204 protein-coding genes, 3 tRNA genes, 1 pseudogene and 1 riboswitch (2 of these 209 running past the window's edge) are annotated in these 223,192 nt (G+C 69.1%); of the genes and pseudogenes, 102 read left to right on the top strand and 106 right to left on the bottom strand.

Going from position 1 to position 223,192, the window contains the following annotated elements:
* The 7 genes from AC06FP_RS03015 to AC06FP_RS02985 form a co-directional block, all read right to left on the bottom strand.
* On the bottom strand, nucleotides 1-655 hold the 5' portion of the coding sequence (locus AC06FP_RS03015; protein ID WP_456117289.1) for a DUF1294 domain-containing protein. The gene continues 2 nt to the left of window position 1, outside the view; only the first 655 of its 657 coding nucleotides appear in the window; the start codon lies at nucleotides 653-655; only part of the stop codon is in view: it crosses the left edge, with 1 base visible at nucleotide 1.
* Nucleotides 656-659: 4 nt separating this feature from the next.
* Complete coding sequence (locus AC06FP_RS03010) at nucleotides 660-1,355, bottom strand: HAD family hydrolase (RefSeq protein WP_478074436.1); 696 nt, start codon at nucleotides 1,353-1,355, stop codon at nucleotides 660-662.
* 39 nt (nucleotides 1,356-1,394) lie between these two features.
* Entirely contained in the window at nucleotides 1,395-2,507 is a 1,113-nt protein-coding gene (locus tag AC06FP_RS03005; protein WP_478074435.1) for an AI-2E family transporter, read from the bottom strand.
* 45 nt (nucleotides 2,508-2,552) lie between these two features.
* Nucleotides 2,553-2,981: a protein sip-5 gene (locus tag AC06FP_RS03000; protein ID WP_478074434.1), complete on the bottom strand. Its 429-nt coding sequence runs from the start codon at nucleotides 2,979-2,981 to the stop codon at nucleotides 2,553-2,555.
* Complete coding sequence (locus AC06FP_RS02995; protein ID WP_456117285.1) at nucleotides 2,978-3,475, bottom strand: phage holin family protein; 498 nt, start codon at nucleotides 3,473-3,475, stop codon at nucleotides 2,978-2,980. The genes AC06FP_RS03000 and AC06FP_RS02995 overlap by 4 nt, the downstream gene beginning before the upstream one ends.
* A 7-nt stretch (nucleotides 3,476-3,482) precedes the next feature.
* On the bottom strand, nucleotides 3,483-3,842 hold the full coding sequence (locus AC06FP_RS02990; RefSeq protein ID WP_478074433.1) for a hypothetical protein: 360 nt from the start codon (nucleotides 3,840-3,842) through the stop codon (nucleotides 3,483-3,485).
* Nucleotides 3,843-3,941: 99 nt separating this feature from the next.
* The gene (locus AC06FP_RS02985) at nucleotides 3,942-5,366 is read right to left on the bottom strand and encodes a Do family serine endopeptidase (protein WP_478074432.1); all 1,425 of its coding nucleotides are present in this window, start codon (nucleotides 5,364-5,366) and stop codon (nucleotides 3,942-3,944) included.
* A gap of 466 nt (nucleotides 5,367-5,832) precedes the next feature.
* Here AC06FP_RS02985 and AC06FP_RS02980 point away from each other — a divergent pair, with 466 nt between their 5' ends.
* From AC06FP_RS02980 to AC06FP_RS02945, 8 genes are all read left to right on the top strand, one after another.
* The gene (locus AC06FP_RS02980; RefSeq protein ID WP_478074431.1) at nucleotides 5,833-7,986 is read left to right on the top strand and encodes an adenosylcobalamin-dependent ribonucleoside-diphosphate reductase; all 2,154 of its coding nucleotides are present in this window, start codon (nucleotides 5,833-5,835) and stop codon (nucleotides 7,984-7,986) included.
* Nucleotides 7,987-8,127: 141 nt separating this feature from the next.
* The gene (locus AC06FP_RS02975; protein WP_478074430.1) at nucleotides 8,128-8,769 is read left to right on the top strand and encodes a hypothetical protein; all 642 of its coding nucleotides are present in this window, start codon (nucleotides 8,128-8,130) and stop codon (nucleotides 8,767-8,769) included.
* Nucleotides 8,770-8,849: 80 nt separating this feature from the next.
* On the top strand, nucleotides 8,850-9,614 hold the full coding sequence (locus AC06FP_RS02970; protein WP_456117280.1) for a TSCPD domain-containing protein: 765 nt from the start codon (nucleotides 8,850-8,852) through the stop codon (nucleotides 9,612-9,614).
* A gap of 707 nt (nucleotides 9,615-10,321) precedes the next feature.
* Nucleotides 10,322-15,541, top strand: a complete 5,220-nt coding sequence (locus AC06FP_RS02965; RefSeq protein ID WP_478074429.1) for a DUF7507 domain-containing protein — start codon at nucleotides 10,322-10,324, stop codon at nucleotides 15,539-15,541.
* A 23-nt stretch (nucleotides 15,542-15,564) separates the two neighbouring features.
* Nucleotides 15,565-19,266: a TonB-dependent receptor gene (locus tag AC06FP_RS02960; RefSeq protein ID WP_478074428.1), complete on the top strand. Its 3,702-nt coding sequence runs from the start codon at nucleotides 15,565-15,567 to the stop codon at nucleotides 19,264-19,266.
* Nucleotides 19,267-19,470: 204 nt separating this feature from the next.
* Nucleotides 19,471-21,180: a right-handed parallel beta-helix repeat-containing protein gene (locus AC06FP_RS02955; RefSeq protein WP_478074427.1), complete on the top strand. Its 1,710-nt coding sequence runs from the start codon at nucleotides 19,471-19,473 to the stop codon at nucleotides 21,178-21,180.
* Between the two features lie 275 nt (nucleotides 21,181-21,455).
* Nucleotides 21,456-22,583 (top strand): alpha/beta fold hydrolase, encoded by a 1,128-nt coding sequence (locus tag AC06FP_RS02950; RefSeq protein ID WP_478074426.1) that lies wholly within the window; start codon nucleotides 21,456-21,458, stop codon nucleotides 22,581-22,583.
* A 253-nt stretch (nucleotides 22,584-22,836) separates the two neighbouring features.
* Nucleotides 22,837-23,193, top strand: coding sequence for a hypothetical protein (locus tag AC06FP_RS02945; protein ID WP_478074425.1), 357 nt, complete (start codon nucleotides 22,837-22,839; stop codon nucleotides 23,191-23,193).
* Nucleotides 23,194-23,235: 42 nt separating this feature from the next.
* Here the strand turns inward: AC06FP_RS02945 and AC06FP_RS02940 are convergent, their stop codons facing one another.
* Complete coding sequence (locus AC06FP_RS02940; RefSeq protein ID WP_478074424.1) at nucleotides 23,236-24,114, bottom strand: NmrA family NAD(P)-binding protein; 879 nt, start codon at nucleotides 24,112-24,114, stop codon at nucleotides 23,236-23,238.
* 112 nt (nucleotides 24,115-24,226) lie between these two features.
* Between AC06FP_RS02940 and AC06FP_RS02935 the strand changes: the two genes are divergently transcribed.
* From AC06FP_RS02935 to bioD, 6 genes are all read left to right on the top strand, one after another.
* On the top strand, nucleotides 24,227-24,667 hold the full coding sequence (locus AC06FP_RS02935) for a winged helix-turn-helix transcriptional regulator (RefSeq protein WP_478074423.1): 441 nt from the start codon (nucleotides 24,227-24,229) through the stop codon (nucleotides 24,665-24,667).
* 27 nt (nucleotides 24,668-24,694) lie between these two features.
* Nucleotides 24,695-25,357: a hypothetical protein gene (locus AC06FP_RS02930; protein ID WP_478074422.1), complete on the top strand. Its 663-nt coding sequence runs from the start codon at nucleotides 24,695-24,697 to the stop codon at nucleotides 25,355-25,357.
* A gap of 78 nt (nucleotides 25,358-25,435) precedes the next feature.
* Entirely contained in the window at nucleotides 25,436-25,705 is a 270-nt protein-coding gene (locus AC06FP_RS02925; protein WP_456117271.1) for a hypothetical protein, read from the top strand.
* A 91-nt stretch (nucleotides 25,706-25,796) separates the two neighbouring features.
* Complete coding sequence (locus tag AC06FP_RS02920) at nucleotides 25,797-26,333, top strand: DinB family protein (RefSeq protein WP_478074421.1); 537 nt, start codon at nucleotides 25,797-25,799, stop codon at nucleotides 26,331-26,333.
* A 45-nt stretch (nucleotides 26,334-26,378) separates the two neighbouring features.
* Nucleotides 26,379-27,671: an adenosylmethionine--8-amino-7-oxononanoate transaminase gene (bioA, locus tag AC06FP_RS02915; RefSeq protein WP_478074420.1), complete on the top strand. Its 1,293-nt coding sequence runs from the start codon at nucleotides 26,379-26,381 to the stop codon at nucleotides 27,669-27,671.
* Nucleotides 27,668-28,318, top strand: a complete 651-nt coding sequence (gene bioD, locus AC06FP_RS02910) for a dethiobiotin synthase (protein ID WP_478074419.1) — start codon at nucleotides 27,668-27,670, stop codon at nucleotides 28,316-28,318. The genes bioA and bioD overlap by 4 nt, the downstream gene beginning before the upstream one ends.
* 214 nt (nucleotides 28,319-28,532) lie before the next feature.
* On the opposite strand, the gene AC06FP_RS02905 is transcribed toward bioD, so the two are convergent.
* Nucleotides 28,533-30,902 carry a membrane-bound PQQ-dependent dehydrogenase, glucose/quinate/shikimate family gene (locus AC06FP_RS02905; protein ID WP_478074418.1) on the bottom strand — a complete coding sequence of 790 codons (2,370 nt, stop codon included), beginning with the start codon at nucleotides 30,900-30,902 and terminating at the stop codon, nucleotides 28,533-28,535.
* A 29-nt stretch (nucleotides 30,903-30,931) separates the two neighbouring features.
* Between AC06FP_RS02905 and AC06FP_RS02900 the strand changes: the two genes are divergently transcribed.
* A complete protein-coding gene (locus AC06FP_RS02900) occupies nucleotides 30,932-31,288 on the top strand; it encodes a hypothetical protein (protein WP_456117266.1) in 357 nt (118 codons plus the stop codon).
* A gap of 72 nt (nucleotides 31,289-31,360) precedes the next feature.
* On the opposite strand, the gene AC06FP_RS02895 is transcribed toward AC06FP_RS02900, so the two are convergent.
* Nucleotides 31,361-31,750, bottom strand: coding sequence for a DUF6165 family protein (locus AC06FP_RS02895; protein WP_456117265.1), 390 nt, complete (start codon nucleotides 31,748-31,750; stop codon nucleotides 31,361-31,363).
* 147 nt (nucleotides 31,751-31,897) lie between these two features.
* Here AC06FP_RS02895 and AC06FP_RS02890 point away from each other — a divergent pair, with 147 nt between their 5' ends.
* Nucleotides 31,898-32,323 carry a hypothetical protein gene (locus AC06FP_RS02890; protein ID WP_478074417.1) on the top strand — a complete coding sequence of 142 codons (426 nt, stop codon included), beginning with the start codon at nucleotides 31,898-31,900 and terminating at the stop codon, nucleotides 32,321-32,323.
* Between the two features lie 90 nt (nucleotides 32,324-32,413).
* Here AC06FP_RS02890 and AC06FP_RS02885 read toward each other — a convergent pair whose 3' ends face one another.
* Complete coding sequence (locus tag AC06FP_RS02885) at nucleotides 32,414-32,611, bottom strand: heavy-metal-associated domain-containing protein (protein ID WP_478074416.1); 198 nt, start codon at nucleotides 32,609-32,611, stop codon at nucleotides 32,414-32,416.
* Between the two features lie 316 nt (nucleotides 32,612-32,927).
* Here AC06FP_RS02885 and AC06FP_RS02880 point away from each other — a divergent pair, with 316 nt between their 5' ends.
* The 3 genes from AC06FP_RS02880 (at nucleotide 32,928) to AC06FP_RS02870 (ending at nucleotide 36,625) form a co-directional block, all read left to right on the top strand.
* Nucleotides 32,928-35,345, top strand: coding sequence for a heavy metal translocating P-type ATPase (locus AC06FP_RS02880; RefSeq protein ID WP_478074742.1), 2,418 nt, complete (start codon nucleotides 32,928-32,930; stop codon nucleotides 35,343-35,345).
* Nucleotides 35,346-35,438: 93 nt separating this feature from the next.
* Nucleotides 35,439-35,909, top strand: a complete 471-nt coding sequence (gene cueR, locus AC06FP_RS02875; protein ID WP_478074415.1) for a Cu(I)-responsive transcriptional regulator — start codon at nucleotides 35,439-35,441, stop codon at nucleotides 35,907-35,909.
* Between the two features lie 140 nt (nucleotides 35,910-36,049).
* Nucleotides 36,050-36,625: an OmpO family porin gene (locus AC06FP_RS02870; RefSeq protein WP_478074414.1), complete on the top strand. Its 576-nt coding sequence runs from the start codon at nucleotides 36,050-36,052 to the stop codon at nucleotides 36,623-36,625.
* A gap of 282 nt (nucleotides 36,626-36,907) precedes the next feature.
* On the opposite strand, the gene AC06FP_RS02865 is transcribed toward AC06FP_RS02870, so the two are convergent.
* Nucleotides 36,908-37,378, bottom strand: coding sequence for a YehS family protein (locus AC06FP_RS02865; RefSeq protein WP_478074413.1), 471 nt, complete (start codon nucleotides 37,376-37,378; stop codon nucleotides 36,908-36,910).
* 108 nt (nucleotides 37,379-37,486) lie between these two features.
* On the opposite strand from AC06FP_RS02865, the gene AC06FP_RS02860 reads away from it, so the two are divergent.
* The gene (locus tag AC06FP_RS02860) at nucleotides 37,487-38,533 is read left to right on the top strand and encodes an NAD(P)-dependent alcohol dehydrogenase (RefSeq protein ID WP_478074412.1); all 1,047 of its coding nucleotides are present in this window, start codon (nucleotides 37,487-37,489) and stop codon (nucleotides 38,531-38,533) included.
* A gap of 5 nt (nucleotides 38,534-38,538) precedes the next feature.
* Entirely contained in the window at nucleotides 38,539-38,862 is a 324-nt protein-coding gene (locus AC06FP_RS02855) for a DUF6122 family protein (protein ID WP_478074411.1), read from the top strand.
* Nucleotides 38,863-38,878: 16 nt separating this feature from the next.
* Here AC06FP_RS02855 and AC06FP_RS02850 read toward each other — a convergent pair whose 3' ends face one another.
* From AC06FP_RS02850 to AC06FP_RS02840, 3 genes are all read right to left on the bottom strand, one after another.
* The gene (locus tag AC06FP_RS02850) at nucleotides 38,879-39,316 is read right to left on the bottom strand and encodes a hypothetical protein (protein ID WP_456117257.1); all 438 of its coding nucleotides are present in this window, start codon (nucleotides 39,314-39,316) and stop codon (nucleotides 38,879-38,881) included.
* A 97-nt stretch (nucleotides 39,317-39,413) separates the two neighbouring features.
* Entirely contained in the window at nucleotides 39,414-40,625 is a 1,212-nt protein-coding gene (locus AC06FP_RS02845) for an NAD(P)/FAD-dependent oxidoreductase (protein WP_478074410.1), read from the bottom strand.
* Nucleotides 40,626-40,650: 25 nt separating this feature from the next.
* Nucleotides 40,651-41,142, bottom strand: coding sequence for a lipocalin family protein (locus AC06FP_RS02840; protein ID WP_478074409.1), 492 nt, complete (start codon nucleotides 41,140-41,142; stop codon nucleotides 40,651-40,653).
* Nucleotides 41,143-41,285: 143 nt separating this feature from the next.
* On the opposite strand from AC06FP_RS02840, the gene AC06FP_RS02835 reads away from it, so the two are divergent.
* Together AC06FP_RS02835 and AC06FP_RS02830 are read left to right on the top strand one after the other, a co-directional pair.
* On the top strand, nucleotides 41,286-41,534 hold the full coding sequence (locus AC06FP_RS02835; protein WP_456117254.1) for a hypothetical protein: 249 nt from the start codon (nucleotides 41,286-41,288) through the stop codon (nucleotides 41,532-41,534).
* 201 nt (nucleotides 41,535-41,735) lie between these two features.
* A complete protein-coding gene (locus AC06FP_RS02830; RefSeq protein WP_478074741.1) occupies nucleotides 41,736-44,105 on the top strand; it encodes a DUF3772 domain-containing protein in 2,370 nt (789 codons plus the stop codon).
* Nucleotides 44,106-44,447: 342 nt separating this feature from the next.
* On the opposite strand, the gene AC06FP_RS02825 is transcribed toward AC06FP_RS02830, so the two are convergent.
* Together AC06FP_RS02825 and AC06FP_RS02820 are read right to left on the bottom strand one after the other, a co-directional pair.
* Nucleotides 44,448-46,550 (bottom strand): phosphoglycerol transferase I, encoded by a 2,103-nt coding sequence (locus AC06FP_RS02825; RefSeq protein ID WP_478074408.1) that lies wholly within the window; start codon nucleotides 46,548-46,550, stop codon nucleotides 44,448-44,450.
* A gap of 330 nt (nucleotides 46,551-46,880) precedes the next feature.
* On the bottom strand, nucleotides 46,881-48,533 hold the full coding sequence (locus AC06FP_RS02820; protein ID WP_456119486.1) for an ABC1 kinase family protein: 1,653 nt from the start codon (nucleotides 48,531-48,533) through the stop codon (nucleotides 46,881-46,883).
* 178 nt (nucleotides 48,534-48,711) lie between these two features.
* Between AC06FP_RS02820 and AC06FP_RS02815 the strand changes: the two genes are divergently transcribed.
* Nucleotides 48,712-49,620 (top strand): DUF808 domain-containing protein, encoded by a 909-nt coding sequence (locus tag AC06FP_RS02815; RefSeq protein WP_478074407.1) that lies wholly within the window; start codon nucleotides 48,712-48,714, stop codon nucleotides 49,618-49,620.
* A gap of 7 nt (nucleotides 49,621-49,627) precedes the next feature.
* Here AC06FP_RS02815 and AC06FP_RS02810 read toward each other — a convergent pair whose 3' ends face one another.
* Nucleotides 49,628-51,184 (bottom strand): GGDEF domain-containing protein, encoded by a 1,557-nt coding sequence (locus AC06FP_RS02810; RefSeq protein WP_478074406.1) that lies wholly within the window; start codon nucleotides 51,182-51,184, stop codon nucleotides 49,628-49,630.
* Between the two features lie 108 nt (nucleotides 51,185-51,292).
* On the opposite strand from AC06FP_RS02810, the gene AC06FP_RS02805 reads away from it, so the two are divergent.
* Complete coding sequence (locus tag AC06FP_RS02805; protein ID WP_478074405.1) at nucleotides 51,293-51,934, top strand: Rossmann-fold NAD(P)-binding domain-containing protein; 642 nt, start codon at nucleotides 51,293-51,295, stop codon at nucleotides 51,932-51,934.
* A gap of 21 nt (nucleotides 51,935-51,955) precedes the next feature.
* On the opposite strand, the gene AC06FP_RS02800 is transcribed toward AC06FP_RS02805, so the two are convergent.
* Nucleotides 51,956-52,714: an SDR family NAD(P)-dependent oxidoreductase gene (locus tag AC06FP_RS02800; RefSeq protein WP_478074404.1), complete on the bottom strand. Its 759-nt coding sequence runs from the start codon at nucleotides 52,712-52,714 to the stop codon at nucleotides 51,956-51,958.
* Nucleotides 52,715-53,187: 473 nt separating this feature from the next.
* Here AC06FP_RS02800 and AC06FP_RS02795 point away from each other — a divergent pair, with 473 nt between their 5' ends.
* Complete coding sequence (locus AC06FP_RS02795; RefSeq protein WP_478074403.1) at nucleotides 53,188-53,568, top strand: hypothetical protein; 381 nt, start codon at nucleotides 53,188-53,190, stop codon at nucleotides 53,566-53,568.
* Nucleotides 53,569-53,799: 231 nt separating this feature from the next.
* Here AC06FP_RS02795 and AC06FP_RS02790 read toward each other — a convergent pair whose 3' ends face one another.
* The 6 genes from AC06FP_RS02790 to pdhA form a co-directional block, all read right to left on the bottom strand.
* Nucleotides 53,800-54,186 (bottom strand): VOC family protein, encoded by a 387-nt coding sequence (locus AC06FP_RS02790; protein ID WP_478074402.1) that lies wholly within the window; start codon nucleotides 54,184-54,186, stop codon nucleotides 53,800-53,802.
* Between the two features lie 79 nt (nucleotides 54,187-54,265).
* A complete protein-coding gene (locus tag AC06FP_RS02785; protein ID WP_478074401.1) occupies nucleotides 54,266-54,604 on the bottom strand; it encodes a hypothetical protein in 339 nt (112 codons plus the stop codon).
* A gap of 188 nt (nucleotides 54,605-54,792) precedes the next feature.
* Nucleotides 54,793-56,142 carry a dihydrolipoamide acetyltransferase family protein gene (locus AC06FP_RS02780; RefSeq protein WP_478074400.1) on the bottom strand — a complete coding sequence of 450 codons (1,350 nt, stop codon included), beginning with the start codon at nucleotides 56,140-56,142 and terminating at the stop codon, nucleotides 54,793-54,795.
* A gap of 1 nt (nucleotide 56,143) precedes the next feature.
* The gene (locus AC06FP_RS02775) at nucleotides 56,144-56,494 is read right to left on the bottom strand and encodes an SH3 domain-containing protein (protein ID WP_478074399.1); all 351 of its coding nucleotides are present in this window, start codon (nucleotides 56,492-56,494) and stop codon (nucleotides 56,144-56,146) included.
* A gap of 1 nt (nucleotide 56,495) precedes the next feature.
* Nucleotides 56,496-57,572 (bottom strand): alpha-ketoacid dehydrogenase subunit beta, encoded by a 1,077-nt coding sequence (locus tag AC06FP_RS02770; protein WP_478074398.1) that lies wholly within the window; start codon nucleotides 57,570-57,572, stop codon nucleotides 56,496-56,498.
* Nucleotides 57,565-58,653 carry a pyruvate dehydrogenase (acetyl-transferring) E1 component subunit alpha gene (gene pdhA / locus AC06FP_RS02765; RefSeq protein ID WP_456117244.1) on the bottom strand — a complete coding sequence of 363 codons (1,089 nt, stop codon included), beginning with the start codon at nucleotides 58,651-58,653 and terminating at the stop codon, nucleotides 57,565-57,567. Before pdhA ends, AC06FP_RS02770 begins: the two co-directional genes overlap by 8 nt.
* A 280-nt stretch (nucleotides 58,654-58,933) precedes the next feature.
* Between pdhA and AC06FP_RS02760 the strand changes: the two genes are divergently transcribed.
* From AC06FP_RS02760 to AC06FP_RS02745, 4 genes are all read left to right on the top strand, one after another.
* On the top strand, nucleotides 58,934-59,815 hold the full coding sequence (locus AC06FP_RS02760; protein ID WP_478074397.1) for a tryptophan 2,3-dioxygenase: 882 nt from the start codon (nucleotides 58,934-58,936) through the stop codon (nucleotides 59,813-59,815).
* Between the two features lie 197 nt (nucleotides 59,816-60,012).
* On the top strand, nucleotides 60,013-61,503 hold the full coding sequence (locus tag AC06FP_RS02755; protein ID WP_478074396.1) for a peptide MFS transporter: 1,491 nt from the start codon (nucleotides 60,013-60,015) through the stop codon (nucleotides 61,501-61,503).
* 10 nt (nucleotides 61,504-61,513) lie between these two features.
* Nucleotides 61,514-62,110 carry a thioredoxin family protein gene (locus tag AC06FP_RS02750; RefSeq protein WP_478074395.1) on the top strand — a complete coding sequence of 199 codons (597 nt, stop codon included), beginning with the start codon at nucleotides 61,514-61,516 and terminating at the stop codon, nucleotides 62,108-62,110.
* Between the two features lie 116 nt (nucleotides 62,111-62,226).
* Nucleotides 62,227-63,342, top strand: coding sequence for a hypothetical protein (locus AC06FP_RS02745; RefSeq protein WP_478074394.1), 1,116 nt, complete (start codon nucleotides 62,227-62,229; stop codon nucleotides 63,340-63,342).
* A 93-nt stretch (nucleotides 63,343-63,435) separates the two neighbouring features.
* On the opposite strand, the gene AC06FP_RS02740 is transcribed toward AC06FP_RS02745, so the two are convergent.
* The gene (locus tag AC06FP_RS02740) at nucleotides 63,436-63,930 is read right to left on the bottom strand and encodes a MarR family winged helix-turn-helix transcriptional regulator (protein WP_456117239.1); all 495 of its coding nucleotides are present in this window, start codon (nucleotides 63,928-63,930) and stop codon (nucleotides 63,436-63,438) included.
* Between the two features lie 126 nt (nucleotides 63,931-64,056).
* On the opposite strand from AC06FP_RS02740, the gene hppD reads away from it, so the two are divergent.
* The 3 genes from hppD to hmgA all read left to right on the top strand — a co-directional run bounded on the left by hppD (nucleotide 64,057) and on the right by hmgA (nucleotide 66,980).
* On the top strand, nucleotides 64,057-65,172 hold the full coding sequence (hppD, locus tag AC06FP_RS02735) for a 4-hydroxyphenylpyruvate dioxygenase (protein WP_478074393.1): 1,116 nt from the start codon (nucleotides 64,057-64,059) through the stop codon (nucleotides 65,170-65,172).
* 85 nt (nucleotides 65,173-65,257) lie between these two features.
* Nucleotides 65,258-65,656, top strand: coding sequence for an endonuclease domain-containing protein (locus AC06FP_RS02730; RefSeq protein ID WP_478074392.1), 399 nt, complete (start codon nucleotides 65,258-65,260; stop codon nucleotides 65,654-65,656).
* Between the two features lie 25 nt (nucleotides 65,657-65,681).
* Entirely contained in the window at nucleotides 65,682-66,980 is a 1,299-nt protein-coding gene (hmgA, locus tag AC06FP_RS02725; RefSeq protein WP_478074391.1) for a homogentisate 1,2-dioxygenase, read from the top strand.
* Nucleotide 66,981: 1 nt separating this feature from the next.
* On the opposite strand, the gene AC06FP_RS02720 is transcribed toward hmgA, so the two are convergent.
* The 8 genes from AC06FP_RS02720 to AC06FP_RS02685 form a co-directional block, all read right to left on the bottom strand.
* Nucleotides 66,982-67,485 (bottom strand): hypothetical protein, encoded by a 504-nt coding sequence (locus tag AC06FP_RS02720; protein ID WP_478074390.1) that lies wholly within the window; start codon nucleotides 67,483-67,485, stop codon nucleotides 66,982-66,984.
* An 86-nt stretch (nucleotides 67,486-67,571) separates the two neighbouring features.
* Nucleotides 67,572-67,943, bottom strand: coding sequence for a Na+/H+ antiporter subunit G (locus AC06FP_RS02715; protein ID WP_456117234.1), 372 nt, complete (start codon nucleotides 67,941-67,943; stop codon nucleotides 67,572-67,574).
* Nucleotides 67,940-68,182 carry a K+/H+ antiporter subunit F gene (locus tag AC06FP_RS02710; protein WP_456119482.1) on the bottom strand — a complete coding sequence of 81 codons (243 nt, stop codon included), beginning with the start codon at nucleotides 68,180-68,182 and terminating at the stop codon, nucleotides 67,940-67,942. Before AC06FP_RS02710 ends, AC06FP_RS02715 begins: the two co-directional genes overlap by 4 nt.
* 38 nt (nucleotides 68,183-68,220) lie before the next feature.
* Nucleotides 68,221-68,727 (bottom strand): Na+/H+ antiporter subunit E, encoded by a 507-nt coding sequence (locus AC06FP_RS02705; RefSeq protein ID WP_478074389.1) that lies wholly within the window; start codon nucleotides 68,725-68,727, stop codon nucleotides 68,221-68,223.
* A complete protein-coding gene (locus AC06FP_RS02700; RefSeq protein WP_478074388.1) occupies nucleotides 68,724-70,268 on the bottom strand; it encodes a monovalent cation/H+ antiporter subunit D in 1,545 nt (514 codons plus the stop codon). Before AC06FP_RS02700 ends, AC06FP_RS02705 begins: the two co-directional genes overlap by 4 nt.
* Nucleotides 70,265-70,627, bottom strand: coding sequence for a Na+/H+ antiporter subunit C (locus tag AC06FP_RS02695; RefSeq protein ID WP_055766408.1), 363 nt, complete (start codon nucleotides 70,625-70,627; stop codon nucleotides 70,265-70,267). Before AC06FP_RS02695 ends, AC06FP_RS02700 begins: the two co-directional genes overlap by 4 nt.
* Entirely contained in the window at nucleotides 70,627-73,455 is a 2,829-nt protein-coding gene (locus tag AC06FP_RS02690) for a monovalent cation/H+ antiporter subunit A (protein WP_478074387.1), read from the bottom strand. Before AC06FP_RS02690 ends, AC06FP_RS02695 begins: the two co-directional genes overlap by 1 nt.
* Before the next feature lie 250 nt (nucleotides 73,456-73,705).
* Nucleotides 73,706-74,626, bottom strand: coding sequence for a universal stress protein (locus AC06FP_RS02685; protein ID WP_478074386.1), 921 nt, complete (start codon nucleotides 74,624-74,626; stop codon nucleotides 73,706-73,708).
* 75 nt (nucleotides 74,627-74,701) lie between these two features.
* On the opposite strand from AC06FP_RS02685, the gene AC06FP_RS02680 reads away from it, so the two are divergent.
* Complete coding sequence (locus AC06FP_RS02680) at nucleotides 74,702-75,589, top strand: SDR family oxidoreductase (protein WP_478074385.1); 888 nt, start codon at nucleotides 74,702-74,704, stop codon at nucleotides 75,587-75,589.
* 83 nt (nucleotides 75,590-75,672) lie between these two features.
* Here the strand turns inward: AC06FP_RS02680 and AC06FP_RS02675 are convergent, their stop codons facing one another.
* Complete coding sequence (locus tag AC06FP_RS02675) at nucleotides 75,673-76,152, bottom strand: Mpo1 family 2-hydroxy fatty acid dioxygenase (protein WP_478074384.1); 480 nt, start codon at nucleotides 76,150-76,152, stop codon at nucleotides 75,673-75,675.
* Between the two features lie 54 nt (nucleotides 76,153-76,206).
* On the bottom strand, nucleotides 76,207-77,133 hold the full coding sequence (locus tag AC06FP_RS02670) for a phosphoribosylaminoimidazolesuccinocarboxamide synthase (protein WP_478074383.1): 927 nt from the start codon (nucleotides 77,131-77,133) through the stop codon (nucleotides 76,207-76,209).
* A 144-nt stretch (nucleotides 77,134-77,277) separates the two neighbouring features.
* Between AC06FP_RS02670 and AC06FP_RS02665 the strand changes: the two genes are divergently transcribed.
* The 10 genes from AC06FP_RS02665 to AC06FP_RS02620 all read left to right on the top strand — a co-directional run bounded on the left by AC06FP_RS02665 (nucleotide 77,278) and on the right by AC06FP_RS02620 (nucleotide 85,376).
* A complete protein-coding gene (locus tag AC06FP_RS02665) occupies nucleotides 77,278-77,607 on the top strand; it encodes a J domain-containing protein (protein ID WP_456117226.1) in 330 nt (109 codons plus the stop codon).
* Between the two features lie 11 nt (nucleotides 77,608-77,618).
* On the top strand, nucleotides 77,619-78,293 hold the full coding sequence (gene rpe / locus AC06FP_RS02660) for a ribulose-phosphate 3-epimerase (protein ID WP_478074382.1): 675 nt from the start codon (nucleotides 77,619-77,621) through the stop codon (nucleotides 78,291-78,293).
* A 2-nt stretch (nucleotides 78,294-78,295) separates the two neighbouring features.
* Nucleotides 78,296-78,781 carry an N-acetyltransferase family protein gene (locus AC06FP_RS02655; protein ID WP_478074381.1) on the top strand — a complete coding sequence of 162 codons (486 nt, stop codon included), beginning with the start codon at nucleotides 78,296-78,298 and terminating at the stop codon, nucleotides 78,779-78,781.
* 553 nt (nucleotides 78,782-79,334) lie between these two features.
* On the top strand, nucleotides 79,335-80,810 hold the full coding sequence (trpE, locus tag AC06FP_RS02650; RefSeq protein WP_456117223.1) for an anthranilate synthase component I: 1,476 nt from the start codon (nucleotides 79,335-79,337) through the stop codon (nucleotides 80,808-80,810).
* 67 nt (nucleotides 80,811-80,877) lie between these two features.
* Complete coding sequence (locus AC06FP_RS02645) at nucleotides 80,878-81,672, top strand: SIMPL domain-containing protein (RefSeq protein ID WP_478074380.1); 795 nt, start codon at nucleotides 80,878-80,880, stop codon at nucleotides 81,670-81,672.
* Between the two features lie 3 nt (nucleotides 81,673-81,675).
* Nucleotides 81,676-82,260, top strand: a complete 585-nt coding sequence (locus AC06FP_RS02640; protein ID WP_478074379.1) for an anthranilate synthase component II — start codon at nucleotides 81,676-81,678, stop codon at nucleotides 82,258-82,260.
* Nucleotides 82,254-82,772 (top strand): DUF1543 domain-containing protein, encoded by a 519-nt coding sequence (locus AC06FP_RS02635; RefSeq protein ID WP_478074378.1) that lies wholly within the window; start codon nucleotides 82,254-82,256, stop codon nucleotides 82,770-82,772. The genes AC06FP_RS02640 and AC06FP_RS02635 overlap by 7 nt, the downstream gene beginning before the upstream one ends.
* A gap of 13 nt (nucleotides 82,773-82,785) precedes the next feature.
* The gene (gene trpD / locus AC06FP_RS02630; RefSeq protein WP_478074377.1) at nucleotides 82,786-83,817 is read left to right on the top strand and encodes an anthranilate phosphoribosyltransferase; all 1,032 of its coding nucleotides are present in this window, start codon (nucleotides 82,786-82,788) and stop codon (nucleotides 83,815-83,817) included.
* A gap of 51 nt (nucleotides 83,818-83,868) precedes the next feature.
* A complete protein-coding gene (gene trpC, locus AC06FP_RS02625) occupies nucleotides 83,869-84,663 on the top strand; it encodes an indole-3-glycerol phosphate synthase TrpC (protein ID WP_478074376.1) in 795 nt (264 codons plus the stop codon).
* Nucleotides 84,660-85,376, top strand: coding sequence for a haloacid dehalogenase-like hydrolase (locus tag AC06FP_RS02620; RefSeq protein WP_456117217.1), 717 nt, complete (start codon nucleotides 84,660-84,662; stop codon nucleotides 85,374-85,376). Before trpC ends, AC06FP_RS02620 begins: the two co-directional genes overlap by 4 nt.
* 19 nt (nucleotides 85,377-85,395) lie before the next feature.
* On the opposite strand, the gene AC06FP_RS02615 is transcribed toward AC06FP_RS02620, so the two are convergent.
* Entirely contained in the window at nucleotides 85,396-86,154 is a 759-nt protein-coding gene (locus AC06FP_RS02615) for a sulfite exporter TauE/SafE family protein (protein WP_478074375.1), read from the bottom strand.
* 211 nt (nucleotides 86,155-86,365) lie between these two features.
* Nucleotides 86,366-87,055, bottom strand: coding sequence for a cAMP-activated global transcriptional regulator CRP (gene crp, locus AC06FP_RS02610; protein WP_456117215.1), 690 nt, complete (start codon nucleotides 87,053-87,055; stop codon nucleotides 86,366-86,368).
* 157 nt (nucleotides 87,056-87,212) lie between these two features.
* On the opposite strand from crp, the gene speD reads away from it, so the two are divergent.
* Together speD and sugE are read left to right on the top strand one after the other, a co-directional pair.
* Nucleotides 87,213-88,007 (top strand): adenosylmethionine decarboxylase, encoded by a 795-nt coding sequence (speD, locus tag AC06FP_RS02605; protein WP_054667806.1) that lies wholly within the window; start codon nucleotides 87,213-87,215, stop codon nucleotides 88,005-88,007.
* A gap of 164 nt (nucleotides 88,008-88,171) precedes the next feature.
* A complete protein-coding gene (gene sugE, locus AC06FP_RS02600) occupies nucleotides 88,172-88,486 on the top strand; it encodes a quaternary ammonium compound efflux SMR transporter SugE (protein WP_456117214.1) in 315 nt (104 codons plus the stop codon).
* Nucleotides 88,487-88,803: 317 nt separating this feature from the next.
* Here the strand turns inward: sugE and coq7 are convergent, their stop codons facing one another.
* A complete protein-coding gene (coq7, locus tag AC06FP_RS02595) occupies nucleotides 88,804-89,448 on the bottom strand; it encodes a 2-polyprenyl-3-methyl-6-methoxy-1,4-benzoquinone monooxygenase (protein WP_478074374.1) in 645 nt (214 codons plus the stop codon).
* 191 nt (nucleotides 89,449-89,639) lie between these two features.
* Between coq7 and rplM the strand changes: the two genes are divergently transcribed.
* Together rplM and rpsI are read left to right on the top strand one after the other, a co-directional pair.
* Entirely contained in the window at nucleotides 89,640-90,068 is a 429-nt protein-coding gene (gene rplM / locus AC06FP_RS02590) for a 50S ribosomal protein L13 (RefSeq protein ID WP_433852639.1), read from the top strand.
* A gap of 2 nt (nucleotides 90,069-90,070) precedes the next feature.
* Entirely contained in the window at nucleotides 90,071-90,463 is a 393-nt protein-coding gene (gene rpsI / locus AC06FP_RS02585; RefSeq protein WP_054667799.1) for a 30S ribosomal protein S9, read from the top strand.
* Between the two features lie 177 nt (nucleotides 90,464-90,640).
* On the opposite strand, the gene AC06FP_RS02580 is transcribed toward rpsI, so the two are convergent.
* The 3 genes from AC06FP_RS02580 to AC06FP_RS02570 all read right to left on the bottom strand — a co-directional run bounded on the left by AC06FP_RS02580 (nucleotide 90,641) and on the right by AC06FP_RS02570 (nucleotide 91,007).
* Nucleotides 90,641-90,715 (bottom strand) — tRNA-Gln (locus AC06FP_RS02580).
* A gap of 109 nt (nucleotides 90,716-90,824) precedes the next feature.
* A tRNA-Gln gene (locus AC06FP_RS02575) sits at nucleotides 90,825-90,899 on the bottom strand.
* A 31-nt stretch (nucleotides 90,900-90,930) separates the two neighbouring features.
* Nucleotides 90,931-91,007 (bottom strand) — tRNA-Met (locus AC06FP_RS02570).
* 120 nt (nucleotides 91,008-91,127) lie between these two features.
* On the opposite strand from AC06FP_RS02570, the gene AC06FP_RS02565 reads away from it, so the two are divergent.
* The 3 genes from AC06FP_RS02565 (at nucleotide 91,128) to bfr (ending at nucleotide 92,850) form a co-directional block, all read left to right on the top strand.
* Nucleotides 91,128-91,748: an RNA pyrophosphohydrolase gene (locus AC06FP_RS02565; RefSeq protein WP_433852638.1), complete on the top strand. Its 621-nt coding sequence runs from the start codon at nucleotides 91,128-91,130 to the stop codon at nucleotides 91,746-91,748.
* Between the two features lie 106 nt (nucleotides 91,749-91,854).
* Entirely contained in the window at nucleotides 91,855-92,064 is a 210-nt protein-coding gene (locus AC06FP_RS02560) for a (2Fe-2S)-binding protein (RefSeq protein ID WP_456117212.1), read from the top strand.
* A 315-nt stretch (nucleotides 92,065-92,379) separates the two neighbouring features.
* The gene (bfr, locus tag AC06FP_RS02555) at nucleotides 92,380-92,850 is read left to right on the top strand and encodes a bacterioferritin (protein WP_104939714.1); all 471 of its coding nucleotides are present in this window, start codon (nucleotides 92,380-92,382) and stop codon (nucleotides 92,848-92,850) included.
* A 425-nt stretch (nucleotides 92,851-93,275) separates the two neighbouring features.
* Here bfr and AC06FP_RS02550 read toward each other — a convergent pair whose 3' ends face one another.
* Genes AC06FP_RS02550 through AC06FP_RS02540 form a run of 3 tightly spaced genes read right to left on the bottom strand, consistent with a single transcriptional unit; the run spans nucleotide 93,276 to nucleotide 98,047 of the window.
* On the bottom strand, nucleotides 93,276-95,555 hold the full coding sequence (locus AC06FP_RS02550; protein WP_478074373.1) for a hybrid sensor histidine kinase/response regulator: 2,280 nt from the start codon (nucleotides 95,553-95,555) through the stop codon (nucleotides 93,276-93,278).
* A gap of 1 nt (nucleotide 95,556) precedes the next feature.
* Nucleotides 95,557-97,374 carry an EAL domain-containing protein gene (locus AC06FP_RS02545; protein ID WP_478074372.1) on the bottom strand — a complete coding sequence of 606 codons (1,818 nt, stop codon included), beginning with the start codon at nucleotides 97,372-97,374 and terminating at the stop codon, nucleotides 95,557-95,559.
* Nucleotides 97,375-97,405: 31 nt separating this feature from the next.
* Nucleotides 97,406-98,047, bottom strand: a complete 642-nt coding sequence (locus AC06FP_RS02540) for a DUF4126 domain-containing protein (protein WP_456117209.1) — start codon at nucleotides 98,045-98,047, stop codon at nucleotides 97,406-97,408.
* 168 nt (nucleotides 98,048-98,215) lie between these two features.
* Between AC06FP_RS02540 and AC06FP_RS02535 the strand changes: the two genes are divergently transcribed.
* The 5 genes from AC06FP_RS02535 (at nucleotide 98,216) to ampE (ending at nucleotide 101,768) form a co-directional block, all read left to right on the top strand.
* A complete protein-coding gene (locus AC06FP_RS02535; protein ID WP_478074371.1) occupies nucleotides 98,216-98,956 on the top strand; it encodes a DUF6776 family protein in 741 nt (246 codons plus the stop codon).
* Nucleotides 98,956-99,384, top strand: coding sequence for a bactofilin family protein (locus AC06FP_RS02530; protein ID WP_456117207.1), 429 nt, complete (start codon nucleotides 98,956-98,958; stop codon nucleotides 99,382-99,384). The genes AC06FP_RS02535 and AC06FP_RS02530 overlap by 1 nt, the downstream gene beginning before the upstream one ends.
* Before the next feature lie 31 nt (nucleotides 99,385-99,415).
* Nucleotides 99,416-99,802 carry an iron-sulfur cluster insertion protein ErpA gene (gene erpA / locus AC06FP_RS02525; protein WP_456117206.1) on the top strand — a complete coding sequence of 129 codons (387 nt, stop codon included), beginning with the start codon at nucleotides 99,416-99,418 and terminating at the stop codon, nucleotides 99,800-99,802.
* Nucleotides 99,803-99,898: 96 nt separating this feature from the next.
* Nucleotides 99,899-100,804 carry an NAD(+) diphosphatase gene (gene nudC, locus AC06FP_RS02520; protein ID WP_478074370.1) on the top strand — a complete coding sequence of 302 codons (906 nt, stop codon included), beginning with the start codon at nucleotides 99,899-99,901 and terminating at the stop codon, nucleotides 100,802-100,804.
* Between the two features lie 76 nt (nucleotides 100,805-100,880).
* The gene (gene ampE / locus AC06FP_RS02515) at nucleotides 100,881-101,768 is read left to right on the top strand and encodes a regulatory signaling modulator protein AmpE (protein ID WP_478074369.1); all 888 of its coding nucleotides are present in this window, start codon (nucleotides 100,881-100,883) and stop codon (nucleotides 101,766-101,768) included.
* Between the two features lie 537 nt (nucleotides 101,769-102,305).
* Here ampE and AC06FP_RS02510 read toward each other — a convergent pair.
* From AC06FP_RS02510 to AC06FP_RS02490, 5 genes are all read right to left on the bottom strand, one after another.
* Nucleotides 102,306-102,722: a DUF2752 domain-containing protein gene (locus tag AC06FP_RS02510; protein ID WP_478074368.1), complete on the bottom strand. Its 417-nt coding sequence runs from the start codon at nucleotides 102,720-102,722 to the stop codon at nucleotides 102,306-102,308.
* A 3-nt stretch (nucleotides 102,723-102,725) separates the two neighbouring features.
* Nucleotides 102,726-103,034, bottom strand: coding sequence for a CD225/dispanin family protein (locus AC06FP_RS02505; protein ID WP_456117202.1), 309 nt, complete (start codon nucleotides 103,032-103,034; stop codon nucleotides 102,726-102,728).
* A gap of 22 nt (nucleotides 103,035-103,056) precedes the next feature.
* Complete coding sequence (locus AC06FP_RS02500) at nucleotides 103,057-103,371, bottom strand: hypothetical protein (protein ID WP_456117201.1); 315 nt, start codon at nucleotides 103,369-103,371, stop codon at nucleotides 103,057-103,059.
* A gap of 88 nt (nucleotides 103,372-103,459) precedes the next feature.
* Nucleotides 103,460-105,349: an MFS transporter gene (locus tag AC06FP_RS02495; protein WP_478074367.1), complete on the bottom strand. Its 1,890-nt coding sequence runs from the start codon at nucleotides 105,347-105,349 to the stop codon at nucleotides 103,460-103,462.
* Complete coding sequence (locus AC06FP_RS02490; protein ID WP_478074366.1) at nucleotides 105,336-106,271, bottom strand: LysR family transcriptional regulator; 936 nt, start codon at nucleotides 106,269-106,271, stop codon at nucleotides 105,336-105,338. Before AC06FP_RS02490 ends, AC06FP_RS02495 begins: the two co-directional genes overlap by 14 nt.
* A gap of 100 nt (nucleotides 106,272-106,371) precedes the next feature.
* On the opposite strand from AC06FP_RS02490, the gene AC06FP_RS02485 reads away from it, so the two are divergent.
* Nucleotides 106,372-107,553, top strand: a complete 1,182-nt coding sequence (locus AC06FP_RS02485; RefSeq protein ID WP_478074365.1) for an MFS transporter — start codon at nucleotides 106,372-106,374, stop codon at nucleotides 107,551-107,553.
* Here the strand turns inward: AC06FP_RS02485 and yccS are convergent.
* Nucleotides 107,550-109,754: a YccS family putative transporter gene (gene yccS, locus AC06FP_RS02480; RefSeq protein ID WP_478074364.1), complete on the bottom strand. Its 2,205-nt coding sequence runs from the start codon at nucleotides 109,752-109,754 to the stop codon at nucleotides 107,550-107,552. The genes AC06FP_RS02485 and yccS overlap by 4 nt on opposite strands.
* A 159-nt stretch (nucleotides 109,755-109,913) precedes the next feature.
* The gene (locus tag AC06FP_RS02475; RefSeq protein ID WP_478074363.1) at nucleotides 109,914-110,834 is read right to left on the bottom strand and encodes a LysR substrate-binding domain-containing protein; all 921 of its coding nucleotides are present in this window, start codon (nucleotides 110,832-110,834) and stop codon (nucleotides 109,914-109,916) included.
* Nucleotides 110,835-110,911: 77 nt separating this feature from the next.
* On the opposite strand from AC06FP_RS02475, the gene AC06FP_RS02470 reads away from it, so the two are divergent.
* Nucleotides 110,912-111,907, top strand: coding sequence for an aldo/keto reductase (locus AC06FP_RS02470; RefSeq protein WP_478074362.1), 996 nt, complete (start codon nucleotides 110,912-110,914; stop codon nucleotides 111,905-111,907).
* Nucleotides 111,908-112,166: 259 nt separating this feature from the next.
* Here AC06FP_RS02470 and purD read toward each other — a convergent pair whose 3' ends face one another.
* From purD to cutA, 12 genes are all read right to left on the bottom strand, one after another.
* Nucleotides 112,167-113,453 (bottom strand): phosphoribosylamine--glycine ligase, encoded by a 1,287-nt coding sequence (gene purD, locus AC06FP_RS02465; protein WP_478074361.1) that lies wholly within the window; start codon nucleotides 113,451-113,453, stop codon nucleotides 112,167-112,169.
* A 22-nt stretch (nucleotides 113,454-113,475) separates the two neighbouring features.
* A complete protein-coding gene (locus AC06FP_RS02460; RefSeq protein ID WP_478074360.1) occupies nucleotides 113,476-113,877 on the bottom strand; it encodes a hypothetical protein in 402 nt (133 codons plus the stop codon).
* A gap of 11 nt (nucleotides 113,878-113,888) precedes the next feature.
* Nucleotides 113,889-115,472 carry a bifunctional phosphoribosylaminoimidazolecarboxamide formyltransferase/IMP cyclohydrolase gene (gene purH, locus AC06FP_RS02455; RefSeq protein ID WP_478074359.1) on the bottom strand — a complete coding sequence of 528 codons (1,584 nt, stop codon included), beginning with the start codon at nucleotides 115,470-115,472 and terminating at the stop codon, nucleotides 113,889-113,891.
* A gap of 310 nt (nucleotides 115,473-115,782) precedes the next feature.
* Nucleotides 115,783-116,055: a DNA-binding transcriptional regulator Fis gene (gene fis / locus AC06FP_RS02450; RefSeq protein ID WP_153189641.1), complete on the bottom strand. Its 273-nt coding sequence runs from the start codon at nucleotides 116,053-116,055 to the stop codon at nucleotides 115,783-115,785.
* A 98-nt stretch (nucleotides 116,056-116,153) separates the two neighbouring features.
* Entirely contained in the window at nucleotides 116,154-116,903 is a 750-nt protein-coding gene (locus tag AC06FP_RS02445) for a DUF3426 domain-containing protein (RefSeq protein ID WP_478074358.1), read from the bottom strand.
* Nucleotides 116,904-116,932: 29 nt separating this feature from the next.
* On the bottom strand, nucleotides 116,933-117,847 hold the full coding sequence (gene prmA / locus AC06FP_RS02440; protein WP_456117190.1) for a 50S ribosomal protein L11 methyltransferase: 915 nt from the start codon (nucleotides 117,845-117,847) through the stop codon (nucleotides 116,933-116,935).
* A 316-nt stretch (nucleotides 117,848-118,163) separates the two neighbouring features.
* Complete coding sequence (accC, locus tag AC06FP_RS02435; RefSeq protein WP_055766277.1) at nucleotides 118,164-119,531, bottom strand: acetyl-CoA carboxylase biotin carboxylase subunit; 1,368 nt, start codon at nucleotides 119,529-119,531, stop codon at nucleotides 118,164-118,166.
* Between the two features lie 10 nt (nucleotides 119,532-119,541).
* Nucleotides 119,542-120,030 carry an acetyl-CoA carboxylase biotin carboxyl carrier protein gene (accB, locus tag AC06FP_RS02430; RefSeq protein ID WP_456117189.1) on the bottom strand — a complete coding sequence of 163 codons (489 nt, stop codon included), beginning with the start codon at nucleotides 120,028-120,030 and terminating at the stop codon, nucleotides 119,542-119,544.
* Nucleotides 120,031-120,091: 61 nt separating this feature from the next.
* Nucleotides 120,092-120,526: a type II 3-dehydroquinate dehydratase gene (aroQ, locus tag AC06FP_RS02425; protein ID WP_478074357.1), complete on the bottom strand. Its 435-nt coding sequence runs from the start codon at nucleotides 120,524-120,526 to the stop codon at nucleotides 120,092-120,094.
* Between the two features lie 206 nt (nucleotides 120,527-120,732).
* Complete coding sequence (locus tag AC06FP_RS02420; RefSeq protein WP_478074356.1) at nucleotides 120,733-121,305, bottom strand: TlpA family protein disulfide reductase; 573 nt, start codon at nucleotides 121,303-121,305, stop codon at nucleotides 120,733-120,735.
* A 1-nt stretch (nucleotide 121,306) separates the two neighbouring features.
* Complete coding sequence (locus AC06FP_RS02415) at nucleotides 121,307-123,634, bottom strand: protein-disulfide reductase DsbD family protein (RefSeq protein ID WP_478074740.1); 2,328 nt, start codon at nucleotides 123,632-123,634, stop codon at nucleotides 121,307-121,309.
* Between the two features lie 7 nt (nucleotides 123,635-123,641).
* Nucleotides 123,642-123,965: a divalent-cation tolerance protein CutA gene (gene cutA, locus AC06FP_RS02410; protein ID WP_478074355.1), complete on the bottom strand. Its 324-nt coding sequence runs from the start codon at nucleotides 123,963-123,965 to the stop codon at nucleotides 123,642-123,644.
* A 211-nt stretch (nucleotides 123,966-124,176) separates the two neighbouring features.
* Between cutA and AC06FP_RS02405 the strand changes: the two genes are divergently transcribed.
* Both AC06FP_RS02405 and groL read left to right on the top strand, forming a co-directional pair.
* Complete coding sequence (locus tag AC06FP_RS02405) at nucleotides 124,177-124,464, top strand: co-chaperone GroES (RefSeq protein WP_104939694.1); 288 nt, start codon at nucleotides 124,177-124,179, stop codon at nucleotides 124,462-124,464.
* A 59-nt stretch (nucleotides 124,465-124,523) separates the two neighbouring features.
* On the top strand, nucleotides 124,524-126,167 hold the full coding sequence (groL, locus tag AC06FP_RS02400; protein WP_104939693.1) for a chaperonin GroEL: 1,644 nt from the start codon (nucleotides 124,524-124,526) through the stop codon (nucleotides 126,165-126,167).
* A gap of 81 nt (nucleotides 126,168-126,248) precedes the next feature.
* Here groL and trxC read toward each other — a convergent pair whose 3' ends face one another.
* A complete protein-coding gene (trxC, locus tag AC06FP_RS02395) occupies nucleotides 126,249-126,695 on the bottom strand; it encodes a thioredoxin TrxC (RefSeq protein ID WP_478074354.1) in 447 nt (148 codons plus the stop codon).
* A gap of 307 nt (nucleotides 126,696-127,002) precedes the next feature.
* On the opposite strand from trxC, the gene AC06FP_RS02390 reads away from it, so the two are divergent.
* The 4 genes from AC06FP_RS02390 to AC06FP_RS02375 all read left to right on the top strand — a co-directional run bounded on the left by AC06FP_RS02390 (nucleotide 127,003) and on the right by AC06FP_RS02375 (nucleotide 129,411).
* The gene (locus AC06FP_RS02390) at nucleotides 127,003-128,076 is read left to right on the top strand and encodes a 3-deoxy-7-phosphoheptulonate synthase (RefSeq protein WP_478074353.1); all 1,074 of its coding nucleotides are present in this window, start codon (nucleotides 127,003-127,005) and stop codon (nucleotides 128,074-128,076) included.
* Nucleotides 128,077-128,194: 118 nt separating this feature from the next.
* On the top strand, nucleotides 128,195-128,668 hold the full coding sequence (locus AC06FP_RS02385) for a hypothetical protein (protein WP_456117184.1): 474 nt from the start codon (nucleotides 128,195-128,197) through the stop codon (nucleotides 128,666-128,668).
* Nucleotides 128,669-128,686: 18 nt separating this feature from the next.
* On the top strand, nucleotides 128,687-128,947 hold the full coding sequence (locus AC06FP_RS02380) for a GIY-YIG nuclease family protein (RefSeq protein ID WP_478074352.1): 261 nt from the start codon (nucleotides 128,687-128,689) through the stop codon (nucleotides 128,945-128,947).
* A gap of 125 nt (nucleotides 128,948-129,072) precedes the next feature.
* Entirely contained in the window at nucleotides 129,073-129,411 is a 339-nt protein-coding gene (locus tag AC06FP_RS02375) for a YegP family protein (protein WP_456117182.1), read from the top strand.
* Nucleotides 129,412-129,481: 70 nt separating this feature from the next.
* Here AC06FP_RS02375 and AC06FP_RS02370 read toward each other — a convergent pair whose 3' ends face one another.
* Nucleotides 129,482-130,996 (bottom strand): acetyl-CoA hydrolase/transferase family protein, encoded by a 1,515-nt coding sequence (locus tag AC06FP_RS02370; RefSeq protein WP_456117181.1) that lies wholly within the window; start codon nucleotides 130,994-130,996, stop codon nucleotides 129,482-129,484.
* 693 nt (nucleotides 130,997-131,689) lie between these two features.
* Between AC06FP_RS02370 and AC06FP_RS02365 the strand changes: the two genes are divergently transcribed.
* From AC06FP_RS02365 to glnE, 3 genes are all read left to right on the top strand, one after another.
* On the top strand, nucleotides 131,690-134,803 hold the full coding sequence (locus tag AC06FP_RS02365) for a TonB-dependent receptor (RefSeq protein WP_456117180.1): 3,114 nt from the start codon (nucleotides 131,690-131,692) through the stop codon (nucleotides 134,801-134,803).
* Nucleotides 134,804-135,132: 329 nt separating this feature from the next.
* Nucleotides 135,133-136,605, top strand: coding sequence for a tetratricopeptide repeat-containing sulfotransferase family protein (locus AC06FP_RS02360; protein ID WP_478074351.1), 1,473 nt, complete (start codon nucleotides 135,133-135,135; stop codon nucleotides 136,603-136,605).
* Between the two features lie 48 nt (nucleotides 136,606-136,653).
* The gene (gene glnE / locus AC06FP_RS02355) at nucleotides 136,654-139,464 is read left to right on the top strand and encodes a bifunctional [glutamate--ammonia ligase]-adenylyl-L-tyrosine phosphorylase/[glutamate--ammonia-ligase] adenylyltransferase (protein WP_478074350.1); all 2,811 of its coding nucleotides are present in this window, start codon (nucleotides 136,654-136,656) and stop codon (nucleotides 139,462-139,464) included.
* A 494-nt stretch (nucleotides 139,465-139,958) separates the two neighbouring features.
* Here the strand turns inward: glnE and AC06FP_RS02350 are convergent, their stop codons facing one another.
* Nucleotides 139,959-140,513 (bottom strand): queuosine precursor transporter, encoded by a 555-nt coding sequence (locus AC06FP_RS02350; RefSeq protein WP_478074349.1) that lies wholly within the window; start codon nucleotides 140,511-140,513, stop codon nucleotides 139,959-139,961.
* Between the two features lie 275 nt (nucleotides 140,514-140,788).
* Nucleotides 140,789-141,763: a mitochondrial fission ELM1 family protein gene (locus AC06FP_RS02345; RefSeq protein ID WP_456117176.1), complete on the bottom strand. Its 975-nt coding sequence runs from the start codon at nucleotides 141,761-141,763 to the stop codon at nucleotides 140,789-140,791.
* A gap of 129 nt (nucleotides 141,764-141,892) precedes the next feature.
* On the opposite strand from AC06FP_RS02345, the gene AC06FP_RS02340 reads away from it, so the two are divergent.
* A complete protein-coding gene (locus AC06FP_RS02340) occupies nucleotides 141,893-142,483 on the top strand; it encodes a malonic semialdehyde reductase (protein WP_478074348.1) in 591 nt (196 codons plus the stop codon).
* A gap of 90 nt (nucleotides 142,484-142,573) precedes the next feature.
* A complete protein-coding gene (locus tag AC06FP_RS02335) occupies nucleotides 142,574-143,269 on the top strand; it encodes a YceI family protein (protein ID WP_478074347.1) in 696 nt (231 codons plus the stop codon).
* A 107-nt stretch (nucleotides 143,270-143,376) separates the two neighbouring features.
* Here the strand turns inward: AC06FP_RS02335 and AC06FP_RS02330 are convergent, their stop codons facing one another.
* From AC06FP_RS02330 to AC06FP_RS02315, 4 genes are all read right to left on the bottom strand, one after another.
* Nucleotides 143,377-143,778 carry a hypothetical protein gene (locus AC06FP_RS02330; RefSeq protein WP_478074346.1) on the bottom strand — a complete coding sequence of 134 codons (402 nt, stop codon included), beginning with the start codon at nucleotides 143,776-143,778 and terminating at the stop codon, nucleotides 143,377-143,379.
* Nucleotides 143,779-143,884: 106 nt separating this feature from the next.
* On the bottom strand, nucleotides 143,885-144,196 hold the full coding sequence (locus tag AC06FP_RS02325; protein WP_478074345.1) for an I78 family peptidase inhibitor: 312 nt from the start codon (nucleotides 144,194-144,196) through the stop codon (nucleotides 143,885-143,887).
* A 77-nt stretch (nucleotides 144,197-144,273) separates the two neighbouring features.
* A complete protein-coding gene (locus AC06FP_RS02320) occupies nucleotides 144,274-145,062 on the bottom strand; it encodes a siderophore-interacting protein (RefSeq protein ID WP_478074344.1) in 789 nt (262 codons plus the stop codon).
* A 119-nt stretch (nucleotides 145,063-145,181) separates the two neighbouring features.
* A complete protein-coding gene (locus tag AC06FP_RS02315; protein ID WP_478074343.1) occupies nucleotides 145,182-145,679 on the bottom strand; it encodes a PadR family transcriptional regulator in 498 nt (165 codons plus the stop codon).
* 494 nt (nucleotides 145,680-146,173) lie between these two features.
* Between AC06FP_RS02315 and aceE the strand changes: the two genes are divergently transcribed.
* From aceE to AC06FP_RS02295, 4 genes are all read left to right on the top strand, one after another.
* Nucleotides 146,174-148,861 (top strand): pyruvate dehydrogenase (acetyl-transferring), homodimeric type, encoded by a 2,688-nt coding sequence (gene aceE, locus AC06FP_RS02310; protein WP_478074342.1) that lies wholly within the window; start codon nucleotides 146,174-146,176, stop codon nucleotides 148,859-148,861.
* A gap of 78 nt (nucleotides 148,862-148,939) precedes the next feature.
* Nucleotides 148,940-150,499: an ATP-dependent nuclease gene (locus tag AC06FP_RS02305; protein WP_478074341.1), complete on the top strand. Its 1,560-nt coding sequence runs from the start codon at nucleotides 148,940-148,942 to the stop codon at nucleotides 150,497-150,499.
* A gap of 782 nt (nucleotides 150,500-151,281) precedes the next feature.
* Nucleotides 151,282-151,554 carry an XAC0095 family protein gene (locus AC06FP_RS02300; protein ID WP_478074340.1) on the top strand — a complete coding sequence of 91 codons (273 nt, stop codon included), beginning with the start codon at nucleotides 151,282-151,284 and terminating at the stop codon, nucleotides 151,552-151,554.
* Complete coding sequence (locus AC06FP_RS02295) at nucleotides 151,551-151,901, top strand: SymE family type I addiction module toxin (protein ID WP_478074339.1); 351 nt, start codon at nucleotides 151,551-151,553, stop codon at nucleotides 151,899-151,901. The genes AC06FP_RS02300 and AC06FP_RS02295 overlap by 4 nt, the downstream gene beginning before the upstream one ends.
* 204 nt (nucleotides 151,902-152,105) lie before the next feature.
* Here AC06FP_RS02295 and AC06FP_RS02290 read toward each other — a convergent pair whose 3' ends face one another.
* The 3 genes from AC06FP_RS02290 to AC06FP_RS02280 form a co-directional block, all read right to left on the bottom strand.
* Entirely contained in the window at nucleotides 152,106-152,402 is a 297-nt protein-coding gene (locus AC06FP_RS02290) for a hypothetical protein (RefSeq protein WP_478074338.1), read from the bottom strand.
* Nucleotides 152,387-153,784: a hypothetical protein gene (locus tag AC06FP_RS02285; protein ID WP_478074337.1), complete on the bottom strand. Its 1,398-nt coding sequence runs from the start codon at nucleotides 153,782-153,784 to the stop codon at nucleotides 152,387-152,389. Before AC06FP_RS02285 ends, AC06FP_RS02290 begins: the two co-directional genes overlap by 16 nt.
* Nucleotides 153,785-154,161: 377 nt before the next feature.
* Nucleotides 154,162-155,148: a hypothetical protein gene (locus AC06FP_RS02280; RefSeq protein WP_478074336.1), complete on the bottom strand. Its 987-nt coding sequence runs from the start codon at nucleotides 155,146-155,148 to the stop codon at nucleotides 154,162-154,164.
* A 401-nt stretch (nucleotides 155,149-155,549) separates the two neighbouring features.
* Here AC06FP_RS02280 and AC06FP_RS02275 point away from each other — a divergent pair, with 401 nt between their 5' ends.
* Entirely contained in the window at nucleotides 155,550-156,374 is an 825-nt protein-coding gene (locus tag AC06FP_RS02275; RefSeq protein ID WP_478074335.1) for a hypothetical protein, read from the top strand.
* A 74-nt stretch (nucleotides 156,375-156,448) separates the two neighbouring features.
* On the opposite strand, the gene AC06FP_RS02270 is transcribed toward AC06FP_RS02275, so the two are convergent.
* The 12 genes from AC06FP_RS02270 to AC06FP_RS02215 form a co-directional block, all read right to left on the bottom strand.
* Nucleotides 156,449-157,369: an HNH endonuclease gene (locus tag AC06FP_RS02270; RefSeq protein WP_478074334.1), complete on the bottom strand. Its 921-nt coding sequence runs from the start codon at nucleotides 157,367-157,369 to the stop codon at nucleotides 156,449-156,451.
* Nucleotides 157,370-157,625: 256 nt separating this feature from the next.
* Nucleotides 157,626-157,946, bottom strand: coding sequence for a hypothetical protein (locus AC06FP_RS02265; protein ID WP_478074333.1), 321 nt, complete (start codon nucleotides 157,944-157,946; stop codon nucleotides 157,626-157,628).
* 147 nt (nucleotides 157,947-158,093) lie between these two features.
* Nucleotides 158,094-158,528 carry a hypothetical protein gene (locus AC06FP_RS02260; RefSeq protein ID WP_478074332.1) on the bottom strand — a complete coding sequence of 145 codons (435 nt, stop codon included), beginning with the start codon at nucleotides 158,526-158,528 and terminating at the stop codon, nucleotides 158,094-158,096.
* A gap of 74 nt (nucleotides 158,529-158,602) precedes the next feature.
* Nucleotides 158,603-159,064: a hypothetical protein gene (locus AC06FP_RS02255; RefSeq protein ID WP_478074331.1), complete on the bottom strand. Its 462-nt coding sequence runs from the start codon at nucleotides 159,062-159,064 to the stop codon at nucleotides 158,603-158,605.
* 61 nt (nucleotides 159,065-159,125) lie between these two features.
* Nucleotides 159,126-159,857 carry a hypothetical protein gene (locus AC06FP_RS02250; protein ID WP_478074330.1) on the bottom strand — a complete coding sequence of 244 codons (732 nt, stop codon included), beginning with the start codon at nucleotides 159,855-159,857 and terminating at the stop codon, nucleotides 159,126-159,128.
* A gap of 180 nt (nucleotides 159,858-160,037) precedes the next feature.
* The gene (gene pnuC, locus AC06FP_RS02245; RefSeq protein ID WP_478074329.1) at nucleotides 160,038-160,628 is read right to left on the bottom strand and encodes a nicotinamide riboside transporter PnuC; all 591 of its coding nucleotides are present in this window, start codon (nucleotides 160,626-160,628) and stop codon (nucleotides 160,038-160,040) included.
* The gene (locus AC06FP_RS02240; RefSeq protein WP_478074328.1) at nucleotides 160,625-162,793 is read right to left on the bottom strand and encodes a TonB-dependent siderophore receptor; all 2,169 of its coding nucleotides are present in this window, start codon (nucleotides 162,791-162,793) and stop codon (nucleotides 160,625-160,627) included. The genes pnuC and AC06FP_RS02240 overlap by 4 nt, the downstream gene beginning before the upstream one ends.
* A 70-nt stretch (nucleotides 162,794-162,863) precedes the next feature.
* Nucleotides 162,864-162,960: riboswitch (TPP riboswitch) on the bottom strand.
* Between the two features lie 731 nt (nucleotides 162,961-163,691).
* Nucleotides 163,692-164,912 (bottom strand): phosphorylase family protein, encoded by a 1,221-nt coding sequence (locus tag AC06FP_RS02235; protein ID WP_478074327.1) that lies wholly within the window; start codon nucleotides 164,910-164,912, stop codon nucleotides 163,692-163,694.
* Complete coding sequence (locus AC06FP_RS02230) at nucleotides 164,909-165,370, bottom strand: response regulator transcription factor (protein ID WP_478074326.1); 462 nt, start codon at nucleotides 165,368-165,370, stop codon at nucleotides 164,909-164,911. The genes AC06FP_RS02235 and AC06FP_RS02230 overlap by 4 nt, the downstream gene beginning before the upstream one ends.
* Nucleotides 165,351-169,115, bottom strand: coding sequence for a hypothetical protein (locus tag AC06FP_RS02225; protein ID WP_478074325.1), 3,765 nt, complete (start codon nucleotides 169,113-169,115; stop codon nucleotides 165,351-165,353). The genes AC06FP_RS02230 and AC06FP_RS02225 overlap by 20 nt, the downstream gene beginning before the upstream one ends.
* A gap of 668 nt (nucleotides 169,116-169,783) precedes the next feature.
* Nucleotides 169,784-170,908 carry a phosphotransferase enzyme family protein gene (locus AC06FP_RS02220; RefSeq protein ID WP_478074324.1) on the bottom strand — a complete coding sequence of 375 codons (1,125 nt, stop codon included), beginning with the start codon at nucleotides 170,906-170,908 and terminating at the stop codon, nucleotides 169,784-169,786.
* Between the two features lie 1,177 nt (nucleotides 170,909-172,085).
* On the bottom strand, nucleotides 172,086-172,370 hold the full coding sequence (locus AC06FP_RS02215) for a helix-turn-helix domain-containing protein (protein ID WP_456117154.1): 285 nt from the start codon (nucleotides 172,368-172,370) through the stop codon (nucleotides 172,086-172,088).
* Between the two features lie 341 nt (nucleotides 172,371-172,711).
* Here AC06FP_RS02215 and AC06FP_RS02210 point away from each other — a divergent pair, with 341 nt between their 5' ends.
* The gene (locus AC06FP_RS02210) at nucleotides 172,712-175,117 is read left to right on the top strand and encodes a TonB-dependent receptor plug domain-containing protein (protein ID WP_478074323.1); all 2,406 of its coding nucleotides are present in this window, start codon (nucleotides 172,712-172,714) and stop codon (nucleotides 175,115-175,117) included.
* A 10-nt stretch (nucleotides 175,118-175,127) separates the two neighbouring features.
* Complete coding sequence (locus AC06FP_RS02205; RefSeq protein ID WP_478074322.1) at nucleotides 175,128-177,305, top strand: Atxe2 family lasso peptide isopeptidase; 2,178 nt, start codon at nucleotides 175,128-175,130, stop codon at nucleotides 177,303-177,305.
* Here AC06FP_RS02205 and AC06FP_RS02200 read toward each other — a convergent pair.
* The 4 genes from AC06FP_RS02200 to AC06FP_RS02185 all read right to left on the bottom strand — a co-directional run bounded on the left by AC06FP_RS02200 (nucleotide 177,302) and on the right by AC06FP_RS02185 (nucleotide 180,736).
* Nucleotides 177,302-179,029, bottom strand: coding sequence for an asparagine synthase-related protein (locus tag AC06FP_RS02200; RefSeq protein WP_478074321.1), 1,728 nt, complete (start codon nucleotides 179,027-179,029; stop codon nucleotides 177,302-177,304). The genes AC06FP_RS02205 and AC06FP_RS02200 overlap by 4 nt on opposite strands.
* Nucleotides 179,029-179,700 carry a lasso peptide biosynthesis B2 protein gene (locus tag AC06FP_RS02195; RefSeq protein ID WP_478074320.1) on the bottom strand — a complete coding sequence of 224 codons (672 nt, stop codon included), beginning with the start codon at nucleotides 179,698-179,700 and terminating at the stop codon, nucleotides 179,029-179,031. Before AC06FP_RS02195 ends, AC06FP_RS02200 begins: the two co-directional genes overlap by 1 nt.
* 48 nt (nucleotides 179,701-179,748) lie before the next feature.
* Complete coding sequence (locus AC06FP_RS02190) at nucleotides 179,749-179,892, bottom strand: benenodin family lasso peptide (protein WP_478074319.1); 144 nt, start codon at nucleotides 179,890-179,892, stop codon at nucleotides 179,749-179,751.
* A 211-nt stretch (nucleotides 179,893-180,103) separates the two neighbouring features.
* Entirely contained in the window at nucleotides 180,104-180,736 is a 633-nt protein-coding gene (locus tag AC06FP_RS02185) for a GntR family transcriptional regulator (RefSeq protein ID WP_478074318.1), read from the bottom strand.
* A 210-nt stretch (nucleotides 180,737-180,946) separates the two neighbouring features.
* On the opposite strand from AC06FP_RS02185, the gene AC06FP_RS02180 reads away from it, so the two are divergent.
* The 4 genes from AC06FP_RS02180 (at nucleotide 180,947) to AC06FP_RS02165 (ending at nucleotide 184,202) form a co-directional block, all read left to right on the top strand.
* Nucleotides 180,947-182,038, top strand: coding sequence for a DNA glycosylase AlkZ-like family protein (locus tag AC06FP_RS02180; RefSeq protein WP_478074317.1), 1,092 nt, complete (start codon nucleotides 180,947-180,949; stop codon nucleotides 182,036-182,038).
* Nucleotides 182,039-182,155: 117 nt separating this feature from the next.
* Nucleotides 182,156-182,359 carry a hypothetical protein gene (locus AC06FP_RS02175; protein WP_478074316.1) on the top strand — a complete coding sequence of 68 codons (204 nt, stop codon included), beginning with the start codon at nucleotides 182,156-182,158 and terminating at the stop codon, nucleotides 182,357-182,359.
* Nucleotides 182,360-182,422: 63 nt separating this feature from the next.
* On the top strand, nucleotides 182,423-182,920 hold the full coding sequence (locus AC06FP_RS02170) for a hypothetical protein (protein ID WP_456117145.1): 498 nt from the start codon (nucleotides 182,423-182,425) through the stop codon (nucleotides 182,918-182,920).
* A gap of 85 nt (nucleotides 182,921-183,005) precedes the next feature.
* The gene (locus AC06FP_RS02165; protein ID WP_478074315.1) at nucleotides 183,006-184,202 is read left to right on the top strand and encodes a serine hydrolase domain-containing protein; all 1,197 of its coding nucleotides are present in this window, start codon (nucleotides 183,006-183,008) and stop codon (nucleotides 184,200-184,202) included.
* An 86-nt stretch (nucleotides 184,203-184,288) separates the two neighbouring features.
* Here the strand turns inward: AC06FP_RS02165 and AC06FP_RS02160 are convergent, their stop codons facing one another.
* Nucleotides 184,289-184,606: a hypothetical protein gene (locus tag AC06FP_RS02160; protein ID WP_478074314.1), complete on the bottom strand. Its 318-nt coding sequence runs from the start codon at nucleotides 184,604-184,606 to the stop codon at nucleotides 184,289-184,291.
* 76 nt (nucleotides 184,607-184,682) lie between these two features.
* Entirely contained in the window at nucleotides 184,683-185,129 is a 447-nt protein-coding gene (locus tag AC06FP_RS02155; RefSeq protein ID WP_478074313.1) for a helix-turn-helix domain-containing protein, read from the bottom strand.
* Between the two features lie 56 nt (nucleotides 185,130-185,185).
* Here AC06FP_RS02155 and AC06FP_RS02150 point away from each other — a divergent pair, with 56 nt between their 5' ends.
* From AC06FP_RS02150 to AC06FP_RS02140, 3 genes are all read left to right on the top strand, one after another.
* Nucleotides 185,186-185,680, top strand: a complete 495-nt coding sequence (locus AC06FP_RS02150) for a DUF2938 family protein (protein WP_478074312.1) — start codon at nucleotides 185,186-185,188, stop codon at nucleotides 185,678-185,680.
* Between the two features lie 66 nt (nucleotides 185,681-185,746).
* The gene (map, locus tag AC06FP_RS02145; RefSeq protein WP_478074311.1) at nucleotides 185,747-186,493 is read left to right on the top strand and encodes a type I methionyl aminopeptidase; all 747 of its coding nucleotides are present in this window, start codon (nucleotides 185,747-185,749) and stop codon (nucleotides 186,491-186,493) included.
* A gap of 78 nt (nucleotides 186,494-186,571) precedes the next feature.
* On the top strand, nucleotides 186,572-186,907 hold the full coding sequence (locus tag AC06FP_RS02140; protein WP_478074310.1) for a hypothetical protein: 336 nt from the start codon (nucleotides 186,572-186,574) through the stop codon (nucleotides 186,905-186,907).
* A gap of 122 nt (nucleotides 186,908-187,029) precedes the next feature.
* On the opposite strand, the gene AC06FP_RS02135 is transcribed toward AC06FP_RS02140, so the two are convergent.
* The 4 genes from AC06FP_RS02135 to AC06FP_RS02120 form a co-directional block, all read right to left on the bottom strand.
* Nucleotides 187,030-187,653 carry an ABC-type transport auxiliary lipoprotein family protein gene (locus AC06FP_RS02135; protein ID WP_456119478.1) on the bottom strand — a complete coding sequence of 208 codons (624 nt, stop codon included), beginning with the start codon at nucleotides 187,651-187,653 and terminating at the stop codon, nucleotides 187,030-187,032.
* A gap of 14 nt (nucleotides 187,654-187,667) precedes the next feature.
* Entirely contained in the window at nucleotides 187,668-188,594 is a 927-nt protein-coding gene (locus AC06FP_RS02130) for an MlaD family protein (RefSeq protein ID WP_478074309.1), read from the bottom strand.
* A gap of 117 nt (nucleotides 188,595-188,711) precedes the next feature.
* The gene (locus tag AC06FP_RS02125; protein WP_478074308.1) at nucleotides 188,712-189,533 is read right to left on the bottom strand and encodes an ABC transporter ATP-binding protein; all 822 of its coding nucleotides are present in this window, start codon (nucleotides 189,531-189,533) and stop codon (nucleotides 188,712-188,714) included.
* Between the two features lie 10 nt (nucleotides 189,534-189,543).
* The gene (locus AC06FP_RS02120; protein ID WP_456117136.1) at nucleotides 189,544-190,656 is read right to left on the bottom strand and encodes an MlaE family ABC transporter permease; all 1,113 of its coding nucleotides are present in this window, start codon (nucleotides 190,654-190,656) and stop codon (nucleotides 189,544-189,546) included.
* An 89-nt stretch (nucleotides 190,657-190,745) separates the two neighbouring features.
* Here AC06FP_RS02120 and AC06FP_RS02115 point away from each other — a divergent pair, with 89 nt between their 5' ends.
* On the top strand, nucleotides 190,746-192,014 hold the full coding sequence (locus tag AC06FP_RS02115) for a threonine/serine exporter family protein (protein ID WP_456117135.1): 1,269 nt from the start codon (nucleotides 190,746-190,748) through the stop codon (nucleotides 192,012-192,014).
* Between the two features lie 229 nt (nucleotides 192,015-192,243).
* On the opposite strand, the pseudogene AC06FP_RS02110 reads toward AC06FP_RS02115, so the two are convergent.
* The 3 genes and pseudogenes from AC06FP_RS02110 to AC06FP_RS02100 all read right to left on the bottom strand — a co-directional run.
* Nucleotides 192,244-192,612: pseudogene (locus AC06FP_RS02110) on the bottom strand (H-NS histone family protein); the annotation flags it as partial.
* 151 nt (nucleotides 192,613-192,763) lie between these two features.
* Nucleotides 192,764-194,458: a proline--tRNA ligase gene (locus tag AC06FP_RS02105; RefSeq protein WP_478074307.1), complete on the bottom strand. Its 1,695-nt coding sequence runs from the start codon at nucleotides 194,456-194,458 to the stop codon at nucleotides 192,764-192,766.
* A gap of 147 nt (nucleotides 194,459-194,605) precedes the next feature.
* The gene (locus AC06FP_RS02100; RefSeq protein ID WP_478074306.1) at nucleotides 194,606-194,986 is read right to left on the bottom strand and encodes a DUF4124 domain-containing protein; all 381 of its coding nucleotides are present in this window, start codon (nucleotides 194,984-194,986) and stop codon (nucleotides 194,606-194,608) included.
* Between the two features lie 82 nt (nucleotides 194,987-195,068).
* On the opposite strand from AC06FP_RS02100, the gene pssA reads away from it, so the two are divergent.
* Genes pssA through rimI form a run of 3 tightly spaced genes read left to right on the top strand, consistent with a single transcriptional unit; the run spans nucleotide 195,069 to nucleotide 196,797 of the window.
* Complete coding sequence (pssA, locus tag AC06FP_RS02095; RefSeq protein WP_456117132.1) at nucleotides 195,069-195,848, top strand: CDP-diacylglycerol--serine O-phosphatidyltransferase; 780 nt, start codon at nucleotides 195,069-195,071, stop codon at nucleotides 195,846-195,848.
* Nucleotides 195,845-196,303 carry an alanine acetyltransferase gene (locus tag AC06FP_RS02090; RefSeq protein ID WP_478074305.1) on the top strand — a complete coding sequence of 153 codons (459 nt, stop codon included), beginning with the start codon at nucleotides 195,845-195,847 and terminating at the stop codon, nucleotides 196,301-196,303. The genes pssA and AC06FP_RS02090 overlap by 4 nt, the downstream gene beginning before the upstream one ends.
* On the top strand, nucleotides 196,300-196,797 hold the full coding sequence (gene rimI / locus AC06FP_RS02085) for a ribosomal protein S18-alanine N-acetyltransferase (protein ID WP_478074304.1): 498 nt from the start codon (nucleotides 196,300-196,302) through the stop codon (nucleotides 196,795-196,797). The genes AC06FP_RS02090 and rimI overlap by 4 nt, the downstream gene beginning before the upstream one ends.
* Before the next feature lie 15 nt (nucleotides 196,798-196,812).
* On the opposite strand, the gene AC06FP_RS02080 is transcribed toward rimI, so the two are convergent.
* The 5 genes from AC06FP_RS02080 to AC06FP_RS02060 form a co-directional block, all read right to left on the bottom strand.
* Complete coding sequence (locus tag AC06FP_RS02080; protein ID WP_478074303.1) at nucleotides 196,813-197,637, bottom strand: EamA family transporter; 825 nt, start codon at nucleotides 197,635-197,637, stop codon at nucleotides 196,813-196,815.
* A 70-nt stretch (nucleotides 197,638-197,707) separates the two neighbouring features.
* Nucleotides 197,708-200,551 (bottom strand): valine--tRNA ligase, encoded by a 2,844-nt coding sequence (locus AC06FP_RS02075; protein ID WP_478074302.1) that lies wholly within the window; start codon nucleotides 200,549-200,551, stop codon nucleotides 197,708-197,710.
* A 31-nt stretch (nucleotides 200,552-200,582) separates the two neighbouring features.
* Nucleotides 200,583-200,783: a YqaE/Pmp3 family membrane protein gene (locus AC06FP_RS02070; protein ID WP_456117128.1), complete on the bottom strand. Its 201-nt coding sequence runs from the start codon at nucleotides 200,781-200,783 to the stop codon at nucleotides 200,583-200,585.
* 11 nt (nucleotides 200,784-200,794) lie between these two features.
* Complete coding sequence (locus tag AC06FP_RS02065) at nucleotides 200,795-201,220, bottom strand: DNA polymerase III subunit chi (protein ID WP_456117127.1); 426 nt, start codon at nucleotides 201,218-201,220, stop codon at nucleotides 200,795-200,797.
* A gap of 106 nt (nucleotides 201,221-201,326) precedes the next feature.
* Nucleotides 201,327-202,799, bottom strand: a complete 1,473-nt coding sequence (locus AC06FP_RS02060) for a leucyl aminopeptidase (RefSeq protein ID WP_478074301.1) — start codon at nucleotides 202,797-202,799, stop codon at nucleotides 201,327-201,329.
* Between the two features lie 105 nt (nucleotides 202,800-202,904).
* On the opposite strand from AC06FP_RS02060, the gene lptF reads away from it, so the two are divergent.
* Both lptF and lptG read left to right on the top strand, forming a co-directional pair.
* Entirely contained in the window at nucleotides 202,905-203,987 is a 1,083-nt protein-coding gene (lptF, locus tag AC06FP_RS02055; RefSeq protein ID WP_478074300.1) for an LPS export ABC transporter permease LptF, read from the top strand.
* Nucleotides 203,984-205,090 (top strand): LPS export ABC transporter permease LptG, encoded by a 1,107-nt coding sequence (lptG, locus tag AC06FP_RS02050; protein ID WP_456117124.1) that lies wholly within the window; start codon nucleotides 203,984-203,986, stop codon nucleotides 205,088-205,090. Before lptF ends, lptG begins: the two co-directional genes overlap by 4 nt.
* Before the next feature lie 195 nt (nucleotides 205,091-205,285).
* Here lptG and AC06FP_RS02045 read toward each other — a convergent pair whose 3' ends face one another.
* The gene (locus AC06FP_RS02045; protein ID WP_478074299.1) at nucleotides 205,286-205,753 is read right to left on the bottom strand and encodes an RDD family protein; all 468 of its coding nucleotides are present in this window, start codon (nucleotides 205,751-205,753) and stop codon (nucleotides 205,286-205,288) included.
* Nucleotides 205,754-205,824: 71 nt separating this feature from the next.
* Between AC06FP_RS02045 and AC06FP_RS02040 the strand changes: the two genes are divergently transcribed.
* The 13 genes from AC06FP_RS02040 to bcsB form a co-directional block, all read left to right on the top strand.
* Entirely contained in the window at nucleotides 205,825-206,883 is a 1,059-nt protein-coding gene (locus tag AC06FP_RS02040; protein WP_478074298.1) for a site-specific tyrosine recombinase XerD, read from the top strand.
* 558 nt (nucleotides 206,884-207,441) lie between these two features.
* Nucleotides 207,442-208,221 carry a DsbC family protein gene (locus AC06FP_RS02035; protein ID WP_478074297.1) on the top strand — a complete coding sequence of 260 codons (780 nt, stop codon included), beginning with the start codon at nucleotides 207,442-207,444 and terminating at the stop codon, nucleotides 208,219-208,221.
* Between the two features lie 196 nt (nucleotides 208,222-208,417).
* The gene (purL, locus tag AC06FP_RS02030; protein WP_478074296.1) at nucleotides 208,418-212,299 is read left to right on the top strand and encodes a phosphoribosylformylglycinamidine synthase; all 3,882 of its coding nucleotides are present in this window, start codon (nucleotides 208,418-208,420) and stop codon (nucleotides 212,297-212,299) included.
* A gap of 279 nt (nucleotides 212,300-212,578) precedes the next feature.
* Nucleotides 212,579-213,442: a glycosyltransferase family 2 protein gene (locus AC06FP_RS02025; protein WP_456117119.1), complete on the top strand. Its 864-nt coding sequence runs from the start codon at nucleotides 212,579-212,581 to the stop codon at nucleotides 213,440-213,442.
* Complete coding sequence (locus AC06FP_RS02020; RefSeq protein WP_478074295.1) at nucleotides 213,439-214,275, top strand: glycosyltransferase; 837 nt, start codon at nucleotides 213,439-213,441, stop codon at nucleotides 214,273-214,275. The genes AC06FP_RS02025 and AC06FP_RS02020 overlap by 4 nt, the downstream gene beginning before the upstream one ends.
* Before the next feature lie 94 nt (nucleotides 214,276-214,369).
* Entirely contained in the window at nucleotides 214,370-215,548 is a 1,179-nt protein-coding gene (gene pncB / locus AC06FP_RS02015) for a nicotinate phosphoribosyltransferase (RefSeq protein WP_478074294.1), read from the top strand.
* A gap of 200 nt (nucleotides 215,549-215,748) precedes the next feature.
* A complete protein-coding gene (bcsE, locus tag AC06FP_RS02010) occupies nucleotides 215,749-217,275 on the top strand; it encodes a cellulose biosynthesis protein BcsE (protein WP_478074293.1) in 1,527 nt (508 codons plus the stop codon).
* On the top strand, nucleotides 217,272-217,454 hold the full coding sequence (bcsF, locus tag AC06FP_RS02005; RefSeq protein ID WP_456117115.1) for a cellulose biosynthesis protein BcsF: 183 nt from the start codon (nucleotides 217,272-217,274) through the stop codon (nucleotides 217,452-217,454). The genes bcsE and bcsF overlap by 4 nt, the downstream gene beginning before the upstream one ends.
* Nucleotides 217,451-219,094, top strand: coding sequence for a cellulose biosynthesis protein BcsG (gene bcsG / locus AC06FP_RS02000; RefSeq protein ID WP_478074292.1), 1,644 nt, complete (start codon nucleotides 217,451-217,453; stop codon nucleotides 219,092-219,094). The genes bcsF and bcsG overlap by 4 nt, the downstream gene beginning before the upstream one ends.
* Nucleotides 219,091-219,270 carry a cellulose biosynthesis protein BcsR gene (gene bcsR, locus AC06FP_RS01995; protein ID WP_478074291.1) on the top strand — a complete coding sequence of 60 codons (180 nt, stop codon included), beginning with the start codon at nucleotides 219,091-219,093 and terminating at the stop codon, nucleotides 219,268-219,270. The genes bcsG and bcsR overlap by 4 nt, the downstream gene beginning before the upstream one ends.
* Nucleotides 219,267-220,022: a cellulose biosynthesis protein BcsQ gene (gene bcsQ, locus AC06FP_RS01990; protein ID WP_478074290.1), complete on the top strand. Its 756-nt coding sequence runs from the start codon at nucleotides 219,267-219,269 to the stop codon at nucleotides 220,020-220,022. Before bcsR ends, bcsQ begins: the two co-directional genes overlap by 4 nt.
* Complete coding sequence (gene bcsA, locus AC06FP_RS01985) at nucleotides 220,019-222,637, top strand: UDP-forming cellulose synthase catalytic subunit (protein WP_478074289.1); 2,619 nt, start codon at nucleotides 220,019-220,021, stop codon at nucleotides 222,635-222,637. Before bcsQ ends, bcsA begins: the two co-directional genes overlap by 4 nt.
* On the top strand, nucleotides 222,634-223,192 hold the start of the coding sequence (gene bcsB / locus AC06FP_RS01980; protein ID WP_478074288.1) for a cellulose biosynthesis cyclic di-GMP-binding regulatory protein BcsB. 1,796 nt of this gene lie beyond the right edge of the window; the window shows 559 of its 2,355 coding nt (coding positions 1-559); it begins with the start codon at nucleotides 222,634-222,636; its stop codon lies off the right edge, out of view. Before bcsA ends, bcsB begins: the two co-directional genes overlap by 4 nt.

The raw sequence follows: 223,192 nt of genomic DNA, 5'->3' as shown, positions 1-223,192 counted from the left end.
ACGATGCCGTTCCGAGCCATGGAAGCAGCCAGTAAAGGGCGGCGCAATTCACTATCGCGCTGGTCCAGAACCCGAGCTGGAAGCTGATCTTGCGGGTCTTGTGGCGGAATGCCTGCTGCGCCAGCAGGCCGCCCGGCCAGCCGCACAGCAGGTCGAAGGCATGCAGGGTGCTTTCGCGCGTGCGCCATTGGCCGTTGTCCGCGGCCTTCTTGTCGAAGGCATAGGCGAAAAACGACAGCGTGCCCATGGCGGCGTAGGCCAGCGTCACCTTCAGCGGCCAGAACCCCATCACGCTGCCGGCTGCGAGCGCGATGAGCGCACAGGCCAGGATGAAGCGCTGCACGGAATCCACCGGTGCGGCGGCGGTGCGGCGTTCGCGCGCGGCGGTCTTCGCCTCCGCGCGCCGCTGTGCCTGCGCGCGCATCGCCTCGGCGTTGACGAACGTGACGTTCACCGCGTTCAGGCGGCCGCGTGCGTCGCGTTCGCTGTCATAGCGGATGAGATCGCCCTCGGCGGGCCGGCGTCCGGCCCTGGCCACCGCCTTGATGTGGACGAAGGCGCGCGCTGCATCGCCGGCGGTGGCCTGCGACTCGAGCGGGCGCACGAAGCCGTAGCCCTTGCCGTCGTTCCACTGTTCGATGCGGCCGAGCTGCATCGACTCAGTCCTGCGCGTCCAGCCAGTCGGCCAGCCCGGTGAGCGTGTCGAACTGCAGGTCCGGCGGCGGCGCGGCGTGGGTCCAGGCCTGGGCTTCGCGGTTGATCCAGCAGCCGCGCAGGCCGGCGCGCATGGCCCCGGCCACGTCCATCTCGGCGTGGTCGCCGACATGCAGGACCTGGTGGTGCGCCACGCCCAGGCGCGCGCAGGCGGCGTGGAAGATGCCCGGGTCCGGCTTGGCCGCGCCGAACTCGCGCGAGCCCAGCTGGAAGGCGAACAGCTCGCCGATGCCGATGCGCGCCAGGTCGGCGTTGCCGTTGCTGACCGCGGCCACCGGCACGCGCGCGGCGATGCGGCGCAGCGCGTCCAGTGCGTCGGGGTAGAACTCGACCTGGTTGCGCGCGGCGTAGAACGCCTCGTAGGCCGGTTCCAGCAGATCCATGCTGGCGCCGCTCTTCTCCAGCGCTTCGGTCAGGGTCAGGCGCCGCAGCGCGCTCAGGTCGTAGTGCAGGTGCGGGTTGTCGTCGAAGGTGCGCACGCGCAGTTCGCGCATGGCCTCCACCGGGTACATCGCCGCGGTGGCGGGGCTGTGGACGCGCATCCAGTCGTGCAGCACCTGGTCGATGCGGGCGCCGATGGGCGCGAACGGCCAGAGCGTGTCGTCCAGGTCGAGGGTGATGGCGAGGACAGGAAAGTTCACCGGGCCATTTTACGGCAGCGCGGCGGCGCGCGCCTTTGCCTATTCCAGCAACCGCGCCCAGCCCTGCATGCCGTCCAGCCGCGCCAGCACCAGCTTGGCGCAGACCAGTAGCGGCACCGCCAGCAACAGGCCGACGATGCCCCACAGCCAGCCGAACAGCATCAGCGCCAGCACCAGCACCAGCGGCGAGATGGCCATGCGCCGGCCCAGCACGATGGGGGTGACCAGCTGCCCTTCCAGGGTGTGCAGCGCCAGGTAGGCCAGCGCCGGCGCCGCCACCGCCAGCGGTTCGCGGAACTGGGTCAGGCCGACCAGCAGCATCAGCGCGATGCCGATCAGCGGACCCACGTAGGGCGCGAAATTGAGCAGCATCGCCACCGTGCCCCACAGCAGCGCCTCGGGCAGGGCGATGCCCAGCAGCACCAGCACCCCGGCCAGGGCCAGCCCGACCAGGGCGTTGATGATGGTGATGGTCAGCACGTAGCGCGAGATTTCGCGTTCCATCGCGCGCAGGATGTCGGTGGTGAAGCGCTTCTGCTGGCGGTTGGGCAGCAGCGCGATCACGTGCCGCTGCAGGTTCTCGCCGTAGATCATGAAGAACAGCGTCAGCAGCACCACCGCCAGCGCCGAGGCGGCCAGCCGCGGCGTGCGCACCAGTACCTTGTAGGGGTCGTCGAGCCGGGTGCGGATCACTTCCACCTTGCGGTTGTCCTCGCCGCCGGCGGCGCGGGCGAAGCTCTCGGCGGCCTGGTTGGCCTGCTGCACCGGACGCACCAGGTCGCGCACCTTGCGCGAGACCTGGCGCAGCTGCTGTGGCGTCTCGGCGAACCAGTCGGCCGCCGGCCCGGCCAGCTGCACCGCCAGCGCGCCGGCGCTGGCCAAGCCCAGGGCCAGCACCAGCAACGCGGCCAGGAAACGCGGCAGGCGCAGTTTCTGCAGCAGGCGGATGATCGGGTTGCCGACCAGGGCGAAGAACATCGCCAGCAGCACCGGCAGGATCACCTCCTGCGCGGCCCACAGCGTGCAGCCCACCGCCAGCGTGGCCAGCACCAGCACGGCGGCGGAGGCGCGCGGGCGCGGTACCGGCGCGGCCGGTTCGGCGGTGGACGCCGGCGCGTCCGGCGGGGACGGATCGGACGGCAGTGCGGGCATCGCGGCACTCCGGAGCGGGAAGGGCGTGGCCGGCGGCCGCGCGGATCAGGATTCTGACAGTTCGGTGGCTGCTTCGGCGGCCCGTGGCGGCGCGCCGGGTTCGGGCTCCCGCGCGGGCGATGCGGCAGCCTCGTCGGCGGCCGCGGCTGCTTCGTTCGTGGCCACGCCCGCGGCCGCGGCGGCTGCCGCCAGCCCCGCCTCCTGCAGGGTGGCGATCGAGGCCTGCGCCGAGGCCACCAGCCCGGAGACCGAGCCGATCATCTGCAGCCAGCGCGCGCCGCTGAAGGCGCCGCCCGGCTCCAGCCTGCCGGCCAGGAAGCCGCCGGCCAGGCCGGCGATGACGATGCGGCCCGGCGTCCAGCTGCGGCGCCAGGTGGTTTCCAGCGTGTCCCACTGCTGCATGGTCTCGTCCATGCGCACCTGCACGACGGCTTCGGCGCGGCGCACGCGGCGCTGCAGGGCATCGAAGTTCATGGCGCGTCGTCTCCCGGGATCTTCACGTCGGCGTCCGGGTCGTCCTCGGCAGGCTCGTCGAACAGGCCCAGCCGCGACAGCTGCCGGCGCGTGGCGTGCATGCCGGTGTGGTGGAAGAAATAGCTGACCCGCCAGACCGCGTAGCCGGTGACCGCCAGGCTCGCCACCGAGGTGATCAGCAGGGATACGAACCACGAAAGCCCGACGTAGTGCAGGAAGGCGATCAGCGTGGCGGCCAGCAGCAGCCACGCCGAGGCGCCGAACACGATGGCCACGCCGCTCCAGGCCAGCGCGCGGCCGAAGGCGCTGCGCGCCAGGGCGAAGTCGGCCGAGGCCAGGCGCCGCAGCGAGCGCAGCGTGTGCGCGGCCGAATCCAGCGTCTGCCGGCCGGCGCTGCCGACCTGGCGGATGCTCTCCTCCAGGCCGGGCGCGGCATTGGCCTGTTCGTCCGGCCCGCCCGCGGCGGCGCCAGGTGGGGGCGCGTTGTCGCTCACGCCCAGGTCAGTCGTTGCTGCGGGCGAGCTTGGCGATGATCCAGCCGGCGGCGAAGGCCACGCCGAACGAGGCCAGCGGGCGCTCGCGGATCAGGTCGGCGGCGCTGTCGAGCAGGTCCTTGCCCTTGTCCATCAGCGCATCCATCTGCTCCTTCGCGGCGGCGCCGGACAGCTCGGCGGCGGCCAGGCCGGACAGCGCGCTGTCGGACAGTTCCGCCTTCACGTTGGCCTTGCCCAGGCGCAGCTCGTCGCCGGCCAGGCTGGCCGCGTCCTTGACCGCCGAGCCGGCGGCCCTGGCGGCCGATTTCAGGTGCGACCCGGCGTCGCCCAGGTGGTCCTTCATGGTGTCGGTATTGGTGGGGCTCATCACTTCGTCTCCTTGGTTCAGCGGGAGCGCCACCGCGGCGGCGCAGGGGGCAAGCAATAGCAGCGATGGGGTGTAAGGAACGTTACGAGCGCCGGTCGATCAGCGCATCACCAGCTGGCCCTGCGTGTCTCCGCGCACGATGCGCAGCACCAGCTGCTGCGGCCGCGGGCTGAAACTCGCGCGCCAGCTGGCCAGGTCGACGAAGTCGCCGCTGCTGGCGGCCAGCACGATGTCGCCGCCGGCCAGGCCGGACTGCGCGGCGCGGCTGCCGCGCGCCACCTCGCTGACCAGCACGCCGTTGAGGCCGGCCTGGCGCGCCGACTCGGGCAGGTCGACGAAGGTGGCGCCGGCCAGGCGCGGGTCCAGCGTGTCGCCGGTCACCGCGCGCGGCTGCTCCTTGAGCGTGGCCTTGAGCTGCAGCGGCCTGCCGTCGCGGCGCACGTCCAGGTCGACGACGCGGCCCACCGGCTGCAGGCCCTCGAAGTTGTGCAGCGCCTGGGCGCTGTCCACGCGCTGGCCGTTGATCGCGGTGACCACGTCGCCGGCGCGCAGCCCCGCCGCGGCCGCGGCCGAACCGGACAGCACGCGGGTGACCAGCGCGCCGCGCGCTTCGGCCAGGCCCAGCCCCTGCGCGATCTGCGGGCTCAGGTTCTGCGTCTCCACGCCCAGCGTGCCGCGCACCACCACGCCCTTGGTGATCAGCTGTTCGACCACGTCGCGGGCCAGGTTGGAGGGAATGGCCAGGCCCAGGCCGATGTTGCCGGCCATGCTGCCCTGCGGGTTGAAGCTGGCGGTATTGATGCCGACCAGCTGCCCGGCCAGGTTGACCAGGGCGCCGCCGGAATTGCCGGGGTTGATCGAGGCGTCGGTCTGGATGAAGTTCTGGTAGCCCAGCCCGCGGATGCCGCTGCGGCCCACCGCCGAGACGATGCCCGAGGTCACGGTCTGGCTGAAGCCGAACGGGTTGCCGATGGCCACCACGAAATCGCCGGTGCGCAGCTGGTCGCTGTCGCCCAGCGGCAGCGCGGTGAGCCTGTCGGCCGGGATGCGGATCAGCGCGATGTCGGTGTCGCGGTCCGAGCCGAGGAACTCGGCCTTGACCGTGCGCCCGTCGGCCAGCGTCACCTGCACGTCGTCGGCGTTCTCGATCACGTGGTGGTTGGTCAGCACGTAGCCCTTGGCCGCGTCGATGATCACGCCCGAGCCCAGCGACTCGTTGATGCGCTCCTGCGGTACCTGCGGGAACAGGCGGCGGAAGAACGGGTCGTCGAAGAACGGGTTGCGCACCCGCACCACCTGCTTGGTGTTGACGCTGACCACCGCCGGCATCACCCGTTCCAGCATCGGCGCCAGCGACGGCACCGGCTGGCCGGCGACCGCGGCCGGCAGCGCCGCGGTGGCCGGCAGCATGGCGCCGGTGGACGCTTCGGCGCGGTTGTCCAGGTGGGCGTTGATGGCGCTGGCGGTGAAGCCGCCGAAGGCGGCGGCGAGCGCGAGGGTGAGCAGGGTCGGGAGCGGTCGCATAGGGGCCGGGGATTCCATGCTGGGACGCCGCTCGGGGCGTCCGGGTGGGGCGGGAGTGGCTGAACGGGAGTGTGGCGGCAGCGACCTAAATCGACAATGAAATCTTCCGCGCCGCCGCAATCGCAGGGGCGCCAAGCCCTGCGCCGATTGCAAGATCCCCGACACATATTTTTCGTTTGACATCCCCCCGGCGGTGGGTAATCTTGGCGTCGCCATCAGCCACTAGATGTTGGGTTGATGTGAAATGCGTCCCCAAGAAGTAGGGTTGAGGCCCGGGGTGCAGGCACCCCGCAGGAAGGCGTGCAATGACGACGGAAGCGATGCAGACCCCCGGCCCCCGCCGGACCGATCCCCGCCCGCCCGCAGGCGCGTAAGTCACGCGCCCGCAGCGTTGTCGTTGCAGCCCGGCCCGGCCGGGGAAACGGTAAACCGCACCGCAAGGTGCACAAGGAGAGTTCCCACCATCATGAGCACGGTGCGTCTGGAAGTGGTCAGCAACCCAACCCGATCGGACCTTATCCCCCTGCAGCCCGCCTCGCAGGACATCTGGGACAAGAAGTACCGCCTCAAGACCAAGGCCGGCGAAGCGCTGGATGCCGACATCGACGGCACCTACCAGCGCGTGGCCCGTGCCCTGGCCGACGCCGAGGGCAGCGACGAGAAGCGCGCCTACTGGTACGAGCGCTTCGTCTGGGCGTTGCGCCGCGGCGCGATCCCGGCCGGCCGCATCACCTCCAACGCCGGCGCGCAGGAACACAAGCCGGCCACCAGCACCATCAACTGCACCGTGTCGGGCACCATCACCGACTCGATGGACGGCATCCTGGAGAAGGTGCACGAAGCGGGCCTGACCCTGAAGGCCGGCTGCGGCATCGGTTACGAATTCAGCACGCTGCGCCCGCGCGGCGCGTTCGTCGCCGGCGCCGGCGCCTATACCTCCGGGCCGATGTCCTTCATGGATATCTACGACAAGATGTGCTTCACCGTGTCCTCGGCCGGTGGCCGCCGCGGCGCGCAGATGGGCACCTTCGACGTGTCGCACCCGGACGTGAAGGACTTCATCCGCGCCAAGCGCGAGGACGGCCGCCTGCGCCAGTTCAACCTGTCGCTGTTGATCACCGACGGCTTCATGGAGGCGGTGGACAAGGATGCCGACTGGCCGTTGGTGTTCCCGATCAACACCAAGGAACAGGCCGAGCTGGACCCGGCCAGCGGCGAGGAAGTGGTCTGGCGCGAATGGCCGACCCACGAGAACTACATCGTGCGCGACGACGGCCTGGTGGCCTGCAAGGTGTACGGCCACATCCGCGCCCGCCACCTGTGGGACATGATCATGGTCTCGACGTACGACTACGCCGAGCCGGGCTTCATCCTGATCGACCGCGTCAACGAGATGAACAACAACTGGTGGTGCGAGAACATCCGCGCCACCAACCCCTGCGGCGAGCAGCCGCTGCCGCCGTACGGCGCCTGCCTGCTGGGCTCGGTCAACCTGACCAAGTTCGTGCGCGACCCGTTCACCGACAAGGCCTCGTTCGACTGGGACGAGTACAAGGAAGTGGTGCGCGTGTTCACCCGCATGCTCGACAACGTGGTCGAGGTCAACGGCCTGCCGCTGGAACAGCAGCGCAACGAGATCATGCGCAAGCGCCGCCACGGCATGGGCTTCCTCGGCCTGGGCAGCACCATGACCATGCTGCGCATGAAGTACGGCTCGCCGGAATCGTGCGAGTTCACCGAGGCCATCGCCCGCGACATGGCCGTGGCCGGCTGGGAAACCGGCCTGGAACTGGCCCGCGAGAAGGGCCCGGCGCCGATCATGGAGGAGGCCTTCGAGGTCACCGCCGCGATGCTCCGGCAGCGTCCGGAGATGCGCAAGGACGGCTGGAAGGTCGGCCAGAAGATCCAGGGCAAGGTGCTGCACGCGCGCTACAGCCGCTACATGCAGCGCATCGCCACGGTCGCCCCGGAACTGGTGGACGAGCTGGCCGAGACCGGCGCGCGCTTCACCCACCACAGCTCCATCGCGCCCACCGGCACCATCAGCCTGTCGCTGGCCAACAACGCCTCCAACGGCATCGAGCCCTCGTTCGCGCATCACTACAGCCGCAACGTGATCCGCGAGGGCAAGAAGACCAAGGAGAAGGTGGACGTGTTCTCCTTCGAGCTGCTGGCCTACCGCGAGCTGGTCAACGCCAGGGCCATGCCGTTCGCCGAGGACGAGCAGGCGCGGCTGCCGGATTACTTCATCGCCGCCGACGACATCTCGCCGAAGGAACACGTCGACGTGCAGGCCGCCGCGCAGAAGTGGGTGGACAGCTCGATCTCCAAGACCGCCAACGTACCCACCGACTACCCGTACGAGCAGTTCAAGGACATCTACCGCTACGCCCACCAGCAGGGCCTGAAGGGCTGCACCACGTTCCGCTTCAATCCCGCCGCCTTCCAGGGCGTGCTGGTCAAGGAAGCGGACCTGGAGAACACCACCTACCGCTTCGAGCTGGAAGACGGCCAGGTGGTGGAGGTCAAGGGCAACGAGCAGATCGAGTACGACGGCGAGATGCACACCGCCGCCAACCTGTTCGATGCCCTCAAGGAAGGCTATTACGGCAAGTTCTGAGGACGCCTTCGCACGCCGCTCCGCCGCCAGGCGGAACGGCGACGGTGGTTCGGCCACCGGCTTTCCGCGCATGTTCCACGCTTCATCGGCTTCGATCCCGCATCCCGACGTTACGGACCCGATGCCCTTAAGGAGGGCTTTATGAGCAATGGCAATGGTGTGACGGCGACCGTTTCCCAGGTTGCCGACAACGTGAAGGAAGGCGCGGCCCACCTGGGCGACGCGGTGGCCGCTACCGCCAGCGACGCTGTCGCCGCGGTCAGGAGCCGCGCGCGCAAGGTCGAGGCCGGTGCGAAGAAGCAGGTCGCCAAGGCGAAGAAGGCGGTCAGGAAGGTCGAGAAGGCCGTCGCCAAGAAGGCGGCTGCGGCGAAGAAGGAAGTGAAGAAAACCGTCTCGGGCATGCGCCAGAAGCTGGAAGCCGCCAAGGCCAACGCCCGGGCCGAGGCCGCCGACCTGAAGAAGAAGGGCGCCGGCACCCGTGCCGCCGCCAAGAAGGCCGTCGTCGCCGCCGAAAAGAAGGCGGTGAAGAAGGTCGCGGCGGCGAAGAAGACGGTGACGGCCGCCGAGAAGAAGGTGGCCGGGGCCGTCGGCAAGAAGACCGCCGCGGCGAAGAAGGCCGTCGGCAAGGTCGAGAAGAAAGTCGCCGGCAAGACCGCTGCCGCGAAGAAGGCGGTGAAGACGGCCGGGAAGAAGATGGCCGCCAGGGCCGCCCCGGCGAAGAAGGCGGTGGCGAAGAAGGCCGCTGCCGTGAAGAAGGCGGCCAAGAAGGCCGTCCGCAGGTAACAAGCCGCACCCGCGCCCCCGTTCCGCAGCGGACGGGGGCGCCGCAACCCGCATCACAACGCATAACCAGGACCCGCACCATGGCCGTCAAGATCGACAAGAAAATCAAGGGTTATTCCGTCATCACCCCGGACGACAAGGCCCGGGAAGCGACGGCCAAGGCTCCGGTCGCACAGGCGCAGGACGATGCCCAGGAAAGCAACATCGTGCACATGCACGAGCGCATCGAGCGCCCCGACGTGCTGATCGGCAGCACCTACAAGATCAAGTCGCCGCTGGTGGAGCACGCCTTCTACGTGACCATCAACGACATCGTGCTCAACGCCGGCACCGAGCACGAACTGCGCCGCCCGTTCGAGATCTTCATCAACTCCAAGTCGATGGAGCATTTCCAGTGGATCGTGGCGCTGACCCGCATCATGTCCGCGGTGTTCCGCAAGGGCGGCGACGTCACCTTCATCGTCGATGAAATGAAGGCCGTGTTCGACCCCAAGGGCGGCTACTTCAAGGCCGGCGGCGTGTACATGCCCTCGCTGGTCGCTGAACTGGGCTCCATCGTCGAAGACCACATGAAGTCGATCGGCCTGCTGCACGACCCGGAAATGAGCGCCCACCAGCGCGCCCTGATCGCCGAGAAGCGCAAGCAGTTCGAGGAGCGCTCGAAAAAAAACACTGACGCCGTAGTCGTCGCTCCCGCCAGGCGCGAGGAAGACGTCGAAGTCACCGGCGAAGGCACCAGCTTCCCGCCCAGCGCCACCATGTGCCACAAGTGCAGCACCAAGGCGCTGGTGATCATGGACGGCTGCCAGACCTGCCTGAACTGCGGCTACAGCAAGTGCGGCTGAGAACGCCGGCTGCCCGCCCGTGACGGGCGGCCGTGGCTGGAACCGCGCAGCCCGCGGGGACTCCGGAGAAAGGAGGCCCCGTTGCGGGCAGGCCGCATGAAGCACCTGGCGCGAGTGGAATGTCCTTGCACCGGGCAGAGGGGGCGCTGAGCCCCCTTTTTCTTTGCCGGTCGCGGGTGGAAACGCCAGCAGGGCGCATCCGCGGCTGGATCCCCGGGCCGAACAGCCCCGGGCTCATCGTCGTCGGTGACGGAACGGGGCGCTCCCGCCGCGCCTGCTCAAGAATGTGATTGATTTTGTCTGCCTGTTCCCGGACCGTTGCGGGCTGGCGGCGATGCCATGGGCGAAGGGAAACGGATCGGCCTGGACGGCTGTCCCGGAAGGGCTCGCATGGAGAGGGCGATGACGAATCGGCACCCCGTGGCGGACCTGGGCGCGGGATGAGGTTCCACCCGGGACGCGTTTCCCGGGCTTCATTCCTTTTTTGTGCGGCCGATACGGTGTATCGGGGGCGTGCGGCTCGCTGAGCCGTCGTGTAGGGGGCGTACTGCGTGATGCAGGAATCTGGAGCGATGCGGCTGCGCCGCGTTTTCTGTCGTGTGGTGGCCGGCTGGCTTGCCCTGGCCGCCCCCGTTGCGTTCGCGCAGACCGCGAGCAACACCGCCACGGTTTCGGCGCCTGCGGGCGTTTTCGATCCCGTGTGCAATGTGGCCGATCCGGCATGCAACAGCGCGACGGACAGCGACACGGTCCTGTACGGGATCACCCTGGAAAAATCATGGTCCGGCGGCAAGGCCGGCGATACGGTTGCGCTGACCATCGCCCTGGACCCGGCCCACGTGGGCGCCTACCCGGATGTCAGCAACGCCACGCCGGGAAGTTCCACCTCGCCGGGCACCACCACCCGTGCGACCGCCAACGCCGCTGGCGGTACCCCGGTCAGGCTGACGGAAACCTTCTCGGCCGGCAGCGTGGCGGGTTACGTGGTGACGCTTGCCTGCAACGGCGCGTCGGTTCCGGTGGTCATCGATGCGGGTTCCAACTCCGCATCGGCAACGTACTCCACGCCGGCGACGGGCCAGGCCGACTGCCGGTTCACCAACACGGGGTTGAGCCAGACCCTGGACAAGGCGCTGACCGGCAATGCCGACGAGGACGGCAGCGGCACGGTGAGCCTGGGCGACACGCTGACCTATACGGTCACCGTGACCAATACCAGCGCCAGCGGCGACCTGGCGGGCGTGGTGGTCAACGACGCGAAGATCACCCCCGCCACCCAGACCTGCGCCAGCGTGGCGCCTGGCGCGACCTGCGTGCTCACGGGCACCTATGTGGTGACGGCGGCGGACGTGGCGGCGGGCAGCATCCGCAACACCGCCGTGGCCACCAGCCCGGTCTGCCCGACGGGCAGCCCCGATCCGGCCTGCACCACGACGGTCGATACGCCGACGGCGCGGCGGGTCATCGACGCGGTCGACGACGCCTACACCGGCATCAACGGCGCGGAGGGATATCCGGACGCGGGCAACGCCTATACCGGGAACGACACATTGAATGGCCAGCCTGTCGACCCTGCCCGCATCACGGGTACGGTGACGACGCCTGCCGCGCCGATCAACGGCGGTCCGGTGCCGGCGCTGGAGCCGGCCACGGGCGTGGTGGCGGTGCCGGCTGGTACGCCCGCCGGCAACTACACCATCACCTACCAGATCTGCGAGAAGGCGGATCCCGTCAACTGCGACACCGCCACCATCACGGTGACGGTGGTGGCGCCGCAGATCGACGCGGTGGACGACGGCTGGCCGCCGATCAACGGCAGCACAGGCGGCGAAACACCTTCGGTGCTGCTCAACGACACCTTGAACGGCCAGCCGGTGGATGCCGCTGCCGTGACGCTTGCGCCGGGTGCCAGCCCGAACCCCGGCCTGGCCATGAACCCGGACGGCACGATCACCGTGGCACCGGGTACGAAGGCGGGCACCTATGTGTACCCGTACCAGATCTGCGACGTGCTGAACCCCAGCAACTGCGACAGCGCCAATGCCACCGTGGTGGTGAGCGCGGCAGCGATCGTCGCCAATGACAACACGTACACGGGCATCGACAGCGTGGCGGGCAACCCCGCCGTGGGCAACGCTTATGCCGACGACACCCTGAACGGCCAGCCGATCACCGATGTGTCGCTGATCGCCGGCACGGTGACGGCCCCGGCAACGCCGATCAACGGCGGTCCGGTGCCCGCGCTGGATACCGCCACGGGCGTGGTGGCGGTGCCGGCCGGTACCCCCGCCGGCAGCTACACCATCACCTACCAGATCTGTGAAGTCCTGAATCCGGCGAACTGCGACACCGCCACCATCACGGTGACGGTGGTGGCGCCGCAGATCGACGCGGTGGATGACGGCTGGCCGCCGATCAACGGCGGCACGGGCGGCGAAACACCTTCGGTGCTGCTCAACGACACCTTGAACGGCCAGCCGGTGGATGCCACAGCCGTGACGCTTGCACCGGGTACCAGCCCGAATCCCGGCTTGGTCATGAATCTGGACGGCACGATCACCGTGGCACCGGGTACGAAAGCGGGCACGTATGTGTACCCGTACCAGATCTGCGACGTGCTGAACCCCGCCAACTGCGACAGCGCCAATGCCACCGTGGTGGTGAACGCGGCAGCGATTGTCGCCAATGACGACACGTACACGGGCATCGATGGCGCGGCAGGCAACCCCGCCGTGGGCAACGCCTATACCGGGAACGACACATTGAATGGCCAGCCTGTCGACCCGTCCCGTATCACGGGTACGGTGACGACGCCTGCCGCGTCGATCAATGGCGGTCCGGTGCCTGCGCTGGATGCGGCCACGGGCGTGGTGGCGGTGCCGGCCGGTACGCCCGCCGGCAACTACACCATCACCTACGAGATCTGCGAGAAGGCGGATCCGACCAACTGCGACACCGCCACCATCACGGTGACGGTGGTGGCGCCGCAGATCGACGCGGTGGATGACAGCTGGCCAGCGATCAACGGCAGCACAGGCGGCGAAACACCTTCGGTGCTGCTCAACGACACCTTGAACGGCCAGCCGGTGGATGCCGCTGCCGTGACGCTTGCGCCGGGCGCCAGCCCGAACCCCGGCCTGGTCATGAACCCGGACGGCACGATCACCGTGGCGCCCAGTACGCCGGCGGGCACGTATGTGTACCCGTACCAGATCTGCGATGCGCTGAACCCCGACAACTGCGACAGCGCCAATGCCACCGTGGTGGTCAGCGCGGCAGCGATCGTCGCCAATGACGACACGTACACCGGCATCGATGGCGCGGCAGGCAACCCCGCCGTGGGCAACGCCTACGCCGACGACACCTTGAACGGCCAGGCGATCACCGATGTGTCGCTGGTCACCGGCACGGTGACGGCCCCGGCAACGCCGATCAACGGCGGTCCGGTGCCCGCGCTGGATACCGCCACGGGCGTGGTGGCGGTGCCGGCCGGTACGCCCGCCGGCAGCTACACCATCGCCTACCAGATCTGTGAAGTCCTGAATCCGGCGAACTGCGACACCGCCACCATCACGGTGACGGTGGTGGCGCCGCAGATCGACGCGGTGGATGACGGCTGGCCGCCGATCAACGGCGGCACGGGCGGCGGAACGCCTTCGGTGCTGCTCAACGACACCCTGGGCGGTCGGCCGGTGGATGCCGCTGCGGTGACGCTTGCGCCGGGCACCAGCCCCAACCCCGGCCTGTCCATGAATCCGGACGGCACGATCACCGTGGCGCCCGGTACGAAGGCGGGCACGTATGTTTATCCGTACCAGATCTGCGACGTGCTGAACCCCAGCAACTGCGACAGCGCCAATGCCACCGTGGTGGTGAGCGCGGCGCCCATCGTCGCCAATGACAACACGTACACGGGCATCGACAGCGTGGCGGGCAACCCCGACGTGGGCAACGCCTACACCGACGACACCCTGAACGACCAGCCGATCATCGATGTGTCGCTGGTCACCGGCACGGTGACGGCCCCGGCAACGCCGATCAACGGGGGGCCGGTGCCGGTACTGGATACCGTCACGGGCAGGGTGCGGGTGCCGGCAGGAACGCCGGCCGGCACCTATGTGATCGCCTACCGGATCTGCGAGGTCCTGAATCCGACGAACTGCGATCCGGCCACCATCACGGTGGAAGTGAAGTCCGATGTCGAACTCCGTGTGACCAAGACCGCCGGCGTGCGCGAGGCGCGCATCGGCGACCTGGTCCAGTACCGGCTGGTCGTGGAGAACGTCGGCACGACCGACCTGGTCGATGGCAGCATCGTGGACATGCCCGCGGAGGGCTTCAGCTACGTGGAGGGCTCGCTGGTCTCCGGTGATGCCGATGGAATGGCGACCGTGTCGGGTGGCCGCCCGCTGCGCTTCTCCGGCCTGGACGTGCCGGTCGGGCGGAAGGTGACGCTGGCCTACGTGATGCGCGTGGGCGCGGGCGTCCGCCCGGGCACGCACGTCAACCAGGCGCAGGCGTACTCGCCCCAGGGCGAATCCGTGTCCAACCTGGCAACGGCCGACGTGGTGCTGGCCGCCGATCCGCTGCTGGACGACAGCCTGGTCTTCGGCACGGTGTTCAACGACCGCGATGGCGACGGCTGGCAGGACAGCGCCGAGCTCAGTGGCGTGAGCGTGCGCGGCGGGTTTGCGGCGCAGGCCTACGTCGCTGGTTCCACCACGGTGGACCGCGGCACGGGCCCGCAGCCGCAGGCCGATGCCGGCGCGTCGATGCTGCGTGGCATTGACGTGGGCCGGATCAGCGGTCGCCAGTCGGTGGCCGACCCGATCGCGGCGCACCAGGTGGTGATCCGCCAGCGCCTCCGTGAGCTGGCGTTCACCGACGACTTCGTGCTGACCAGTGCGCAGGGAATCACGGTGCGCATGGACCGTGACGGCCGGAGCACGGTCGAGAAGCGCGGCGATGCGGCCAGCGGCCTGAACGCCGCGGCGCCCACGGTGGAGCGCGTGGTGGGCCAGGACGAGGGCGGTTACGTGGTCGACTACGTCATCGGCAATGCCGGAATCGACGAGCGCGGCATCCCCGGCGTGCGCATCGCCTCGGTGGAAGGCCTGCTGATCGAGACCGACCAGTTCGGCCGCTACCACCTGGCCGGCGTCGACGGCGGCGCCTGGGAGCGCGGCCGCAACTTCATCCTGAAGGTCGATCCGTCCACGCTGCCGGCCGGCGCCGTGTTCACCACCGACAACCCGGTGCTGCGCCGTGTCACCCCCGGCGTGCCGGCCCGGTTCGACTGGGGCGTGACGCTGCCGGAGCAGATCATCGAAGGCGGCAGCGGGAAGATCGAGCTGGAGCTGGGCGAGGTGTTCTTCGCGCCCGGCAGCGCGGAAGTCCGCGAGCGGTTCAGGCCGGTGATCGAGGCCATGGCGGCCAGGGTGCGCCAGTACCACGGCGGCGAAGTGGTGATCCAGGCCAATGCCGACGAGCAGGGCCTGGCCTTCGACCGCGCCACTGCGGTCAGGCAGGCCCTGCTCGCGCTGCTGGACCCGGCCGCCGTCCAGGGACTGGAAGTCAGCGTCCGGGCCACGGTGGACGAGCCGGATTCGCTGGTCGTGGGAATCGACGAAGGCGGGGCGCTGCTCGGCACGGTGCTGTTCGACACCGACAGCGCGACGATCCGCCCGCAGTTCGAGCCGCTGCTGGACAGGATGGCCGCGGCGCTGGAGCGCATGGGCGGCGGCAGCATCGCCATCGTCGGGCATACCGACGTGCGCGCCTCGCATGCCTACAACACCGCGCTCGGCCTGCGTCGCGCCCGGGCCGTGCATGACGCATTGACCAGGCGCCTGGGCCCGGAACTGCGCGCCAAGGTCAAGGTGGACATCAGCAACGATCCGACCGCCCCTGCCGGAGCACGCGAATGAGCGGCCGGCCCATGCACAAGCCCATGAAGATGAAACTGCTGGACTACGCCGTGACCGGCGTGCTCGCCGGCATGGCCACGATGGCCATGGCCCAGCCCGCCGGCGCGCAGGCCCGGCAGGACGGTGCGGACGGGATGGCCGCGCCGGTGCAGTGCGGCGATGCGCAGTGCACGGGGGAGGACGGCCTGCTGTTCCGCCTGCGCACGCGCAGCTACGACAGGCCGGTCACGCAGGCGACGGACGCGCGTTCGTCCTCCGAGGCATTGCAGCCCGATCGCCGGGTCACCGTGGCCGTCGAGCCGCCGGGCAGGGCGAATGCGCTTGGCCGGTTCGCCATCGATCTGCCCGATGGCGGCGTCATCTGGGCGACCGAGGATCCCACCCTGGGGCGGCCGGAGCTTTCGGTCTCCGCGCCTTCGATCGTGGCGTTCGATGGCCGGCGCATCCCCAGGCCGGTGCAGTTCTATGTGCGCAGCAACTACCCGGCATTCATCCAGCGCCTGGAAATCACCCTGTACCGCGGCAGCGATGGCGACCTGGTCGATCCGGTCGCGCGGATTCCGATGGACGTGGCCGCCGTATCGCAGGGGGAATGGAACGGCGAACTGCCCGCCGGGTATTCCTTCCGCAAGGGCGACGAACTGGTCTACGTGCTGCGCGCCTACGGGGAGAACGGCGCCTTCGATGAAACCCGTCCACGCACCCTGCAGCTGGTTTCGCCCGAGGACGCCGAACGCGGCGCCGATCTCCTGCGCGACCGCGTCGAGCGCAACAGGGGCGGCGGCCTGACGGCCGACCAGGCGCAGTCGCAGGCGCTGATCGACAGCGTCTTCTCGGGCAATGGCCTGCGCCAGCAGAACATCGCGCTGTACGGTTCGCGCATCCGCATCCAGGGCCGCAACCTGCCGCAGAACGCATCGCTCACGATCAATGGCGAAGCCTACCCGGTGGACCTGGAGCGCAAGTTCGTGGCCGAGTACCTGGTTCCGGTCGGGCGGCACCGGTTCGACATCGGCGTGGGCGGCGCCGACGCGGCGCGGCAGGCGGCCCCCGCTTACGCCCTGGATGTGGACGTGACCGGCCGCTATTTCTTCGGCGTCGGACTGGCCGACGTGACCTTCGCGCGCAACCAGGTCGGCGGCTCGACCGGCCCGACCGCCAACGACGACCGCTACCGGGACGACGTGATCAGCGACGGCAGGCTGGCGTTCTACGGCAAGGCCAAACTGCGCGGAAAGTACCTGCTGACGGCGCAGGCCGACACCACGCAGCGCGACCTGGAGCACCTGTTCAGCGGCTTCACCCGCGCCGACCCCCAGGACATCTTCCGGCGCCTCGATCCGGATCTGTACTACCCGGTCTATGGCGACGATTCGACGACCTACCGGGACGTCGACACGATGGGGCGCCTGTACCTGCGCATGGACTGGGCCAGGAACCAGGCGCTGTGGGGCAACTATGCCACCGGCATCACCGGAACCGAACTCGCCCAGTACCAGCGCTCGCTGTATGGCGCGGCCCTGGACTGGCGTTCCAATGCCACCAACCGCTGGGGCGATGCGGGCACCACGCTGCGGGTGTTCGGTTCCCAGGCGGAGACCGCGCCGGGCCACAGCGAGTTCATCGGCACCGGCGGCAGCCTGTACTACCTGCGCCATACCGACCTGCTGCCCGGTTCGGAGGTGGTCACCCTGGAAGTACGCGACCGCACCACCGGCCGCGTCGAGAACCGCACCGTCATGCAGCGCGGTGCCGATTACGAGATCGACGCGCTGCAGGGACGCATCCTGTTGACCCGCGCGCTGGCGCAGGTCACGCGGGAGAACATTCCCACGCTCACCCGCGACGCGCCGCTGGACGGCTTCGAGCAGCGCCTGCTGGTGGACTACGAATGGGTGCCCTCCGGCTTCGATGCCGACGACATCGCGGCCGGCCTGCGCGCCAGGCACTGGCTCGGAAACCACGTCGGCGTCGGCGCGACGTATGTGGAAGAAAACCGGTCCGGCGAAGACTATGTGCTGGCCGCCGGCGACCTGACCCTGCAGGCCGGCAAGGGAACCTACCTCAAGGCCGAATATGCGCAGACCGAGTCCTACGGCGCGCCCGTGTTCTTCTCCGACAACGGCGGCCTGAGCTTCATCCAGCAGAACGACACCAGCCTGTACCGCGAGGGCGAGGCGAAGTCGCTGGAAGGGCGCGTCAACTTCAAGGAGCTGGGCTGGACCGACCAGGAATGGAGCGCGGGCGCCTGGTGGCGCACTACCAGTGCCGGCTATTCCGTCTCGCGCTACGACACCGGCCTTGCCGTCGTCGAATACGGTGCCGAACTGCAGGGCCGGTTCACCCCGGACCTGGGCCTGTACACGCGTTACACCCGCGCCGAGAGCGGCGCGGACGCGCTGACCCAGGCGCAGGCCACGCTGGAGTGGCGCATCGGCGACGCCGGCACGTTCAGTGCGGAGCTGCGGCACGTGCAACAGGAGGGCGGGGCGCTCGAATCCAGCGGCACCCTGGGCGCGCTGAAGTACCTGCGGCGCGTCGGCAGCACGCTGGAGATGTACGGCGTCGGCCAGTTCACCCTGGACGACGACGGCGGCAGGTACGCCGACAACGACGCCTTCACGCTGGGCAGCAAATACCTGTTCGGCGACAACTCCAGCGCGGGCGCGGAGGTCACCACGGGCGACCGCGGCGACGCCGCGTCGGTGAACGCGGAGTACCGGCTGAGCGCCGAGCACGCGCTGTATGGCGCGTACACCTACTCCACCGATTCGACCGCCTACGATTCGCCCTTCCTGCGCAGCGCGCAGAACGGCTGGACCCTGGGCCAGCGCTGGCGTCTCTCCAACCAGGTCAACCTGTTCAATGAAAGCCAGTTCCTCAAGGAGCCGGACCAGTCCGGCCTCGCGCACACCTACGGCATGGATCTCTACCCGGCGCAGGGCTGGAACCTGGGCTTCACCCTCTCCAGGGCCGAACTGACCACCACGGGCGGCGGCGACGTGGAGCGGCGCGCCATCGGCGTATCCGGCGGGCATACCTCGCCCAGCGCCGATTGGACCAGCAAGCTGGAGTGGCGCCGCGACAGCGGTGCCGAGCAGCGCGAGCAGTGGGTCAGCACGACCCGCCTGGCCTACCGGATCAACGACAGCTGGCGCATCGCGGCGAGGCTGAACTACGCCGACACCGACGACAAGCTGAATCCGGCGGCGGGCGCGAGGTTCATCGAAGGCAACGTGGGCTTTGCCTACCGCCCATGGAACAGCGAACGCTGGGGCCTGTTCGGCCGCTACACCTACCTGTACGACCTGGCCACGCTGGGGCAACTGGGCGGCGCGGACTACGACCAGCGCTCGCAGATCCTCTCGTTTGAGGGCGTGTACAAGTACGACCAGCACTGGGAGTTCGCCGGCAAGCTGGCGCGCCGCGAAGGCGAGGTCCGCATGGGCCGCGGCACGGGCATCTGGCTGGACGCGGCCACCACCTTCTCCGCGGTGCAGGTCCGCTACGAACTGCGTGCCCAGTGGCATGCGCTTGCGGAGTACCGGCGGCTGGACGTCAGCGACGGGGGCACCCGGCAGGGTCTGCTCGCCGGCGTGGATCGCGATCTCAACCGGAACTTCCGCATTGGCGTGGGCTACAACTTCACCGAGTTCAGCGATGATCTCACCGACTTCGACTACGACCATCGCGGCTGGTTCCTCAACCTGACCGGACGTTATTGAGATGCGCTCCGTTGCGTATGGGCGCGGTCGCGGCCGTGGTGCGGTGGTGCCGACGGGCATGACGGTGGTGGTGGCGCGATGAAGAGCAGAGCGTGGACGAGGGTCATTCGATGGAGAGCACTTATGCGGGATTCTGATACTTCCAGGCCGGCTGGGCGGATTGCGCTTCAGCCTGGAGGGCGCGGACCGGCATGCAGGTGGGGGATGCTGGCCGCGCTGCTATGGGCGAACTCCGCCGCGGCCGCCACCTACACCGTCACCACGCTGGACGATGATGTCGGGACCTGTACCGGCGCCAGCCCGAATTTCAGCTGCACGACCCTGCGCGCGGCCATTGAGGAGGCCAACGCCACGATGCTGGTGAGCGACAGCATCGTGTTCGGTGTGTCCGGCACCATTACGCTCCAGTCGATGCTTCCCGACGTGATGGATACGCTGGTGATCGACGGCGGCAATGCCATCACGATCGCAGGCGGAAACTTCGACAGCCTGTCCTTCTACGGCGAGGATGCCAGGAACAGCCGGCTCCTGAACATGCAGTTCAGTGGGACATCGGGGGACGGCAGCACGCTGCGCGTCACCGAAACGCCGGACGTCCTGATCCAGGGAAACACCTTCACGATGGAGCAGACAACGGGCTCGGCCATCCTGGTGCGGAACAGCAGCAACGTCACGACGGACCAGAACACGGTTACCGGCAGCGTATACGGCATCAACTACTTCAACGACGAGTATTCCTCCCATCTCGCCGATCCGGCCTACAGCGGCGCGATCACCAACAACAAGGTCGCCGGCGCCTCTTCCGGCATCGCACTGTTCACGGCCAGCAATGTGCTGGTCGACGGCAACACCATCACCAACAGCACCGGCATTGGAATCCGGCTGGGCATGCAGTTCGACGGCCCGTATGGCGCCGGCAACAACCGCATCACCAACAACCTCATCACCGGCAGCAGCGGGGCGGGGATATCGGTTACCGGATATGGTTTTGGAACGCAGGTCGGCGTGTTCAACGACAACCTGATCCAGGCCAATACCATCACCGGCAACCGGGGTTCCGGTGTGGATTTCTCGAGTACGGCGCTGATCCAGATCAACGGCAACGTCGTTACCGGCAACACCATCACCGGCAACGGCGGGGCGGGCGTCAGGGTCGCCGGCGACAATGCGGCCGACAACGGCATCTACGCCAACAGCAATATTTCAGGCAATGGTGGCCTGGGCATCGACCTGGGCGTGGCCGGCGTCACGGCCAACGACCCGGGCGACACCGACACCGGGCCCAATGGCCTGCAGAACTTCCCGGTCGTCGCCAGCGTGTCCGGGAACGCCGTCGCTTTTTTCCTGGACACCACGGCCAACGCCAACGGCTACCGGATCGACTTCTACAACAACCCCGGCGGCCTTGATCCGACGGGCCATGGCGAGGGCCAGGTCTGGCTGGGTTCGTGCAACGTCGCAAACCCGGACGCCACCGTACCCAGCACCTGCAGCGTTTCGGGGGTGGACCCGGCCACCCTGCGCATGACGGCCACGCGCTGCGCGGACGCGGCATGCACCAGCGGCGCGACGTCGGAGTTCAACGGAGCGTCGGCCGACCTGACCATCACCAAGACCAATACGCCGGGGGCGAACGGCGAGGTGGATCAATCCGATGACACGGTGACCAGCGGCTCGGCCACCACCTACACCCTCGTGGTGGGCAACAAGGGGCCGAGCCCGGCCAACAACGCGGTGGCCAGGGACACGCCGGGCGCAGGGCTGAGCGACTGCGTCGCCACCTGCACCTCGACCACCGGCGGCGCGGTCTGTCCTGCCGCGCCTGCCGATCTCCTGACGGCGGCAGGGGTGAGGATCGCGGTACTTCCTGCCGACAGCAGCGTTACGTTCGCGGTCACCTGCAATGTGCTGTAGGCGGTTCCCGGGTGTCTTCCGCGAACCGGCGGAAGCGCTGGGCCGGGGTGTTGCAGAGCGATGAGCGCCTGCCCGGCAATGGCTGCGTGATCATCTGCCCGCCATCGCCGGGACCACTGCAGAGACGGAGGAAGGAGCCGGCGGCTCTGGATGCCTGCGGCCCGGTCGCGCTCCGGTGCGACGAAAGGGGGAATGACGTTGGGCACGCTTGATCTGCCTGTCGCGCCGATGGAGGCTGTCGGCCAACATCCCACGATGCAAGGCAGGAGATTGCCATGACTAGGAATCGACCCGGATGGCGCGCGCTGGCCAGCCTGTTGCTGGCCCTGCCGCTGGCGGCGACCGCGCAGGACGCCTGCCCGGACCGCTCCGGCTATGCGCCGGCGCGCGGGATCATCGCCGACCTCGGCCGCATCGTCGCGCCCGGTGGCGTGCAGGAGGATTACGCGGCGGAGATCGGTGGCATCCGGCAGTGGGTGAACGTGCGCGGGCAGGACCGCGACAACCCGCTGCTGCTGTTCGTGCATGGCGGGCCGGCGTCGCCGGTGATCCCCACGCTGTGGCAGTTCCAGCGGCCGCTGGAGGAGTACTTCACCGTGGTCAACTACGACCAGCGCGGCGCGGGCAGGACGCTGCTGCTCAATCCGCAGGAGCAGGTGGCCGGCACGCTGCGCATCCAGCGCTACGTGGACGATGCCATCGAGCTGGCCGACTCCCTGCGCAGGCGCTACCACAAGCGCAAGCTGGTGCTGGTGGGCCACAGCTGGGGCACCGTGGTGGCGATGCAGGCCGCCCTGCAGCGGCCGGACCTGTTTCATGCCTACGTCGGCATCGGCCAGGTGATCGACGTGCGCAGCAACGAGAAGATCAGCTTCGACTACGGCCTGCGCACCGCACGCGAGCGCGGCAACGCCGAGGCGGTGCGCGAGATGGAAGCCATCGCGCCCTACCCGGGCGACATGCCGATCACCCGCGAACGCATCGTCGTCGCCCGCAAGTGGCCGCAGTACTACGGCGGCCTGAGCGCCTACCGCAGCGAGTCGAACTACTTTTTCCAGGGGCCGCGGCTGTCGCCGGACTACGACGATGCCGCGCGCTGCGCGATCGACGCCGGCAGTGTGTTCACGCTGGGGCGGCTGCTGGACGAGTTCCTGCAGGTGGACTACCGCGGGGTGAAGGAATTCCCGATCCCGGTGCTGATGTTCATGGGGCGCCACGACTACACCACGCCCTCGGAACCGACCGCCACCTGGCTGGCGCAGGTACGCGCGCCCTACAAGCGCGGCATCTGGTTCGAGCGTTCGGCGCACATGATGCCGTGGGAGGAACCCGGCAAGACCCTGGTCAGCCTGCTGGAACACGTGCGCCCGCTGGCGGTGGAAGGCGAAGCCGGCAGCCGGTGAGCGCGCGGTGCGCGCTTCCACATGGCGGCGCGCGCCGCGGACCGCATGCCCGCCATGCCGGGCTATGATCGGCGTCCACCTCGACGGGAAGGAGCGGCGCATGGCAGGAACACGGCGGCATGGAAGGGTGTTGGCATTGGCGGGCGCGATGGTCGTATTGGTGGCCTGCAGCGCGCCGGACCCTGCGCCCGTGGCCGCGGTACCGCCTGCCACGCCGGAGACGACGGCCGCCGCCGCCGGTCCGTCCACAGCCGTGGCACATGCACCGGCCGGCAGCGGCGCCGGTGCCACGCGCGCCTGCATGATCGCCGGCGAATTCCAGCTCCTCGGCCAGGTCATCCGTTCCCGCGACTGCGTGCAGACGGCCGGTGCGACTACCGAGGCGCAGCTGAAGCGCGCATGCGAGGGCCTGGCGCAGACCTCGGCGCAGATGGGCGGCAAGGCCGGCGAGATCACCTACATGGACGCGTGCCCTTCGCCATCGCAGGGTCGCTGCCGCAAATTGTTCGGCCAGGATTTCGACGGCTATTACTACGAACGCTCGGCCGAGGACCTGGCCGGGCTGCCGGCCAGCTGCGCGCAGGGCGGAGGCAGCTGGAGCGCGCAGTGAGGCAGTGACGGGAAGGCGTCGTCGCCCCGCTCGATGCCGGCGTCAGCGGCCGGCGTTCCAGCCGCGCACGGTCTCGCGCACGAAGTCCGCGTAGCTGCGCGGCGCGTGGCCGAGCAGGTCGGTCAACGCGGCGACATCGGCGGCGCTGGCCGGCGAACCGTGTTCCTGGAAGCCGCGGAACATCAGGCGCAGGTCGTAGGCGAAGCTGGCCGGCGCGTGCTGCGCCATCAGCGCCTCGAACGCATCCAGGTCGTCGCCCGCGTAGGCGATGGTGCGGCCGAGCGCGGCGCTCCAGGTGGCGGTGATGCTTTCGGCGGTCAGGTTGTCCGGGCCCACCACGTCGTGGCAGGCCAGCGGCAGCGGCGCGGCGCTGGCTTCGCGGCGCAGCAGTTCGCTGGCCGCCAGTTCGGCGATGTCGCGCGTATCCACGAAGGCCATGCCACGGTGCCCGACCGGATGGCCGTAGAGGCCCAGGTCCAGCGCCGGCTTCTGCCGCAGGTCGTTCTGCATGAAGAACGCCGGGCGCAGCAGGGTGGCCGGCAGGCCGAGCCTGCGGATCATGCGCTCGGCGACGACCTTGCAGGCGAAGTGCGGCACGTCCGGATGCAGGTCGCACTGGTACACCGACAGATAGACGATGCCGCGCACGCCGGCGTCGCGCGCCAGGTTCAGCGCGGTCATCGTCTGCTGCAGCTCGTCGCCGGTGTTCGGCGCCAGCAGGAACAGGGTCGAAACATCCGCCAGCGCGGCGCGCATGCTGGCGATGTCGGCAAGCTCGCCCTGCACGGCGGTCACGCCGTCGGGAAAGCCGGCCTGCGCCGGTGAACGGGTGAGCGCGCGCACGTCGGCGCCCTGCGCGGCCAGCAGGCGCACGGTCTCGCGTCCGGTGTGCCCGGTGCTGCCGGTGACGAGGATGGTCATGTCGGGTCTCCTGGATTCCGGCGCCATGGCGGGTCAGGCTTGACCGCAGCGCCGCGCGGCAGAATATTGGCCGCGTCGCTCCGCGTGAAGTACGCACCTGCCGGTAAGTGCCATGGACATACAGGAAGAGGACAGGGAAACGCTGACCGCGCGCGTCCGCCGCGGCGATCTGTTCACCGGCCAGGGCAACTGCCGCTCGCGCGACGTGTTCGCGCACGTGACCAGCCTGTGGGGCGTGCTGTGCCTGATCGCGCTGCGCGACGGCAGCCAGCGCTACAGCGAGCTGCGGCGCAAGACCAACGGCGTCAGCGAGAAGATGCTGACCCAGACCCTGCGGCGGCTGGAAGCCGACGGCTTCGTCCACCGCACCGCCCATCCGGTGACGCCGCCGCGGGTGGACTACGCGCTGACCGCGCTGGGCCAGGAAGTCGCCGCGCACGTGGCGGCGCTGGCCGACTGGTTCGAGCTGAACCTGCCCAGGATCGAGCAGGCCTCGACCCGGGCGGGGCCGCCCGGCCCGGCTTGCAAGCCGGGCACGCGCGCCGCAGATTGACGCCATCGCAATCCTGGGAGCGAAGCCATGCGGGGTCTGGATTTCAGTTCATGGCAGGCCGTGCTTTCCACCCTGCTGGGGCTGATGGTCATCACCCTGGTGGGCGTGGGCATCCGCCTGCTGGTGATGCAGACCCTGCAGCAGCGCCGCGAGCGCGAGAACCGGCAGATCAACGAGCGCCTGCGCACGCTGATCGCCGCCTACAAGACGCTGGGCGGCTCGTTCACCGGCGAACTCGGCGTGGATCCGAAGCACCTGCGCGAGCTGCGCGGGCAGGAAGGGGGGCAGGCCCTCGCCGCCACGGCGTCGGACCGGTCCCGGCGCATCCGCGACGCGGTGGAGGCGGCGCTGTCGGACATCCTGCTGCTGGGCACCGACGAGCAGGTGCGGCTGGCCGCGCAGGCCGCCACCGAGCTGGCGCAGGGACGCCCGGTGCATACCGATGCGCTGGTGGTGTCGCTGCGCGACTTCATCCGCCAGGCGCTGGACCTGGCCCCGGTTCCCCGTGACCTGGCGATCCCGCGACAGGGGCCGACGCGCCCGGCGGCCGGTGCGGCCAAGGGACGCAAGGATGAGGCCGGGGGCAAGGGCGGCGGTGGCGGCGGTGGCATGGGCGCGATGGGCGGCGGACTGGGCGCGGGCATGGCGCTGGGCGCGCGCGGCGGCGAGGAACACGACCGCGACGCATGACATGAACGGGCGCGCCACGATTGCGTCGGCCATGCGCTTCGCGCAAGCTCTGGGCTCCCTCAATCCTGGTGGCCGTCCATGCAAGACAACATCATCCAGATCATGCCCGCCGATGGCTGGGTTGCCGTGTTCGACGAAGACGGCGAGGAGAGCGCGCAGGGCGTGGTGTGCTTCGCGCTGGTGGAAAGCGCGATGAAACGCGAGGTGCGGGCGATGGTCGCCGACGGCGCGCAGATCGGCTTCGCCGACGCGCTGCCCAACTTCGTGCGCGTGCAGGAGCTGGATGCGTTCGAGGACGACGAAGACGAGGAAGAGGACGACGAGGACGAGGAAGAAGACGAGGCGTGATCCCCGTTTTCCCCGCTCTTCGGGTTTTCGCGGCGGGCCGCTTTGCCGGCCCGCCGTGCTGATGCCGGCGGCTTCCGTCGCGGGGCAGCGCATGTTCGACGAAGCCTTTGCCTACAGGCGCTGGGCGATGCGGCGCACGCTGGAGGCGATACGCGCGGTGGATGCGCGGGCCTTCCCGGCCAGCGTGGCCTTCGCGCGGCAGCAGCTCAACCACATCGTGATCGTGGAGGAACTGTTCCGCGCGCGCCTGCTCGGTGACGCCGCCCCCCACGCGACTACCAATACCGCCGAAGTGCCGGCGCTCGACGCATTGGCGGCGCGGCTGGAAGCATCGGATGCATGGTATGCGTCGTACGTCGCCGCGCTGGCGCCCGCGCAGTGGGACGACGCGCTGCGGTTCCGCTTCGCCGATGGCCGCGAGGGCTGCATGACGCGGCGCGAGATCCTGTTCCACGTTCTCAACCATTCCACCTGGCACCGCGGCGCCATCGGCCACGCGCTGGACCTGGCACGGGTGCCGCATCCGGCCGACACCTGGACGGTGTTCCTGCATGAAACCCAGCCGCAGCGGCGCGAAGGCGCGCTGCCCGGTGCGGGCCGGGATGCGGGCCCGCAGGCGAAGCGGTAAGGTACGCGCCCGCACGCCGCCGCGCCGGTGGCACGACACACGTACATGCTGACCGATCCATTCGACAGGGAGCACCTCTGGCATCCCTACAGCGCGCTGGGCCATGCGCTGCCGGCGTTGAAGGTGGCGCGCGCCGAGGGCGTGCTGCTGGAACTGGCCGACGGCACCCGGCTGATCGACGGCATGGCGTCGTGGTGGTGCGCGATCCACGGCTACAACCATCCGCGGCTGAACCAGGCCGCCATCGACCAGCTCGGACGCATGTCGCACGTGATGTTCGGCGGGCTCACCCACGAGCCGGCCATCGCCCTGGGCAAGCAGCTGCTGGCGATGGTGCCGCCGCCGCTGGATGCGATCTTCTACGCCGACTCCGGTTCGGTGTCGGTGGAAGTGGCGCTGAAGATGGCGATCCAGTACCAGGCCGCGCGCGGCCGGCCGGGCCGGCACAACATCGCCACCACGCGCTCGGGCTACCACGGCGACACCTGGAACGCGATGTCGGTCTGCGACCCGGTGACCGGCATGCACGGCCTGTTCGGCGCCGCGCTGCCGTCGCGCCGGTTCGTGCCGGCGCCGGCCACGCCGTTCGACGGCACGTGGGACGCGGCCGACAGCGCGCCGCTGGAACGCCTGTTCGCCGAGCATGGCGACGAGCTGGCCGCCTTCATCATCGAACCGGTGGTGCAGGGCGCCGGCGGCATGCGCTTCTACCACCCGCAGTACCTGCGCGAACTGGCGCGGCTGTGCCGCGAACACGACGTGCTGCTGATCTGCGACGAGATCGCCACCGGCTTCGGCCGCAGCGGCCGGTTGTTCGCCTGCGAGCATGCCGGCATCGCGCCGGACATCCTGTGCATCGGCAAGGCGCTGACCGGCGGCTACCTGACCCTGGCCGCGACGATTACCCGCCGCGACATCGCCGACACCATCGCCGCCGGCGAGGCCGGCGTGTTCATGCACGGCCCGACCTTCATGGCCAACCCGCTGGCCTGCGCGGTGGCGCTGGCGTCCACGCAGCTGCTGCTGGCGCAGGACTGGCAGGGCAGGGTACAGCGCATCGAAGGCCTGCTGCGCGAGCGGCTGGCGCCGGCGCGCGCGCTGCCCCGGGTGGCCGACGTGCGCGTGCTCGGCGCCATCGGCGTGATCGAGCTGACCGCGCCGCTGCGGCTGGAGCGCATCCAGCGGCGCATGTTGGAACAGGGTATCTGGATCCGCCCGTTCGGGCGGCTGGTGTACGTGATGCCGCCGTACGTGATCGACGACGCGCAGCTGCGCCAGCTGTGCGACGGCATGGTCGCGCTGGTGGCAGGGCTGCAGGCGGAGGACATGCGCGCATGAGCGGCGAGGTGATTTTCGTCGGTGGCATCGACACCGAAATCGGCAAGACCGTGGCGACCGGCTGGCTGGCGCGGCAGTGGCTCGAACAGGGCCACGAGGTGATCACCCAGAAGCTGGTGCAGACCGGCCGCGCCGGCGCGTCGGACGACATCCTGCTGCACCGGCGGCTGATGGGCTGCGGCCTGTTCGACGAGGACCGCGACGGCAGCACCATGCCGGCGCTGTACGCTTACCCGGCCTCGCCGCACCTGGCGGCGCGGCTGGAAGGCCGCGCGCTGGACCTGGACGCCATCGCCGCGGCCACCGCGCGCCTGCGCGCGCGCTACCGCACGGTGCTGGTGGAAGGCGCCGGCGGGCTGATGGTGCCGCTGACCGAGCAGCTGCTGACTCTCGATTACGTGGCGCGGCAGGGCTGGCCGGTGATCCTGGTCACGTCCGGCCGCCTGGGCAGCATCAACCACACCCTGCTGTCGCTGGAGGCCATCGCCGCGCGCGGCATCGCGCTGCACGGCATCGCCTGGAACCGCCGCGACGACGGCAGCGACGAGGTCATCGCCGCCGAAAGCCGCCGCTACCTGCGCCAATGCATGCAGGCCCGTTTCCCGCAGGCGCGCTGGTACGACGTGCCGGTACTGGCGCTGGACTGAGCGTCTGCCCCCCGCAGGTGCGGGGCCTGCCCCGCACGCTCCCGCCGCCATCCATGCGCAAGCCCATGCCGGGCGGACCCGGCATCCTCGACGGCGCTGTCATGCTGGCCGGCCGGCTTGTCCGCGTCGCGCATCGCACCGCGTGTGCGTCGCCAGGCAGGTTACTCGCCGACCGCGTCGCGCGGCGGGAGCGCGACGGCGCCGCGCCGCCGCCTCACTCGTTCCTGCCTCCGTTCCCGTTCTCCAGCCGGTAGGCGAGCACATGGTCGCCCGCCCGCGTGCCGATCGAGCCGTGGCCGCCGGCCACCAGCAGCACCATCTGCCGGCCCTGGCTGTCCAGGTAGGTCATCGGCGTGGCCTGGCCGCCGGCGGGAATGCGCACATTCCACAGCACCTTGCCGGTGGCCAGGTCGTAGGCGCGGAAGTTGTCGTCCACCGCCGCGGCCAGGAAGGCGACGCCGCCGGCGGTCAGCAGCGGGCCGCCGATGCCGGGCACGCCCAGGCGGATCGGCACCGGCACCGGCGAAAGATCGCGGATGCTGCCGTTGCGGTACTGGTAGGCGATCGTGCCGGTGCGCAGGTCGGCGGCGGCGATGGTGCCCCACGGCGGCACCTGGCAGGGCACGCCCAGCGGCGACAGGAAGGGCTTGAGCTCCACCGCGTAGTCGGCGCCCTGGTTCTCGTTGAGGCCGTGCTCGCCGGTGTTCATGGCCTGCCCCTCCTGCAGCTGTGCCTTGGGCACCAGGGTGGAGACGAAGGCCAGGTAGGTCGGCATGCCGAACATCACCTGCCGCTGCGGGTCCACAGCCACGCCGCCCCAGTTGAAGGTGCCGAAGTTGCCGGGGTAGACCAGCGAGCCGCGCAACGACGGTGGGGTGTAGCGGCCCTCGTAGCGCAGGCGGCGGAACTGGATGCGGCACAGCATCTGGTCGACCAGGCTGGCGCCCCACATGTCGGCCTCGCGCAGCGGCGGCGGCTCGAAGCTCAGCGCCGAATACGGCTGGCGCGCGGCCACGCGCTGGCCGGGGATGTCCGTGCCCTGCGGCGCCGGGCGCTCGGCAACCGGCAGCAGCGGGCGGCCGTCGCGGCGGTCCAGCACGTACACGTCGCCCTGCTTGGTCGGCACCACCAGCGCCGGCGTGCGCCCCTGCGGCAGGTCCAGGTCCAGCAGCGACGGCTGCGCCGGCGTGTCCATGTCCCACAGGTCGTGGTGCACGAACTGGCGCACCCAGCGCAGCTGGCCGCTGGCCAGGTCCAGCGCGACCACCGAGGACGCGTATTTCTCCTCGGCCGGGCTGCGGTACATGCCGAGCTGGTCCGGGGTGCGGTTGCCCATCGCGAAGTAGGCCAGCCCCAGCGCCTCGTCGGCGCTGGCCACCGCCCAGCTGTTCGGCGAGCTGGCGGTATAGACCTGCGACGGATCGGCCGGGTCCAGCGGCGCGGTGCGGGTGGGATTGCCCGAATCCCAGTTCCACAGCAGCCTGCCGCTGCGCGCGTCGTAGGCGCGGATCACGCCGGACGGCGAATCCACCGCGTAGTTGTCGTTGACCGCGCCGGCCACGATCACCTTGCCGGCGGCCACCAGTGGCGGCGAGGTCGAGTAGTAGTAGCCGGCCTGCCGGAACGGCATGTTGTGGGTCAGGTCGATCACCCCGTGCTCGCCGAAGTCCTCGCAGTGGCGGCCGGTGGCCGCGTCCAGCGCGTGCAGCCTGGCGTCGGCGCTGGCCAGGAAGACCCGCGTCGCGCAGGCGCCACCGTTCGTGGTGGCGGCGTCTTCGCTGGCCGGCGTGGCGAACCAGGACAGCCCGCGGCAGGTCTGGTGCTGGCGCTGCGGTTCCATGCCCGCGCCCGGGTCGAAGCGCCAGCGTTCCTTGCCGGTATCCGCGTCCAGCGCCAGCGCCCAGCTGTGCGGCGTGCACAGGTACAGCGTGTCGCCGATCTTCAGCGGCGTGGCCTCGTAGGTGGTCTCGCCCACGTCCTGCGGCAGGCGCACGTCGCCGGTGCGCATCTGCCACGCCAGCTGCAGGCGGCCGACATTGGCCGGGGTGATCTGCGCCAGCGGCGAATAGCGCTGGCCGTAATCGCTGCGGCCATAAGCGCGCCATTCTCCGGGCGGCGGCGCGTCGTCGCCCAGCCGCGGCGCCGCAGCGACGGCGGCCATCGGCAGGGTGCCGTGGATTTCGTGCAGGTGGCGCGGGATGCCGGCCAGCGCCACCGCCGCCAGCAGCAGCGCCGCGCCCAGCACCGGCCAGCCGGCCGGGCCGGTGTAGCCATGCGGCCCGGAGCGGCGCGCCGCCGGCAGGGCCAGCAGCAGGCCGAGCAGCACCGGCACGCCCAGCCGCGTCGCCAGCGGCCACCAGTACAGCCCGGCCTCCCACAGCGACCAGGCCAGCAGCACCAGCAGCCACGCCGCATACAGCCAGCTCGCCCAGCGGCGGTGGCGCCACAGGCCCCAGGCCACCGCCAGCAGCGCCAGTCCGCTGAGCAGGTAGAACGCGCTGCCGCGCAGCGCCAGCAGCCAGCCACCGCCGACGGCCAGCGCCAGGCCGAACAGCAGGAACAGGCACAGTGTGATCACGCGCATGACGCCGCCCCTGGCACGAAGGTGCGCCCATGGTGAGCGCGGCCATGTCTGCGCCGCGTCATGCGCCGTTTTCCTGCAGTGCGTGCCGCCACGGCCTGAAAAAACCGCAGGACAGCCGTCCTCAGGGCGAAGCCGCCCGGAGGGCGGCGCAAGGGATGCGCGTCTTGAAAAAGCGGGTCGCCGCCGCGATATTGCAGGATCGGACAACGATCAAGAGAGGGCTTATGGAAGCCATCACGACTGGAATGGTCCAGTGCATGAAGTGCAATACGGTGTACCAACCCGCGATCAAGGTGCTGGAAAGCGTGTGCCCGATGTGCCTGTCGATCAAGACCGCACCGGTACCGGCCGAACACGCGCGCGACGCCGCGGCCACCCTGCGCTGAACCACCTCCACGCATGCAACCCCGCGGGCCAGGTCATCGACCTGGCCTTTTCATTGCGCGCGGCCGGGCGGCCTATTCGCCCTGGTACTGCTTTTCCTCGACCAGCGCCGAGCCGGCGACGCGGTTGATCTCGTTCTTGACCGCCACGCGCTCGCCGTTGGTGCCGTAGACGCCGCGCGCCAGGGCGATGAAGCCATCGCCGAAATCCTGCGCGGTTTCCTTCGCGCGCAGCTGGTCCTGGATGTCCCACATGCGCTCGTTGATCGCCTTGAGCTGCTGCTTGAGCGCGGCCAGTTCCGGGCGCGCGGCCTGCTGCTGCAGCCACAGCGGCCACAGCCCATCCAGCTCGGTGCGCACGTTGTCCAGCTTGGCCGCATCGGCGATGCGCTCGGCCTTGATTTCGAGGATGGTGATCTTGTCGATCAGTTCGCCGATCGATACCGGGGTAAGGATGGTCTGCACGCGCGTGTCGCCGGGGAAGAGTGGCGGCCATGATACCGTCCCTGCCGCGAGGGCCTCCGGCTCGGGGGAAAGTTGCCGATGAACCGGTGCTGGTGGCGCCGCGCCATGGCCGCGCACAATGCCGCTTCCCGCACACAGGAGAGCTCCATGCCGATGCGCTCGACCCTGCGCCTGCTTGCCGCCACGCTGCTGTGCGCCGGTTCCACCTTTGCCGCCGGCGCCGCCGATCTGGCGCGCCTGCAGGGCGCCTGGCAACTGCAGGCGGGCGAGTCCGTCGATGGCGACGGCGCGCGCGTGGACTACGCCAGCCGCGGCCTGGCCGGCACCAAGGTGCTGGCCGACGGCCGCTTCGCCTTCACCACCACGAGCAACGGCGCATTCTGGGCCGGCGGTTCGGGCACCTACGAGGGCGATGGTTCGCGCTATGTGGAGACGCCGCTGATGGCGTCCTATCCGCTGGAAAACGGCGGCCGCTATGAATTCCGCTACACGCTGGAAGGCGATGTATGGACGCTGGAGCGCTGGGAGGGCGGGCGCCGCGTCGAGCGCGAGGTGTGGAAGCGCCTGCCATAGCCCGGATCGGCCCGGTGCCGGCCGGGTAGAGGCGCGGCTTGCCGCGCTGGGGCCTCACCGGGAACGCTTCATGCGCGGCCGGCCCCGCCGCTACGGGTCCTGCCGCGCCGGGAAGCCGGCTTCGTCCAGTGCCCGGGTGAAGCGCGCGGCCGGCTGCGCCGATTCGATGCGCACGCGCCTGGCGGGCAGGTCGATCTCGACCGTGGCGGCCGGGTCCACGTCCTTGATGGCGGCGGTGACGCTGCGCGCGCAGCCACCGCAGGTCATGGTGTCGATATGCAGGTTCATGGCGGTTTCTCCTTGAGGGGAGGGCAGTCTGGGGCTTGCCATGGTGGCAAGGTCAAGGAGCCGGAGGCCAGGGGCCAGAGGCCAGAGGTCGGAGGTCAGAGGCCAAGGGCCAGGAACATGGAAGGGCATGCCGGGGCCATGCGCTCTCACTAGGTTTCTGGTTCCTGTCGTCTGGTTCCTGGCCTGTTGACCTTCCCATGATGGGAAGCTTCAAGATGCCGCCATCATGGACAACCCAGGTGAGCCGGCGATGCGCCAGAACAGCCAGAATCCCGCCCGCGACGGCGGACAGACGCAGGATCTCGCGGTCGTGGGCATGACCTGCGCCTCGTGCGTGGGCCGGGTGGAACGCGCGCTGGCCGCCGTGCCCGGCGTGGCCAGCGCCGCGGTGAACCTGGCCACCGGCCGCGCCACGGTGCGCGGCGACGGCGTGGACCGGCAGGCGCTGGTGCGGGCGGTGGAGAAGGCCGGTTACGAAGTGCCCGCGCCGGCGCCGCTGGAACTGGCCATCGACGGCATGACCTGCGCCTCGTGCGTGGGCCGCGTCGAGCGCGCGCTGGCCAAGGTGCCCGGCGTGCGCTCGGCCAGCGTCAACCTCGCCACCGGCCGCGCGCACGTGCAGGGCGAAGCCGCGCTGGACACGGCCGCGCTGCTCGCCGCGGTCGCCGGGGCCGGCTACGAGGCGCGCGTGCTGGAAGCGGCCGTGGACGAGGACCGCGAAGCGCAGCGCCGCGAGGAAGAGCTGCGCGGGCTCCGGCGCGACCTGCTGCTGGCCGCGGCGCTGACCCTGCCGGTGTTCGTGCTGGAAATGGGCGCGCACCTGGTGCCGGCCTTCCACCACGCCATCGCCCGCACGCTGGGCACGCACAACAGCTGGCTGCTGCAGTTCGTGCTGACCACGCTGGTGCTGGCGATCCCCGGCCGCCGCTTCTACCGCGCCGGCATTCCCGCGCTGCTGCGCGCCGCGCCGGACATGAACTCGCTGGTGGCGGTCGGCACGCTGGCCGCCTACGGTTTCTCGCTGGTGGCGACCTTCCTGCCGCGGCTGCTGCCGGCCGGCACGGTCAACGTGTACTACGAAGCGGCAGCGGTCATCGTCACCCTGATCCTGCTCGGGCGCATGCTCGAGGCGCGCGCCAAGGGCCGCACTTCCGAAGCGATCAAGCGCCTGCTCAAGCTGCAGGCCAGGACCGCGCGCGTGCGCCGCGACGGCGGCGCGGTGGAAGTGCCGCTGGCGCAGGTGGCGGCCGGCGACGTGATCGACGTGCGCCCCGGCGAGCGCATCGCCGTCGACGGCGAGGTGGTGGACGGCGACAGTTACGTGGACGAATCGATGATCACCGGCGAGCCGGTGCCGGTGGCCAAGGCGGCCGGCGCGCGCGTGGTCGGCGGTACCGTCAACCAGACCGGCACGCTCGGCGTGCGCGCCACCGCCGTCGGCGGCGACACCGTGCTGGCGCAGATCATCCGCCTGGTGGAACAGGCGCAGGGCGCCAAGCTGCCGATCCAGGGGCTGGTGGACCGCATCACGATGTGGTTCGTGCCGGTGGTGATGGGCCTGGCGCTGCTGACCTTCGCCGCGTGGTGGTGGTTCGGCCCGTCGCCGGCGCTGACCTTCGCCCTGGTCAACGCGGTGGCCGTGCTGATCATCGCCTGCCCGTGCGCGATGGGCCTGGCGACGCCGACCTCGATCATGGTCGGCACCGGCCGCGGCGCCGAGCTGGGCGTGCTGTTCCGCAAGGGCGAGGCGCTGCAGCTGCTGAAGGAAGCGGCGGTGGTGGCGGTGGACAAGACCGGCACGCTCACCGAAGGCCGGCCGCTGCTGACCGACCTGCACGTGGCCGACGGCTTCGACCGCGGGCGCGTGCTCGCGCAGGTGGCGGCGGTGGAAGACCGCTCCGAGCATCCGATCGCGCGCGCGATCGTGGGCGCCGCGCAGGCCGAAGGCCTGGCGCTGCCGCCGGTGCAGGGCTTCGAATCGGTTACCGGCCACGGCGTGCGCGCGCAGGTGGACGGCGCGCGCGTGGAGGTGGGCGCGGACCGCTTCATGCACGCGCTCGGCGTGGACGTGGCGCCGTTCGCCGACGTCGCCGCGCGGCTCGGCGGGGACGGCAAGACGCCGCTGTATGCCGCCATCGACGGCCGGCTGGCCGCGGTCATCGCCGTGTCCGATCCGATCAAGGCCGATACCGCCGCGGCCATCGCCCACCTGCACGCGTTGGGGCTGAAGGTGGCGATGATCACCGGCGACAACCGCCGCACCGCCGAGGCCATCGCGCGCCAGCTGGGCATCGACGAGGTCGTGGCCGAAGTGCTGCCGGAGGGCAAGGTCGACGCGGTGAAGCGGCTGAAGGCCGGCTACGGCCGCCTGGCCTATGTGGGCGACGGCATCAACGACGCGCCGGCGCTGGCCGCGGCCGACGTCGGCCTGGCGATCGGCACCGGCACCGACGTGGCGATCGAGGCCGCCGACGTGGTGCTGATGTCCGGCAGCCTGCAGGGCGTGCCCAACGCCATCGCGCTGAGCCAGGCGACGATGCGCAACATCGGCCAGAACCTGTTCTGGGCGTTCGCCTACAACACCGCGCTGATCCCGGTGGCGGCCGGCGTGCTGTATCCGCTGTGGGGCGTGCTGCTGTCGCCGGTGTTCGCCGCCGGGGCGATGGCGCTGTCCTCGGTGTTCGTGCTGGGCAATGCGCTGCGGCTGCGGCGCTTCGCACCGGCCAACCCGTAGCCGCCGGGCCCGCCCGGCGGGACAATCGGGGCGTTCGGCAACGTTCCGGCGGGCAGGCCCCGCCGCTGCGAGGAGAAAGCGATGGAAGACGCCATGAACATCGGTCAGGCGGCCAGGGCCACCGGCATCTCGGCCAAGATGATCCGCTACTACGAGGACAGCGGCCTGATCGGCCCGGTGGCGCGCACCCAGGCCGGATATCGCGTCTACGGCCCGCGCGACATCCACACCCTGGGCTTCATCAAGCGCTCGCGCGACATGGGCTTCAGCGTGGAGCGCATCGGCGAACTGCTGCAGCTGTGGCGCGACCGCTCGCGCCACAGCGCCGACGTCAAGCGCATGGCGCTGGAGCACGTGGCGGTACTGCAGCAGCGCATCGCCGAACTGCAGGACATGGTGAGCACGGTCCGCGCGCTGGCCGACTGCTGCGCCGGCGACGAGCGGCCCGACTGCCCGATCCTCAGCGACATCGCCACCGGCGCGCCGCTGCACCGGCAGGCCGGCGGCAGTGGGCCGGCGAAAGGAAAACCGCGCCGGAACGCGCGCGTGCCAGAAAACGGCTGAATACAAGCCTAAAAACGCCGTCCAGGAAGGGCGGCGACTTCAGGAAGGATTGAGGTGCATAACGGAAAAATTACATCCGGACGCAGGCAGCCGACGAGCCTGCCGCGCCACCAGACAGTAATTCCTGAAGGTGTACCCCCATGAAGACTTCCCTGATTGCCCTGGCCCTGGCGGCCGCCCTCCCGTTCGCCGCTTCCGCTGCCGACAACCTTTCCTACAACTATGTCGAAGGCGACTACGTCAAGACCGACGTGTCCGGTCCCGACGCCGACGGCTGGGCGCTGAAGGGCTCCTGGGCCTTCCACCCGAACTTCCACGTGTTCGGCGACTTCACCCAGCAGAAGGTCGACCACACCGACGCCAAGTTCGACCAGTGGCGCATCGGCGCCGGCTATAACCGCGCCATCGCGACGAGCACCGACCTGGTCGCGCGCGTGGGCTACCAGAAGTTCGACCCGCACCACAGCAACCTGGACTTCGACGGCTACAACGCCGAAGTGGGCCTGCGCAACGCGTTCGGCGAGCACGCCGAGGTGTATGCCTTCGCCGGCTACCAGGACTACACCAAGAAGCACGGCGTCAACCCGGACGGCGCGTTCTACGGCCGCCTGGGCGGCCAGGTGAAGTTGAACCAGAACTGGGGCATCAACGGCGACATCAAGATGGACCGCCACGGCAACAAGGAATGGTCGGTCGGCCCGCGCTTCAGCTGGTAAGCAGCCCGCGCATGGCGTAACAGGAAAAGCCCGGCGATGCCGGGCTTTTTCTTGCATCCGTAGAGGCGGGGCTCGCCCCGCATGAGGTGCTTCGTTGGTCGCGCATGGCGCCAAGCCATCGCGCCGTAGGAGCGACTTCAGTCGCGATGGGGGCCTTGCCGGGAAAGCCCCGATCGCGACTGATGGCCCGAGGCCACCCAGAGTCGTTCCTGCGGAAGGGTGAGGCACATCGGCGTTCAGCCGATCGGATTACGTGGCGATGCGCCGGTTGGTGCGGTTGCTTTACGCGCCGCGCAGGCGCGCGGTCAGGCCCTTGAGGAAGTTGCGCAGCAGCTGGTCGCCGCAGGCGCGGTAGTTCTTGTGGTCCGGCTGGCGGAACAGCGCCGACAGCTCCGGCTTGGACAGCGGGAAGCCGGCCGCGGCGAAGATCGCGTGCATGTCCACGTCCTTGAGCTGGAAGGCCACGCGCAGCTTCTTCAGCACCAGGTTGTTGGTGATGCGCGTTTCCGGCGCCCGCTGCGGCTGCGAATCGTCGCGGCCGCGGAAGTGGTGGATCAGGCCGTCGAGGAAACGCGCCAGCGCGGCGTCCGGGCAGGCCTGGAACAGCGGCTCGTCGTCGCGGCGCAGGAAATCGTGCACCTGCGCCTGGTCCACGTCGAACGCGGGGTCGGCCAGGTGGATCAGGTCCACCACGTGCCTGTCGCCCAGGTCGAGCATGTAGCGGATGCTGCGCAGTACGTCGTTGTTGATCATCACCACTCCGGAACGGCCGCGGCGCGACGGCCCGGCAGGGCGCACAGTGTAACGCCGCCGCCGGAGACGGCCGGTACAATCCGCTGCGATCCATCCCCGGGACATGCCATGCACACCCCCGCCTACGCCGCGCTTTCTGCCGGCGCGCCGCTGCAACCCTTGGCCATCGAGCGCCGTGCGCTGCGCCCGGACGACGTGGCCATCGACATCCTGTACTGCGGCGTCTGCCATTCGGACCTGCACCAGGTCCGCAACGACTGGGGCGGCTCACGCTACCCGATGGTGCCGGGCCACGAGATCATCGGCCGGGTCCGCGCGGTGGGCAGCGCGGTCGCGCGGCTGAAGGTGGGCGACGCGGTCGGCGTGGGCTGCATGGTCGACAGCTGCCGGCAGTGCGACCAGTGCGCGCACGGCGAGGAACAGTTCTGCCGGCAGGGCCCGACCATGACCTACAACGGCCGCGACCGCATCAGCGGCGAGACGACCCAGGGCGGCTACTCGCGCATGATCGTGGTGCGCGAGGAATTCGCCATCGGGCTTTCGCCGCGGCTGGACCTGGCGCGCGCCGCGCCGCTGCTGTGCGCCGGCATCACCACCTGGTCGCCGCTGCGCCATTACGGCGCCGGCCCCGGCACGCGGCTGGGCGTGGTCGGCCTGGGCGGGCTGGGACACATGGCGGTCAAGCTCGGCGTGGCGCTGGGCTGCGAGGTCACCCTGGTGACCGGCAGCGCGGCCAAGGCCGACGACGCGCGCGCGCTCGGCGCGCACCGGGTGCTGCTGTCGCGCGACGCCGAGGCGATGAAGGCGGCGGCCTCGTCGATGGACCTGATCATCGACACGGTGCCGGTGGCGCACGAGCTGGACCCCTACGTGCGCCTGCTCGACGTGGAGGGCCGCATCGTCGTGGTCGGCGCGCTGGAGCAGATGCCGGTCAACGCCGCGGCGCTGATGCGCGGGCGCCGGCAGGTGTCCGGCTCGCTGATCGGCGGCATCGCGCAGACCCGCGAGCTGCTGGAGTTCTGCGCCGCGCACGGCGTCTACCCGGAGTGCGAGTCGATCCCGATCCAGCGCATCGACGAGGCCTTCGCGCGCATGGAGCGTTCGGACGTGAAGTACCGCTTCGTCATCGACATGGCCTCGCTGGCCGACGCCTGAGCGGCATGGGACTGCGCGCGATCGTGCATCTGTGCCTGCACGCGGCGGTGCCGGCGCTGCTTGCGTGGCTGTTCTGGCGGCCGCGGTTCGGCCGCGCCTGGCTGCTGATGCTGCTGGGCTGGGTGATCGACCTGGACCACCTGCTGGCCGATCCAGTCTATGCGCCGGACCGCTGCAGCATCGGCTTCCACCCGCTGCACACCGCGCCGGCGGCCGCGGTCTACGCCGGCCTGCTGCTGCCGCGGCGCACGCGCCTGTTCGGCATCGGCCTGCTGCTGCACCTGGCGCTGGACGCCATCGACTGCGTGTGGATGCGCTGCGGCGGTTGACTCCCGCCGCGCCGGCTCACCAGCCGCCGTACCACGGGCCGGGGCCGTAGCCGAACGGGCCGGCGCCCTTGCCCTGGCTGACGTGGATGTTCAGGTCCACGCGCCGGGTCTTGCCCTCGTCGGTGTTGTAGTTCTTGCCGAGATTGATGTCGGCCGAACTCCAGTGGCTGTTGCCGAAGGCCTTGGAATAGCCGATGCCGGTGCTGAGCGTGCCATGCACCTGCAGCTTGTCGTCGAGCACCGTCGCGGCCGTGGCGTCCTTGCGCGGCGCCGGGCCGCTGTGGTCGCCGTAATAGGTGCCGGGGGCATCGGCCTGGTAGGACGGATCGTTGAGATAGCGCATCGGCGCCTGCGGCACGCTCAGGTCCAGCGAACCCGGCGCGCTGCCGGCCGGCTGCGCCACCGCCAGGGTCGGCGCCAGCAGGCAGGCAAGGATCATGAGGAACCGGTTCATCGCGCTGGCGCTCCTGGCTGGGGCCGTCATCGTGGCAGGTGGGACACGCCGACGCTAGCGCGGCGGCGGTGAACCGGGGCTGTCGTGGCCGGCGCGCTCAGCCCAGGCGCGCGAAACCGAACAGCCGTACCAGCCGGTGCCGCCGCCGTTCGATGGCCGCGCGCAGCAGGCCGGCGCCGATCATCGAATAGGTGATGCCGTTGCCGCCGTAGGCCATGGCGAACAGCACCCGCGGCCCCCACTGCGGATGGGCGCCGAAGAACGGCAGGCCATCGCGGGTTTCGGCGAAGGTGCCGGCCCAGGCGAAGGCCGGCGCCACTGCCAGGTGCGGGAACAGCCGCCGTACCTTGACGACCAGGCCGTGCGCCTTGCGCTCCACGCGCGCGTCGCGGCGCGCCGGTATGTCGACGGCGTCATCCTCGCCGCCCACCAGCAGGCGCAGGTCGGCGGTGCTGCGCAGGTACAGGTAGGGGCGGGCCGATTCCCACAGCATGGTCCGGCGCAACGGCCCAAGCGCCTCGGCCGGCAGCGGGTCGGTGACGAAGGCATAGCTGCTGCGGTTGCGGGCCACGCGCTGGTCGAGCCAGCGTTCGTTCGCGTAGCCGGCGGCCAGCACCACGTGGCCGCAGCGTATCTCCACGCCCTCGGCGGTGGTCGCCACCACGCCGCGCGAGGTCGGGCGCAGGCCGGTGACGGTAGTGCGGTCGAACACCTGCGCGCCGCGCCGCTGCAGCCGCGCCAGCAGGCGGTGCGCCATGCGGTACGGGTCCACGCTGGCGGCCAGGTCGCTGAGGATGGCCGCCGGCGCAAGGAAGCCGTAGGCGGCGTCGATGTCGTCCGGCTCCAGCCAGTGCACGCCGAAACCGTGCTTCCTGCGCAGTGCGTACTCGGCGCGCAGGTCGTCGCGGTGGCGCCCGCGGCTGGCGTAGTAGAGGCTGTCGCCACGGCGGAAGTCGACGCCGCGCAGTTCCGCGGCCAGCGCCTGCAGCTGCGGGATCGCCTCGGCGCAGGCGCGGTAGGCCAGCACCGCGGCGTCCTCGCCGTAGCGCGCGGCCAGCTCGGTCATGTGCGTGTCGATCTCGTACTGCAGCAGGGCGGTGCTGGCCGCGCTGGAGCCCCAGCCGATGTCGCGCTGCTCCACCACCGCCACCTCGTGCCCGTGCGTGGCCAGTTCGTCGGCGATCAGCGCGCCGGTGATGCCGCCGCCGATCACCAGGACGTCGCAGCGCAGCGCCTGCCGCAACGGCGGATAGGCGCGCATCAGGCCGTTCCTGATCGCCCAGAAGGGATAGCCGCTCTTCAGGTCCATGTGACGGCTCCGTGCCTGGTGCCGCTCAGGCGGTCGGGTGGCCGGTGTGCGGGGTGTGGATCAGGCGATCCACGTCGAAGCCCTGCTGGCGCGCGTAGCCGATGTAGTGCTGGCGGGTGGTCTCGTCCATGTGCGGTTCGCGCGACAGCAGCCACAGGTATTTGCGGTCCGGGCTGCCGACCAGCGCGCTGGTATAGCCGCTGTCGACCAGGATCACCCAGTAGTCGCCCTTGGTGAAGGGAATCCAGCGCAGCCCTTCGGGCAGGAAACTCACTTCCAGGCGGCTGTTGGAAGCATCGACCGGCCTGGCCTGGCCGATGGCTTCTTCCAGTTCGCCGTCGCGCAGGCAGCGGTTGCGCACGCGGATGGCGCCGTCGTCCTCGAGCGTGTAGTGCGCGCTGACGTCGGTGGCGTCTTCCGGCTCGTGGCGCATCGGCAGGCGGTCGATCTCGTACCAGGTGCCGAGGTAGCGCGGCAGGTCGAGGGCGGCGACGGTGGGCAGGGGCGGATGGTTCATGGGGACTCCGGCAGGGGAAAGCCCATGGAGCTATAGGCCAGCGGCGGTGAATGCGGCGTGCCCAGGCGCCCCGCGCGCGGCGTCGCGCTGCCCTCGGCAACGCGCCTGCGCTAGGCTTGCGGCACCGAATACGGGAGACGCCGATGTACGCCGTGATCCTTCTCAAGGACCCGGAGCGCTATGCGCGCGAACGCTGGGAGCAGGTGCCGGACCTGGTCGATTACGAGGGCGAAAGCTATTCGCTGCGCGCCGGGCCGCGGCAGCCGCTGCCGACCGACCGGCAATGGGACCCGGTGGCGGTGTACGCACCGGACGAGTTCACCGAGGAAGAGTTCCAGGACCTGTACGAGGCGCACCGGCCGCATGTGGCCGAGCTCGGCCTGAAGTACTGAACGCGGCCGCGGCGCGTGGCGGCGGGCGAGGGCATCGTCCGCGGCGTTGGCGGAGCATGGACGCCGGCTGACTTATAGTCCGCACACGCGCGGTGGTCCGCGCATGTCCGCGGATCCGCTGCCTTGTCCTCCCGCCCTCGTTTCCCGCTGCTGCGCGCCTTGTTGCTGGTGTTCCTGCTGGTCGGCAGCGGCGTACCGCCCATGGCGGCCGCGGCTGCCGACACCGTGGCGGAGGCAGCGTCGCCGCAGGCGCGCATCGGCCAGGCCGAGCGCGCGCTGCAGGCGGTGCGCCGCTCGCTGGACGACGCCGATGCACCCGAGACGCTGAGGACGCTCGCCGAGCAGGCACTGCAGGCCAAACGCGATGCCGACGCGGCGGTGGCCGCGCTGACGCCGCAGCTGGAGCAGATCGACGCGCGCATCGCCCAGCTCGGGCCGCTGGACGACGGCGCCACCGAGGAGCGCAGCATCGGCCGCCAGCGCAGCGCGCTGGACCAGCAGCGCAGCCAGCTCGACGCGGACATCAAGCGCGGCAGGCTGCTGGCCGAGGACGCGCGGCAGCTGAGCGAATCGATCGAGAAAACACGCGCGCAGCAGTTCGGCGAGCAGCTCGGGCGCAAGGTCGGCTCGCCGCTGTCGCCGGCGCTGTGGCGGCAGTTCGCCGCCAGCCTGCCCGACGATCTGGTGCGCCTGCAGGGGCTGTACCGTCAGGCCGCCGGCGGACTGAAGACGGCCGTGGCCGCGCATGGCTGGACCTCGCCGCTGCTGGGCGCGGCGCTGGCGCTGCTGATGGTGTTCCCGCTGCGGCTGTGGCTGCGCCACCTCGGCCGCCGCTACGCCGCGTCCGGGCACGCGCCGGCCGGGCGCCTGCGCCGCTCGGGCCTGGCGGTGTGGCTGCTGCTGGTCGGCACCCTGCTGCCGGGTTTCGCGGCGATGGTCGTGGTCGCCAGCCTGCGCGGGATAGCGGCGATTCCGCCGCGGCTGGAATCGGTGGCCGACATCTTCGTCATGGCCAGCTTCGTCGCCGCCTTCTACGCGGCGCTGGCGGCCAGCCTGCTGGTGCCGCACCGGCCGTCGTGGCGCCTGCTGGGCATCGACGACGTGGCCGCGCTGCACCTGCGCCGGTTCGCCTGGGGCGCGGCCGGCGTCACTTGGCTGGCCGCGCTGCTGCGCGAGATCAACCGCTCGGCGCGCACCTCGGCGGTGAGCACGGTCACGCTCGACGGTCTGGTCGCGCTGGCCTACGTGGCGCTGATCATGGGCGCGCTGGTGACGCTGGCGCGGCTGCACCGGCGCCGCGCCGCCGAGGCCGCGCTGGCCGAACAGCAGGCCGGTGCGGCGGCCGACGGCCAGCCGCCACGCGCGGCGCGCAGCGGCTGGCTGGTGCTGGCGCGCCTGGCGGGCCACCTCACCGTGCTGGCGGCGCTGCTGGCGACCCTGCTGGGCTACCTCAACTTCGCCATGTTCGTCGCCCAGCAGATGGTGTGGGTGACCGTCGTGGGCATGGCCGTCACGCTGTTGACCCGTTTCGCCGACGACCTGTCGCTGTGGCTGTTCGCGCCGGACAGCGTCTTCGGCCGCACCCTGCGCCTGTCCACCGGCGTGCAGCCGGCGCGGCTGGAACAGGCCGGCGTGCTGCTGTCGGCGGTGCTGCGGATCGGCGTGGTGCTGCTGGGCGTGGCCGCGGTGGCGGCGTGGTTCGGCAATGCCGCGGCGCTGTCGGCCTGGGCGGACACCCTGAACGCGGGGCTGAAAATCGGCGGGCAGACGCTGCGCCCGTCGGCGCTGCTGTGGGCGGTGCTGGTGCTGCTGCTCGGCCTGGGGCTGATGAAGCTGCTGCAGCAATGGCTGGTGGATACCTGGCTGCCGCGGACTGGCTTGGACAGCGGTGCGCGCAATTCGATCAGCACCGTCGCCCGCTACCTGGGCATCGCGCTGGCGGTGCTGTGGTCGCTGGCCACGCTGGGCATCGGTTTCGAGAAGCTGGCGCTGCTGGCCAGCGCGCTGTCGGTAGGCATCGGCTTCGGCCTGCAGGCGATCACCCAGAACTTCGTCTCCGGCCTGATCCTGCTCGCCGAGCGCCCGGTGAAGATCGGCGACTGGGTGAAGATCGGCGACGAGGAGGGCGACATCCGCCGCATTTCGGTGCGCTCCACCGAGATCCAGGTGGGCGACAAGTCCACGCTTATCGTGCCCAACTCCGAACTGATCACCAAGACCATCCGCAACATGACGATGGCCAACACGCTGGGGCGCATCCAGATCCAGTTCTCGGTGCCGCTGGGTACCGACGTGGGCCGGGTGCGACAACTGCTGCTGGACATCTTCGCCGGCAACGAGAAGGTGCTGGCCGAACCGGCGCCGTCGGTGTTCATCGATTCGATCGGCGGCGGGCTGGTGGCGCTGAACTGCTTCGCCTACGTGTCCAGTCCGCGCGCCGTGTATGGCGCGCGCTCGGAGCTGCTGTTCGAACTGCTGCGCGCGACCGCCGAGCAGGGCATCGCGCTGGCGACGCCTACCGACGTGCGCCTGGTGCGCGGCGACCCGCAGGCGCCTGGATCGGCGACGTAGGTCCCCGGCACGTCGTCGTCGTAGGAGCGGCTTCAGCCGCGAACGCTCTGTGGCCTGTCCGGAAAGCGTTCGCGGCTGAAGCCGCTCCTACGGGGGTGCGTGCGCGTTGCTGTTTCCTGCTTCCACGTGCCACGCATGGCATGCGCGGAGATCCTGCCGCGCAGAATGATCGCGCTGGTGGTGCCCAGCGATACGCGGCGATCCAGTAATCGCCGGAATCGGAGATGCGGAAACCCCGGCATGTCGTAGGAGCGGCTTCAGCCGCGAACGCTCCTGTGGCCTGCCCGGAAAGCGTTCGCGGCTGAAGCCGCTCCTACGGGGGCGTTCGACAGGGCGGCGGGCTCAGGAGCGCGGCCGGCTGCGGATCGCCGGCACCAGCGCGTAGCTGTCCACCGCCAGCTTCTCGGCGTGGCCCAGCCAGGCGCGGATCTCCAGGTCGTCGATCTCCTCGTCCAGGCCCAGCGGCAGGGTGATGCGGCCGTCGCTGTCCGGCAGCACCCATTGCTGGGCCACCACCACCCTGCGCTGCGAGGACACCGCCTCGACCCAGAACGCGCGTTCCGGGCGCTGGCTGGCATACAGCTCCAGCACGTACCGGCCGGGGCGCGTGTGCTGCGCCTTGCGGCTGATCATGCGCGACTGGCGCACGCTGGGGCGCGGGCCGTGGAAGGGCTCCAGCGGCGCGTCCACGGCGATGCCGCGGCGCAGCTGCGCATCGCGGTACAGGCGCATGCCCTGGTCGCTGTCCACCAGCAGCGCGCACCAGTCGCCGTCGGCCGAAGCGTCCTCGAAGGCGGTGCAGCGGTCCACGTAGGCGAGGCGGTGGCTTGGGTCGGCCTCGTCGAACCGGCGCGAGGTATTTTCCAGGTACACCGATTCCAGCGCCCACTGCGCGTCGTATTCCAGCAGCACCGGCGGCTGCACCTTCTGCACGCCGACCAGCACCTGGTCGTCGTCCAGGCGCAGCATGCGGGTCTGGTCGCCCAGCCACAGCGAGCGGGCGAAGGCGCGGTAGCGCGCATAGCCGGAAGGGTCGGCCTTGAGCGCGGCGACGCTGGCGCTGGCGGGGCGCGGCGAGGCCAGCAGCGAACGGCCGAAGCCGATCGCGTCGATGGCCGGGTCCAGCAGCTGCAGCAGGGTGGCGCCCGAATCCAGGGTGGTGCCCGCGTCGGCGGTGAGCTGGCGCGGGGCGATGTCCTTGCCGAGGAACAGCAGCAGGTTCTCGCGCTGCAGCTTCTCCAGCACGGCGCTGAGGTCGTTGGGCATGGCCAGGTGGTCGGAGGCGACCACCACCAGCGTGTCCTCGCCGAACTCGCTGGCGCGGATGCGGTCCACCAGCCGCGAGATCAGCCGGTCGGTGCACTTGAGCGCTTTGAGCAGGCCGATGTCGCCGTACGGGCTCGGGTAGCGCGTGCCCTTGCAGGCCACCGGCAGATGCCCGGCCGGATGATGCGTGTCCATGGTCAGCGCGGTGAGCATGAACGGCTGGCCGGTGCGCGACAGCTCGATGAAGCGGTCGAAGGCGCGTTCCAGCAGCACGTCGTCGTGGATGCCCCAGTTGGAGAAATGGCTGTTGGCGATGCGCTGCTGCCGGAACCAGGCCAGGTCGCGGATGTCGTCGTAGCCATGGCTGGCGAGGAAGTCGGCCTTGGCCGCGAACTGGCCGTTGGCGCCGCCCATGTAGTGGTTGCTGTAGCCCTGCTGCTTCAGGTAGTCGCCCAGGCAGAACGCCTCGGGCAGGAAGTGGCCCATGCGGCCCATGCTGTTCTCGTCGCCCTGCGCGGTGGTCAGCGGCACGCCGCACATCGACGAGACCAAGCCGGCGATGGTCCAGCCGCTGCCATCGGCCGAGGCGATGCCGCGCACGTCCAGCGCCTCGCCGGCGAGCCGGCGCAGGTTGGGCATCAGCCCGGGAAACGCCTGCTCGTCCAGGTAGGTGCGTTCCAGGCTCTCGCCGTAGATCCACACGATGTTCTTCGGCCGCGCCAGCGCCCGCGTCGGCACCACGTACTCCGGCGCCACCACGCTGTAGTCCACCGGCTTCATCTGCTGGTACATGCGGCGCGCGTCGCCGTACAGCGGGCTGCCCACCACCGCGGCCACCAGCAGCGCGGCGAAGGCCGCCGACAGCGCCGTGCCATGCCGTGGCAGGCGGAAGCGGCGCACGCGCAGCAGCAGCAAAGGGCTCAGCGAGAGCAGGATAAGGATCACGAAAACGACGATGTAACCCTGGAAATCACCGACGCCGGCGCCCTCCATGTCGCTGCGCAGGTGGTAGAGCGTGGCCGAATTGATGCCGTCGCCGCTGAGCCGGTCGATCAGCCACCAGGCGCTGGACGCCAGCAGCAGCAATGTCAGCAGGCCCGCCTTGAGCCGCGCCAGCATGGGCGTGGCCAGCAACAACAGGAACAGCGCGGGCAGATACAGCCAGAAAGTCCAATGCATGCGGTCGCTTGGGTAGTGGAAACGGAAAGCGCCTCTATGCGGGGGAAGAGAGGCGCGATCCACAGGCCTGTGTCAGGCGCATGAAACGTGGATGACCGAATCATGCACAGACAAACCTGACTGAAATGTTTGCTGGAAACGGCACAGTGCGCGGCGCGTTTCGGGCGGTCGCTGCATGCCGCGTATCGATCTTCGAAAGTGCCGAGGCACGGTGCATCGCGCATGCGATGCGGTGCGATCCGCATCGTCGTCGATGATCGAGCGGCAGCCGATGCGTGCCGGATATGGCCGGTTTTCCGTTGTTTTCTGCCCGCGCGGCGCGGGTGGCGCTCAGCGGTGCCCGCGTTCCTCGCGCGCGCGGGCGCGGGTGCGGCGGTCGAACAGCAGCGCGCTGACGATCAGGCCCAGGCCGATGATCACGCCGATCAGGAACAGCAGCATCGCGAACGCAGGGTAGCCGAACAGCGAGAAGCGGCTGGGCACGCGCATCAGCAGCGCCGAGGACAGCAGCAGCGCGGCGGTGATCAGCCCGGCGGCGATGCGGTTGGCGACCTTCTGGATGTTCTCCATCAGCCGCGATTCCTCCAGCCCGGTGACCTTCATCTGCAGGCGGTTCTCGGCCACCAGGCTGAGGATGTCGGACATGCGCCGCGGGCCGGTGCGCAGCAGCTGCTGCAGCTCCATCGCCTCGCTGGCGAGGTTGGCGACCGACAGCGACTTCACCAGGCGCGCGCGCATCACGTGCTGCAGCTGCCGCTCCACCACGCCGCGCATGTCCAGCTCCGGCGCCAGCAGGCGGCACGCGCCTTCCAGGTTGAGCAGCGCCTTGCCCAGCAGGCTCAGCTCCGGCGGCGTGCGCAGGTTGCAGGCGGTGGCGATGCGCACGATTTCCAGCACCACGCGGCCTTCGGACAAGGTGCCGTTGGCGGCGTAGCGCGCGATCATCTGCCCGGTCAGGCGCAGGTAGCGCTCCTCGTCGTAGTCCTCCAGGCGCGTGCTGATGCCGATGATCTCGTCGGCCACTTCCTCGCCGCGCCCGTCCACTGCGGCGAACAGCACCTTGAGCAGGCGCTCGCGCAGGCGCGGCGGCACGTGCGCGACCATGCCCAGGTCGAACACCGCCAGGCGCTGGTCGTCGGTCACGCGCAGGTTGCCGGGGTGCGGATCGGCATGGATCTCGCCATGCACGAAGATCTGGTCCAGGTAGCCGCGCACCAGCGCCGCGGCCAGCGGCTGCATCGACTGCTCGGTGCGCCGCACCGGCGGGATCGCGTCCACGCGCACGCCATGCACCAGTTCCATGGTCAGCACCCGCCGCCGGCACAGGTCCCACAGCGGCTGCGGTACCCACAGTTCCGGGTAGGGCGCCAGGTGCTGGCCGAAACGCGACAGGTTGGTGGCCTCGGCGTCGTAGTCCAGCTCCATGCGCAGGGTGGTGGCGAACTCGTCCAGCCAGTCGGCGAAGCGCACGCGGCGGCCGACGCGGGTCAGGTGGTCGGCGGCGCTGGCGAAACTGCGCAGCACCGCGATGTCCGAGCGCAGCTGCGCGGCGACCTCGGGCTTCTGCACCTTGATCGCCACCTCGCGGCCGTCGTGCAGCACCGCGCGGTGTACCTGGGCGATGGAGGCGCAGCCCAGCGGCTCGGGGTCGAACAGCGCGAACAGCTTGCCGACCGGGGCGCCGAGTTCTTCCTCGATCACCGTGCGGATCTGCTCCACCGGAATCGGCGCGACCTGTTCCTGCATGCGTTCCAGCGCGGCCACGTACTCCAGCGGGATCATGTCCGGGCGCGTGGACAGTACCTGGCCGAGCTTGACGAAGGTGGTGCCCAGCGCTTCCAGGTCGGAGACGAACTGCGCCGGGTCGGCGTCGTCGGGAAGGCGGGCGTTGCGCGGCAGCTCGCCGTCCAGCTGCAGGCCGGAGAACACCCCCGAATTGCGGTAGCGCAGCAGCAGCCGCAGGATCTGCTGGCGCCGGCTCATGCTGCCGACGGTGGTGGGCGCGGCCGGGTCGTGTTTCGCTGCAGTCAAGGCGTTCTCCCGCACGGCATGATCGGGCAGTGTCGCCGCGGGAGGGTGGTCGGGGGGTGAACGCGGCGGCCATGTCGCGCGGGCCCGCGATGCGGGACAATCCGCGCTTCCCCAACGCCCACGGTGCCCCATGGCTGGAGCCGGCCTGTTCGCCCTGCTAGACGATATCGCGACCCTGCTCGACGACGTTTCCATCCTGACCAAGGTCGCGGCCAAGAAGACCGCCGGCGTGCTCGGCGACGACCTGGCGCTGAACGCGCAGCAGGTCACCGGCGTCAGCGCGGCGCGCGAACTGCCGGTGGTGTGGGCGGTGGCCAAGGGCTCGCTGCTCAACAAGGCGATCCTGGTGCCGGCGGCGCTGGCGATCAGCGCGTGGCTGCCCTGGGCGATCACGCCGTTGATGATGCTTGGCGGCGCCTTCCTCTGCTACGAGGGCGTGGAAAAACTGGCGCACAGGTTCCTGCACGGCAAGGAGGACGAGCAGCGGCACGCCGAGCGCGTACAGGCGCTGGCCGATGCCGGGGTGGACATGGTCGCCTGGGAGAAGGACAAGATCCGCGGAGCGATCCGCACCGATTTCATCCTGTCGGCGGAGATCATCGTGCTGTCGCTGGGCGTGGTGGCGCACGAGCCGTTCCTGCAGCGGGTGCTGGTGCTGGCGGCCATCGCGCTGGCGATGACCGTATTCGTCTACGGGCTGGTGGCCGGCATCGTCAAGCTCGACGACATCGGCATGTGGCTGCTGCGCCGCGGCCGCGCCGCCGCGGCGCTGGGCCGCGCGATCCTGCGCGCGATGCCGTGGCTGATGCGCGGGCTGTCGATCGCCGGCACCGCGGCGATGTTCCTGGTCGGCGGCGGCATCCTCGTGCACGCGATACCAGCCCTGCACCACCTGGTGGTGGGCTGGATTCCTTCGCCGGCCTGGGAGATCGCGGCCAATGCGCTGGGCAGCGTGGTGGTGGGCATCCTCGCCGGCGCGCTGGTACTGGCCGCGGTGATGCTGGTGCAGCGCCTGCGCGGCGGCAAGCCGGCGCATTGAGCGGCGCTCAGTCGGCGTTGCCCACCCGGTCGCGGCCGGCCTGCTTGGCCGCGTAGAGGGCGCGGTCGGCGCGTTGCAGCAGGGCGTCGGCGGATTCGCCGGGGCGCCATTGCGCGATGCCGGCGCTGAAGCGCACGTGCACGCGCTGGCCCTCGTGCAGGAACGGGCGATGGGCGAGGGCTTCCTGCAGGCGTCGCAGCTGCGCGTCGGCCTGCGCCTGCGGCATGCCGGGCAGGACCAGCACGAATTCATCGCCGCCCAGGCGCGCGACCTGGCCGTGGCTGCCCAGGCGTGTCTGCGTGGTCGCCACCAGGTGGCGCAGCGCATGGTCGCCACCGGCATGGCCGTAGTCGGCGTTGGTCTGGCTGAAGTGGTCCAGGTCCAGCATGGCGACGCTGAGTCGCGCCTGCGCATCGCCCATCGCCCCGGCGAGCAGTTCCTGCAGGCCACGCCGGTTCAGGGCCCCGGTCAGCGGATCGGTGCGCAGCTGGCTGCCGGCCTCCTCCAGCGCGTGTTCGAGCTGCTGCACGCGCTGTTCGGCGGCCACCGCCTCGGCGCGCGCGCTGGCCAGGCGGTCGCGCGCACGCAGCGCCTGCGCCTGCACACGCGCGGTGTCCTGCAGCACGTTCTGCAGCAGCTGGCCGAGGTCGGCGAGGCTGCGCGCCTGGCGCACGGCGATCGCGTAGCTGGCGATGCGGTCGTGGTACTCGCCGGTTTCCGAGGCCATGCCTTCGACCTGCTCGACGAAGTCGACCATCAGGTCCTTCATCGCCTCCCGGGATTCCTCCAGGCCCTGCCTGAGCACGCCCTGCCGGTAGATCACCTCGCGCAGGTCGTTGCGGGTGCGCTCGAGCGAGGTGCGGTCCAGCGGCCCGGCCAGCACCTGCCGCACGTTGTCGATCTGGCCATGCAGCCAGCTGCCGCCGTCGATCAGCTCGGCGATGTTCTGCAGCAGCAGGTCGAACAGGTTGAGCAGCAGGTCGTGCTGTTCGTGCAGCACGTCGTTGCGCACGCCGACCTGGTGGCAGAGTTCGCGCAGGTGCTGCTCCACCGGCTCCAGCGGTTGCCCTGAGCGCCAGCCGCGCAGTTCCTCGCCCATGCGCCGGGCCTGGGTTTCCAGCTCCGGCGCCTGCTGCAGCAGGCTGGACAGCACCGCGCCCAGGGTGTTGCGCAGCATGTCGCGCAGGCGCTCGGCCTCGCTGTTGCCGGCGGGCGCCGGTTCCAGTTCGATGGTGCGGATGTACTTGTCGATCAGCTGCCGCAGCAGGCGGCCGTAGCGTTCCCACTCCTGGCGGTCGCAGGCGCTGTGCAGCAGCCGGCCGAGATCGCCGAGTTCGCCGGGCAGGCTGGACATGCCCTGGGCGAACGCGTGCAGCAGCGCTTCCGGCGCATGCGCCTGGCTGAAGATCCGTTGCAGCGGTGCCGCGCCGTGGCCGTGCGCGGGCGCTGCCGGTGCCGGCGCCGCGGAGGCGGACGCCGGCGTTTCGGCCACGGCCTGGCGGCGTGACAGGATGCGCCCCAGTCCGGCAGGCTGGGGAGGCGGTGTGTCGGTGCTGTCGGCCATCGCGGGGCGGTTCTGGACGGGAGACGCGGCCGGGCCGCGGGCGGGGATCGATGCCCCATTATCGGCATGGCGGATGCCGGCTTGAACAGCCGGCGAAGGAGGAGCGGGATGCGTGTATTGCTGGCCGGGGCCACCGGCCTGGTCGGATCGCAGGTACTGCGGCGCCTGCTGGCCGACGCGCGCTGCACGGCCGTCGTCGCGCCCGTGCGCAGGCCGCTGGCGCTGCGGCATCCGCGCCTGCTGGCTCCGGTGCTGGACTTCGAACGCCTGCCGGCGGACGCGCCCTGGTGGCAGGTGGACGCGGCGATCTGCGCGCTGGGCTCGACCCTGAAGCAGGCTGGGTCGCGGCAGGCTTTCCAGCGCATCGACCATGGCTATCCGCTGGCCATCGCGCGCGCCGTGCGGGCGCACGGCTGCACGGTGTTCGCCCTGAACTCGGCGATGGGCGCCAATCCGCGCTCGCCGTTTTTCTACAATCGGGTCAAGGGCGGGCTGGAGCGGGACCTGCGCGCACTGGCGTTCGCGTCGCTGGCGCTGGTGCGGCCGGGGCTGATCGGCGGCGAGCGCGCCGAACCGCGACCCGGCGAGCATGCCGCCGCACGGGTGCTGGGGGCACTGGCGCCGGTGCTGCCGCGTGCGTGGCGCATCAACCCGGCCGGTCGCATCGCCGATGCGCTGGTCGAAGCGGCGCTGGCGCCGCGTCCGGGCGTGCGGGTGATCGGGTCGGCGCAGCTGGTGGAACCGGCGTGAAGTGGAAGCGGCGCGGCGCGCTCAGGCCGGCAGCGACTGGCCGCCATCCACCGCCAGCACCTGCCCGGTGATCCAGCGCGCGGCGGGCGAGCACAGGAACACCGCGGCCGCGGCCACGTCGTCGGCATGGCCGAAGCCGCCGAACGGAATGCGTTCGCGGATGCGTTCATAGAGCGCCGGCTCGGACGTGCGGCGCTGGTCCCACAGCCCGCCGGGAAACTCGATGGAACCCGGGGCGATGGCGTTGACGCGGATGCGTTCGCGTGCCAGTTCGGTGGCGAGGGTGACGGTGTAGTAGTCCAGTGCCGCCTTGGCGGTGGAATAGGCGGCCGCGCGCGGCGTCGGCACGCGGCCGTTGATCGAGCTGACGTTGAGGATGGCCGGTGCCTCGCTGCGCCGCAGGTGCGGCAGCGCGAAGCGGTTGGTGCGCACCGCGGCCATCAGGTCGACTTCGAAGCCGGCCCGCCAGCTGGCGTCGTCATCGCCGTTGCCGAACCCGGAGGCGTTGTTGACCACCACGTCGATGCCGCCCAGCGCGGCGGCGGCGGCTTCGACCCAGGCCTCGATCCGTGCCGGATCGGCCAGGTCGCAGGCCTGCACGTGCACGCGCGCGCCGCCGGCTTCCAGCGTTTCCCGCGCGCGCCGCAGGCCATCGGCGCCGCGCGCGCACAGGCTCAACCGCACGCCCTGGCGGGCGAATGCGGTGGCGATGGCCAGGCCGATGCCGCGGCTGCCGCCGGCGATCAGGACGCGGGCACCGCCCAGGTCGGAAAGGGACATCATCGGGCTCCGTTGCGGGGAAGGTGGCCATTGTCGCCGCAATCGCCGTGTTCATTCGCGGGTGCTGGCGGCCGGCCCGGGGTCGGGGGGCATGCGCATCACGCGGAAGCGGTGGCCGGGGTGCCTGCATCATCCACCCGCGCCTGACGATGCCGATACGCACACGTCGAGGGCTTCGCGCCGGGCAGTGGGGCCCCGGCAGGCGCGTTTCATCGCCGGAAACGGGGTTTCGTCGCATGGCGGCTTCCGCCGGCGCGGCGCGCGGCTATGCTCGCCGCAGTTCCACGCACGGCCGCCTTCGATGCCCGGGGCACCGTTCAATCGATCACCGTTTGTTCCGTGCATCGTTGCGTTGCCGGGGGGCTGATGACCGGGCTTGCGTACGCGCGCGCTGCGCGCCGGTATCGCCCCGGCACGCACTGGAGCGTCGGCCATCGGTGACCTTGTTCAACCCATATGACCGGAGGAATGCCATGACCACCAGATTCTCCCTGCCCAGGTTCTTCGTGCTGCTGCCGTTCCTGGCCATGCTGTCCGGCTGTTCGGCGGGCACCACCACCTTCACCAGCGAGGTGGACTCGGATGTGGAAACCCTGAACAGCAGGGTCCGCGTGCAGGACGGCGCGTCCCGCTTCGAATGCCGCGCCAGCAGCAGCGGCCAGTGCCACTACACGCTGTACCCTTCTGCGTGCAACGGCAAGGCCGACTGCGAGCTCGCGCCGCTGCAGCGCTTCGCGGTGGCGCGTGGCGAAAGCCGGCAGGTCGCCGGGCTCGTCGATTTCCGGCCCTGCGTGAGCACCCGGGATGCGAAAGTCGGCGCGGATTGTCAGCCTGCAGCGGGCGTGGCGCGCTGAGGCTGACAATCCGCTGCCGAGGGTCCTGCCCGCAGGCTCCTGCCGCTGCACCGCGATGTCGTCGGGGTGCGTGAGGCGGCAGGTGCAGTCGAACAACGCTGGATGCACCCCGGAAGGTTTCGCCACCCATCGGCGCGAGCCGTGGATTGCGGGTCTCCTGGGCGCATCGTCGACGTTGGACAGGCTGAGGGAAAGGCCGCCCGGTGTCCATTGCCGCGGCAACCGCCGCGTTCATTCCCAGGTGTTGGCGGCCTGCCCCGGGTCGGGATGGCGCATGCGCACCACGCAGAAGCGATGGCCGGTGGGCGCTTCCATCACCCACCAGCGCTTGACGAAGCCGATGCGGCGCGCGCCCAGGGCTTCGAGCCGGCTGGCCTCGGCGTCGATGTCGTCCGCTTCGATGTCCAGGTGCACGCGCGAGGGGTGGGCCACGCGCTGCACTTCGACATGCAGGCCGCCGGGCGCACCGGACAATTCGGCGTACTGCGCGCAGTCCGCGTCGGTCTCGGCCGGTCGGGACGGCAGGCCGAGCGCCGCGCTCCAGAACGTGGCGGCGGTGTCGCTGTCGGTGTCCTGGCAATCGATGATGAAACCGGCCAGGCGGCTGCGGTGGGCCATGGGAGCGCTCCGGTGGTGGGAAACGACGAGCTTGCGCCCGTGCCGTCGAAGCGCGCGTGACGCCGCGGCGCGCGCCGGCTCAGCGCGGCGCGCTGGCGAGGAACAGTTCGACCTTGCCGCAGGACGGGCAGGCATGCAGGTCGAAGGCCTCGCGGTTGACCAGCAGTTCGCCGAGGTTGCCGAGCAGGAACGGCATGGCCTGCGAGCCCTCGTGGAAGCGCTTGCGGCCGACGAACACCATCGGGGTGCCGGGACAGCGCAGGCAGTCGAGCAGGCGCGGCGGCCAGGCCTGCGGATCGGCATTGTCGGGCCGGAACGCCGGATCCGCGCTGCCATCGGCGTGAGTGCCGCATTTCCAGCATTGTTCGAAACCGTCCTCGTTGCTTTCCCTGCAGTGGCTACAGATCCAGTGGCTCATGGCGGCAGCGGATGGAGGTGGACCCGCATCGTAGCGTGGCCGGACTTCGCCGTGATGGCGTTTCACCTGTCCCGTTGCCGGGCGATGCGGGCCGGCGATCACGAAGATCGCCGTGGCGGAGGGCAGCGACAAAAAAAGCCCGCATCGCTGCGGGCTCAAGTCCTGCTGCAGAACATCCGCCGTCGGCGTCAGTCCGGCCTGGCCAGGTCGTCGATCAGCACGCGCAGGAAGCGCGCGGCTTCGCCGCCGGTGCAGGCGCGGTGGTCGAAGGTGACCGACAGCGGGATGACCTTGTGCGTTTCCACACCCCCCATCACCGGGGTGACCTGGAAGCGGGCGCGGCCGGCGGCGACGATGGCCACGCACGGCGGCACCACCACCGGGGTGGCGTAGCGGCCGGCGAACATGCCGAAGTTGGACAGGCTGATGGTGTAGCCGCTCAGCTCCGATGGCGCGATGCTGCGGTCCTCCACCTGCTGGCGCAGGCGGTTGATGCCTTCGCGCACGCCGCGCGCGTCGAGCATGTCGGCGTTGCGCAGCGCCGGCACGAACAGGCCGTCGTCGGTGTCCACGGCGATGCCGATGTCCACCTGCGCGTGCAGGGTGCGGGTGAGGTTGTCGCCGTCGAACCAGGCGTTCATCGCCGGCACCGCCTGGCAGGCGGTCACGATGCCGCGCACCAGGCGCGAGGTCATGTCGTTGCCCGGTGCCCAGGCGTGGATGTCGGCGTCGTCGGTCAGCGTGGTCGGCACGACTTTGCTGTGCGCATCGGCCATCACCCGCGCCATGTTGCGGCGCACGCCCTTGAGCGGCTCCGGCTGGCCCTTGGCGGCCACGCCCGGGGGCGCGGTGCGCATCGGCTTGCCGGCGGCCGACAGCGGCGTGCGCGCGGCTTCAGCGCGTACGGCCGGCGCTGGCGCGGCCGCTGCCTGCGGCGCCGCGGTGGGCGAGGAACCGATGCGTGCGGTGCCCGCGGCGGCGGCCTGCTTGACGTCGTTCATGGTCACCGCGCCGTCGGCGCCGGTGGCGCGCACCCGCGCCAGGTCCACGCCGAGCTTGCGCGCCATCGCACGCACCGCCGGCACCGCCTTGACCCCGCCCACGGCCACGGCCTGTTCGGTGTGCACGGCGTTGGAGCTGACCATGGCGCCGACCACGGTGCCTTCGTCGGCGCGTTCGGCAGCGGCAGCGGCGGGTGCCGCTGCGGGCGCCGGCGCCGGTGCCGGCGTGGCCGGAGCGGGCGCGCCGTGGTGGTGGCCGGTGTCCTGGCCTTCAGCGCGCTGCGGCAGGTTCGGGTCGATCTCGAACTGGGCCAGCATGTGCCCGGTCACCACGATGTCGCCGGCGGCGCCGGCCAGTTTCAGCACCTTGCCGGAGACCGGCGAGGGCACTTCCACCACGGCCTTGGCGGTCTCCATCGACACCAGCGGCTCGTCCAGCTTGATCACGTCGCCTTCCTTGACGAACCACTCCACGATGGTCGCGTCCGGCAGGCCTTCGCCCAGGTCGGGCAGGTTGAAGTTTTTGGTCTGGCTCATTTCAGGGGGTTTCTTCCAGTAGTTCCAGGTCGCGTGCCGGCAGCCAGCCGAGCGCGCCGTTGGCGCGTTCGGCCCACCACCAGCCGCCGTGTTCGTGATGCAGTCGCACCCTCTCGCCGCTGTCCACGTCCAGCTCCTGCGCGCTGTAGTCACGCAGCGCCTCGGCGCGGCCGTCGCCGAGCACGCGCAGCCACGCCACCGGCGCCCAGCCGGCGCGGCCTTCGGCGGTGCGCACCCAGGCGAAGTCCGGCCATTCCTCGTCGCGCACGCCGAGCTGGACGATCTCGCCCGCGCGGAAACGCAACGGCACCGGGTACTGGCTGCGGTAGGCACTGAGCAGTCGCGCGCGCATGTCAGCCCGCCGCCACCGCGCGCCTGGCCGCCGCCACGATCCGCTCCACGCTCGGCAGGTACTTCATCTCCAGGCGGAACAGCGGGATGTGGGTGTCGTAGCCGGTGACGCGCTCGACCGGTGCCAGCAGGTCGTACATCGACTCCTCGGCCAGGCGCGCGGCGATCTCGGCGCCGAAGCCGGCGGTCTTGGGCGCTTCCTGCACGATCACGCAGCGGCCGGTCCTGGCCACCGATTCGGCGATGGTGGCGAAATCCAGCGGGCGCAGCGTGGCCACGTCGATGACTTCGGCGCTGATGCCTTCGCCGGCCAGCCTGTCGGCCGCTTCCAGCGCTTCCTTGACCTGCGCGCCCCAGGCCACCAGGGTCACGTCGGTGCCGTCGCGCAGCACGAAGCACACGTCCAGCGGCAGCGCCTCGCCGTCGTTGGCGACCACTTCCTTGTACTGGCGGTAGATGCGCTTGGGCTCCATGTAGATCACCGGATCCGGCTCGCGGATCGCGGCCAGCAGCAGGCCGTAGGCGCGCTGCGGGCTGGACGGCAGTACCACGCGCAGGCCCGGCACGTTGGTGAAGATGGCTTCGTTGGCCTCGCTGTGGTGTTCCGGCGCGCGGATGCCGCCGCCCCACGGCACGCGCAGCACCATCGGGCAGTGCAGGCGGCCGCGGGTGCGGTTACGCATGCGCGCGGCGTGGCAGATGATGTGGTCGACCATCGGGTAGACGAAGCCGTCGAACTGCGCTTCGGCCACCGGCTTCATGCCCTGCACGGCCAGGCCGACGGTGAGGCCGGCGATGGTGGTCTCGTCCAGCGGGGTGTCGAGCACGCGCTGCGCGCCGAACTGCTGCTGCAGGCCGGCGGTGGCGCGGAACACGCCGCCGTTGACGCCCACGTCCTCGCCCAGCACCAGCACCGACGGGTCGTGTTCCATCTCCCAGGCCAGCGCCTGGGTCACGGCTTCGATCAGGGTGATGGGGGTGGCGGTCATGGGGTTCTCTCCGCTGGCGCCGGCGGCGCCGTGGTCGCTGACGGGGTCGTGGCCGGCGTGCGCGCCGGTGCTGCGCTTCATGTCATCCATGGCGCTGCTCCAGGGCGATGGCCGCGGCGCGCTGGGCCAGCAGGTCCGGCGGCGGGTCGGCGTACAGGTAGTCGAACATGGCTTCCACCGGCTGCACCGGGCAGTTGAGGTAGGCGTTGACCTCCTCGTCCACGCGCGCGCCGCATTCGGCGATCCAGTTCTTCTCTTCTTCCTCGCTCCACACGCCCTGCGCGGTCAGGTACTTGCGCAGGCGGATCAGCGGCTCCTTCAGCCACGCGGCCTTGACCTCGGCGTCGTCGCGGTAGCGGCGCGCGTCGTCGGCGGTGGTGTGGTCGGACAGGCGGTAGGTGAGGAATTCCAGCACCGTGCCGCCCTGGCCGGACAGGGCGCGCTCGCGCGCCTGTTCCATCGCCGCCAGCACCGCGATCAGGTCGTTGCCGTCCACCTGCAGGCAGAACAGGCCGCCGGCCAGGCCCTTCTGGGCCAGGGTTTCGGCGCCGGTCTGCGCCGCGCGCGGCACCGAGATCGCCCAGCCGTTGTTGACCACGCACAGGATCAGCGGCAGCTGGTAGGCGCCGGCCGAGTTCACCGCGGCGTAGAAATCGGTCTTGGAGCTGCCGCCGTCGCCGCACACGGTCACCGCCACCTGCGGCTTGCCCTGCAGCTTGAACGACAGCGCCGAACCGGCCGCGTGCAGGCACTGGGTGGAGATCGGCACGCAGATCGGGAAGTCGCGCGCCGCGTCGCTGGCGCGGTCGTAGTCGCTGCCGCGCTCGTCGCCGCCCCAGTACATCAGCACGTCGCGCGGGCGCACGCCGCGCATGAACATGGCGCCGTACTCGCGGTAGCTGGGGGCGAACACGTCGCCGGGCTTCATGGCCGCGCCGATGCCGACGTGGGCCGCTTCATGGCCCAGGCAGGAGGCGAAGGTGCCGAGCTTGCCGGTGCGCTGCAGCGCCACGGCCTTGGTGTCGAACACCCGGGTGGCCAGCATCTGCCGGAACATCGGCAGCAGCGCGCGCGGGTCGCGCAGCGACGGCGGCAGGTCGTCGCGTACCAGGGTGCCGTCGGCATCCAGGTACTGCAGGTATTCGATTTGGAACTGGGCGGAAACCGTCATTGCAGCAACACCTTGGACAGATGGTTTCAAATGATAGGAATCGCGCATGGTAAGGACTCGGGCCGAAAAAGCCGTCCTGCGCCGCAACACGAAATTCCGCGCGCCGGCCCGTCCGCGGCCGGGACGGCGCATGGATGCAGCGCATTCAGCCGGATGCGGCAGCCTCGCGGACATTGTCGCGCCGGTTGCGGCTGCAAGTGTTGGCATTCCGTTTGCGCGCCGGCAGCGGCCGCCCGCCGCGCTGCGTTACCCTTTGCGCCCCGCGCAGATGGCAAGGCCGATGACCGTAGAACAGAACCAGCGTGAGCTCGAAGCCGGCATCCACACCGACCTGCACGGCAGGCTCACCTATGGCGGCTACCTCTGCCTGGACCAGCTGCTGTCGGCGCAGCAGCCGCTGTCCAGCCCGCCGCACCACGACGAGATGCTGTTCATCATCCAGCACCAGACCTCGGAGCTGTGGCTCAAGCTGCTCGACCACGAACTGCGCGCGGCCATGGGGTTCCTGCAGCGCGACCAGGTCTGGCAGTGCCGCAAGGTGCTGGCGCGCAGCAAGCAGGTGCTGCGCCAGCTGACCGAGCAGTGGTCGGTGCTGGAGACCCTGACCCCGTCCGAATACCTGGGCTTCCGCGACGTGCTCGGGCCGTCCTCGGGCTTCCAGTCGCTGCAGTACCGCTGCATCGAGTTCCTGCTGGGCAACAAGAACGCGGACATGCTGCTGGTGTTCGATCACGACCCGGCCGGGCAGGCGAAGCTGCGCCAGGCGCTGGAGGCGCCGAGCCTGTACGAGGAGTTCCTGCACTACCTGGCGCGTTTCGGCCATGCCGTGCCGCCCACCTATGAAGGCCACGACTGGACCCTGCCGCACGTCAGCGACCCGACGCTGCGGCCGGTGTTCGAGAACATCTACCAGGACACCGACCGCTACTGGCGCGAGTACGCGCTGTGCGAGGACCTGGTGGACCTGGAGACGGCGTTCCAGCTGTGGCGTTTCCGGCACATGCGCACGGTCATGCGGATCATCGGCTTCCGCCGCGGCACCGGCGGTTCCAGCGGCGTGGGCTTCCTCAGGCAGGCGCTGGAGCTGACCTTCTTCCCGGAACTGTTCGAGGTGCGCACCAGCATCCGCGGCGACGCCGCGCCGGCACCGGCCGGTGCCTGAAACGCCAGCGTATTCAGGCACTTGTCCCGCCGTGGTGACCGCGGCCGTCCGCCAAAGGCCGGCCGCTGGCCGGCGCCTGGCCGGGCCGATGTGGATTTGACGTGAAGCCGGCGCTTCGGTGATCCTCGCGCGTCGTGCCGGTTCCGGCCGACTCCACTGTCCCATCCGCCCAACGAATCACCAGGGGGAAACCCAGCATGAGCGCTGCCGCGCCGAATTCCGCAACGACCCCGGCGCCCGTGCCGGAGTTCAAGAACCTCCTCGGTCACCCGCGTCCGCTGTGGATGCTGTTCATGACCGAGTTCTGGGAACGCTTCGCGTTCTATGGCATCCGCTGGGCGCTGGCGCTGTACATCGTCGCCCAGTTCGCCGAAAGCCAGGCCGGGGCCAGCAAGCTCTATGGCGCCTACCTGGCGCTGGTCTACGCGGCGGCCCTGTTCGGCGGCTTCGTCGCCGACCGCATCATCGGCTACCAGCGTTCGATCCTGATCGGCGCGGCGGTGATGTCGCTGGGCCTGTTCCTGATCGCCATCCCCGACGACCGCGTATTCCGCATCGGCCTGGCGACCATCATCGCCGGCAACGGCCTGTTCAAGCCCAACATCTCCAGCATGGTCGGGCAGCTGTACGGGATCAACGACAGCCGCCGCGACTCGGGCTTCACCATCTTCTACATGGGCATCAATGCCGGCGCGCTGGTCGCCCCGGTGCTCACCGGCATCCTGGCCGACAAGCTGTTCGGCACCGAGGCCATGCCGGCCTACAAGTACGTGTTCATCGCCTCGGGCATCGGCATGCTGATCAGCCTGGTGTGGTTCTGGATCGGCCGCCGCCAGCTCGGCAGCGTCGGCGCGGCGCCGGCCGGAGCCGGCATCGGCCGTACCGTCGCGGTGCTGGTCGGCGCGCTGGTCGCGGTGCCGGTGGCCTACGGCCTGCTGTCGATCGACGCCGGCATCCTGGGCTGGATCCTGGGCGCGCTGTTCACCGTGCTGTGCGTGATGATCCTGGTCGAGGGCGTGCGCGAGGGCAAGGTCGCGCGCGACCGCTCCATCGCCATGCTGATCATCTTCGTGTTCAACGTGCTGTTCTTCATGTTCTTCGAACAGGCCGGCAGCTCGTTCAACTTCCTGGCGCAGAACATCGTCAACCGCGACCTGGCCGGCTGGGTGTTCCCGGTGGGCTGGTTCCAGTCGGTGAACTCGGTGGCCATCCTGGCGCTGGGCCCGCTGTTCGTGTGGCTGTGGACCGCGCTGGGTTCGCGCAACCCGTCGATCCCGCGCAAGTTCGGCCTGGGCCTGATTTTCAACGGCCTGGCCTTCCTGCTGCTGATGTACGCGCTGTCCTCGCTGGTCGACGGCGCCGGCAAGATCCCGTTCTGGACCCTGTTCATGGTCTACGTGATCCAGACCGTCGGCGAGCTGTGCCTGTCGCCGATCGGCCTGTCGATGACCACCAAGCTGGCCCCGGTCAAAGTGGTCGGCCTGGCGATGGGCGGCTGGTTCCTGTCCACCGCCATCGGCAACAACCTGTCTGGCATCTTCGCCGCGGTGGTCAGCGGTGAAAGCGGCATGACCGTCGAATCGGCGCTGAAGGGGTATACCTTCGGTTTCTGGTCGCTGCTCGGCGCCGGCGTGCTGCTGTTCGTGATCGCGCCGCTGGTGCAGAAGCTGATGCATGGCGTGAAGTGAGGACGCAACGATGAAGCGGATGTCCGGTGGAATCGCCCTGCTGCTGGCCGCGGCGCTGGGTGGCTGCTCGCAGCCGCCGGCGCAGCCGGCGGAGAAGGTGCAGCCGCTGGACACCTCCGAACAGAAGGCGCCGGTGGCCGATACCAGCCAGCCGGTCGCCTCGGGCAATACCCCGGCCGCGGCGGACATCGCCGCCGTGGCCGCGCTCAACGCGCAGTTCGACCCGGCGCGCGACCCGGTCGCCGACCTGGAGACGGCCAAGGTCGAGGCCCAGCGCGGCGGCAAGCGCATCGTGCTGGACGTGGGCGGCGAATGGTGTTCCTGGTGCCACCTGATGGACGCCTTCATGGAAGGCGACTCGGAGATCCGCCGCTTCCGCGACGCCCACTACGTGTGGATGAAGGTCAATTACAGCGAGGACAACGAGAACGCGGCGTTCCTGTCGCGCTTCCCGACCATCACCGGCTACCCGCACCTGTTCGTGCTCGACGCCGAGGGCCGGCTGCTGCACTCGCAGTTCACCGGCGAGCTGGAGAAGGGCAAGGGCTACGACCGCGGCAAGTTCTTCGCCTTCCTCAAGGAATGGGCGCCACCGGCTGCGCCCTGACCGGGCGATGGCAAGGGAAACGGCGCCCCGCGGCGCCGTTTTCGTTTCCGGGCTTCATTTCCGCCGCGGCCTGCCGCTAACGGGAGCATTCCCCTGCTTGCCGCGGCCGGTTGCCCATGTCGCTTCCCTCCGATGCCACCCCCGAAGCCGCCGTCCCGGCTGCCGCCGACGCGGCGGGCACCGGCCTGCCCACGGTGGAGGCACTGATGGACGAACAGCCGCCGGCAGATGCCGCCGCGCCGCCGCGCTACCGGCTGCCGCAGGCGGCGGTGCCGCCGGACATCATGCTGCAGGCGGCGGTGGCGCGGCTGGTGGAACAGAAGGAACGCATCGACCGGCTGGCCCGCGAAGGCCTGCTCGACGGCCTGTTTCCCGCCGAGTGGAGCGCGGTGCCGGGCAACGAGCTGCGTGCCTTCGTGGCTTCGGTGGTGCCGTTCGCCTCGGACAGCGTGCGTGGCGAGACCATCGCCGCGCGCGTGCCGCTGAAATACCTGCTCGGCCAGTCGCACCGCTGGGGCAGGGACGATGTCGCCGAGCCGCACTCGCTGAGCGCCTTCCTGGCCAGCGACGAGCGCGCCGGCGCGGGCGCGGCCGACGCGGCCGAGGTGATGCTGCTGGGGCCGCTGGGCCTGGGCTGGGCGCAGGTCGGCCGCAGCCGGGTAGGCTTCCTGCGCGCGATGGGGGTCGAATCGCTGGCCGCGCGGGTCACCGCGTTGCCGTATCCGGCGCCGGAGCAGCTGGCGCTGTACTACGTGACCGTGGCCGGGGTGGCGCAGGTGTGGTGCGTGCTGGACAACCGCCGGCTGCGCGCGCTGTCCGCGCCGTCGCTGACGGTGCCGCTGCTGACCGCCTATGGCGTGGCCGCGCCGCAGGCCTGGCCGGCGCAATGGCCCGACCCGGTCGAGGTGGATGCCGAAGTCGGCGTGGCCCGGGCCGGCAAGGGCGCGCACGAAGTCGACCTGGTCAGGCTGGTGGACAAAATCCAGCGCAGCCGGGCCGGCGAGGCCTGGAGCAGCGCCAGCCTGATGCAGCTGCACACCTGGGTGCCGCGCTGGCGCTTCTTCCTGGCCTCGTTCATCGGCCTGCCGGCGGCGCTGCTGCTGATCGCCGCGCTGGCCCTGCCCGGCCGCATCGAGGCGGCGGCGGTGGCCGCGGCGCTGGGCTTCGCAGGTGGCGCCATCGCCGCGCTGGCCGCGCCGTGGATCTACGCGCGCCGCAAGTTCCTGAGCTGAGCAGGGCGGTAGATGCGGGGCTTGCCCCGCATGAGCCGGTCCCGGTGGAGCCCCATGCGGGGCAAGCCCCGCTTCTACGAACCCCCGGGAGTTTCAGTCCAGGGTCATCTGCGCCAGGCCGACGTCGGCCAGCCGGGTGATGAGCCGCTCCAGCACCTGCTCCTCTTCCTCGGTCAGTACCGACATCAGCTTGCGGGTGATCTCCATCACCATAGGCGCCACGGTCTCGTAGACCTCGAAGCCGGCCGCCGACAACGCCAGCACCGAGCGGCGGCGGTCGTCGCCATGGGTCTCGCGGCGGATGAAGCCGCGCTCCAGCAGGCGCGCCACCGCGCGGCTGACCGCCACCTTGTCCATCGCCGTGCGCTCGGAGACCTCGCTCGCCGACGAGCCCGGGTACAGCGCCAGGATGGTGATCACGCGCCATTCCGGGATCGACAGGCCGTAGCGCTCGCCATACAGCCGCGCGATGTTGCTGCTGACCCGGTTGGACAGCACGCTGATGCGGTACGGCAGGAATTGTTCGAGATCGAGCAGCACGTGCGAGGCACGGATGCTGGTGGACTTGCTGTAGTCGGAAGAGCTCATGCTGCAGTGCACCTTGATGGTGGTTTCATGTGAAACTATAACCTTCGGTCCTGACCCGCGTTCGCCGCGTGTCTTCCTGTCCCCCGCCGCCGGCACCGGCGACGGCCCCACTTCCGGAGGCAAGCCATGAATACCCAAGTCCACGCCGCATCCAACGCGCCCAACCTGGGCATGCAGGTGACCACCTTCGAGAACCCGATGGGCATTGACGGCTTCGAGTTCGTCGAATTCGCCGCGCCGGCCGGGCAGGGCGCCCAGCTGCACGACTACTTCAGGAACATGGGATTCACTGCCGTGCTCCGCCACCGGCAGCGTGCTATTACCGTCTACCGTCAAGGCGGCGTCAACTTCCTCGTGAACGAGGAGCCGGACTCCTTCGCCGCCGACTTCGCCGCCAAGCACGGCCCCTGCGCCTGCGGCTTCGCCATCCGCTTCCGGAAGCTGGCCGCCGAGGTCCTGGCCGCCGCGCTGGGCAATGGCGCCGAGGAAGTGACCCTGCTGGCCGATACCCGCGCCGTGCCGGCGCCGGCGATCAAGGGCATCGGCGACTGCATGCTGTACTTGGTGGACCGCTACGGCGCGGCCGGCAGCATCTACGACGCCGACTACGTGCCGGTGGAAGGCGCCGAACAGAACCCCAAGGGCTTCGGCCTGACCTTCATCGACCACCTGACCCACAACCTGTACCTGGGCAACATGCAGCAGTGGTCGGACTACTACGAGCGCCTGTTCAACTTCCGCGAGATCCGCTACTTCGACATCAAGGGCGCCAAGACCGGCCTGGTGTCCAAGGCGATGACCGCGCCGGACGGCATCGTGCGCATCCCGCTCAACGAGTCGTCCGACCCGAAGAGCCAGATCAACGAGTACCTGGACGCGTACAAGGGCGAGGGCATCCAGCACATTGCCTGCTTCACCGACAACATCTACGAGACCGTCGAGGCCATGCGCGAGCGCGGCATCGAGTTCCTGGACACGCCGGACACCTATTTCGACGTGGTCGACCTGCGCATCCCCGACAACGGCGAGGACGTGCCGCGCCTGCGCAGGAACAAGATCCTGATCGACGCCGACCCGGAAACCAAGCAGCGCAAGCTGCTGCAGATCTTCACCCAGAACTGCATCGGCCCGATCTTCTTCGAGATCATCCAGCGCAAGGGCAACGAAGGCTTCGGCGAGGGCAACTTCCAGGCGCTGTTCGAGAGCATCGAGCGCGACCAGATGAAGCGCGGCGTGCTGTAAGGCTTTTGCTCAGAGCCCCTCTCCCTGCGGGAGAGGGGTTGGGGAGAGGGTAGGCTCCACGGGGATAAAACCCGGAGGACGCCAGATGATCAGGACGATCAAGCCCCCACTTCCCGGCACCACGCTCGACATCGCCCGGTCGCTGCGGAGGACGATGACGGACGCGGAGCGTCGTTTGTGGCAGTACCTGCGTGCAGGTCGCCTGTCTGGCTTCAGGTTCAGGCGCCAGCACCCCGTGCCGCCCTACGTCGTGGACTTTTGCTGCATCGCGTCGGCGCTGGTGGTCGAGCTGGATGGCTCCCAGCATGGTACGCATGCGGATGCCGTGCGGACGCGATATCTACAGGCGCGCGGGTGGTGGGTGGCGCGCTTCTGGAACAACGAGGTCCTGTTGCAAACGCAGGCGGTACTGGACGAGATTGAACGCATCGCGCGTTGTCGCACCCTCTCCCCAACCCCTCTCCCGGAGGGAGAGGGGCTCTGAAAACAGCAAACAGGCAGGCAGTTCCATGCTCAGCAACGCTTATCAATCCGGCTTTGGCAACGAATTCGCCACCGAGGCGGTGCCCGGCACCCTGCCGGTGGGGCGCAACTCGCCGCAGCGCGTGGCCCACGGGCTGTACGCCGAACAGCTGACCGGCACCGCGTTCACCGCGCCGCGCGGCAGCAACCGCCGCAGCTGGCTGTACCGCATCCGCCCGGCGGCAATGCACGGCGAGTTCACGCCGTTCGCGCAGCCGCGCCTGCATGGCGACTTCAGCCACGCGGCGGCGTCGCCGAACCAGCTGCGCTGGAATCCGCTGCCGATGCCCGAGGCGCCCACCGATTTCGTCGAGGGCCTGTACACCATGGGCGGCAACGGCTCGCCCGAGGCCCATGCCGGCGCCGGCATCCACCTGTACGCGGCCAACGCCGACATGCGTGGCCGCTATTTCTACGACGCCGACGGCGAGCTGCTGATCGTGCCGCAGCTCGGCCGGCTGCGCCTGCGCACCGAGCTGGGCGTGGTCGAGATCGAACCGCAGCAGATCGCGGTGATCCCGCGCGGCGTGCGCTTCGCGGTGGAACTGCCGGACGGGCAGGCGCGCGGCTATGTCTGCGAGAACTTCGGCGCGCTGCTGAAGCTGCCCGACCTCGGCCCGATCGGCAGCAATGGCCTGGCCAACCCGCGCGACTTCGAAACCCCGGTGGCCGCGTACGAGAACCTCGAGGGCGACTTCGAGCTGGTCGCCAAGTTCCAGGGCCGGCTGTGGCGCGCCGACATCGACCACTCGCCGCTGGACGTGGTGGGCTGGCACGGCAACTACGCGCCGTACCGCTACGACCTGCGCCGCTTCAACACCATCGGCTCGATCAGCCACGACCATCCGGACCCGTCGATTTTCCTGGTGCTGCATTCGGCCAGCGACACGCCCGGCACCAGCAACCTGGACTTCGTGATCTTCCCGCCGCGCTGGCTGGTGGCGCAGGATACGTTCCGCCCGCCGTGGTTTCACCGCAACATCGCCAGCGAGTTCATGGGCCTGATCCACGGCGCCTACGACGCCAAGGCCGAAGGCTTCGTGCCGGGCGGCGCCTCGATCCACAACTGCATGAGCGGCCATGGTCCGGATGCGGCCACTTTCGACAAGGCCTCCCATGCCGACCTGTCGCGGCCGGACGTGATCACCGACACCATGGCCTTCATGTTCGAGACGCGCGGCGTGATCCGCCCGACCGAACAGGCCATCGCCGCCGCGCACCGGCAGCGCGACTACCAGGCCTGCTGGAGCGGGCTGCGCGCCAATTTCGCGCCGCCACGCGGATGATTCAGGCCGGCAGCGGTGTTTCCAGCACCGCTGCCAGGTGCGGTTCGGGCAGCACTTCGCGCAGGCGGTCGCGCACGCGCTGCACGTAGCCGTCGGACGCCATCGCCGGCAGCTGCGCCAGCGCCAGCCGCAGCGCGTGCAGGGTGTCCGCTTCCTCGCGCGTGGCCTGCAGCAGCTGGTGCAGGCGCGCGGCGGCCGGATGGCGCTGCAGCGCCAGCATGTCCAGCAGATAGAGGCGCGCGGCGACCAGCGAGCGGCGCCGTGCCGCCGCGGCCGGCGCAACTTCCGCAGGCGCCGTTGGGGGTGCCGGCGTCTCCACATGCAGGTAGCCGTCGCGTTGCAGCTGCGCCACCAGCGCCGGCGCGTCCTCGCCCAGCAGCGCGCGCAGTTCGCCCAGGCCGCGCTTGCCGTCGCACAGGATCAGGGCACGGCGCTGGCGCAGGTCCAGCGGGGCGCGGTGGGCCTGGAGGGCGGCGTGCGCGAGGTCGGTCTTGCGCGGTTGCATGGGCGGAAAGGGCGATGCGGCGCGGAGCCCGAAGCCTGCCCGGCGCAGGTGAAAGCGTGATGACAGGGCGCGGCCGCGCCCGGCCCTCAGTCGCCGTCGCCGCCTTCCGGCGGCGGCAGCTGTTCCTTGCGCGCGCTGTCGTCGCCCGGCACTTCCGGCCGGCTTTCCATCATCAGCGACAGCGCCGCCTTGGCCATCATGTGCGCGCTGATCGGCGCGGTGATGAACAGGAACACGGTGATCAGCAGCTCGCGCGGCTGCGGGTCCTCGCCGAGGAAGATGTGGTAGGCCACCGAGCACACCAGCACGCAGCCCACGCCCAGCGTGCTGGCCTTGGTCGGCGCGTGCAGGCGCTTGAAGAAGTCGGACAGGCGCACCAGCCCGAGCGCGCCGACCAGGATGAAGAAGCAGCCGAACAGCAGCAGCGCCGACAGCAGGATCTGGAAGAAGGCCATCATTCGACGATGTCCCGGCGCAGCACGAACTTGCTCAGCACCACGGTGCTGCAGAAGCCGAGCATGGCGATCACCAGCGCGGCCTCGAAGTAGACCGCCGAGTTGATGTACATGCCGAACAGCATCAGCTCGGCGATGGCGGTGACCGAGAGCGTGTCCAGGGCGAGGATGCGGTCGGGCACGGTCGGGCCGCGCAGCAGGCGCCACAGCGCCAGCAGCATCGCCACGCCGACCATGTGCATGCACACCACCAGGGTGGTCTGGAAAACCAGGTGTCCGGTCACGGGAAGATCTCCATCAGCGGCGCTTCGTAGCGGGACTTGATCTCGGCGATCAGGGCCTGCGGGTCCTCCAGGTGCAGCACGTGCACCAGCAGGTAGCGGCGGTCGTCGGACAGCGCCGAGGACACCGTGCCCGGGGTGAGGGTGATCAGGCTGGTGAGCGCGGCGATGCCGTGGATGTTGCCGATGTCCAGCGGTACCCAGATGAAGCCGGGCGTCAGCCGGCGCTCCGGCCCCAGCACCTGCGCGGCGACGCGGAAGTTGGACAGCAGGATGTCCCACAGCATCACGCCCACCAGCCGCGGCAGCGGCCGCAGCGTGCCGATGCGGGCGAACTCGCGGTCCAGGCGCGCGGCGAACAGCGGGATCACCACGCCCAGCAGCATGCCCAGCAGCAGCTGGCCGAGGTCGAAGCTGGCCGACATCACCAGCCAGAACGCGACCACGGTGATCGACAGCGCGGGCGACGGGAACAGCCGCCGCAGCAGGGGCCGGCGCGCGCTCATGGCTGCCTCGACTGCGGCGTGGTGCCGCGCACGTCGTGCAGGTACTGCTGCGGCGCCAGCAGCTGCGCGGCGATGGCATCGGTCTGCCGCATCAGCGGCGTGGCGAACACGCTCATCGCCACCGCACAGGCCAGCAGCAGGGAGGTGGCGGCGGTCTCGAACGGCCGCGCCGGTACGTCGGGGTCGGGCGGCGGTGGGGCGTCGTCCTCGCCGGGCACGTGCCAGAACAGGCGGATGCCGCCGCGCACCAGGCCGATGATCACCAGCAGGCCGCCGCCCAGCACCACCGCCCACACCAGGCCGGTATGCGCGGCCGGCACCGCCGACAGCAGCGCCGCCTTGGCCAGGAAACCGGCCAGCGGCGGCAGGCCCGCCACCGCCACCGCGCCGACCAGGAACAGCAGGCCGGGCACGGTCTTGCCCGGCAGCGCCGCGGCCAGTTCGCGCTCGCCGCGTTCGCCGGCGCGGAAGCGGCGACGGCGGATCAGGTCGGCCACCAGGAACAGCGCGGCGGCGGTGAAGGTGCTGTGCGGCAGGTAGTACAGGCCGGCGGAGATCGTGCCGGCGTTGCCCAGCGCGAAGGCGATGAACAGCGTCGCCGCCGAAACCACCACCAGGTAGGCCACCTGCACCCGTAGCCGGGTCGCGGCCAGCGCGCCCAACGCGCCCAGCAGCAGCGTCGCCGCGCCGGCCCACAGCAGCCAGTCGGCGCCGTAGCCGGCCAGCGCGCCGGCGCCTTCGCCGAACCACAGCGTGCCCACGCGCAGCACCGCGTACAGGCCGACCTTGGTCATGATTACGAACAGCGCCGCCACCGCCGCCGGCGCGCGCGCGTAGGACTCGGGCAGCCACAGGTACAGCGGCAGCAGCGCGGCCTTGGCGCAGAACACCACCAGCAGCAGGCCCAGCGCGGCCTTGGCCAGCTTCAGGTGCGAGGGCGGCAGTTCGGCGATGCGCTGGCCGATTTCGGCCATGTTGAGCGAGCCGAGGGTGGCGTAGAGCATGCCCAGCGCCACCAGGAACACGGTCGAGGCCGAGACGTTGAACACCACGTAGTGCAGGCCGATGCGCAGGCGCAGGCCGCGGCCGCCGGACAGCAGCAGGCCGTAGGAGGCGATCAGCAGCACTTCGAAGAATACGAACAGGTTGAAGATGTCGCCGGTCAGGAAGGCGCCGTTGAGGCCGACCAGCTGGAACTGGAACAGCGCATGGAAGTGCGGCGCGCGCCGGTCCCAGCCGGTGCAGGCGTGCAGCAGGCAGGCCACGGCCAGCAGCAGGGTGGTGCCGAGCATCCAGCCGGACAGGCCGTCGGCGACCAGGGCGATGCCCAGCCGCGCCGGCCAGTCGCCGAGCAGGTACACCATCACCTCGCCCTGGCCGGTGGCGGCGATCAGCAGCGCCTCGACCAGCGCCAGCAGCCCCAGGCTGGCCCACGCCACGCCGCGCTGTACCCGGGGCCCGTAGCGCCGGTGCTCGACGAACAGCGACAGCGCCGCGCCCAGCAGCGGCACCAGGATCGGCAGGATCGGCAGGTGGTTCATGCGCCGCCCCCGTGGCCGGCGTCGGGCTCGTGCGCGTCGACGTGGTCGCTGTGGTTGTCGCTGCGGCTGCGCATCGCCAGCACGATGCTGACCGCGGTCATGGCGAAGGCGATGACGATGGCGGTCAGCACCAGCGCCTGCGGCAGCGGGTCGGTGTAATGCGCCAGGTCCGAGGCCACGCCGTCCTTGAGCACCGGCGCCTTGCCGCTGACCAGCCGCCCGGCGCTGAAGATCAGCAGGTTGGTGGCGTAGGACAGGAAGGTCATGCCGAGGATGACGTCGAAGCTGCGCGCGCGCAGCAGCAGGTACACGCCGATCGCGGTGAGCACGCCGATCGCGCTCGCCAGGGCCAGTTCCATCAGTGCATCTCCCCGGTGCGCGCCGAACGGCGGTGGATGTCGATCTCGCCATGGCGCGCGCTGCGCGTGCGCGACGGCTTGATGGTGCCCATCATCGACAGGATCAGCATCACCCCGCCGAACACCACCAGGTACACCCCGGTGTCGAAGCCCATCGCGCTGGCCAGCGGCACCTCGCCGATCAGCGGCAGGTGCAGGTCGAGGTGGCCGCTGGTCAGGAACGGCACGCCGAACAGCATCGAGGCCACGCCGCTGAGCAGGGCGATCAGCAGGCCCAGGCCGATGCAGCGGATGTAGTCGAAGCCGAAGCGCGATTCCACCGACACGGTGCCCTGGATCACGTACTGGATCAGCAGCGGCACCGCCAGCACCAGGCCGGCGATGAAGCCGCCGCCCGGCGCGTTGTGGCCGCGCAGGAACAGGAAGATCGACACCGTCAGGGTCAGCGGGAACATGATCTGCGCCAGGTCGGCCGGCACCGGCAGCTTGATCGGCGGGCCCGGCATGATCTGCTCCGGCGCCATGCGCGAGCGGCGCAGCAGCGCGTGCACCACCAGCGCGGCGATGCCGAACACGGTGATCTCGCCGAAGGTGTCGAAGCCGCGGAAGTCGACCAGGATCACGTTGACCACGTTGTGGCCGTAGGCCTCGGGCAGGGCGCGACGCAGCATCTCGCCGGCCATGGTGTTCGGCGGCAGGGTCATCATGGTGTAGGCCAGCGCGGCCAGGCCGCCACCGGCGAGGATGGCGATCAGCGCGTCGCGGCGCTTGCGCCACGCCGCGCGCTCGGGCGGCGACTGCGCCGGCAGGTAGTTCATGCCCAGCAGCATCAGCGCCAGCGTCACCGTCTCCACCATCAGCTGGGTCAGGGCCAGGTCCGGCGCGGACAGGAACACGAAGGCCAGCGCCACCATCAGCCCGGTGCCGCCCACCACGATCACCGCCAGCAGGCGCTGCCGGTACAGGAACAACCCGCCCAGCGCGCAGGCCAGCATCACCAGCCACAGCGCCCAGCCCAACAGCGGCATCGGCTGCGCCGACGGCCAGTCGGGCAGCGCGGGCGCAGCGGCATAGGGCGCGGCGGCCACGACCACCGCCACCAGCACCAGCGCCAGCAGCATGCGCTGCAGGCTGCCGTTGGCCAGCGCGTGGGTCAGGCGCTGGGCCAGCCCGAACAGCGCGTCCATGCCGCGCTGGAACAACTGCTTGCCGACCGGCCGGTTGCGGGCGGCATACAGGTCGGTGAGGCGGCGCAGGCCGAAATACAGGGCGATGCCGCCGGCCACGCCGGCCGCGCTCATCGCCAGCGGCAGGTTGAAGCCATGCCAGATCGACAGGCTGTAGGCGGGCATGGCCGGGCCGAGGACGGCCTGCGCGCCGGCATGCAGCACCGGCGCCACGGTCAGCGCCGGTGCGATGCCGACCGCCAGGCAGATCAGCACCAGCACTTCCACCGGCACCTTCATCCAGCGCGGCGGCTCGTGCGGCACGACTTCGATATCGAGCGGACCCTTGCCGAAGAACGTGTCGTGCACGAAGCGCAGGCTGTAGGCCACGCCCAGGACGCCGGCCAGCAGCGCCGCGCCGCTCATCGCCGTGCGCATCCACTGCGGGCCGCCGGTGGCCAGCGCCTCGGCGAACAGCATTTCCTTGGACAGGAAGCCGTTGAGCAGCGGGATGCCGGCCATCGCCAGCGAGGCGATGATCGCCAGCGCGCTGGTGATGGGCATCAGCCGGCGCAGGCCGCCGAGCCGGCGCATGTCGCGGGTGCCGGTCTCGTGGTCGATGATGCCGGCGGCCATGAACAGCGAGGCCTTGAACGTGGCGTGGTTGAGGATGTGGAACACGCCGGCCACCACCGCCATCGGCGTGGACAGGCCGAACAGCAGGGTGATCAGGCCCAGGTGCGAGATCGTCGAATACGCCAGCAGGCCCTTGAGGTCGTGCTGGAAGATCGCGTTCCAGGCGCCGACCAGCAGGGTCGTGGCGCCGATGCCGCTGACCACGTAGAAGAACAGCTCGCTGCCGGCCAGCGCCGGGTGCAGCCGCGCCAGCAGGAACACGCCGGCCTTCACCATCGTCGCCGAGTGCAGGTAGGCCGACACCGGCGTCGGCGCGGCCATGGCATGCGGCAGCCAGAAGTGGAACGGGAACTGCGCGCTCTTGGTGAAGATGCCGGCCAGCACCAGCAGCAGCGCCCACGGATACAGCGCGCTGTTGCGGATCAGCTCGCCCGAGGCCAGCACCACGTCCAGGTCGAAGCTGCCGACGATGCGCCCGATCAGCAGCACGCCGCCGAGCAATGCCAGCCCGCCGCCGCCGGTGACGACGAAGGCCATGCGCGCGCCTTCGCGCGCGTCGCGGCGGTGCGACCAGAAGCCGATCAGCAGGAACGAGCTGATGCTGGTCAGTTCCCAGAACACCATCAGCAGCAGCAGGTTGCCGGACAGCACCATGCCCAGCATCGCGCCCATGAACAGCAGCAGGCAACTGTAGAAGCGGCGCGCGCTGTCCTGCGCGGAGAGGTAGTAATGCGCGTACAGCACCACCAGCGCGCCGATGCCCAGCACCAGACCGGCGAACATCCAGGCCAGCCCGTCCAGGCGCAGGGTGGCGTCCAGCCCGATCCGTGGCAGCCAGGGCCAGCTCGCGCGCAGCACCGTGCCATTGAGCACGGCCGGCGTCATCGCTCCCAGCAGCACCAGGCCGAGCAGCGGCGCCGCGCCGGCCAGCCATGCGGCCGCCGTGCGCGAAAGGCGGGCGTGCAGGGCGATGAGCGCGGCCATCAGGAATGGCAGCGCGAGCAGCAGGGGGAGAACGGATGTCATGCAGGGAATGCGGGATTCGCGAGCAGGTTTTGCAGTCTAACAGGCGCTTTTTTGCCACCGGAACCCCATACATGAACGGGCCGTTCGGGTTGGGGGACGCGCCGGTGGCGCCGCGGCGCGCGCCTTCGGCGGACCGGGCGAAGGGTCGCCGCAGGGCGGGGCGGGCGGGGCATCACGCCGGTCCGGCGGGGCGCTGGAAGGTGCGGCGAACGATCCTGTCCGGCGTGTTCCGGGCGGTGCGCCGTGCGATTCAGGGTTCCAGCTGCGGCGGCAGCGAGCGCGGGTCGCGTACCAGCAGCGTGTCCGTTTCCAGGGTGGCGACCAGGCGCCGGGCGATGCTGCCGATCAGCAGTTCGAACAGCGCGCCGCGGCCATGCGTGCCGACCACCGCCAGGTCGATGTCCTCGGCCTGCGCATGCTGGCGCAGCAGTCGCGCCGGGTCGCCGGGCTCGATCACCGCCTGCACCTGGCCCGGCGCCATCGACGCCGGCAGCCCGGCCTGGAAATCGCGCGCCTGCTCGTTCGCGCGCAGCCGCGCCTGCGCCTGCAGCGCGTCGCGGTCGCCGGCCAGCAGCGCGCTGCCCGGCATTTCCAGCGCATGCACCAGCGCCAGCCGCAGCGGCGGGCCGAACAGGGCCAGCGCCTGCCGGGTCGCGTGGTGCGCGCTTTCGGAGAAGTCCGTGGCCACCGCCAGGCTGCGGTAGGGCGCGCGCACGCGCCGGTGCACGACCAGCAGCGGCAGCGGGCAATGCCGGGTCAGCCACAGCACGGTCGAGCCGAGCGCGGGCAGTTCGAATACCGGGTCGCTGGCGATGCCGGTCACCACCAGGCCGCAGCCGGTTTCCGCGGCCAGCTGCAGCACGGCGCGGCCGACATGGCCTTCGCCGACGCGCACGTCCAGTGCGATGCCGTCGGCTTCGGCGCCCAGGTCCTGGCGCAGCCGCCATTCCACCGCCTGGCGGGCGTGGTCGCGCGCCAGCGGATCGGGCGCGTCGAGCAGGCCGGCGATCATCTGCTGCGCCGGTGCCGGCGGCAGCACGGTCGCCACCACCAGCCGTGCGTTCCATTGCCGCGCCAGCTGCAGGGCGCGCGACAGCGCGCGGTCGCAGCGGGCGCCCAGGTCGGTGGCCAGCAGGATGGCGCTCGGCGGCGTGGGACGGGAGTGCGGCATGGCGTCCTCGGCGGATCGGTCGCGCCGAGTCTACCCGCTGGGCGTCGCCGCGTTTCCATCGCCTATGCTTTGCACATGGAAACAGGGCAACACCAAGAAGACACGCCGCGCCGCGCGCTGGTGTTCGGCGGCAGCGGGCAGATCGGCGGGCGCTTGCTGCCCGCGCTGCTGGCCGGCGGCTGGCAGGTCTGCGCGGTCTCGCGCGCGCCGCGCGCTGCGGCGCCGGGGCTGGTGTGGCGGCAGGGCGATCTGTTCGGCGACTGGCGGGGCGAAGGCCCGTTCGATGCGGTGTTCAGCTGCGGCCCGCTGGATCATTTCGCGCGCTGGTACGCGGCCTCGGACATCGCCGCGCCGCGCGTGGTCGCGTTCGGTTCCACCAGCGCCGAGGTCAAGGAGGCGTCGAGCGAACCGGCCGAGCGCGACGTCGCCCGCCGCCTGCGCGAGGCCGAGGCCACCCTGTTCGCGGCCGCACGCGACCGTGGCGTGGCGGCGACGGTGCTGCGCCCCACCCTGGTCTACGGCGCCGGCCGCGACGCCACGCTGACCGCGATCGCGCGGCTGGCGGCGCGCACGGGCGTGTTCGTGTTGCCGGCCTGGGCCGACGGCCTGCGCCAGCCGGTGCACGTGCAGGACCTGGCCGAAGCGGCCCTGCAGGTGCTGCGGCACCCGGCCACGGCCGGGCGCGCCTATGCGCTGGGCGGTGGCGAACGCCTGGGCTATGCGGACATGGTGCGGCGCGTGCTGGCCTCGCTGCAGCCGCGGCCGCGCCTGCTGCGCGTGCCGGCGCCGTTGTTCCGCGCGGCGCTGGCGCTGGCCCACGCGGCCGGCCGCCTGCACGGCATGAACGCCGCCGCGCTGGCGCGCATGCGCGAACCGCTGGTGTTCGACATCGGCCCGGCGCAGCGCGACTTCGGCTACGCGCCGCGCCCGTTCCGCCCGACCCGGGACATGTTCGGCCTGTAGGCGCGGGCTCGCCGCGCACGGGCTTTTACGCGACGTCGCATGCGGGGCGTACTCCAGCATCACGTTTCCCGGCTGCGTGTGTTTCAGTACTTCCAGCCGAACTGGCGGTACAGCTTGGCCAGCACCCAGATCGGGCCGATCAGTAGATAGGTCAGGTCGGTGAGGAAGCTGGGCCGGCGGCCTTCGATGTGGTGGCCGATGAATTGCGCGATCCACGCCACCACGAACACGCCGACGCCGGTGTAGAGCAGGCCGCGCACGCCGATGCGGTCTTCCAGCAGCCGGCACACGCAGCCGGAGACGAAGAACAGGATCAGCATGCCGATGCCCAGCGGCCGCGACAGGCGGTTGTAGTACGCCCATGCGCCGAACATCGCCAGCGCCGCCCAGATGCCGTTCTGGAACCACGGCAGCAGCGGCGGGATGCACCACAGCAGGGCGATCACCGACCAGAGAATGGCCGGTACCGCGACCACGTGGATGGCCTGGTTGGTGGAATTGCGATGGTCGCCGGAATAACTGGCGAACCAGCGGTCGATGGGGCGTGCGGCGCTCATGTCCATGCTGCCTCTTCTCCCGGCGGGGCGTGGTGCGCGCCCGGGTGGGCGCGCCGGTGGTCAGTCGATGTGGATGCCGGCCAGCTTCTGCAGGGCTTCGGCGTACTTGTCGCGGGTGCGCGCGATCACCTCGGCCGGCAGTTCCGGGCCGGGCGCGGTCTTGTTCCAGTCCAGCGTTTCCAGGTAGTCGCGCACGAACTGCTTGTCGTAGCTCGGCGGGCTGGTGCCCACCTCGTACTCGTCGGCCGGCCAGTAGCGCGAGGAATCCGGGGTCAGCATCTCGTCCATGATGTACAGGCGGCCGTCGGCGTCGGTGCCGAACTCGAACTTGGTGTCGGCCAGCAGGATGCCGCGCTCGGCCGCGTACTCGGCGGCGAACTTGTAGATGCGCAGGGTCGCGTCGCGCACCTTCTCGGCCAGTTCCGCGCCCACCGCCTTGACCATCGCGTCGAAGTCGATGTTCTCGTCATGGTCGCCCACCGCCGCCTTGGTGGACGGGGTGAAGATCGGCTCGGGCAGCTGCTGCGCCTGCTGCAGGCCGTCGGGCAGCTTGATGCCGCTGACCTGGCCGGTGCGCTGGTAATCCTTCCAGCCGCTGCCGATCAGGTAGCCGCGGGCGATGGCTTCCACCGGCACCGGCTTCAATTTCTTCGTCACCACCGCGCGCCTGGCATACAGCGCCGGGTCCACCCCGTCGGGCAGCACGCTGGCCACGTCGATGCCGGTCAGGTGGTTGGGCATCAGGTGCTCGGTCTTGCCGAACCAGAAGTTCGACACCTGGCACAGCATTTCGCCCTTGCCGGGAATCGGGTCGGGCAGCACCACGTCGAACGCGGACAGGCGGTCGGTGGCCACGATCAGCAGGTAGTCGCCGGCGGGGGTGCCGGCGGGCAGGCGCTCGCGCGGGATATCGAATACATCGCGCACCTTGCCGCGGTGGCGCAAGGGCAGGCCGGGAAGATCGGATTGCAGCAGCGTGGTCGGCACGGGCACTCCTGGAACTTGGCGATGAAGCCGTCGGCGCAGGACCCGGGGGGCCCGCGGCGGGACGGCGGGCGGCCTAGTGTAAGGCCGTCCGGGGCCGCTGTGGCATAAAATGCGCGTCCGATCCTCGAGGCCACAGCCCCGCCCATGCGCTGGTACGGAAAACTGCTGGGATTCATCGCCGGCGCCCTGCTGTTCAGGCCCAACCCGCTGTTCGGCGCGGTGGTGGGCCTGCTGCTGGGCCATGCCTTCGACAGCGACTGGTTCAGGCTGGGCAAGGACCTGCCCTACCGCGAGCTGGGCGTCACCCGCGAGGCCACCGACGCCGAGATCGACCTGGCCTACCGCCGCCTGATCTCCCAGTACCACCCCGACAAGCTGGCAGGCGCCGCGCCCGAACTGCGCGCCCAGGCCGAGAAGAAGGCGCGGCAGATCAACGCCGCCTACGACCGCATCAAAACCCTGCGCAAGCGCTGAAAGGCTCCGCCATGTCCAACTGCATCATCGCCCCGTCCATCCTCTCGGCCGATTTCGCCCGGCTCGGCGAGGAGGTCGACAATGTCGTCGCCGCCGGCGCCGACTGGGTCCATTTCGACGTGATGGACAACCATTACGTGCCCAACCTGACCATCGGCCCGATGGTCTGCCAGGCGCTGCGCCGGCACGGCGTGACCGCGCCGATCGACGTGCACCTGATGGTCGAGCCGGTGGACCGCATCGTGCCGGACTTCGCCGAGGCCGGCGCCAGCCTGATCAGCTTCCATCCGGAGGCGTCGAAGCACGTCCACCGCACCATCCAGCTGATCAAATCGCACGGCTGCAAGGCCGGCCTGGTGCTGAACCCGGGCACGCCGGTGGAAGTGCTGGACTGGGTGCTGGAGGACCTGGACCTGGTGCTGCTGATGTCGGTCAACCCCGGTTTCGGCGGCCAGGCCTTCATCCCCTCGACCCTGCAGAAGCTGCGCGCGGTGCGGGCGATGATCGACAAGCTCGGCAAGCCGGTGATCCTGGAAGTGGACGGCGGCGTCAAGGCCGACAACATCGGGCAGATCGCCGCCGCCGGTGCCGACGCCTTCGTCGCCGGCTCGGCCATCTTCAACGCCCCGGACTATGCGCAGGTGATCGGGCAGATGCGCGCTAACGTCGCTGCGGCGCGGGGCTGAGCATGGGGGCCGGTCTGCACATCCGCCCGGCCACCGCCGACGATGCGGGCCTGATCCTGCATTTCATCCGCGAGCTGGCGATCTACGAGAAGGCCGAATCCTCGGTGCAGACCGACGAGGCCGGCATCCGCGCCAGCCTGTTCGGCGCCGACGCGAAGGCGCAGGCGCTGGTCTGCGAACGCGACGGCCAGGCCATCGGCTACGCGGTGTATTTCCACAACTACTCCACCTGGCTGGGCCGCAACGGCATTTACCTTGAGGACCTGTACGTCAACCCCGAGCATCGCGGCTGCGGCGCCGGCAAGGCGCTGCTGCAGTACATCGCGCGGCTGGCGGTGGCGCAGGGCTGCGGCCGCTTCGAATGGTCGGTGCTGGACTGGAACACGCCGGCGATCGACTTCTACCGCGCCGCCGGCGCGCTGCCGCAGGACGAGTGGACCGTGTACCGGCTGCAGGGCGAGGCGCTGCGCCGGTTCGCCGAAGGCTGAGGCCGTCCCGTAGGAGCGCACTTCAGTGCGTGAAGGGGCTTCGCCGGGAAAGCTTCATCGCGCACCGAAGTGCGCTCCTACAAGTGCGTTCCTGCGAAAGGGTCGAAAAAAAGGCCGTGGCATCGCTGCCACGGCCGGGGGAATTCGTGGGAGGCTGATCCTGCCTCCATCCATCATCCCTGCTATGGCCTTCCATTCTCCGGGCGCAGGATGACAGGGCCATGACACCGCACCGCCTTTCCCGGTAGGAGCGGCTTCAGCCGCGATGGGGCTTTCCGCATGTCCTTCGGCAACAGCCTGCGATTCTGCCGGAGGTGTTCGCCGGTAAAGCCCCGTCGCGGCTGAAGCCGCTCCTGCGTGATGGCGGGATGGTTGCCCGTGCAAGCAAACTCCCCCTGCGGCGATGCACAACGGCCGCCCGAAGTGCGGTAGAGTGGCGCGGTGTCCACTCTGACGACCAAGCGTTCCCTTTCTTCCGCTCGCCGCTGGTGGCGATGGTGGCCCGTTGCCGTCGTCCGTACCGCCACCACCGATTCCCGGAAGGAATGCCGTCTTGATCACGTTCGAGCAGTTCCAGCAGCAGGCCGCTGAAGGCCACACCCGCATCCCCGTCGTCCGCGAAGTGCTGTCCGACCTGGACACGCCGCTCTCGGTCTACCTGAAGCTCGCAGACGGCCCGCATACCTATCTGTTCGAATCGGTCGAAGGCGGCGAACGCTTCGGCCGCCATTCCATCATCGGCCTGCCGGCGCGGCGCATCTACAGCTTCCGCGGGCATACGCTGGAAGTGAGCGAACTGGGCGAGGTGATCGAACGCCGCGAGGTCGCCGACCCGCTGGCCGAGGTCGAAGTGCTGCGCGCGCAGCACTCGGTGCCGCAGTTCGAGGGCCTGCCGGGCTTCACCGGCGGCCTGGTCGGCTGGTTCGGCTTCGAATGCATCCAGTACATCGAGCCGCACCTGGGCGCCGGCGACAAACCCGACGAGCTCGGCACGCCGGACATCTACCTGATGCTGTCCGAAGAGCTGGCGGTGTTCGACAACCTCAAGGGCCGGCTGTACCTGGTGGTGCACGCCGACCCGGCGCAGCCGCAGGCCTGGGCGCGCGCCAACCGCCGCCTTGACGAACTGGCGCACCGCCTGCGCCAGGCCGGCGCGGGTTACCCGCAGGCGCAGGTGTCCGACGCCATCGACGAGCAGGACTTCAAGTCCTCCTTCACCCGCGAGCAGTACCACGAGGTGGTGCGCAGGGCGCAGGACTACGTGCGCGCCGGCGACATCTTCCAGGTGGTGCCGAGCCAGCGCCTGCGCGTGCCGTTCCGCGCGCGCCCGATCGACGTGTACCGCGCGCTGCGCGCGCTCAATCCGTCGCCTTACATGTATTTCATCGATGTCGGCGGCACCCAGGTGGTGGGCTCGTCGCCGGAAATCCTGGCGCGCCTGCGCGACGGCGTGGTCACCGTGCGCCCCATCGCCGGCACCCGCCCGCGCGGCGCCACGCCCGAGCAGGACAAGGCGCTGGAGGTCGAGCTGCTGGCCGATCCCAAGGAGCGCGCCGAGCACGTGATGCTGATCGACCTGGGCCGCAACGACGTCGGCCGCGTCGCCGAGCCGGGCACGGTCAGGGTGGGCGAGCAGTTCGTGATCGAGCGCTACAGCCACGTCATGCACATCGTCAGCGAGGTCACCGGCACGCTGAAGGCCGGGCTCAGCTACAGCGACGTGCTGCGCGCCACCTTCCCGGCCGGCACCGTCAGCGGCGCGCCCAAGATCCGCGCGCTGGAGATCATCCGCGAACTGGAGCCGGTCAAGCGCAACGTCTACTCCGGCGCGGTCGGCTACATCGGCTGGCACGGCGACGCCGACACCGCCATCGCCATCCGCACCGCGGTCATCCAGGACGGCTACCTGTACGTGCAGGCCGGCGGCGGCGTGGTCTACGACTCGGATCCGGACGCCGAATGGCACGAGACCATGAACAAGGGCCGCGCGCTGTTCCGCGCGGTGGCGCAGGCGGCGAAGGGGTTGTGAGCCCTGCTTTAACACCGTCCTTTCCCGACATAACTGCGGTTCCTCTCGCCATGACAAGGAGTGCCACATGAAATTTTCCCGCATGTTGCTGTGGTTGGCATTGCTGGTTGCCGTGGTCCCGCAGGCGTGGGCGCAGGCCAACTCCATTCCCTCGCAGCCGCATCTGCTGGTGAAGGGCGATGCCAGCCGCAAGGTGATGCCGGATCGCTTCGTGGTGAAGGTCGCGCTGGAGTCGGTGGACATGCAGACCGATGTCGCCCGGCGCAATGTCCAGGCCAATGCGGAGCGGATCATGGCGTTGTTCGCCAGGCATGGCGCCATCGCGGAGACGGTGCGCATGGACAACCTGAGCATCCAGCCGTCCACGCGCTACAAGGACGATGAGGAAGTGTTCCAGGGCACCGCCGTCAGCCGTGATCTGGAGGGCGCGTTCGGGACGCCCGAGCAACTGCAGGCGTTCCTTGCGGAGCTGAAGGCCAGCAAGGAAGTACAGGTACGCACCGCCACTCCGGTCTATTCGGGCGAGGCGCGCCTGCGGGCCGAACTCAAGGCGGAAGCGGCGGCGCAGACGCGTGCGTCGGCCAAGGGGCTTGCGGATGCCTACGGGGCGAAGATCACCGGCCTTTATACGATTTCGGATGTTGCCCCCAATTTTGCCTATGGGGTGCAGGCGGGCAGCTGGCCGAGCGCCAACGGCGCCCAGGGTTTTTACAGTGGCGGCGATTCGCTGGATCGTGTGCAGGTGACCGGCTCCCGCGCCGTGGCGTCCCCCTTGCCTGCGCCCGGGGAACTGCTCACCGCCGCACCGATTACCTATACCGAAAACGTCTACGCCATCTTCCTGATTAGCGACGGAAACTGAACCATGCTGTTGATGATCGACAACTACGACAGCTTCACCTTCAACCTCGTGCAGTACCTGCAGATGCTGGGCGCCGAGGTGAAGGTGGTGCGCAACGACGCGCTGGGCGTGGAGCAGATCGCCGCGCTCCATCCTTCGCACATCGTGGTGTCGCCGGGGCCGAAGACGCCCGACGACGCCGGCGTGTCGCTGGAGGTGATCCGCCGGCTCGGACCGTCCATCCCCATCCTCGGCGTGTGCCTGGGCCACCAGAGCATCGGCCAGGTCTATGGCGGCGACGTGATCCGCGCCGGCAACATCATGCACGGCAAGACCTCGCAGATCCGCCATGAAGGCAAGGGCGTGTTCGCCGGCCTGCCGGACCGCTATGAGGCCACCCGCTACCACTCGCTGGTGGTGGACAAGACCACGCTGCCGGCCGCGCTGGAAATCACCGCCTGGACCGAGAACGCCGACGGTTCCATGGAGGAGATCATGGGCCTGCGCCACCGCGAGTATCCGGTGGAAGGGGTGCAGTTCCATCCCGAGTCGATCCTCACCCAGCACGGCCACGCGCTGATGAAGAACTTCCTGGACCGCACGTGCTGACCGGAAGCGAGCAACTGCGCCTGTTCGTGGTGATGCTCGGCGGCCGCCATGCGCGCGCCAATACCGAGCTGCACGACGTGGTGTTCGCGGTGGCGCCGACCATCGAGCAGAGCCATGCGCAGCTGCGTCAGCAATGGTTCGGCGAGAAGGCCGGGCTGCACATCGATTCGTGGATGACGGTCGATGGCGTCGAGCAATGGCAGGTGCGCCTGTCCGCCGACGCGCCTGCCGCCGGCCTGCCGCGGCTCTACTTCGTCAACCTCGGCGGCTATGTCGCCGGCGAGTTCGGCGAGGCGCACCGTTACCTGCTGGTAGTCGCCGCCGACGCGGTCGAAGCCAAACGCAAGGCCTTGGCGCAGGCCGGCGCGGAGTGGATAAAGCCGCACCGCGACGCCCTGCTCGAGGTGGACGGCTGCCTGCCCGTGGGCCCCATCGGCGGCCTGCACGTGCACCTGGTTCCCGGCGCCCATGCCGGCATCCGCTGCCAGAGCGACTACATCGTCATTTCCTGATCCTGGAGTTGTCATGACCATCACCGCGCAGGAAGCCCTGCAACGCACCATCGAGCACCGCGAGATCTTCTACGACGAGATGGTCGACCTGATGCGGCAGATCATGCGTGGCGAGGTGTCCCCGACCATGACCGCGGCCATCCTCACCGGCCTGCGCGTCAAGAAGGAAACCGTCGGCGAGATCGCCGGCGCGGCCACGGTGATGCGCGAGTTCGCGCTGCCGGTGGCGGTGGCCGACAAGACCCACCTGGTCGATATCGTCGGTACCGGCGGCGACGGCTCGCATACCTTCAACATCTCCACCTGCTCGATGTTCGTGGTCGCCGCGGCCGGCGCCAAGGTGGCCAAGCACGGCAACCGCAGCGTGTCGTCCAGGTCCGGCAGCGCCGACGCACTGGAAGCGCTGGGCGCGGTGATCGAGCTCAGCCCGGAGCAGGTGGCGCGCGCCATCGAACAGACCGGCATCGGCTTCATGTTCGCGCCGATGCACCACCCGGCGATGAAGGTGGTGGCGCCGGTGCGCCGCGAGATGGGCGTGCGCACCATCTTCAACATCCTCGGCCCGCTGACCAATCCGGTCGGCGCGACCAACATCCTGATGGGGGTGTTCCATCCCGACCTGGTCGGCATCCAGGCGCGCGTGCTGCGCGAGCTCGGCGCCGAGCGCGCGCTGGTGGTGTGGGGCCGCGACAACATGGACGAGATCTCGCTGGGCGCCGGCACCCTGGTCGGCGAGCTGCGCGACGGCAAGGTACGCGAGTACGAAATCCATCCGGAGGATTTCGGCATCGCCATGTCGGCCAGCCGCAACCTCAAGGTCGCCGATCCGGCCGAGTCCATCGCCATGCTGCGCGGCGTGCTCGACGACCAGCCGGGCCCGGCCAACGACATCGTCGCGCTCAACGCCGGCGCCGCGCTGTACGTGGCCGGCGTGGCCGACAGCATCGCCGATGGCCTGGTGCGCGCGCGCGCCGCCATCGCCGACGGCAGCGCCCGCGCGCGCATGGAGCAGTACGTCGCCGCCAGCCGCGCGCTGGCCGGCTGATCCTTCCCTGTCCTTCACCCCCGCCGTACCGCCTTCCAGGAAAGCAGAACCATGAGCGACATCCTCAACACCATCCTCGCCCGCAAGACGCAGGAGGTGGCCGAGCGCAGCGCCCGCGTGCCGCTGGCCGAGCTGAAGGCGCGCGTGGCCGAGGCGTCGCCGGTGCGCGGCTTCGCCCACGCGCTGCAGGCGGCCATCGCCAACGGCGACCCGGCGGTGATCGCCGAGGTCAAGAAGGCCAGCCCGTCCAAGGGCGTGATCCGGCCGGACTTCCGTCCCGCCGAGATCGCGGTGAGCTACGAGTTCGGCGGCGCCAGCTGCCTGTCGGTGCTGACCGACGTGGATTTCTTCCAGGGCGCCGATGCCTACCTGCAGGAAGCGCGCGAGGCCTGCACGCTGCCGGTGCTGCGCAAGGATTTCGTCATCGACCCCTACCAGGTGGTGGAGGCGCGCGTGCTCGGCGCCGACTGCGTCCTGCTGATCGTCTCGGCGCTGGACGACCGCCAGCTGGCCGAGCTGTCCGACCTGGCGATGACCCTGGGCATGGACGTGCTGGTGGAAGTGCACGACATCGACGAGCTGGAACGCGCCATCCAGGTGCCGGTGCCGCTGTTGGGCATCAACAACCGCAACCTGCGCACTTTCGAGGTGTCGCTGGACACCACACTGTCGATGCGCGACGCGGTGCCGCGCGACCGCCTGCTGGTCACCGAGAGTGGCATCCTCGGCCCCGCCGACGTGAAGACCATGCGCGAGGCCGGCGTCAACGCCTTCCTGGTCGGCGAGGCCTTCATGCGCGTCGAGGAGCCGGGCGAAGGCCTGCGTCAGCTATTCTTCAACGCATGACCCCGCCCTATCCCGTTCCCCGCGACGACGCGCAACTGGTCGTCTTCGATTTCGACCACACCCTGTACGACGGCGATTCCGGCAGCCACCTGTTCGCCTGGCTGATCCGGCGCAACCCGCTGCGCATGCTGGCGGCGCTGCTGATCACGCCGCTGTTCGGCCCACTGGTGGCGCTGCTGCCGACGCGCCGCTTCGGCATTTCCGGTTACGTGTGGATCGCGACCTTCGGCCTGCACCGGGCGCGGGAGTTCAACGGCATCATCGACCAGTACGTGCGCACCCACGAGGCCGACATCCGCGCCCGGCTGCTGCCGCAGGCGCTGGAGGTATTCGCCGCGCATCGCCGCGCCGGCGACCGGGTGGTGGTGGCCACCGGCGCGCCGCCGGAACTGGCGCGGGCCATCCTGGCCTTCGTCGCGCACCAGGACGTGCCGGTGATCGGCAGCGAGGTGGGGCCGCGCCTCGGCGCGATGGGCGCCACCCGCCACTGCCACAACGAAGAGAAGATGCGCATGCTGCGCGAGCGCGGCTATGGCGACATCGCCATCGCCTATTCGGACAGCACCGCCGACCTGCCGCTGCTCAAGGCGGCGAAGGCGCCGGTGGTGGTCAACCCCAAGCGCTCGCGCGTGGACTATTTCCGCAGGGTGCTTCCGGCCGGCACGCCGGTGTTCAACTGGGGCTGCGTGGATCGCGGCGGCGACAAGGCCTGACGGCTGCGCTTGGGTCGGCTCAGGCCAGCCAGCCGCGGAGCGCGTGGCCGATCTGGAACAGGCTGATCGAAAGCACCAGCACGCCCACCGCGATCAGCACCCAGCGTTCCTTGAGGCGCTTGACCAGCAGCGCCGCCACCGGCGCGGCCATCATGCCGCCGACCAGCAGGCCGGCGACGATGGACAGGTGCTGCAGCCCCATCGACAGCAGGAAGGTGGCCGAGATCGACAGGGTGACCACGAACTCGGCCGCGTTCACCGTGCCGATGGTCGTGCGCGCCTGGCCGCCGCGCGCGAGCAGGGTCGAGGTCGCCACCGGCCCCCAGCCACCGCCGCCGCTGGCGTCGAGCAGGCCGGCGAAGAAGCCGAGCACCGGCACCCGCTGCACTTCGCGCCGGGGCGTGAAGCGGCCGGCCGCGCGCGCCAGGATGAAGACCGCCAGCGCCAGCAGGTACAGGTAGATGAAGGGGCGGATGAGTTCACTGGGCAACTGCGTCAGCACATAGGCGCCGAGCGCGCCGCCGACCGCGCCGGGCAGCGCCAGGCGCAGGAACAGCCGCCGGTCGACATTGCCGGCCACCAGGTGCGACACGCCGGACGCGCCGGTGGTGAACACTTCGGCCGTATGGATGCTGGCGCTCACCGCCGCCGGCGGCAGCCCCATGCTCAGCAGCACCGACGAAGACACCAGCCCGAACGCCATGCCCAGCGCGCCATCGACCAGCTGCGCCCCGATCCCGATCAGGATGAACCAGTAGAACTCGCTTCCAAATTCCATCAGTGGAGACTGCTGGGTAAGGAAGGGAACCGTCAAGGCAGCTGGACTGCCCGCAGCGCCAGACTCCGGGGCTCGCGAAGTCATGGTTCCGCTGAAGCAGCCCCCTTTGGTAAAGGGGGCGCGCCGACAGGCGCGGGGATTTGGAGGCCGGTGAGCTGGGGTCCAAAGTTTGCTGTGCAAACTTTGGGGCTGAAAGCGCGCATGCGCGCTTTCAGCGCGTCCCGTAAAGCACGATGGTCTTGCCGCGCGCGTGCAGGATGCCGTCGGCCTGCAACTTCTTGAGCACGCGGCCGGCCATTTCGCGCGAGCAGCCGACCAGGCGCGCGATCTCCTGCCGCGACACGCGCAGCTGGGTGCCCTGCGGGTGGCTCATCGATTCCGGCTCGCGGGCCAGGTCGTGCAGGGTGCGCACGATGCGGTCGGTCACGTCCAGGAACGCAAGGCGGCTGGCCTTGCGGCTGGTATGCAGCAGGCGCCGGGAAATCTGCGAGCCGATGGCGTACAGCAGCTTGGGCGCGTCGCTGGACAGCGGGCCCAGGAACAGCTGGTGCAGCCGCTCGTAGCTGATCTCGGCCAGTTCGCAGGGGGTGCGGGTGCGGAGGATGACCTCGCGCTTGTCCGATTCGATGAACAGGCCCATTTCGCCCACGAACTCGCCGGCGCCGAAGTAGCCCAGCACCAGCTCGCGGTCCTCGTCCTCCTCGGCGATGATGCTGACCGAGCCGCTGACCACGTAATACATGGTGCCGGCCGGGTCGCCCGGGCGGAACACGTCAGTGCGGGTCGGGTAGCGGCGGCGGTGGCTGTGGGCCAGGAACCGGTCGATGGTGGCGATGTCCAGGGCCAAGGGGCTGGAGGCGAGGCGCACGGTAGGCACGGTATTGGCGATCCCTGGACTCATGATGACGTTCATGTGGGTGTTTTATGAACTTGTCTTAACGGGCAAGCTTAGCGAGGCCGACCATAAGGGGCAAACGGCGGCTGGCCGCGCACGTTTCGCCGGGGGGCGGTTTGCCCCATAATTGCCCCCTTTCCCACCACTCACAGGACCGACCGCCGTGGTCAAGCCGTTGCCTCGCCTGAGGCTGCAGGGTTTCAACAACCTCACCAAGGCGCTGAGCTTCAACATCTATGACGTCTGCTATGCGCGTACCGAAGAGGAGCGCCAGCGTTACATCGAGTACATCGACGAAGAATACAACGCCGATCGACTCACGCAGATCCTCACCGATGTGGCCGAGATCATCGGCGCCAACATCCTGAACATCGCGCGCCAGGACTACGACCCGCAGGGCGCGTCGGTGACCATCCTCATCTCCGAGGAACCGGTGATCGACAAGAAGGCCGCCGGCAAGGAGCTGATCTCCGACGCCGTGGTCGCGCACATGGACAAGAGCCACATCACCGTCCATACCTACCCCGAGACCCACCCGCAGGAAGGCATCGCCACCTTCCGCGCCGACATCGACGTCGCCACGTGCGGCGTGATTTCGCCGCTGAAGGCGCTGAACTACCTGATCGAGAGCCTCGAGTCGGACATCGTGATCATGGACTACCGCGTCCGTGGCTTCACCCGCGACGTGAAGGGCAAGAAGCACTTCATCGACCACAAGATCAACTCGATCCAGAACTTCCTGGCCAAGAACATCAAGTCGCGCTACGAGATGTTCGACGTCAACGTCTACCAGGAAAACATCTTCCACACGAAGATGCACCTGAAGGACTTCGACCTGGACCAGTACCTGTTCGAGGAAAAGGCCAAGAACCTGTCGTTCAAGGAACGCATGAAGATCGAGGCGCTGCTGCGCCGCGAGATCGAGGAGCTGTTCCACGGCCGCAACCTGGCCGAGTGACGGTTACGTGCGGTTCGGGTGCCGGTTGCTAGCCTCGCACCCCTGAAACACACGGCGGGACGGCCCGCCCCATGGCGCGATCCATGGACCACAGCCGACGGCGGCCCGGTGCTCACGCAGCACCGGGCCGCTTCTTTTTTGCCCGAAACCAAGGAGGAAACCCCATGGCCTGGATCTATCTGCTGGTCGCCGGTCTGTTCGAAGTCGTCTGGGCGATCGGCCTGAAGTACACCGAAGGCTGGACCCGGCTGTGGCCCAGCGTGGGCACGCTGGCCGCGATGGCCATCAGTTTCTGGTGCCTGTCGCAGTCGCTGAAATCGATCCCGATCGGCACCGGCTACGCGATCTGGACCGGGATCGGCGCGGTCGGCGCCGCGGCGCTGGGCATCCTGCTGTTCGGCGACAGCGCCTCCTGGCCGCGGCTGCTGTGCATCGGCCTGATCGTGTGCGGCGTGATCGGCTTGAAGGTGGTTGGGTAGTCCTGGCCGCGTCGCGGCCAGGACCCCCAAGGTTTGCTGTGCAGACCTTGGCCCCCACTCCGGGCCGGCCTATCCCCGCAGCTGTCGCCGCGCCCCTTAACAAAGGGGGCTCTGCTCCAGAAGGAACTGAAGGAGGAGCAGAAAGTGGCGTCAGAGCAGCCAGGCGTGGTCCTGTCCGCGGCGCGGTCAGGACCCCCATGGTTTGCTGTGCAAACCTTGGTCCCCATTTCGGGTCCTACCTATTCCCGCGACTGTTGCCGCGCCCCTTGGCAAAAGAGGGGTCTGCTCCAGAGGGATCTGGAGCAGGGAGGGAAGGGTCAGAGCCGGTAGGCGATGGTTTTCATGGCCCTGGAGGCCAGGGCCATCACGGCCGGGATCGGTGGCGGCAGGATGCGCGCGCCGGCGTGTTCGGCATGGTCGGCGTGGCGCGCCTCGTCGATCTTCATGACCTTGAGGATCTCGCGGCTGCGCTGGTCGGCCGGCGGCAGGGTTTCCAGGTGCTCGTCCAGGTGGGCCTCCACCTGGCGTTCGGTTTCGACCACGAAGCCCAGGTTCCAGCCATCGCCGCGCAGCCCGGCGAGCGTGCCGATGGCATAGCTGCCGGTATACCACAGCGGGTTGAACAGGCTGGGGCGGCTGTCCAGCTCGCGCAGCCGGTCCGCGCACCAGCTCAGGTGGTCGGTCTCCTCTTGGGCGGCTTCCAGCAGGTGCGCGCGGGTGGACGGGTCGCGGGCGACGGCCGCCTGGCCGAAATACAGCCCCTGCGCGCAGACCTCGCCGACATGGTTGATGCGCATCAGCCCGGCGGCATGGCGCCTTTCATCGGGTTCCAGCACGACATCCGGCGTGTCGCCGGCCGGGTTGGGGCGGCTGGCGGGCGGATTGCCGAACACCGTGTCCAGGGCGCGCTGGGCCTCGGTCAGCAGGCGGTCCAGGGGCGTGAAGGCGCGGTCGGTGAGCATGACGTCCAGGCAGGGTGGGGTAGCCGGATTCTCGCCGCTGTGCTTCGGGCTGCCAAGGCCGGGCGGGCGGCAACTTGCATGGGGCGGTCGCGGCCAGTACAATCCCGCCTCTTGTGTTTCACCTTCACAACGCGTGGCAGAGTTCCGGCAGTGCAGCGCCGCAATGAGCCCGACCTAACCTGAGTTCTTTCATGAGCACTTTCACCGCAAAGAACGAGACCGTCCAGCGTGACTGGTATCTCGTCGACGCCTCGGGCAAGACCCTGGGCCGTCTGGCCACCGAGCTGGCCCGCCGCCTGCGTGGCAAGCACAAGCCGGTCTACACCCCGCACGTCGATACCGGCGACTACCTGGTTGTCATCAATGCAGAAAAGATTGCCGTCACCGGCAAGAAGCTGCAGGACAAGCAGTACCACCGCTTCACCGGCTACATCGGCAACCTGAAGACCGAGACCCTGGCCCAGGCGCTGGAGCGCCACCCGGAGCGCGTGATCGAAATCGCCGTCAAGGGCATGCTGCCAAAGGGTCCGCTGGGCCGCGCCATGTACCGCAAGCTCAAGGTCTACGCCGGCGCCGAGCACCCGCACGCCGCCCAGCAGCCGCAAGTTCTGGATATCTAATCATGGCTATCACGCAAAACTACGGCACTGGCCGCCGCAAGTCCTCCACCGCCCGCGTGTTCCTGCGCAAGGGTTCGGGCAACATCACCGTCAATGGCCGTCCGCTGGACGAGTTCTTCGGCCGTGAGACCGCGCGCATGATCGTGCGCCAGCCGCTCGAGCTGACCAAGAACACCGAAAGCTTCGACGTCATCGTCACCGCCACCGGCGGCGGCACCACCGGCCAGGCCGGTGCGATCCGCCTGGGCATCGCCCGCGCCCTGGTCGAGTACGACGAAGGCCTGAAGTCCGAGCTGCGCAAGGCCGGCTTCATGACCCGCGACGCCCGCGAGGTCGAGCGCAAGAAGGTCGGTCTGCACAAGGCCCGCCGCGCCACCCAGTTCTCCAAGCGCTGATCCATCGCGCCTGGTCCGGGGCCTTTCGGGGCCCCGCTGGGAATACAAAAGCCCGGCTTCGGCCGGGCTTTTGTCGTTCAGCGAGGACGATGGCTGCTGAGGGCGCGCGCCGTCGCCGGGGCGGTCGCATCGCCGGCAAAAGAAAAGGCCTGATCGCTCGATCAGGCCTTTCGTATGTGGCAGCCCCGGAAGGATTCGAACCTCCGAATGCCTGAGTCAGAGTCAGGTGCCTTACCGCTTGGCGACGGGGCTATGTGGGCGTGGATTATCGCATGGCGGGGCGGTGGAGGCCATATTCCCCGGGAGGCGGGATGCGTTCCATTAAAAAAGGACCAGATCGTTCGATCTGGTCCTTGGTGTCTGGCAGCCCCGGAAGGATTCGAACCTCCGAATGTCTGAGTCAGAGTCAGATGCCTTACCGCTTGGCGACGGGGCTGTGGCTGTCGAGAGCTGGGCTCCCGCTCCCTTGGTGGCTATGGGTGGACTCGAACCACCGACCCCAGCATTATGAGTGCTGTGCTCTAACCGGCTGAGCTACATAGCCTCAGGGAGCCCGCAATTCTGCGTATCGCCGGCTTGCCTGTCAACTCTTTTTTCCGCGCTTGTGGCAATGCGGCGGCCATGGCAGAGTCCAAGCCAGTAGAAATTTTTAGGAGTCCGCATCGTGATCGATCCGGACGGCTATCGACCGAACGTCGGCATCGTGCTGATGCGGGAAGACGGGCAGGTGTTCTGGGCACGACGCGTGCGCCGGGATGGCTGGCAGTTCCCGCAGGGCGGAATGAATTCCGACGAGACGCCGGTCGAGGCCATGTATCGCGAGCTGCAGGAAGAAACCGGCCTGTTGCCGGAACATGTCGAAGTGCTCGGGGCGACCCCGGGCTGGCTTCGCTACCGCTTGCCCAGCCGCGCCATCCGCCGTACCGAGAAGCAGGTCTGCATCGGCCAGAAGCAGGTCTGGTTCCTGCTGCGCCTGACCGGCGACGAGGCCCATGTGCGCCTGGACCATACCGAGGCCCCCGAGTTCGACCATTGGCGCTGGGTGGATTTCTGGTACCCCGTCGAGCATGTGGTCATGTTCAAGCGGGGGGTCTACGCGCGGGCGCTGCGGCACCTGGCGCCGTTGGCACGCGGGATCGCCGGGCAGGGCGTGACGGCGATGCCGAAGAGCGCCCAGGAGGCCTGGATGCCGGGCCATGCGGCGGGCCACGAGCGCCCGCGCAAGCGTCCGCGCAAGCGCGGCTATTGGCCGAAGAAGGTGCAGGGCGAGGGACCGACGGCCTAGCGGGTTGCCGGATCGAGAACGATTCAGCATTTTGATTGACAATCGTTCTCGTTTTCGCTGGAATGGGCACCGGCCACTCCCGGCCGGTCCTGCCGAACGCCTCCCCGTGTACGTCTGCATCTGCAACGGTGTCACCGACCACCAGATCCGCGAAGCCGCCGACAATGGCTGCAGCTCGGTGGCCGAGCTGACGATGCGTACCGGCTGCGGCTCCAACTGCGGTTCCTGCCTGGAGATGGCGGGCGAGCTTCTTGCCCGGGCGCGCGCCGTGCACGACCTGCCGCTGCCCATGCTGGGACTGGCGAAGGTCGCCTGAGCCCCAGCGCCCTGCGCCGCGCGGGCGTGGCGAACGCAGTGGGGTAATTCCGAAGGTTCCGGGCACCTGCCGGCTGTCGCTGCAGTGCACTTTTCCTGCTTGAGCAGGCGGCGTCCAGCGATGGGCCTGCTCTGTGCGCGTGATGACAATGGCTGCAGCCGTCCTTGATGGATGCGGGCGTCGCCCGCAATCGATCACAACGGCCACGGTGTGCTGCCGCGAGGCCGCATGGATCAATGCGTACGATTCGCGTTCCTTCATCACGGTGCGCCTGGCGGTACAGTGCGCGCGTTCAACGCGTGCAGGAGCAACCACATGAAAGGCGACGCCAAGGTCATCGAATTCCTCAACAAGGTGCTCTACAACGAGCTGACCGCGATCAACCAGTACTTCCTGCACGCCAAGATGCTGAAGAACTGGGGCCTGAAGGAGCTGGCCGAGCACGAGTACAAGGAATCCATCGACGAGATGAAGCATGCGGACGCGTTGTCCGACCGCATCCTGTTCCTCGAGGGGCTGCCGAATTTCCAGGCGCTGGGCAAGCTGCGTATCGGCGAGAGTCCGGTGGAGATCCTGCGCTGCGACCTGGCGCTGGAGACCTCGGCGGTGGCGGTGCTGCGCGAGGCGGTGGCCTACGCGGAGAGCATCGGCGATTACGTCAGCCGCGAGCTGTTCGTGAAGATCCTCGATTCCGAGGAAGAACACATCGACTGGCTGGAAACCCAGCTGGACCTGATCGAGCGCATCGGCGAGCCGAACTACCTGCTGACCAAGCTGGACGACTGAGCGCCAGCGGCGGCGCCGTGCATGGCGCTGCTGGATTCATGCCGCGTCGAGCGCGGATTCCGAAGCAGGCCGCCGTTGGGCGGCCTGCTTCGCATGAGCCTTCCCGCGGACATTGCTTCGCGTAAGAAGCCAGGGGTTCAGGCCCGCATCGCTTGTCCGCTGTGCATGCCGATTGATAGCCGATCAGCGCCAGTCGCGCGCGGGCGAAAGCGCAGCCTGCCCCGCGCTGCGGCCCGCATGCGCCTTCCCGCAGACATTGCTTCGCGCAAGAAGCCGGGGGTTCAGGCCCGCATCGCTTGTCCGCTGTGCATGCCGATTGATAGCCGATCAGCGCCAGTCGCGCGCGGGCGAAAGCGCGGCCTGCCCTGCGCTGCGGCCCGCATGCGCCTTCCCGCAGACATTGCTTCGCGCAAGAAGCCGGGGGTTCAGGCCCGCATCGCCTGTCCGCTGCGCATGTCCGATTGATAGCCGATCAGCGCCAGTCGCGCGCGGGCGAACTCGGCGATGATCAGCGCGACCATCACCGCCGGGCGCTCGAGCCGGCCGGCGCGAGCGGCCAGTTCGACGCGGCGCGCCGCGGCCGACAGGGCGAGGGCGCCGACGTTGGCGCTGGCCGATTTGAGGCTGTGCGCCAGTTCGCGCAGCTGGTCCAGGTCGGGCGTGACCGCGGCTTCCTGCAACTGGCGCACGAGCGGCGTGGCGTCGTCGAGGAACACGTCGATGATGGTCGCGGTCTCGGCGCCGGCGATCCCGCGCAGTTCGTCCAGCACCTCGCGGTCGAGCACGGGCAGGGCGGTGGCCTGCGCCGCCGATGCCGGCGCTTCCTCGGGCGCGGCAGGCGTCGCCGGCGGGCTTTCGATGCCGGCATCCTGCATCGGCCTGCACCAGCGCAGCAGGCAGGCCTGCAGGCCCTCGCGCGAGATGGGCTTGGACAGGTAATCGTCCATTCCCGCATCCAGGCAGCGCTGGCGGTCGCCGGCCATGGCGTTGGCGGTCATGGCGATGATGGGCAGGCGCACGGCGCCGGCAGCGGCCTCGTGTTCGCGCCAGCGGCGGGTCGTGGCATAGCCGTCCAGGACCGGCATCTGGCAGTCCATCAGGACCGCCTGGTAGGGCGCGGCATGCAGCCTGTCCAGCGCGAGCTGGCCGTTGATGGCGGTGTCCACCTCGCAGCCGAGGACGGCCAGCAGTTTCTGCGCGACCAGCAGATTGACCGGGTTGTCCTCGACCAGCAGCACCCGCGCGCCGGCCAGCCCGGCGCCGCTCTCCGGTGATGCCGGAGCGGAAGGCATCGGTGCCGCCGCGGCGGACGGGGGCCGGGCGGCGGCAGGCGTCGTGACCGGCTCGGACAGGGCCGCACGCAGCGCCGCATCCGGTGCCTGCCGCGACACCACGCGCGGGCTGTCGTGCAGCTCGGCCGGCAGCGGCGCATCGCCGTGCAGCCAGACCAGTCGGTGGTCGCCGCCGGCGCGCTGCAGCGCCGCCACCCCCAGGCGCAGCGATGGCAGGTCGCCGATGACGGCGTGCCAGTGCTGTGGCGTGCCGGCGCCGCGCAGCAGGTCCAGCGCTTCCTGCACGGTATCCACGCTGCGTATGTCCAGGCCCCAGTTCGGCAGGACCAGTTCCAGGCGCTGGCGCAGGCGCGCATCGGTGGAGACCAGCAGCACGCGCGGCTGGGCGCCGTGCGCCGGCGCGCGCAGGTCGCCGATCACCTTCAGCAGCGGGATCTCGAACCAGAAGGTGGAGCCTTTGCCGGGGACGGAGTCCAGGCCGATCCGGCCGTGCATCAGGTCGATGATGCGCTTGCAGATGGCCAGGCCCAGGCCGGTGCCGCCGTACAGGCGGGTGGTGGAGGCGTCGGCCTGGGTGAAGGCGCTGAACAGGCGTTCCTGCTGGTCGGCGTCGATGCCGATGCCGGTGTCGCGCACTTCGAAGCGCAGCAGGTGCTGGGCATTGGTCTCGCCCATCCGCCGCACGTGCACCTGGATGCCGCCGCGCTCGGTGAACTTGATCGCGTTGACCATCAGGTTGCTGAGGATCTGCCGCAGGCGCACCGGGTCGCCGCGTACCGCCAGGCGCACCGCCGGGTCGAGCACCAGGGCGATGTCCAGGCCCTTGTGTTCGGCCGAGCGCTGCATCAGCTGCAGCAGCGAATCGAGCAGTTCGCGCAGGTTGAAGGTGGTGATCTCCAGCTCCAGCCGCTGCGCTTCGAGCTTGGAGTAATCGAGGATGTCGTCGACGATGCGGAACAGCGCGCGTGCGCTTTCGCTGGCGGTGTTGAGCATTTCGCGCTGCTCCGCGGCCAGCGGCCCCCGCGCGACCATCTCCAGCATGGGGATGATGCCGTTGAGCGGGGTGCGGATCTCGTGGCTCATGGTGGCCAGGAACTCGCCCTTGGCCAGCATCGCCGCCTCGGCGTCCTGCTTGGCCCGCAGCAGCTGCTGCTCCAGCTGGACATGGCGCTGCTGTTCCTGGCGCAGGCGCTGCAGTTCGCGCTCGTTGTCGCGGGAACGCTGCGCGAACACCTCGGAGGTATCGGCCAGCGCGCGTGCGGCGAGCGCCGCCAGCAGCGCGCACAGGCAGGCGAGCGCGGCCAGGGCCGTGGCGACGAGCTGTGCGGGTGCCGGCGCTGGCAGCCACGGCGCCGCGCCAGCGGCCACCGCGAGCATCGCGGCGGCCATGGCCCAGCGGTTCGCCGCGCGCATGTCAGAGCACCGCGTTCTGGAAGTCGAAGTCCAGCTCGCTGCCGACCGACTGCACCACGTTGCCTTGGATGAAATCGATACCGCTCATCCACATCGCGGCGGCGGCCTGCGGATCCTCGATCTGCTGGCCGATGATCTGCAGCCCGGCGCGGTGCGCGGCGTCGATCGCCCCGCGCAGTTCGTCGCGCAGCGCCTGGTTGCCATGGCTGCCGGCAAAACGCCCGGCCATGCGCACGAAGCCCAGCGGCAGCTGGGTCATCAGCGCGTTGGCCTCGTCGCTGGGCTCGAACTGGCTCAGGCACAGCTGCACGCCCGCCGGCATCAGCTTGGCGCAGAACTGCTGCAGGGTCACCGCATGCACCAGCGCGTCGGCCAGGCGCACGTCGATCACCAGCGAACTGCCGGCGATCTGCCGGTCGGCGATGGCCTTGAGCAGCCAGTCGGCGAACGCCTCGCGGGCCAGGGTCCGCAGCGACTGCGAGACGAACAGGCGCATCGGTGGCGTGGCGTGCTGGTAGCGGTGCAGCAGGCCCAGCGCGTGGTCGAGCACCTGCTGGTCGAGATCGCCGATGCGTCCGGCGGCCTCCGCGGCCGGGATCACCTGCCCGGCCGAGAGCAGGGTGCCGTCGTTGCGGCGCAGGCGCAGCAGCACCTGGTACTGCGCGGTGTCGCTGCCGGCGACGGCCACGATCGGCTGGTAGGCCAGTTCGATCTGTCCTTCCAGCAGCGCCAGGTGTTCCTGCGCGGCGGCATCGGCGTCGCCCTGGCTGGCGGCCACGCCGTCGGTGACCAGGCGTGCCTGCAGGGCGGCGCGCTCGACCGCTTCCAGCGCGACGCCGGCGTCCTCGAAACCCTGCGACAGGCGGGCGTGGCCGATGGCGCAGCGCAGGTGCAGGGATTCGTCCTCGCGCACCAGGAAGGGATGCGCCGACAGCGCCTGGCGCACGGAGCGGGCCAGCGCCTCGACCGCGTCCTCGTCCAGGCCGCGGGCCAGCAGCAGGAAGCTGTTGTCGTTCAGCCGCGCCAGCAGGTGCGGGCGCGCGGCTTCGGCCAGGCGCCGGCCGGCCTGCATCATCAGGCGCTCGAAGGCGGCATAGCCATAGCGTTCGCGCAGTCCGAGCGCGCTGGCGATCTCGATGAACATCAGCCCGCCGCGCTCGGCCGCGGCCAGCGCCGTGGCCAGCTGCAGCATCAGGTTGTGCCGCGTGGGCAGGCCGGTCTCGGGGTTGTTCAGCGCCGGGCCGGCGGCCGTGCCCTGCGACTGCTGGCGCGAGCGGCGGATGCGGTTGGCCACCGCGGCGACCAGGTGGCGCGGGCGGATGGGTTTGGTCAGGAAGTCGTCGGCGCCGCTGTCGAGCACCTCGAACTGGCGCTCCGGGTCGGGGTCGCCGGTCAGGAACACGATCGGCAGCAGCTGCTGGTGCGGGTTCTGGCGGATCAGCGCGGTCAGGCGCATGCCGTCCAGCCCGGGCATGTGCAGGTCCATCAGGATCAGGTCGGGGCGGTGCTCGACGATGGCCTGCTGCACGCCTTCGGCCTCCATCTGCACGATGGCCTGCATGCCGGCGCCGTGCAGCACGCTCTGCGCGAACAGCGCCTGCGAGCGGTCGTCCTCGACGATCAGCACACGGTACGGCGTTTCGGCGGCGCTGGGCTGGCCCGGTTCGGACGCGGCGCCGGCCGGCGGCGCGGAGATATGCGCCCGGACCGCTTCGGCCGGCGGCGCGTTCCCCACGCTCCAGCGCTGCCAGTAGTCCGCGGGCGGAACCTCCGCGCGCGACAGGCGGGCGGAGGGGGTGGATGTGTCGTTGCTTGCCATTGGTGCTCCCCGTATGCCGTGGATTATGCGGTCAAGGAGGCGGCGGCAGCGAATGGTCCCTTGCCATGGCCGACGGCTCGGCCGGCCGTGGCGGCGCGGCGAACAGGCGCTTCACCCCGCGCCAGAGCGCGCGCCAGACCAGCCATACGGTCAGCGCGCCGAGCAGGCTGGCGCCCAGTACGAAAACCAGCGCCAGCCAGGGGTGGGCCAGCGCCAGGGCGAGGCCGGCGATGACCACGCCGTCCTCGGCCACCGAGGCCGCCCAGTTGCTGGCCGGTTCCGGGGAGGTGTTCAGCAGCGCGCGGGTACCCGCTTTCAACCCATGGCTGGCCAGCGCCACGCCGGCGCCGGCGGCGAGCGCGCCGGTGCTGAGCTGTCCGTCCGGCGAAAAGGTCGCCGCCGCCAGGAAGGCGCCGGCCGGTACCCGGGCCAGGGTCTGCAGCAGGTCCCAGATCGAATCCACGCCGGGGATCTTGTCGGCGAAGAACTCGGTGGCCGCCAGCGCGGCCGACGTGCCCAGCACCCACCACGACTGCGTGGCCTGCAGTGCCGGCGGCAGGTCGACCCAGCCCAGCAGGCCGGCCAGGCCGACGCCGAATACGGTCAGGTACACGCGGATGCCGGCCAGCCAGGCCAGCAGGATGCCGATGACGAAAACGTGGGCTTCGGTCATGGTCGCGGACTCCCGCGGGAACTGTGAGCAGGATCGCAACTATCGACCAAGCCTTTGGCGATTGCCAGTTCCCGGCGGGCCGTGGCGGGAGTCGTTTACACTGCCCAGCCGTTTCAACCGGAGCGAAGGTGCCGCTTCGCGCAGGATCCGGCACCGGTGTGCATCGCCATGAGCAACCGAACCCCGTCGCGTTTCCAGATCACCCTGCGGGGGACGCCGCAGCGGCCGGCCTGGACCGGGCTGGCCGTCCTCGCCGGCGCCTGGCTGCTGTCGCTGCTGCTGGCCGGCTGGCTGGCCGCCCGTTACGCCTCGCCGGACGCCGGTGGACTGCGCGAGCGCCTGCGCCAGAGCGAGCGCACCGTCGCCGACCAGCGTGCGCAGATCGAGGAACTGCGGCAGAAGCAGGCCACGCTGGAGGCATCGGACAGGATCAGCCGCGCGGCCAACACCGAGGTGCAGGCGTCGCTGGCCGAGCGTGACGAGGAAATCGCCGGGCTGCGCGCCGACGTGGCGTTCTACGAGCGCCTGGTCGGCGCGACCAGCCAGCGCAAGGGGCTGAACGCGCACTCGGTCGAATTCTCCGCCGAAGCCGCCGGCACCTGGCATTACAGCGTGGTGCTGACCCAGAACCTGAACCGGGGCGCGATCAGCCAGGGACAGATGCGCTTCTCGGTGGAAGGGGTGAAGGACGGCAAGCTGGCCACGGTGACCTGGGACGAACTGCACCAGCGCCGCGACGTGCCCGGGCAGGCCTATTCGTTCCGTTATTTCCAGCGCCTGGACGGCAGCGTGATGCTGCCCAAGGATTTTACCCCGCAGCGTGTGCGAGTCTCGCTGGCCGGGCCCGGGGGGAGCGCGACACAGACATTCGATTGGAAACTCGCCGGCAACGGCAGAGGGGAGCAGTGATGTTCAAGAACAAGTCCAGCCGCGACAGCCACCTGGTCGTGGACGCCCTGATCGGGCCGCAGGTGGTGATCCGCGGCGACGTGCTGTTCAGCGGGGGCCTTTACGTGGAAGGGCGCATCGAGGGCCGGGTGATCGCCGAGGAGGGCGCCAAGGCGGTGCTGACCCTGGCCGAGCAGGGGCATATCGACGGCGAGGTGCGCGCGTCGGTGGTGGTGCTCAGCGGGCGCATGGACGGCGATGTGCACGCGGGCGAACGCATCGAGCTGACCCCGACCGCACGGGTCAACGGCAACGTGCACTACCAGGTGGTGGAGATGGGCGCCGGCGCGCAGCTCAACGGCCGCCTGGTCCATGCCGCGGCGATGGCCGCGCTGCCCTCGCCCGAGGCGGTTGCGGTGCAGGAGAAGGCTGAAGCGGCGGAGGCTTGAATCGGCGCGCGGCCGTCCCCATGCTGGGCGCATGAGTACGCTCGTTTCCCTGCCCGGCGCGACGGCCGCCCCCGATTACCAGTCCCTCGATCGCCCGCTGAACTTCACCGCGGCCGCCGCGGCCAAGGTCAGCGAACTGATCCGCGACGAGGGCAATGACGCCCTGGCCCTGCGCGTCTACATCCAGGGTGGCGGCTGCTCGGGCTTCCAGTATGGCTTCGAGTTCGACGAGAACCGCGCCGAGGACGACCTGGCGGTGGTCACCGATGGCGTCACCCTGCTGGTCGATCCGCTGAGCCTGCAGTACCTGATGGGCGCCGAGGTGGATTACAGCGAAAGCCTGACCGGCGCCCAGTTCGTGATCCGCAACCCCAACGCCCGCACCACCTGCGGCTGCGGCAGCAGTTTCGCCGTCTGAGCGGCGCGCAGGGCGCCTGTCCTGCGCGGCTGCGCCGGCGCGCCGACGCCCGCCGGGAACTTCTCGCCACGATGGTTTGCCGGTAGGCTGCCGACGATGCCCGCTTCCGATCCTTTCCTCCACGGACATGCCTTCGCCGGCGCCGCGCTGGATCGCGCCGATGCGCTGCGCGACGACGCGGACGCCCTGGCCCGGCTGTGGGCCGATGCCCGCGTGCTGGTGCTCGATGCCGACGGCACGGCGTTCGCCGATGCGGATGGCCAGCCTTTCCTGACCAGCGGCCGCGAACTGGGCGGTGGGCCGGGCGCGGCCATTTTCCTGGGCATGCAGCAGGAACGCGCCTGGTTCGTGGTCGAGGCGTCGATGGTCTCGGCGCAGGCGCCGGGGCGCATCGACCTGCGCCGCGCCGCGGCCGAGTGGCCGGCCGACGTGTCGGGCGCGTTCTGCTACGCGCGCGGCATGTCGTACTGGCATTCGCGCAACCGGTTCTGCGGCGTCTGCGGCGCCGCGGTGGTTTTCGGGCGCGGCGGTTTCATCGGCCGCTGCGGGCAGTGCGGCACCGAGCACTACCCGCGCGTGGACCCGGCGGTCATCGTCGCGGTCGAGCATGACGGCCGCCTGCTGCTGGGGCGCCAGTCCAACTGGGCGCCGCGCCGCTGGTCGGTGCTGGCTGGTTTCGTCGAGCCGGGCGAGACCTTCGAGCAGACCGTGGTGCGCGAGGTGTTCGAGGAGACCCGGGTACGGGTGATCCAGGCCGAGTACCTCTGCACCCAGCCCTGGCCTTTCCCGGGCGCGCTGATGGTCGGCTTCCGCGCCACCGCGCATGGCGATGCGCCGCAGGTGGACGGCGAGCTGGAGGACGCGCGCTGGTTCGACGCCGAGGAAATCGGCGCGGCGCTGCGCCGCGAGCAGGCCGACGACGGCCAGGGCATCCTGCTGTCGCCCCGCATCTCGATCGCGCGCACGCTGATCGAGGACTGGTACCGGCGCCGGCAGGCATGAGGCCGGCACCTGGCCGTCGCCGGCTTCGGCATGCGCGGCCCCGACGGGGCCTACAATCGTGGCCCGGAGGATTCGCATGTTCACGACCCTGGTAGCGGTGATCGCGGCGCTGGTCCTGGGCCACCTGGCGCCCGGGCCGATGGCGGCCCTGCGCGACTGGCGCTGGTTCGGGCGCTGGCTGGGCTGGCTGCAGGTGCACGAGGGCGGCGGCAATGCCGGCCGTTTCGGCCTGCTGCTGGCGGTGGCGCCCTGCGTGCTGCTGGTGGCGGTCGTGCAATGGCTGCTGGCCGGGCGCCTGTACGGACTGCCGGCGCTGCTGTTCGGCATCGCGGTGCTGGCGCTGTGCTGGGGGCCGCGCGACCTGGACCGCGACGTCGAGGCGGTCATCGACGCCGAGGATGCGGCTAGCCACGACGCGGCCATCGCCCAGCTCCAGTCGGCCGGCGGCAGCCTGCGCGAGGATGCGCCGACGCTGGTCGACGCGACCCTGTACAACGCGCTGCGGCGCTGGTTCGCGCCCCTGTTCTGGTTCCTGCTGCTGGGCCCGCTGGGCGCGGTGCTGTACCGGCTGCTGGCGCAGTCGGTGCACGGCCCGATCGCCGCCACCGTGGCCGTGCAGGCGCGCGACATGGGCGCCGGCGCGCTGGCCCTGCTGGAATGGCCGGTCGCCCAGCTGATGGCGCTGTCGATGGCGCTGGTGGGCAATTTCGACACCGTGTTCTCGGCATGGCGCCGCGCCGGCGGCAACCGCTGGGCGCTGGACCTGGCGTTCCTGGGCGAAGCCGCGCGCGCCGGGGTCGGCATGGAGCTGGCCGAGGATGCGGCCGATGCGCGCGAGGCCGGCCTGGTGCCGCATGCCGAACGCCATCCCGAACTGCGCGATGCGATGAGCATGGTCTGGCGCATGCTGCTGCTGTGGATGGCGCTGCTGGCGCTGTTGATCATCGCCGGCTGGGTGGGATGAGCGCGGCGTAGGCGCCGGCTTGCCCGGCACGGACTTCGCCGGGAGCGCCTCTGGCGCATCCACGAGTGATCGCGCCACGCAGGCAGGGAGGCGCGCATGACGCATGGCGCGCCGCTGCGCGTGGGAACGTTGCCGCCAGGTGTGTTTTTCAGCCCGGCGCGAGCAGGGTAAAGGGATACCACGGGAGGTTGCGTGCGATCCGCGCCACGCAGGCAGGGAGGCGTGATGGCGCATGGCGCGCCGCCGCGCGTGGGAACGTTGCCGCCAGGTGTGTTTTTCAGCCCGGGGCGAGCAGGGTGAAGGGGTGCCGCGGGAGGTTGCGTGCGACCCGCGCCACGCAGGCAGGGAGGCGCGCATGACGCATGGCGCGCCGCTGCGCGTGGGGACGTTGCCGCCAGATGTGTTTTTCAGCCCGGCGCGAGCAGGGTGAAGGGGTACCACGGGAGGTTGCGTGCGATCCGCGCCACGCAGGCAGGGAGGCGTGCATGACGCATGGCGCGCCGCCGCGCGTGGGAACGTTGCCGCCAGATGTGCTTTTCAGCCCGGCGCGAGCAGGGTGAAGGGGTACCACGGGAGGTTGCGTGCAACCCAATAAACCGGCAGCAACACCAGCCACAGCTTCGGCTCCATCACCACCTTCATCAGCGGCTGCAGCCAGCGCGGGTTCCAGCCGGCGGACCAGAGCACCATCAGCGGGACCAGGGCCAGTGTCGTCAGGCCCAGCGGATTCATCGAGAACGCGCGCAGCAGGTCGCCATGGACCAGCGCATGCAGCGCGCGCGTCAGCCCGCAGCCGATGCAGTAGTACCCGGTGAACGCCAGGAACATGCAGGGCGGGAAGGGGTTGCCTTCGACATTCGGGTCGAAGGTCCACAACAGCCAGATGCCGACGGGGACCGCCAGTGCGATCCCCGCCAGCGCGAACCGGTGGCGCGTTCCGAGCTGGAGCGCCACGGCTTACTGGTATTGCTGCAGCATTTCCATGTAGGCCGCGCTGCCGCCCATGGCGAAGTAGATGACGTTGAACAGCAGGCCGACGATGGCCAGCGCGGTGGCCACCCAGCACCAGGTCTTGGCGCTGTTGGAGGCGCGGCGGGCGCCTTCGATGTCGCCCTGGTTCAGCAGGTTGTTCACCTTGCTGGAGAACACGATGGCGACGATGCCCACCAGGCCCAGCGGGCAGCACAGGCAGGTGGCCAGGACCGTGGCGATGATCGACCAGGCCAGGTGGTTGGGGATGCTGCTGGTGGGATTGACGGTATTCATGCGTTCTCCGATGGGGTTGCGGTCAGCGTGACTTGCAGGCGTTCGCCGCGGTCAGCGACGAGAGGATCATGGCCGTGACCCAGCACAGCGGCCAGGTGATGAAGCCGATGAAGACGAAGCACAGCAGGACGTTGACGAAGGTCAGCGCCCAGTAGCCGAACATGATGATCAGGCCGGTGCCGACATTGCCGGCATACATGTGGCCGATGCCGAAGGTCTGCAGGAACAGCCCCGGCAGCACTTCCAGCAGGGCCGCCACGCCGCCGGATTTCTGCGGGTGGTAGTAGTGGTGCACCTGCTGCGGCGGTGGAGCGGGCGGGGGCGGTGGGATGTCCATGGTTCCTCGGTGTCGGCGCTGCCGTGCGTTCCCTGCAGCCGCGTTGGGGGGTTAGCGTAGCGATTTGTCCGGCAGGCGGCAAAGCCGTTCAGGCATGGTCGCCGCGCAGCGCCCTTACCCGGGCCTCCAGCGCCGCCGCGTCGGTCGCCGCGCCATCGAGCGCGGGGCCGGCGACGACCTCGACATGGGCGCGGAAGCGGCGCGGTACCCGCATCCGCCCCAGCCGCGTGTCGCGCCGGCTCCACATGCTGGCCCACATGCCCTTCAGCGCCAGGGGCACCACCGGCACCGGGCGCCGGGTCAGGATCTTCTCCACGCCCGAGCGGAACGGGGCGATGGCGCCGTCGCGGGTCAGCGCGCCTTCGGGAAAGATGCAGACCAGCTCGCCTTCCGCCAGCGCGGCGTCGATCGCGTCGAACGCGCGCTGCATCAGCTCCGCGTCTTCCTTCGGGCTGGCGATGGGGATGGCCTTGGCGGTGCGGAAGATCCAGCGCATCACCGGGATGTTGAAGATGCGGTAGTACATGACGAAGCGCACCGGGCGCGGCACCACCGCCGACAGGATCAGCGCGTCCATGTAGCTGACATGGTTGCAGACCAGCAGCGCCGCGCCTTCGTCGGGCACGTGCTGTTCGATGCCGGCCGGGCGCAGGCGGTACAGCGTGCGCACCATCAGCCAGCTCAGGAAGCGCATCAGGAACTCGGGCACGATGCTGAAGATCCAGGCGGCCACCAGCACGTTGGCGATGGCCAGCGCCAGGAACAGCTGCGGCACGCTCCAGCCGAGCACGGTCTGGGTGAGCAGCCCGGCCAGCGCCGCCAGCACGATGAAGCCGGAGTTCTGGATGTTCAGCGCGGCGAATACGCGCGACATTTCCGACTTAGGCGTGCGGCTCTGGATCAGCGCGAACAGCGGCACCACGAACAGGCCGGTGAACAGGCCGATGCCGAGCAGGTCGACGACGATGCGCACGCTGCCGGGCTGGTGCAGGAAGCCGGCCACGTCCAGCCCGCTCGCCGCCACCGTGCCGGTGCGGGCGAAGTACAGGTCGAACAGGAACGCGCTCATGCCGAACGCGCCCAGCGGCACCAGGCCGATCTCGACGATGCGCCCGGACAGCTTCTCGCACAGCAGCGAGCCGGTGCCGGTGCCCACCGAGAACAGCGCCAGCGCGAAGATGTACAGGGTCGAGCCGCCGCCCAGGTTGACCTCGGCGTAGGCCGGCAGCTGCGAGGTCAGGATGGTGCCGACGAACCAGAACCAGGACACGCCCAGCACCGCGTTGCGCACCGCCTTCTGCTTCCTCGCCATGCGCAGCACGGCCAGCGATTCGGACAGCGGGTTCCAGTTGATCTTCAGTGCCGGTGCGCCTGCGTCCACCTTCGGGATCAGCCGCGCGGCGGTGTTGCCGGCCACCGCCAGCACGATCACAGCCACCGCCGCGACGATCGGCCCCTGGCTGCCGGCCAGGGTGAAGATCAGTCCGCCGGCGATCATGCCGCAAAGGATCGAGAGGGACGTGCCCATCTCGACCAGGCCGTTGCCGCCGGTGAGTTCCTCCGGCTTGAGGATGGACGGCAGCACCGAATACTTCACCGGCCCGAACAGGGTGGACTGCAGCCCGGTGCAGAACAGCGCCACCAGCAGCACCGGCATGCTCTGGGTCAGGAAGCCCAGCGCGGCCAGCGACATGATCACGATTTCCATCGTGGTGGTGATGACGATCAGCCGCTGCTTCTCGAGCTTTTCGGCGAACTGGCCGGCCAGCGCCGAGAACAGGAAGTAGGGCAGGATGAAGATCGCAGGGGCGAGCATGGCGTAGATGCTGCGCTCCTTCGTGCTGACGCCGAGGAAGAACAGCAGGCCGATGATGGCCTGGCGGTACACGTTGTCGTTGAAGGCGCCCAGCGCCTGGACGACGAAGAACGGCAGGAAGCGGCGCTGTCCGAGCAGCGCGAACTGGTTATGGCCGGCCACGTGGGTTCCTTGGTTTGCGGCGCACCTTAGCAGGTTCGATGGATGCCCCGCGCGCGGCCGCGGCGGGCAGCAGCTCGAGCAGGGCGCGTGCGGCGGGCGTGGGATCGGCGCGCCACACGGCGCAGGTGCGGAAGCGGAACGGTTCGGCCAGCGGGCGCACCGCGACACCCTGCATGCGCGTGGCCATGCTGTCCGGCATCGCCGCCACCGCCAGCCCGGCGGCCACCAGCTGGCGCAGCAGTTCGCCGTGGCTGACCTCGTACTGCAGCTGCGGCGCGACGCCGCGCTCGAGCAGGGCGTCGTCCATCATCCGCCGCACGCCGGCGCCGGGCACCAGCGCGGCCAGCGACACGCCGTGCAGCGCCTGCAGCGGCACCCGTTGCCTGGCCGCCAGCGCATGCCCGGGCGGCAGCAGCAGCGACAGGCCTTCCTCGTCCAACAGGCGGTGCTGCGCCGGCAGCGGCACCTGCGGGCCGACACCGACCAGCGCCACGTCGAGCCGGCCCTCGGCCAGTTCCGCCAGCAACTCCTCGCTCATGCCCACGCGCAGGTGCACGTCCACCGCCGGGTGCGCGGCGCGGAACCGGGCCAGCAGGGCGGGCACGTCGACCACGCTGAGCGCGGTGATCTGGCCGATGCGGATGTGGCCGCGCACCGTGCCCAGCGCCAGTGCCATTTCCTCCTGCAGGCGGGCGGCGGCCTGCAGGGTGAGCCGGGCGTTGCGCAGGAACACCTCGCCAGCCGCGGTGGGCCGCACCTGGCGATGGCCGCGCTCGAACAGGCGCGCGCCGAAGGCCTCCTCCAGCCGCGCCACCTGGTGGCTCAGCGCCGACTGCACGGTGTGGCAGCGCGCCGCGGCGGCGGTGAAGCCGCCTTCCTCGGCCACGGCGACGACGAACTCCAGCTGGCGCAGGGTGAACATGCCATCACTAGAACAGATGGAATTGATGATGACAATGCATTTGTGTCATCCATCGCGCGCCCACAGACTTGGCGCCCGTTCCCCCTCACAGGCCTTCGCGATGTCCGCCGACTCCGCCCCCGCCCATACCCTCGGCCAGTCGCGGGTATTTCTGCTGGCCGCCGCCACCGGCCTGATCGTGGCAAGCAACTATTACGCCCAGCCGCTGCTGCAGCTGCTGGGGGAGGCGTTCGCGCTCGGCGCCGGCAAGGTCGGCTGGGTGGTGACCGTGGCCCAGCTGTCCTATGCGGCCGGGCTGCTGCTGATCGTGCCGCTGGGCGACCGCCTGGAGCGGCGCCGGCTGATCGTGACGCTGTTCGTGCTGGCCGCGGCGGGGCTGGCGATCAGCGCCAGCGCCGGCCACTTCGTGCAGCTGCTGGCCGGCACCGCGCTCAGCGGCCTGTGCGCGGTGGCCGCGCAGGTGATCATCCCGCACGCGGCGACGCTGGCCGCGCCGGAGCGGCGCGGGCGGGTGGTGGGCACGATCATGGCCGGGCTGCTGCTGGGCATCCTGCTGGCGCGCACCGCGTCGGGCGTGCTGGCCGGCATCGGCTCCTGGCATACCGTGTACTGGGTCGCGGCCGTGGCGCTGCTGCTCATGGCGGTGGCGCTGGCCCGCGCGCTGCCGGCCTACCGGCCCCACGCGACGCTGCCGTACCCGCGCCTGATCGCCTCGGTGCTGGCGCTGCTGCGCGACGAGCCGGTGTTGCGACGGCGTTCGCTGCTCGGCGCGCTGCTGTTCGCCGGCTTCAGCGTGTTCTGGACGCCGCTGGCCTTCCTGCTGTCCGGCCCGGCCTATGGCTATTCCATCGCCACCATCGGCCTGTTCGGGCTGGTCGGCGCGGCCGGTGCGCTGGCGGCCAGCCGTGCCGGCCGCCTGAGCGACCGCGGCCTCGGCCGGCGGGTGACGGGCGGCGGCCTGCTGCTGTTGCTGCTGTCGTGGCTGGTGCTGCTGCTGGCGCCGGTCTCGCTGGCCGCGCTGGTGGTGGGCGTGCTGGCGCTGGACGTGGCGGTGCAGGCGGTGCACATCGACAACCAGAGCACGATCTACCGGCTGGACGAAGGCGCCCGCAGCCGCATCACCGCCGCCTACATGACCTGTTACTTCATCGGCGGCGCGGCCGGCTCGGCGCTGGGCACGCTGGCCTGGACCCGGTCTGGCTGGACCGGCGTGTGCGGGGTGGGCATCGCCCTGGCGGTGGTGGCGCTGCTGGCGATGCCGCGCGCGCCGGCGTCGCGCTAGGCGGCGGCCGGCGACGGGGCGGGCCGCGTTCCGCCGCCCACCGCCTCGTCGGCCGCGGCGCGCAGGCGCGGCAGCAGGCGCAGGATCAGCGCCAGCTGGGTACGCACCAGCCGCGACTTGTCGTCGCTGTCCTCGGGCAGCTGCTCCAGCGCGTCGGCCAGCGCGCGCTCGTCGTCCCCGGCCGCAGGCGCGGCCTGCCGTTCCGACAGCGCCTTGGACAGGCCGGCCAGCGCCTGCTGCAGGCAGCGCTGCGCGTCGCCGACCAGCGGGTCGTCGCTCACCGCCGCCTGCGCGCGGTGCGCGCCCAGCGCGGACAGGTAACCGAGCAGGGTGTTGGACAGGGCCAGGAAGCGGAAACCCGCATCGAGGTTGCCGCGCGCGTAACCGGGCTCGCGCAGCATGTTGGACAGCGCCACCGACAGCGCGACGTCGGCGTTGTGCATGTCGCGGCGGGCGATGCGGTAGGGCAGGTCGTCGCGCATGCCGCTGCGGTACTGGCCCAGCACCTCGTCCAGGTAGCGCGTGCTGGTGGCGATCACCTGCGCCATCACCTGGTGCAGGCGCCGGCCCTGCCAGTCGGGCAGGATCAGCAGCGAGGCGGTGGCGGCGATGGCGCAGCCGATCAGCGTGTCCAGCAGGCGCGGCCAGATCAGCACGAAGCCATCGCCGAGCAGGTTGAAGCACAGCAGCGCCATGGTCGTGATCGCGGCGGTGGCGATCACGTAGCGGTCGGTGCGGGTGACGAAGAACAGCAGCGCGGCGGCCAGCGCCAGCAGCAGCTGCAGCGTGGTGCCGGGGAACAGCTGCATCAGCGCCCAGGTCACGCCCAGGCCCACCAGGGTGCCGCCGATGCGCTGCACCAGCCGCAGCCGGGTGGCGCCGAAGTTCGGCCGGCACACGAACACGATGGTGAGCAGGATCCAGTAGCCGTTGCTGGGATGCACCAGCTTGAGCACCGCATAGCCGGCGATCAGCGCCAGCGCGATGCGCACGCCGTGGCGGAACAGCAGCGAGCCGGGCGTCAGCGCCTGGCGCAGGCGGGTGGCCATTTCGCGCAGGGTGTGCGGCGAGGAATCGCGCAGGCGCGTATCGATGCCTTCCAGCGGCGTGTCGGCCAGCGACGCCTCGGACAGCTGCCGGGCGATGCTGGACAGGTTGGTCGCCAGCAGCTGCAGCGAGCCGAGCAGGCGTTGCCAGCGCGGGTTGTGCTGGTCGCGCAGGTACTGCAGCGAGTGCTCCAGGTCCTGCCCGGCCTGGCGGTTGCGTTCGCCGTAGTCGAACGGCTGGCGCAGGCGGATGGCCTGGCCCAGCGCCATGCAGGCGCCGCCCTGCAGCGACAGCAGGCGCCGGCAGCGGTACAGCACGTCGCTGTGGAAGAAGGCCTCGGTCAGCGCCTCGTAGGGATAGTGCGAAGAGCTGGCGCGCTCGTGGAAATCCTGCGCCATGTAGTACAGGCGGAAATACAGGCCGGACTGCACGCCGGGCCGCCCGGAACGGCCGAAGCGGCTGAGGATGGCGGTCTTGGCGGCGTTGAGCGCCTGCACCACGCGCACGTTCTGCTCGGCCAGCGCCAGCCGCCGCGCTTCCAGGTCGCCGTGCCGCACCGGTTCGAACAGGTCGGCCTTGAGCTGCAGGTAGCGGCCGAGCTCGCCGAACAGCCGCGCCAGCCGCTCGCGTACCGGCCGGTTGGCGAACATCACCGTCCACAGGATCGACAGCGCGCCGTACCACGCGGCGCCGGCCAGCATCTGCGCCACGTCGCGCCAGGCCGCCGCGGTGCCGGTGCCGGCGCCGCGGTGCTGGTCCATGGCGATCATGGTGTAGATCGCCAGCGTCACCGTGGCCTGGCCGATGGAGGCATAACGCTCGCCCAGCGCGCCGAGCAGGGTCAGGGCGAACGCGGCCAGCGCCAGCGCCGCGACGAAGGGCAGCGGCCAGTCGAACAGCTGGATGACCGCCGCGGCGGCGGCGACGAAGCACAGCAGCGACAGCAGCACCGACTTGCTGCGGCCCCAGCCGTTGTCGTCGGTCTCGGCCACCGCGCTGGCGATGGTGCCCAGGAACAGCGACGGCAGCGGCTGCAGGTCGCCGCGGTACCAGCACACGGCCATCAGGGTGGACAGCGCGATGGATACGCGCAGCCCGTAGCTGGCCTTCTCGTGGGCCCAGAGCCGGTTCAACAGGCGTTCGGTGGGGCGCATGCCGGTGCGGGGTGTCGCGAAGCGTGGGGATGGCCCAGCTTGCAGTGCGGGCGTGAAAGCGGCAAGGCGGCGGGGCAATGCCCGGCGCGAAGCAGCGCACATGCAGGCGCGCGCCTGTAACGCATCGCCGGGGAAATCGCCCGCGGCGCAGGCGCTGCCCTATCGGTGCGGCGCGTTGGCCCCGCGCATGAAGTCGACGAACACCCGCAGCTTGGGCGCGAGCTGCTCGCGCGACGGGTAGTACAGGTGGAAACCCGGGAACGGCGGCTGCCAGGCATCGAGCAGGCGCAGCAGGCGGCCGGCGGCGAGGTCGTCGGCCGCGGCCGCCTCGAACACCTGCGCCAGCCCCAGCCCGGCGATGGCCATGCGCCGGCCCAGCCCGCTGTCGTTGAAGATCGGCCCGCCGCCGACCTCGACGCTGAAGTCGTGGCCGTCGCGGGTGAACTCCCACGGCATCAACCGGCCGTCGCTGCGCCGGTAGCGGATGCAGGCGTGCGCGCCCAGCGCCTCGGGCGTCTGCGGCGGCGGATGCCGGCGCAGGTAGTCCGGTGCGCCCACCACCACCAGGCGCTGCGGCGGCCCCAGCGGCACCGCCACCATGCCGTCGGCCAGCGATTCGCCCAGGCGGATGCCGGCATCGAAGCCCTCGGCCACCAGGTCGACCAGCGCCGCCTGCACCGCCAGCTCCACTTCGACGTGGGGAAAGCGCGCGGAGAACGCCGGCAGGTGCGGCAGCAGCATGCGTTCCACCACGATCCGCGGCGCGGTGATGCGCAGGCGCCCGGCAGGGATGTCGCGGCTTTCCTCCAGCGCCTGCAGCGCGCCGCCGATGCGCGCCAGCGCCGGCGCGGCTTCGCGCAGCAGGCGTTCGCCGGGCTCGGTCAGGCCGACCCGGCGTGTGGTCCGGTGCAGCAGGCGCACGCCCAGCCGCCGTTCCAGGCTGCGCACCGCCTGCGAGGCGGCCGAGGCCGACATGCCCAGTTCGATCGCCGCGCGGCTGAAGCTGGCGTGGCGCGCCACGCAGGCGAAGGCGGCCAGTGCCGGCAGCAGTGACGGCTCGATTGTGAAGTCGGGCTTCATTGAGGTTGCAGATTATCCGGATTTATCGATGGAAGCCCGCCCTCTACAGTGGCCTTCCCCTGAGATGGAGCAACGCCATGAAAACCCGCACCCTCGGCCGCAACGGCCCCACCGTTTCGGCGCTCGGCCTCGGCTGCATGGGCATGAGCGCGTTCTATGGCGGCCGCGGCGACGATGCCGCGGCCATCGCGGTGATCCACCGCGCGCTGGAACGCGGCGTCACCCTGCTCGACACCGCCGACATGTACGGCCCGCATACCAACGAGGTGCTGGTCGGGCGCGCCATCGCCGACCGCCGCGAGCAGGTATTCCTGGCGACCAAGTTCGGCATCCGCCTCGATCCGTCCGACCCGCAGGCGCGCGGCGTCGACGGGCGGCCCGAGTACGTGCAGGCCGCCTGCGAGGCCAGCCTGAAGCGGCTGGGCGTGGACCATATCGACCTGTACTACCAGCACCGCGTGGACCCGGCCGTGCCGATCGAGGACACGGTGGGCGCGATGGCGCGGCTGGTCGAGCAGGGCAAGGTGCGCTGGCTCGGCCTGTCGGAGGCGGCGCCGGAGACGATCCGACGCGCGCATGCGGTGCACCCGATCACCGCGCTGCAGACCGAGTACTCGCTGTGGTCGCGCGAGCCGGAGGAGAACGGCGTGCTCGCGATGGTGCGCGAACTGGGCATCGGCTTCGTGCCGTACTCGCCGCTGGGCCGTGGCTTCCTGACCGGCGCGATCCGCACGCCGGAGGATTTCGACGCGGACGATTACCGCCGCCATTCGCCGCGCTTCCAGGGCGACAACTTCGCCCGCAACCTGGCGCTGGTGGAACAGGTGCGCGCGCTGGCCGCGGCCAGGGGCGTCAGCGCCGGGCAGCTGGCGCTGGCCTGGGTGCTGGCGCAGGGCGAGGACCTAGTGCCGATTCCCGGCACCAAGCGCCTGGCGTATCTGGAAGAAAACCTCGGCGCGCTGGACGTGGCGCTGGATGCCGACGACCTGGCGCGGATCGACGCGGTGTTCCCGGTCGCCGCCGCCGCCGGCGCGCGCTACCCGGCCTCCAGCATCGGCAGCGTGCATCGCTGACACGCACCGGTAGGAGCGGCTTCAGCCGCGAAAGGCGCCTTCCCGGTAAAGCTTCTCGCGGCTGAAGCCGCTCCTACGGGGAGCGGCGAGGGCGCGCCAGTCGATGTCGCTGCGGCGGAGCCGTTGGCCGTTGCCTCGCACCGCTCTGCGTCCTCCGCCCTTGTAGGAGCGGCTTCAGCCGCGAAAGGGGCCTTGCCGGTAAAGCCCTTCGCGGCTGAAGCCGCTCCTACGAGGTAGGGGCGAGCGTGATGGCTTGCGCTTACTGCTGCTCGCGGGCGATGGCGCGCCAGCCGATGTCGTTGCGGTGGAACTCGTTGGCCCAGTGGATCTTCGCCACGCCGGCGTAAGCGCGCTGCTGCGCGTCGGAAACGCTGTCGCCCAGCGCGGCCACGCACAGCACGCGGCCACCGGCGCTGACCACGTTGCCGTCGGCGTCCAGCGCGGTGCCGGCATGGAACACCTTGGCGCTGGCCGGCACTTCCGCCAGGCCGCCGATGACGTCGCCGGTGACCGGCGTTTCCGGGTACGGCCTGGCAGCCATCACCACGCCCAGCGACGGGCGCGGATCCCACTGCGCTTCCACGCCGGCCAGTCCGCCGTCGATGGCGGCTTCCACCAGGTCGACCAGGTCGGACTGCAGGCGCAGCATGACCGGCTGGGTTTCCGGATCGCCGAAGCGCACGTTGAATTCGATCACCCTGGGCGCGCCGCTGGCGTCGATCATCAGGCCCGCATAGAGGAAGCCGGTGAACGGCACGCCGTCGGCGATCATGCCGGCCACGGTCGGTTCCACCACCTCGCGCATCACCCGCGCATGTACCTCGGGCGTCACCACCGGCGCCGGCGAATACGCGCCCATGCCGCCGGTGTTGGGGCCGGTGTCGCCATCGCCCACGCGTTTGTGGTCCTGGCTGGTCGCCATCGGCAGCGCGACGCGGCCATCGACCATGGAGATGAAGCTGGCTTCCTCGCCTTCCAGGAATTCCTCGATCACCACGCGCGCGCCGGCGTCGCCGAAGGCGTTGCCGCTGAGCATGTCGCGCACCGCGGCCTCGGCTTCGGCCAGCGTCATCGCCACGATCACGCCCTTGCCGGCGGCCAGGCCGTCGGCCTTGATGACGATGGGCGCGCCCTTCTCGTGCAGGTAGGCCAGCGCGGCGTCCACCTCGGTATGCACCGCGTAGAACGCGGTGGGAATGCCGTGGCGGGCGAGGAAATCCTTGGCGAAGGCCTTGCTGCCTTCCAGCTGCGCGGCGGCGGCGGTCGGCCCGAAGATGCGCAGCCCGGCGGCGCGGAACGCGTCGACCACGCCGGCCACCAGCGGCACTTCCGGGCCCACCACGGTCAGGCCCACGGCTTCGTCCCGGGCCAGCTGCAGCAGGCCGGCGATGTCGGTGACCTTGACCGCCACGTTGCGGCACTTGCCTTCGCCCGCGGTGCCGGCGTTGCCCGGCGCGACGAGCACTTCGCTCACGCGCGCGGACTGGGCCAGTTTCCAGGCCAGGGCGTGTTCGCGGCCGCCGGAGCCGATGACGAGGATCTTCATGGGGTCAGTTCCTGTGGGGAATTCAAGGAGAAGAACAGTCGGAGGCCTTCAGCGTCGCCTCGAAGAACACCGCGCCATCGGCATCGACGAAACGGCGGCGCATGCCGCCGCCGGCCGCATACACCGGTACCAGCGATGCTTCGCCGCACAGCTCATGCATCGCCGCCTGCTCGTCGGCGCGCAGCGCGTCGAACACCTCCGGCCTGGCCTTGGCCATGGCGCGGGTGATGTCCGGGGAGCGGATCACCAGCACCAGGTCATCGCCATGGCGGTGCACCGATTCGATCACCAGTCCGTCGCGGTAGGGCGTGGGCAGTTGCCTGCCGAGCGCGGCGATGGCCTGCTGCTGCGCATCGCCCAGGCTGTCCCTGCCGCAGGCGGCCAGCAGCGGCAGCAGCAGGGCGACGGGGAGCAGGCGCTTCATCGTCTGCGGCCTCAGTGGCGGAAGTGGCGCACGCCGGTGAACACCATGGCGATGCCGTGCTCGTCGGCCGCGGCGATCACCTCGGCGTCGCGCATCGAGCCGCCCGGCTGGATCACCGCGGTGATGCCGGCCTCGGCGGCGGCGTCCAGGCCGTCGCGGAACGGGAAGAACGCATCCGAGGCCATCACCGAGCCCGGCACCACCAGCCCGGCATCGGCGGCCTTGATGCCGGCGATGCGCGCCGAGTACACGCGGCTCATCTGCCCGGCGCCGACGCCAATCGTGCGCTCGTCCTTCGCATAGACGATGGCGTTGGACTTGACGTACTTGGCCACGCGCCAGGCGAACAGCAGGTCGCGCAGCTCGGCCGCGGTCGGCGCGCGCTGCGTCACCGTCTTCAGCTCATCGGCGGTCATGCCGCGGTTGTCCGCGCTCTGGATCAGCAGGCCCGAACCGATGCGCTTGCTGTCGTAGTTGTTGCGCGCCTCGCCGGCCGGGATGCGCAGTACGCGCACGTTGGCCTTCTTCGTGGCGTATTCCAGCGCGGCCGGCTCATAGTCCGGGGCGATCAGCACTTCGACGAACTGGCGGTCGAGGATGGCCTTGGCGGTGGCCGCGTCCAGCGTGCGGTTGAAGGCGAGGATGCCGCCGAACGCGCTGGTCGGGTCGGTGTTGTAGGCCAGCTCGTAGGCGGCGCCGACATCGGCAGCCATGGCCACGCCACACGGGTTGGCGTGCTTGACGATGACGCAGGCCGGCACCTCGAACTGGCGCACGCATTCCCACGCGGCGTCGGCGTCGGCCAGGTTGTTGTAGCTCAGTTCCTTGCCCTGCAGCTGCACGAAGGTGGCCAGGGTGCCCGGCACCGGGTACAGGTCGCGGTAGAACACGCCGCTCTGGTGCGGGTTCTCGCCGTAGCGCAGGTCCATCACCTTCACGAAGGTGGAGTTCATCTGCGCCGGGTATTCCTCACGCACCGGCACAGCGGCGCTGGTGTCGGTCACGGCCGACAGGTAGTTGCTGATCGCCGCGTCGTACTGGGCGACGCGGTTGAACGCGGCCACCGACAGCTCGAAGCGCCTGGCGGCCGACAGCCGGCCGTCGTTGGCGGCCAGTTCGGCCAGCAGCGCCTCGTACTGGTCCGGGCTGGTGGCCACGGCGACGCGGGCGAAGTTCTTGGCGGCGCTGCGCAGCATGGCCGGGCCGCCGATGTCGATGTTCTCCACCGCGTCGGCGAGCGTGCAGTCTGCCCGGGCGGTGACCGACTCGAACGGGTACAGGTTCAGCACCAGCAGATCGATCGGCGCGATGCCGTGCTCGGCCATCACCGCGTCGTCGGTGCCGGCGCGGCCGAGCAGGCCGCCGTGCACCACCGGGTGCAGGGTCTTGACGCGGCCGTCCATCATTTCCGGGAAGCCGGTGAGGTCGGATACGTCCTTGACCGGCAGGCCGGCCTCGCGGATCGCCTTGGCGGTGCCGCCGGTGGACAGCAGCTCGACGTTGCGCGCGGCCAGCGCGCGGGCCAGGTCGACCAGGCCGGTCTTGTCGGAAACGGACAGCAGGGCCCGGCGCACGGGCAGCAGATCAGCGGACATGGGGGTGGGGAGGGAAGCGGAAGCGGGCCGGTATTGTAGCCGCGCGCAGCGTGCCGGTCTGGTTGCAGCGGTGACGAGCGGTACTGCCGGTTGCCTGTTCGGGACGCTGCGCAGCGCCGGGATGTCGGGCGGGTACCGGAGACAAAGTGCCGGCCAACGGCCGGCAGCCACTGCAGGCATTGGGGATGTATCTGGAGCAGAGACCCTGGGTCAGGGGGCGCGCCGAAGGCGCGGGGCGTGGAGGGCGAAAGACGGGGCCCACGGCCTGCAATGCAAACCGTGGGGCGACAGCGCGCAGCGATGGCGCAACTCAGGCCAGCCCGTATTCCTTGAGTTTCTTGCGCAGGGTGGCGCGGTGGATGCCGAGCAGGGCCGCGGCGCGGCTCTGGTTGCCCTCGCAATGGTTGAGCACTTCCACGAACAGCGGAATTTCCATCTCGCGCAGGACGATCTCGTAGACGTCGTCGGCCTCGCAACCGTCCAGATCGCGCAGGTAGCGCCGGACGGACTGGGCGACGTGTTCGCGCAGCGGCGGCTTCGGAGCGCCACGACTGCTGTCAGGACGGGGTGGGGCAGCGTTCAAGGGGATTCCCGGATTCAGCGGAGCCGGCGCGGCGGCGCCCGGCATGGGGAGGGGAGTCTAGCGCGTGGGCGAGGGGGCTGCCATGCCGTGTGGCACGGTCAACGGAACTCGAAGGTATAAGCCACGGTGGCCGCCGAGGGCTCGCGCAGCAGGAACGCGACCTGCGCGCTCTGCCCCGGCTCCAGCCGCTGCGCCGGATCGTGCGCGGCGCCCAGGTAGTCGCGTGGTTGCAGCAGGCGGCGCCCGATCACGCGGCCGTCGGCATCGGACAGCGACAACGACAGTGCCGGCCAGGCCTGTGCCCAGCGTGCGTCGTTGCGGAAGCTGGCCTGGACCTGCAGCACGCCCTGGCGCCCGGGCAGCGGCCGGACGTCGCGCTGCAGCATGGTGTAGGCCTCCGGCTGGTGCCAGGCCGGCAGGCTGCAGCGCAGGACCGCGCACAGACCGGCCACGACCGGCCGCCAGCCGGCGCGGGCCGCGAGCGTGGCGCGGTCGGCGAGCACCACCTGGATGGCGAGCAGCAGCGCCAGCGCCGCCAGCAGCAGCCATTGCCAGCGCGGGGTGCGGCGCGCGGCGGCCGGGTTTGCCGGTGCGCGGCGCAGGAAGCTCGGCGCGATGTTTCCTTCCGCCCGCGAACCGTCGCCGTCCTGTTCCATGGGCATGTCGGCGTCGACACCCTCCGGTGTTTCTTCTTCCTGCGCAGGCGCGACCGGGGACGCTGCTTCCGGCTGCGGAACGTCCGCATCGGCGGCGCCTTCCGCTGCCGTCGGCTCCGCGGAACGGGGCGCGGGCCCGCGCTGCAGGAGCGTGGCCAGCGAAGGACGGGGCGGCGTGGTGTCTGCGCTCATGGCGGGCGGGTCGGGGACGCTGCCCTCATTCAAGCACGGCGCACGCCGGTGATGCGCATCCAGTCGCCGTCCTGCACGGCTTCCAGCTGCTCGAACCAGGGGGCATAGCGTTCCAGCAGCTCGCCTTCCTGGCCGTGCAGGATGCCGGACAGGGCGATGCGGCCGCCGGGCGCGACGCGTGCGGCCAGCAGCCCGGCCAGCGCGTCCAGCGCCGAGGCCAGGATGTTGGCGACGACGACCGGGTAGGTCGCCGCCGGCTCGTCCTCGGGCAGGTAGGCGGCGATGCGCACGCCGTTGCGCTCGCCGTTGTCGGCGGTGGCGGTCAGCGCCTGCGGGTCGTTGTCCACGCCCACCGCGGCCGCGGCGCCGAGCTTGAGCGCGGCCAGCGCAAGAATGCCCGAGCCGCAGCCGAAGTCGAGCACGCTGCGGCCGGCCAGTTCGCCGTCGGCGGCCAGCTGGTCGAGCCAGCGCAGGCACAGCGCGGTGGTCGGGTGGGTGCCCGAGCCGAAGGCCAGGCCCGGATCCAGCCGCACCACGGCGGCGTCGGCCGCCTGCGCCGCCTCGGGCAGCTCATGGTTCCACGGCACGATCCAGGTGCGCTGGCCGAACTGCATGGGCTGGAACTGGTCCAGCCAGGCGCGCTCCCAGTCCTCGTCCTGGACCGAACGGAAACCGGCGCTGCTCCAGTCCAGCCCGGCGTCGAAGGATTCCAGCGCGGCCAGCAGCGCCAGCGCATTGGTGTCGGCGGGAAACAGCGCGGTCAGCACCAGCGCGTTCCACAGCGGCGTCTGCCCCACGCCCGGCTCCAGGATCGCGCGCTCGTTGCTGGTATCGGCATCGGCGTCGAGCATCGTCACCGCCAGCGCGCCGACGTCCTCCAGGGCGTTCTCGTAACGGGGCTGGGTGGCTTCGGTGCAGCGCAGGGTGAGTTCGAGGAAAGGCATGGGGCGACGGCGACAGCGGAACGGAAGCGGGCATCCTAGACGAGGCGGCGGCCGAATGCGCGCGGAAGTGCTCCGGCGCCTGCCGCTTCTCCGGTCGGTTGACGGCGTTGCCGGCGATCCGTTTTCCCGCGCACGCCTGGAGGACCGGGCGCATTGCGCTGTCGCGACCTCGCCCTGCGCCCCGCCCCAGGCCGTGTGGGCGTTCATTCGTGAGCGCGCCAAAGGCACGCAGGCCAGGCGGCCCCATCGGGGAAGGCGCCGAAAAGGAAGAAGGCAGGTTTCCCTGCCTTCTCCGGTCACCCCGTGGTCGCGCCGCTCAGGTCAGCGCGATCGACTGGTTCTTGCGCTCGGCCAGGCGCTTTTCCAGGTAGTGGATGTTCTGCCCGCCGGCCTGGAAGCCCTTGTCGCGCATGATGCGCTGCTGCAGGGCGACGTTGGTCTTGATGCCGTCCACGACCATCTCGCTCAGCGCCACCCGCATGCGGGCGATGGCGGTGTCGCGGTCCGGGCCGTGCACGATCAGCTTGCCGATCATCGAGTCGTAGTTGGCCGGCACGCGGTAGCCGCCGTAGATGTGCGTGTCCACGCGCACGCCCGGGCCGCCCGGCGGATAGAAACCGGTGATGGTGCCGGGGCAGGGGAAGAACGTCTCCGGGTCCTCGGCGTTGATGCGGCACTCGATGGCGTGGCCGTTGATCTTGATGTCGCTCTGCTTGATCGACAGCTTGTGCCCGGCGGCGATCTTCAGCTGCTCGGCGACCAGGTCGATGCCGGTGATCATCTCGGTCACCGGGTGTTCCACCTGGATGCGGGTGTTCATCTCGATGAAGTAGAAACGGCCGTTCTCGAACAGGAACTCGAAGGTGCCGGCGCCGCGGTAGCCGATGCGGATGCAGGCTTCCACGCAGACCTTGCCGATCTCCTCGCGCAGTTCCGGGGTGATGCCCGGTGCCGGCGCTTCCTCCACCACCTTCTGGTGGCGGCGCTGCATCGAGCAGTCGCGTTCGCCCAGGTGGATGGCGTTGCCCTGGCCGTCGGCCAGCACCTGGATCTCGACGTGGCGCGGGTTCTCCAGGAACTTCTCCATGTAGACCATGTCGTTGCCGAACGCGGCCTTGGCTTCCTGCTTGGTGGTGGCGATGGCGTTGACCAGCGCGCCCTCGGTGTGGACCACGCGCATGCCGCGGCCGCCGCCGCCGCCGGCCGCCTTGACGATGACCGGGTAGCCGATCTCGCGGGCGATCTTGACGTTGGTGGCTGCATCGTCGCCCAGCGGGCCGCCCGAGCCGGGCACGCACGGCACGCCGGCGGCCTTCATCGCGCGGATCGCTTCCACCTTGTCGCCCATCAGGCGGATGGTGTCGGCCTTGGGGCCGATGAAGATGAAGCCGGACTGCTCCACGCGCTCGGCGAAATCGGCGTTCTCGGAGAGGAAGCCGTAGCCGGGGTGGATGGCCTGCGCGTCGGTGACCTCGGCCGCGGCGATCAGCGCCGGGATGTTGAGGTAGCTCTCCGACGACGGTGCCGGGCCGATGCAGACCGACTCGTCGGCCATGGCCACGTGCTTGAGGTTGCGGTCGACGGTGGAATGCACCGCGACCGTGCGGATGCCCAGGGTGTGGCACGCGCGCAGGATGCGCAGCGCGATCTCACCCCGGTTGGCGATTACGACCTTGTCGAGCATGGCCGGCGCCTCAGGCGATCACGAACAGCGGCTGGTCGAACTCCACCGGGTTGCCGCTTTCGCCAAGGATGGCGACCACGGTGCCGGCCACCTCGGCCTCGATCGGGTTGAACATCTTCATCGCCTCGATGATCGCCAGCGTCTCGCCGGCCTTGACCTGCTGGCCGACGCTGACGAACGGCGGCTTGTCCGGCGACGGCGACGCATAGTAGGTGCCCACCATCGGCGCGCGCTGCACGTGGCCGTCCGGCAGGGCGTTGCCCGGCTTGGCGGTGCCGCCGGTGGACGCTTCGGTCGGCGAGCTCATCGGCATGGACGGGGCGGCCGCGGGCGCAGCCGGGGCGGCGGCATAGGCCGGCGCGGCCACCGGCGCCGGCACGTAGCCGCCCACCGGGGTACGCGACAGGCGCACGGATTCCTCGCCTTCCTTGATCTCGATCTCGGCCAGGTTCGACTCTTCCAGCAGGTCGATCAGCTTCTTGATTTTGCGCAGGTCCATAGGATGCCTCTTGGGTGTTGTCGGCGGCGGCGCGCTCGCGCCCACCGCCGGGGAATGGGGATCAGAGCCGCTGCAGCGCGGCGTCCATGGCGTAACGGTAGCTGTCCGCGCCGAAGCCGCAGATGACACCCACCGCCTTGTCGCTGAAATAGCTGTGCTGGCGGAAGGGTTCGCGGGCGTGGGGGTTGGACAGGTGGATCTCGATGAACGGGATGGCCACGGCGGCCAGCGCGTCGCGCAGCGCCACCGAGGTGTGGGTGAAGGCGGCCGGGTTGACCAGGATGAAGGCGGTGCCGTCGCCGCGCGCGGCCTGCACCCGGTCCACCAGCACGTGCTCGGCGTTGGACTGCAGGCTCTCCAGCGCATGCCCGGCCGCCTGCGCCTGGCGCACCAGCGCCGCGTCGATGTCGGCCAGCGTGGTGTGCCCATAGACCTCCGGCTCGCGCGTGCCGAGCAGATTCAGGTTGGGGCCGTGGAGGACCAGCAGTTTCGCCATGGGCCAGCGGTGGGCGGGAAAGGGCGGCAGTGTGAGCGAACCGGGGAATGCTGTCCAGTTCGGCGAAATTGACGATGTTTTAATTGCCTGTTTGAAACCGGGGGTCGCTGCGCCCGGGTTCCGTGCAGCAGGGCTTCACGCTCATGGACGCGGGGCCTGGCCCCGCATGCGCGTCGCCGGAAAGGCGTGCGGTGCAAGCCCCGCCGCTACGGCGTTGCCGCCCATTCCTCGATCTCCCCGGCCTTGAACGGCCCCAGCTTCTGCTTCACCACCCGGCCCTGCGCATCGACCAGCACGCTGTAGGGCAGCAGCCCCTGGCTGTTGCCGAGCTTGACGCTGGCGTCGGCCGGCCCCGGCGTTTCCAGCACGATCGGGTAATACACCGGCACGTTGCCGAGGAAATCGAGCACGGCCTCGTGCGTGTCCAGCGCCAGCCCCACCACCTGCGGGCCGCTGTCGGCATGGCGGGCGGCGAAGCGCGCCAGCTCCGGCATCTCCTCGATGCAGGGCGCGCACCAGCTGGCCCAGACATTGATCAGCAGCGGCCGGCCGAGGAAACGGTCCGGGAACCGCACCGGCATGCCGTCCAGGTCGGGCAGGGTGAAGGCGGGCATCGGATCGCCCGGTGCCAGCGCGGATGCCGGCACCGTAGCGACCGGCGCCGTCGAAGGCTCGGTCATCGCCGGTATCGTCGGGCCGGTGGGGTGGCCCAGCCAGGCGCCGGCGGCCAGTCCGGCCGCCGCGGCGATGCCCGCCACCCACCACAGCGCGCGGCCCATCTCAGCGGGCCGCGCGCAGCAGCGCGTCCTCGACGATGGACTGGGTCAGCACGGTCGGCAGCACCCGCGGTGGCGCGCCGGGCCCGTACACCACGTAGAGCGGTACGCCCACGGCCTTGTGCTGCTCCAGGAAGGCGCTGATCTGCGGGTCGACATTGGTCCAGTCGCCGTGCATGTACACCGCGTCCACCCGCCTGAGGGTGTCGCGGAAGGCGTCGCGGTCGAGCACGTTGCGTTCGTTGGCCTTGCAGGTCACGCACCAGTCGGCGGTCATGTTGACGAAGACCACGCGGTTGTCCGCGCGCAGGCGGTCCAGCATTTCCGGCGAATACGCCACCGTGCCCTCGCTGGCGGCGCGCGCCGGCGCTTCCATCCGGGTCACGCCCCAGACCGGGGCCAGCGCCAGCAGGGCCAGCAGCGCGCCCAGCGCCATGCCGGCGCGGCGGCTGTGCCAGCGGCTGCGTTCGAACCACCACAGCCCCAGAGCCAGCAGCGCGGCGCCAGCCAGCAGCAGCGCCATCGCGTCGATGCCGCGCTGCTTGCCCAGCACCCACAGCAGCCAGATCGCGGTCAGGTACATCGGGAACGCCAGCACCTGCTTGAAGGTCTCCATCCACGCGCCCGGGCGCGGCAGGCGCCGCGCCAGCGCCGGCACGAAGCCGATCAGCAGGAACGGCAGCGCCAGCCCCAGCCCCAGCGCCAGGAACACCAGCATCGCCATTGCCGCCGGCGCGGTGAAGGCATAGCCCAGCGCCGGCCCCATGAAGGGCGCGATGCAGGGGCTGGCGACCACGCAGGCCAGCACGCCGGTGAAGAAATCGCCGGCCGCGCCCTTGCGGCTGGCCAGCGACTGGCCGACGCCGCCCAGGTTGCCGCCCAGCGTGAACACGCCCGACAGGCTCAGGCCGACCACGAACATCAGGTAGACCAGCGCGGCGATGAACCACGGATGCTGCAGCTGGAAGCCCCAGCCAGCGGCCTGGCCGGCCGCGCGCAGCGCCAGCACCAGCGCGCCGATGGCGGTGAAGGCGACCAGCACGCCCAGCGTGTACCACAGCGCATGGCGGCGCGCGTGCTGGCGGCTCTCGCCGCTCTGCGCCAGTCCCAGCACCTTCAGCGACAGCACCGGCAGCACGCACGGCATCAGGTTGAGGACCAGCCCGCCGGCCAGCGCCAGCAGCAGGATCCACGCCAGCGAGTCGCCTTCGCCGGCGTCCGCCGGCGGCCGGCTGCGCCCGGCATTGTCGGCCGATGCGTCGGGCGTGGCCTGGGCGGCGCCCTTGGCGTTGTCGTTGGCGCGCACCACCAGCGGCTGCGGCGCCGGCGGATTGAGCGGGTCAACGACCGGCAGGTCGGCGGGCTTGCGGCCGCTGGGCAGCGGCGGGATCACCAGCGGGGTGACCGCGGCCTCGCCGCTCGGCGACACCTTGCCGGCCGGCAGCGACAGCCGCACCCGCCGCGTCATCGGCGGATAGCAGATGCCGTCGGTCTGGCAGCCCTGGAAGGTGGCCACCAGCGTCGCCGGGCTGGCGTCGGCGCGTTCGCGGTGCAGCGGCAGCGGCACGTCGACCTGGTCGAAATACACCACCACGTTGCCGAAATGCTCGTCGCGGTGCGACGTGCCGGCCGGCCACTCCGGCTTGCCGGTGCGCACGCCGGCCGCGCCTTCCAGCGCCAGCGAGGTGCGGTCGCGGTACAGGTAGTAGCCCGGCGCCGGGGTGAAGCGCAGCAGCAGGCGGTTGCCGTCATCGACGATCGCCTCGAAGCCGAACGCCTGTTCCGAGGGCAGCGGCAGGCTCTGCGTCGCCGCCGCGCCGGGCAGCTTCAGCCCGCCGCCGTCGGTGCGCGCCAGCGGATTGAACATCGGCGCGCCGCCGGCCGGCGCGGCCGCGGCGGTGGCGCCGGGCAACCGGACCTCGACGCTGCGCTTCTGCGGCGGGTAGCACACGCCGGCATCGGCGCAGCCCTGGTAGCGGACTTCCAGGGTTACCGTCCCGGCGCCGGCGTCGGCGCTGCCGGGCAGGGTGGCCTTCAGCTGCCGGTGATAGGTTTCCACGTCGCCGAAGAATTCGTCGTGTTTCTTCTCGCCGTCGGGCATCTGCAGCGCGCCGGCGCTGAACCCGGGGCCGGCCTTGACGCTGGTGCGGTGGCGGTAGAGGTAATAGCCCGGCGCGATGTCCCAGCGCAGCTCGATGCGGTCGCGCGTCGGTGCCTCGACCTGGAGGGCGAAGGCCTGGTCGACCGGCAGCAGGTCCTTTTCGCTGACGGCCAGGGCGGGCAGGGCGCAGAGGGAGAACAGGCACAGGGCGGTGAAACGGCGCAACAGCATCTTCAAGTCAGGTGTCCTCACGGGTCTGGGCCCGGATCCAGTCCAGATAGGCCGGCAGCCCGGCGCTGGGGGAAAGCGCCAGTATCTCCGGCAATTCGTAGGGGTGGTGCTGCAGGAGCGCCGCCGTCAACGCTTCCACGCGGTCGGCGGTGGTCTTGACCAGCAGCTGCACTTCCTCCGCCTGCTCGACCTGTCCCTGCCAGCGATACACAGACTGCATCGGCGGCAACAAGTTCACGCAGGCGGCCAGGCGACGCTCGACCAGCAGCCGGGCCAGCGCCTGGGCCGTGGCGGTATCGGGGCAGGTGCAGAAGACCAGGCGGGCATCCATCGCGGCATTGTGGCATTGCCCCGCCGCTGCCGCCTCCCCGGCGTGCCGGGGAAAACAAGTCCGGAAACAACCCCTTGAAAGCCCTCCGGCGGTCCCCATCTCCCAGCCAAGCCCGTTCGACGGGCGTTTTTACGCGTGGTGCCGCCATTGCCCGAAGCAGGGTGGCAACCGCCGGACTTTCCAGACCAATCAACAACTTAAGAGGTCTCACATGAGCATCAAGCCGCTGCACGACCGCGTCGTGGTCAAGCCCATCGAAGCCGAGGAAGTCTCTGCCGGTGGCATCCTGATCCCCGATTCGGCCAAGGAAAAGTCCACCAAGGGTGAAGTCGTGGCCGTCGGCCCCGGCAAGCCGCTGGACAACGGCAGCGTCCGCGCCCCGGCGCTGAAGGTCGGCGACAAGGTCATCTACGGCCAGTACGCCGGTTCGACCTACAAGGCCGACGGCGTCGAATACAAGGTGCTGCGCGAGGACGACGTGCTGGCCGTCATCGGCTGAGCCGCGCTCCAGAACGCCTCCCAAGACCCCTTACAACCCTGATCCACTGAGGTATAGCAATGGCTGCCAAGGATATCCGTTTCGGTGAAGACGCCCGTTCGCGCATGGTGCGCGGCGTCAACATTCTCGCCAATGCCGTCAAGGCGACCCTGGGCCCGAAGGGCCGCAACGTCGTGCTCGAGAAGAGCTTCGGCGCCCCGACCATCACCAAGGACGGCGTGTCCGTCGCCAAGGAAATCGAACTGGCCGACAAGTTCGAGAACATGGGCGCGCAGATGGTCAAGGAAGTCGCTTCCAAGACCAACGACAACGCCGGTGACGGCACCACCACCGCCACCGTGCTGGCCCAGGCCCTGATCCGCGAAGGCGCCAAGGCCGTGGCCGCCGGCATGAACCCGATGGACCTCAAGCGCGGCATCGACAAGGCCGTCGTGGCCGCCGTCGCCGAGCTGAAGAACATCTCCAAGCCCACCGCCGACGACAAGGCCATCGCCCAGGTCGGCACCATCTCGGCCAACTCGGACGAATCGATCGGCAACATCATCGCCGAGGCGATGAAGAAGGTCGGCAAGGAAGGCGTGATCACCGTCGAGGAAGGCTCGGGCCTGGAGAACGAGCTGGACGTGGTCGAGGGCATGCAGTTCGACCGCGGCTACCTGTCGCCGTACTTCATCAACAACCAGCAGGCGCAGTCGGCCGACCTGGACGACCCGTTCATCCTGCTGCACGACAAGAAGATCTCCAACGTCCGTGACCTGCTGCCGGTGCTGGAAGGCGTCGCCAAGGCCGGCAAGCCGCTGCTGATCGTGGCCGAGGACATCGAAGGCGAAGCGCTGGCGACCCTGGTGGTCAACACCATCCGCGGCATCGTCAAGGTCGTGGCCGTCAAGGCCCCGGGCTTCGGCGACCGCCGCAAGGCGATGCTGGAAGACATGGCCGTGCTGACCGGCGGCACCGTGATCTCCGAGGAAGTGGGCCTGTCGCTGGAGAAGGCCACCATCAAGGACCTGGGCCGCGCCAAGAAGGTGCAGGTCTCCAAGGAGAACACCACCATCATCGACGGCGCCGGCGATGCTGCCGCCATCGAATCGCGCGTCAAGCAGATCAAGGTGCAGATCGAGGACACCACCTCCGATTACGACCGCGAGAAGCTGCAGGAGCGCGTGGCCAAGCTGGCCGGTGGCGTTGCCGTGATCAAGGTCGGCGCTTCGACCGAGATCGAGATGAAGGAGAAGAAGGACCGCGTCGACGACGCCCTGCACGCCACCCGTGCGGCGGTCGAGGAAGGCGTGGTGCCGGGCGGCGGCGTCGCCCTGATCCGTGCGGTCACCGCGCTGGCCGGCCTGAAGGGCGCCAACGAAGACCAGAACCACGGCATCCAGATCGCCCTGCGCGCCATGGAAGCCCCGCTGCGCGAAATCGTCGCCAACGCCGGCGAAGAGCCGTCGGTCATCGTCAACAAGGTCAAGGAAGGCACCGGCAGCTTCGGCTACAACGCCGCCTCGGGCGAGTTCGGCGACATGCTGGAGTTCGGCATCCTGGATCCGACCAAGGTGACCCGTTCGGCGCTGCAGAACGCCGCGTCGATCGCCGGCCTGATGATCACCACCGAAGCGATGGTGGCCGAGGCCCCGAAGAAGGACGAGCCGGCCGCGGCCGGTGGCATGGGCGGCATGGGTGGCATGGGCGGCATGGACTTCTAAGTCCGCTGCGGCTTCACCGCTGCCTGTTGCATGAAGGAACCCCGCCGCGAGGCGGGGTTTCTTTTTTGCGGCGCCCGCTGCTCAGCGCGGCAGCTGCTGGCGCACCCACTGCACGATGGCGCTGGCCGGCATGGCGCCGGACTGGCGCGCCAGCTCGCGGCCGCCGTGCAGCAGCACCATGGTCGGGATGCTGCGGATGCCGAAGCGCGTGGCCAGGGCCGGTTCGGCCTCGGTATCCAGCTTGCCCAGGCGCACCTGTGGCTCCAGCTGCGCGGCCGCCCGCGCGAACTCCGGCGCCATCTGCCGGCAGGGGCCGCACCAGGCCGCCCAGAAGTCGACCAGCAGCGGCAGCTGCGAACGCTGCGCGTGGGCATCGAAGGCGGCGGCATCGAGCGCGACCGGCGCGGCGGCGAACAGCGGCCGATGGCAGCGCCCGCAGGCGGGCGACTGGCCCAGCCGCGCGGCCGGCACCCGGTTGATGGCGTTGCAGTGCGGGCAGGCGATCTGCAGCAGGTCGTCGGTGTTCATTCCGGCCTCGCGGGGTGTCGGTTCTGGCGGCGTCGGCAAGTATCGCGCGGCCGTGGTGAATCCCGGTTGCGTCTGAAACTGTCGCATCGCACAAAAAACCGTGTTATCAATGCAGCCCATGAACGCAGCCCGCGCCCGCTTTTACTTTTGGTACTACTTTCCGAAGCCGCTGGCGGAGGAAGGACTGCGCTCACCCTGAAGAAACTTTCAGACGCATTCCCGAAAAGCCGCCAGCGACCCTGGCGGCTTTTTTGATGCCGCCTTCCGCTGGGGCAACCCCAACACGCTTGAACCGGAGACCCCCGCCATGCCCCCCCATACCGACGACCTTCGCATCCGCAGGCTCGACCCGCTGACCCCGCCGGCCCACCTGATCTCGCTGCTGCCCTGCGACGAGGACGCCTCGCAGACCGTGGCCGACGCGCGCGCCGCGCTGCACCGCATCCTGCACGGCCAGGACGACCGCCTGGCGGTGGTGGTCGGGCCCTGCTCGATCCACGACCCGGTGGCGGCGATGGACTACGCCCAGCGCCTGCGCCCGCTGCGCGACGCGCTGGGCGGGGAACTGGAAATCGTCATGCGCGTGTACTTCGAGAAGCCGCGCACCACGGTGGGCTGGAAGGGCCTGATCAACGACCCGGACCTGGACGGCAGCTTCAACATCAACAAGGGCCTGCGCGTGGCGCGCGGCCTGCTGCGCGACATCAACAAGCTGGGCCTGCCGGCCGGCGTGGAATTCCTCGACGTGATCTCGCCGCAGTACATCGCCGACCTGGTGGCCTGGGGCGCGATCGGCGCGCGCACCACCGAGAGCCAGGTGCACCGCGAACTGGCCTCGGGGCTGTCGTGCCCGGTGGGCTTCAAGAACGGCACCACCGGCGATGTGAAGATCGCCGCCGACGCGGTCGGCGCGGCCTCGCATCCGCATCACTTCCTGTCGGTCACCAAGGAGGGCGGCACCGCCATCGTCGCCACCCGCGGCAACCCGGATTGCCACGTCATCCTGCGCGGCGGCAAGCTGCCCAACTTCGACGCGGCCAGCGTGCAGGCGGCCAGCGAGGTGCTGGGCAAGGCGCAGCTGCCGGCGCGGCTGATGATCGACGCCAGCCACGCCAACAGCAGCAAGAAGCCGGAGAACCAGCCGCAGGTGATCGAGGACATCGCCGGCCAGCTGGAAGCGGGCGAATCGCGCGTGGTCGGGGTGATGGTCGAAAGCCACCTCGTCGCTGGTCGCCAGGACCTGGTCGAAGGCCAGCCGCTGGTCTACGGCCAGAGCATCACCGATGGTTGCATCGGCTGGGACAGCACCGTGCAGGTGCTCGAGCGCCTGGCCGAGGCGGTGCGCGTGCGCCGCCGCGCGCGGCTGGAAGCGGCCGCCTGAGCGGATGTGACGCCTGCACTGGCACGCATCGGCCAGTCCAAGTAGTTTACGCGGCGGGAGGCAGAAGGCCTCCCGCCTGCTATGTGGAGCGGGGCGCGTCCCGCCCGGCAGGAAGCCGATGAATCACCGTACCAGGGAGAAGGAAGTGATGCGTACCCTCAGTTGCACCGTTGCCATGGCATTGATGCTGGTGCCGGCGCTGGCGATGGCCAAAAAGCAGGTCCAGGACTCGGGCAGTGGCTGCCTGCAGAATCTTTCGGTAACCGGCGGCTTCACCAGCGGCAAGCAGTTCCTGGCCTCGACCGACCACGAAGGCGTGAGCTACGCCGAAGCGTTCCGCAAGACCGTCGCGGCGATCGAGGCCGAGGAGATGGTGGCGATTTCGCCGAACGAGCGTACCGGCTACATCGCCGCCGAACAGCCCGTGCGCGGCGGCGGCGGTTCGACCGTCCCGCTGCGCACCACCGTGCGCCGCCAGGACGATGGCAGCATCCGCGTGGAAGTGCGCTTCAGCATCAAGGGCGGGCAGCTGACCTCGAACAAGGCGGTGGGCGAGGGCATGTGCAAGATCGCCGACGCGGCCAGCCTGTAAACCGCGAACGGTCGTAGCGTGGCTGCCGGCGCCTGGTTCCTGTACCTGCTCGAATGCAGTGGCGGCAGCTACTACGCCGGCATCACCACCGACGTGCAGGCCCGCTTCCGGGCGCATGCGGCGGGCAAGGGCGCGCGCTACACGCGCGCGCATCCGCCGCTGCGCATTCTCGGCGTCCGCGAGTACGCCGACCGCGCCGCCGCATCGCGCGCGGAGTGGCAGCTGAAGCGGCAACCGCGCGAGCGCAAGCTGGCCTGGCTGGAACACGGCGGCCAATGAGGTAGATTCCGGGCACGGCCGCCACGTTGCGGCCGCAACGGCCCGGGTTCCGGGCGTCCGGCCGGAGCGGGGCGCAGGGGTATCGCGGCCCCGCATGCCGGCAACCTCAGCAGCGGGGAAACGCGATGAACGGTTGGTTCGAATTGCAGCACAGCAGCGACGGCCAGTTCCATTTCGTGCTCAAGGCGGGCAATGGCGAGGTCATCCTGACCAGCGAGCGCTACACCACGCGGGCGGCCGCGGAGAACGGCATCGCCTCGGTAAGGACGAACAGTCCGGACGATGCGCGTTACGAACGAAAGACGGCCAGCGACGGCCGCCACCATTTCAACCTCAAGGCGGCCAACCACCAGGTGATCGGCAGCAGCCAGATGTACGCCTCGCAGGCCGGGCGCGAGGCAGGCATCGCCAGCGTGCGCGCCAACGGCCCGACCCCGACGGTGAAGGACAGGACCGCGGGCTGAACCCCGCTGTCCCGAGAACGCATGAAGCCCGGGAATCCCCGGGCTTCATGCGTTGTGGCGGCCGAAGGGCTCAGGCCTTCATCGTGCCGGTGTCCAGCCAGCGCTGGTGCCAGGACAGCGCCTCCGGCAGCAGGTGCGGGGTGTGCTTGCCGTAGCTGTCGCGGCAGGCGCGCTCGAAATAGTCGTTGAGCTGGTCGCGGAAATCCGGGTGCACGCAGTGGTCGATCAGCGTGCGGGCGCGGGCGCGCGGCGGCAGGCCGCGCAGGTCGGCCAGGCCCTGTTCGGTGACCACCACCGCCACGTCGTGCTCGGTGTGGTCGACGTGGCTGACCATCGGCACGATCGCCGAAATGCTGCCGTTCTTGGCGGTGGACGGGCTCAGGAAGATCGACAGGAAGCCGTTGCGGGCGAAATCGCCCGAGCCGCCGATGCCGTTCATGATGCTGCTGCCCATGACATGGGTGGAATTGATGTTGCCGTAGATGTCGGCCTCGATCATGCCGTTCATGCCGATGCAGCCCAGCCGCCGCACCAGTTCCGGGTGGTTGGAGACTTCCTGCGAACGCATGATGATGCGCTGCCGGTAGAAGTCGATGTTGCGCATGAACTCCTCGGTGGCGGCCGGGCTCAGCGCGAAACCGGTGCAGGAGGCGTAGCGCAGCACGCCGCTGCGCAGCAGCTCGAGCATGCCGTCCTGGATCACCTCGGTGAAGGCTTCCAGGTCGCGGAAACCGCTGCTGGCCAGCCCGGCCAGCACCGCGTTGGGGATGTTGCCCACGCCCGACTGCAGCGGCAGCAGGTTGGCCGGCAGGCGCCCGCGCGCCACTTCGTGCCTGAGGAACTCGATCAGGTGGCCGGCGATGCGCTGGCTGTCGGCATCGGGCGGGTTGAACGGGCTGTTGCGGTCCGGCGCATTGGTGAGCACCACCGCGGCGATCTTGTCCGGGTCGCAGCGCAGCGTGGTCTGGCCGATGCGGTCGTCGCCGCGCAGCAGCGGGATCGGCTTGCGGTGCGGCGGCAGCGCGGTGCCGTAATAGACGTCGTGCATGCCGTCCATGCCCAGCGGCTGCCACTGGTTGACCTCGATGATCACCTTCTTCGCCAGGTCCAGCCAGGTCTTGTTGTTGCCCACCGAGGTGGACGGCACCAGCGTGCCGTCGGCATGGATGGCCGACACCTCGACCACCGCGGTGTCGATCTCGTTGTAGAAGCCGAACCACACGTGCTGGGCCACGTGCGAGAGGTGGATGTCCAGGTAGTCCAGCTTGCCGGCGTTGATGCGCCGGCGCGCGTCCGGGTCGCTCTGGAACGGCATGCGCATGGCGATGCCGTCGACCTTGGCCAGCGCGCCGTCCAGCTCCGGCGCGGTGGAGGCGCCGGTGAGCAGGTTGATGCGGAATTCCTCGCCGCGTTCGTGCGCCTGTTCGATGCGCCGGGCCAGGCACTGCGGCACCGCCTTGGGGTAGCCCGAACCGGTGAAGCCGCTCATGGCGACGGTCTCGCCGGGCTGGATCAGGGTGGCGGCGTGCTCGGCGGAGACGACCCGTTCGCGCAGGCGCGGGTCCAGGATGCGTTCGACAGACATGCGACGACAGTTGCTCGTGGGGGACGCCAATTATCCCGGATGGCCACTGCCGGCGGGGTTCGACCTTCGTGGGATGGCGTTCGCCGCGCGGGGCACCCCGTGCGCCGGGTGCGGCGGCCGTTTCGGCCGTGGCGGCGCTCGCCCCCGCCTCCGGACCGGTCCGGCGCTTTTTTGCACTGCAGCGTGCAACTTGTGCGCCGACCCCGCAGGATCGCCCTGCATCCCGACGTGGGGGAGGGAGCAAAGCCCGCTGGCAGTTCGCTGCCAGCGGGCTTTTTATTTGGCGCCAGGCTCGGCGATTGCCGGCTCCCTGTCGGCAGGCGCCGTTTCTGCTGGTGATTCCTCCACTGCCCGGGCGTGGAGAGGGGGCCATCCTGCGCCGATCAGCCGCGTGTCCGCGCCGCAGGCTTGCCGTCCGGGCGGTCCCCTTGCCCCCACCCGACACACGACATGACCGCCGACCGCAGCGCGGGGCCGCGCTGATACAAATCGATACAAATCTGCGGGGCGACGGGTATAGACGTATAGATGAACAATGCATTAAGTTTGCATTAACCGACCGTTCATCTTCTGGTAGGGGTGGCAGCAAGGTCTGCGAAGCGACTGGTCGGTTTTCCTCAAGCGGTTTTCTCGAACCTGAAGAAGGGAAGTGCTGAAATGAATCGGAAGTCGAAAGTCATACGGCGCAGTGCCTTGAGCCTCGCCCTGGGGTTGTGCGTCGCCGGCGGCGTACAGGCACAAAGCACCACCGGTACCATCTACGGCAGCGCACCTGCCGGTCACACGATCGTTGTCTCCGGCGAGAACGGCGTTACCCGTACCGTTTCCGTCGACGCCTCGGGCAGGTACAACCTCAGCGCGCTGCCGGGCGGCAACTACACCGTCGTCGTGAAGGACAAGAACGGCCAGACACTGGGGCAGCGCGGCGTAACGGTGCTGATCGGTTCCGGCGCGAACGTATCCTTCGCCAGCGGCGATGCGGCAACGCTGGAGACGGTGAACGTCACCGCCGCCAGCGCCCCGAAGATCGACGTCACGCAGACCGATACCCGCACCGTCATCACGGCCGAACAGCTGGCGCGCCTGCCGATCGCGCGTTCGGTGGAAGCCATTGCCCTGCTGGCGCCCGGTGCCGCTTCCGGCAACGGCCGCTATTTCGGCAACGCGGTGTCTTTCGGTGGTTCGTCGGTCGCTGAGAACGCCTACTACATCAACGGCTTCTACATCGGTAATCCGATGACGAACGTCGGCGGCTACAGCCTGCCGTGGGGCGCCATCGCGCAGCAGCAGACCCTGACCGGCGGCTACGGCGCGCAGTACGGGCGCTCCGCCGGCGGCGTGATCAGCCAGGTCGGCGCAAGCGGCAGCAACGACCTGCATTTCGGTGCGCAGATCTCCATCAGGCCCAAAGGCTGGCGCAGCGACTATCCGGACCGCAACTACTCCGACATGGATTTCTCGGCGGCCAACTCCAACCCGAACCTGCCCAAGGCATGCGGTCCCGATGCCGATGAGCAGTGCCAGTATCGCTGGGCCGATCCGAGCATCGCCGGCACGCTCGCCAGCCGCAAGAACGGCAATTACGAGCGCTCGGATACCGTGTACAGCACCTATGTGAGCGGCCCGCTCATCAAGGACAAGCTCTTCGGCTTCGTGTCCTCCGAATCGACCCTGACCGATACCGGGCAGGGTACCGGCCCGCAGGCTTCCGTCCCGACCTGGGAAAAGGGCCACACCAACGACTGGAAGCTCTACGTCAATCTGGACTGGAACATCACCGACAATCACCTGCTCGAGTACACCTACATGGGTCAACGGACCCGTGATGGCAGGAACATCTACGACTACGATTTCGCTTCCAATTCGGTGGGCGAGCAGCTGCCGTACCTGCAGCAGGCCGTCGCTCCGGAATCCTTGAAATTCAACATGTCGGTGCTCAAGTACACCGGCTACCTGACCGACAACCTGACCTTCGAGGCGACCTACGGCCGCAGCCGCCAGCGCTATCGTTCCATCTCGCCGGCTGCCATGGCGGGAATTCCCTCGATCACGACTTCCCTGACCGGGCAGAATCCGGCGATCACCGGCGGCAGGCCCATCAATGGCCAGGCTGGCTCCTATACCGTCCAGGGCGTGGATGCCGTCGACGACAGTTCCGGCCTGCGCGCCGACCTGCAATGGGTGCTGGGCGACCACACGCTGACCTTCGGTGTGGACAACATGAAGTTCGAGGCCGAGAACGAAGGCCAGAACCAGATGGCGGACGACTGGCGCTACAGCCGCTCCGGCAACACCTATTACGTCAGGAAGATCGTGTATGACAACAACACGAACATGTCGCTGAAGCAGAATGCCTATTACCTTCAGGACAACTGGCAGATCACCGACAACTTCCTGCTCTCGCTCGGCCTGCGCAACGACAAGTTCACCAACTACAACGGCCTGGGGCAGGCCTATGTGGAAAGTGGCGACCAGTGGGCGCCGCGCGTCGGTTTCGCCTGGGACGTCTTCGGCGATTCCAGCCTGAAGGTGTTCGGCAACGCTGGCCGCTACTTCCTGGCTCTGCCCAACGCGGTTGCGGTGCGCGGAGCAGGCTCGTCGACGTACACCATCGACTACTTCCGCTACACCGGCATCGACCCGGTGACGGGCGTGCCGACCGGGCTGACGCAGTACAACCACCTGGTCGCCAACGGCGAGAACGGCGCGCCGGTGGATCCGAAGACGGTGACCGCCACCGATCTGAAGAACATGTACCAGGACGAGTTCGTGTTGGGCTTCGAGAAGAGCCTGGGCGAAAAGTGGACCTATGGTGCCAAGGCCGTCTATCGCGACCTGAAGCAGGCGGTGGACGACATCTGCGACCCGTACCGCCTGGGTGACAAGGCGGGCATGACCTTCACCTCGGATTCGAACTTCGGCTATTTCTACGAGGACGACAACGACGGTTCGCTGTGGGCCAGCCCGTATTGCCACCTGGCCAATCCCAGTGGCAACACCTTCACCTTCGCCGGCATCGTCGCCGATCCCAACTCGCCGTTTGGCTATTCGCAGAACGGCCAGTACAAGCAGGTCAAGATGACGGCGGCCGACTGGGGCTGGCCGTCGGAGATGAAGCGTACCTACAAGGCCATCGAGCTGTACCTGGAGCACCCGTTCGACGGCAAGTGGGAAGGCCGCATCGACTACGTGTACAGCAAGCTGCAGGGCAACACCGAAGGCCCGGCCAACTCGGATACCGGCCAGGGTTCGGATTCCCACGATAACGGTGTGTCGACCTCGCAGAACTGGGACGTCGCCGAGATCATGGCCTACGCCAATGGCTACCTGGCCAACGACCATCGCCATCAGATCAAACTGCATGGCAGCTACGCGTTCAACGACCAGTGGTCGGTCAGCGCCAATGGCCGGATCATGTCGGGCTCGCCGCTGAGCTGCTTCGGCTACTACAACCCCGATGGCAGCATCGACGAAGCCTCGGAAGAGGCCGATCCGGTGAGCTACCGCTCGTCCTACCATACCTGCTTCGGCCAGCCGTACCCGCCGGGTAAAAAGTTCATGCCGTGGACGCACCAGTGGGACTTCGGCGTGACCTGGAAGCCGAGCGCGTTCGACAACAAGCTGGCGCTCAACCTGAGCCTGTTCAATGCGTTCAACTCGCGGACGCCTACGTCCTTCGATACCACGGCCATGGCAGACAACGGTGGCGATCCTGAGATCTCCTACACCGTGAACAATACCTTCGGGTACATCCGTTCCTTCCAGGCGCCACGCTATCTGATGTTCACGCTGTCGTACGACTACTGATCCGAAGGGTTGGTGGTTTGCAGGACGAAAAGCCGGCCCTGAAAGGGGCCGGCCTTTTCTTTGGTGCTTTGCCTTCACCATGGGTGAGTGCGGGGCAGGGGCGCCATGCAGGTGGGGTCTTGATCCTGCCATCGGGCGGGAAGGGCGATGGGCAGGCATTTCGCCGGCGGCTCGACCCGCGCATGTACCGGTTGCAGGATGGCGTTGGCGAAAAGGAGTGCCTTATGAACGAAGCTCAAAAACTGTATGGGGAAGCCGTTGCTGCGATGAACCGCGCGCAATGGCCGCTGGCCCAGGCGCTGAGTGAACGCCTTCTGGGAATGATGCCCATGAACGCCAATGTCTGCTTCATGGCCGGCGTGGTGGCGTCGCGCCTGCGGCAGAACGGCGCGGCCCTGGATCATCTGCGACGCGCCACGGTGCTGGACCCACTGCGCGCCGAACATTGGCTGGAGCTTTCCCGCGCATTGCTTGACGGATGGCTTGTCCGCGAAGCGGTCGATGCCGCGGACCGGGCCTGCGCACTTGGACCGGCCGACGCATCGGTCTGGGCCAAGCTGGGCACGGTGTACGGCCGCGCGCACGTGCAGGAAAAGTCGGCGGCGTCATTCGCCCGTGCCGTCGAACTGGCCCCGGGCTCGGCCGGTTACCGCTTCAATCTGGTGGTCGCCCTGATGGCCGTGGGCGACCTGGAGGGCGCCGAACGCGAATGCCTGGAGTGCCTGCGCCTGAACCCCGGGTTCTGGAGGGCATGGCTGATGCTCGCGCAGCTGTGCCGCCCGACCCCGCAGGACAACCATGTGGCGCTCATGCGCAAGCTGCTGTCCGCGCACCAGGGCGATGACGAGGCGGCGATGTTCCTGCATCTGGCCCTGGCCCGGGAGCTGGAAGGTCTGGCCGACTACCCGCCTGCGTTCGAGCACCTGGCCGAAGGCAAGCGCCGGGGGCGGCGTGGCCGCAACTATTCGTTCGAGCGGGACCGGAAGCTGTTCGAGGCGTTGATGGAAATGCCGCTGCCGCCACCGTATGAAGTGGCCGGCGACCCTTCCTCCGCACCGATCTTCGTCATGGGCATGCCGCGCAGCGGCACCACGCTGGTCGAGCGCATCCTGTCCAGCCATTCCCAGGTGCATTCGGCGGGCGAGCTGGAGAATTTCCCGCTGATGGTCAAGCGCGCCAGTGGCAGCACGACCGCGTCCTTGACCGATACGGACACCCTGCGCCGTTCCTGCGACCTGGACTGGGCGCGGCTGGGCAGGGAGTACATCGAGGGCACGCGTACGCTGACCGGCGGCAAGCCGCGTTTCGTCGACAAGCTGCCGCACAACTTCCTCTACGCCGGCCATATCGCCCGCGCGCTGCCGAACGCGAGCATCGTGTGCCTGCGCCGGGGCGCCATGGACACCTGCCTGGGCAATTTCCGCCAGTTGTTCTCGCTGGCCTCGCCCTATTACGACTATTCGTTCGACCTGCTCGATACCGGGCGCTACTACCTGTTGTTCGACCGGTTGATGCGGCATTGGGAACGCACGATGCCCGGCCGCATCCTGCAGGTCGATTACGAGGACCTGGTGGACAACCAGGAGGCCGTCACCCGCCGCCTGCTGGACCACTGCCGCCTGTCCTGGGACGACGCCTGCCTGCGCTTCCAGGACAATGCCTCGCCGGTCTCCACCGCCAGCGCGGTACAGGTACGGTCGCCGATGTTCCGTTCGTCGCTGCAGCGCTGGAAGCGCTACGAGGCGCAGCTCGGTCCGTTGCGCGCCCTGCTGGAGGCCGGCGGCGTCAGGGTCGATGGCTGAGGCAGCCGCAGGTCCCACACTTGCCGGCTGCGGTGCCAGAATCCGTGGATGACGATTCCGCTCCCCGACCTGCCTGATGCCCTCGCCGCGCTGCTCGACCGCGCCATCGCCCGCCTGAAGCTGGCCGCGCCGGACCCGGCGCACTGGCCGTCGTCGCCCGCGTTCGAAGCCGGCCTGCGGCGGTTGGCGCTGGCCAGCGATTTCGCCATCGACACCCTGTGCCGGCAGCCGGAGCTGCTGGCGCGGCTGGACCAGGGCGATCCGCTGCCGCTGCCGGAACTGGACCCGCTGCAGCCCAGCGCCTGGCCGGTGCAGCTGCGCCGCTACCGCGCCGCCGCGTCCACGCGGCTGGTCTGGCGCGACGTCAACGGCCTGGACGAGGTGGATGCCACCCTGCGCGGCGCCACGCGGCTGGCCGAGGACTGCCTGCAGCTGGCGCTGGCCGCGCTGGAGCAGGAATTCGCCCAGCGCCACGGCGTGGTGCGCGCCGACGACGGCAGCGTGCAGCGGCTGGTGGTGTTCGGGCTGGGCAAGCTGGGCGGCGGCGAGCTGAACTTCTCGTCCGACATCGACCTGGTCTACGCCTACCCGCAGGCCGGCGAGTCCGACGGCGCGCGGCCGCTGGCGGCCGAGGAATACTTCGCCCGGCTCGGCCAGCGCCTGGCGCGGCTGCTGGACGAGACCACCGCCGACGGCTTCTGCCACCGCGTCGACCTGCGCCTGCGCCCGTTCGGCAGCGCCGGGCGGGTGGCGCTGTCCTTCGCCGGCATGGACCAGTATTTCCAGCGCGAGGGCCGCGACTGGGAGCGCTATGCGTGGATCAAGGCGCGCGCGGTGGCCGGCGACATCGACGCCGGCGAGGCCTGGCTGGAAACCCTGCGCCCGTTCGTCTACCGCCGCTACCTGGATTACACCGCGCTGGACGGCCTGCGCGAGATGAAGGCGGCCATCACCGCCGAGGTCGCGCGCAGCGACCGCTTCGACGACATTAAGCGCGGGCCGGGCGGCATCCGCGAGATCGAATTCCTTGCCCAGGCCCTGCAGCTGATCCGCGGCGGCCGCGAGCCGGCGCTGCGCGAACGGCGCCTGCTGCCGGCGCTGCAGGCGCTGGTGGATTCCGGGCAGATGGACGCGGCCGACGGCGCCACCCTGGTGGAGGCCTACCGCTTCCTGCGCCGGCTGGAAAACCGCCTGCAGATGCTGCGCGACGCGCAGACCCATCGCCTGCCGGCCGACCCGGACGACCGCGCGCGCATCGCGCTGGGCCTGGGTCATTCCGGGTGGGACGCGCTGCTGGCCGCACTGGACGAACAGCGCCAGCGCGTGGCCACCGAATTCGCCGCGCTGCTGGCGCCACGCCGTGGCCAGGCCGCACCGGATGCCCTGTCCAGCTACTGGCGCGTGCTGCCCGGTGGCGGCGACGCGGCGGTGCTGGCCGAGGCCGGCTTCGCCGACGCCCACGGCGCCGACCAGTCGCTGCGCGAATTCGCGCAGTCGCTCGGGGTCAAATCGCTGTCCGATGCCGCGCGCGCGCGCCTGGACCGCGTGTTGCCGGCGCTGCTGCACGCCGCCACCCGCTCGCCGCAGCCCGACGCCGCGCTGCGCCGCGTGCTCGGCCTGCTGCAGGCGATCCTGCGCCGCACCAGCTACCTGGCGCTGCTGGACGAACAACCCAGCGCGCTCACCCGGCTGGTCAACGTGCTGGCGCGCAGCGCGCTGCTGTCCGAACGGCTGGTGGCCTTCCCGCTGCTGCTGGACGAACTGCTGGACACGCGCGTGGCCGGCCCGCTGCCGGAGGCGCAGGAGATGCGCCAGGCCTGCGCCGCGGCGCTGGCCATCGACGATCCCGAAGCCGCGCTGCGCGCGCTCAACGAAGTGCGGCTGGCGCTGAGCTTCCGCATGGCGCTGGCCTTCCACGATGGCCGCCAGCGCGCGGTGGACTGCACGCGCCAGCTGGCGCAGCTGGCCGACGCGGTCGTGGACACCGTGCTGGCGATGGCGCACGCCGACCTGGCCGCCGCGCACGGGCAGGTGCCCGGCGGGCGCTTTGCCATCATCGGCTACGGCAGCCTGGGCGGGCTGGAACTGGGCTTCGGTTCGGACCTGGACCTGGTGTTCCTGTACGACCACCCGCGCGATGCCGAGGAAAGCGACGGCGCGCGGCCGCTGGAAAGCAGCCGCTGGTTCGCGCGCCTGGCGCAGAAGGTGATGGCCCTGCTGTCGGCGGTCACCGCCGCCGGCCGCCTGTACGACATCGACGTGCGCCTGCGCCCGGACGGCGGCAAGGGCGCGCTGGTGTCCTCGCTGGCCAGCTATACCGACTACCAGCGCGAGCGCGCCTGGACCTGGGAACACCAGGCGCTGGTGCGCGCCCGCGGCGTCGCCGGCGATGCCGGCCTGCTGGCCGGTTTCGAACAGGTGCGCGCCGCCACGCTGGGCCGCGCGCGCGATGCGGACACCCTGTTCGGCGACGTGCTGAAGATGCGCGCACGCATGCGCGCCGAGCTGGACCGCAGCGATGCGGCGCGGCTGGACCTCAAGCAGGGCGCCGGCGGGCTGGTGGACCTGGAGTTCCTGCTGCAGACCGGCGTGCTGGCCGGCGCGGCGGACGCTCCGGCGCTATGCGGGCCGCGCGAAACCCCGCGCCTGATCGACGCCCTGGCCGCCAGCGGCTGGCTGCCGGCGGCAACCGCAGATGCCCTGCACGCTGCCCATGCCACTCTGCTCGATGCCGGCCTGTCCTGCACCCTGGACCGGCGCCCGCGCATCGCCGTGCCCACCCCGGACATCGAAACCGCCTGCGCGGTGATCACTGCTGCGGCGGTAGCGCAGGGATTGCCGTTCGAGCCGAGAGCCTGAGAGCCCCTCTCCCCACGGGAGAGGGGTTGGGGTGAGGGGACGCGCGAAGCCCGGCGACACCAAGCCGCATGCGGCTTCGCCCTTGCCCTCATCCGGCGCTTCGCGCCACCTTCTCCCGCAGGGAGAAGGGCGCGGCGATAGCGGGGGCCTGCCGTTCGAGCCGGGAACCTGAGAGAGCCCCTCTCCCCACGGGGGAGAGGGGTTGGGGTGAGGGCAGGGGCGAAGCCCGGCGACAACAGGCTGCATGCGGCTTCACCCTTGCCCTCATCCGGCGCTGCGCGCCACCTTCTCCCACAGGGAGAAGGGCGTGGCGATAGCGCAGGGCATGCCATTCGAGCCGGGAACCTAAGAGCCCCTCTCCCGTCGGGAGAGGGGTTGGGGTGAGGGCAGGGGCGAAGCCCTGCAACACCAAGCTGCATGCGGCTTCGCCTCGCCCTCATCCGGCGCTTCGCGCCATCTTCTCCCGCAGGGAGAAGGGATCATCACGCGTGGGCTTATGACCGCGCCGGCGCCATCTTCCACAGCAGCGCGCGGAACGGCACCAGCAGGCACAGGCCGATGCCCAGCTTCACCGCCCAGTCGCCGACCGCCCAGCTCACCCACGGCAGCGACGAGCCGACGAAAGCGATCGACCAGAAGATCGCCGTATCCAGCGTCGCGCTGCAGGTGGTGGCCACCGACGGCGCGCGCCACCAGTTGCCGCTGCGCAGCCGGTCGAACACGGTGATGTCCAGCAGCTGCGCGCAGATGAAGGCCATGCACGAGGCCACCGCGATGCGCGGCGTGGCGATCCACACCGACAGCACCACCGCCACCGCGAAACCGGCCCAGGCCACGCGCCGGGCGGCCTGCGGGCCGAAGCGACGGTTGATCAGGTTGCTGACCAGGAACGCGACCGGGTAGCTGAAGGCGCCCCAGGTCAGCCAGTCGTTGATCGGGTACTGCACCAGCACGTTCGAGCCCAGCACCACCGTGCCCATGGCCAGCACGGCCAGCAGCAGCGACAGCGGAGTGAGCGGGGCGAAGCGGATCGACGGATGCGGGGACATGGCAGCGGGCGGGCGGCAACGCCGGGGGCGCTGCGGGGAGCGGGAAGGGAGGCGGCCAGGCCGGAACCGGCAGGCGCGACGGGCGGCCATTGTAAACGGCAGCCCTGTATGGGGCTTCACCGGCCTGTTGCAGCAGCGGGCGTTGCCCACGAATCTCCCTGCCTGGGCGCGCCGGCAGGATGCGCGCTTCAGTGCGCGACGGAGCATCTGCGCGAGCGTCCCACCGCGCGTGGACAGGCGCTCCTGCAACCGCAGGAACCCGCGGCAACGGCGGGTTACAGCCCCAGCCGCGCCTTCACCTCGGCGGCGATGCGCGGCGTTTCGCGCAGCGGTTCGATGGCCTGCGGCGGGTCGGCCTGCAGCGCGTCCAGCCCGTCCAGCAGGCGCCCGCGCTCGCGCAGCGCGCGCTGGAAATGCAGCATGCGTCCCTGCGCGCGCTGGCCGAGCAGCACGCCCACCGGCACCCGGGTGGCGCAGGCCTCGGACAGCAGGTTCACCGAATCCGGCGTGCACAGCACGCGGTCGGCCCAGCCCAGCAGGCCGGCATAGGGGTTGCTGCCGTCGCCGCCGTCGCTCCAGATCACCCCGGGCACGTCGTCGAAGGCGCGCAGCAGCGCCTGCGTCACCGGTCGCGGCGTGCGCCGCGAGGTGGTGGCCAGCACGCTGCCGCCCTCGGCGCGGATGCGCGCGGCCAGTTCGGCCAGCAGCGGCACGATGTCCTCCTGCCGCCACGGTGCGTGGTCGGTGGGGCCGCCCACCAGCAGCGCGGTACGCGGGCCGGGCAGCTGCTCGAAGCTGGCGAAGGCGGCGCGGCCGCAGGCCAGCCAGTCGTCGGTCACCGGGTTCAGGCTGCCCAGCAGGGTCAGCACGTTGCCGCCGCGCAGGCGGTCGTGCGCCGGCACCACCACCAGGTCCCAGTGGCGCGCGGCGATGCGCGGGTCGAGGATCTGCACCGTGCGCGTGCCCCGCCGGCCGAGCACGCGCAGCGCGCCGGCCGCCTGGCGGCCGCAGCCGATCGCCAGCCCCGGCGCCGGCCCCGTGGCCAGGCGTTCGAAGCCCTCGCCGAAGCCGCGCGCAGCGCCGGGCAGGGTGCGCGGCGCCAGCCAGCGCCACGGCGCGCGCGGCTCCAGCTGCAGCCGCTGCTGCCCGCCCAGGCGCAGCGCCGATGCCAACGCCACGGCCTGGCGCACGTTGCCGGCGCGGCCGTCGGTGATCGTCCAGGGAAGCGTCGATCGTTTCGCGTTTGGCATTGATTCGTTTCAGTGAGGCCGGGTGTTGCAGCAGTCGCGACGCCCTACACTGCGCCCTCTGCTGCGGGGCATTGTCCGGGGCTTTCCCGCGCAAGGCCACGACCGTAGCCAATCCATCACGGAGTTTCCATGTCTGATGTTCTTGCCGATGCCGCGCTCGACCAGCTGTTCCGCACCGCGCGCACCCAGAATGCCTTCCAGGACCGCCCGGTGGAGGACAGCCAGCTGCGCGCGCTGTACGACCTGCTGAAGTGGGGCCCGACCTCGGCCAACAGCTCGCCGGCGCGCTTCGTGTTCGTGAAGTCGGCCGAAGCCAAGCAGAAGCTGGCCCCGGCGCTGTCCGAAGGCAACCTGGCCAAGACGATGGCCGCGCCGGTCACGGTGATCGTCGGCCATGACGAGGACTTCCACGAAAAGCTGCCGTACCTGTTCCCGCACACCGACGCCAAGTCCTGGTTCGACGGCCCGCGTGAAGGCCGCCGCGAGGCCGCATTCCGCAACGGCAGCCTGCAGGGCGCCTACCTGATGATGGCCGCGCGCGCGCTGGGGCTGGATGCCGGCCCCATGTCCGGCTTCGACAACGCCAAGGTCGACGCGGCCTTCTTCGCCGGCACCGCCATCAAGTCCAACTTCCTCGTCAACCTGGGCTATGGCGACCCGGCCGGCGTGTTCCCGCGCCTGCCGCGCCTGTCCTTCGACGAAGCCGCGCGCATCGCCTGACCGTCGTTCCCACCCGGCGTCCGTTCTGCCCCGGGCGCCGGTAAGCTGAAACCGCTCCAGCCCTCTCATCCGCATCCACAGGAGTCACCCATGTCCACCGTCACCAAGCTGCTGCTCCCGCTGGCCCTGGCCGCCGCCATCACCGCCTGCTCCAAGCCGGCCGATACCGCTGCCCCGGCCGCGCCGGCCGACACCACCGCCGCCGCCCCGGCCGAAGCCGCGGCCCCGGCCCCGGCCGCCCCGGAAGTGGCGCCGATCACCGTCGCCTCCGGCACCTACAAGCTCGACCCGAGCCACACCGACGTGCTGGTGCAGTGGAGCCACATGGGCTTCTCCAACCCCACCGCGCACTTCGGCCAGGCCGACGGCACCCTGGTCTACGACGCCGCCGACGTCAGCAAGTCCAGCGTCGAAGTGACCCTGCCGCTGGCCGGCCTGAACAGCTTCACCGACAAGTTCGACGAGCACCTGCGCAGCGCCGATTTCTTCGACGCCGCCAAGTTCCCCACCGCCACCTTCAAGAGCACCAAGGTCGAAGCGGCCGGCACCAACAAGCTCACCGTCACCGGCGACCTGACCGTCAAGGGCACCACCAAGCCGGTCACCCTGGACGTCACCATCAACGGCGCCGGCGAGCACCCGATGCTGAAGGTGCCGTCGGTGGGCTTCGACGCCACCACCACCCTCAAGCGCAGCGATTTCGGCGTGGGCGCCTACGCCCCGGCGGTGAGCGACGAGGTCAAGGTGCGCATCACCACCGAAGCCTCGATCCCGAAGGCCGAGTAATCCGCGCCGGGCACGCGCCCGCACGCAGCACGCAGAAGGCCCGCCATTGGCGGGCCTTCTGCGTTTCGTTGGGACTGCGGCAAAATCGGCCGCGCCATGGTCCCGCCTCAGCGCAGCGCCTGCAGCCACGCCGCCACCGCCTCGCTGGGCGACTGCTTCGCCTTCAACGCCAGCCCGCTGGCCTGCACGAAGGTCTGCGCCACCTGCGCCAGCCGCTGCCGCGCGATCAGCATCACCTGCTTCGCCGCGGCCTGCTGCTTGCGCAGCTGCACGATGTGGATCGACGGCCGCCCGGCCGGCGCGTACTTCTGGTCGCGGCGCAGCACGTCGGCCACCTGCGCCACCTCGTGCTCGACCTGCAGCAGCTGCCACTGCGCCTGCACCAGCGCACGCAGCGGCGCGCGCAGCGCCTGCGGCTGCCCGAAGCCGGCCAGCAGCGCATCGCAGCGGCCATCGTCGGCCACGCGCTCGCGCAGGGTATCCAGTGCCGCCATCGTCAGCTTGCCCACGTTGCCGCCTGTTCCGTCATCACCAAGGGCGCGATTGTCGCACCGCCCGTGCGCGAAAGGCCCGCCATGGGCGGGCCTTTCGTCGTTGCTTCCACTGCGCGCTGGCTTACTCGCAGCGCACCGCGGTGATGGTGTTGCCCGCATCCAGGAACACGCGCAGGCGGTCCTGGCGGATGTCCTGGGTGACGATGGTGGCCGGCCCGATCGGGTTCACCAGCCCGGCGCCGCTCTCGCGCGCCAGCCGGCGCATGTTCGCCTCGTCGCCGGGCTGGCCCACCGCCCACTGCAGCTTCGAGGCATCGCAGCGGCCGTCGCCGGACACCGTGGGGCCGGGCGTGGCCAGGCAGCCGCCCAGGCCGGCGGCGAGCAGCACGGCGGTGGCGGGAACAAGCAGCGGGCGAAGGGCGCGTGGGGTCATGGCAGGCAACCGGATTGACTGCGCGCGAGCATAGCAGCGCGCGCTCATGCCGGCGTCGTGATGCCACGCCGCGCGGTTCACTCGGCCTCGTCCGGGTCCGCCTTCCAGTAACCGGTGGCGCGGATCCAGTCCCTTGGCACCTGCAGGTGGCCTTCGACGAACTTGCGCATCATGCGCGCGCGCCGCGATTCCAGCGCGATCCAGTAATAAGCATCGCCGTCGGGCGTTTCGAAATCCACCAGCGCGTCCTCCAGTAGCGTGCTGCTGGCCGCGTCGAAGCCGTTGCGCTCCAGCCACGACACCCGCACCTGCGCGGCGCTGGGCAGCGGCTGGCGGTCGGCTTCCTCGGGAATCTCGATCAGCACCTCGGCCTGCGCATGTTCCGGCAGCTCGGCCAGGCGCCGCGCAATGGCTGGCAGCGCGGTCTCATCGCCAATCAGCACGTAGGCGTCGTAATCGTCGGCCACCAGGTGCGAGCCGCGCGGCCCGGCCACCACCAGCGCATCGCCCACCTGCGCCCTGGCCGCCCAGCTCGAGGCCACGCCATGGCCGTGCAGCACGAAATCCAGCACCAGCTCGCCGGCGGCGGCATCGTGGTGGCGCGGGGTGTAGTCGCGGGCGGGCGAGGGCGCCAGCCCTTCCGGGTAGCGCGGCCCCTGTTCGGTCAGCACCGGCAGCACAAACGCGCCGTCGGCGTTGGGGAAGAACAGCTTGACGTGGTCGTCCGGCGACGGGCTTTCGAAGCCTTCCAGCTCGGCGCCGCCCACCACGATGCGCTGCATGTGCGGGGTCAGGCGCTCGCTGCGCAGTACCTGCAGCTGGCGGAAACGCGGGGTGAGGCGGAGGGTGCGGTTTTCGTGTGGCATGGGGGATTCCAGGCAGGGGTATCCATCCGTAGGAGCGACTTCAGTCGCGATGTGGCTTTACCGGTGAAGCCCTTTCGCGACTGAAGTCGCTCCTACGCGGCGGGCATGGGAAATACGGGTTACGTCGGCTGCCGGATCTGCGCCGTGGCCTGGTCCAGCAGGGCGGCGATGCGTTCGGCGTCGGCGTCCTCCCAGCGACCGTTGCGCAGCACCAGCGCCTGCTTGAGCCGGTGCATGGCCTCCCGCACCGCCGGCGGCTGGTTGGCGCGGGCGATCACCCGCGCGCTGTGGCGGGCGCGCAGCTGCGCCGCCTCCACATCGGCCTCGCGCAGCTTCAGCTGCGCCTGCCCAATGGCGGTGATGCGGTAGCGCCGGCGGCCGCCGCCTTCCTCGGCCACCACCCAGCGCTGCTTCTCGAAATCGGCCAGCAGCGGGTACACCGAGCCGGCGCTGGGCGTGTACACGCGCAGGAACATGTCGCTGACCAGCTGGATCAGCTCGTAACCGTGGCGCGGCGCCTGCCCCAGCAGCGACAGCAGCAGCAGGCGCAGGTCGCCGCGGCCGAGCGGGCGCGCGGTGGGGCGTTGGCGGGCAGTGGGCGGCGATGCGGGCGGCATGGTTTCGATATATCGAATATGGGCGGAACGATATATCGAAAACCGTGCCGGCGCAAACCGGCCGGCCGAGCGCCGCGCGGTTGTCATCGCGCTGACCTGCCGCCGCGCCAGCATGGGTGCGTGGCCGGCGGTGGCCGGCGGCCTCGCCCGGCGTCCTGGCCGTGCCGGCAAGGCCCATGCGGGGTGAGCCCCGCATCGGGGAACACGGTGTTCCGCGGCTGGGCATCACCGCTGGCGCCTGGCCGGCAATGCCTTCAACGCAAGCGCGCTGCTGTTCCACGGACACCACCCCGCAACAAGGCGGGCAGGGCACAACCCTGTCCGCCGCTGTCCCGCCCGCGGCCATCGGCCTGTCGCGTCCTGTCCGCCAGACACCGCGATCCGCAAGGCCATACGCAGCCGTAGCCAGCTTCGCGGGCGGGCGGGTGCGCTACACTTTGCGGCTCAAAACTACTGAACAAGCGCGCGCGTGCGTGCCGTAACTGGGAGCGCCAATGAACTGGTTGAATGAAGTGCTGAACAACGACCCGAACCCCCTGGAAACCCAGGAGTGGATCGAGTCGTTGAAGGCCGTTATCGATGTCGAGGGCCCCGAGCGCGCGCATCAGTTGCTGGAAGGCATGGTGGAACTGACCCGTCGTTCGGGCGCGTTCCTGCCGTTCTCCCCCACCACCGAATACGTCAACACCATCGAGCCGCAACTGGAGGCCAAGAGCCCCGGCAACGCCGAGCTGGAATGGCGCATCCGTTCCATCATCCGCTGGAACGCCATGGCCACCGTGGTGCGCGCCAACCGCAAGCCGGGCGACCTGGGCGGCCACATCGCCTCCTTCGCCTCCGGCGCCACGCTCTATGACGTGGGCTTCAACCACTTCTGGCGCGCCCCGAGTGAAAACCACCCCGGCGACCTGCTGTTCATCCAGGGCCACAGCGCCCCGGGCATTTACGCCCGCGCCTTCCTGGAAGGCCGCATCAGCGAGCAGCAGCTGGACAAGTTCCGCATGGAAGTGGACGGCGGCGGCCTGTCCTCCTACCCGCACCCGTGGCTGATGCCGGACTTCTGGCAGACCCCCACCGTGTCCATGGGCCTGGGCCCGCTGGCGGCCATCTACCAGGCGCAGTTCATGCGCTACCTGGAAAACCGCGGCCTCATCGAAAAGTCCGACCGCAAGGTGTGGTGCTTCATCGGCGACGGCGAGAGCGACGAGCCGGAAACCCTGGGCGCCATTGCCCTGGCCGGCCGCGAAGGCCTGGACAACCTGATCTTCGTGGTCAACTGCAACCTGCAGCGCCTGGACGGCCCGGTGCGCGGCAACGGCAAGATCATCCAGGAACTGGAAGGCGTGTTCCGCGGCGGCGGCTGGAACGTCATCAAGCTGCTGTGGGGCTCCTACTGGGATCCGCTTCTGGCCAAGGACACCAATGGCGTCCTCAAGAAGCTGATGATGGAAACCGTCGACGGCGAATACCAGAACTGCAAGGCCTTCGGCGGCGCGTACACGCGCGAGCATTTCTTCGGCAAGTACCCGGAAACCGCCGCCATGGTGGCCAGCCTGTCCGACGACGACATCTGGCGCCTGAACCGCGGCGGCCATGACCCGCACAAGGTGTACGCCGCCTACCACCAGGCTGTGAACACCAAGGGCATGCCCACCGTCATCCTGGCCAAGACGGTCAAGGGCTACGGCATGGGCAGCGCCGGCGAGGCGCTCAACCCCACCCACCAGACCAAGAAGCTGGACGACGAAGCGGTGCGCCACTTCCGCGACCGCTTCAACATCCCGGTCACCGACGAACAGCTCAAGGACGGCCAGGTGCCGTTCTACCACCCGGGCCCGGACTCGCCGGAAGTGCAGTACCTGCAGGAGCGCCGCGCCGCGCTGGGCGGCTACCTGCCGCAGCGCCGCCAGAAGGCCGACAAATCCTTCAACGCCCCCAAGCTGGAAACCTACGAGCGCCTGCTCAAGGATTCGGGCGAGCGCACCTATTCCACCACCATGGCCTTCGTGCAGACGCTGAACATCAGCCTGCGCGACAAGGAACTGGGCCCGCGCCTGGTGCCCATCGTCGCCGACGAAGCCCGCACCTTCGGAATGGAAGGCCTGTTCCGCCAGATCGGCATCTACGCCCCCTACGGCCAGAAGTACAAGCCGGTGGACGCCGACCAGCTCATGTACTACCGCGAAGACCAGAGCGGCCAGGTGCTGCAGCAGGGCATCAGCGAGCCGGGCGCCATCGCCTCGTGGATGGCCGCCGGCACCAGCTACTCGGTCAGCAACGTGCCCATGCTGCCGTTCTACATCTACTACTCGATGTTCGGCTTCCAGCGCGTGGGCGACCTGGCCTGGCAGGCCGCGGACATGCGTACCCGCGGCTTCCTGCTCGGCGGCACCGCCGGCCGCACCACGCTCAACGGCGAAGGCCTGCAGCACGAGGACGGCTTCAGCCACCTGGTGGCCGGCGGCATTCCCAACGTGCGCAGCTACGACCCCACCTTCGGCTACGAAGTCACCGTGATCCTCCAGCATGGCACCAAGGCCATGATGGAAGACCAGATCGACGAGTACTACTACATCACCCTGATGAACGAAAACTACACCCACCCGGCCATGCCGGAAGGTGCAGCCGAGGGCATCATCAAGGGCATGTACCTGCTCACCGACGCCGGCAAGCCCAAGAAGGGCGAACTGCGCGTGCAGCTGCTGGGCAGCGGCACCATCCTGCGCGAAGCCATCGCCGCGGCCGAACTGCTGGACAAGGACTTCGGCGTCACCGCCGACATCTGGTCCTGCCCCAGCTTCAACGAACTGCGCCGCGATGGCTTCGACGCCGAACGCTGGAACCGCCTCCACCCGGAAGCCGAACAGCGCAAGCCCTACGTCACCCAGCTGCTGGAAGGCCGCCAGGGCCCGGCCATCGCCGCAACGGACTACGTGCGCGCCTACGCCGACCAGATCCGCGCCTTCGTGCCGATGACCTACTCGGTACTGGGTACCGACGGCTTCGGCCGCTCCGACACCCGCGCCAACCTGCGCCGCTTCTTCGAAGTGGACCGCTACTACATCGCCCACGCCGCCATCGCGGCGCTGGCGAAGGACGGCAAGATGACCGCGAAGGACGTGGCCCGGGCGATCAAGCAGTACAACATTGATCCGGAGAAGGCGAATCCTGTAGGGGTTTGATTATCAAGTTGTTGACGAGAGGCGGCCTATGGGTCGCCTCTTTTTTGAGCGCTTGCGAAGGTCTAACAAGGAGTCGGGATGAAGTACCGGGAAAGTCAGGTTGACAAGGATCTTCGGTCTTGGTTTTCGAATGACCTAACCAAGGCGCTTCTTAGAGGTATTGTTTTGCAGGAAGGCGCTCTCAGGGGAATCAACAATCTTTCGCTAAGTTTTGACTTTCCGATAGTCGCGTTCGCGGGAATAAATGGCGCAGGTAAGTCTACGGTTCTTGCAATGGCTTGCTGCGCGTTTCACAACAAGCGGACAGGATTCAGGTTGCCAAGAAGGAAGGCAACGTACTACACGTTCTCGGACTTCTTCATCCAACACTCTCAGGAAGTGGCTCCCCAAGGTATTGCTATTGACTACAGAATTGCTCATGACAATTGGAAGCCTAGTCCGAGAGTGCCAGATGGAAAGGGCATAGCTGAGCAGGAGAGAAAGAAGGCGAAGGGTGGCAAATGGAATGACTATCAGCTTCGAGTGCATCGAAATGTAGTCTTTCTGGGTATCGAGAGGATTGTTCCACACAGCGAAAGAAGCCAGTCAAGATCCTATTCTCGAGTCTTCAAGGATGTTCCGAAGAAGGGCTGGGAGCCAAAGGTCGCGGCGGCGGTTGGCTATATTCTAGGGAAGACTTATGACGACTTTCGTTACCTTGAGCACTCGCGCTATAGTTTGCCAGTTGTGAGGTGCGGAAACATTACGTACTCCGGATTCAATATGGGGGCGGGCGAGAACGCGCTTTTCGAGATATTCTCGAACATCTATTCTGCAGGCGAAGGGGCGTTATTCGTTCTGGATGAGATTGAGCTTGGGTTGCATTCCCGAGCGCAGAAGATGTTTATGAAAAAGCTGAAGGATGTTTGCAAGGAGGTGTCAACCCAAGTTATTTGTACAACCCACTCTCGGCACATATTTGAGAGCCTTCCGGATGACGCTAGATTCTTCCTGGAAAACGTGGGGGGGAGGACGAGAGTTACTCAAGGGGTTTCGCCGGATTTTGCATTTAGAAAAATGGGCGATGAAGTCAAGACCGAGCTGTACATCATGGTCGAAGATGATGTCGCTAGGTCACTTGTCCTCGAAATGTTACATAGCAGCATTAGGTCTCGCGTCGAGGTTCTAGTAGTTGGGTCCGCGGCCGCCATCGCAAGACAGCTTGCATCCGCTATCGCTAGGAATGATAGGCGGAAGTACGTGGCCATATTTGATGGAGATCAGCGCGGGAAGGAAAAGGATAATCTGGGCGTCGCGAAGAGAGTTCTTGAGAATCCGGTGCAAGCTTTTGATAAATGGTTTGCAGCCCGTGTGGCATATCTTCCCGGAGACTCATGGCCGGAGTCTTGGATGGTACAGAAGGCAAAAGATATTCCTGCTTCGATTGCTGGCGCCTTGTCTGTCGATGAGGGCGAGGTCGCCGACTTGATGGAATATGGCCTTCAGGCTGGGAAGCATAAAGAATTCCATGAGATTTCGAGTCATATTGGTATCACTAGAGATCAGGTTGTAGATAAGGTGTCTTCATCGCTGTGCAGGTCTTTCTCGGCCGAATTTGAGGATTTGCGTAATTTTGTCGTTGGTCACCTGGCTGCGTGATGTTGAAAGATTTGGTTAGGGGGAACAGGGGGGGCAGAGTCGATTTTCTAATTCTCTGGCCCTTGTTTCTTGGGTCGCCCAACTTTTCCGGGTGTTAGCTTGCGACCGAGCTAGGCTTCGATGGTCGCTCGAAATCGGTCGTTTCTCATTGGACGCTGATGTTGCACATGGTTGTTGAGACGGGAGGCATCTTTATCGCAGGCTTGCTGTACCAACTCTCGACAGGCATGTAGTCACTCCACTTCTGAATGTGCCAGGGCGCTGTAGCAGACGTACGGGCGGAGGATGTGTCGGAGCTGCCCAACGCGTTGCGGTGGTAGCTCGACCATCGGTAGTCGGCTAACGGGGTCAGGTTCACTTATCAGCTGGTGAAGATGGGGTGGTGCTCACTTTTTTGGTCTGACTTTCCTGTTAGATCGATGAGTTTGCTTGGATTCGCGAAGAATGGCTGCCTGTCAGATTTCAGGAGATAGTGGAGTAGGAGGTCATTGCGCATTTGCTGAACTGCTCGGATCTCATTGACATTGCTTCAAAGCAGCAGCACTCTCACCCCCTAAGGAGCGTCGAAACTCCTCACACAGCGGTACCCACCTCCGTCAAGCCGGTGGGTTTTTTGTGCCCCAATCTTCCGGGCGCAAGCCGACGCGATGCCTGCGTCGGGAGGGCGGCTAATACAACACCCTTCGGGGAAATACGCCCGCCGTCTGTGTGCGGTTTCGAACCTCCCGACATCCCGTCGCCTTCGGGCGGCGGTACTTGGCGTATTCCAGGAGGGCGTTGCCATGTACACCGCACCATCCCCGCCGGCCGCCGCGCCGGGTTACCTGTTGCCGGAGGGCGCGCACGCCCTGCTGCTTGAAGTGGGCGACGTCATGCAGCGGCTGGCCGCACTGGCGGCCACCGAGCAGGGCAACCACGATCTCACCGCGCACCTGCTCTGCCAGCCCGGCGTGCTGGCGCAGCGCCTGCGCAGCCTGTCCCTGCGCATCAACGTCGCCCTGCGCGAGTGCCGCTGCCCGGCCCAATCCACCTGCGACGCGCAGGAGGCCCCATGAGCCGCCGCCGCGCGTCCGCCGCCCCGGCCGCCAAGCGACCGGCCCGTTGCCAATGGCGCATCGCCAAGAACGCCTTCGATCTGCCGCCGCTGCCACCGCCCGGCCTGCAGCCCGATCCGCTGCCCACCCGCCCGGGCAGCCTGGGCGCACCGCGCCGCGCACGCCGGCCCCGGCAATGCACCGTCAGCTACACGCATTACGCCGGCGCCTACGACCACGGCGGCGACCAGGCCGTGCCGCACCTGCGCCTGAGCGGCCTGTGGCTGGAGCAGTTGGGCTTCGCCATCGGCGCGAAGCTGCGCATCACCGCGCAGGCGGGGCGGCTGGTGATCGAGTTGCCGGCGTAAGCGGGGCGACGCGGCGAGTGCGAGGGCGGGCGTGCTGCACGTCCACCCTTTCGTCCCGAGGCGCAAACCATGACAGCCGAACGCCATTCGGTCTGCCGTCGCCGCGCAACGCCCTGTGCCAGGTACAAGAAGGGCCCCGTCCTCAGGCCGGGGCCTTCGCGTATCAGCGAAACAGAAGCAGCCGAACGCGCAGTTCGTGGGTGCTCAGGGCTTCTTGTTGCACCCCGCCGACTCGGTGGGGTGCTGGGCAAGGTAGGTTTTCTTCGCGGCCTCGCAGGCGCCGCTGCTGGGGTGCTCGCTGATGTCCCGGCACGTGTGGTGCGCCGAGTCCGTGCAGGCGGTGAGCCGGTACACCACGGGCGCAGGCGGCGCGGCCGCGGGTGCAGGGGCCGGCGCGGTCGTGGTGCAGGCAGTGGCGGCCAGCGAGCAGGCGAGCGCGGCGGTAATCAGGCCAATCGTACGCATGGTGTTCTCCTGTTTGACGGTCAGAGCCTGCAGCATTTCAGGCCCTTGCCTATCTGGCCAACCTTGACGCCTTCGATCTTGATACCGCTGGTGCTGACGGTGATATCCGGCGTGGCGGCGTCTATCCATTCCTTCGCATCCCTGCCGGCCTGTTTCAGCGCGGCGTTGCCCTGCGCGATCGCACGGTTGAGCTCATCCCTCACCTGGCGCACCGCCTCGGCCATCTGGTGCGGGTCCATGCTCAGGCGCGCAACCTGCCACGCCTGGAAGGCGACGCTCTTCGCGCCAAGCGCCTTGCGCAGTTCTTCCTCGATACGGTCGTAGGCCTTGGTCAGGGAGTTGTTCTTGCCGAAGCAGCCGTCGTCGCCGCCGATGCCGTCGTTGAGGCACTTGTCCAGTTCGCGGTAAAGCAGCTGCCCGCCCGCGCAGGCCACGAACGGCGCCGGCTGCCCGCGGGTTGCCACCGCGCACTGGATGGCGATGGCCGATTCGGCATTGGGGTTGAAGAAGGCCTGGCCGAACGCGCAGTAGCCCAGCGTCCAGTAGTCGGGCTGCTGGCCCTGCTGCATCTGCTGGCGCGCGCAGTTGATCAGGCGCGCGGCCTGCGGGTCGGCCTGCTTGGTGGCCATGCACAGCGGGTAGTCGCTCCAGTTGGTGCCGTTGGCCTGGTAGCACTCCGCCACGTCCTGGACCGGCTTGCGCTGGCCCTCGGGCAGCTGGTTCCCGAGCAGGCACAGCCCGGCGGCGGTCGTGTCATCGCCGGCCGAACGCACGCACTCCACGGCGGCGCGTTCCCTGCGGCCCATCGCCTGCTCGGCGCCGCACAGGAACAACTCGTCGCGATCGCCGGCGGCACGGGCAACGCACTCCTCCGCCTCGGCCAGCGACATCAGCGCGGGCACGCCCGGGAATACGCCCGGCTGGAAAATGCCCATCGGGATGCGCGCGCCGTTGGCCGCGGCAACCGTCGGCATCGTGGTCAGCACGTCCTGGCCCAGGTCGAACGGCACCGTCTGCGGAATCGGCACATAAACCGGTGGCGGGAACTGCGCCGCCCATGCCAGCTGGTAGGTGCACGAACCCACCACCTGCCAGCCGGCCAGCGTGGTGGCCACCAGGTTGCCGTCGCGGGCGAGCCAGAACGCCACGCCCGCCGCGGCGGACCTGATCTGCGCCAGATGGATGCCGGAAGCATCCGGAATGGAGTCGAAGACTTCCTTGGGGCCCCACATGCCCGGCCGGACAAACTGCGTCACCTTGTCCGATGCCCCGTTGGGAAAGTGGCGGACCGACTCGACGATGTCGAGCTGGCCGTGGCTGTCCGTGCACTTGCCGACGGCATAGGACTGGGCCGCCGCGTGGCCCATGAAGCATGCAAACAGGCCGATGGCGGCCAACCCCCTGTGCAATCCTTTCATGCGTTCCCCCTTCTTCCCGTGTGTCCGCGGCACCAGGCCGCAGTCCCTTGGCGCGGATGGAAGCGGGCCAGGCGCGTGGCGTAGTGCGCGGGGGCGGGCGTGCCGCATCGCGCACGCACGGCCCAGCCGGCGCATCAGAGCCACTGTTGGATCGAGAACGCCCCGCCCCCCACCACGCTGCACCCACCAGGCGCCGCCAGCCGCGCCCACTACGCGGGTGCCCACGACCCCCGCGGCAACCCGGTTTCCGCCTCTGCGCCCAGCCGGCGTGGCCGGAGCCGCCTGGCTCCGCCACCGGCGCAACGCGGCGCATCAGCGCGCAGGATGGGCGCCTGGTGGCCGGGTTGCAAGCGCCAGCCCGCATCCCCGCCACCGGCTCAGGGCAGCACGTACAGCCTCTGCGCGGGGTAGTCGGCCACCAGCCGCAGGCGGCCGAATGCGGAGCCGCCGATGGCGCCTTCCACCGGGGCGTCGGTCATCGACGACATGTATTCGGTGAAGTTGCGGTCCGGCCGGGCGGCGAACCAGGCCGGGCCCGTGTCCCTGCCGGCAATGCGCACGTTGGGCACCTGGATCATCGGCATGCCGTGGTCGCCCTTCAGGGCAACGGACCAGTCCGGATGCGCGTCGCGCCACTTGCGGTACTGGCGGGCGGTGATGAAGCTGCCCGCCACGCGCGTGCCCTCGGCCAGGCCCAGTGCCTTCGCGCCATCGGGGCCCAGGCTCATCTGCGCACCGGTATCGAACAGCATGTCCAGTTGTTCGCCATCGATCTCGATCTGCACGCGCGGCCAGAACATGTTGCGCTCCGGCAGCAGGGTCATCGGCGTGCTGGGGGTGCCCTCCGGCGCCGACCAGCCCTGCAGCACGTGCAGCGAACGCGCGGGGTAATCGAACTCCCACACCCGCCAGGCAAACCAGCGGCTGCCAAGGAAGCCTTCATCCAGCATGGGGCCTTCGCCGAAGCCCTCCGCCGGCACCACCGCCAGCTGGCCCTGCATGAACGCATCCCGCTCGGGAGCGGGAATGGAGGCCTCGGGCACGAACGCCGGCCACCGCGCAGTCTTGATGGGCGGCTGCCCGGGCTCTTCCACCTCCGCTCCGGCGGCCAGGCCATGGCGCTGCACCACGTCCTCGCGGATGGCGTTCAGCCCGCCGCCGCTGTCGGTATAGAAAAGCACCGTGGCGCCACCGGCGAGCCGCGGCGCGACGAAGATGCGGTTGTTCTCGAACCGCGTGGGCAGCAGCGTGCGCACCGGCGCCTGCTGCGCGGCGGCCCGTGGGGCGCCGAACGCCGGGCTCAACGGTGCGGTGGCAATCAGTACTGCGGCGGCAAGCGCAATGGAGCGCAGTGGCGGCGTCATGCGATCAGCCTCCCGGTCAGCGTCGGTTGCCCGATCGTGGCAAACCCCGTTGTGCGCTGTCCAAGGCCGAATGTCATAAGGCCGATGGGCACAGCGCGGCACCGGGTTGCGCGGTTGTCAGGCTTTGAATCGTTCCCGGCGGTGCCACTGGAGGTAGATGGGGTGTGGGCGCCATGCGGGTCGCGGCAGGCGCGCGATGCGCTCCCAGCAGTTGCATCGGGCACTATACGTCGGCCTGGCCAATGCACCGTCAGCTGCATCCGCCGGCGTCCATGCTTGCCTCCAAACTGCAGGTTTCATAGCTACTATCTTGATGGATAGAAGCGATTTCGACTTCTAGATACCGCTATAGATTAAGCTGAATCATAGGCTCTACTGCAGATAATCTGCCAAGAGGAACTATGGGGAAGGATATCTTCCATTTGAAGCCCAGCGTGTATGGTTTTGGTATAGATCTGCGGGAGCTATACCGACGTCTCGTCCAACGCACAGACGTCGTCGGTGATCTTGCGGTACAGGCGAGGAGGTTCATTGAGGTCTTTCGTGCACATGGCTTGCACGTTGCGCACATTCCTCGTTTAACACCGCTTAAGTACATCGATCTCAAAGATGAAGACGCTCTGCTGTCCGCGATGACGCCATCACTAATTGATACAACTGCGGCTCTCTTTGGTGTCCGATCTGAATGGCTAGCCGGCATTGACGATGAAATCTATCAAGGCAATTACTGCTACAAGAGTCCTGATCGATTGTTCGAATGTATAGATTCACTGAAGGAACGTGCTACGTCCACCTTAAGGGCGGTGACATCCGCAGGGGTGCTGGACATGAATGCACGGCGATCCCAGCGCTTGGAGCTAGTGGTCGTGGAGCATGTGCAATACCTAGGGGAGTTCGAGGTGCTTCGCTATCATCCATTTGCAGATGGGTGGGATTGGTCCGAGCTTGCCTGTCGCTTGCAGCTCAAGGCAATGGTTCGAGCGTTAGGTGGTGCCGTACCGCTGCATCAAACGCGTCACGCCCAAATTGATGCGTGGTATCGACATCAATGCTTCCCTGGGCCATTAGTCTGTGGTCCGCTGATCACGACCCCTTCACTGGAGGATTATTCGCTTTCCCCAATGGAAAGCCGGGTGTCAAAAGAGTCCTCGGAACTGCAGCTCGTTGAACGGTACATCGCTGAAAAGCTCACATGGAGCGAGGCATCAGGTACTAGAGACAAGTAGCTCTCTTAGCTCAATCTTGAAAGAGTATGTGCGACGTGGACTTTTCTCTGGAAGGTTGGTGCTCCCAAAAAATTTCAATAGAGAGTAGTTGGGCTACCTTCTCCCTTGTTTAGATGCTTCTCAAAAACGGTGTCGCGATGGAAGTCGAGATATTCCCTTTGCTTCGCTGAGAAAATTCCGTAGCGGCGCCCTCTTTTGAGGTTGAGCTTAAGTGATTCCTCTACGTTGGGAGGAAGGTCGCCTGCGACAAGTAAACGTCCTTCGTTGGAGAAGCTGATCCAGCCACGATCGAACAGATGGTCTGCGTGGGGCGCAAGCAACAGGCCATTTTGTCCATCCACTCGCTCGCTAGCTGTACTCTTTGACCATGGCTTGATGTGGCTGGCTCGTAAGAAGCGGAGGTCCTCAATGCCCGTAATGCGGCAACCCTTCTCGCATCCAATTAGGCGTTCCCGGAACAACTGCTGCTTTGTTCGCACTTCAGCAAGAGTCCTCTTCGCAGTGTCTTCAAGAACGAGGCCAGTCTCCACTTGGGTATGGCCGAAATCCTCTTCAGTCGTAGTAAAGCCCAGAGATCCATCAAGCGGCTTAAGCCGGAAAACAATGGCGTTACGCAGGTTGCCGAGGGTGTCGGGTGTGTTGGGCCGAATGTAGGAAGAAAGCGTAATGAACTCACCTAGGTAGCGGTACGGGCGGCCCTTCCCCATCATCTGAAAAACGACGAGCTTCTTGCCTTCTTTAACGTGATCTTCAATCGCTCGATTGCCCGCGACGTAACGCATGTCGCCAACTTGGCCTTCGCCGAAGTAGTGAAATATTCCCTCATCGTCCCAAAAGTCATGATAGCCATGCGACACGCCGGCTTCACCAGTGAACGCGATGACAAGCGGATGCTCCTTCGGACTAGAGATGCCGCCCCGGCGCTGGCCACCGTATACGTCGTGAACTTGGCTCTGTCGGATGTATAGTGCGCCGACTTCAAAGGGTAGATCCACATTAGGCCCAACAAGACAACTGGGTGTCTAGCTTAATGCCGGAATGTCGGTTGAGGCCATAGCGTGTAGCACCGGCCAATTCATGGCTCCGCCCGAGGATCAATACTGTTTGGGCGGAAAACTATGGTGGCATTAGTGCTAGTGCATCCATCTTCGCGTCATTATCGTCAATGACGGCTGTGGAGAGCATATGTAAGTCGACTCTCTCATCGACTATACGGAAGGTGCGTGGCGGGATCGTGCGGCGAGGATTGCATCATCTGTCAGGTGACTTGCTAGGTGACAGAAGCTTCACCGAGTGAATAGGTCGATCGTGGGCAACCAGCGGTCGTTGTGCAGGTGACATCCAGTCAACATCTACCCGTTGCAGGTCATAGTCTTCCCCATACTGCAGAGCGGCCTCGTATGGACGGAGGTCTGCATAGCGGGCTAGCTCCACCTGACCCATGCCCGCTTCTGCATGGTCCATCAGGAAGTGCCGCTTCATCGCGGCATCAAAGTCTCGCAGCCAGCTCGGATCAATGTGGCATTGCATGTCTGTTTTCTCTGACGGCGATGCAAGGATTGTGTCCTTCATGATCTCGGTGGCTGCGACGCAGCGCGGGCGAGTGAGGCGATGCCGAGCTGCGGGTTGCCTTGCAGGAAGAGCACTTGGTGATGGAATTGCCGGTTAGCTAAGGCGGGGCAGGGGCGCACAAGAGCTGCTGCTTTGCGACGTGGCAACTCAAGAGCGCTTGTAAGAAGGCAGGGTGAATTCGCTATAGAGAAAGGAGGCAAGCAGTAAGGCGACGCCTACGGCGATGGGCAATGGGGCGGTCGCGGTGATGGGGGCGCTGATCGCCAATGCGCCAAGTGCGAGGCCCAGCACCATGAAGAACGAGGCAAAAAGGCGGTCCAGAAGCCCCGGGCCCAAGGAGCCGAACATCCGCCCAAGCGCGGCGCGCGGATGCTTGATCGTTTCAGCAATGAGGTGCAGGAACATTGCCGACCAGAACCCGACGCCATAGGCCACGAGCGCGCGAGTGCAGGAACACCACTCTGCCTCGGTTGCGGCCAGGAAGTAACCCAGCAAGGTAGTGAGTACGGCCGCGGCAGCTGCAAGAACGCCGATGAGGTCCGTTGCATCCAAGCTGAGCAGGGTCCTGATTATTTTTTTCATGGGCTCCATCTTCTTATCGTGGGCGGAAAGAACGAGGCAGGGCAGTCAGTACGCCGCAAGCTTTGCAGTTGCGCTCAATTGCAACGTGCCCCATACGCCGGCCGGTTACCGCTGGCGACGGCTTCGGCCTCGCTGGCGTAGCGGCCTTTCTTGGTGGCGCCGTAGTAGCGCGTGCCCGGGCAGTGGTAGACATGCGAGCCGGTGTTGATCCAGACGCGTGTGACGGCGGCGGGCGCGGTGCGGGTGGCCGATTGCGTGAGCTGTTGAATGGCCTGCTGCCGGCCGGCGGCGGCCTCGCCGGGCGTGCAGGTGCGGCCGTAGGCGGCGCGGTACCCGTGCTGCGCTGCTTCGCGCTCGGTCATGAAGCGGCCGCGTTTGGTGGCGCCGTAGTACTGCCCGCCGGGGCAGTGGTAGACGCCGGTGCTGGTGTTCACCCAGACGTCGGCGGCGGCCGCCGGCAACGCCCAGGCCAGCAGGAGCAGCAGGGCCAGCAATGGGGCAAGCCGTGTTGTGGGGCGGTTCGTGGTGTCGGGCATGTCCTTGCCTGTCATCGCGAAGGGGGCAGCTCAACAGCGGTGGTTGAAGTGCGGCTTGCGGCTATTCGCCATCCTGTGCGTTGGCTTCGGCCAGCAGCAGTTCGTAGGCCTGCACGCGGACGCGAAGGTGGATCATGTACCAGGAAAGCGCATAGGCGACGAGGATCCAGAGTGCGAGCGCGCCCTGCACCAAGGTGATGTTGGCAAACGCATTCCAGTTACCCCACTGCCAGTCCTTGAACTGAAGGTACAGGGCCACGAGCAGGGGCAGTACGCCCAGCCGCTCCATTCCACCGGTGAACAAGCCCAGGCGCTCGTGCATCGTGGCGCGCCGGTCGCGGATGTAGCGCAGGCGCAGGCGGCGGTGTTCCAGCGGAAAGGCGCGCACCTGCTGGACCAGTTGCTGGTACCAGGTATACCCCTCTTCGATATGCCGCGCATGTTCCCGGCGAGCGTCCCAGAACTGGCGCCAATCCCGACGTATCTGCAGGCACATGGAGGTGCCAAGCCCCAGAATTTCCACAGCAAGGCCAGACAGGGCGACGACAACCCCGGTTTTCCCGGGCAGAACGCTGCCAAGCAACATGCCCAGCCCGGCGCCGGCGATGCCGACGATAAGCGACCAGCGCTCCCAGGGACCGGCTTTGGTGCCATCCGTTCGCGCCAGGTAGTCGTCCAGCGCGGCATTGAGCGCGGGGAAGCTGAGTTCGTGCAGGGCGGCTCCCGCATCGGCGGGAGAGTCGGCGGTTGTGGGGGGCGCATTGCCTGCTGTAGGCGCGGGAACGGTATCCATACGATTCCTGGGGCATGGGCTGCCCTTACACCATGCCCGATTGCCGCAGGTGGGTCGAGGTCCGCGCCCGCCTGGCCTGCCGGCGGTTGCGTGCGTGGCCACCCGCGCCGGGGCCGTTGGCTCGGGCGCGGACCTGTTTTCCTGCGGTTCCGCTACGAAGAACCACGCGGCGCCACGCACTCACGGGTGCGCGGCGCCGTGCCTTCCTTCCTGCCGCGCCGCCTTCTTCCACGTGCGCAGGCCCGCGACCGCCAGTGCCACGAACACCAGGTACAGCGCCGCGGTGGCGTGCAGTGCCTTCACCGCGTACATGCCCACGTAGACCACGTCCACCCCGATCCACAGCCACCACGCGGCGGCGTGGCGGCGCGCCTGCCACCACTGCGCCACCAGGCTGAGCGCGGCGAGCATGGCGTCCAGCCAGGGCAGGGCGGCGTTGGTCCAGGTGTGCATGGCCGCGCCCAGGGCCAGGCCGAAGGCCACGCCCAGGCCCAGGTCGCGCGCGCAGGCCTCCATTGCCAGCGGGGCGATGGCGACGCGGCCGTCGGGTTTGTCCTGCCGGTGCCAGGTGGCCCAGCCGTAGGCCAGGAACGCGGCGAAGGCGCCCTGCAGCAGCATGTCCGAGTACAGCCGTGCCTCGAAGAACACCAGCGCGTACAGGCCCACGGACAGCAGCCCCACCGGCCAGGCGAGCATGCGCCGCTGCGCCATCAGCCAGACGCCCAGGGCGCTGAGCGCAACCGCCGACCATTCCAGCAGCGCGGGGTTCATAGCGCGAGGGTCACCGTCAGCCGCGCCTGGCGCGGGGCGCCGGGGAACAGGTAGTAGTCGCCGGAGCTGCTGCCGGTGTCGCGCCAGTAGAAGCGGTTGAACACGTTGTCCACCGACAGGTTCCAGTCCAGCGCGTGGCCGCGCAGTTCATGCCGGAAGCGCAGGCCGGCATCCACCACGCTGTAGCCCGGCGCGCGCACGCGGCCGTCGGCGGTGGCGACGTTGGAGGAGGCGTAACGCCAGCCGCCGGTGAGGCCCAGCCCGGGCACGAACGGCAGCGCGTAGTCGGCATGCACGCTGGCGCGGGTGGTGGGCACGTTGATCAGCGGGTGGCCTTCGTAGGCCGGTGTGCCGGTGTGGCGCGCGCGCGCCTGCAGCACGCTGGCGCTGGCGGTGAGCTGCAGGTTGTCGCTTGCGCGGCCACGCGCGCTCAGCTCCAGGCCGGTGTGCACCTGCTGGCCTTCCTGCACGAAGGTGTAGCCGTAGTCGCTGTCGTCCGGTTTGGCGTACTGGAACGGCCGGCTGATGCGGAACAGCGCCGCGCCCAGGGTCAGCGCATCGCTGGGCATGTACTTGGCGCCCACTTCCACCTGGCGCGACAGCACCGACGGCAGGAAGTCGCCTTCGTTGCTGGTCCAGAACGGCGCCTCCTGGCCCAGCGCGATGCCGCGCACGTAGCTGGCGTACAGGTTGAGCTGCGTGTTGGCGCTCCAGATCAGCGCGGTCTGCGGCAGGAAATGCGACACGCGGCTCTCGCGCTCGGGGTTGCCGCGCTTGTCCCAGGCGCGCTCGTCCAGGCGCACGAAGCGGCCGCCGGCCAGCCACTGCCAGTCGTCGGCGAAACGCACGCGGTCCAGCACGAACAGTGCCTTCTGGCGGCTGTCCAGGCGTCGCACCGACGGGCCGGGCTGCAGCGGCGAGGGCTCGAACTGCGGCACCTCGCGGTCGTGGATGTTGCCGCTGCCGACGTATTCGTTGACGTTGCGGCGCTTGTCCACGCTGCGGCGGAAGTAGTCCGCGCCCAGCACGAGCTGGTGTTCCACCGCGCCGGTGGCGAAGCGGCCGCGCAGTTCGGCGCGCAGCTGCTGGTTGCGGCGGGTATCGTCCGGGCTGCGGTAGTCGTAGATGTCGTAGTCGCCATTGGGCGCGAAGTAGTTGCCCGGCACGCTGCCGTCGGCGCAGCCGGCGGTGTAGTAGCAGCCGTAGGCGAAGGCGACGTTGTCGTCGATGACCGAGCGGCTGTGGCTGGCCGACACGCGCGACTGCCACGCCGGGCCGAAATCGTAGGTGTGCAGCGCGGTGAGGTTGGTGCTGTCGATGCCCACCGGCCGCTGCCAGCGCTGGTAGCCCAGCATCTGCTTGCGGTCGACGTTGCGCGGCAGCGCGCTGGCGCCCAGCAGCTGGTAGCCCGAGGCCGAGCGCTGCGCGCTGGTCTGGTAGTTGGCGTCCACTTCCAGCTTGCCGCGCTCGCCGATCAGCCAGTCGGTGGCCAGCGCGTAGAAGTTGCGGCGGCCGTCGGCATGGTCGATGTAGGAGCGGCTGCTGTCCCACGCGGCGTTGAAGCGCACGCCGAAGCGCGGCGTCAGCCAGTGGCCCACGTCCACGGCGGCGTAGCGCGAGCCTTCCGCGTCGGTGCCGAGGGTGACGGTGCGCACTTCGGCCGGGCGCTTGCCCACGTAGTTGATGACGCCGCCCGGCGCGATCACGCCAGCGGCCAGGCCGGCCTCGCCCTTGAGGATTTCCACCTGCTGTACGTTCTCCAGCGCCAGCCGCTGCTCGCCGGCCACGGTGAGGCCGTTGAAGCGGTAGCCGGTGGCGGTGTCCAGCGCGAAGCCGCGGATGGCGATGTTCTGGTAGTAGCCCACCGGCGCGTAGCTGTCGCCCAGCGAGGCATCGTTCGTGGCCAGTTCGGACAGCGTGCGCACCACGCGCTGGTCGAGCAGGCCGCGGTCCAGCACGCTGATCGAGGCCGGCGTGTTCTTCCAGTCGCCGCTGCCGAAGCTGTTGGACTGGGTGTCCTTGGTTTCGGGCTGTTTGGCCTGCACGCGCACGGCGGCCAGCTCGGTGGGCGAGCGGTCGGCGGCGGTGTCAAGAGCACTGGCGTGCAGCGGCAGGGCCGCGCCCAGCGCGGCGGTCAACAGCGAAATTCGGTAGCAGCGGTTCATTCGTTTCGTCATCAGCCGTGGGGAGAGACGAAGCGAAGGCGCGCACGCGCGACCGGCCACGAAGGCGGTGTGCCTGCTGCTCAAAGCTCCCTACGCCGGTGCAAACCGGATCAGGTTCCAAGGGACTCTCTCAGCCTGGACAAGCCCAGGCACCCCCGCTTCAGGGCGTATTTGACCACAAATGGCGCGGCTTGGCCCGTGGGGTGGGTGGAGCGGGGCTTGGCGTGCAGGGGAGCCTGGCATTTCGTGGAGGTGGGGCTTGCGCCGCAATGGTGCCCCTTCCGGCGAAGCCCGTGCATACAGCCAAGGAGTCGGACGGCTCTGCCAGCCGGATTGGACATCGCCGCCAGCGGGGTGGACGCGGTAGAGGTGCTTAAGCGAACTGCGGGTTAGTTGATGGGAGGAGTAGGCCAAGAGCGAACATGCTCCCGAATGCCCGCTGCGTACAACATCGAGGGGGGTTCAAACACCGTCTACACAAAAATATGGACACGCTCTTTCAAGGAGGTCTACATACATCCATCTCACTTCTGTCCCCGCGATTCTCCTAGGATGGAAGTCGTGCGCTTCAGGGGCGCTCGGATGGCTGCAAGGCTCGCTTTATGTGCGCTGCGGGCAACGCCGAGATTACGATGCAAATAGTTCCCTGGCCGCGCTCCATCGAGGGGGCGATGCTTGTTGCAACATTGACGGCACAGGTCAATGTTCTGATGGAGCGGTCTACTAGCTCAAACACTCTTTACTCTCCAAGTAAGGCCAACTACATATTACATAGACCCGTAGGTCCGGCCATACGACCTATCCACAAGGCGCCGTGCGGTGGAATTTCCCCGTGATATAGCTCGATCTTAGGGTGGCTGGGTCCGGATAAAAGGCGGCGTAAAACCGGACCCAACGCCTAGCAAATGCCTGCCTCGGCAAGGCTGGGTAGGAGCTTGCGAAAATAGGAAGCACTTGTATATGCGGCATATGATTGCCAGTCATCCGATTTTGACGAATCAGCAAAATCGCAAACTGACTTAATTATCAGAGGAGTCGAACCGCATAGCTCGGCCGCGGCCATAACGGCAAATGCCTCCATCTCAATAGCTATAACCTCTCTATGACCGTCGATGATTGGTGAAAGTGCTTCGTCATTGGCAAGGACGGATGCGCCGGATGCCATTGGTCCGAGATGAACCCCAAGCCTACTTTCTGGTATTCGACCGCCCCACCCGCCCCTAATGCTGTTGCAGATTTCCAGTTCTCTGCAGGACGCTTGCACAAGTGCAGCGACATCTTGCCTCAAGGCGCTCTGGTAAGGGGCTGCACGAAACAAAGGAAGCGAGTCAGTTCCCGCAGTGTGCTTACCGCTCCCCCAGTCCCAAGTCGGGTCTGCGACAACCACATCCCCCAGGGAAACTTTGCCCTTAACTCCTGCGCAGATACCCAACATCACAAGTAGTGATGGCTTAAAAACCTTGACCATCTTTGCGGAAAGTGCAGCTGATACTGGCATCCCCTTCCTTGGCGCGCAGGCGGCCACAAGCTCAATGATTCTGCCATCTGCCTCCATTGATCCGAAATAGTACGTGGTAGGATCTCCGGGCAGTGATTTACGTGACCAGCCAAAATCCAGATTAAGAACTGCATCAAGCTCGGGTGTGCTTAGGGCAGTAACAATTGCTACGTCAACCTTTGGAGGGGCATGCCTCTTCTTTCTTGCCATGATGTACCCCACCCTACCAGATAGGACTTCCATCCAATCGTTGGCGCCTGGGCGGTAAAAGCATAGAGAGGCTCCTCGTTTGGCCGCCTTCTTCTGGGCCACGTCTCTAAGATCCTCAAGCGCGGTGACAAAGATGACGTCATCGGGAAGATTCGACTTCTGGTCAGCCCTCAACATATCGAACAACTGGAAACCCGCATCCACGCTTGGGGCATCTTTCAAGCCGTTTGGTAGGTTTACATCAATCAGTACGATGTCGAACCTTTGCTCTCTCAGACGCAACCGCGCTTCGGTTGCATTGCTTGTGTGCACTATATCAATGGCTGAACCCGCGCTCTTTGCGAGTAGCTCTGCGATTGCCTTGCCCTTCTCGACTTCGTCGTCAACTATCAGAATGTTGATCTTTATCATGCTGAAATTCCGTTTAAAAGCGCCGCCAACTCATCTTTCCACGCGTCTTGAGCTTGATTGTAATACACATGGCCAATGTAGAAATCACCGAAGCTCTCGGACATTTGAGCCCCCAAGTCGTGTATGGAAACTCTTCCAACCCCTTCCCCAAAACCATCAAACATCGTCACCACAATCGTCGGAATTTTTCGATTCCGCATCTTCATCTGCATCAAGAGATCGCGGCCCGCAAAGTTTTCCTGGGCCCCTCCCGAGGGCTCATTAACGCTAATGTCGAAGTTGGGCATGCTCATGTCGAGTAGAAGAGCCTCGTACCGTATGCTCTGATTACATATCGCCTTGAGGGCGGAATGAAATGATCGAGCTTCGTCAACAATAGCGCCTGCGACGATGCGGCAAGTGAACTCCTTGATTTCCCGCGCCTTGTCGGCGTCATCTTCAACTATCAGGATTCTCATTGACTGCCTCAATATTGTAGGAAACTACTACATAGAACCTCCCGTCCTCGGAGAATCCAAAATCAAGTTTTGGTTCGGCATAGAACGGGGAGTTAATTGATCGCCATAGCTTTCTCAGTCCGCTCCCTCCTTCGAGCTGGGCTAGGCGTCGAGAGTCACTACGATTGAGGCCATCGCGAATCGACATAACTTTCTCGCGCTGAACGACGCTTGGGATTGACGGGGCCAAGTTGCTCTCTACGCGCACGCAATATCGTGTAGGCTCCAGACTGAAGTCGACAATGATGTTCAGCGCGGCAATGTCGAGACCTGAGTGTTCCATGGCGTTGGATAGAATTACGTAGAAAGCATCTACCATTCCGTCGAGCGTCCGACCTGGCATAAGTATGCTTCGGTCGTGCGTCTTAACTTCGATCTTGGGGGCCTCCGACGATTCGGAAACCGTCTTCGCAATCATATTAAGTGCGATATCGACTGGAAGGCTTGCTTGATAGTCTTGACGATCATACACTTGGCTCCTTTTGAACCAGGACGAAATCTCATCGAGCCTGAGGCGTAGCTGAGTCTTTGCTCGAAATATACAGTTCCTAAGGTCGCCTATGGCAGTGCTATACGGAATGGAGGATATTGCCTCGGTCAACCTGTCGAACAGCGCAAAGAATCGCTGCCTGAAGTCGTTGTCCAGTCCCTTTCGCACTGCAACAAGGTTCTCATCAGTCTTTTCCCAAAGATTATCTATACATACATCAATGAACTCGTCGACTGTTCTTGATTTAACTGCGTAACGCTGCATAAAGCGCCGTTCAAGATTCGAGGATCTGTACGTGAACGCAGCTTTCGAATCCTGCGGTGCAGCCTTGACTCCATGATAAATCGCGATCTGAAGGTACTCATCTCGCAGCTCGCAAATCAAGCTATCGAAAGACTTTGCAAAATGCTCCAACGCTTTGGTTACAAGCCCCTGACAGGCATGGTGATCAAACCTTTCATCCCAGTAGGTATTTGGTTTGTAAGAAATCCCATCTTCATCTTTCGTTGTTATCAGGTGCTCGTCAGCGACTGGCTTTCGCAAAGTGTTTGCCAGAACGCCGTGCCGCACTCTGGTGCTGAGATATGCGTTAAGTCCGTGATCTCCACGCAAGAACTCCTGCGTTACCTCAGTAAATATTGGGTCAAATTGGCTGTCGGTTTCCGTCTCCACATCATTCATCAGGTGGAGTGTCGAGAGAGTTTTGCTAATAGATCGATTTTCATTAAGTTGAAGCTCAAGAATGGCGTCTGCGATCTTCTCAACAATGATCTGGGACGGTTCGTCTCTTGTACTGGAACTGGCTTTGTATCGTGAGTACTGCCCACCAATCTTTGCCTTTAAATTCCGCTTAATTGCAGCGATGTCTACGTAGACCTTGCTTTGCTCAACTAGCGAAGTCCCCTTCGCAATTTCATCTTGCTTGACGCGCGCCCTGATTTCATCGAAATACACCTCTGCGTTGGCAGGATCCATCGATGCAAGCTGCCGACAAACCTCGATGCGAGCATTCCCTATTTCCTGACTGCCGTTGTACAGCAGAGTTTGACGCATGACTTCCGGCGTCCACACCCTGTTGAGATAGAGCATCGCTCGACCGCCCTCGGTCTGTGCAACAGTTCGGGTGACATCAGAGGGCACTTGGATTGAGTGAATCTCTTGATATCGTTCAAAGGCGTATCGGAGTTCGGCGAGCCGGTTGTCGGAGGAAAACGCATTGTAGAGTTCGAGGCAGATTGGAACATCGATGCTTTCGGGCCACGTGTCGGCCTCCGCCAAACAACCAAGGACTTCATTTAGTGGAAGTGACGTTGGTGCATCGGGGCACTGTATATATGAATCAGTCATCAGTTTCAGAGCGGATTGCGTATCTCCGATTTTGGCTTTTGCCATCGCTAGAGCGGCTAGCGCTCTGTACCGTCCATCTGGATGCACTTTATCAATCAGCTCCTCAAGAATAGGTACTGCAAGAGAGCTTTTCCCTGCACCTAATAGATGTCGGCCCAAATATGAAAGCTCGCGCCGACTCAACTTTCTGTCAGAAGTGGCTGATGTTCGTTCGCCAAAGAAGAGCATCTCCATTGCCGGCAGAGTTTTGGGATATATGCCTTTTTGCTGAAACGCGCGCCGAACCTCGGAAACTGATGATGGCCCTGCACAGGCGAGGCTAAGTGGCGAAATATAAGGATCTAATGCCATCAGGTCGCGTGCTTGCAGGATCAATGATTTGGAAGTTTCCTGCTGAAGGCAAAGCAAAACCGCCTTTCGAAGGTAAAGTGCCCAAGTATGGCCATAGTGACTGTCAACTGTAGAGAATACCGACGTTGCCTCGCCATATGAAGATTCGCGCAGCGAGAAGATTGCTACCAAACTAGCGCACATCGCGAGCATTGGTGGGGGTAGCTTAGGAATGTCTGAGCCTGCTCGAACCACTGCGCGTGCCAGGAGGGCTAAACAAGCTGCATCTGTGGGATCCGAGTCAGACAGATGCTCGGATGCACGACGAATCGCGCTGCTGTAGTCTCCGTCTAAGTACGCTTCGAAGATTTGCGCGCGACTGTCCCGTACATGATCAATAGCATCTGTGGCAAGGCAATCGAAGGCTAACGAGATCGGGGCGAGTCGCTTATCTCTGGTGCACTTCGTCAGTACGGAAATCGGCTTCTTCAGCGCAGTCATCGCGACAGAAGGAATCGTATGTGCCGATGCCATTGCTTGGAGAGTTGCCACCGCAGCCTCATAGTGATCAATGAGGCTGCTTTGGCCTTCATAGAACATGACAGAGGAAAGCTCGAGAGGTGTCGCGCTATATAGGTCGAACACGCGGCTTGCCGCGTATGTTGTGAAGCCGTCTTCCAGCTCGCCGAGAGCGGCTGAGATTTCCTCCTGCAGGAATACTTTCGAGCCGCGGCTTTCCGCTCGCCTCGAAAGGTAGCGAAGCATGAAAGACGAGATTGATCCGACAGGCGCCTCATCGATCTCAGTCTGTCTATCTTTGCGCTTACAGTCGGGTGCATTATCGCCCAGGGTCATCCAAGCTTGAGCCCACCAAAGTGAGACGCCCAACTCCTCTCGATGGCGCTCGAGAATTTCAGTGCACTCATCGTAGGCGCCTTTGAGAATTGACGATTCGAACGCCTCTCGGTTTCGTAGATATAACCGCAATTCTTCCTGATACATGCAACTTCGAAAAATGGCCCAAATCGACTCTTTAAGCATGCCCACTGGAAAGCCAGTGGCAGGTTGACTAAACATTTCTTCGTAAGTGAGCGGGAAAGAGGCCCCGTGAGTGGCCTTCAGATAGTCTCGATTTGGAATCGCCTTCTTCGCAGAAGAGAAGAGCAAGTCTGCAGACGTGTTCAATTTCAGTAAAAACATCGTTTCTTTGGCGCGCCTTCCCCCAAGGCGAACCTCGCCAATGGTCCGATGGATTGAATGCTTCCGTCTACGAACTCTTCCCATCTTCCATGCCCCCTTTTGCCTGCGCTTGTAGCTTTCGGTTTCCTTACTTTGGCATGAAATTTCAATCCAGCGAAGGCCAGTATCACGCCGGTAGTCTTCTCTACCCTGATTTCCCCGGCCTGGCTCTAAAGCATTGAGCGTTCTCAGCGCACGGCAGCTCTCGGGCAGCGCAGCCTTATGAAGGCCTCGTAGGGCTGGCTGGCCCGCCACCTCGCTGTCGAAGACCAATTGGCTGTTCAATTGCAGGGAGATCACCTGCCGTCGGAAGGTTACAGCGCGGCTATAGCGCTATGCAGCGCCGCCAACCGCCAACCGCCAACCGCCAGACGATGATGAAACCTGCTCCCAACCGTTAGGAAGCTTCCGTATCTCCTGCCCACCTACAACACAAGCGCGCCCTGAGCGCGCTGCCTCATCAGAGCGCTCAGGGCGGTGATAAGACGTCGCTATGTAGTCCTGGGCGAGCCGCGCGCCGCGCTTCATCATTCAGAGTTCGAGCTCGGGTCCGGTCGCAGTAAGGCCTCATGCTCGGGTGCGAGTAGCTCGACCACCGGTACTGCCAACAGCTAAACGGCATGGTCGTCTTCGATATCGAGTTGTGCGTCAGCTTCTTAGCTTCGGTTTGTGGCAGAGGTACTGGGCCTGACGAACAAACCAGCGTACAACCGGACCCAGCGCTAGCCTGAGCGATTCACACCAATGGTCGCTATGGATCGATTGCCGCCGGAGTAGAGGAAAGGAAGCCGTGTTCAATTCTTGGTACTGCTGTCTACTCCAACTGGCATTGGTGGTCGACTAGCTGACGGAGAATGTCCACCTGGCCGGCGTTCCGTAGTTCCCTTGCCGGGCAAGCCCGGCACCTACGGGAGCATGCCTGCAAACCCAGCACTCCGCAGATGCGAGGTATTGCCCCACCTGCGCGCTCAGGCGGCGGCATGCAGCGCGGCCAGCAGCGCCTGGCCGTCATGGCTGCCGAACCACTGCGCGTGGCCGAGCAGGAAGGGTTGCCAGGCCACGTCCGCGTTGGCAGTGGAGTGGGTGATGCCTTCGAAGTACTCCACTTCGGACAGCGCGAAATCCAGGTGCACCACCGGCAGCAGGTCGGCCAGCAGGTGCACGCGCGCGGGCGACAGCGGCAGCTGCTGCCGGTAGCCGTCGAGCAGGGCCAGGGCGATGTCGATGCGCACGGCCTGCGCGCCGCGTTCCAGTTCCAGCCAGGCGACGGCGTTGCGTTCGATGGCGGTGGCCAGGTCGAACAGCGCGCTGGTGGGCGAGGCCAGGCCGAAGTCGAGCACGGTGCTCACCGTGTCGCCCTGCCAGAGCAGGTTGGAAACATGCCAGTCGTTGTGTGCCCACAGCCTCGGCTCGGCCTGCAGGCGGTCGGCCAGGCCCGCGTGCCACGGCAGCACGGTGTGGCGCAGTTGTTCCTCCCACGGAATGCGCGCCAGGTAGCGGGCAAGGCCGGGGCGGTTGTCCAGGTCGGCCTTGATCGCGGCGATGGGGTCGTGGCTGCGGATCAGGTCGTCGCGCGCCACCAGCAGGTGGGTGCCGCGCTGCGGGGCGTGGTAGCTGGCGGCGGCCTGGTGCAGGCGCGCCAGCATGCGCCCGGCATCGCGCGCCTGGGCGAGGTCGGTCAGCGGCGACCACGATACCGCGTCGCGGTACAGGTCCTCGCCGCTGCCCAGCGTGTGCAGTTCGTAGGTCCAGCCATCGTGTTCGACCGCAGTGGCGCCGTCGTGATCGCGCAGCACCTGCACCACCGGCACGCCGGCGGCGCCCAGGTGCGCGATGAAGCGGTGCTCCTCGCCCAGCGTGGCCGCATCGCGCACGCTGTGGTGGTGGCGCTTGACGAACAAGCGCCCCGCCGCGCCTTCGACGATGGCCGCCGCCGACATCGGCCGCGGGCTGTGCCACAGCGGGGCATCCGCGCCTTGCAGTTGCGGGTAGCGCCCGCGCAGCCACGCGATCTCGCGCCCGCTGATGGCGGGCCAGTCGGCGGGCACCTCGTCGTTGTTGAGGCCCTGGACGCGATGGGAGGAGGCGGTCATGAACGAAAAGCGGGCAAGGCGCGTGGTGCGGGGGGCGACAGGGTAGCGCGCGCGGCGGCCTTGGGCGCGTAGGTACCTGGATGTGGCGGGAGGGATTTCGATCAGGGGACTGCGCTGTTCGATGTGGGAGTCCGCCGCATTTGGCTGTAGGAGAATCGCCCAAGGAACTTTGGTTGAGAGAACGGCGCTATCTGGTGTGGCGGTCTGCTGCAGGCGGCTGTAGGGGAGTTACCGGGACTTCGGTCAGGAGAACGGCGCCCTTCGGTGTGGCAGTCCGCCGCAGATGGCTGTAGGAAAACCGCCCAAGAGGCCTTTGGGAGAACTGCGCCATCTGGTATGGCGGTCTGGCGCAGGCGGCTGTAGGGGAACTACCGAGGCTCCGGTCAGGAGAATGGCACCCTACGGTATGGCAGTCCGCCGCATGTGGCTGTAGGAGAACCGCTGAAGGGCCTTGGTTGGGAGGACTGCGCCATCTGGTGTGGCGGTTTGCCGTAGACGGCTGTAGGGGAATTGCGGAAGTTCCGGTCAGGAGAGGGGCGCCCGTCGGTGTGGCACTCCGCCGCGAGCGGCTGTAGGAAAACAGCCCGAGAGGCTTGGGTAGGAGAATGGCGCCCTTCGGTATGGCAGTTCACCGCAGGCGGATGTAGGAAAACTACCCGAGGAACTTCGGCTAGGAGAACAGCGCCATTCAATGTGGCAGTCCACCGCAAGCGGCTGTAGGAAAACAACCCGAGAGGCCTCGGTTAGAAAGGCGCCCTTCGACGTGGCAGTCCACCGCGGGCGGCTGTAGGAAAACTACCCGGAGAGCCTCGGTTAGGAGAATTGCGCCATTTGGTGTGGCGATCTACCGCACACGGTTGTAGGAGAACCACCCGAAGGGCTCAGATCAGGAGAATTGCGCCATTTGGTGTGGCGGTCCGCCGCACGCGGCTGTAGGAAAACAACCCGAGTGGCTTCGACTAAGAGAACTGCGCCATTCGGGGTCGCGATCTCCCGCAGGTGACTGTAGGAAAACCGCGAAGTTCCGGCTAGGAGAACTGCGCCATCTGGCATGGCGGTCTGCCGCGCGCAGCTGTAGGGAAACTACCCGAGGAGCTTCGGGCAGGAGAACCGCGCCATTTGATGTGGCGGTCTGCCGCAGGCAGATGTAGGAAAACTACCCGAAGCCAGGCCGCGATCAGTTCTTGCGCTGCTTGCCGCGGTGGAAGTCCCGGATCATTTCGGCCAACCCGTCGTCCTCGGCGAAGAAGTAGGCCACGGGCAGGTCGAAGACGGCGGCCAGCCGCTGCAGGGTCTGCAGGTCGGGCTGGTGCACGCCGGTTTCGTAGCGGTTGATGCGGGTGCTGGCGACGAATTCGTCCAGCCCGGCGCGGATGCCGAGATTGCGCTGCGAAATGCCGTACGCCTCCCGCGCCTCGCGCAGGCGCACGCTGTAGACGGGGAGATCCTTCTTCGCTGACAAGGCCGTGCACGTCCCGGGCTTCGGTGGACAGAAGCTTCCGGATGGGCGCTTGACATCGATACTACGTTAAACGTAGTGTGCGCATCGGGTTAATAAGTGAACGCATCGCGTGCAATGGCTCCCGCCCGCCGGGTGGAGCCGCGAGGCGGCACGGCAGGGCGGCGGCGCGGGGGGTATCGCACAGGCCACGCCCGGACAGGCACCGGAAACACCACAGGGAATCGCCAGCAAGGCCGACGGGCTCCGTTGCCGGGAGCGTCGCTGCCCGTGGCCGGCACCGCGTGGGCGCCCGTCCATGACCGCATGACGAAGTACCCACCATGGAAACCCAAGGACGCAGCATGAAGACCAGCGCTTTACGCAACGCCATTTCCATCGCCCTGTTCGCCACCCTTTCCGGCAATGCCGGCAACGCCCTGGCCCAGGAACCCCCGCCCGACGCAGGCGGCACCGAAGCCGGGCAGGAAGACGGCGCAGGGCAGGGGAGCGCCACCGCACCGGCACCCTCGAAGCCCGCGTCGCGGAAGGAGCCGGCCGCCACCGAACTGGAAACGGTGACCGTCACCGGCACCCGCATCCGCGGCGGCACCACGCCGTCGCCGGTGATCGGCATCGGCAGCGAACAGATCCGGCAGGAGGGTTTCAACGACCTGGGCGAGGTGGTGCGGAGCCTGCCGCAGAATTTCAGTGGCGGGCAGAACCCGGGTGTCATCGGGGCCGCAGCTGGTGTTGGTAACCAGGATCTTACGGGCGGTTCCGCACTTAACCTACGCGGCCTGGGGGCAGACGCCTCGCTGACGCTGCTCAATGGCCGCAGGCTTGCGTACGACGGTTTCTCGCAGGCGGTGGACATCAGCGCCATTCCTGTGGAAGCGGTCGAGCGTCTGGAGATCGTTCCCGATGGTGCATCCGCGATCTACGGCTCGGACGCCGTAGGCGGCGTGGCCAACGTGATCCTCAAGCGTGACTTCGATGGCGTGGCGGTGGGCATGCGCCATGCAGGCACCGCCGACGGTGGACTGGCGACGCGGGAGTACAACGCGACCGCGGGTGCGCAATGGGTCCGCGGGGGAATGATTGCCACCTTCAAGAACACCACCTCCGACCCCATCCACGCCCGCCAGCGCAGCTATACCCGCCATCTTGCCGAGCCCTACACCCTCCATGGAGGGGCCGAGACCCGCAGCGGTCTGCTCAGCTTCCACCAGGCCTTGGGCGAGCTGGCCGAACTGCGCCTGGATGCGCTGCGGACCAAACGCGACATGGAACGCTATGTCAGCCAAGGCGCCGCCTACTACCGCTATACCCCGGACACCTCCATAACGCTTGTTTCGCCGAGCATCGCCTTTTTCCTGGGCAGGGACTGGTCGCTCACCCTGGGAGGAACGCACGGCAAGGACGAGAACATCGATGAGCGCTACTACGTTTCGGCGACGGGAAGCCGCCTGGTTACGCAGACCTGTAGCTGCAATCGAAGCCGTTCCTACGAGATCGGTGCGGAAGGCCCGCTGTTTGCAATCGGGGAAGGGGAGGCACGTCTTGCGGTGGGGGCCGGCTCGCGCGAAGACGCGTTCATGAGCCACCCCCGTGTTGCAGGCGCTTCATACGGCGGGAGCGAGCGCGCACGCTCGGCCTATGTCGAGCTCAGCCTTCCGGTCGTCGCACCATCGATGGGCATGGACGGCATCCGCCGGCTGGAACTGAGCGCGGCGCTGCGCAGCGAGGACTACGCCAGCTTCGGCGCCGTGACTACGCCGAAACTGGGGGTCATATACGATCCCAATGCCCACCTGACCTTCAAGGCCTCATGGGGACGTTCGTTCAAGGCGCCGACGCTGCTGCAGCGCCATCAGAACCGGATGGCCTATCTGTGGAGCGCATCTGCGGTGGGAGCCACTGGAAGTCCAGCCGACGCGACCGTGCTGATGTCCTACGGCGGCAATGCCGATCTGCAGGCGGAACGGGCGCGCACCTGGACCGCGGCGCTGGCCATCCATCCGGAGGCGCTACCGGGTCTGGAAGCTGAGTTGACCTGGTTCGATGTCGATTACGCCGACCGTGTCGTGGAACCGGTGAGTTATGCGCATGCCCTGTCCAATCCGGCATATGCCGAATTCGTGGACCTCGCGCCGACGCCCGGACAGATGGAGCGCCTGCTGGCTGTCTACAGCAGCGCCTTCTACAACCTGTCGGGTGCTCCCTACGATCCGGCCAAGGTGGTGGCGATCATTCGCGACCAGTACGTCAATGCCGCGCGGCAGCGCGTCCAGGGTGTCGATCTGTCCGCGTCGTACCGGTTCGATCTGGGGCACGGCCAACTGGCGATCCGTGGATCATCCAGCTGGCTCGACAGCGAGCAGCGGACCAGCGCCGGCCACCCGGTGAATCCACTGGCCGGCACCATCGCCAATCCGGCACGGTTCAACGGCCGCATCGGTGCGGTGTGGACATCGGGGGGATTCACCGCCTCCGCTTTCGTCAACCATACCTGCGGCGTGACCAGCCGCCGCGGTGGAGTGCCAGACAAGGGCGCATCGTTCACCACGCTGGACACTACCCTGGGCTACGAACTCGCTACGCGTGGCGGCGGCTTCCCGGCGTTGTCGTTCGGCCTTTCGATACAGAACCTGCTGGATCGTGCGCCCCCGCTGTACGCGCCTGCGGTGGCGACCTACGTGCCTTACGATGCCACCAACTACTCCGCCATCGGAAGGTTCGCCAGCGCTTCGGTTTCGATGCGCTGGTAGGGAGCAGGCCATGCATATGCACCTTCCCCATGCCCCGATGCGGAGTCAATGCGCCCGGTTGCGGCGATTCGTGACGGGACGGGTATTCCCGGTTTGTGCAACGCTGTCCTTCCTGCTGGCGGCTGTGCTCGCCGCGCCACCAGCCTGCGCAGCGACGGTCTCGCCACGTCGCCTCCTGGAGGTGAACGACCTGGGCAATCCAGTGATGTCGCCCGATGGCCGCCATGTGGCGTTCCGCATGGAACAGGCGTCCATCGAGCGCAATACCTACGACAGCGCCTGGTATGTACACGACCTGGCTGGACGCTCGCCGCCGCTGCGGATCGGGGAGGGTGGCGAACCTCTGCGTGAACATGCGACTGGCTTGGTGCAGCCATCGCCAGCGGTTTGGTCAAGGGATGGACATTGGCTGCATTACCGTGCGCGGATCGATGGCCGCGTCTCCATCTGGCGCGCGGCCGCAGATGGTTCGCAGGCGCGGGAAGTAGTGAAGGACGCGGCGGACGTGCGTGATTTCGTCCTCGGCAAGGACGGGAATACCGTGCTCTACAGCGTCGGCGCCACGCGTGAAGCCGTACTCGATGCCGAGCAGGATGAGTACGAGCGTGGGGTGCGCATCGATGAATCGGTAATGCTCGCTGGTGGCCTGCACCGTTCGGGCAGGGTCGAAGGGCGGCTGGCGACGCAACGGTTCCTGGGCGACTGGTTCTCGACGGGTCCTTTGCTGGCCACCGTGTCCGACCGATGGAAGGTCGTCGGCACTGGCACTCCGGCCGTACGGGACGCCACGGTGTCGGAAGTGCCCGCTGCGCTGCTGACGGCTACCGATCTGCCAGGAATCCAGCCGGCGCCGGCGAAGCTCGTTCCGCATCCGGATGACACGCGCATCGCCCTCGTCCTGCCTGCGCAGGATACGGAGGCAGGCATGTTGCAACCAGTAACTTCTGCCCTGGCCATGTTGCCCGATAGGCGGTCCACGAAGCTCGTACGTTGCGTCGCTGCATTGTGCCGGCATCGCGCCATAGGCGATGTGCGGTGGCGGCCGGGAAGCGACGAGGTCCTGTTCACCACCACTGACTACGACAGGGGGCGCGCACAGTCCATCCATCGCTGGAATGTAGTCACCGGTGCGGTGCAGACCATCGTGGTATCGGATGGGTTGGTGAGTGGCAGCCAGTGGCGCCCGGACGTTCCATGCGGGGTGTCGGCCAGGACGCTTGTGTGCGTTGCCGCAGAGGCGGATCGCCCGCCCAGGCTGGAAGCGATCGACATCGACAGCGGTGAGCGCCGGGTGTTGTTCGAACCGAACAAGGGGCTGGAGGCGGATATCGCCGCCACGGCACCCGTGCGGATGATCCGCTGGAAGGACGCGCAGGGACGCGAGTTCACCGGTCAGCTTTTCGAAGCGAGGAACGCCGATCACCCGCCGCCTTTGTTCATTACGTTCTATACCTGCCAGGGGTTCCTGCGGGGCGGGCTGGGCGATGAATGGCCCTTGGCCTCGCTGGCCGGGCAGGGCATCTCGGCGCTGTGCATCAATGCATTGCCCGGCTTCCGCCTGGACTATGTGGAACGCCATGACCAGGGGCGGGCCGCCGTGGAAAGCGTGGTCGCGTTGCTGGCCGCCGATGGAAAGGCCGATCCCGGGCGCATAGGCATGGGCGGGCTCAGCTTCGGCAGCGAGGTGACCTTGTGGACGCTCATGCATTCGGATGTGGTCACAGCCGCATCTGTCAGCAGTATTTCGCCGACTCCGAGCTACTACCTGCTCAACAGCCTGCGCGAGGCATTCCGTACCAATCTGCGCCTGATGTGGCAGCTCGGCGCACCCGCCGAAACACCCGGGCGCTGGGAGGAGATATCGCCAGCATTCCAGCTGGGCCGGATCCGCGCACCCATCCTGTTCCAACTGCCGGAGCAGGAATACCGGATGCTGCTGGATTACGCGTTGCCGTTGGTGCGCAGGGAGCAGGGGGATCTCTATGTCTTCCCGGAGGAAGCGCACATCAAGTTCCAGCCGCGACACAAACTGGCCGCATACGAACGCAATATCGACTGGTTCCGCTTCTGGTTGCAGGGATATGAGGATCGGGATCCCGCGAAGGACGGGCAGTACCTGATCTGGCGGAATATGCGCGCACGGGCATCGGAAACGGCGGACAAAGGACGCGCCGGCGGAGGAAGCTAAGGCTGCTGCCGGGCCCAGTTCTCTGTGGCGCACAGGTCGAAGATGCGCAGGAACGAAAGGTCGCGCGGTGCCAGTTCACGTGTCAGGAAATCCGCGAGCGCGCTGCGGTCCAGCAGGCCGTGGGCGGCGAGTTGGCCTTCTTCCAGGAACCGGCGCATGCCGGGTTTGTTGTACGTGTAAACGGCTGCCATGTAACCGGTATACGAACCCTTGCTGCGCCGATCGAGGATCCCCGGTGGCAACCGGTCGGCGAAAGCATCACGGGCGACCGCGCGATTGCGCCCCCCCTCGATCCACATCCACGTCGGTACGCGCAGGCAGGCTTCCAGGACGGGTTGGGACAGAAGCGGAAAGCGCATGGAACGCCCCGCCCGACGCGGTGCCGTGTCCCGGAACAGCTGCGTGCCGATGAGGTCCTGGATTTTCTCGCGGTCGCCCGGCAGCGCGTCCGCCGGTATGTCCAGCCAGGGGTGATGGCGCGGCATGTCGGGCGTATGCGACGGGGAAAGAAAGCTGCTGTCCTTCTTCCACGTATCGGAAGAGGGGCGCCGGAGCTTGCGCAGCGTCAGCCGTGCCGCTTTCCAGAACGTGCATTGGTGGAGGGCCGAGAGGTCACGAAGAGCGGCGATGCCGGCTCGCAGGCCGTCCTCGCGGAAGGCGTCGGCTGCCGGCGCCGCTGTCTTCAGGTAGCAGAAGACGGTGTCACCGCCACCACCGGAAAGGTAGCTGTCCGCATCGCAGCCCGCGCCAACTTCCTCCCATGCCTCGTTCACTGCGTTCTGCAGGATCCCCATCGCTGGCAGGAATGCCGAGGGTGACAGGGGAAAGTCGAAGCGGACATCCTCGAAGCCGACCGGCTGGGTAACGAGGCCGCACCCCAGCGCGTCCGTGACAAGCCGCGCGTAGGGGCGTTCGTCCGTGCCAGCCACCGGCATGACCAACGTGCAGAATGTGGCACGCGCTGCATTCCCCTTGAGGCATGCTGCGACGATGGAGGAATCGAGCCCGCCTGACAGCTCCACCACCCACCTGCGGTCGGCCGCCGACAGCGAGGAAACCGCGACGGAGACCGCGGTGCGTACATCGGCGATGGCCGCGTCGCGGTCCTTGTGGCGAACGTCAGCGGTTACAAAGGACCAGGGAGACCAGGCTGCATGCGTCGAAACGCCACCGCCGCGGCAGGTGAGCGTGGTGCCGGGAAGAAGCTCGCGTATGCGCTTCAGCGTGGTGTGGCCCGTCCGGAGGCAGGGGTAGGCAAGGCAGTGTGCAACTGCTTGCCAATCCACCTCCTTGCGGTAGACGCCCAGATGGGCTGCAAGGGCGATATCGGAGGTTGCGAATCCACCGTTCCCCGCGAAGCAATAGACGCATGGCACGGCACCCGAGGGGTCGCGCAGCAGCCGCAGTATCTGTTCTTCACCGCGGTCGGCCGTATGCACCAGGAGGTATTCGCCCCATGTATCGCGCAACAGTCGATGCTCCTGCTGCTCGGCGCTGCCCTCGAGTGCGGATGCGTCGGTGACCGCCTTGCCGTCGCGGCCGAAAAGCCGGCCTATGAGCACCCCATGGCCAGGCAGCCAAAGCATCGGCGTTGTGGCGGAAACGAACAGACGGGCGTGGCGGGTGCGTAGTCCGCAGCGGAATCCAAGGGAGTGCAGGGCCGCGTCCAGGCGCGCCGAACTGCTGAGCTCTTCACCCAGCAGGAGAATGTAGTCGTGTGCCATCAGATGATCCTGATCGGGGTATGGGCGACGGCGTCGGACAAGGTCTCGTTCAGCACGGTGCCCTCCGTCTGCACCCAGCAGTGGGCCGCGAAAGGGACCAGGGTCACACCGAAGACGATCCGCGCTGGCAGCCGACGTCGCGAGAGGAAGTGGAACAGGGCCAGCGAGTCCGGCAGGCAGCAGGGATCGACAGGCACGTAGCGGCGTGCATGGGTGAACTGCGCTGCCGCGTCCCGCAGCGCTTCATTGACCCTGGCAGGGGAGGTGTGAGGCGGGATGCAGGCGCGGCGGGCGAGTGCGTCCCTGATGACCGCCTTGAACGGGCGACGGCGCAGCTGTCGTCGTGTCCACCAGACGGTTGCCGCGACCTCGGCCAGAACGCCAGCTCCAACCGGGCGGTGCGCCGCGCCTGACAACTCGATGGCGCTGGCTGTCGGATCGGGAAGCTCAGCCGGGACGACGCCCGGGGCAGGGGATGCCGCGATCACGATCCCCTTGCCTTCCAGTTCTTCGCGCTGGCATGGGGAAAGCGCGCCGGACGTCAGGTAATGGCGCATGACCGACTCCAGCGGAGCGGTCAGCGTGAAGTACCGGTCGAGCGCGAAATCGAGGAAGACCAGATGGCCATCGACCTCGCAGCAGGACAGATCCTGGTTGATCAGCCAGTGCATCCTTTCCTCCCGGCAGGACGCGCACCAAGGTGCGCGTCCTGTGTCGACTCACTCCTCGGAGATGCCCGGAATCATCGGAAGCCCTGGGCCGGTCGGTTCACCCGGGCCGGCGTTGCCCTTGGTCTCCACGCTCGCGACGCCCAACTCGATCACGTCGTCCGCGCTGGTGCGGGTGTTGTCGTTGCTGTCCATCTTTGCCTCTCCTGCGGTTGCGTCATGGCCGTTTCCATGACGCATGCAGCCTGGGAGGCGGAGAAATTTATTCTCAAATGATTATTGCGTTGCCAAGCCATGATTATCCGCGGATGTGCGGTCCGTCATGGAACGCGTGGTCAGCTACGCGAAGACGCGCGCTGCTGGATCGACCGCAGGGCTCTGCGCGCTCCCGGAAAATCCGGCGCGGCTACTGGCGCCGTTCGTGCTGGTCGACAAGCAGGGCCACGATCCGCGGAACCAGACGCCTGCGGCGCGCGTGGTAGTCGCTCAGGGCGGCTTTCAGCGCCGGGATGTCGCGTGCCTGCCAGTAGCGGCCGAGTTCGGCCAGTTCTTCGTCGGCATGGTCGATCAGTAGGTGTTTGGCGCGCCGCACAGGCGCCAGCCGGTCGTTGGCCTGTTTGACGGTCTGGTGCAGCGGGCGGAAGGCGGCGGCATCGGCGATGGCGTCGAACAGTTTCCAGGTCCGCTTGATCGCATCGTCCTCGTTGCCGGACGCCGTGTCATTACCGATGTGGGCCGGCGCGTCCTCGAGGCCGACCCTGTCGCAGGCTATCAGCAGCAGCTGCTCCATCCAGTCGTAGAGGTCGCGCAGGCCGAGCTCGGTGAACAGGGGCACATGCAGCCCGTTGCGCGCGTGGTCGTCGATCAGCCCTTCGCCGACGAGGCGGTAGAGCGCGGCGCGGACGGGCGTGGGGCTGCTGTTGAACTCCACGGCCAGGACGCCTGGGTCGATGCGTTGCCCGGGCAGGTACAGCCCCGAGCGCAGCGCCTGCCGCACCTGCCGGTAGACGAGCGCGCTCTTGGAGTGGTTCGCACACATGCCGAGCTCCCTGCCTGCGTATGGCGTCCTTTTCGCGGGGCGATGGTACAAGAGCCCCGCGCGTGCCTGGGAACAGGGTTCGTCAACGTTTTCACGCTGCGCTTGTACTCCACTCCACGGATCAGTCGGGGCATGGAGCCGGGTGGCCGCGGCTTCCCGCCGCCTTGGCCACCGTCGCGCCACCCCCGCGACAGCTGGCATGATGCGCCGATGCCGCCCACCCTCGATCAGCTCCGTCGTTACGCCGTCGCCCGTTCGCTGTTCAAGCCGACCACGCTGATGCGGGCGATCGAGAAACTCGGTTTCGTCCAGGCCGACCCCATCCGCGCGCCGGCGCGGGCGCAGGACCTGACCCTGCGCCACCGGGTCAGGGACTACCGCGCCGGTGAACTGGAGCGGCGCTATGCGCGCCTGCCGCTGGAAGAGGATTTCTTCGTCAACTACGGCTTCCTGCCGCGCGCGCACCAGGCGTTGATGCACCCGCGGCAGGCGCGCACGGCGTGGACGCCGGCGCGCTGGAAGCAGGCGCAGGCGGTGCGCGAATTCGTCGCCGGCCGCGGCGTGGCGCACCCGCGCGAGGTCGAGGCGCATTTCGCCCATGGCAAGACCACCAACTGGTTCGGCGGCTCGTCCAACGCCAGCACCCAGCTGCTCGACGGCATGCATTACCGCGGCCTGCTGCGGGTGGCGCGGCGCGAGGGCGGCACCCGCGTGTACGCCGTGCGCGAGGACATCGCGCCGGTGCCGGCGGATGAGATCGAAACACGGCTGGACGCGCTGATCGACCTGGTCGTGGGCAAGTACGCGCCGCTGCCGGCGGCCAGCCTGCGGCAGCTGGTCGGTTACCTGGGCAACGGCGTTCCGCAGTGGCGCGACGCCTGCAGGCCGGCGCTGCTGCGCGCGCGGCAGCGCCTGCAGTGCGCGCGCGTGGACGGTGTGGACTGGCTGTGGCCCGATGGCGAGCGCGCGGAAAGCCGGCGCTGGCAAGCCGACGAGCAGGTGCGCCTGCTGACGCCGTTCGACCCGGTGGTATGGGACCGCCGCCGCTTCGAGCTGCTGTGGGGCTGGACCTATCGTTTCGAGGCCTACACCCCGGCGGCGAAGCGCAGGCTCGGCTACTACGCGATGCCGCTGCTGTGGCGCGAGCAGGTGATCGGCTGGGGCAACCTGTCGGTGGTGGCGGGCGCGCTGGACGCGCAGCTGCGCTACGTCGCTGGCCGGCCGCCGAAGGAGGCGGCGTTCCGCATCGCGCTCGAGGAGGAACTGGAGCGCATGCGCGTATTCCTGGGCCTGGCGGACTGAGGCGGCCTGTTGCCGTTGCGGTCATGTTTGTGCCCGCATGCATCACGCTTCGGCACGCGGCCCTAATCGAGGGCGCTGCAGCGTGGTCGCGTGACAGAGGCAGCAACGAGGTGCGCCATGACCAGCAACCAGAGCCGCAACCGGACCGACCAGGTGCAGCAGCAGCCGCGCCCCGGTACCGAGGACCAACGCAGAACCAACCCCGCGCGACAGGGCACGCGCAGCGAGCCCAGCCACCAGAAGGACATGCACGACCAGCGCATGCTGGACCGCGAAGAGGGCGATACGGAAACGGGCGGAAACAAGGATTCCCACCACTGATCGCGGTGGCAGCGGCCGGTGGAAATCCGCACCTGGGCGCGAACCCGCCAGGAGATGACGGCCATGAAGAAACGCCATGTATTCAGTGCGTCCGGTCTGGCGCTGGCCGAGCAGGCGATGGCGGCGGCGCGCAGCGCCGGCGTGGACAATGACGACATCCTGCTGGTCGCGCGCTCGGACATCGAGAAACGCGCGATTCCCGACAGGCGCAAGATGGCCGACACCGACCTGGTGGCGGCGGTGGGCCGTGGCGCCGGCTACGGCGCCGCCACCGGCCTGCTGGCCGGGCTGGTGGCCGTGGCGGTGCCGCCGCTGGGCATCACCCTGGCCGGTGCCGCGGCGGTGGGGCTGGCCGGTGCGATGGTCGGCAGCCTGGCGTCGGCCCTGCTCGGGGCGACCGTGCCCGATCCGGTACGCCAGGCCTTCGACGACGAGATCCAGGCCGGCAACATCCTGCTGGTGGTCGACGGCGAACCGGAGGTGCTCGACGTGGCCGGCCCGGCCATCGAACGCCTGGGCCTGCGCCCGCTGCCCTACGAATCCACGTCGGCGCTGACCTGAGGGCATCGCGGCGCCGGCGCCACGCACTCGACGCCACCGCCGTTCTTGCCTAAGGTCGGTGCTTCGCCAATCGCGGGGAACGGGAATGCGCGTCGGATTCGTGCTGGGAATGTGTCTGGCCGTGGGCAGCCTGCAGGCCGCCGAGCCGGTGGCGACGGTGCGGGTGGCCTTCGACCGCGACGGCATCACCGCCAGCGAGGCGCACGGCCTGGCCGACATCGCCGCCGGGCGCGCGCTGGGCGCCGACGATCCGGTGCGGATCGCCTCGATCTCCAAGCTGGTCACCGCGCTGGGCGTGATGCGCATGGTCGAGGCCGGGCAGCTGGACCTGGACGCGGACGTGTCGCGCTGGCTGGGCTGGCCGCTGCGCCACCCGCAGTTCCCCGACACGCCGATCACCCTGCGCCTGCTGCTGTCGCACCGCGCCGGGCTCACCGACGCCGCCGGTTACTACGCCGTGCCGCTGGGCGGGCAGCTGCGGCAGGTGCTGGACGACCCGCGCGCATGGGACAAGGCGCATGCGCCGGGCACGTTCTTCCGCTACGCCAACATCGATTTCCCGCTCATCGCCTCGGTGATGGAGCGGGCCAGCGGCGAACGCTTCGACCGGCTGATGCAGCGGCTGGTGCTGGCACCGCTGGGCATTGCCGCCTGCTACAACTGGGACAGCTGCGACGACGCCACCGTGGCGCGCGCGGTGGTGCTGTACGACGCGGCGCACCAGCCGGTGCGCGACGACAACCACGGCCGCCGCCCCGATTGCCCGGTGGTGGCCGCCACCGACGGCAGCTGCGACCTGGGCCGCTGGCGCGCCGGCGACAACGGCGCGCTGTTCGCGCCGCAGGGCGGCCTGCGCATTTCCGCCAACGGCCTGGCGAAGATCGGGCGCCTGCTGCTGGGCGAGGGCGAGGTGGACGGCGTGCGCCTGCTGCGCGCCGACTCGGTGCGCGAACTGGCGCGTCCGCAGTGGACCTGGGCGCCCGGCGACGGCATGACCTCGGAAGAAGACGACAGCGGGCAGGGCGGCGACGGTTTCTTCTGCCGTTACGGGCTGGCGATGCAGACCCTGGCCACGCCGGTGGAGGGCTGCCGCGACGATCCGTTCGGCGACGGCGTGGCGCGCTTCGGCCATTCCGGTTCGGCCTATGGCCTGTTGTCGGGGCTGTGGGTGGACCCGGCCAGCGGCACCGGCGTGGCGTATTTCGCCACCGGCCTGCCGGAGGCACGCAAGGGCGAGCGCTCGGCGTTCTCGGCTACCGAGGAGCGGCTGGCCCGGCCGTGATGGCGGCCGGCCGGTGGCCCGCCGCGTGATCGAAGCGCCGCCGCGCCCCGCGTGCAGGCCGGTGCGCGCGGCGGCGATGCTCGCGCTCAGGCGGATGCCGCGCCCAGGACATGGCCGGCCAGCTGGCTGATGCCGCCGACGGCCAGCTCCACCCAGATCGCCAGCACCACGCACAGCGTGGCGATGCCCAGCATCCACCGCTGCCGCCGGCTGCCGAGCCGCCGCGCGAAGTACTCATAGCCCAGCCCGGCGCCGAACAGCAGGGCCCCCATCACCCCGAAGTCCATCGGGCCCCAGTGCCAGCCATCGCCGGCGGGCTTGTGGCGGTCCAGCGCGGACATGACCAGGGGGATGAGAAGCAGCAGGCCGGTTCCGATGGCCGGGCGGATCGCAAGGCTTTTCACGGCGGTACTCCACGGATGATGGACGGGCCTGCAGCATGGGCCGGCCGTGCGGAGCCGGGATGGCGGCAGGGTGAGGTCACGGTGAAGTCGTGGGCGGGCCGGCGTCGCCGTGCCGGCGCTGCCGGCGCAGCGCGGTGCGCATCAGCCGCTGGAAGACAGGGCATTGCAGGTGGTCGTCGTGGCGGCAGCGGGCGGCGTGGCGCAGGCCATCGCGCAGGGCCTGCAGGCGGGCGATGCGCCGCTCCAGCTGCCCGGCCCTGTGCAGCAGCTGCGCGCGGTCGATGGCCGGGGCGCCGCCGTCGCCGAGCATGGCGCCGATTTCCTCCAGCGAGAACCCCGCCGCGCGCCCCAGCGCGATCAGCGACAGGCGTTGCATCACCGAGGCCGCATAGACGCGGCGCAGGCCGTTGCGGCCGATGGGCCGGATCAGCCCGCGGGTTTCGTAATAGCGCAGGGTGGAGGCGGCGACGCCGCTCTGCCGCACCACCTGGCCGATGTCGATCTCCTGCACGCTTGACCTCAAGTCGGCTTCAACGCCGAGACTGATGGAAACAGGTTTCCAGTCGGGCGGAAAGAGCGATGGACGGTGTCGGAATCATCCTGCGGGTCATGGTCATGGGCATTGCCGCCACCGCGGCCACCGATCTGTGGGCGCTGCTGCTGCGCCGGCTCGGGCGGCCCACGCTGGACTACGCGCTGCTGGGCCGCTGGATAGGCCACTGGCGCGCAGGGCGTTGGCGCCATGCCGCCATCCGCACGGCGGCGCCGGTCCGACACGAGCGCGCGCTCGGCTGGGGCGCGCACTACGCCATCGGCGTCGGCATGGCCGGCGCGCTGGTGGCCATCGCCGGCAGTGGCTGGCTGCGGCAGCCGACGCCGGGCGCGGCGCTGGGCTTCGGCGTGGGCAGCGTGCTGCTGCCCTTCCTGGTGATGCAGCCGGCGTTCGGCAACGGCGTCGCCGCCGCGCGCACGCCGCGGCCGTGGCCGGCGCGCCTGCAGAGCCTGGCCACGCATGCGGTGTTCGGCGCGGGCTTGTATGCCGGGGCTGCGGCATGCGCCGTTTTTCCGCTTTGACATCAAGGACTTGAAGGAAAGCGCCGGAACGCTGCTAGCCTTTCCCCCCACCGCCCGGAGAACGCCATGACCATCGGATCGCAGTCGGACATCGACGGCCTGCAGCGCATCGGCCGGCTGGTGGCGCAGGTGCGCGAGGCGATGCTCGCCGCCGCCTGCCCGGGCATGACCACCGGCGAGCTCGACCTGATCGGCGAGCGTCTGCTCGCCGCGCAGGGCGCGCAGCCGGCGCCGCGCCTGGTCTATGGCTTCCCGGGCACGACCTGCGTCAGCGTCAACGAGGAAGCCGCCCATGGCGTGCCCGGCGCGCGCGTGCTGGCCGCCGGCGACGTGGTGAACGTGGACGTGTCCGCCGAGCTGGAAGGCTATTTCGCCGATACCGGCGGCACCCGCGTGCTGCCGAAGGCCGCGCCGCGCGACCTGCGCCTGTGCCATGCCGCGCGCAGCGCCCTGGCCAACGCGCTGAAGGTGGCGCGCGCCGGGCAGCCGCTGAACCTGATCGGCGCGGCGATCGAACGCACCGCGCGCCAGTCCGGCTTCCGCGTGATCGAGAACCTGGGCAGCCATGGCGTGGGCCGCGCGCTGCACGAGGAACCGGACCACATCCCCGGCTATTACGACCCGCAGGACACGCGCCTGCTGCACGAAGGCATGGTCATCACCATCGAGCCGTTCCTGTCCACGCGCAGCCGCCAGGTCGAGGAAGGCGACGATGGCTGGACCCTGCTGGGCGCGCGCGGCAACCGCTCGGCGCAGTACGAGCACACGCTGATCGTCACCCGCGGCGAGCCGATCGTGGTGACCCTGCACTGACCTGCGCGCCGCGCCATCGACGCGGCCTGCACGCGGCGCTGGCGATGGTGCGGGCATTCCCGTCCACCACCCACGCGCATGGCCGATCCACCGCTGCTTACCCCCGATGGCCGCTATCTGGTCGTGCGCGGCCGCCTGTGGCGCGCCACCAATCCGCACCTGCCGGAGGAACAACGGCAGGCGGCGGTGCGTGCGCTGATGGCCGCGCGCCGCGAGGTGGGGCGCGCGCGCCGGCAGGGCGACCGCCAGGCGCTGGCGCGTGCCGGCGAAGCGGTGGATGCGGCCAAGCGCGCGCTCGGCGAACGCGGGCCGGTGTGGTGGGACGACGGCGCGCCGGACTACAACCGCCACCTGGCGAAGAACACGCCGTACGCGGCGTGGCATGCGCGCATGGCCGGCGCCGCGGGCGATTGAGCGGCGATGCGCCACTGGCGCGGCATCACGAACGGAAACACCGGTCCGGAAGCCCGGACACCGCAGGTGCCGGGCATGCCCGGCACGACGCCATGCAGGAAAGCGCGGCGCCGGCCCCGCGTCTACGGGGCGGGATGCGCCTGCCGGTCCGCCTGGCCGGCGGCCAGGGTCCAGCCGACCAGGTCGGTGGTGGCCTTGCCCAGCGCGGTTTCGAAGGCGGCGGCCACGCTGGCCACGTCGGTGCCGGCGGCGGGCTCGGCGACGAGGAAGGTGCGCGAGGCGACCACGCGCTGGTCCAGGCTGTGGATCAGCTTGGCGTTGAGCTCGATGGTCGCCGCCGGGCGCTCGTTGCCGGCGTAGTCCGATTCGAAGCGGCGCAGGTCGATGGCGAGCTTGTAGTCCGAACGGATGCCGGTGGCGATGCGCGCCACCGCGCCGATCCGGCCGGAGTCCTCGAAGCCGCGCAGCAGCGCGTCCTCGAGCATGTCGGTGGCCGGCTGCGACCAGGTGGCGCCGCGGTAGACCTCCAGCTCGCCCGGGGTCGGGCGCACGTTGATGCGCGGGCTGTCCACCAGGCGCGCGGCGGCCGGCTTGGCGATGGCCAGCTGCCAGTCCACCCGCGGCCACGCCGCATCGGCGCTGATGCGCGCCTGCGGCGCGTAGATGGTGATGGGGTGGCGGTCGCCGCTGGCCAGCACCGAGCAGCCGGCCAGGGCCAGGACGCAGAAGGGGGCGAGCAGTCGCATCGGCAGGGAGCGCTTCATTTGGGGTCGAACTCCTTCGGGGCATCGCGGCCGAGCAGGTAGCGTGCCGGGTTGTTCTCGAGGCGGTCGCTGACCCGGCGCAGGTCGCGGATCAGCCCGCGCAGCTCGGTCAGGGTCGGGCCGAGCTGGGCCAGGCCGTCGTTGGCGAAACTGTTGATGGCCGCGCGGTTCTCGCCCAGGATCGCGTTGGCGTTGCCGGCGGCCGAGTCGAGCTTGGCGAGGCTGGCATCGAGTTTGTCGAGCGTGGCCGGCAGCTGGCGCACGACATTCTCGTCCAGGTGGCGGATCGTGCCGTTGGCGGTGGTGAGGGTGGCGTTGAGGTTGCGCGCGGCGTCGCGCGCCTCCACCAGCAGCGCCTGGGTGCCCTGGTCGCGGTCGGCCAGGCCGCCGCTGATGGTTTCCAGGTGCGCCAGGGTGTTGGAGATGCGCTCCACGTTCTGGTCGCTGAGCAGCTCGTCCATGCGCTCGACCACGCGGTTGGCCACGTCGGTGATGTTCTGCAGCGCCGAGGGCGAGGTCTGGATGGTGGGCACGGGTTCCTTGCTGACCGCGGTGAGCGCGGCCGCCTGCGGGCTGCCGCCGCTGAGCTGGATGATGGCCGGGCCGGTGATGCTGGTGATGGCGAGCTTGGCGCGGGTGTCGGTCTTGACCGGCGTGGTCGAGTTCAGGCGCAGCCTGGCGATGACCTTGCGCGGGTCGTCCGGCGCCAGCGACAGGTCGGTGATCGAGCCCACCGAGATGCCGTTGTACTGCACCGGGCTGCCGACCGACAGGCCGGTCACCGCCTCGTCGAACACCACCCTGTATTCCTGCCAGGTGCGGTCGGACGAGTACTTCGCCGCCCACAGGCCGAAGGCGAGCAGGGCCAGCGACACGATGAGGGTGAAGGCGCCGATCAGGACGTAATGGGCTTTGGTTTCCATGGGGTCACGGCCGGGAAGGGGGAGCGGGGAACAGGGAAGGACGCAGGGCCGCCGTGCCTGCTCTGTCCGCGGACAGAGGTTGCAGCACGGCGGTGAAGGCGAAGCGAGGGCCCGGGTTCATGCCTGCCGCTCCGTTTCCCGTTCCCCGCTTCCACGCGCGGCGCGGGCGCGCGGGCCGTGGAAGTATTCGCGGATCCACGGGTGGTCCAGGCGTTCGATCTCCGGCAGCGGCGCGGTGGCCACGACCTTGTGGTCGGCCAGCACCGCGACCCGGTCGCAGATGGCATAGAGCGTGTCCAGGTCGTGGGTGATCAGGAACACGGTCAGGCCCAGCGCTTCCTGCAGGGTCTTGATCAGGCGGTCGAAGGCGGCCGCGCCGATCGGGTCCAGGCCGGCGGTGGGTTCGTCCAGGAACAGCAGCGGCGGGTCCAGCGCCAGCGCGCGCGCCAGCCCGGCGCGCTTGCGCATGCCGCCGGACAGCTGCGAGGGCAGCTTGTTGATGGCATCGGCCGGCAGGCCGGCGAGCTTGACCTTGAGCAGCGCCAGTTCGTAGTGCCAGCGCTCGGGCAGTTCCGGGTGGTGTTCCTTCAGCGGCACCTGCACGTTCTCGCCGACGGTGAGCGAGGAGAACAGCGCGCCGTCCTGGAACAGCACGCCGGTGTTGCGTTCGATGTGCAGGCGCGCGGCCGGGTCGTCGGCGCGCGCGTCCGCGCCCAGCACCTCGATCTGCCCGGCGTCGGGCGTGCGCAGGCCGAGGATGGAGCGCATCAGCACCGACTTGCCGGTGCCCGAGCCGCCGACCACGCCGAGGATCTCGCCGCGGCGCACGTCCAGGTCCAGGCCCTCGTGCACGGTCTGGTTGCCGAAGCGGTTGACCAGCCCGCGCACGCGGATGGCCAGTTCGTCGCCGTCGTGCCTGTCCCGGGAAGGAATCGCCATCGTGCGTCCCTCACCAGCCCATGTGCATGAACCACAACGCGGCCAGCGCATCGAGGATGATGACCAGCGAGATCGTCTGCACCACGCTGGAGGTCGTGCGCTCGCCCACCGACTGCGCGGTGCCCTGGACCTTCAGCCCTTCCAGGCAGCCGATCAGGGCGATGATCAGCGCGAACACCGGCGCCTTGGACAGGCCGACCAGGAAGTGGCGCAGTTCCATGGTCTCGTGCATGCGCGCGATGTACATCTGCGGCGGGATGCCCAGGTCGAAGGCGCCCACGGTGACGCCGCCGGCCAGGCCGGCGACCATGGCGATGAAGGTCAGCAGCGGCAGCATCAGCATCAGCGCCAGCACCCGCGGCAGCACCAGCAGGTCGATCGGGTCCAGGCCCAGGGTCTGGATCGCGTCGATCTCCTCGCGCGCCTTCATCGCGCCGATCTGCGCGGTGAAGGCGCTGGCGGTGCGCCCGGCCAGCACGATGGCGGTCAGCAGTACGCCGAACTCGCGCAGGAAGGCGATGTTGACCAGCTCGACCACGTAGATCTCGGCGCCGAAGTCGCGCAGGATGGTCGAGCCGAGGAAGGCGATCACCGCGCCGACCAGGTAGGACAGCAGCGCGATCAGCGGCACCGCGTCCAGCCCGACTTCTTCCATCTGGTGCACGGTGGCGGTCAGGCGCAGGCGCCGCGGTTGCCGCACCAGCCGCGCCAGCTTGGCCAGGTTCTCGCCGAAGAAGCCCAGCAGCACCACGATGTTGCCGCCGATGGCGTGCACCGAGCGGCCGAGCCGCTCCAGCGCCGCGGCCACGCCGTAGTCGCGCTGCGGCCGCGGGCGTTCGTCGGCGACCTCGTCGATGGTGCAGACCAGGGCGCGGTGCTCGTCGCGGAACAGCAGCGCGTCGTCGGCCAGCCCGGCGCTGCGCGAGTAACGCAGCAGCTGCAGCACGCCGGCCGAATCGAGCTGGTCGATGCCGCGCGCGTCCATCCCGCGCACCGGCGCCTGGATGCCGCCCAGCACCTGCGCCGACTGCAGGGCGGTGGACAACGTCCAGCTGCCCGACAGCCTGAGCTGGCCGTCGACGTCCGGGTCCATCGCGCAATGGGGCGGTTCGGCGTTTTTCATGGGGGCGTCCGGCGCCGAGCATAACCCGTCGCCCGTCGTGCGCCCATGAGTCGATCAGTGGGGCGCACTTCCGGGTGATACTAATGCGCATGTCCGCCGAACCCGTCGCCCCCGTTTCCATCGCTCCCGGCCGCGCCACCTACGCGCAGCGCGTGGCCTTCGTCACGGAGATCGCCGGCCGCCTGCACAGCTACGGCACCACCGCGCAGCGGCTGGAGGCGGCGGTGGTCGCGCTGTCGCAGCGGCTGGACCTGGATTGCGAGCCCTGGTCCAACCCGACCGGCATCATCCTCAGTTTCAGCGACCCGACCCAGGCGATCGGCTCCAGCGACATCACCCGCGTGATCCGCCTCGACCCCGGCAGCAACGACCTGCACAAACTGACCCTGGCCGACCAGATCGCCGATGCGGTGGCCAGCGGGCAGATGAGCATCGCCCAGGGCCACACCGCGCTGCGCCAGCTCGACCGCGCGCCGACCTGGCGCGACAACGCGCAGATGCTGCTGTCCTTCTGCCTGGGCTCGGCGGGCGTGGCCGGCATGTGGCGCCTGCCGTGGCTGGACGTCATTACCGCCGGTTTCACCGGCCTGCTGATCGGACTGATGCTGTTCTATACCGACCGGCGCGTGGCCACCCGCGAGGCCAGCGATGCGCTGGCCGCGCTGCTGGCCGGTTTCGTCGCGGTACTGGTGGCCAGTTTCGTCGGCCCGCTGAACCAGAACTCGGTGATCATCGCCTCGCTGGTGGTATTGCTGCCGGGCATGGCGCTGACCAACGCGGTCAACGAACTGGCCAGCCAGCACTGGGTATCGGGCACGGCGCGTTTCGCCGGCGCGCTGACCACCATCATGAAACTGACGGTGGGCGCGATGATCGCGGTGACCATCAGCGACCTGATCGGGCTCGATCCGCTGGTGCGCGCCTCGCGCCCGCAGCCGGAATGGGTGGAATGGGGCTCGGTGATGCTGGCCGCGTTCGCCTTCGCCATGCTGTTCCGCGCCTCGCGCCGGGATTATCCGTGGGTGATGGCCGCCTCGCTGGCCGGTTATGCCATTTCCCGTTATGGCGGGCAGCAGTGGGGCGGCCCGGCGGGGATATTCCTGGCGGCGATGATGCTGACCGCCGCCGGCAACCTGTTCGGCCGGCTGGTGCAGCGGCCGGGCGCCATCATCCGCCTGCCCGGCATCATCATGCTGGTGCCCGGCAGCATCAGCCTGCGCGGGGTATTGAGCTTGATCCAGCAGCAGAACGTGGGGGCCGGCGAGTCGGCGCTGCTGACCGTGGTCAATGTGGTGATGGCGCTGGTCGCCGGCCTGCTGTTCGGCAACCTGCTGGTGCCGGCGCGGAAGAATCTCTGAGCTGGGAACTAGTGGAGAGGAACGAGGAACGAGTGAAGGCAGACGCATGGGCAGGGGGCAAGTAAAGAAGCAAGGCAGAAGTGACAGCCGTCATCTCCGCGAAGGCGGAGATCGCTCTTGCTTCTTCTCACTCCTCTTAACTCACTTCTTGTTTCCACTCACTCCCCGCCAAATGAAAACGCCGGCATGCGCCGGCGTTTTCATTACGGGGTGATTCCCGCCCCGATCACTTCTGGATCAGGAAATCCTCGACCTTGCGGCCGCCGGCGGTGTATTCGGCCAGCCAGCGCGGCTGCTTGCCGCGGCCGGTCCAGGTATTGGCGGCATTGGCCGGGTCGCGGTACTTCGGCGCGACCTTCACGCCCTTGCTGGCGCTCCTGGCCGGGGCCTTGGCCGCACGCGGGGCGCGGCTGGCCTTGGGGGCGCCGGCGCCGAACAGTTCCTCGATGGTGTAGCCGGCCTTCTGCGCGGCCTTGACCAGCTGGCTGCGTACCTTGGTGATGGGCTGGCGCTTGGCGACCACGCTCTTGCGCTTCTGTGCGTCGCGGATCAGAGAGGCCAGTTCTTTGGCCGACAGGCCGCTCAGGTCAATACTCATCGAATAGCTACTCCGGATAATGGGGTTGGGTATCGCCGATCCGTGGCAGCACGGCGAAGCATACCGGCTGTTATACGGAAACGGCAAACGATAATGCGCCCCGGATATTATTTCCATGAGAAAAGGCCGGGGTTTTGCCCCGGCCTTTTCGTCACCCGGCGATTTTCTGCAGCAGCCCGGCCCGGTCCAGATTCTCGGCCTCGCCGGCCGTGCGCGCCCGGTATTCGTAGGTGCCCGCGGCCAGGCCGCGTTCGGATACCACGATGCGGTGCGGGATGCCGATCAGCTCCATGTCGGCGAACATCGCGCCCGGGCGCAGGCCGCGGTCGTCCAATGCCGCGTCGATGCCGGCGGCCTGCAGGTCGGCCAGCAGCGCCTCGGCGGCGGCGGTGACGGCCGCGTCCTGCTTGGGGTTGATCATGCACACAACCGCCTGCCACGGCGCCATCGCCACCGGCCAGATGATGCCGGCCTCGTCGTGGTTCTGTTCGATGGCCGCGGCGACGATGCGCGATACGCCGATGCCGTAGCAGCCCATCGCCATCACCGCGGCCTTGCCGTTCTCGTCCAGCACCGTGGCCTTGAGCGCTTCGGCGTACTTGCGGCCGAGCTGGAACACGTGGCCGACCTCGATGCCGCGCGCGATCTTCAGCTCGCCGCCGTCGCGGGCGCGGTCGCCGGCCACCACGTTGCGGATGTCGGCCACTTCCGGCTCGGCCAGGTCGCGGCCCCAGTTCACGCCGGCGATGTGGAAGCCCTTCTCGTTGGCGCCGACGACGAAGTCGGCCATCGCCGCTACCTCGCGGTCGGCGACGATGCGGATGGCCCGGCGCGGGTTGAGCGGACCGAGGAAGCCGGGCTCGCTGCCCAGGTGTTCGGCGATCTCGGCCTCGCTGGCCATGCGGTGGTCGGCCAGGCCCGGCACCTTGCCCAGCTTGATCTCGTTGACCTCGTGGTCGCCGCGCACCAGTGCCAGCACGAAGTCGCCTTCGGCGCTCATCACCGCGATCGACTTCACCGTGCGCGCCAGGGCGATGCCCATCAGCGCGGCGACGTCCTCGCAGGTCTTCTGGGTGGGGGTGTCGACCTTGCGCAGTTCCTCGGTCGCGGCGCCGCGCGGCGCCGGGTCGGCGGCGACGGCGGCCTCGACGTTGGCGGCGTAGTCCGAGCCGGTGGAGAACACCAGCGCGTCCTCGCCCGAATCGGCGATCACGTGGAATTCCTGCGAGGCGTCGCCGCCGATGGCGCCGGAATCGGCCTGCACCGCGCGGAACTCCAGCCCCAGGCGGGTGAAGATGCGGGTGTAGGCGGCCTTCATGTTCTCGTACTCGGCCACCAGGCTGGCCTCGTCCAGATGGAAGGAATAGGCGTCCTTCATCAGGAACTCGCGCGCGCGCATCACGCCGAAGCGCGGGCGGATCTCGTCGCGGAACTTGGTCTGCACCTGGTAGAAGTTGACCGGCAGCTGCCTGTAGCTGGACAGCTCCTGGCGCGCGAAGTCGGTGATCGCTTCCTCGGCGGTGGGGCTGTAGCAGTATTCCTGCTCCTTGCGGTCCCTGATCTTCAGCAGCTGGCCGCCGAACTTCTCCCAGCGCCCGGTCTCTTCCCACAGCTCCTTGGGCTGGATGGTCGGCAGCTGCAGCTCCACCGCGCCGGCGCGGTTCATTTCCTCGCGCACGATGCCTTCCACCTTGCGCAGCACGCGCAGGCCCAGCGGCGACCAGGTGTACAGGCCGGAGGCCAGCTTGCGGATCATGCCCGCGCGCAGCATCAGCTTGTGGCTGACCAGCTCGGCGTCGGCGGGGGTTTCCTTGGTGGTGTGCAGGTGGAAGCGGGACAGGCGCATGGGGGAAGTCGCGAAACGGCGGGCCGGTCATTCTGCCAGAAGCCCCGGCCGGGCATGGCCCCCGCGCTGCCGGGCTTGCCGGGCAGGCTTCCACGCCGGTCCGGCAGAAAGGCCGGCGGCATGGCGCCGGCGGGGCAGGCCCCGCCGCTACTTGCAGTAAACCGCCGCCGCCGCTTCGGCCAGCTGCTTCTGCGCCGCGCGCTGGCTGTCGTCCAGCGGGGTGTCGGGCTTGCCGTCGCCGTCGGTGTCCTGCAACACCGGCCCGCCACCGGACAGCAGTTCCAGGTTGCGCCGCGCCGAGGCGCATTGCGGGGGTACGTCGGCACTGGCCGGCTCGGCCGCGGCCACCGGCTCGCCGGAGGCGGTGATGCGGCGGGTCTCGTACTTCTGCCCGGCCGGCGGACGTTCCGAATACTGGGTCACGCCGTTGGCGTCCTTCCACTTGTACAGGTTGCCGGTGCCGGCAGCGGCGCCATGGGCGGCACTGGCCAGTACCAGCAGGCAGCAGAAACGGGGCAGGGCGCGCATGGCGGCTCCGGGGACGCTTGGCGGGTAGAGGGCCGATTGCAGCACCCGGTGACGCGGCTGGCAAGTCGATTAAACTGGCCGCATGGACGAAACGAGACCTCCGCCGCGCTCGCGCAGCATCTACCTGCTGCCGAACCTGTTCACCACCGCCGGGTTGTTCGCCGGCTTCTACGCCATCATCGCCGCCTCCAATGGCGACTTCGTCAACGCGAGCATCGCGGTGTTCGTGGCCGGGGTCATGGACGGGCTGGACGGGCGGGTGGCGCGCCTGACCGGCACCAGCAGCGAGTTCGGCGTGCAGTACGACTCGCTGGCCGACCTGGTCAGCTTCGGCATGGCGCCGGCGCTGGTGATGTACCACTGGTCGCTGTCCTCGCTGAAGTTCGACGGCGACGTGCTGGGCCGCGTCGGCTGGCTGGCGGCCTTCCTGTACGCGGCCTGCGCGGCGCTGCGCCTAGCGCGCTTCAACACCCAGGTCGGGACGGTGGACAAGCGCTGGTTCGTGGGCCTGGCCAGCCCCGCGGCGGCCGGGCTGATGATGTCCTTCGTCTGGGCCTTCGCCGATGGCAGCCTGGGCTGGAGCGGCGAGGAGCTGCGTTACGTGGCGCTGGCGGTGGCCATCGTCGCCGGCCTGCTGATGGTCAGCCGCATCCGTTTCTGGAGCTTCAAGGGCGGCGCCGAGAAGGGCCCGCGCTCGGAGCGCGTGCCGTTCGTGGTGCTGGCGCTGGTGCCGATCATCATCGCCATCATGGTCGTGGACCTGCCGCGCACCCTGTTCGTGGTCGGCGTGCTGTACGCGCTGTCCGGGCCGGCGATGTGGCTGTGGCAGCGTTGGCGCCAGCCGGCCAGCAAGGTGCAGTGAACGCCGCCGCGTCCACGCCGTTGTGGTCGCCGCAGCAGCAGGCATGGCTGCAGGCGATGGGCTATGCGGTCTACCTGGAAGGCGGCGCGCTGGATGCGCCGCTGCCGCAGGCGGTGGCGCGCCCCGCGGCGCCGGCCGCGGCCGATGTAGCCGCGGCGCCTGCGCCGGCGGCCACGCGCCCGGCACCGCCGCCACGCCGCGAAGCGCCCGCGCGCCCGCCGCCACAGGCCCCGGCCACCGCGCCGGAGGCCCGGCCGGCGGCACGGCGCGGTGGGGTGCGCCTGCCCGACCGCCTGCAGATCGCGCTGCTGCGCGCATCCGGCTGCAATCCCAACGATCCGCAGACCCGCGCGCTGATGGACAGCTGGCCGCTGGCCGAACTGCGCGCCAACCCCGCGGCCAAGCGCGCGCTGTGGCCGCAACTGCGCGCACTGCGGCGGAAGCAGCGGCAATGAACGCGGTGGCGGCGACGCCGGCCCCCGTGCTGCGCCCGATGCACGAGGGCGACCTGGACGCGGTGATGGAGATCGAACTGCGCGCCTACCCGTTCCCGTGGACCCGCGGCATCTTCCAGGACTGCCTGCGCGCCGGTTACCCGGGGCGCGTGCTGGTGGGCGGCGACGGCCTGCTCGGCTATGGGCTGCTGAGCGTCGCCGCCGACGAGGCGCACGTGCTCAACGTCTGCGTCGATCCGCTGCAGCAGTCGCGCGGGCTCGGCCGGCGCCTGCTGCGCGACCTGGTGCGGGTGGCGCGGCAGCATGGCGCGGCGCGCGTGTTCCTGGAGGTGCGGCCGTCCAACACGCCGGCCATCGCGCTGTACCACAGCGAGGGCTTCAACGAGATCGGCCGCCGCCCGCGTTACTACCCGGCCGGGAGCGGGCGCGAGGATGCGCTGGTGATGGCGATGGAGCTGGTGGACGAGGACATCGCCCGCATGCCGCCGCTGTGAACCGCGCGGTCCGTTTCAGCCCAGCCGCAGCAGGACTACGCCGGCCACGATGAGCGCCGCGGCGAGCATGCGCCGGCGGCCGATGCGTTCCTTCAGCACGAGGGCCGAGATCAGCAGCGCGAACAGGATCGAGGTCTCGCGCAGCGCGGCGATGGGCGCCACCGGTGCCCGGGTCATCGCCCACAGCGCGATGCCATAGGAGGCGGTGGTGCCGAAGCCGCCGACCAGGCCGCGGCCCCAGTGGCCGCGCAGATGGCGCAGCAGCGGCGCGCGGCGCGCGCACAGCGCCCACAGCGGCAGCGGCAGGCCGGACAGCAGGAACAGCCACAGCGTGTAGCTCGCCGCGTGGCCGGACAGGCGCGCGCCACGCGCGTCGACCAGGGTGTAGCTGGCGATGAGCACGGCGATGGCCAGCGGCAGCCGCAGCTGGCGGCGGGCGCCACCGCCGGCCATGCCGACGACGCCGGCGCTGACCGCGGCGATGCCGAGCCAGCCGCCCGCCGTCAGGCGCTCGCCGAACGCCAGGCCGCCGGCCAGCGCCACCAGCAGCGGCGCGCAGCCGCGCATCAGCGGGTAGGACAGGCTCATGTCGGCGGCCTGGTAGGCGCGCGCGACCAGCACGTAGTAACCGACCTGCATCACGGCCGATGCCGCCAGCCACGGCCAGCTCGCCGGCGCCGGAAGCGGCAGCCATGGCAAGGCCAGCGCGGCAAGGACGGCAGCCCAGCCGGTGACCAGGATGGTGGTCAGCAGCGTGTCGCCGCCGAGCTTGACGATGGCGTTCCAGCCGGCGTGCAGCAGGGCGGCGCACAGCACCGCGCAGAAGATGGCCAGCGACATCGCATGCCCGGGATGCGGTGGAGGGCCGCAGGATAGCCGCAAACGCAGGCGCCGCCCGCAGGCGGCGCGCTTACAGCTTGGCGCGCTGTTCCTGCAGGCCGGCCAGCTGGCTGTTCCAGTCGGCCAGGCGCACGCGCTCCTGCTCGACCACCGCCGCCGGCACCTTGTCGGTGAACCGGGCCAGCTTGGTCTCGCTCTTTTCTCTCTCCGCCGAGACGCGGGCGATTTCCTTGTCCAGGCGCGCGCGTTCGGCGTCCAGGTCGACCAGGCCTTCCAGCGGCACCAGCAGCTTCAGCTCGCCGACGATGGCGGCGGCGGCCGGTGGCGTCGGCGCGTCGCCGGCCAGCCAGTCGATGCTTTCCAGCCTGAGCAGGAAGCGCAGCTGCGAGGCGAAGCGTTCGACGCGGGCGCGGTCGGCGTCCTGGCCGCCCTGCAGCAACAGGCGCACCTGCTTCGACGGCGGCACGTTCAACTCGCTGCGCACGCGGCGCAGCGCGCTGACCATGGTCTTGAACCACTCCACGTCGGCCTCGGCCTGCGCGTAGTCGCCGGCGAATTCCTCCGCCGTGGGATAGGCGCGCAGCGACAGCGTGCCGGCGGCGATGCCCAGGCGCGGCGCCACCTGCTGCCACAGCTGCTCGGTGACGAACGGGATCAGCGGGTGCAGCAGGCGCAGCACCGCTTCCAGCACGTACAGCAGGGTGTGGCGGGTGCTTTCGGCATCGGCCGCGTCGCTGCCGTTGAGCGCCGGCTTGGTCAGTTCCAGGAACCAGTCGCAGAACTCGTTCCAGACGAATTCGTACAGCGCCTGCGCCAGCAGGTCGAAGCGGTAGTCGGCGAAATGCTGCTGCGCCTCGGCGGAAACCTTCGCCAGGCGCGAAAGAATCCACTTCTCCGCATCGGTGACGGGTGCGGGCCTGGCCCCTTCCCCGTTCCCCGTTCCCCGTTCCCAGCCTTCGGTGTTCATCAGGGTGAAGCGGCTGGCGTTCCACAGCTTGTTGCAGAAGTTCTTGTAGCCCTCGGCGCGGCTCATGTCGAACTTGATGTCGCGGCCGTGGGTGGCCAGCGCGGCGATGGTGAAGCGCAGCGCGTCGGCACCGTGGGCGATGATGCCGTCCGGGAATTCCCTGCGGGTGGCCTTCTCGATCTTCTCGGCCATCTTCGGCTGCATCAGGCCGTGGGTGCGCTTGGCGACCAGGTCGTCGATGCTGATGCCGTCGATGATGTCCAGCGGGTCGAGCACGTTGCCCTTGGACTTGGACATCTTCTGGCCCTGCGCGTCGCGGATCAGGCCGGTGATGTACACGTCCTTGAACGGGATGTGGCCGGTGAAGCTGTCGGTGGCCATGATCATGCGCGCCACCCAGAAGAAGATGATGTCGAAGCCGGTGACCAGCACGTTCGACGGCAGGTAGCGCTCGAAGCCGCGCTGCGCCATGGCCGTTTCGTCCGGCCAGCCCAGCGTGGAGAACGGCCACAGCTGCGAGGAGAACCAGGTCTCCAGCACGTCGCTGTCCTGGGTGAGCGCCACGTCGTCGCCGAGCCCCGCCCTGGCGCGGGCTTCGGCTTCGTTGCGACCCACGTAGCAGTTGCCGGCCGCGTCGAACCACGCCGGGATGCGGTGGCCCCACCACAGCTGGCGGCTGATGCACCAGTCCTGGATGTTCTCCATCCAGTGGCGGTAGGTGTTGATCCAGTTGCCCGGCACGAACCTGATGGAGCCGTTCTCCACCAGCTCCAGGCCACGCCTGGCCAGCCCGTCCATCTTCACGAACCACTGGTCGGTGAGGTAGGGCTCGATCACCTGGCCGGTGCGGTCGCCGCGCGGCACCTGCAGCTTGTGCGCCCGGGTCTCGACCAGCAGGCCCAGCTCTTCCAGCTCGGCCAGGATCACCTTACGCGCCTCGTAGCGGTCCAGCCCGCGGTACCGCTCCGGCGCGTTCTCGTTGAGCGCGGCCACCGGCGTGAACAGGTTGATCATCGGCAGGCCGTGGCGCACGCCGACCTGGTAGTCGTTGAAGTCGTGCGCCGGGGTGACCTTGACCACGCCGGTGCCGAATGCCTTGTCGACGTAGTCGTCGCCGATCACCGGCACGCTGCGGCCGGTCAGCGGCAGGGTGACGCGCTTGCCGATCAGGTGGGCGTAGCGCGCGTCTTCCGGGTGCACCATCACCGCGGTGTCGCCCAGCAGGGTTTCCGGGCGCGTGGTGGCCACGACCAGGTAGTGGCGGGTCTCGCGCAGGGTCTCGTTGCCGTCGGCGTCGACCTCGACGTGCTCGTAGCTGGCGCCGTCCTCCAGCGCGTAGGCGATCGACCACAGGAAGCCGTCTTCCTCGACGCTTTCCACTTCCAGGTCGGAGATGGCGGTCTTCAGCACCGGGTCCCAGTTGACCAGGCGCTGGCCGCGGTAGATCAGGCCCTGCTCGTGCCAGCGCACGAACGCCTCGATCACCGCCTCGCTCGGACCCGGATCCATGGTGAAGGTGCTGCGCGACCAGTCGGCCGAGGTGCCGAGGCGGCGCATCTGCCCTTCGATCACGTTGCCCGAGTGCGCCTTCCACTCCCACACCTTGTCGATGAAGCCGTCGCGGCCCAGCGAGTCGCGGGTTTCGCCCTTGCCTTCCAGCGCCAGGTTGCGGCTGACCACCATCTCGGTGGCGATGCCGGCATGGTCGGTGCCCACCTGCCACAGCGTGTCGTAGCCGCGCATGCGGTGGTAGCGGATCAGCGCGTCCATCAGCGTCTGCTGGAACGCATGGCCCATGTGCAGGGTACCGGTGACGTTGGGCGGCGGCAGCAGGATGGTGTAGGGCTCGCCCTGGCCGGACGGCTTGAAATGGCCCGCCTTCTCCCACGCATCGTAGAGCGCGGTTTCGAAGGACTTGGGGTCGTAGCTGGAGGCGAGTTGGGTCATGCGGGGAAACCGGTGGAAGGCGGGGGAGGGGTCAGCGGAACGCGCCGGTTTTCAGCGCGCGCCGGATCTTCTGGTCGGTGTGGTACTGGCTGACCGCATAGGCGGCCCAGATGGCGGCCGGGACCCAGCCGATCAGGGTGATCTGCAGGACCAGGCAGACCACGCCGGAGATCGGCCGGCCGATGGTGAAGAAGGCCAGCCACGGCAGCAGCAGGGCGATGAGCAGGCGCATGGATGGTCTCCTTACATGTCGTGCTTGTTGAGCGCGTAGCCGGCGGCCTTGTACTGGCGCCAGCGCTCGCGCAGCGGTTCGCGCGCGGCCGGATCGGCCGGCACCACTTCCAGCACCCGCTCGCAACCGCCCAGGTACGGCTCGTCGCGCAGGTTGATCACCAGCGGCCGTTCCGGCGCGTCGGCGCCGGGCGCGGCGATCAGCACGATGGCTTCTTCCTCGTCCACGTCCTCGCCGACGATCTGGTGCGGGATGTAGGCATCCGGGTCGAACGACCACAGCAGCTCGTCCAGTTCCTCGGCCTGCGCGGCGTCGCGCGCCAGCACCAGCGTGTACAGGCCGCCATCGTTGGCCTTGCGCGCCAGTTCGCACACCAGCTTGAGCGGCTCGGTGAGGAAGCGGGGCTTGGCGATCAGGTAGAAGTCGGCACGGGTCAAGGCGGGGAACCGGGAAGGGGGAAAAGGGAAGGGAAGTGCAGGAGTGGGGAGAGGGAGCCGGCGCGGGAGACTTTCATTCCCTGTTCCCGGCTCCCTGTTCCCTGCTTCAGGCCACCTGGTCCAGCAGCCACTGCGTCAGCAGGCCGACCGGACGGCCCGTCGCCATGCCGCGCTTGCCTTCGTCGCTGGCCACGCCGGCGATGTCCAGGTGCGCCCAGCGCTGGCCTTCGGTGAAGCGCGACAGGAAGCAGCCGGCGGTGATGGCGCCGGCCCAGCGGCCGCCGATGTTGTAGACGTCGGCGAAGCTGGAATCCAGCATCGGCTGGTACTCGTCCCACAGCGGCAGGCGCCAGGCGCGGTCGAACACCTGCTCGCCGGCGGCCAGCAGCTCGTTGGCCAGGTCGTCGTGCTTGCTCATCAGGCCGGCGGTCTGGTGGCCCAGGGCGACCATGCAGGCGCCGGTCAGGGTGGCGACGTCGATCAGCGCGGCCGGCTCGAAGCGCTGCGCGTAGGTCAGCGCGTCGCACAGGATCAGGCGGCCCTCGGCGTCGGTGTTGCCGACTTCGATGGTCTTGCCGGACATGGAGGTGATCACGTCGGACGGGCGGTAGGCATTGCCGTCGATGGCGTTCTCCACCGCCGGCACCACCACCACCAGGTTCAGCGGCAGCTTCGCCTTCACGGCCGCGACGAAGGTGCCGATGACGTTGGCGCCGCCGCACATGTCGTACTTCATTTCCTCGATGCCGCCCTGGGTCTTCAGGTTGACGCCGCCGGTATCGAAGGTGATGCCCTTGCCGACCAGTACGTACGGCTTGGCGTCGCCGCCATTGTTCCACTTCAGCACCACCAGCTTCGGCCGGTTGGCCGAGCCGCGCGCCACCGCCAGCAGCGAGCCCATGCCCAGGGCTTCCATCTGCTGCTCGTCGAGGATTTCGGCCTGCGCGCCCTCGTGCTCGGCGGCGAACTTGACCGAGGATTCGGCCAGGTAGGCCGGCGTGCACAGGTTCGGCGGCAGGTTGCCCAGCTCGCGGGCGTACTCGACGCCGGCGGCGATGGCCTGGCCCTGGGCCAGCGCGGTCTCGTCCTCACCGCTGATCGCCAGGGTTTCCAGGCCCGGGGCGTCGGGCTTCTTCTTGCCCAGGGTGGCGGTGTAGCGGTAGCAGGCGTGGTTGGCGGCGATCACGGCCTGGCGGATGTTCCAGGCGGCGTCGCGGCCGGCCACGGTCAGCTCGGACAGGGTGAACAGCGCGTCGCGGGTGATCCCGCTGCGCAGCGCGCGGGCGGCGTCGCCCACCGCCTTGATGTACTGCGGCACGCCGAACCGGGCCGGGTCGCCCAGGCCGACCACCAGCACGCGCGGCGCGGCCACGCCGGCCAGGTCGTGCAGGAGGGTGGTGTTGCCGGTCTTGCCGCCGACGTCGCCGCGCTCCACCAGCGCCGCGATGCGGCCGCCCGAGGCGGCGTCCAGCGCCTGCGCCGCCGGGGACAGCGACTTGTCGGAGTAGGCGCCGACGATGACGCAGTCGACCGCTGCGGAGGCCGGGGCGGCGTGGTTCAGGGTGAATTGCAGAGACATTGATCAGATTCCATTGCCAAATCCGTACAATCGCGGACTGTTTCCACCCTTCCAGGCCGGCCGGGCGTGCCGCGAACGAAACCGGGAGTTTAAACCACCCACCCCATGGCGAAGCTTGACCGCTACCTGCTGAGCGACTTCCTCCAGAGCTTCCTGGCGACCCTGACCGTGCTGCTGGTAGTGAGCGTGGGCGGGGTGCTGGTGGACATCCTGGGGCGGATCGCCGATGGCCGCATGCCGGCCGGACTGCTGCTCTCGCAACTGGGCCTGCAGTTCATCGTCTACCTGCCCATCATCCTGCCGCTGGCCCTGCTGCTCGGGCTGTCGCTGGCCATCGCCCGGCTCTACCGGGATTCGGAGATGGCGGTGCTCACCGCGGTGGGCGTCGGCCCGCGGCGCCTGCTGCGGCCGGTGCTGATGCTGGCCGCGCCGGTGGTGGTCCTGGTCGGGGCCTGCTCGCTGTGGCTGGGCCCCTGGGCCAACCGCACCGCCGACGCGATGGTCGAGGCCGCCAGCCGCAGCGTGGTGGTGGCGGGGCTGGAGCCGGGCAAGTTCACCCAGCTCTCCGGCGGCGGCATCGTCTACCTGTCCTCGCTCAGCGAGGACGGCACGAAGATGGGCAAGGTGTTCATCCAGCGGCAGAAGGACGGGCGCATCGACGTGGTCTCGGCCAACAGTGGCGCCATGTTCTTCGAGGGCGAGCGCCAGCGCTTCCTGCGCCTGGAGGACGGCCACCGCGTCGAGGGCCCGGAGAACGGCGCGCTGGATTACCGCCTGATGCGCTACGCCAGCAACGAGGTGGCGCTGCCCGACCGCGACGAGCCGCGCGGCCAGGACGACCCCGAGGTGCTGCCGACCCTGCGCCTGTTCGGCGATGACCGGCGCGAGGCGCAGGCGCAGCTGCACTGGCGCATCACCCCGCCGCTGCTGGCGCTGGCCTTCGCCCTGCTGGCCCTGCCGCTGTCGCGCAGCACGCCGCGGCAGCAGCGCTACGGCAGCATCATGCTGGCCTTCCTGGGCTACGTGGTGGGCATCAGCCTGATGATCAGCGGCCGCCAGTGGCTGGCCACCGGCAAGCTGCCGGCGGCGCTGGGCCTGTGGTGGCTGAGCGTGCCGCTGCTGGCGCTGGCGCTGTGGATGTATTTCCGCGATGGCCGGCTGTCGCGCCGCAAGGGAGCCCGCGCATGATGCTGCGCCCGCGCATCCACGATTTCTACGTCGGCCGCACCGTGCTGTTCACCGTGCTGCTGACCTGGGCGGTGCTGACCGGCCTGGACGCGATGCTGTCGCTGTCCGGCGAGGCCAAGAACATCGGCACCGGCAGCTACACCTTCGGCCATGCCGTGGCCTGGACCGCCTACACCCTGCCGCGCCGCGCCTACACGCTGTTCCCGATGGCCGCGGTGATCGGCGCGCTGATGGGGCTGGGCCAGCTGGCCGCGACCTCGGAACTGACCGCCCTGCGCGCGCTCGGCCTGTCGCGGCGGCGCATCGCGCTGTCGGTGGCCATCGCGCTGTCGCTGCTGACCGCGCTGATGGTGGTCAACGGCGAAACCCTGGCGCCGTGGGGCCAGAACAAGGCCGATGTGCTCAAGACCAGCGCGCGCTGGAACACCGACATGACCATGGCCCGCTATTCCGGCCTGTGGGCGCGCGAGGGCGACACCTTCCTCAACGCGCAGAGCGGCGAGGAGCAGCTCACCGACGACGGCGCCACGCGCCTGCTGCTGCACGACGTGCGCCTCTACCGGCTGGACGCCGACGGCCGCCTGGCCAGCCTGACTCATGCGGTCACCGCCCGCCACGATGCGCAGGGCTGGACCCTGGAGCAGGTGCGCCGCGACACCTTCGGCGAGCGTTCGGCCACCCGCCAGACCATCGCCAGCGAGCCGTGGGACTCGGCCCTGGACGCGGCCGCGCTGGCCTCGGGCCTGACCAAGCCGCGCAGCCTGACCGCCGCCGAGCTGCGTACCAGCATCGAATACCGCAAGCGCAACGGGCTGGACGCGCGCGACTACGAGGACACCTACTGGAGCCGCTGGTTCTATCCGCTGAACGTGCTGGCGTTGTGCCTGGCCGCGGTGCCGTTCGCCTTCGGCTCGCTGCGCAGCGGCGGCATGGGCAAGCGCCTGTTCCTGGGCATGCTGTTCGCGCTGGGCTTCCTGCTGCTGCAGATGTTCTTCGGGCGCATGGCCGGCGCGCTCAAGTTCGACTACCGCATCGCCTACGCGCTGCCGCCGATCGTGATGCTGCTCGTGTCCAGCTGGCTGTTCAAACGCCGGTCCAGCTGACCGGAGGCGCGGGAAGCCGGACGAACCTGTCTGTCCGCCGCGCCGCCGCGCGCCGGTGCAATGACGTACCGGCGCTATTCCTTGGGTATGCGCACCAGCCGGGTGTTGCTCAGGCGGTCGTGCCGCGCCGCGGGAAGCCGGACGAACCTGTCTGTCCGCCGCGCCGCCGCGCGCCGGTGCAACGACGTGCCGGCGCTATTCCTTGGGTATGCGCACCAGCCGCGTATTGCTCCAGCGGTCGTGCCACGTCAGCCCCTGACGATCAACCAGCGCCCACCAGAATCCCAGCCCGCCGCACAGCAGCGACAGCGTGGCGAGCGCGTAGCGCTTCCACAGCCTGCCCATCGAGGGCGCGCCGTCGACGCCACGCACGTACAGCCGCCACGGGCGCATGCCCAGGGTCTGCCCGCCGCGCTTCCAGCTGAGCGTGGCGTACACCCCGGCCACGGCCCAGCAGCACAGCCACAGCAGCCATTGCAGCGGGCTGTACGGGGCGATGTTGTGGCGCGTGTTGCCGCCGCTCGCGGCCACGTCCAGCAGGGTGAACGGCACGGCGGTGAGCATCCACAGCGCCAGCACCGGCCACAGGTCGTAGAACAGCGCCAGCAGGCGGCGCAGCAGCAGCGGCGAAGGGCGGGGCGGGGCAGCGGTGTCTGCGTTCATCGCGCGAGCATACGGGCTGGCGTGGTCGATGTGGATGGGCAGCGGCGCCGGCAATGCCTATGCTGCGCGCGATGACGTCGCTTTCCACCGCCGCCGAACGCCGCCAGTTGGTGATGCAGTTGCCGCCCCTGCGCGAGGAGGACGGCCGCCGCATCCAGCGTTTCCTCGATGCGATCTGGGCCGAGCAGGGGCTGGCGCGGGCGACGCTGGACAGCTACCGCAGGGACCTGGAAGGGCTGGCGCGCTGGGCGCACTGGCGCGCCTGCGGAACATCGGCCCGCGCGCCGATGGATGCACGACCGGCCGGGCCGGGCTCCGTGCAGGCCGGTGCCGCTGCGCAGGCGAGCCTGCTGGCCGCCATCGACCGGCCGGGCCTGTTCGACTACCTGGCCTGGCGTACCCGGCATGGCTGGTCGCCGCGCAGCAACGCGCGGCTGCTGTCGGCGCTGCGCGCGTTCTTCGCCGATTGCCTGCGCCGCGGCGAGCGCGATGACGACCCTTCGGCGCTGCTGGAGCCACCCAAACTGCCGCGGCCGCTGCCCAAGGCCGTGGCCGAAAGCCAGATCGAGGCGCTGCTGGCGGCGCCGGATACCGCCACCTCGGAAGGGCTGCGCGACCGCGCCATGCTGGAGCTGATGTACGCCGCCGGCCTGCGCGTCAGCGAGCTGGTCGACCTGCCGGCCAATGCGGTCAACCTGCGCCAGGGCGTGCTGCGGGTGACCGGCAAGGGCAGCAGGGAGCGGCTGGTGCCGCTGGGCGAGGAATCCCGGCACTGGCTGGAACGCTACCTGGCCGAGGCGCGCCCGGCGCTGGCGGCGGGCCGGCCGGTGCAGGCCACGGCCGCCGGCCAGGTGCCGTTGTTCCTGACCCGCGCGCAGAAGCCGCTGACCCGCCAGCAGTTCTGGACGCTGGTGAAGGCCTGCGCGGTGGTGGCCGGCATCGACCCGGCGCGGATCAGCCCGCACGGCCTGCGCCACAGCTTCGCCACCCACCTGCTCAACCACGGCGCCGACCTGCGCGCGCTGCAGATGCTGCTCGGCCACAGCTCGCTGTCCACCACCCAGATCTACACCCTGGTCGCCCGCGAGCACCTGCAGAAGCTGCACCGCCGGCATCATCCGAGGGGGTGAGGCAGGCCGCTTGCGCGGCACTGCCGCGCGGCCTGCCGAACGCCCGGCCATGGATGGCCGGGCAGGACTATCCGAAAGCCAGTGAAGTTCCGCCAGGGATGGCAGCAGCGTCCCCGCGGCATGCCGCGCGTGGCTGCGAACGCCCGGCCGCGCCAAGCTGAAACAAGGGCGCCAACAATGCCCGCCGCGCCGCCGCGCGCCCGGATCCCGCCGCAAACCAAGACGTCCTGAAGGAACCAAGCCCCGCAGCACCAACCTGCACCCGGCAGGCCCACCCGGCGATGCACCAACAAGGCAGCCCCCCACCGCAGTGCGATGGCCACGGAACCCGCCGCAGGTGCCGGTCTCGCCCGGCACAGGGGCAAGCCCGCCTCCAAAGCGGGATTCCGCGCCAGGACGAAGTCCGTACAGGCCCAGGACGCGCTTCGCACCGCGCCACCGCGGTCCTTCGCATATCCCGTGCGGACAGCCCCAACCCCACCCACCCTGAACGTCCCCGCTTCCCGGGTATGCGAGAATCGCCCGGCTTTCGCCTCTCCATCCACCCTGGAATCCCTGATGCTTCGAATCGCCATCGCCGCGCTGCTGGGCGCGATCAGCCTGACCGCCTGCGCGCAGTCGAAGGCGCCCGAAACCGCCGCCGCCGCGGCCCCGTCCGCCACGGACGGTGCGGTCGAGAAGCGGGTGCGCGATGCGCTCAGGCAGCTGGACCCGAACTTCAGCCCGGACTACATCGGCGCCGCGCCGTTCGCCGGCTTCCGCGAGGTGGTGGTGTCCGGCCAGGTGCTGTACGTCACCGATGACGGCCGCTTCCTGATGCAGGCCCAGCCCTACGACATCGGCAAGCGCGCGCTGGCCACCAGCGAAGGCCTGCTGGCCTACCGCCGCAAGCTGCTGGCGACGCTGCCGCATTCGGACCGGATCGTGTTCGCGCCGCCGAACGCCAAGTACACCATCAGCGTGTTCACCGACATCGAATGCGGTTACTGCCGCAAGCTGCACCAGGACATCGCCGAACTGAACCGCCAGGGCATTGCCGTGGAGTACCTGGCGTTCCCGCGCATGGGCCTGGGCAGCAAGGACCACACCGACATGATCTCGGTGTGGTGCGCCAGCGACCGCAAGGCGGCGCTGACCGCGGCCAAGTCCGACCGCCCGGTGGAGCCCAAGAACTGCACCAACCCGGTGGCGATGCAGTACAACGTCGGCCAGCAGCTGGGCATCAGCGGCACCCCGGCGATCTTCGCCGCCGACGGCACCCAGCTGGGCGGCTACCTGCCGCCGGCGCAGCTCAAGGCGGCGCTGGAGCGGCTGCCCGGGGCCGCAGGCAGCCCCTGAGGCGACACCGGCAACGGCGGCTTCGGCCGCCGTTGCCCTGTGCGGCCCCCGCTGGCATGCAGCGGCGAGGGCCGGTGCCGCTCCTCCGGCCGCGCCGCCCGCGCCGCGGCAATGCAGCATGCCAACGCCCGGTTCCAGCCCGCGGCGCCGGCTCCGGTACAATGGCGGGCCCGACTCCCACCATGGTCTCCCGGACATGATCGTCCTCGAGGGCGCAGCCGCCCTTTCGCCGTTCCGCCGCGAACGTCTTGAATCCCGCCTGCAGTCCATCGCCGCCGATCTGCGCATCACCGGTGCCTGGCACGTCTACTTCACCCAGGCCGCCGATACCGCGGCCGTCGACCAGGCCACGCTGGGCCGCATCCTGCAGGGCCAGCCGCAGCCGGCCGAAGCTGCCGTCGGCACGGTCTCGCGCTACGTGGTGCCACGCCTGGGCACGCTGTCGCCGTGGTCGAGCAAGGCCACCGAGCTGGTGCGCGGCGCCGGCCTGCCGATCCAGCGCGTCGAGCGCGGCACCCGCATCGACCTGGCCGGCTGGCCGTCCGACCCCGCGCAGCAGGCCGCGGTGGCCCGGCTGCTGCACGACCCGATGACCCAGTCGCTGCTGGCCGATATCGCCCAGGCGCAGGCGCTGTTCGACAGCCCGGCGCGCAAGCCGCTGGAGCGCATCGCGCTGGCCGACCTGGAAGGCGCCAACCGGCGCCTGGGCCTGGCCTTGGCCGACGACGAGATCGACTACCTGCGCCAGCGCTACGCCGAGCTGGGCCGCGACCCGTCCGACGTCGAACTGATGATGTTCGCGCAGGCCAATTCCGAGCACTGCCGGCACAAGATCTTCAACGCCAGCTGGACCATCGACGGGCAGGAGCAGGACCGCTCGCTGTTCCGCATGATCAAGAACACCCACCAGCAGACCCCGCAGCACACGCTCAGCGCCTACAGCGACAACGCGGCGGTGATCGAGGGCGAGCCGGCCGCGCGCTACCGCCCGGACCCGGCCACCGGCCGCTACCGCAGCGAGGCGGTGGTGCCCAGCGCCTTCCAGATCAAGGTGGAAACGCACAACCACCCGACCGCGATCGCGCCGTTCCCGGGTGCTTCGACCGGCGCCGGCGGCGAGATCCGCGACGAGGGCGCGACCGGCCGCGGCGGCAAGCCCAAGGCCGGCCTGACCGGCTTCTCGGTGTCGCACCTGCGCATCCCGACCCTGCCGCAGCCGTGGGAAGCGCCGCGCGCGCTGAACCCGCGCATGGCGCCGGCGCTGGACATCATGCTCGACGGCCCGCTCGGCGGCGCCGCGTTCAACAACGAGTTCGGCCGCCCGAACCTGCTCGGTTACTTCCGCAGCTTCGAGCTGCCCGAAGACGGCATCACCCGCGCCTACGACAAGCCGATCATGCTGGCCGGCGGCCTGGGCGCGATCGACCGCGTGCAGGTGGACAAGCTGCGCCTGCAGGAGGGCGACATCGTCATCGTGCTCGGCGGCCCGGCGATGCTGATCGGCCTGGGCGGCGGCGCCGCCTCGTCGGTGGCCTCGGGCGAGAGCGCCGAAGACCTCGATTTCGCCAGCGTGCAGCGCGACAACCCGGAAATGGAGCGCCGCTGCCAGGAAGTGATCGACCGCTGCGTGGCCATGGGCGCCGGCAACCCGATCAAGTTCTTCCACGACGTCGGTGCCGGCGGCCTGTCCAACGCCATCCCGGAACTGCTGCACGACTCCGACGTCGGCGGCGTGATCGACCTGGGCAAGGTGCCCACCGACGACCCGTCGCTGTCGCCGCTGGAACTGTGGTGCAACGAATCGCAGGAACGCTACGTGCTGGGCATCCCGGCCGACCGCCTGGCCGAGTTCGCCGACATCTGCGCGCGCGAGCGCTGCCCGTTCGCCGCGGTCGGCGTGGCCACCGCCGAGGAGCGGCTGGTCGTGGCCTATGGCGCGACCCCGGGCAACATCCCGGCCGACGCGCCGATCGACCTGCCGATGGACGTGCTGTTCGGCAAGGCGCCGAAGATGCACCGCGACACCGCGCATCCGCCGGCGCCGCGCTGGCCGGCGCTGAAGACCGCCGGCATCGACCTGCGTGACGCCGGCCTGCGCGTGCTGTCGCACCCGACCGTGGCGGCCAAGAGCTTCCTGGTCACCATCGGCGACCGCAGCGTCGGCGGCCTGACCGCGCGCGAGCAGATGATCGGGCCGTGGCAGCTGCCGATGGCCGACGTCGCGATCACCCTGGCCGGGTTCGACACCTTCGCCGGTGAAGCCATGGCGCTGGGCGAGCGCACCCCGCTGGCCCTGCTCGATGCCGCCGCCTCCGCGCGCATGGCGGTGGGCGAGGCCATCACCAACCTGTGCGCCGCGCCGCTGACCTCGCTGGACACGGTCAAGCTGTCGGCCAACTGGATGGCCGCCTGCGGCCACGACGGCGAGGATGCGCTGCTGTACGACGCGGTCCGGGCGGTGGGCATGGAGCTGTGCCCGCAGCTGGACATCAGCATCCCGGTGGGCAAGGACTCGCTGTCGATGCAGGCGCAGTGGCAGGCCGGCGGCAAGGCCGAAAAATCGGTGTCGCCGGTGTCGCTGGTGATCTCGGCGTTCGCGCCGGTGGTCGATGCGCGCCAGCAGCTGACCCCGCTGCTGGACCGCGACACCGAAAGCGAGCTGTGGCTGATCGGGCTGGGCGCGGGCAAGCAGCGCCTGGGCGGTTCGATCCTGGCGCAGACCCAGGCCGACCACAGCGCGCTGCCCGCCTTCGCCGGCGACGTGCCGGACCTGGACGACCCGCAGCGCCTGCGCGGCTTCTTCGAGCTGATCCGCGACGCGCGCGAGGCCGGCCTGCTGCTGGCCTACCACGACCGCAGCGACGGCGGCGCGTTCGCCGCGCTGTGCGAGATGTCCTTCGCCTCGCGCCTGGGCCTGGACATCGTGCTCGACGCCTGGGGCGACGACCCGTTCCGCAGCCTGTTCAACGAGGAACTCGGCGCGGTGGTGCAGATCGCCAGGGAAGACCGCGCCGCGTTCGCCGACCTGGTCGAGCGCCACGCGCTGACCGAGTGCGCGCAGCGCATCGCCCGGCCGACCACCGCGCCGGTGGTGCGCGTGCAGCTGGGCGGGCAGAGCCTGGCCGAATGGCGCTGGGAAGAGCTGTTCGACGCCTGGTGGTCGGTGACCCATGCCATGCAGAAACTGCGCGACAACCCGGAAGCCGCCGACCAGGAGCGCGCGGTGGCGCGCAACTTCAACGCGCCGGGGCTGAAGCCGAAGCTGGCGTTCGACCCGGCCGAGGACGTGGCGGCGCCGTTCATCGCCACCGGTGCGCGGCCGAAGGTGGCGATCCTGCGCGAGCAGGGCGTCAACGGCCAGATCGAGATGGCCAACATCTTCGAGCGCGCCGGCTTCGATGCCTATGACGTGCACATGAGCGACCTGATCGAAGGCCGCGTGCGGCTGGCCGATTTCCGCGGCCTGGCCGCCTGCGGCGGCTTCAGCTACGGCGACGTGCTGGGCGCCGGCCGCGGCTGGGCGACCTCGATCCTCGAACGCCCGGCGCTGCGCGGGCAGTTCGCCGCGTTCTTCGCGCGCCCGGACACCTTCGCCCTGGGCGTGTGCAACGGCTGCCAGATGATGAGCCAGCTCAAGGCCATCATCCCCGGCGCCGAGCACTGGCCGAAGTTCCTGCGCAACCGCAGCGAGCAGTTCGAGGCCCGCACCGCGCTGCTGGAGGTGGTGGAATCGCCGTCGATCCTGCTGCGCGGCATGGCCGGCTCGCGCCTGCCGGTGGCGGTGGCGCACGGCGAGGGCCGCGCCGAATTCGACGGCGCGGTGGACCAGGCCGCGGTCGACGTGGCGCTGCGCTACGTCGACGGCGACGGCAAGGCCGACCCGCAGTACCCGCTGAACCCGAACGGCTCGCCGGACGGCATCACCGGCCTGACCACCCGCGACGGCCGCGTCACCATCCTGATGCCGCACCCCGAGCGCACCCCGCGCACGGTCAACCTGAGCTGGGCGCCGAAGGGATGGGGCGAGGACTCGCCGTGGCTGCGCATGTTCCGCAACGCGCGGGTGTGGTGCGGCTGATCCAGCCGCGCCATCGCCGGGCCTGCGCAACGCGGCAGGCCCGGCACCGGCTCCCGTAGGAGCGGCTTCAGCCGCGATGGGGCTGTCCCGTTGCATTCGCCGCAACGCCGCGCAGGCACTGAAGCCGGCATCTGTCTGAAAGCCCCATCGCGGCTGAAGCCGCTCCTACGGGTGCGCGCCTTTCCGGGCGGCTGCTAGAGTTCGGCGCGTCGGTACCAGGGAATCGCAGGTCGTGACCACTTCCGCACCATCCGTTGCATGCAATGCCGGGATCGCTGCATGACCCTGCCAGTGATCCTGCTGCCGGTAGGCGTGGACGATGCGGCGCTCGATGCCTGCCTGGCGGCGCTGGAAACCGCCACGCCCGCCGGCACGCCGATCTGGCTGGCCGACGACGCGCAGGGCGGGCCGCGCGTGCAGGCGGTGATCGAGCCGTGGCTGGCACGCACGCAGTTGCAGGCCGAATACACGCGGCGGCCGCGCGCCATCGGCGAATCGGCGCACCTGGAGGAAATGCTGCGGGCCTGCGGCGATGCCGACGTGGCGGTGCTGGCGCCCGACGCCCTGCCGCTGCCGGGCTGGCTGCAGCACCTGTGCGACTGCCTGGCGCGCGACGCTTCCATCGCCACCGCCACGCCGTGGAGCAATGCCGGCGAGACCGTGGCCTGGCCGCGCGCCGGCGAACTGAACCCGCTGCCACCGGACGCCGCGCGGCTGGCGCGCGCCTGCGCGGCGATGCCGCTGCTGCACCCGGAGCTGCCCTCGGCCGTCACCCATGCGGTGCTGATACGCGGCAGCGCGCGGCGCCGCGCCGGTGGGCTGGACACGCAGAGCTGCGCCTCCTGGTATGCCGCGCTGGTGGACCTGAGCCTGCGCATGAGCGGGCTGGGCTGGCGCAACGTGCTGTGCGACAACGCCTTCGTCGGCCGCCACGCCGAGGGCCGGCCCGCCGATGGCGACATGGAGGTGCTGGGCAACCGCTGGCCGACCTGGACCGCGCGCCTGGCCGGATTCCTGATGGACGACCCGCTGCATGCGCACCGCCTGCAGCTGCAGCAGCTGTACGAACAGGCGGCGCTGCCGGCACGGCAGCCGGACCTGTTCGGCGACGGCGACGAACCGGCCGCGGAGGCGGCGCCGTGAGCGCGGCGATCGCCGTGGTCGTGGTCAGCTACCAGAGCGCCGCGACCCTGGACGACTGCCTGCTGCGGCTGCGAGCGGCCGAGGACGTGGCGCAGATCCGCGTGGTCGACAACGCCTCCGACGACGGCTCGCTCGGCATCGTCCAGCGCCACGCCCTGGCCGACGCGCGCGTGCGCTTCATCGCCAACCCCGACAACCCCGGCTTCGCTACCGCCTGCAACCAGGGCGCGCAGGACAGCGACGCGCCATGGCTGGCCTTCGTCAACCCGGACCTGATGGTCGAGGCCGACACGCTGGCGCGCCTGCGCGACCTCGGCCTGCCGCTGGGCGACTGCCTGCTCGGCGTCGAGCAGGTGGACGAGCAGGGCCGGCCGGACGCGGCGGTGCGCCGCCGCGACCCCGACTTCGCGGCGATGCTGCGCAACCCGGCGGCCGGCGCGCGGCTGGCGGTGGCCGCCGACCCGGCGCAGCCGCTGCAGCCGGTGCCGGCGCTGTCCGGCGCGCTGCTGCTGCTGCCGCGCGCCCTGTTCGAGCGCATCGGCGGCTGGGACGCCGGCTACCGGCTGCACGCCGAGGACCTGGACCTGTGCCGGCGCGCGCGCGAGGCCGGGGCGGTGGTGGCGGTGGCCAACGCACTGCAGGTGCTGCACGTGCGCGGCGTGTCCAGCCGCGCGCGGCCGTTCTTCGTCGAATGGCACAAGCACCGCGGGCTGTGGCGCTATTTCCGCAAGTTCGAGGCGCCGCGGCGCAGCCTGCCGGTGCGCGCGGCGGTGTGGTGCGCGATCTGGGCGCATGCGGCCGTGCAGCTGCCCAGGCTGCTGCTGCGCCCGTAGCGGCGGGGCCTGCCGCGCAGCTGGCCTGGCCGGGAAAGTCCGCTGCGGGGAAGGCCACGGCCGGATGCGCCGGCCGGCAGCGCATAATGCGCGCATGATCATCCAGTCCCTGCTCGATACCGACCTCTACAAATTCACGATGATGCAGGCGGTGCTGCACCAGCACCCCGGGGCGATCGTGCAGTACCGCTTCAAGTGCCGCACGCCGGGCATCGACCTGGCGCGCTTCATCGACCAGATCGACGCCGAGATCGACCACCTGTGCCGCCTGCGCTTCGGCGCCGACGAGGTGGACTACATGCGCCAGCTGCGCTTCGTGAAGCCGGACTTCGCCGATTTCCTCGGCCTGTTCCACCTGGACCGCAAGTACATCGACCTGCGCGCCTCGGCCACCGTGCCGGGCGAGATCGAGCTGGACATCACCGGCCCGTGGCTGCACACCATCCTGTTCGAGGTGCCGCTGCTGGCGATCATCAACGAAGTCTGGTTCCGCAACACCAGCACGCCGGACTTCGCCGAGGGCGAGCGCCGCCTGCGCGCCAAGACCGCGCTGCTGCGCGACACCCCCGGCTTCGACAACTGCCGCATCGCCGACTACGGCACCCGCCGCCGCTACTCGCGCGACTGGCACGGCCACATGCTGCCGCTGCTGCGCGACGCGCTCGGCGCGCAGTACGTCGGCACCAGCAACGTGCACTTCGCGCGCATGTACGGGATGACCCCGCACGGCACCATGGCGCACGAGTACCTGCAGGCCTTCCAGGCGCTGGGCCCGCGCCTGCGCGATTCGCAGGTGGCCGCGCTCGAATCCTGGGCGCGCGAGTACCGCGGCGACCTCGGCATCGCCCTGTCCGACGTGGTCGGGCTGGAGGCTTTCCTGCGCGACTTCGACATGTATTTCTGCAAGCTGTTCGACGGCGTGCGCCACGATTCGGGCGACCCGTTCGCCTGGGGCGACCGCATGCTGGCGCACTTCAAGGCCAACCGCGCCGATCCTTCCAGCAAGATCCTGGTGTTCAGCGACGGCCTGAACATCGAGAAGGTGATGCGCCTGTACGACTATTTCCGCAACCGCTGCCAGGTCGCCTTCGGCGTGGGCACCCACCTGACCAACGACCTCGGGCCGACCCCGCTGAACATCGTCATCAAGATGGTCCGCTGCAATGGCCAACCGGTGGCCAAGCTCAGCGATTCGCCGGGCAAGAGCATGTGCGACGACCCCGGTTACCTGGCGTATCTGCGGCAGGTGTTCGGGCTGCCCGCCGCGCCCTGAACCCTTGATGCGCGTGCGTCTGCGCGCGTCCGCAAGCCTTCTACACACGGCGTGGAACCACCCCGTGTCAGGGTTCTCGTGAGCAAATGACATTGAGATGACGAACGAAAGGCGCGAAAATGTGCCTTCCGTCATGTTTTCGCATGTCCAAGAAGGACGGAGCCCGCGGCGTGACCGGTGCCGCCGAAGAGACGACACCCTTGAAAACCCTTGCACTCGCCATCGACGGCTTGCCGGACGAACTCACCCGTATGCGCCCCGGCGGCGTGTACTGGATCGCCTGCGCCGATGCCGCCCACGCCGACCTGTTCGCCGCCGGTGTCCTCGCCGGGGCGCAGGAGGTTGCCCTGGCCGTGGTGGCCGCGCTCGGCCGTGCGCCGGCCGCGATGCTCGCGCCGCTGGCCGCCGACCAGGGGCCGGCGCGCATCCGCCTGCATGAAGCGGCGGTCGCGGACCTGGCGCCCGCGGTCCGCGCCCTGCCGGCCGATCTGCTGCGTTGCGCCGGCGCGCGCGGCACGCTGTGCGTGGTGCAGGTGCCGGCCGCGGCGATGGAAAACCTGGAAGGCGCCCGCCTCGCGCGCTGGTGCAGGGAACTGCACGACTGGGCCGCTGCCGGCGGCCACTGGGTGCTGCTGCTGTGCCATGGCGAAGCGGCGACGCTGGCGCCGCGCCTGCTGCCGCTCAACCGGCTGTGCAGCGGCGTGGCGCAGTTGTACCCGCACCGCGGCGCCCTGCAGTACCTGGTGCATTACTGGAGCAACGCCGAGGGCGTGTACGCGCATCGCGATTTCGAAACCGAATGGCGCGGCGCCCGCCTGGGCGTGATCGCCGATGGCGACGGCCTGATGGCCGCGGTACGGGCGCAGGAGGGCGGCGACCGCTTCCTCTACCTCGCGCAGGCCGACGCGCTGGAAGGCGCGCCGCCGTTCTCGCCGGCATGGCGCCTGTTCGAGAACCGGTCGGCGCTGGTGGCTGCCGCCCTGCAGGCGCAGGCGGCCACGGTGGTGCTGTCGATCGGGGAAAACGCCGACGTCGACGCGCTGGCCCGCCTGGTCTTCCGCCTGCGCGGCGAGCGCGGCAACGGCCTGAAGCTGGTGGTGCGCGAGATGCAGCCCTGCCTGCGCTATGCCGACGAGCGCCTGCTGCTGGAGTGCGGGGCCAGCCTGGTGGCGCCGGCCAGCCTGCCGCTGGCGCGCTTCCTGACCCTGCTGGAGACCCTCCAGAGCCAGGTCTGGCCGGGGCGCCTGCCGGAGGACCCGGAGCGCCTGATCCGCCTGCACCGGCCGCCGGATGTCGGCGGCATCGTCACCGCGGCGCAGTTCCGGCAGCTGGCCGGCGAACTGCTCGGCCAGGGCGAGGGCGTGGTGGAGAGCGCCGTGCTCATGCTGCAGCCGGTGGCCGGGGTGAGCCCGGCGCAGGCGCTGCAACAGCTGCAGATGCGCCGTCGCGGCGATCTGGCCTGCATGCACGCCGGCCAGGTATGGCTGTTCCTGTTCGCCTGCCGCAGCGACGGCATCGAGCGCGCGCTGGGCAACCTGTTCCGGCTGCCGTGGCGGGAACTGTTCGACGGCTACGAGCGCCTGGCCGGGCACCACGTGGCCGCGATGAGCGCGGCCGAAGGCGGCAGGGTGCCGCCGCAACCGCAGCAGGCGCCGGTACTGGCGCCCGTCGCGCCAGCGCCTTCGTGGACGGCGCCGCGACCGATCCGTCTGGGGGAAGAACGATGAACGACCAGCAGGTATGGAGCCTGGTGGCCGCATGTGCGGTGGTGATGATTCCCCTCGGCGTGATGCTGGGGACGGTGGCGCGGGCGCTGCGCGCGCGCCTGCGCCGCGGCCTGCCGCCGCGCTACCTCAGGCGGGTGGGCGAGCGCCGCCGCCAGGCCGCTCCGCGGAGGCAGGCATGAGCCGGGCCGGTACCGCGCCCGCCGCCGCGTCCACGCCCTGGGCCTGGCCCGACCTGGGCGGCTGGAACCTGTATTTCCTGTCCAAGGTGATCCTGGCCTGGATGGGCGCGCTGGACCTGCACATCCTGCCCAACCTGCTGCTGCTGGCGGCCCTGCTGGTGCCGCTGCCGTGGCGCGGCGCGCGCATCGCACGCACCGTGGTGGCGATCCCGGTGGCGGTGGCGCTGTATTACCAGGACACCTGGTGGCCGCCGTTCGAGCGCCTGCTGGCGCAGCCGGGCGTGCTGGATTTCTCCGCCTCGTACTGGCTGGAGCTGCTGGGCCGCTTCATCAACTGGCAGATGGTCGCGCTGCTGGCGCTGCTGGTCTGCGGCTACTGGCTGCTCAAGCCCTGGCTGCGGGTCACCACGCTCAGCGTGCTGGGCATGCTGGGCATGGCGGCGATGGCGCTGCCGTTGCCGGCCGGCCTGCAGTTCGCCGGTGGTGGCGGCGCGACGGCGGCGCAGGGCGGTGGCGGGACCGGCGCGCCGCGCGGCGGCCCGGCCAACAACGAGACCCTCAACGCCTACCTGGCCGGCTTCTACCAGCAGCAGGCCGGCCTGAAGACCGCGTTCCCGCCGGCCCATGGCGGCACGCCCTTCGACGTCATCATCCTCAACATCTGCTCGCTGGCCTGGAGCGACCTGGATGAAGTGGGCCTGCGCCACAACCCGCTGTTCGACGGCATGGACGTGGTGTTCGACGACTTCAATTCGGCCACCTCCTACAGCGGCCCTGCGGCCATCCGCCTGCTGCGCGCCAGCTGCGGCCAGACCTCGCACACCGCGCTGTTCGACCCGGTGCCGGCGCAGTGCCAGCTGTTCGCCAACCTGCAGGCGCTGGGGTTCCAGAACGAGCTGGCGATGAACCACGACGGCCACTTCGACGACTTCATCGGCGACCTCACCAGGTACGGCGGCCTGGCCGCCACGCCGCTGCCGATCGAGAACTACCCGCGCGCGCTGATCGCCTTCGACAAGTCACCGCTGCGCCGCGACAGCGACGTGCTGACCGGCTGGCTGAAGCGCCGCCAGGCCGAAACCACCGGGCAGGTGGCGCTGTTCTACAACACGATCTCGCTGCACGACGGCAACCGCATCGTCGGTGCCGACGGCCGCGCGATGGCCAGTGACTACAAGGCGCGCGCGCAGATGGTGCTGGGCGACCTGGACGGCTTCATCGACGCGCTGGAGAAGAACGGCCGCCGCGCGGTCGTGGTGGTGGTGCCGGAGCACGGTGCCGCGCTGCACGGCGACCGCATGCAGATCCCGGGCATGCGCGAGATTCCCAGCCCCTCCATCACCCATGTCCCGGTGGGCGTGAAACTGGTCGGCATGGGCATTCCGGCCGCGGGCGGCCCGCGCCGCGTGACCGCGCCGAGCAGCTACCTGGCGATCTCCGAACTGGTGGCGCGCATCTATGCGCTCAACGCCCAGGCGCCGGCCGACGGCCGCAACTGGGACGGCCTGCTGCAGGGCCTGCCGACGACGCCGTCGGTGTCGGAAAACGAGGGCGCCAAGGTCATCGATTACGACGGCAGACCGTGGCTGCAGCTCAAGGGCAGCCAGGCCTGGACGCCCTACCCGGAGGACAAGCCATGATGGCCAACCCGACGACCGCGACGCTGACCTCGGAGGAGGACGACATCGACGTGCTGCGCGGGCACCTGCAGATGCCGGAACTGCCCTACGTGGACTTCTCGGCGCAGCGCGCGCGGGCGCAGGCGCTGGCGCGCTGGCCGCTGTTCGCCGAACTGGCGCAGGAGCCGCGGCGATGAGCACGACGCTGTCCCTGCAGGGTGTGCGCGGCGGCGTCGGGGTGACGACGATGACCGCCGCGCTCGGCCATGCGCTGCACGCGCAGGGCGAGCGCGTGCTGCTGGTGGAAGGCAACCCCGACCACCTGCTCGGTCTGCACCTGGGCCTGCCGGCCGCCGAGGCGCGCGGCTGGGCGCGCGCGTGGCTGGATGGCGATGACTGGCGCGACGCCGCGTTCGAGGCGCGGCCGGGGCTGGCGCTGCTGCCCTACGGGCTGGCCAGCGATGCGGAGGTGGCCGCGGTCGAGGAACGGCTGTGGCAGTCGCCGCGGTTCTGGGCCGAGCGCCTGCCGCTGCTCGCGGCGCAGTTCGACTGGATCCTGTTCGACCTGCCGCAGCGGTTCGACGCGCATGTGGCCGCGGTCAACCAGCACGCCGCCTGCGCATTGCCGCTGCGGCTGGCGACGGTGGACCCGGGCTGCCATGTCCTGCTGCAGCGGCGCGCGGGCGATGCGCGCCGCGTGCTGTGCAACCGCTACGACCCCACGCTGGCGGTGCAGCGCGACCTGATGCAGCTGTGGATCGACGGCGGTCCGCCGCTGGTGCCGCAGCCGCTGCACGAGGACGCCAGCGTATCGGCGGCGCTGGCGCGCAAGCTGCCGCTGGACGTCGATGCCGACGGCTCGCAGGCCGCGGCCGATGTCGCCAGCCTGGCGGTGTGGTGCCTGGCCGAGCGTGGCCGCCTGCGCGCGCGCCAGGGGCGGGCGCCATGAACCTGGGTTACCAGCGCTGGCCGCAGCTGCGCGAAACGGCGCGGGCGCCGCTGCCCACGCTGTGGCTGCTGTGGCTGCTGCAGGCGATGGGCTGGGCCCTGCTGCGGCTGGAAGGGCCGGCATGGCAGGCGCTGGCGCCGCGCCTGCCCGACGCCTTCCCGCAACTGCGGCCGTACCGCCGCTGGCGGTTCGGCGACCCGCTGCGCATGCTGATCCAGGCCGGCTGGCTGCTGCTGGTGCGCATCACCCCGAAGACCTCCGCGCGCCGCCACCGGCTGGCCGCGGCCCGGCGCCGCCATGTCGCCGGCCTGCGCGGCGCCGCCGACCGCGGCTGGCGCCGCTATCTGGACGCGATGCGCGGCCTGCCGCGGCTGGTCTGGAACAGCGCCGCATGGCAGCGCGCGCGGCGCTGGCTGGGCGGCCTGTCGCCCCGCGCGCGCCGCTGGCTGACGTTCGGCGCCGGGCTGGCCACGCTGGGGCTGGCGCTGCTGTGCATCACCCAGCCGTTCAGTTATTTCGCGCAGTTCGTGTTCGTGCTGCTGCTGTGGGGCATCGCCCTGCTGGTGCGGCGCGTGCCCGGCCGCTACGCCACGCTGATCCTGGTGGTGCTGTCGATCACCGTGTCGTGCCGCTACCTGTGGTGGCGCTACACGGCCACGCTCAACTGGAACAGCAATTTCGACCTGGCCTGCGGCATCGTCCTGCTCGCGGCCGAAACCTATTCGTGGCTGGTGCTGATGCTGGGTTACGTGCAGGTGGCCTGGCCGCTGCAGCGCAAACCGTCGGCGCTGCCGGCCGATCCGCGGCACTGGCCGACGGTGGACGTGCTGATCCCGACCTACAACGAGGACCTGTCGCTGGTGCGGCACACGGTGCACGCGGCGCTGGGCCTGGACTGGCCGGCGGACAAGCTGCGCATCCACCTGCTCGACGACGGCCGGCGCGCCGAGTTCCGCGCGTTCGCCGCGCAGGCCGGGGTCAACTACATCACCCGCAGCGACAACCGCCACGCCAAGGCCGGCAACCTCAACCACGCGCTGACCCAGCTCGACGGCGAACTGGTGGCGATCTTCGACTGCGACCACCTGCCGGTGCGCTCGTTCCTGCAGGTCAGCACCGGCTGGTTCCTGCGCGACCCGAAACTGGCGCTGGTGCAGACCCCGCACCATTTCTTCTCGCCCGACCCGTTCGAACGCAACCTGCGCGTATTCCGCCGCGACCCCAACGAGGGCGAGCTGTTCTACGGCCTGGTGCAGGACGGCAACGACCTGTGGAACGCGGCCTTCTTCTGCGGCTCGTGCGCGGTGCTGCGGCGCGCGGCCATCGACGACATCGGCGGCTTCGCCACCGAAACCGTCACCGAGGACGCGCACACCGCGCTGCGCCTGCACCGCAATGGCTGGAACTCGGCCTACCTGCGCATCCCGCAGGCCGCCGGCCTGGCCACCGACAGCCTCGGCGCGCACGTCAACCAGCGCATCCGCTGGGCGCGCGGCATGGTGCAGATCTTCCGCATCGACAACCCGCTGCTGGGCAAGGGCCTGAGCCTGTTCCAGCGCTTCTGCTACGCCAACGCGATGCTGCACTTCCTGGCCGGCATCCCGCGGCTGGTGTTCCTGACCGCGCCGCTGGCGTTCCTGCTGCTGCACGTCTACATCATCTACGCGCCGGCGGTGGCGATCCTGCTGTTCGTGCTGCCGCACATGGCGCACGCCAGCCTGACCAACTCGCGCATCCAGGGGCAGTGGCGCCGCCCGTTCTGGGGCGAGGTCTACGAGACCGTGCTGGCCTGGTACATCGCGCGGCCGACCACGGTGGCGCTGTTCAGCCCCGGCAAGGGCAAGTTCAACGTCACCGACAAGGGCGGCACCCAGGCCGGCGACCGCTTCGACTGGAAGGTCGCCCAGCCCTACCTGGTGCTGGCGCTGCTCAACCTCGCCGGCCTGGTGTTCGCGGTGTGGCGTTTCCTGCACGGTCCGGCCGACGAGCGCGGCACGGTGGTCGTCAGTTCGCTGTGGGTGCTCTACAACCTGCTGATCGTCGGCGGCGCGCTGGCGGTGGCGGCCGAAGTGCAGCAGGTGCGCCGCACCCACCGCGTCAGCCAGCGCCTGCCGATGGCGCTGCGCCTGCCCGACGGCCGCACCCTGCGCGGGGTCATGCACGACTATTCCAACGACGGCGTCGGCCTGGAGCTGGCGCAGGCGCAGGAACTGCCCGCCGGCACGCGGGTCGTCCTGCTGCTCGGCCGCGGCCGCCGCGAGTTCGCGTTCGCCGCGGTGGTCCAGCGCAGCGTCGGCGCGCGCCTGGGCCTGCTGCTGCGTTTCGAGGACGAAGCGCAGCGGGTGGAGTTCGTGCAGTGCACCTTCGCCCGCGCCGATGCCTGGCTGGACTGGCACGCCGGTTACCAGCCGATGAGCCTGCCGCGCAGCCTGTGGAGCGTGCTCACGCTCGGCTGGTGGGGCTACCGCCGGATGAGCGAGTTCTCGCCCATCGATCTCGACCGGCCGATGCACTGGAGCCGCCGCGCCCTGCGCTGGCTGGCCAGCTTCGCGCCACAACGACCGTTTCCTTCCTACCCGGCTGACCCAGCCGCTGACCCGGGGCTTCGTCCATGAGCATTTCCACTTCCCTGCGCTGGTTGCTGCTGCCGCTGTTGGCGCTGCCCGTCGCCAACGGTTCGAGCGCGCCGCAGGCGGCACCGGCCGCCCCCGCGGCGCCGGATGCCGTACCCGCGCCGGTACCCGCGCCTGCGCCCGCCCTGCCGGCCGCCGCGGCGCAGGCGCCGGTGGCGGTCTGGTCCGGCGCCGCCTGGCCGTGGCAGCGCGCCAGCACCCTGGCCCAGCTCGGCCGCCGCCAGGACACGCTGCTGTCCGGCGTGCGCAATACCACCACCTTCGAGTTCCAGGTGCGGCGCGACCGGCTGGCGCGCGAGGCCGAGCTCGACCTGAGTTTCACCCCGTCGCCGTCGCTGCTGCCGACGCTCTCGCACCTGCGCGTCTACCTCAACGACGCGCTGATGGACGTGGTGCCGATCGGCAACGACCAGCTCGGCCGGCCGGTGCAGGCCAAGGTGCCGCTGGACGCGCGCCTGATCGCCGACTTCAACCAGGTCCGGCTGGAGTTCGTCGGCCACTACACCGACATCTGCGAGGAGCCGACGCACAGTTCGC

The organism is Stenotrophomonas sp. Steno-Z2 (assembly GCF_056393235.1).
This window is presented reverse-complemented; position numbering and strand designations above follow the sequence as displayed.

Excerpts from the sequence above, each read along its gene's own strand:
- rpe (WP_478074382.1), top strand. The coding sequence starts at position 77,619 with ATGTCCAACTGCATCATCGCCCCGTCCATCCTCTCGGCCGATTTCGCC.
- AC06FP_RS02845 (WP_478074410.1), bottom strand. The coding sequence starts at position 40,625 with ATGGACCTGAAGAGCGGCTATCCCTTCTGGGCGATCAGGAACGGCCTG.
- AC06FP_RS02935 (WP_478074423.1), top strand. The coding sequence starts at position 24,227 with ATGGACATACAGGAAGAGGACAGGGAAACGCTGACCGCGCGCGTCCGC.
- purH (WP_478074359.1), bottom strand. The coding sequence starts at position 115,472 with ATGTCCGCTGATCTGCTGCCCGTGCGCCGGGCCCTGCTGTCCGTTTCC.
- AC06FP_RS02265 (WP_478074333.1), bottom strand. The coding sequence starts at position 157,946 with ATGAAGGACACAATCCTTGCATCGCCGTCAGAGAAAACAGACATGCAA.
- AC06FP_RS02335 (WP_478074347.1), top strand. The coding sequence starts at position 142,574 with ATGTCCACCGTCACCAAGCTGCTGCTCCCGCTGGCCCTGGCCGCCGCC.
- AC06FP_RS02750 (WP_478074395.1), top strand. The coding sequence starts at position 61,514 with ATGAAGCGGATGTCCGGTGGAATCGCCCTGCTGCTGGCCGCGGCGCTG.
- AC06FP_RS02255 (WP_478074331.1), bottom strand. The coding sequence starts at position 159,064 with ATGCCCGACACCACGAACCGCCCCACAACACGGCTTGCCCCATTGCTG.
- AC06FP_RS02345 (WP_456117176.1), bottom strand. The coding sequence starts at position 141,763 with ATGCCAAACGCGAAACGATCGACGCTTCCCTGGACGATCACCGACGGC.
- AC06FP_RS02235 (WP_478074327.1), bottom strand. The coding sequence starts at position 164,912 with ATGATAAAGATCAACATTCTGATAGTTGACGACGAAGTCGAGAAGGGC.
- AC06FP_RS02665 (WP_456117226.1), top strand. The coding sequence starts at position 77,278 with ATGCGCTGGTACGGAAAACTGCTGGGATTCATCGCCGGCGCCCTGCTG.
- AC06FP_RS02470 (WP_478074362.1), top strand. The coding sequence starts at position 110,912 with ATGAAAACCCGCACCCTCGGCCGCAACGGCCCCACCGTTTCGGCGCTC.
- AC06FP_RS02785 (WP_478074401.1), bottom strand. The coding sequence starts at position 54,604 with ATGAGCCACTGGATCTGTAGCCACTGCAGGGAAAGCAACGAGGACGGT.
- purD (WP_478074361.1), bottom strand. The coding sequence starts at position 113,453 with ATGAAGATCCTCGTCATCGGCTCCGGCGGCCGCGAACACGCCCTGGCC.
- bfr (WP_104939714.1), top strand. The coding sequence starts at position 92,380 with ATGAAAGGCGACGCCAAGGTCATCGAATTCCTCAACAAGGTGCTCTAC.
- AC06FP_RS02715 (WP_456117234.1), bottom strand. The coding sequence starts at position 67,943 with ATGATGGCCTTCTTCCAGATCCTGCTGTCGGCGCTGCTGCTGTTCGGC.
- AC06FP_RS02955 (WP_478074427.1), top strand. The coding sequence starts at position 19,471 with ATGCTGGCCGCGCTGCTATGGGCGAACTCCGCCGCGGCCGCCACCTAC.
- AC06FP_RS02325 (WP_478074345.1), bottom strand. The coding sequence starts at position 144,196 with ATGACCCCACGCGCCCTTCGCCCGCTGCTTGTTCCCGCCACCGCCGTG.
- AC06FP_RS02940 (WP_478074424.1), bottom strand. The coding sequence starts at position 24,114 with ATGACCATCCTCGTCACCGGCAGCACCGGGCACACCGGACGCGAGACC.
- AC06FP_RS02350 (WP_478074349.1), bottom strand. The coding sequence starts at position 140,513 with ATGTCCCCGCATCCGTCGATCCGCTTCGCCCCGCTCACTCCGCTGTCG.
- AC06FP_RS02830 (WP_478074741.1), top strand. The coding sequence starts at position 41,736 with ATGGCGGCCGCGGCTGCCGACACCGTGGCGGAGGCAGCGTCGCCGCAG.
- AC06FP_RS02855 (WP_478074411.1), top strand. The coding sequence starts at position 38,539 with ATGGGACTGCGCGCGATCGTGCATCTGTGCCTGCACGCGGCGGTGCCG.
- AC06FP_RS02740 (WP_456117239.1), bottom strand. The coding sequence starts at position 63,930 with ATGAGCTCTTCCGACTACAGCAAGTCCACCAGCATCCGTGCCTCGCAC.
- AC06FP_RS02710 (WP_456119482.1), bottom strand. The coding sequence starts at position 68,182 with ATGCACATGGTCGGCGTGGCGATGCTGCTGGCGCTGTGGCGCCTGCTG.
- AC06FP_RS02980 (WP_478074431.1), top strand. The coding sequence starts at position 5,833 with ATGAGCACGGTGCGTCTGGAAGTGGTCAGCAACCCAACCCGATCGGAC.
- AC06FP_RS02135 (WP_456119478.1), bottom strand. The coding sequence starts at position 187,653 with ATGCGACTGCTCGCCCCCTTCTGCGTCCTGGCCCTGGCCGGCTGCTCG.
- AC06FP_RS02870 (WP_478074414.1), top strand. The coding sequence starts at position 36,050 with ATGAAGACTTCCCTGATTGCCCTGGCCCTGGCGGCCGCCCTCCCGTTC.
- coq7 (WP_478074374.1), bottom strand. The coding sequence starts at position 89,448 with ATGCTCACCGACCGCGCCTTCACGCCCCTGGACCGCCTGCTGACCGAG.
- AC06FP_RS02165 (WP_478074315.1), top strand. The coding sequence starts at position 183,006 with ATGCGCGTCGGATTCGTGCTGGGAATGTGTCTGGCCGTGGGCAGCCTG.
- AC06FP_RS02695 (WP_055766408.1), bottom strand. The coding sequence starts at position 70,627 with ATGGAACTGGCCCTGGCGAGCGCGATCGGCGTGCTCACCGCGATCGGC.
- AC06FP_RS02795 (WP_478074403.1), top strand. The coding sequence starts at position 53,188 with ATGACCACCAGATTCTCCCTGCCCAGGTTCTTCGTGCTGCTGCCGTTC.
- AC06FP_RS02550 (WP_478074373.1), bottom strand. The coding sequence starts at position 95,555 with ATGCGCGCGGCGAACCGCTGGGCCATGGCCGCCGCGATGCTCGCGGTG.
- AC06FP_RS02760 (WP_478074397.1), top strand. The coding sequence starts at position 58,934 with ATGACCGTAGAACAGAACCAGCGTGAGCTCGAAGCCGGCATCCACACC.
- AC06FP_RS02170 (WP_456117145.1), top strand. The coding sequence starts at position 182,423 with ATGAAGAAACGCCATGTATTCAGTGCGTCCGGTCTGGCGCTGGCCGAG.
- AC06FP_RS02320 (WP_478074344.1), bottom strand. The coding sequence starts at position 145,062 with ATGCCACACGAAAACCGCACCCTCCGCCTCACCCCGCGTTTCCGCCAG.
- AC06FP_RS02035 (WP_478074297.1), top strand. The coding sequence starts at position 207,442 with ATGCTTCGAATCGCCATCGCCGCGCTGCTGGGCGCGATCAGCCTGACC.
- purL (WP_478074296.1), top strand. The coding sequence starts at position 208,418 with ATGATCGTCCTCGAGGGCGCAGCCGCCCTTTCGCCGTTCCGCCGCGAA.
- AC06FP_RS02690 (WP_478074387.1), bottom strand. The coding sequence starts at position 73,455 with ATGACATCCGTTCTCCCCCTGCTGCTCGCGCTGCCATTCCTGATGGCC.
- AC06FP_RS02240 (WP_478074328.1), bottom strand. The coding sequence starts at position 162,793 with ATGAACCGCTGCTACCGAATTTCGCTGTTGACCGCCGCGCTGGGCGCG.
- AC06FP_RS02890 (WP_478074417.1), top strand. The coding sequence starts at position 31,898 with ATGCCGATGCGCTCGACCCTGCGCCTGCTTGCCGCCACGCTGCTGTGC.
- AC06FP_RS02405 (WP_104939694.1), top strand. The coding sequence starts at position 124,177 with ATGAGCATCAAGCCGCTGCACGACCGCGTCGTGGTCAAGCCCATCGAA.
- AC06FP_RS02040 (WP_478074298.1), top strand. The coding sequence starts at position 205,825 with ATGACGTCGCTTTCCACCGCCGCCGAACGCCGCCAGTTGGTGATGCAG.
- AC06FP_RS02205 (WP_478074322.1), top strand. The coding sequence starts at position 175,128 with ATGCATATGCACCTTCCCCATGCCCCGATGCGGAGTCAATGCGCCCGG.
- AC06FP_RS02615 (WP_478074375.1), bottom strand. The coding sequence starts at position 86,154 with ATGGAATTTGGAAGCGAGTTCTACTGGTTCATCCTGATCGGGATCGGG.
- AC06FP_RS02930 (WP_478074422.1), top strand. The coding sequence starts at position 24,695 with ATGCGGGGTCTGGATTTCAGTTCATGGCAGGCCGTGCTTTCCACCCTG.
- AC06FP_RS02125 (WP_478074308.1), bottom strand. The coding sequence starts at position 189,533 with ATGGCGATTCCTTCCCGGGACAGGCACGACGGCGACGAACTGGCCATC.
- AC06FP_RS02540 (WP_456117209.1), bottom strand. The coding sequence starts at position 98,047 with ATGACCGAAGCCCACGTTTTCGTCATCGGCATCCTGCTGGCCTGGCTG.
- AC06FP_RS02820 (WP_456119486.1), bottom strand. The coding sequence starts at position 48,533 with ATGAGCCGGCGCCAGCAGATCCTGCGGCTGCTGCTGCGCTACCGCAAT.
- AC06FP_RS02045 (WP_478074299.1), bottom strand. The coding sequence starts at position 205,753 with ATGAACGCAGACACCGCTGCCCCGCCCCGCCCTTCGCCGCTGCTGCTG.
- AC06FP_RS02485 (WP_478074365.1), top strand. The coding sequence starts at position 106,372 with ATGTCCGCCGACTCCGCCCCCGCCCATACCCTCGGCCAGTCGCGGGTA.
- hmgA (WP_478074391.1), top strand. The coding sequence starts at position 65,682 with ATGCTCAGCAACGCTTATCAATCCGGCTTTGGCAACGAATTCGCCACC.
- map (WP_478074311.1), top strand. The coding sequence starts at position 185,747 with ATGACCATCGGATCGCAGTCGGACATCGACGGCCTGCAGCGCATCGGC.
- AC06FP_RS02900 (WP_456117266.1), top strand. The coding sequence starts at position 30,932 with ATGGTGAGCGCGGCCATGTCTGCGCCGCGTCATGCGCCGTTTTCCTGC.
- rimI (WP_478074304.1), top strand. The coding sequence starts at position 196,300 with ATGAACGCGGTGGCGGCGACGCCGGCCCCCGTGCTGCGCCCGATGCAC.
- AC06FP_RS02770 (WP_478074398.1), bottom strand. The coding sequence starts at position 57,572 with ATGGATGACATGAAGCGCAGCACCGGCGCGCACGCCGGCCACGACCCC.
- AC06FP_RS02700 (WP_478074388.1), bottom strand. The coding sequence starts at position 70,268 with ATGAACCACCTGCCGATCCTGCCGATCCTGGTGCCGCTGCTGGGCGCG.
- AC06FP_RS02260 (WP_478074332.1), bottom strand. The coding sequence starts at position 158,528 with ATGAAAAAAATAATCAGGACCCTGCTCAGCTTGGATGCAACGGACCTC.
- AC06FP_RS02790 (WP_478074402.1), bottom strand. The coding sequence starts at position 54,186 with ATGGCCCACCGCAGCCGCCTGGCCGGTTTCATCATCGATTGCCAGGAC.
- cueR (WP_478074415.1), top strand. The coding sequence starts at position 35,439 with ATGAACATCGGTCAGGCGGCCAGGGCCACCGGCATCTCGGCCAAGATG.
- AC06FP_RS02975 (WP_478074430.1), top strand. The coding sequence starts at position 8,128 with ATGAGCAATGGCAATGGTGTGACGGCGACCGTTTCCCAGGTTGCCGAC.
- AC06FP_RS02150 (WP_478074312.1), top strand. The coding sequence starts at position 185,186 with ATGGACGGTGTCGGAATCATCCTGCGGGTCATGGTCATGGGCATTGCC.
- aceE (WP_478074342.1), top strand. The coding sequence starts at position 146,174 with ATGAACTGGTTGAATGAAGTGCTGAACAACGACCCGAACCCCCTGGAA.
- trpD (WP_478074377.1), top strand. The coding sequence starts at position 82,786 with ATGACCATCACCGCGCAGGAAGCCCTGCAACGCACCATCGAGCACCGC.
- nudC (WP_478074370.1), top strand. The coding sequence starts at position 99,899 with ATGCCCGCTTCCGATCCTTTCCTCCACGGACATGCCTTCGCCGGCGCC.
- AC06FP_RS02060 (WP_478074301.1), bottom strand. The coding sequence starts at position 202,799 with ATGTCTCTGCAATTCACCCTGAACCACGCCGCCCCGGCCTCCGCAGCG.
- accB (WP_456117189.1), bottom strand. The coding sequence starts at position 120,030 with ATGGACCTGCGCAAAATCAAGAAGCTGATCGACCTGCTGGAAGAGTCG.
- AC06FP_RS02190 (WP_478074319.1), bottom strand. The coding sequence starts at position 179,892 with ATGGACAGCAACGACAACACCCGCACCAGCGCGGACGACGTGATCGAG.
- lptG (WP_456117124.1), top strand. The coding sequence starts at position 203,984 with ATGATGCTGCGCCCGCGCATCCACGATTTCTACGTCGGCCGCACCGTG.
- AC06FP_RS02370 (WP_456117181.1), bottom strand. The coding sequence starts at position 130,996 with ATGTCTGTCGAACGCATCCTGGACCCGCGCCTGCGCGAACGGGTCGTC.
- ampE (WP_478074369.1), top strand. The coding sequence starts at position 100,881 with ATGTTCACGACCCTGGTAGCGGTGATCGCGGCGCTGGTCCTGGGCCAC.
- AC06FP_RS02415 (WP_478074740.1), bottom strand. The coding sequence starts at position 123,634 with ATGCTGTTGCGCCGTTTCACCGCCCTGTGCCTGTTCTCCCTCTGCGCC.
- AC06FP_RS02535 (WP_478074371.1), top strand. The coding sequence starts at position 98,216 with ATGAGCAACCGAACCCCGTCGCGTTTCCAGATCACCCTGCGGGGGACG.
- pncB (WP_478074294.1), top strand. The coding sequence starts at position 214,370 with ATGATCATCCAGTCCCTGCTCGATACCGACCTCTACAAATTCACGATG.
- AC06FP_RS02140 (WP_478074310.1), top strand. The coding sequence starts at position 186,572 with ATGGCCGATCCACCGCTGCTTACCCCCGATGGCCGCTATCTGGTCGTG.
- AC06FP_RS02230 (WP_478074326.1), bottom strand. The coding sequence starts at position 165,370 with ATGAGAATCCTGATAGTTGAAGATGACGCCGACAAGGCGCGGGAAATC.
- AC06FP_RS02745 (WP_478074394.1), top strand. The coding sequence starts at position 62,227 with ATGTCGCTTCCCTCCGATGCCACCCCCGAAGCCGCCGTCCCGGCTGCC.
- AC06FP_RS02800 (WP_478074404.1), bottom strand. The coding sequence starts at position 52,714 with ATGTCCCTTTCCGACCTGGGCGGTGCCCGCGTCCTGATCGCCGGCGGC.
- crp (WP_456117215.1), bottom strand. The coding sequence starts at position 87,055 with ATGAGTCCAGGGATCGCCAATACCGTGCCTACCGTGCGCCTCGCCTCC.
- AC06FP_RS02950 (WP_478074426.1), top strand. The coding sequence starts at position 21,456 with ATGACTAGGAATCGACCCGGATGGCGCGCGCTGGCCAGCCTGTTGCTG.
- AC06FP_RS02025 (WP_456117119.1), top strand. The coding sequence starts at position 212,579 with ATGACCCTGCCAGTGATCCTGCTGCCGGTAGGCGTGGACGATGCGGCG.
- AC06FP_RS02970 (WP_456117280.1), top strand. The coding sequence starts at position 8,850 with ATGGCCGTCAAGATCGACAAGAAAATCAAGGGTTATTCCGTCATCACC.
- AC06FP_RS02905 (WP_478074418.1), bottom strand. The coding sequence starts at position 30,902 with ATGCGCGTGATCACACTGTGCCTGTTCCTGCTGTTCGGCCTGGCGCTG.
- AC06FP_RS02960 (WP_478074428.1), top strand. The coding sequence starts at position 15,565 with ATGAAGATGAAACTGCTGGACTACGCCGTGACCGGCGTGCTCGCCGGC.
- AC06FP_RS02195 (WP_478074320.1), bottom strand. The coding sequence starts at position 179,700 with ATGCACTGGCTGATCAACCAGGATCTGTCCTGCTGCGAGGTCGATGGC.
- AC06FP_RS02180 (WP_478074317.1), top strand. The coding sequence starts at position 180,947 with ATGCCGCCCACCCTCGATCAGCTCCGTCGTTACGCCGTCGCCCGTTCG.
- AC06FP_RS02880 (WP_478074742.1), top strand. The coding sequence starts at position 32,928 with ATGACCTGCGCCTCGTGCGTGGGCCGGGTGGAACGCGCGCTGGCCGCC.
- AC06FP_RS02885 (WP_478074416.1), bottom strand. The coding sequence starts at position 32,611 with ATGAACCTGCATATCGACACCATGACCTGCGGTGGCTGCGCGCGCAGC.
- AC06FP_RS02120 (WP_456117136.1), bottom strand. The coding sequence starts at position 190,656 with ATGAAAAACGCCGAACCGCCCCATTGCGCGATGGACCCGGACGTCGAC.
- rpsI (WP_054667799.1), top strand. The coding sequence starts at position 90,071 with ATGGCTATCACGCAAAACTACGGCACTGGCCGCCGCAAGTCCTCCACC.
- AC06FP_RS02655 (WP_478074381.1), top strand. The coding sequence starts at position 78,296 with ATGGGGGCCGGTCTGCACATCCGCCCGGCCACCGCCGACGATGCGGGC.
- AC06FP_RS02640 (WP_478074379.1), top strand. The coding sequence starts at position 81,676 with ATGCTGTTGATGATCGACAACTACGACAGCTTCACCTTCAACCTCGTG.
- AC06FP_RS02720 (WP_478074390.1), bottom strand. The coding sequence starts at position 67,485 with ATGCAACCGCGCAAGACCGACCTCGCGCACGCCGCCCTCCAGGCCCAC.
- AC06FP_RS02545 (WP_478074372.1), bottom strand. The coding sequence starts at position 97,374 with ATGGCAAGCAACGACACATCCACCCCCTCCGCCCGCCTGTCGCGCGCG.
- AC06FP_RS02360 (WP_478074351.1), top strand. The coding sequence starts at position 135,133 with ATGAACGCCAATGTCTGCTTCATGGCCGGCGTGGTGGCGTCGCGCCTG.
- AC06FP_RS02685 (WP_478074386.1), bottom strand. The coding sequence starts at position 74,626 with ATGCCGCACTCCCGTCCCACGCCGCCGAGCGCCATCCTGCTGGCCACC.
- bcsF (WP_456117115.1), top strand. The coding sequence starts at position 217,272 with ATGAACGACCAGCAGGTATGGAGCCTGGTGGCCGCATGTGCGGTGGTG.
- AC06FP_RS02210 (WP_478074323.1), top strand. The coding sequence starts at position 172,712 with ATGAAGACCAGCGCTTTACGCAACGCCATTTCCATCGCCCTGTTCGCC.
- AC06FP_RS02070 (WP_456117128.1), bottom strand. The coding sequence starts at position 200,783 with ATGCGCCTGCTCATCGCCCTGCTGCTGCCGTGGCTGGCCTTCTTCACC.
- AC06FP_RS02315 (WP_478074343.1), bottom strand. The coding sequence starts at position 145,679 with ATGCCGCCCGCATCGCCGCCCACTGCCCGCCAACGCCCCACCGCGCGC.
- AC06FP_RS02780 (WP_478074400.1), bottom strand. The coding sequence starts at position 56,142 with ATGAGCCAGACCAAAAACTTCAACCTGCCCGACCTGGGCGAAGGCCTG.
- glnE (WP_478074350.1), top strand. The coding sequence starts at position 136,654 with ATGACGATTCCGCTCCCCGACCTGCCTGATGCCCTCGCCGCGCTGCTC.
- AC06FP_RS02755 (WP_478074396.1), top strand. The coding sequence starts at position 60,013 with ATGAGCGCTGCCGCGCCGAATTCCGCAACGACCCCGGCGCCCGTGCCG.
- AC06FP_RS02075 (WP_478074302.1), bottom strand. The coding sequence starts at position 200,551 with ATGACCCAACTCGCCTCCAGCTACGACCCCAAGTCCTTCGAAACCGCG.
- bioA (WP_478074420.1), top strand. The coding sequence starts at position 26,379 with ATGCTGACCGATCCATTCGACAGGGAGCACCTCTGGCATCCCTACAGC.
- AC06FP_RS02385 (WP_456117184.1), top strand. The coding sequence starts at position 128,195 with ATGAATCACCGTACCAGGGAGAAGGAAGTGATGCGTACCCTCAGTTGC.
- AC06FP_RS02705 (WP_478074389.1), bottom strand. The coding sequence starts at position 68,727 with ATGAGCGCGCGCCGGCCCCTGCTGCGGCGGCTGTTCCCGTCGCCCGCG.
- AC06FP_RS02280 (WP_478074336.1), bottom strand. The coding sequence starts at position 155,148 with ATGACGCCGCCACTGCGCTCCATTGCGCTTGCCGCCGCAGTACTGATT.
- AC06FP_RS02865 (WP_478074413.1), bottom strand. The coding sequence starts at position 37,378 with ATGATCAACAACGACGTACTGCGCAGCATCCGCTACATGCTCGACCTG.
- AC06FP_RS02340 (WP_478074348.1), top strand. The coding sequence starts at position 141,893 with ATGTCTGATGTTCTTGCCGATGCCGCGCTCGACCAGCTGTTCCGCACC.
- AC06FP_RS02130 (WP_478074309.1), bottom strand. The coding sequence starts at position 188,594 with ATGGAAACCAAAGCCCATTACGTCCTGATCGGCGCCTTCACCCTCATC.
- AC06FP_RS02680 (WP_478074385.1), top strand. The coding sequence starts at position 74,702 with ATGGAAACAGGGCAACACCAAGAAGACACGCCGCGCCGCGCGCTGGTG.
- AC06FP_RS02475 (WP_478074363.1), bottom strand. The coding sequence starts at position 110,834 with ATGAAGCCCGACTTCACAATCGAGCCGTCACTGCTGCCGGCACTGGCC.
- AC06FP_RS02675 (WP_478074384.1), bottom strand. The coding sequence starts at position 76,152 with ATGGACATGAGCGCCGCACGCCCCATCGACCGCTGGTTCGCCAGTTAT.
- AC06FP_RS02835 (WP_456117254.1), top strand. The coding sequence starts at position 41,286 with ATGTACGCCGTGATCCTTCTCAAGGACCCGGAGCGCTATGCGCGCGAA.
- trxC (WP_478074354.1), bottom strand. The coding sequence starts at position 126,695 with ATGAACACCGACGACCTGCTGCAGATCGCCTGCCCGCACTGCAACGCC.
- AC06FP_RS02185 (WP_478074318.1), bottom strand. The coding sequence starts at position 180,736 with ATGTGTGCGAACCACTCCAAGAGCGCGCTCGTCTACCGGCAGGTGCGG.
- aroQ (WP_478074357.1), bottom strand. The coding sequence starts at position 120,526 with ATGGCGAAACTGCTGGTCCTCCACGGCCCCAACCTGAATCTGCTCGGC.
- pdhA (WP_456117244.1), bottom strand. The coding sequence starts at position 58,653 with ATGACGGTTTCCGCCCAGTTCCAAATCGAATACCTGCAGTACCTGGAT.
- AC06FP_RS03005 (WP_478074435.1), bottom strand. The coding sequence starts at position 2,507 with ATGCCCGCACTGCCGTCCGATCCGTCCCCGCCGGACGCGCCGGCGTCC.
- AC06FP_RS02275 (WP_478074335.1), top strand. The coding sequence starts at position 155,550 with ATGGGGAAGGATATCTTCCATTTGAAGCCCAGCGTGTATGGTTTTGGT.
- AC06FP_RS02115 (WP_456117135.1), top strand. The coding sequence starts at position 190,746 with ATGTCCGCCGAACCCGTCGCCCCCGTTTCCATCGCTCCCGGCCGCGCC.
- AC06FP_RS02645 (WP_478074380.1), top strand. The coding sequence starts at position 80,878 with ATGAAATTTTCCCGCATGTTGCTGTGGTTGGCATTGCTGGTTGCCGTG.
- sugE (WP_456117214.1), top strand. The coding sequence starts at position 88,172 with ATGGCCTGGATCTATCTGCTGGTCGCCGGTCTGTTCGAAGTCGTCTGG.
- hppD (WP_478074393.1), top strand. The coding sequence starts at position 64,057 with ATGAATACCCAAGTCCACGCCGCATCCAACGCGCCCAACCTGGGCATG.
- AC06FP_RS02460 (WP_478074360.1), bottom strand. The coding sequence starts at position 113,877 with ATGAAGCGCCTGCTCCCCGTCGCCCTGCTGCTGCCGCTGCTGGCCGCC.
- AC06FP_RS02530 (WP_456117207.1), top strand. The coding sequence starts at position 98,956 with ATGTTCAAGAACAAGTCCAGCCGCGACAGCCACCTGGTCGTGGACGCC.
- AC06FP_RS02390 (WP_478074353.1), top strand. The coding sequence starts at position 127,003 with ATGCCCCCCCATACCGACGACCTTCGCATCCGCAGGCTCGACCCGCTG.
- AC06FP_RS02295 (WP_478074339.1), top strand. The coding sequence starts at position 151,551 with ATGAGCCGCCGCCGCGCGTCCGCCGCCCCGGCCGCCAAGCGACCGGCC.
- AC06FP_RS02100 (WP_478074306.1), bottom strand. The coding sequence starts at position 194,986 with ATGCGCGCCCTGCCCCGTTTCTGCTGCCTGCTGGTACTGGCCAGTGCC.
- AC06FP_RS02490 (WP_478074366.1), bottom strand. The coding sequence starts at position 106,271 with ATGTTCACCCTGCGCCAGCTGGAGTTCGTCGTCGCCGTGGCCGAGGAA.
- cutA (WP_478074355.1), bottom strand. The coding sequence starts at position 123,965 with ATGGATGCCCGCCTGGTCTTCTGCACCTGCCCCGATACCGCCACGGCC.
- accC (WP_055766277.1), bottom strand. The coding sequence starts at position 119,531 with ATGCTCGACAAGGTCGTAATCGCCAACCGGGGTGAGATCGCGCTGCGC.
- AC06FP_RS02445 (WP_478074358.1), bottom strand. The coding sequence starts at position 116,903 with ATGAGCGCAGACACCACGCCGCCCCGTCCTTCGCTGGCCACGCTCCTG.
- AC06FP_RS02730 (WP_478074392.1), top strand. The coding sequence starts at position 65,258 with ATGATCAGGACGATCAAGCCCCCACTTCCCGGCACCACGCTCGACATC.
- bcsR (WP_478074291.1), top strand. The coding sequence starts at position 219,091 with ATGATGGCCAACCCGACGACCGCGACGCTGACCTCGGAGGAGGACGAC.
- pnuC (WP_478074329.1), bottom strand. The coding sequence starts at position 160,628 with ATGAACCCCGCGCTGCTGGAATGGTCGGCGGTTGCGCTCAGCGCCCTG.
- yccS (WP_478074364.1), bottom strand. The coding sequence starts at position 109,754 with ATGCGCCCCACCGAACGCCTGTTGAACCGGCTCTGGGCCCACGAGAAG.
- AC06FP_RS02925 (WP_456117271.1), top strand. The coding sequence starts at position 25,436 with ATGCAAGACAACATCATCCAGATCATGCCCGCCGATGGCTGGGTTGCC.
- AC06FP_RS02985 (WP_478074432.1), bottom strand. The coding sequence starts at position 5,366 with ATGCGACCGCTCCCGACCCTGCTCACCCTCGCGCTCGCCGCCGCCTTC.
- AC06FP_RS02200 (WP_478074321.1), bottom strand. The coding sequence starts at position 179,029 with ATGGCACACGACTACATTCTCCTGCTGGGTGAAGAGCTCAGCAGTTCG.
- rplM (WP_433852639.1), top strand. The coding sequence starts at position 89,640 with ATGAGCACTTTCACCGCAAAGAACGAGACCGTCCAGCGTGACTGGTAT.
- AC06FP_RS02080 (WP_478074303.1), bottom strand. The coding sequence starts at position 197,637 with ATGTCGCTGGCCATCTTCTGCGCGGTGCTGTGCGCCGCCCTGCTGCAC.
- AC06FP_RS02420 (WP_478074356.1), bottom strand. The coding sequence starts at position 121,305 with ATGGGCCGCGCGCTGTGGTGGGTGGCGGGCATCGCCGCGGCGGCCGGA.
- bcsA (WP_478074289.1), top strand. The coding sequence starts at position 220,019 with ATGAACCTGGGTTACCAGCGCTGGCCGCAGCTGCGCGAAACGGCGCGG.
- AC06FP_RS02285 (WP_478074337.1), bottom strand. The coding sequence starts at position 153,784 with ATGAAAGGATTGCACAGGGGGTTGGCCGCCATCGGCCTGTTTGCATGC.
- AC06FP_RS02825 (WP_478074408.1), bottom strand. The coding sequence starts at position 46,550 with ATGCATTGGACTTTCTGGCTGTATCTGCCCGCGCTGTTCCTGTTGTTG.
- AC06FP_RS02375 (WP_456117182.1), top strand. The coding sequence starts at position 129,073 with ATGAACGGTTGGTTCGAATTGCAGCACAGCAGCGACGGCCAGTTCCAT.
- AC06FP_RS02850 (WP_456117257.1), bottom strand. The coding sequence starts at position 39,316 with ATGAACCGGTTCCTCATGATCCTTGCCTGCCTGCTGGCGCCGACCCTG.
- AC06FP_RS02305 (WP_478074341.1), top strand. The coding sequence starts at position 148,940 with ATGAAGTACCGGGAAAGTCAGGTTGACAAGGATCTTCGGTCTTGGTTT.
- AC06FP_RS02250 (WP_478074330.1), bottom strand. The coding sequence starts at position 159,857 with ATGGATACCGTTCCCGCGCCTACAGCAGGCAATGCGCCCCCCACAACC.
- AC06FP_RS02860 (WP_478074412.1), top strand. The coding sequence starts at position 37,487 with ATGCACACCCCCGCCTACGCCGCGCTTTCTGCCGGCGCGCCGCTGCAA.
- AC06FP_RS02290 (WP_478074338.1), bottom strand. The coding sequence starts at position 152,402 with ATGCTGCAGGCTCTGACCGTCAAACAGGAGAACACCATGCGTACGATT.
- AC06FP_RS02500 (WP_456117201.1), bottom strand. The coding sequence starts at position 103,371 with ATGGACATCCCACCGCCCCCGCCCGCTCCACCGCCGCAGCAGGTGCAC.
- bioD (WP_478074419.1), top strand. The coding sequence starts at position 27,668 with ATGAGCGGCGAGGTGATTTTCGTCGGTGGCATCGACACCGAAATCGGC.
- AC06FP_RS02105 (WP_478074307.1), bottom strand. The coding sequence starts at position 194,458 with ATGCGCCTGTCCCGCTTCCACCTGCACACCACCAAGGAAACCCCCGCC.
- AC06FP_RS02300 (WP_478074340.1), top strand. The coding sequence starts at position 151,282 with ATGTACACCGCACCATCCCCGCCGGCCGCCGCGCCGGGTTACCTGTTG.
- groL (WP_104939693.1), top strand. The coding sequence starts at position 124,524 with ATGGCTGCCAAGGATATCCGTTTCGGTGAAGACGCCCGTTCGCGCATG.
- AC06FP_RS02620 (WP_456117217.1), top strand. The coding sequence starts at position 84,660 with ATGACCCCGCCCTATCCCGTTCCCCGCGACGACGCGCAACTGGTCGTC.
- bcsG (WP_478074292.1), top strand. The coding sequence starts at position 217,451 with ATGAGCCGGGCCGGTACCGCGCCCGCCGCCGCGTCCACGCCCTGGGCC.
- lptF (WP_478074300.1), top strand. The coding sequence starts at position 202,905 with ATGGCGAAGCTTGACCGCTACCTGCTGAGCGACTTCCTCCAGAGCTTC.
- AC06FP_RS02815 (WP_478074407.1), top strand. The coding sequence starts at position 48,712 with ATGGCTGGAGCCGGCCTGTTCGCCCTGCTAGACGATATCGCGACCCTG.
- pssA (WP_456117132.1), top strand. The coding sequence starts at position 195,069 with ATGGACGAAACGAGACCTCCGCCGCGCTCGCGCAGCATCTACCTGCTG.
- AC06FP_RS02775 (WP_478074399.1), bottom strand. The coding sequence starts at position 56,494 with ATGCGCGCGCGACTGCTCAGTGCCTACCGCAGCCAGTACCCGGTGCCG.
- AC06FP_RS02220 (WP_478074324.1), bottom strand. The coding sequence starts at position 170,908 with ATGACCGCCTCCTCCCATCGCGTCCAGGGCCTCAACAACGACGAGGTG.
- AC06FP_RS02840 (WP_478074409.1), bottom strand. The coding sequence starts at position 41,142 with ATGAACCATCCGCCCCTGCCCACCGTCGCCGCCCTCGACCTGCCGCGC.
- bcsQ (WP_478074290.1), top strand. The coding sequence starts at position 219,267 with ATGAGCACGACGCTGTCCCTGCAGGGTGTGCGCGGCGGCGTCGGGGTG.
- AC06FP_RS02990 (WP_478074433.1), bottom strand. The coding sequence starts at position 3,842 with ATGAGCCCCACCAATACCGACACCATGAAGGACCACCTGGGCGACGCC.
- AC06FP_RS02175 (WP_478074316.1), top strand. The coding sequence starts at position 182,156 with ATGACCAGCAACCAGAGCCGCAACCGGACCGACCAGGTGCAGCAGCAG.
- AC06FP_RS02810 (WP_478074406.1), bottom strand. The coding sequence starts at position 51,184 with ATGGCCGACAGCACCGACACACCGCCTCCCCAGCCTGCCGGACTGGGG.
- AC06FP_RS02505 (WP_456117202.1), bottom strand. The coding sequence starts at position 103,034 with ATGAATACCGTCAATCCCACCAGCAGCATCCCCAACCACCTGGCCTGG.
- AC06FP_RS03000 (WP_478074434.1), bottom strand. The coding sequence starts at position 2,981 with ATGAACTTCGATGCCCTGCAGCGCCGCGTGCGCCGCGCCGAAGCCGTC.
- erpA (WP_456117206.1), top strand. The coding sequence starts at position 99,416 with ATGAGTACGCTCGTTTCCCTGCCCGGCGCGACGGCCGCCCCCGATTAC.
- trpC (WP_478074376.1), top strand. The coding sequence starts at position 83,869 with ATGAGCGACATCCTCAACACCATCCTCGCCCGCAAGACGCAGGAGGTG.
- AC06FP_RS02920 (WP_478074421.1), top strand. The coding sequence starts at position 25,797 with ATGTTCGACGAAGCCTTTGCCTACAGGCGCTGGGCGATGCGGCGCACG.
- AC06FP_RS02805 (WP_478074405.1), top strand. The coding sequence starts at position 51,293 with ATGCGTGTATTGCTGGCCGGGGCCACCGGCCTGGTCGGATCGCAGGTA.
- prmA (WP_456117190.1), bottom strand. The coding sequence starts at position 117,847 with ATGCCTTTCCTCGAACTCACCCTGCGCTGCACCGAAGCCACCCAGCCC.